Source organism: Pseudoalteromonas sp. MSK9-3 (assembly GCF_003590335.1).
In the GTDB taxonomy this organism is placed as follows: domain Bacteria; phylum Pseudomonadota; class Gammaproteobacteria; order Enterobacterales; family Alteromonadaceae; genus Pseudoalteromonas.
Genome location: NZ_MIET01000023.1, coordinates 1 through 168,263, shown reverse-complemented (window position 1 = coordinate 168,263; position 168,263 = coordinate 1). Strand labels below are relative to the sequence as shown.

The window sequence follows — 168,263 nt, the reverse complement described above, 5'->3', positions numbered from 1 at the left end:
TTTCGGTATTCTGCCACTTTGAGATGGCACTATCACTTAGCCAAATATTGATGTTACCGCGTTGAACCAAAGCACGGTTGTACTGTGACCAATTCCTAATTTTCTTCTTCATTTCGCATCATGGGTTAAGGCATTTAATGATCTGATCGCACCAAACCAAAGAAGTTCAACTATTTAGGAAACAACGCCTTTCAGGAATAGGAGTAGTATTGAATTTGGGGTAATGCCTGAAATGATAGTTAAAAACCTAAGCCAGTGAGTCGCATGATCAAAGGTAAGGTATTTCACCTGAATAAATGCAAGGCATGAGCCTGAAGACATACGAGGCGTAAAGCCTTAGATATGCGAGGCATGAACCTTAAAACATGCGTGGCATAAAGCCTCGCCTACGGCGATAGCATCCTTTTTAAGCCTTGTATGATGGTTGAAAGCAGGTCTTGTGCTCGTTGTTTTGAGCTGGCTTCAACATAGCAGCGTAACTCAGGGGCATTGCCAGACGGCCGAATATGTGCATATTCTTCGTCGTTGAAATGAATTCTGAGGCCATCAAGAGTATTTAGTTTTATGTTATTGAGTTCTGCGCTATTTAACTCCTCTCTCATTGGAGTGTTCGTAAGCTTCGGTATACTAATGCCAAGCTTTTTTAAAAATGCCTGTGGGTTTTGTTTTGCATCTTCTAACAACTGCTCACTCAGTAAAGCAGGTATATTTTGCAGTCGGTCACTGCTGGCGTAACGTTTGGGTAATGCTGCGACGAGTGCCGATAACGGCAAATGTTTAAAAGTTGCATCAGCTAAAACTATCAAAGCAGGCAGCAAAGCATCGCGTGTTGGTAAAGCCTCCAATAGTTTTCCGTTGTAATGTAAAGTCGAGCCTAATAAAAAGCCACCATTTGCTTCAAAACCAGCAACATGGGCTTGAGAGGCTCCCTTTTTTTTGCAAACTGCAGGCTCAAGCATATCTTGGCTACAATGTAAGTCTGAACTTGCTGAATGAGCTTCGCTTAAGTTACGAACATTCAAACCTTTACTAACTTCTTCATTCTCTATGCCATTGAGTGCCTCTATTACATAGGGCGAGCCAATTTTAGTTCGAACCACTCGTTTAAACACATCACTGAGTTCAATAGCAGTGTTACAGTTGATGGGCACAGCTAACACATCAATGTTCAACGCATTAGCACACAACAAGCCTAATATATCACCTCTTAACCATTCGCCTTGCTCATCTGCAAGTAATGGCCTGTCTCCGTCACCATCTGTAGAGAATAGCGCATCAAGCTGATATTGCTTAGCCCACTCAATAGCGCGGCGTGTATCACCGATTGATACCGCCTCGGTATCAATCGGTACAAACGCATTGCTTCTACCTAGTGATATGACCGTAGCACCTAGTTGCTTAAATAGTTGTCGGTAAATATCTCGCCCTGCACTTGAATGCTCATAAATACCAATGCGCTTACCCGCTAAAATTAGGGAGTCAGGCTTTACTGAGTTATTTTCTTCAAATAAACTCGTATAACGTAAAATGTATCGCTCAATTGCAGTTTCGCTGATTTTAAGATCAGATAAACACGTAACAGGCTCAAATAGGGTATTGAGTGTGACTATACTCAGCTCGTCTTGCTTAGTTATTTCACCGTCAGGCCGATAAAACTTTAACCCATTTCTATCAAATGGAATATGGCTGCCCGTTACCATAATTGCAGGGGTTTTGTCTTGCATCGCACTATAGGCTAATGCCGGAGTGGGCATTACACCGTAGTAAATGACCCTAATGTTCAACTTCGCGCATATTTGTGCACAAGCTTGCGCCATTGCGTAACTACTGGGCCTATTATCAATCGCGATTGCGAGTTGATCAAATTGAAACGACTTACGCATTACAGTAATAAAATTAGCTGTAAAAGCGCCACATACATTAGCCGTTAACTTGCTCACTAGACCTCGGGCACCACTGGTACCAAATACAACAGTACTCTTTTTTATTACCTCAGCACTTGCAAGCATACGCTTTATGACCTGTTATATTTATCTTCAAAACGTATTATGTCATCTTCCCCTAAATAGCCCCCAGACTGGACCTCTATAAGCTCTAGTGCCACTTTGCCTGGGTTCTCAAGAGAATGAACAGCTGTAATAGGAATATAGACAGACTCATTTTCGGTTAAATACTGCGTAACATCATCAATTATCACTTTTGCAGTACCCGATACCACCACCCAATGCTCAGCTCGATGATGATGCATCTGCTTACTCAATTTGGCACCGGGTGTAACTGTGATGCGTTTTACTTGAAAACGTTCGCCAACATCAATTAAATCGTACTTACCCCATGGACGATACACTTCTCGGTGTTCAGTGACTTCTTTGCGCCCCTGTTGTTTTAAACGCCCAACTATATCTTTTACATTACTTGCGTACTGTTTACCTGCCACCAATACCGCGTCTTTCGTTGCAACCACTACCAAATCTTTAATGCCAATGGTTGTTACCAATGCACCTTCTGAGCGTATTAAAGAGCCTGAGGTATTATTGGCGATTACATCACCCAATAATGCGTTGTTACTACAATCTTTATCAGCTTCTTGCCAAAGGGCTTCAAAACTCCCTAAATCACTCCAACCGGCATCCATGGGGATCACCACCGCATTGTCAGCCTTTTCCATAACAGCGTAATCAATAGACTCAGACGGGCATGCCAAAAACGCGGATTGGTCAACGCGAATAAAGTCTAAATCATGGTTGTGAATGCGTGTTGCTTTTTCACATGCGTGGTAAATATCGGGCCGGTGAACCTGTAACGCATTTAAATAACAGCTTGCTCTGAATAAAAACATGCCGCTATTCCAACAATATTCACCTGATGATATGAACTGTTCAGCCAGTGGTTTATTTGGCTTTTCAATAAATTGGTCAATAACAAAGCCACCATCCACCGCCTTACCTTGCTTTATATAGCCAAAACCGGTTTCGGGCTTATCAGCGACAATGCCAAAGGTAACTAATTTATCATGTGCAGCATGCTTTAAAGCACTTTGCACGGCGGTTTGAAATGCACAAACATCTTTAATCGCATGATCTGCAGCAAGTACTAACAATAAAGGATCGCTCCCTTTTTGCATTGCTGTAAACGCCGCTAAAGCAATGGCCGGCGCGGTATTCTTACCTTCGGGTTCGAGTAAAATACCACTATGGGGAATATTTAATTGCCGCACTTGCTCTGCTGCAATAAAGCGGTGTGCTTCATTGCAGATGATAAGCGGGGGCTGATGTTCAATACCTTGCAAACGTAATAGAGTCTGCTGGAGCATGGTATGTTCATTGCCCGTCAGTGATAAAAACTGTTTGGGGTAATGCGCCCTAGAAAGCGGCTATAGTCGCTCGCCTGAACCGCCCGCCATAATAATAGGAAGAACTTTTTCGTGTGTTATCGCCAATATCTGACTTTATATAAGTTAGTTGGCACTCAACTAACCTATCAATCAATCGCTGCCAAATATATCGCGAGTATAGACCTTTTCTTTTACATCAAGTAGCTCATCGACCATTCTGTTTGACACAATAATATCGCTGCTGCGTTTAAGCTCAGCTAAATCATGCACCACTTTAGAATTAAAAAAGTGCGGTTCACTATAGCTAGGTTCATACACAATTACCGTCACCCCTTTAGCTTTCAAGCGCTTCATGATCCCTTGAATAGCCGAGGCTCTAAAGTTATCAGAGCCGGTTTTCATCACAAGTCGGTAAATACCGACAGTGTTAGGCTTTTTCACCAAAATTGCATTCGCAATAAAGTCTTTGCGCGTTGAATTGGCATCAACAATAGCTCCAATTAGATTATTTGGTACATCTTCATAATTTGCTAAAAGCTGCTTAGTATCTTTTGGTAAACAATACCCACCATAACCGAATGACGGGTTGTTGTAATGGTCACCAATGCGCGGGTCAAGCCCTACTCCTTCGATGATCTGCCGGCTATCAAGGTTATGAGCTTCTGCATAGCTGTCAAGCTCGTTAAAATAAGCTACACGCATCGCCAAATAGGTATTAGAGAATAACTTAATCGCTTCAGCTTCAGTTGAGTCGGTGAGGAGAGTGGCGACATCTGGCGTTTTAGCACCTTTTTTTAATAGCTGGGCAAATTGCTCAGCCTGTGCTGATTTACCACCAACCACAATACGTGAAGGGTGCAAGTTATCATATAACGCACGCCCCTCACGTAAAAACTCAGGTGAAAAATATATCGTTAATTCAGGATATTGTTGTTGTATATCTGCCGTAAAACCAACTGGCACCGTTGACTTTATGATCACCACACTACTGGGTGATATTGCTTTAATATCACTAAGTACAGATTCTACCGATGAAGTGTCAAAGTAGTTCGTTTCAGGGTCATAGTCTGTTGGTGTTGATATAATAATAAAATCACTGTCTGTGTATGCAGCTGCTTTATCCGTGGTAGCCTCAAACTGTATGTCATCTTTGGCTAAAAACGCACTGATTTCACTATCCACAATAGGAGATTGCTTATCATTTAATAGCTGTACTTTTTTATCATCAATATCACATGCTACAACCCGATTGTGCTGCGCGAGCAAAAGTGCATTTGAGAGCCCTACATACCCAGTTCCTGCGACCGAGATTTTAATCATTTTCTATTCCTTTTCCTTGCTCTAGCAATGCATTAATAATGCGATCACACGCTAAACCATCCCCATACGGGTTATGTGCAACACTCATCAATTGGTAAGCATCACTATCATCAATTAATTCAGAAACTGATGAAACTATTTTATCTATGTCAGTCCCTACTAACTTTACAGTACCCGCTTCAACAGCTTCGGGGCGTTCCGTTGTATCCCGCATAACCAATACAGGCTTACCAAGCGATGGGGCTTCTTCTTGGACCCCCCCTGAATCAGTTAGGATCAGCTCAGATTTATCCATCAAATACACAAATGGTAAGTAGTCTTGAGGGGTTACTAATATCACATTATCCAACCCTGACAGCAATCTATTTACAGGCTCCTTCACATTTGGATTTAGGTGCACCGGATATACAAAGTTGTAATTTGAATATTTTAACGCCAAATCATGTATTGCTGTACAGATCCGTTCAAAGCCGCTACCAAAACTCTCACGCCTATGCCCTGTGATCAAAACAAAAGGGTCATTAATAAAGCTTTCAAACTGACTATTTAGCTGTTGTTGCTTTACATTATTAGCCAAAACACCACCTTTTACATCAAGTAACGCATCTATCACGGTATTTCCAGTGATAACAACGTTACTCTCTGTAACACCTTCTGCTAGTAAATTGCTTTTTGATGCTTTAGTCGGTGCAAAGTGTAAATTAGCAAGCTTACCCGTCAACGTACGATTAGCCTCTTCAGGCCAAGGGCTTTGTAAATCCCCGGTTCGAAGCCCAGCTTCAACGTGGCCAATTTTTACTTTTCCATAAAAAGCGGCCATTGATGCAGCGATTGTCGTTGTTGTATCACCATGCACTAATATCCAATCAGGCTTAAAGTCTTCTATAACCTCCCTTAACCCCAAAAGAATTTTCGCGGTGATATCATAAAGGTCCTGCCCTGCTTTCATGATATTGAGATCGTAGTCTGGTTTAATCTCAAACAACTCTAACACTTGGTCTAACATTTCTCTGTGCTGAGCCGTAACACAGACTCTATCTTCAATCTCACTATTAGCACGTAGTTTTTTCACTAACGGTGCCATTTTAATCGCTTCAGGGCGAGTGCCAAATACAGTTAATACTTTCAAAAAACACCTTTACTACTAAAAAATACCGCGACTATCGATAATCACTTTTTTCGCAATCAAATCAGCTGGAATATCTTTAAACTCAGCATGATCAACCAAGACAGCCAGTGTGTTTGCCTCTTCTAAAGCAACTTCAATGCTACAAAGCTCAACATTGTCTTTGCGCAAAGAGTCTGGCAACTGTTCAATATTCGGTTCAACAACTAAAATCCGATAATCTGGATAGGCGCAAAGTAGCTGCGTAATATCAAGCGCGGGGCTTTCTCTCAAATCATCTATATCCGCCTTAAAAGCAATGCCTAAACATGCAATTACTGGCTTCTTAAATTGATCAGCCGCTTCAACAATTTGCTCTAATACATAGCGAGGCTTACTGTCATTGACTTCTCTAGCTTGTCGAATTAACTTTGCTTTTTCAGGTGAACTACTCACAATAAACCATGGGTCAACTGCAATACAGTGCCCACCAACACCTGGTCCAGGGTTCAATATATTGACCCTAGGATGACGATTTGCAAGCTTTATAAGCTCCCAAACATCAATATTTAATTCATCACAAATCATAGACAGTTCATTGGCAAAAGCGATATTTACATCTCTAAATGAGTTTTCTGTGAGCTTAGCCATTTCTGCAGTTCTTGCATTGGTAATGAGACAATCACCCACAACAAACTTTTTATATAACTCTTTAGCTTTAAGAGAGCAAGCTGGTGACATTCCACCAATTACTCGGTCATTTTCAACCAATTCCCTTAATACGTGGCCAGGCAAAACTCTTTCTGGACAATGGGCTATTTTTATATCCGCGTCATCACCAACATCTTGCGGAAAAGTTAAATCAGGACGCAGCTCTGCAAGCCATTTTGCCATTTGTTCAGTAGCACCAACTGGAGATGTTGATTCCAATATCACTAAATTACCACGTACAAGCACCGCTGCTATTGATTCCGATGCCTGCTTGATGTAGCTTAAATCTGCTTGATAGTCGTCTTGAAAAGGAGTTGGGACAGCAACCATAAATGCATCTGCAGCCTGAGTTTTAGTTGTTGCTTGTAACTTCCTAGCTTGAACAGTACTACGTACAACAATATCAAGATCCGGCTCGACAATATGTACATCACCATTATTAATTGTATTAACTGTCTTCTGGTTAACATCAACTCCGGTCACATTGATCCCTCTTGATGCGATAACCGCAGCCGTTGGTAAACCTATGTAGCCTAAACCAATAACTGAAACCGTCTCTATTGACATTACCGTACTCTTATATAAATTATTAAAAATAAAAATCTTGAATATTACTTACGTCTAGATATTCGAAATCACTGTGTAAAACAAATTATTTAAGGTTAAAGCTTACCTACCAAATAATAGTAGATAAACCTAATCAATTTACCCTGCCTAAAAAGTCTACTAGGCTGACTGAGTAGCCGATAGAGCCACTCTAAATTAAGCTTTATCCACATATTGGGGGCACGATTAACATTGCCTATAAATACATCGTATGTCCCACCGACTCCCATAAAGAAAGCTGTTGGAAGTACCTCTCTGCATTTAAAAATAAACTTTTCTTGTTTTGGTGAGCCCAAAGCAACTGTAACTATTTTTGCACCAGATTTAGCGATCTCATTAATTACAGTGCCCTCACCTTTAAAGTAACCATCTTGAGCCCCGACCACATTGACCCCAAGCTCCTCAAGTGCAAGTCTGGTTTTGGTAACAACTTCAGGAGAGGCACCTAAAAGATATACAGGTATGCAGTGTTCAACTGACGCCTTCATTAACTTTAACCACAATTCACACCCTGGAATACGAGCAACATCTTCACCTAACTTTTTAGACATAGCGTAACTTATACCAATACCATCGGCATAACGTAACGTAGATTTAAGTAATACTTCTTTAGTTTCCGAGTCACTTTCTGCTATCATTAATTTTTCAGGGTTAATCGCAACAGCAACACCTGGAACAATCTCTCCGTCTTCGATAATAGCATTTTCTATTAACTCTTCGATTGAAGCAAAGGCCGATACCGGGATTTCACGAATAGTTGCTTGTTTATGAATTAACAATTAAAGTACCTTTCAAGTATGTAGTTTGTAAATTTTTTCGACTTCACAGGCTATGCTGTCTAGTTTATATTTTTGTGCTGATTCTATCGCTGAAAAGCTTAATCTTCTATAATCTGAATCAGACAATAGCAGGCACTCTTGTAGTTTCTGAGCCCCGTGTGTATCAAGCCAATTATCATCATTACACAACAAAAAGCCATTATAATCATGTTTAACTTGCTCTCTTGCACCATCGGTATCTGTAGCAATAACAGGTAAGCCACAACTCATTGCCTCAGCAATAACAAGACCAAACGACTCATTACGCGATAAGTTAATAAAGAATTTGGATTGGTTATAAACTTCAGTTAATGCTGATGGTTCTAATACGCCTAAAAAATCGAACGCTATATTACCATCCCGTAGTATCAGCTGTGAAGTATCCAGCTCTCCGACAATCGCTATTTTCAGCTGTTTATTTGTTATTTTTTGTAATCTATCTATGCCTTTGTTAAAGTTCATATGACCGACAAATACAAAGTCATACTTTTTAACTGCTTTTCTGTTCATAATGAAAATAGGCAAAATTCCAGCACTCAATATAGACGTAGAACCCGTAAACTCTATATTTTCCATAAACCTATTCTTCAAACTTTTACTGACGAATATCGCGTGATTAACAAAACGACAAGCGAAACGGTAACTCCAGCTTGGAGGGCTATAGTGATAAACATCACTGCCATGGAATGTTGAAATAATCGTTACTCGTGGGTTTCTAAATAGCTTATAAGCAATCGCTAAGAACACCGTGGGGAAGAAAAAGTGCACATGTATGATGTCAATTTTTTCCCCAAATACATATTTTAATAAAAATTTAATTGCAAAAAGAGGGTACCTTAATAATTTAAGTAAGCCTCGTTTTACATCTTGAGACAAATAAAAGTACTCAATCTCATAATTACCTTTTTCCTGTAAAAAATCATATTGATTTTTTACAAACCGCCCTGAGTTAGGTTTTTCTTTTGATGGGCCCATATTAGATAAAAACAAGACCCGCTTCATAATTTCCCTTTTTTCCGATTTGCTCGTGATACTTTAACGCCATAATTAGCTCGCGATGGGATCAAATGGAATAATACCCGATAAATAAGCTGCATAGGCGGTATTAATACGGGATTACACATTGGTGAATAACCAGATTCCACTTTTGTATTTTTAAACAACTCGTCCGCTCGCTGCCAAACATTTTTCAACAATTTGTACTTAACGGCGTCTGCATAGTCTTGCTTTATATAACTCGCAAACACCCTTCGACTTGCGAAAGGAGAAACAACCGAAAATACTTGCGCTGCTAAAATATTACTGCCGAATATGGCATAACGACCGCCACGCCCATATAAAAACTCATAATAGGTTACTTTCTGGTAATCATCTAAGTTTAGTCCTTCGGTTTTCTCATTATAATCAGCGATTAATCGTTGTAATGCTTCATTGTTGATACCATTATAGCGAGCCTTTAGCAAAGTCTCAGATGAAAACGAAGTTATCGAGTACATCATTGGGAATAACTTCAGTAATTCACCTTTAAGTCCTTTAAATGTCAAAAAGGTGGCTCTTTGAAAAACGTCTCCCAAATACCCATCAAAAAACGCTGTCGCGCAGGTAAACTTATTCGCAACATAGACGTAATTATTGAGTAAATTAGGAATTGGGACAAGTGTGCCAAATGCCATTTCGTCTATAATGGTTTGCTCATTCTCTAGCGTTGGAATTTGATCGAATTCGTAAGACTCATAGTGTTTAAAACAACGTTTAAATTTATCCGTAATCAAAATTTCAGGACTTGATTCAGGCCCATACGTAAAGCCATTACTATAGTCACCAAATGCCAGTATTAATCTAGAGTCTAAACCACTACTGATAGGTAGTAGTTTTTCTTCTGGGTGCCAGCGACTAGATAGTCTTTCGATACAACTTCCAACTTCCCCTAAATCATTTTCGCTATAGTGTTCTAGCAGGTTTGCATATTGATACTTATCCTTTCCCTTCAAAACGGATGCAGGAGGTACACGTTCAATACCTTTAAACAGTGTGAAGTTGCCGAATAAATGCTGCTTAGCTTTTAAAACATCAGCCATTACTTCATCCCTTTCATGCAACTTTGTAACTAGGGTTGCCACTGAAGGCGATATACGAAGTTTTGACGCTTTCAAATCAACAAAGTGAGTAGATAAGCCAAATGGGTCATTAATAACAGTGAGAGTTTGACTATCATCCCATAATAATACAAAAGAACCGGCTTCAATTTCTTTTAAAACGTCGGTGCCGTTACTTATCAATGCAAGTAACAAAGATGATAAATTGTTTTTTTCGCCTCTAAATATAAACCAACCAGCAACTAACAAACTATGTTGCTCCAATTGACAGGCAGGACCATTTGGCCAAGTTTTAGGACAGTACACAATCTCAACATTATGATGCTTGCACATATATCGTTCACTGTGTATTTCACTAAACTTAGCACTTTCCGGAATAGCTGATAAATCCGTGTTTAAATAAAGCCCTCGCACGATATTACTCCATTGTGTTGTTAAGTGACGACGAGGTTTTTCTCTGCCTCGCTTGCAAAAATGTTTCTAAAGGCCATTTACCTAATAAAAGCCCAAGAAAACATTTTACATACACTCTCACGTTAAATTTCTTATACTGAAGCGCTTTTGTATAAATTCGCATGCTAATTAAGCGATTCCCTCTTCTCAACTCAAAATCAGCCAAACTTTCATACTGACGAGATAATCCATCAAAAAGCTTCAAAGATAAAAACGCCGATTTATGTTTTTCAATAATGCCCCTATGACCCAATGCTTTCGATTTGGGGTTACAAGAGATCCCATCATCTGCGAGTTGATATGTCAGTAACGGCTCTTCGAGAAGAATCCCTGCATGGCACTTCGCTACACGCAGTAGAAGGTCATAATCTTGCATACTAGGTAAAGAATCATCAAACCCATTTACTTTTGCAATCGCTTCTCTCGTAAACAATAAGGCGGACGTACACACTCCAAACCCTTGTTGTAGCAAACCTTTATATATCTCTTTATCACTCAGGCATTTGAATTCTTTTATACGACCTTGGTAGCTTAAATACATATTTGTGTAACAAAAAGCTGCATTATGGAGCTCTAATGCCTGCACTTGCTTTTCTAGCTTAGTTTCATCCCACACATCATCATCATCTAAAAATGCGATATATTGGCCTTGAGCGTATTGCCACCCTGTATTTCTTGCTTTACAAGCACCTTGATTCGTAATATGTTGAATATAATCGATTTGTGAATCTGACTCATACTGTGCCATGATCTGAGCAGTACTTGCTCTGAACTCATCATCATGATTATCGTCCACGACAATTATTTTCCAGTTTTTGAACGTTTGCTTTCTCACACTATCAATCGCTGAAAGCAATTGTTCAGCTCGGCGATATGTAGGAATAATAATACTGATAGCTTCGCTCAAAATCGCACCTTATTTATTTCTATAACCATTATAATATTCAATATCTTCACTAAAATACTTTTTAAATGAGCTTAAGTAATCAATTCCCTTTAGCTCTATAGGGTGCCTTTTACTATCTAATTTGTAAAAAAAATCACTCTCATTAATATAAATAACGTAAGAAAATGATAGCAAGACAAAAGACTTTATTGTTAACAAAAGCATAAATGGTACTGACGAGGGAGAAAAAACACCTAAAGACATTATTAACAATGGAGCATAGACAATATACATAGGCAAAATTATTCTATGCAGCTCCTCTCCAATAAAGAATATCGCCAAACACCCTATTACGTTAAAATAGAGGCCTATGTTAAATAGCATTCTCTGACTCTCATTGCCATCTCTAATATAAGCACCTATGGAAACAATCGAAACAAAAACAAAGAAAATTAAAGATGGTAGCTTAGAAAAGTTAGGCTCAATAACTAAACGAGTCAACACTTTATTTATCATGTAATTATCAACAAACCCACTCAGTAGAAAAATAAATAATACAAATAAAAAAAGCCCAGCTATAAAAGCAATTAAAGACTGAGCGAACTGAATAAAGCTAAACCTATTTGATAATTTTTTATTGAAAAGAAATAATGGTAATAACAAAATAAAGGTCGAAAAATGAAACAACGCACCAATAATAAAAACAACCAAACCAATTTTAAAGTTTTCTTTCGCTTTCCAAATACCACAGAGTAATATTGGTATTGCTATTGCAGCTCGAATTAGATGCCATTGCGCTTGAAATAATTTGTAAAATAAGACAATTAGTAAAAAGCATAATAATGGATATGGGGTACCAACAACTTTGCAAAACTTCCAAATAAACATATAGGATAAAAATATACATAAAAAGTAGTATATAAATAAATGCTGCTCAGAAAGCGTCGCGATTACCCAGCTTAAAAAAGAGAACAAAACATCAGCGTGCTTGCCATACAGCAATGATGTAACCATCATCGATGAAAAGCTATTATATCTCTCATACGCCATAAAATACGTTGGCATATCATCTGCGCCCCCCCATAAAAAGCCAACATATCGAGAAGCGACGAGCATAGACAAAGAGAACATAACCAACAGGCCAAGAACTCCATTGCCGTTGTCTTCTTTGCTCGTATTTGCATAAATTACGACTAGAGAAAACCAAAGCAATACAGGAAGAAAAAGCCAGCTAAATAACAATAATATGAAAACCAAACGCATACTAAAGAGTAATTTATGTGAACACTTAAACTCTGAAATTTGTTCGGCGATGGACATAGTTAATCTTTTTCAACTTTTGATAACTGGACAAAAAAATACCGGAACATAACTAAACCACATGCGAGCAACAATGAAAAAATGGCAGCTAGAATACAAATAACAGCTCGACTCGGGGACACTTTTCTTTCTGCAACTACAGGGCTTTCGATAACTTTAAATGCAAAGTCATTTCTAACTTCAGCTAATAGCATTTGTTTAGTTTGCTCTTCAATAATGCCATAAAAAACAGTTTTCATTTGTGCTACGTTGGTTTTTTCTAATTGAGTGTTTAAATAATTAATGCTTTTTGACCGTTCGGATAGTTCTCGTAATCTTAATAAGTCATTAATTTCATCGACCATACCACTGACCCAAACTTTAGCTTGCATAGGGTCTATACTATCAATACTCACAAGTACAAGGTCAGAGGTACGATTATGTTTAATATTAAATATTTTTATGAACCTTTCATAAACATCAAAATTAGTTGGCTTAAATGATTTACCTGTTTCTGGATTTTTTAACCATTTACCTTCATCGTATCTCAAAGAATCAACAACTTGCTTTTCCGTATTTTTATCATACTCGCTTACAGCAAATAACACTTTAGCGACATCATATTTTTCGAAAAATGGATATAGAAAATCTTTCGACTTTAATACTTCAATATGAAGTGCAACATTGCTTCCAGAGCTGCCTAGATTTACCCCAGCAAGACTCGCTATCCCTCCTAAGTTGCTTCCTAATGCTCCTAATGCACTTGTGCTCTGACTATCTTGAGGTGCCAATAAAGCGGATGAAGAATAAATATTTGGCAAGCTCAAAGAGTACCCCAAGCCAAGTCCTGAACCCACCACTGAAAAAATAATAATGAACCATTTCTTTGCCCATAAAAGTAACCATAGGCCAACCAAGTCTATCGTTGTGGAGCTTTTATCTGATTCAAAATCATGTGAATTTTTAATGAGCTCTGCCATTAATTATGCCCTTCTGCAACTTTTTTCAAATATTGTCCGTACTCTGTTTTATGTAAAGTGTTTGCTTGCTCTAGTAATAATGACTTATCGATCCAGCCATTTATAAATGCAATTTCTTGTAAACACGCAATTTTAAAACCTTGACGTTTTTCAACTGTATGCACAAATTGTGATGCTTCCATCAAGCTGTCATGAGTTCCCGTATCTAACCAAGCAAAACCACGACCAAGCACTTCTACAGATAGTTGTTTTCTAGAAAGGTATACTTCATTAATGGACGTAATCTCGAGCTCACCTCTAGACGAAGGTTTGATATTTTTAGCGATATCTAAAACAGAGTTGTCGTAAAAATACAACCCTGTGACCGCATAGTTTGATTTTGGGTCGACAGGCTTTTCTTCGATAGATAAGGCATTAAAGTTATCATCAACTTCTACGACACCAAAACGTTCTGGATCATTGACCTGATAGGCAAAAACCTTAGCACCAGTCTCTAACTTAGACGCATTCAACAATTTAGGTGAAAAGTTTGAACCATAAAATACGTTATCACCCAAAATTAGACAGACATTATCTTTACCAACAAAATCAGCGCCAATTGTAAACGCCTGTGCTAACCCTTCAGGTTTCGCTTGCACCTCGTACGAAAGCGATATACCAAAGTTGCAGCCATCCCCTAATAGTTTTTTATACTGAGATTGGTCTTCTGGTGTTGTAATAATTAAAATATCTTTAATACCAGCCAACATCAACACTGAAATCGGGTAATAGATCATAGGTTTGTCGTATACTGGTAAAAGCTGTTTAGATACTCCTTGGGTAATCGGGTGTAAGCGAGTCCCACTACCACCGGCTAAAATAATTCCCTTCATTTTATGCTCCTAATCGCTCTCTTTGGTAAACTCCAGACTGTACACGTGAACACCAATCTAGGTTGTCAAGGTACCATTGAATGGTTTTCTCGATACCTGTCTCAAAGGTTTCTTGGGGTACCCAACCTAAATCAGTTTCAATTTTTGTCGCGTCAATTGCATAGCGAACATCGTGCCCGGGTCGGTCTGCTACAAACTTTATTAGGTCTGAAAATTGAGATACACCTGATGGCTTGGTAGATATTTTTCGGTCTAAAGTATCACAGATAAGTTTAACAACATCGAGATTAGTCATTTCGTTATGGCCACCAATATTGTAAGTTGCGCCGGTCAGCCCCTTCATTGCAACTTCGACTAACGCTCTTGCGTGATCTTCAACATATAACCAATCTCTAATTTGAGAACCATCTCCATAAACGGGCAAATCCTTACCTTCTAATGCATTTAATATCACTAACGGAATTAGTTTTTCCGGAAAATGATAAGGCCCATAGTTATTTGAACAATTTGTAATTACAATCGGTAAATTATAAGTGCGGCCCCATGCGCGTACTAAATGGTCAGAGCTTGCTTTACTGGCTGAATAAGGTGAACTAGGGTCATAACTTGAACTTTCAGTAAACATTGCACCAGAATCCCCCAGATCACCATAAACCTCATCTGTTGAGATGTGATGAAACTTGAAAGATGCTCCCTCAGGAAGCGAATTGTAATAAGCCCTAGCACACTGCAGTAAATTGTAAGTCCCAATAATGTTAGTCTGAATAAAGTCTTCAGGACCATCTATAGAACGGTCAACATGTGATTCAGCGGCCAAGTGCATAATAATATCAGGCTGATATTGTGAAAAAACTTTTGAAACTTTCTCTTGATCACAGATGTCACCATGTTCAAAAATATAGTTTTCATGCTGCTCTACTGATACTAATGAGTCTAAGTTCCCAGCGTAGGTTAATTTATCTAAGTTAATTACTCTAAGGTTTTTTTCATTAATTAGGTAGCGTACAACCGCACTCCCTATAAAACCCGCCCCGCCAGTTACTACAACCGTTTTCATACCTTTAGATCCACACTATTTGACAACGTAATAAGTTATTATCTCAAACTTTACCCTCTCAACCAAGCGACGAATGCTCTAACTGCCGTAAAAATAGCTCGATGGTAATTAATGACCCTAACGTTTCTGGTTTTATTGAAGAACTGGAATTGTAATATTTGTCTACTAACTTGCTACAGTTCCCTTTTGGTAATGCCTTTGCCACGTGGCTATCTTCATTAAGTAATTGCTGTACATATAATTTGAATTTAGGTTCTTTCAGCCATGTATCATATGCAACATAGTGATGCTTTTTTGCGAGCTTCCGATAGACCTTTCGCGCTAAGCGCTCTATCGGTGAACCAACAAGTAGGTCCTTAATACGTGATTTCATATTTGAATGCTGAGCAGCGGATGCCACTTCTTTCGTTATTGGCTTGCCTGTTTGCTGCCATGGGATTGATTCAAAGTACTCAGGGTAATATTTCAATAACATATGGTGATACAATTTACCATTTTCACGAAACGTATCAGGCAAGCTATATAACAATTCAACTAAATCATTATCCATAAAAGGCTTAAATTGATGTAATTCATGGCTTAACAAGTCACTACCAGCTGCAATAAAACGCGTACCTCTATTGTAAATATTCACTTGTTCTTGATCACCTTCAGTGAAGTAATCAGAATCGGCTCCAGCTTGCAGCCAATATTGGCCAAAACGCCTCTCTAACTTTTTCTCAGTTGACTCATTATCTTTACTTTTGGGGAAAAGGTAAGTACCACCAAAAGTAACATCACCTAAAAAGCCGTTAAGTAGATAGTTAGAATAACCACTTATCACATTCACCGAACTCAATGCATGCATATGTAATACATTCTTCATTCCATCTGTTAGCCAAACCCCTTGCTCTCGACCATCAAACCAACTTTGTTCATCTATCTCAACAATATGATGTGTTACGCCAACCGCTTCTGAAACCTGTTTCGCCAACTTGACATCGCTACACCCAGGCTCACCAAAAGTAAAAGTATGAATTTCTCCGCTATAATGCACTTTCGCTGCGGCAAGTAATACCCTCGAATCCAAACCACCACTAAGCGTAATGGCTAACTTATCTTGTGTGATTGTTTTAACTGCGCGCTCAACGGCCTTATCAAATTTAACGGCAACTAGGTCAATGGCATCATTAAAACTAACCTTGTCTGTCTTTTTAATATTATTCCAAGACCAGAATTGCGCATTGTTTAATATTGCGCCACTCTTATCCAATTGTATTATTGTGGCTGGTGCCAGTCTTTTAATACTAGAGAATAACGTCTTTTGGCCTAAGAAGTGGCCCACGTCAACAAAACAATTCAATGCATCATTATCTAAAGCACGATCATGCTGGGAGTGTAAAAGAAGCTCTTTTTGTTCTGATGCTACACCTTTAACACACTCATCTTGATACCAGAGATACAATGGTTTCATGCCATATCTATCAGAGATATAACTGACGTGTTCTTGCTGCGTATCCACAATACAAATTACAAAGTAACCGTTCACCAAGCTCATAAAGTTAGCTACTGTATTTTGTCGATACGCCTGTGCTAAAAAGACTAAAAAGGCATTACGGTCAGTATCTGAGTTAGCTATTGAAAATACATCCCCCCATATTGTAATATTTAGGTTTAAATCTATGAGCTGCCCACAAGCAACGCTGCCTGATTGTGTTTTTAATAATTGGCTATAAAACCCAAACTCATTAGTAAATACAGTTTCACCTACTGAGTGACTACATGATATTTTTTCTTCAAAAAAACCAACGACGCCTGGCATTCGCTACTTCCTTAAACTTTTGATATTACTTAATATTGATGGTGACATTAGCAGCAAGCACATGATTAAAGTACTTATTAGTAAGAAAATGCTTTTTTCTAAAGGACCATAATTAACCATGAAAAGTGCAGTACTCACAACCAAAGTAACCACGATTAATGGTAACCGAAGTGCAAAGTAAACGTCACGAAAACCAACATGTGCGCAAGGTTTTAATAAAAACTGAACGTGTGCAATAAAAAACAAAACCTGTAAACAAAACAAGGTAAATGCAAGCCCTATGACGCCTGTTGATACGGTTGTAAATAAAACAGCAGGCCTGATAAACGCAACGACTATATTCCACCAAAATGCCCGCTTCACTCGACCTACAGCCCGCAATAAAACACCCACCGGATTGACCAATGCAATTGCCAGCATATATAAGGCCAGCCATTGCAATACGGCACTGTGCTCGACCCACTTCTCACCAAAGGTCACTTCTAAAATAACTTCTGGAAAAGCGGCCATCAAACCATAGAGTGGGATATTAATTAATGACAGCACCTTCAACATTGAAAGGTACATACCGTGTATTGCATTGCCCTCTTTAAAATTAACCATCACAGGAAAAGCGACTTTATTAACAATGGGGTTTATTAATTGTAGGGCTGGTTTAAAAACTAAGTCTTTGATGTAGGCATAGACACCTAACTTTTCTGGACCAAGTAATTTTCCAACCAACACCTGGTCAACTTGGGCACTCGAAAAGTTAATCAGCGCTTCGCCACATTGGTATAAGCCGTATTTAACCGGTTCTTTAATTTGAGGCCAAACAATGCACTTCGGACGAGTTATATATTGCGCCCCTACAATAAAAAGCAGCATGCTCGAGCATATCACCAACACAAATTGCCCAATAACAAGTGACCATATACCAGCTTCATAATACACCGCTAGTATTACGGCTAAAAACCCTAATAACTGCGCCGAAATATCAACTTTTGCAATCATATCAAAATGCATTTTCTGCTGTAATCGCGCGAGTATTTGCTGTGATAAACTACGAATAAAAAACACAGACGCTAAAACACACAATAGTTCACTCAGCAAAGGCATAGAGAAAAATACCGCGATTAGATCACTTAAGAGCACTAACGAAATTGTTAATATAACTCCTAGCGTAACGTTAATTACGTAGAGTTGACCTAATTGATTATCGGTCAATTTAGTGTGGTAAATAACCGCATTAGAAAGCCCAGCATCACCAAAGACTTGTGTAAACCCAATAACCAAATTAAGTATCGCAGCCACACCGAGCTCAAGTGGGGTCAAGTAACGCGCGAGGATAATTAGCTGAGCTAACTGGAGTCCTCCTTTACTAAATGTTGATAGAGCCACCCAGGAAATGCCCCTAAGAGCAGAATGAAGCGCAGTCATAGACTAGTTGCACTCTAAAGATTCAAATAGCGCTGCCCATTTAGGAGCTAGTGCATCCTCTGTAAAGTGTGACTGCATCAATTGTTGGTTTGCCTTAGAGCGAGAAAACGCTTTTTCAAAGAATGACTCAATACTTAATTGCGATAAAAATTCTGTTTTATCAATCTCAAAACCCAATTCGGTTAAGTTCGTAAAACTCGTTGTCGTACTCAACATAAACATAGGCTTACCCGTTAGAAACATGGTATAGGCCACATATAACCCCTGTTGTCGATGCTGAGAAAATACCGTCATATGCACGCTATTTAACAATGCGTCATACTCTTCTTTATTAAGCATATGCTTAATAGGTTTGAATTTTTCTCCAAATAGCGCCTCACCATATGCAGTAACCTCATTCACATATGATGCCTCTCCAGCATAATTAAGCGGTACAACAATTTCGATATCCAGTGCTTTAAACGGCAATAAAGACTCTAACGCTTCTTTATGTCTATTACTTGACGCTGCCGAATTACCCACCAAAACTCGAATGGTGTTAGACGTTCGTTGCTCAGGGGCTGGATTTGCAACACCAATAAGTGGGTAAGGCAATACAGATACATCCTTACGCTTTAGCGCCTTTGATACGAGTTTTGCATCTCCCATATTCAAGGTTTGAACATGCTTAAATTTACGTAACATCAACGCATGCAAAGCTTGTGCTATATACTCTTTGAACGACCTATTCTTTTTAAAATGACGATAAAGCTCTCCGCCCCAAATAACACAACTACAACGCCGAGATATTGGATGAAAAAGCAGTTTTTTCCAAATATGCACATCAAATAAACCATGGAAAATAAAACTAGTGTCTGAGTCTGCCTGACCGATCAACGCAAATAACGCATCCACACTCTGATATGTTATTAAGTCTGGGTCTAATAACGCTTGCTCTGCTGATTTGACCCAAAAGGCTTGCTTATGGGTATAGGGAACACTAAGCAAAAAACGTTTCATTGGCTCATAGTGATGTGGCGTATCCGCAAAAACATGGACTATCATTGAGTACTCCAAGACTGTTCAAACAGCTCAGCACACACTAATAAGTCTCGCTTTCGCGCTTTAATTTCTTTAACTGGTTGCCCTGCGTAAATCATAAACTCAGACAGGCTTTTATTTACCAAGCTTAACGCACCTACAGCAGCTCCTTGGTTTAAAACCGCCCCTGGCAGCACCACACTTCCAGAACCGATGATCACATGCTCACAGACTTTTACAGGCGCATGAAAAACATTTGTGTACTCGCCATCTACCATCGGGTTAGTCATATAACTGCCGCTATAGTCATCACTGCTACTATAAATTGAAACTCTAGAGGAGATATTTGCATAATCAGAAATCATGATCTTTTCACTACCAATCAAAGAAGAAAAAACAGCGATGTGAATAAAATTACCAAGCCATATCCCTGCAGGGCCAGCAGATAACACACAAAAATCATCAATTCGGACATTATTACCTAGGGAAATATATCGACAGCCATAAAACGATGCTTTTTTTGAAATCATGCAGTGATCACCAACATGCATAAAGCCCATTTCAAGCAACTCTTGTTTTGAATAATGCGCCATGGCTATTTCGCTCTATATTGACGAAGATGCTCAAGTAATATTTGGCTTATCTCACCAACCCCCTCTACCGATAGTTCCGTATACATGGGTAGACACAGCACTCTTTGCGAAACACTATTTGCAATTGGTGTATCGCCTGACATGCCATACGCAGGCACGGTACTCAAGCTTGGATAAAAATAACGACGTGTTTGTATGCCGTGTACAGCTAATTGGCTAATTAAAAATAGCACCTCAGCTTCGTCATTCAGTAACACCGGAAAGTAGCAACCATTGGGCTTACTATTGTCAGACCACTTAATAGTCGTTAAATCATTCCCCAGCGCATTTTGATAGGCGGCCCACAACGACTGGCGCTTGGTAAGAATATCAGGAAATAGGGGCAATAAAGACAACCCCATCGCCGCATGCACTTCGCTCATTTTTGCATTTATGCCGACAACACCAGGGTATTGCTGACTATCAAACCCAAAGTTAATTATTTGTTTAGCACGCAGATAGTCTTCTTTGTGCTTAAAAATAATAGCTCCACCCTCAAGAGTGTGGAATATCTTAGTAGCATGTAAACTGATCGTCGCCGCATCCCCATAAGATAGCAACGCCTTACCGTTATACGTTACACCAAATGTATGCGCCGCATCATAGATCACTTTTAAATTATACTGAGCCGCTTGCTCTTTTATTTGCTCGTCATTACACGGGTTACCGTAAACATGAACTGCCACCACAGCGCTCGCTTCCTCAAGCAGGGCTTTCGATGCACTATTTATATCAAGGTTTAATGTCTGTGGGTCAATATCAATAAATTCTGGCTCTAGATCACCAGCCAACAAAGAGCTGGCCGTTGCGGCAAATGAATACGGCGTTGTGAGTACTTTACCGGATACTTCTAATGCCATATAAGCAACTGATAAAGCCAGTGTGCCATTTGCAACCAATAATATATGCTCAACACCTAAATATTCTGCTAGTTTTTTTTCTAATTCTTGTACACATGGGCCGTTATTCGTTAACCATCCACTATCAAATATGTTTTCTATTTTATTTTGGTAATTTTCAAGAGGGGGGAGATATGGCTTCACTATTGGGTATTTCACATGCGGCTCTTAGAACAAAATTTTTCGCATAGTAACAAAAGTAAGCTGAGGGGTCTAGAACTCTAGAGTGAAAGAAATGTAGTGAATTGTTAATATAAAAAAAGCGAGCCTAAGCTCGCTTTTTTAAAAAACAGTAAATTACTTAGTAGGAACTAAGATACGGTCACCGTCTTTAATGTGGTAGTAAACACCAGTTACTGATACTGAAGTATCAGGTGCGTTTACAACTACTTTAACAGATGCATTACCTGTGATGCCACTTTCAGCAGCAAAAGCATTGATATCTGCGCTGATGTTAGTTACAGATTGAGCAGCAGCTTTAGTTGCAATTGTTTTAGTATAAGTTTTGTTACCAGCGATTAGATCAATTGTAACCTCACCTTCAAGTGTACTTGTATTAGATACAGTTACAGAACGTGCGTACTCAGAGCCAAACGGTAAAAATGCGATTGAACCAGATGCACCGTTCAATTTCCACTCACCTGCGTCAAGACCTGAAACTTTTTCAGTGCTATCTGTTCCGCCAGTGTTCTCAGTTTCTGGATCATATGATACTGTAGCATCAACAGTGAACGTTTGTACTGGGATCAATGTCGGTGTTGCAGTAGCTGTAGCTGTTACAGATACGTCATGACTTGCACCAGCTGTGTGGCTAAACGTAATTGACTGGAAGTCTTTAGCAAATGCTTCATCAGTTGCATTCGTTACAGTCATTGCATAATCAGCGGTACCATCGTTATTTGTGTCAACAAAGCTGAAGTCACCGTATACAGTGTAAGATACTTTATTTACATCTGCACCAAGAGTAACAGCAGCATCGTCTGTTGTTTCAACAGTTAAAATATCTAGTACTTTTGTAGAGTTAGCTTCAACAAAAAGTTTACGCTCAGCATTCACGTCAACAACAGCATCGAATTTAGTTGTAACTTTAGATTCAATCTGATTTGCTACTTCAACAATAGTTGCAGACTTAGCTTCATAATCAGAGTTATTTACACTTGAAATAACTTTAAAATCTACGTTAACTTTACCACCAGCGAGTAAGTTAGCTTTTTCTAACTTAATACCGCCAAGTGTTAACTTGTCGCCTACAGCCATAGCTACAGTTTGTGCGGTAACAGTGAATGTTACAGTATTGCCATCCGAATATGCAGGGCCGCTAAAAGTAAGGTCAGGTGTAGAATCGCCTGCTACTGCTCCGTCCTTTTGTGCTTCTACTAAAGTTGCAGCTGTAGAAATATCAAACTTATCGTTAGTGAAAGTGAAAACAAGCTTGTCACCAACTGAGTATCCATTTGCAATACCAGCGCGAACTACAACGGGCGCCAATGTGAACATAGCTTCATTAACGCTACCTTCTTGTGAGATCTTGACAGAAGCGCCACCATCGTTAATTGTTGCCGCAGATGCTACACCAGCAAAACCAGTTATAGCTAGAGCAAGTAATGTTTTTTTGAACATGTTTTCCATTCTCCAAAGTTTCATGAAACAGGAACGCAAAAATTTAGGTTCCAATTTTTATAATATGACTTTCACCTAGGCCGTCACCTAAAGTGACATCTAGTCAAATCAATGCCTAGTCTAATCTATGAATTTTAGTTGTCAACTATTTATATTTACTAAGATTGTTCAGTTTTAATACAAAACAAAACAGTTACCATCGACAACTGCTTAAAAACAGCCAGAAACAGTATAGCTATCTTAACTTAGTTACCAAGATTTAATTCCGTTAACCGAGATTTAAAGCCTTGATATAAAGGCTGCCATTCTACAGTAGACTCTATAATTCTAGGTGTAACTAATACGACTAACTCAGTTTTTGACGTTGAATCGTCAACGCCTTTAAATAAGTTTCCCAATATAGGAATGCTTGAGAAAAAAGGCACATTATTATCATTATCAGTGTTGTTCTCACTAATCATACCTCCTAACAAAATAGTTTGTCCGTTTCCAGCAATGACTTCTGTTGCAATATTCCTTTCAAGAATTGTTGGATTACCTGCAGTAGTACTGTCCCCGGGGATTTGATTACTAAATTTTTGCACTATATTCATTATAATTACCCCTTGAGCATTTACCGTTGGGGTCACTTCTAAATCAAGGCCTGTTCGTCTATATTCTGTAGAAGTACGAGAACCATTCACAGGATCCGTTACAATCTCTCCAACTATGGGAATAGAGTCACCAATATTTATTTTCGCCGTTACGCCATCTCGAACAGCTAACGTTGGCCTTGAAACAATATTAGACTTCTTATTCGTCTCCAATAAAGAGACAGCGTATTTACCATCTAATCCAGACAACGTATAGGTTAACCCATTTTTAAATGCTAAATTGTAAAAACCTGTAGAGGTTGCGCTATCCTTATTTGACAGTGCAAATTCAACTCCTTGTTTAAATTCATCTGTCAAAGTTACTTCCGCAATAAGCACTTCTAATACGACTTGCTTTGGCGAAACATCTAAACGCTTGATTAAAGGCAGTAGCTTTTTGTACGCCTGCCCTGTTGAGTGAAAAATAATTGAATTTGCTCGCTCATCCACCACCATTTTCAATTCTTTATTACTCGCTGAAACGCCTTGTGAAGATCTACTCCCATCCGAAGAACTATTAACCTCTTCAGTTCTTGCCGATGATGTATTCGATAGCCCACTGCTACTACCTATCAATGAACTTAAACTATGACCTAAATCTGTAGCTCGTGAAAATTCAGGCTGATACACATAATACTGTTTTTCATCACCGCTTACAGGCTGATCAATAGTCTTCACCCAGAGCATAATGCGTTCTAAAATCACTTCATTAGGAGCAAAAATAACCACACTTCCTGTTCTATTAAGTGAAATTAATGACACCGCTTTATCTTTTGCATTACCATTAGCAACAGTGATACCTTCTTGTTCCAAAATTTTTGGAAGCTTATCCGTAACTTCATCCACAGAAACGAAAACAGCTTTATAAATTCCTATAGTTCTACTACTCAAGCTGGGCCTATCAACTAATTTTACAAATTGTAGCGCCTTGATGATCTCATTTCTTTTCCCTCTCAATAGAAATGCATTTTGTTGGATCATTGGGATAACTTGAATTTGAGCTACACTTTGTAAAACCATACTTATCTGACTTTGCATGCCAAATTTGAATGGCACCATTTGCATGATATCTGCCGTGGTATCTGGTACATCCTCTATGCGACTACCAAAACCATACGCTATATTCCCTTGCGACCCGCTTTTATCTGAATAAATATAATAAACATCGTTATTATAGCGGATCTTTATGCCCTTACTTTCTAAAACACTTTCGCTTAATGTAAATAAGCGACGTTTTGAAATTAGCTCTTGTAGACTTAAGGTGATAGTATCTTCCGCAACCGCTAGCTCATCGCCTAAAACATAACTCACACCCAACAAGTCGCCAAAAACATAATGCAAATAATCATTTACGTGCAAAGCATTTACTGTAACCTTAAGTAATTCCTTGCTACTAAATTTCAAGGCTAAATTTTGCTCTTGAACGCTCGTATCACCTTTCGTTTCAAACCCTTTTACCCTTTGCAGTTCTGCTTTAATTGTTGGGCTTAACGGACCTGAGTCTGGCAGGACTTCAGCAGAAGAAGGGGTATTGCTTGTATTAAGGTAAGAGGATTCATTGACATTACTCACCTTCACTGAATTACACGCCGTTAATAACAGTAGCACTACATAAGGGATCAACTGTTTACAGTTCATTATTTTCCTCATAATTGACGACTTTCTTGGGTATGAAACATATTTAAAATCACTTTTCTATTACCATTAGTAAAAACAACCAACCTAGTATCAATATTAACTTCAAATTCAGATACAGTTTGCCCGTGAAACAATTTAATCATATTGACACTATTATCTTTATCATGGCGCTCGACCAATGCATACTTACTGGAATTACCAACAATAATAGCTTTTAAGATAAGTTTCGTGTCGTTAATAAAAAACTCATATAATTCGCCAGATTGCTGCTCTTGCTCCTTTCCTGTAGGCCAGTTAGAACTAGAATCATCTTCATTACGTTCATCGGACATCAAAGTTTGGAAATTAGCTTCAATTTTTTTTCGTAATTTATCAGACAAAACTGGCACAATATATTCAGAATTGACAACAAAGTCTTTAGGGGACTGTAAATTCGCTTTATCAATAGTTAGCCGGGTTACAGCATCTGAAAACAAAAAAAACATCCAGCCTATAATTATAAGTAGAACATATCGATTCATTTGTCTTCCTTCATAAAATATGAAATATGTACAACACCTCTAACTCTTATTGTGCCATCGCTGTCTGGCCGAGTTAAATCAACACTTAAATTATGTATCCCTCCCTTCGGTAAAGATGACTCTAAATAAGTGATAATATGCACAAAACCCACTAACGTTCCCGAAAAGCCCACAATAATTTGATGCTCGGTATACCCTGAGTCTCCGATAGGGAGGCTGGGTTGCCAACCAATGTTGCTAATATCAAGGCTGTGCTTTGAAAATTCAGATTCTAGCTTTTTTTGTTTTTCAACTCTGAATGTACTCTCGTCATTGTAATTAACAATCAAAGCTGAGTGCTCTTCAAATAATCGCTTATATTCTTTCAAGTTTTCTTTATATATTTCTTCTGCATCAACCACAGCCATGGTTTTTGCAAATTTCTCACCTAGCTGCTCAATGCTCTGTATTGTTGAAGCCTGCCAGGTCACTATGGGTATAATGATAAACCTTATAGCCCCCAAAATTAACACAACAGAAAGTAGTAAGGTGTGTTTCTGTAAAATTTTTTTCATTTTATACTCGTGTTCAATTGCTGTTTTGAACTTTCCAATACTAACAGTTTAAAACTGATCACAAATTCCTCTTTACTCTTATAGCGCCTTGACGGTAAATCAAACTTTGGGCCTTCAATATATGGGCTCGCAATTAAGAGTTCAAATACATTAAGCGCGCTCGCTGCTGTACCTTTTAGTACAAAGCGCCCATCAACTTGCTTAATAGAAGAAATTTCAGCAACATTAAACAGAGGCTTAACCACTAAAAACAATGGGGATATCAACGATAAACCACTAGTAACCTGTTCAATCTTGCTAACCTGAGCCTTTAAGTCATTGACGGACTGAAACAGCGTGAGTGAAGATTCAACATCAGCCTCCATTGTCTCTATTTTTGCTTCAACATTTGACCGTTCTACAATTAGAAACAGCGAAGAAATCAGAATGTAAAGTCCGGTAGTAGCTGATACGCCTAACAACAGCAACTTTAGCGAAGGTATAAATGTATTAATATAAGAAGAATTAAAAAAAGAAAATAACAATGGTTTTTTAATATTTAAGCTCGATGTGAACAGTTTTAAAGGCAGCTGCGCTTCATCGATAGTCTTTTCTTGGCTAAAACTTAGACCAATTGAAGCCCCGAAACGTTCAGGTTCGGTAATCAGCTCACTAAAAAATGTAGAGTAAGTAGTACCATTATGCTTAGCCAAGAAATAAGGGCGATTCGATTTAACCTCTAAGACTGTATGCTCAAATAAACCCGATGAAAGTACCTGTGTTTCAGGTATCAAAAAACAGGCATGGGGAACATCTGAATCCATAGAAAAAAAGTTTACTACTGTACTATCGGAGAGGTAACTAGCTTGATAGAAAGAAAGAGTACTCAGCTCAAACTTTTTTCTAAGCTTAATTATTTTATTTACCTCACTGCCAGAAGAGAGTGGAAACACCTCCTTTTTTTCTACTGTGTTTGCCCTTGCAATAATTTGAAATAAACTACCTACAGCTGATGACTTAAAAAGTACCTCTTCGTCTTTAAATACAAAACGATAATGGCGCGAGCAACTATAATAAGACACAAATCGGCTAAAAAACCATTTATAAAACTTAATTCGCAAATTATTAATCATATTTATAGACCACTTTCTCAACTACGTTTACGGGAGAATTTTTTGTTGGTTTTAGTTTGAATACTTCCTTTTTAGCAATAACAGCAGTGCCAACTTTAGCTTCAATATTGACCTGAAAGTTATTAGATGTGTATAAAACAACCCTATCGCTTTCAACTATACCAGTTATAATCGAAAACCTTCTCGTTGAGAAGTCACTAGTAGTACGTTCTGCAATCACCTGTTCGGCAACGTTACTTGGTAATATCCCCCTTAAAAGAGAATCGGGGGAATTCATTGGATTAAACCGCCCCCCTTTATGAACAGTACTATTACTCTTCATCATATTTACTAAATCCTCCCTTAAGTTAAGCCTGTAAAGCTCAGAGGTATCATGGATGGCACCATTTTTGTAATCTGGTTCAGGATGAAAATACAAAGATATGCGGTTTTCATCTTGCCAATCTTTAATTTTATTCAACGCCTCGAAGGCTTCATCTTCATTATACCCCAGTGACTCTAATAACTTCATAAACTTAGACTGATTAATGTAATGTATATCTAGCATACCGCTTAAATCTTGAACCCACACAGACGCATTTTTGGTCACAGAAAACGGTCGCCCATATACATTCCAATCGGGTATTTCCGTAGGCGCCGACGTTTCAGTCAATAATTTATATAAAACTTTTGACCTTGTATCACGATATAAAACTAATGCAGCGGTCTTATCATTGAATAAAGATGCATACGCAATCTGTTGCTTCGCCGTTTTAGTAATGAACAACGCAACAGTAGATAGTATCATTGTAATAATCAGTACTTGTAATAATGCTATGCCAAACTGTTGTTTCATATTTCTGACTGTATATAATAACGGAACCATTCATTCGAGTGCTTATCTAACACTGATGTAATCTGATATTCACCCAGCGATTTGTGCCTATTAAATAAAGTAGTAATTTTAAGGGGTATCATATCACTATTACTGCCAAAGTATTGCTCATGCCAATTCGGTTGAAAACTATTACTTCTAGCAACCTTATGGCTAACTTTATCCCATCCAAAGTAGAGAAAATTAATTCCTTCATACCCTTTTGCTAAAATTAATTTATTAGTGAAGTCAATTTCTTGATCTATCCTACTAAGCGTAATTTCCTTAAGGGGGATTGATTGGTAGATAAGTTCAAATGAACCATTATCAAGCTTAGAAACTGTAAGCCTAAACACTTCTGTATGACCTGTGGCTAATCCATTAGTTGAAACTGCTAATAGATTATACTTACCTCCGACAAAAAACATGCTAGGTTTGAGTTCTTCGTCTCTTACAATATATGGAATAACTCCGTCGATTAAGCTATCTACTTGAAAAATCAGTCGAGCATTTGCAGCTTCGAGCTCAAAATTATCTATTTGTCGATCCCAACGATTAGTCAACTGTAAGTAAGTAAAGCTTCCAGTAGCGAGAACTAAACTTAACAGCGATATTGTGATTAGCATTTCAATTAAGGTAAACCCCAGAAGCCTATTCATTTTCCCAAGTCACCTCGTGATATTGATAATTAGAACTTCTGTCGCTAATTGACACCTTTAAATCAATTAACCAAAGTTTATATGAGTTACTAGACGTTACGTGACCTGTGAATTCGGTAGATAAATCATTACTTACACGAGTCTCATCCACAACGCTCCCCTCCCAGCTAAATTCAACACTTCCGTTGCTTCCACTTCCAGATGCATTCATACTTTGAAAGTCTTGAAGCCTTAGCTGTTCAGTTACTAAGGGGAAAATCCCCACCATAGCAGCTGACATAACAACATAATTTGTTGCTTTCTCACTACTAATATAAGCACCTCGAAATACTTGAGAAACCATTAGTATAGAAGTAAATAAAATCACTACAGATATTAGTAACTCTATGAGCGTAAAACCTTTTCCATTACTCATAGGACTGTAATAGACTCAACTTTAATACCTTGCTACCATTTTGAACAGAAACGGTATTTAAGGAAGGAATTCCAAAATGATTAACTGTCAACCCTTGTTTTGGGAAAGTTAGGTAGCTGAATTTTTTTTCTTTTATCACATTTTCTTTATGAAAAACAAAAGCGGAGCGCCCTTCAAACATAATATTATAATTTTCACCCTTTAAAAAAGCTTCATTAGCGATGCCAACAAGCCAATTTTCAGTCTGTTGGAACTCTACTTTGGCCTCAGCTTTTTTAACTCCATGTATAGAAAGCGGCGCTACAATACCCATTAGTAAGCCTACGATCGTCAATACAACAAGAAGCTCAATCAAGGTGTAGCCTCTTTGTTCGCTTATATCGTAAATATCAAAAACCAACATCATTAATCGAAATCATACTTAGCATCATAACGACAACGACCCCTCCGACAAAAACACCCATGAAAAGAATCATCAAAGGTTCAAGTAATGAAGTTAATCTGGTTGTCCACGTGTCAAAATCATCCTTTGAACGGCTTGCTATTTCATCGAATACTCTTTCCAAATTGCCAGACTCTTCACCGACCTCAAGTAATGATACGTAGAAAGGTGGATAAATCGATGTCTGTTTAAGTGAGGATGTCAACTGCTCCCCTCTTTTTATCTTTTTCCTTGCTATATCCATCTCATTATTTAAAAAATGGTTTACTATACTACCGGTGGCGAGTTCAAGAGCCCTATCAATAGGTAGACCTGACTTTAGCATTAACGATAGCCCTGTATTAAACCTAATCCTTTCCGTTGTCTCAATTGCGACACTTAATAATGGCAATTTTAAGGATACCTGGTGCCACCATTTGACAAACTTGTCATTTTTCATACCCACCATTATAGCGCTGATGAATACACTCAATAACAATAATAAAAATAGTTGATTCGAAACCATCCACTCACTTGTACGCAACATGGCTTCTGTATACCAAGGTAAGCTTTTAGCTTGAGTAAACATCTCTGCCATTTTTGGAATAATGACATTAAAAATAAAAAATACACAAGAAAAACAGACAATTAAAATGACAAGAGGATAGGTTAACGCGCTAATTATTTTTTTCTTTAAGTCTCTTCTAAATTTTAAGTTATCTGCTAGTCGAGAAAAAACACCAGCTAAATCACCGGATGCTTCGCCTAACGCAACTAAATTACAATATAAACTATCAAATACCTGAGGGTGCTTTTTACATGCACTTGATAAGGTATTTCCTTGCTTTAGACTATTACTCAAGTCAGCTAAAAGCTTGGCTAACACAGGCTTCGCTTTTGTTTTCCGTATTATGTCTAACCCTCTGTCAATGCGCACACCTGTAGACAATAATAAACTTAACTCAGATGTCACAAATTCAAGATCAGCCAAAGTAACTTTTTCAGGGATAAGGTTGAATGGTTTATCTACACTAATATCTTTAATTTCATATGGAAAAAGCCCATCAGATACCAGTGCATTTTGAACATCAGATATAGAGTTTGCGTCAATTTCTCCACTGCATTTACCCCCTGATGCATCATAAGCCTTATAACTATATGTAGCCATTAACCAGCAACCCTTATGACTTCCTCTATAGTCGTTTCTCCAACAATAGCTTTGAAAAATCCGTCTTCCATTAATGTTCTTCTCTTCAGCGCTTTGTTGTGTTTTTGAGCGTTTAATATAAAGTCTGCATCTTTTCTAAATGCTTTAATATGGTCATCACACGCTAAGTATTCTGTGATAGCTAATCGCCCTTTATATCCCGTATTGTCGCAAATCGCACAACCGGCTCCTTTTTTCAGTTTTATAGTATCTACATTAAACTCTCTCGCAATTGAGCGTAAATTATACTTTTCGATTAAAGCGGCTTCCTCAGGATCAGGCCCTGAGCAATTGCTACACACCTTTCTAGCCAAACGTTGTGCAACAACTGATATTAAGGCGGCGTTGAGTAAAAACTCATCAACACCTAAATCTAGTAGTCTAGTGTAGGCACTTGCGGCATTGTTTGTATGTACCGTAGAGAATACTAAATGCCCAGTAAGCGCCGACTGGAGAGCAATTTGAGCTGTTTCTTTGTCGCGAATTTCACCTAACATAATAATATCAGGATCTTGACGAACCACAGATCTTAAACCAGCAGAGAAATCAAACCCAATATCACTATTCACCTGAACTTGATTGACACCATCTAGCTGATATTCCACAGGATCTTCAAGTGTTATAATTTTAACATCTTCATTATTTAATGAATTTAAGAATGTATATAGCGTGGTTGTTTTCCCTGAGCCTGTAGGGCCAGTCAATAAAACAACCCCTGCTGTTTTCTTTATATCCAATTGCAAGCATTGGTAGACGTCCTCTGATAGACCTAATATGGACATATCATATTGCACACTTTCCTTTTTCAAGAATCGCATTACAATCGATTCGCCCTCATTCACAGGTAAAGCTGAAACTCGAATATCAATTTCTTGATTTGCTATTCTCATCTCGATCTTACCATCTTGGGGACGCCTTTTTTCAGCGATGTCCATCCCAGCCAATATTTTCAACCTTGTAACGATTGGCAACTGCATTGATGCAGCAAGCACTTCAGACTCGTGTAATACACCATCCACACGAAACCTAGCTCGGTACTTTCCTTTAAATGGTTCTAAATGCATATCAGAGGCCCCTGCTCGTAAAGAGCGACTAATCAATGAGTTTAATAAATTTACTACAGGAGCTTCGGAGGCTAGCTCCCGTAGTTTATTTTCTTCATCGGTCACTAAAGATGAGTTGTCTGAAGCCTCTTGCCTAATCAACTTATGATTTAACTCTTGGATCTCACTTTCTGTAGCTATTAGCAGTTCAACATCAACAGAACACTTACCAATCCAGTCTAACATCACACTATTTAATGGATCCTTCGTAGCAATCAGCCACCTATCACTATTAACTTCCAGAGGCACCCATTTATGTTCGGCAAAAAGTTTTAAGCTTTCACACTCTATGTTTTCATGAGGTGATAAGTTTGTATAGTCATCCATATTTAGTAGCGGTATATTGAGGTATCTAGATAATAAAGTGGGAATTTGTTCTTCAGGTAAGCTTCCCATATTTACCAATATATCTTCTAATCTGCCACTATATTTCTGCTGATAAGAGAGTGCTTTTTCTATATCGGTGCTCGATATATCAAACTGTTCCGTTAAAAGTTTTATTAAAGTCATTTTATTGATGCACTATATCTGCGCCGGCCTCTTCACCGCCTTTTTTTCCATCACTGCCAAAAGAAATTAAAGTATAATTTGCGCCATTCTCTCCTGGGGTTTTATAATAGTACGGATTATTCCAGGGATCGAGAGGTACAGCTTTCGGTAGGTATGGACCGTCCCAACGTGGTGATTCACTACTTCTTAGTTCTTCTAAAGACTTAGGGAAAGCACCTACGTCAAGTCTGAATGTGTCAATTGCCGTTTCTAAAGATGCCATTTGAGCTGCTGCAATTTTCCGCTCTGAAGAACTCAGCCTTTTAAAGAAATCGGGAGCCACAAGCGACATCAATAGTCCTAAAATAACGATAACAATCAATAGCTCCATCATCGTAAAGCCTGAATTCATACGACTATTTATTTTCATTTAGATCTACCTTACGTTTATTTTTTATAGATAAGTATTTACGAATAAACCTAGCGACTTTCCATGCATGTTGAATACACATAGAGTAACTAACAAAAAAAGCGATGAATAAAGCAAACATTATCCACTGTGGTACAAACAATAGCTCTCCGAGAACACCTATAGAAGCAAGCATTAACCCAAAAATGCAAATACTAATTAGCGCTTTGTGAGAGCTAAAGCCTATCCTCATGAATACATGATGTAAATGATCTCTATCTGCCTTAAAAGGTGATTGTCCTTTTTTCAGGCGACGAATAATAATTGCTAGCATATCCATTAATGGAACTGCAATTATCCATAATGCGGTAACTGGCCGGAAGGCACTGTTGCTCTCAGGCTGGGTCGATATCATGAGTAACCAGATGACACTCAAGCCAATAAACATTGAGCCTGCATCCCCCATAAATATCTTCTTTCCTCTATGCCCAGAAACACCCAAATTAAATGCTAAATAAGGCACAATTGTTGCTATGATGATTAGAGGTAAAACACTAAGTTCACCTCCATTGACGGCAATTAATAGTAAGATAGCGGAGAATGTAATGATGCTCATTGCTCCCGCCAACCCATCTATACCGTCAATCATATTAAATGCATTAATTGCAGCAATAACGGTAATCACGGTGAATGGGATGCCAAACCAACCTAACTCAATACTGCCAAGACCAAATATATTACCCAAATTATGGATATATAATTCAGACCCCCACATCATAATTAACGCTACAATACTCTGCACACATAACCTAATTTTCACACCTAATTGACGATAATCATCAACAACGCCTAATACAACAATGGCAGTCGCACACCCTAAATATATAAGTAACTTTTTTTCAAGTGGCACAAAAAACATTATTGAAATTAAAACAGCGCTAAAAATCGAAACCCCTCCAATCAATGGGATCGCGCCTACGTGCTTTTTTCGACTGTCAGGCAAATCGACTAAACCAATCTTTAATGCTAGCGGTTTAATCATAAAAATAGAACAATAAGATGCTAACAATGCAAAAACTATAACCATGTATCTAAACTCTACCCATCGGCTTTAAGTGTGAAACTTGAAATTATATCTGATCTCAAGCTAGGTTTATATAACACTACTGTAAACTATTACTTATTAAGCGTAGCAATTGACGCAGCAGCTAAACCTAATTGGTAAATAATCTGTGTCGCAGTGCTCCAAAGTGTTAAACTATCTAAGTGTTGTGAATCAAGAGGTACTACTATTGTATCCCCCGGCGACAATATATTTTTACCTTCATTAACAGCAAACCACGAACCGCGATTGTTCGGCAACTCAACGGAACCATTGGCTTTAATGATATAAATACGGTCTTCATCTGCTTTTTGCTTAAATCCACCGCTGGCTTTGATATACCCACTCACATCTTTATTCGCATCATAAATATGGGTTGATGCGAGGTTAACTTCACCAATCACACTGACCGAATCTTGAATAGCTGGAATATAGAGTGCATCTTGACCTTCCAGTTGCAGGCTTTGTGACGAAGGATTGTCTAAATCAATCACCAGTCGCCCCACAGCTACTACTTTTGATAAGTCTTTTAAAATTTGATCTAAATCGTCGTAAGGTAATTCAGCGCTAGAAGTCTTGCTTTGACGTTGAAAGCTATTGGTGACAATATCTCGTCTTAGCTCTTGAGTTAATCTCTGGATTTGTGACTTCTCTTTACGCTTGATTGATTCACGCGTAAAAATTGCGGCTTCTTTATGGGCAAATTCACTGAAACCGCCAGCACGCTTGACTAAGCTCTCTAGCGTCTCGCCTCTTTGAATTGTGTAAGTACCAGGGAACATCACTTCACCAACTACTTCTACTTCTAATCGCTCATGCCAATTTGGCTTAGGGAATATATTAACAGTATCTTTGCTTTGTAATGTGTGATTGGCAGCGCTAAGCTCAGCACGTGCATTAAATTGGATATGCTCAACTTGCTTCAGACCATTCGCGTGAACCCGCGTAAGCTCTACCTTTTCTAAATAGGCTGATTCTAAAAAGCCACCACCGGCTGCAACAGCCATGGTAAAGTTGGCATTATTTGGTAAAGGATACACACCAGGAAATTTAACCCTACCATTTACTGCAAACAATTTTGCTGGGTCTGAAGCAGTAGCTTGCTTTTGCAACTTCGCAATAATAGGCTTTAAAAGGTTATGACGACTAAAAACGGCATACTCTTCTTCTTTGACTTCGTCATCTTCTTCAAACAACGCATTTATACTGCTAATGACTTCTTCTTCCTCTTCGGAAAAGTCAAATTCATCATCTTCTTTTACGCCAATGAACTTAAGGAACTCGTCACGTTCGTATTGCTCCCATAACTCTATATTTTCTTTTAGCTTTAGCTGTTCTTGACTATAAGCCAAACTTTTCAACGTGGCTTCTTCATCGGCTTTTAGATCATATCGGCTAAATACAATGATCGTATCGTTACTTTTCAGTTCTAGATTAGATTCATTATCCACTAAGATGTTTTCTGGAGAAAACTGTAAAACCTCAACATCTCCTTCCAAGTTAACTTCACGAATAACCAGCGCATACGAGAAGTCAGCTATCGGTAAAATGTCATCTCTTGGACTGGTAAATACGTCACGTACTGTTTTACCTTTATGCCACTCATAATTACCAGGGCTTGTTACTGCGCCAATTAACGTGATGGTATTTTTCATCCGTTGAGAAGCTGGATTAACAACAATCTCATCACCATTCATTGGCTTATACTGTGTTGCATTATTAAAGTTCACATTCAATGTAACTCGAGAACCAAACCCATTAAAACGCGATACAACCACTTTATTCTTGTTTGCACTCGCTTTAAAGCCGCCCGACATCGCAATGACACTTTGTGCGTCATCCGTCTCAACAAGCTCGAAAATAGCTTTACGCGTTACCTCGCCCTTAATTTTAATCTTTTTCGCAGCAGGTGGGATAAATACCACATCCCCTGGTTTTAAGCTTACGTCTTTTGAGCTATCCCCAAACAACAATAAGTCATATAAATCAAATGTCGTGATCTCTTTACCTGCGCGCTTCACCTTAATCTTTCGCAAAGAACCCAATTCATTAACGCCTCCGGCGACAAACAACGCATGAGTTACCGTTGCCAAAGGAGATACTGTATAACTGCCTGGCTTATATGCTTCACCCACAACCATTATGCGCATGGCGTTAAGCTGCCCCATACTAACAAAGGCTCTAACACCTATCATTTCTTCAGATATTTTGCTCTTCACCAGTTCTTTTAACTCACGAAATGATAAACCAATTACATGTACCGGCGATAAATTAGGGATCGCTAAACGCCCTTCGCGATCAACTTGAACTTCATGCTCTTCACTGGTTTTACCATACAAATTAATTTTAACTTCATCACCAACACCAATTAAATAAGTATCAGGGATTGCGGCAAGCTCAGTCGGAATAAACGTGGTAGGTTCACCTTCAAAAAGCTCATAACCAAATGGTTTTAACTCATCTTCTTTTGGCTTAAACTTGTCTTCTAATTCATCCGCTTCAATTTCTTCTTTACTTCGCGGTTCAATCGTGGACTCAGGAAGCTCAGTATTTTTATCATCGCTTTGTTTTCCTTTCAAATCCTTTAGATTAAAGCCATATTTTTTTGCAAGTGCCTCTTGCTGGGCTTTTGGTAGCTTTTTGAATTGCTCCATTTGCTGGGCGCTCGGAGTCGCAGCCACAGCTTCTTCCATGTTTATATAAATTAATGAAAATAACAGCGTCGCAATAACGACTAATTTACTGAACTTCACAAATATACCCTTATAAATTAAGTGCGTGAGTTAACCGACGCATCATACCGTATTTTCACTATAAAAAAAATGGGGCCAATGGCCCCATTTATGTGTGAAATTGTAATAATTAAAAGCTATAAACTAAGGTCAATGACGTTTCTGTATCGGTATTCTCTTTACTATCATCAACGTCTGAATTGTGGATGATGTTATAGGCAACCTTCATCTGTAAAGAACCATTGATCTTAGTTAGCAACGCAGATTCCGAGATACTCTTCGTATTGGTGCTACCCGTTTCTACCGCAAATAATTGAGTAAACTTTGCATTCTCTGAAATTTGCCAATCGTAATTTGCTTTAGCTACGCCTACAAATTCACTTTCAGACTGGCCTTCGATCAAATTGCCTTCATCATCTGTAGTGTCTCTGCCGTACTCAAACCACTTCATACCCGGACCAATTTCAAAGCTCAAATTCATGTCATCACTATTAAGTAATGTAAGACCGTAACCGACCGATGCCAGTGCTTCGTTACGATATGCGCCAAAATAGTCTGACACATAAGAGCCTAGAACAAATAAATGACTGCCTTCAGTGCCTAACTTGTAGTTACCTTGTAACGACAATCCATACTTTTCATTTGTTCGTTTGTCTATTTTACGGCCGTCACTTTCAATTTCATCTTCTTTATAGATGCCATTAACTTTGTATTCGTTATGCCAATTCTCTAAGTGGTGCTTCGCCTTCAATCCACCTTTTAGTGTCGTAGTCTCTGTGTTACCGCTGGTAATAATCGCACCAACTTCACTGGTCACATCCCATGTTTTTTGCTCTTTTGTATCCGCAGCTTGTGCCGATGTCACAATGGCCGTACAAACACACATAGATAACAATTTAACTTTCATTACTAAATAACCTTACTGTTGAGAATCTTTATGAAGATGAACATCCATTTGCGGAAATGGAATGGCAATACCCGCATCATCAAGGGCGAGTTTAATATTTTCTACCAAACTAAAATACGTTGGCCAATAATCTGATGTATTAACCCAAGGGCGTACTACAAAATTAACACTTGAATCGGCAAGTTCTGATACGGCTACGGTATATGCGGGGGTTTTCAATAGTCTAGACTCTGCATCTAATACATTTTGTAGAACCTGCTTCGCTTGTTTTAAATCAGCCTCATAACTCACACCAATGACTAAATCGATACGACGTGTTTTCTCTCTCGAATAATTAACAATGGCACCAGACATAATCGCTGAATTAGGCATGATGATCACTTTGTTATCTGGTGTACGTAATTCAGTTGAGAATATCTCTATCTTTTCAACACTGCCAGATTTACCGCCGGCCTCAATAAAATCCCCTGATTTAAACGGTCGCAGCATAATGATTAATACACCTGAAGCAAAGTTCGATAGTGAGCCTTGTAATGCTAGGCCGACAGCTAAGCCCGCAGCACCTAAAATAGCAACAAATGAAGTCGTTTGTATTCCTACCTGAGAAAGCGCCATCAATATGGTTGCAGCGAATACCAAAGCATAAATAATATTGGCTACAAAGCCACCAACGGCTTTGTCGATATTACGTTTTGAGAAGGCCTTTTCAGTGAGGCCCGCACAGAACTTGGCAACTTTTACACCGATTAATAGAATGATAACTGCGAGAATAATTTGAATCCCGTAGTGTAACAACACATCAGAGTTTTCATTTATCCAGTTGACGATGGTTTCCATAGAGCCTCCTTGAGAGCGCTTATAATAGTTTTGTTGGATCATACATAGCCTATATGAATATTTGCTGTATGGGATGACTTTTTTGGTTTTTTCCTTTTTTGGAAAAAATTGCATTTTTCTCTTTGCAAGACTCAAAATATTATGTATTATGCGCGCCACACCAAACGAGGTGTGTTGTGGCGGCTGTAGCTCAGTTGGTAGAGCCCTGGATTGTGATTCCGGTTGTCGTGGGTTCGAGCCCCATCAGTCGCCCCATCTTCTCCTTTTATTAGAGTTCACTCTAATAAAAATTAAATACTGTTCTTAATCTTCATGATATCCCTTTTAATTACTACGAATTAAACATCACAAAATATTGATGTAATTAGTTTTATTTTCTCATACCTTTATTTTTTACAACTTACCCTATAATGAATGCCTTGGGCAGGTATAAATATGCTTCATGAAAAGCTACACAACGGTTCAAACAAGCTATGTAACAAAAACTCTATTAGTTTTGTGTTCTAGTTAACTCCCTTGCTTCTTTTTATAAAAAGCGTGTAACTCCCCCTAAAAATACAAAAGCTCAGAAACGTTGGTTTGAGATCTCAGATCGATGAAGGACACATACTTCAATACACTTAAGCTTAACAGCATTAAAACAGGTTAAGAAAAGAGCAAACAAAATACAGTCGTTCACTATTTTTATCCGATTCGTCATATGGTTACATCAATAAGCATAACAAATAGTGTAGTACGATTGCTCTGGATCCTGACCTTCGTCAGGAAGACAAAAGTAAAAAGGATGGAGGGCGCAGCTACGCAAGTTCCTGACCTACATCACGAAGATAAGAATGACGAACCTAAAAATATAAAGATGAAAAGTGGTGAGCATAGTTACTCTTGTTCCTAACCTGCATCAGGAAGACAAAGTGATGGTACTGAAAATATAAAGATGGAAAGTGGTGAATATAGTTGCTCTTGTTCCTACCTAGATCAGAAAGACAAAAATGAAAACAGTGAAGAATGTAAGGATTAAAAAACGGTGAGCGCAGCTGCACTAGCTCTGGACCTACATCAGAAGCTTAATGCCTCATTTAAGTCGTTTCGGGTAAAAATAGCTCCCTCTGATAGATCCGTCTGATAGCGGTATCTGAGCCTTTAACAAAGGCTGGGCAGTAACAGTTCCTGTGTGACTGCCATTTAACTAAATCTCATGCCTAAATAAGTCTCATGCCTAAATAACCACACAGTCTCCCTGAACTGGTTTCAGGGTCCATAGCTTTCACACCAATTCCATACATCTAAACTCACTGTCATTTGAACAGTAAGCGTCAGACACTTGCCAATAGCGACCTTAAAGCCTTTAACCCTGTTGTTGAGAGCGGCGGTCTAACTTAGAACACATTGATTGAAAGTATTAATAGCATTAGAAGTCTACACACGCAAAGCTTACCCCAAAGGCTAGTTTCAACTAATGTAATTGGTATAAAGCAAGGATGTAAAAAAATACACTTTCTAGAAATTTAATCAATTGTCTTAATTAAAAAGAAAGACCATCATTGCCTCAGCAAAACCGACTTGAATAGTTACTTTATATTTGTCAAAAAAAATGCCACCTAAAAGGTGGCATTACACACGGGATTATTTCTATTTACAGATAGAAATTCAGTTATTTCCAGCTCGTCATTTTATGACCTTTAAGAGCATAGAATAAAATAAATAGGTAACTAGGTATCATTAAGCTATAAGCACCTTGTGCGCCTAAGCCTGCGACATTACCTAGACCAATCAATAATGGACCTAGCGCACCACCGGCAATACCCATGATAAGTAAACCAGATGCAGTGCCAGTTAAGCGACCTAACCCATTTAGCGCCAGTGGCCAAATTGCAGGCCAAACCATTGCATTAGCAAAACCAAGTAATGCTATACACAATAACGGATCTGGTAATTGAGGTCCACCAAATGGAACAAGTAATATGTTCGAAATTGCAAACGACTCGTTACTGCCCATCACAACCGCTAATACAGTAACGATGCCTGCAATACCCGACATAACCAATGCGTTTTGTTGCGACATAAAGCGTGGAATAAGTGCAATACCAATGGCATAACCAATTAACATACATGCCATAGTATAAGAGGTCATTACAGAATAATCAGCAATACCAAGCTGCAATGCATAAGAACCAATGGTATCTGCAGCAATAACTTCAACCGCAACATACAATGCAATACCAATAACACCCAGTACTAAATGAGGGTGGCTCAATGCTTCTTTTAATTCGCCTTTACCATTACTGCCTGATTCTTCAAAAACCAAGTCAGGAAGAGGGGCTATTTTAGCAAAAACAGCAAATAAGAAAATAAGACCAGCAACGCCGATGTAAGGCATAATCAAACTATTTGCCATCGCATCTTTTTGTTCTTGAGATAATTGTGCACCAGGCTCTACTACACCACTTACCACAACCGCCGCAAAGATAATTGGCACTATTACACCCGCAGACTTATTCAGCAGCCCCATAATACATACACGCACTGCAGCTGACTTTTCTGAGCCCATTTTAACAACATATGGGTTAACTGCCGTTTGCAAAATAGTTTGTCCAACGCCAATCATCAGCTGCGCGAACAAAAAGATTTCTATCATTTGCAATTTTGCAGCAGGAATATACATAAGCGCTGATGCAGCCATTACAATACAGCCAAGCGCCATACCATTTTTATAACCTACACGCTTAATTAGCATAGCCGAAGGAATACCTGCGACAGTCACAGCAATATAAAAAGAGGAAATGATGAAAGAAGCCTGTAACGGCGTTAATTCAAGCATTTGCTGTAAAAATGGGGTAATCGCACCGTTAAGCCAGGTTATACACCCTAGAATAAAAAACATTGACCCAGCGAGCACCATAGGGAGCCAGATACTCTGCTTCACTTTATCTTCAATTTCCACTGTCGCTTCCATAAGTTTCTTCTTGTTGCTAATTAATATACTACAGATCTACCTTGTGGCAGATCTAGGAATAAGTTCAGAATATTTTCTGTATAGTTATTAGGCACCCATATTTCAGTCAACCAAAATTGATGCATTTTAAGGCTGCCACGAAAAATGACAGCGCTGACATTTAACTTTACGTTAAAATTTAACTTTTGACTAGCTAGAATTTAACCACTCAGTTCACTAAAAAAGGACCAAGCGGTCCTTTTTTAGTGAAAACCAGCTTGGATTTAATTTAACTCTGTGATTCTACTTGCATTTTTATCATCTAATCGGGTTCTTAATAACACCGCAGCGTTATTGCTTACACTGATCGGATCTGCATAATTTGCCCAAGTAGTCCCGTTATCTAGGCTATATTCGATGCTTAAGTAAGGAAATGCACTATTTGCATAGACTGTATTACCTTTTCGAATCGCACCTGGGACAGGTAAATTCACATCAACCCCAGCTGAAACTAACTTCGGGACTTCTTTCACAGCTAACGCCGCAGAAAAACTCTGCCAATCCTTCGCAAAAGGCTTTGCAGCGATCTTATCACCTTCCCAACTCGCTTTATGCCAAGCACGCTCCGCCACTGAAAGAATGCGTGGGAAGATCATCGCTAACACCTGCTCTTCAGTACGAATGGTTTCACTCCATAATTGACCTTGCATACCCAAGATATTTTCTGGTTTTTCAAGCTTTGGCATAGCTCTGCCAACCAAGGCTTCAAGGTTCACAATCGGCTCTCGTGTGCGAGTAAAGTCTGCATTGGCGTATACGTCATCTGGCATATAGCTAAATGCTTTTTTGGTGTCGATAAAACGCGTTGCCCAGTAATAACCGCGTTCTTCAGGGTGAGCTTCATAAGGGTGATCAAAATAAAGGTGTGTACCGTGTGACAAAATAACCTGATAGCCATCATTAGCTAAACGGTAAGCGCGATCAGCAACACCCCATTCCCAAATGTTATCCCATACGTTTGCTGTAAAAGTTTGATTTGGAAACTCATCTCGTTTGAATGGATTAACTCGGTCGTACATTAACCCATCTTCCCAAGCCCCAGGAGAGATCCCGCGCTTGGCTAAGATATGCGCCACTTTTTGCGTAAAGTAAGGTTTTAAGTCTGCCGCTCCTGCAATGCCGTTATTTGCATCGCTAAACAATGCATCACACGCAGGAGATTTTGTCCACGACCCACTGCCGACTTCATCACCACCAAAGTGTAAATTAGTCAGGCGAGTGCCTGCATCTCGATACATAGCTTGCAGCTCGTAAGTTACTTTTTCAATAAAGGCATACGTTGAGTCTAAACAGACATTAAATGAATTATCGGTGTAATTTTGCACCGTGATGTATTTTGATTCATCTTTTGGATCTGTCAGTAAATATGCTTTAGCTTCATCAAGTTTACCCTGTGCTTTTAATTTATTATAACGAGCTTCCATCGATTTAATTGCAGCACGCGCGTGACCAGGGCCTTCAATTTCAGGAATGATCTGAATATGACGGGCATTGGCAAACTTAAGTAACTCAACAAAATCTTCTCTTGATAAATAACCATTACCTGAACCAGATTTGAACGGACCAGTGCCGAGTTGAGTGAGTAAGCATCGCTGCTCCTCTAAGTCAAAACAACGATGAGCGCCAATTTCAGTTAACTCTGGTAAGCCTGGGATCTCAACACGCCAACCTTCATCATCTGAAAAATGCCAATGAAACTTGTTCAGCTTATAACGTGCCATTTGCTCTACTAATTTAAACAGTGCATCTTTGCCATGATAATTACGTGCGTTGTCATAGTGCATGCCACGCCATACAAACCTTGGCGTATCTTCAATCTCAACATTAGGCACAGTGATGGTATTTTTGCTGCCTGCAGGGAAGAGCGCTAATAAGCTTTGAATACCGTAAAATACGCCAGCGTTATCGCTACCAACGATCTCGATTTTATCATCATCTATTTCTAGCTGATAACTTTCAGCTGCACCGTCAGCTAAGCTTTCATCTACTTTTAAGTAAATGGTAGGCGCTTTAGAGGCTTTAATATGGTCTGCTTTACTCTCTAGCTCTAACCCATAATCGGCTAAATCATCCTTGAAAACAGCTACCTCAGACGTTAAGCGACCTGCAAAACGCAACTCCCACGTTGAATCTAGCACCGCACTGCCACGATTAAAGTCTACTTTTTGCGGTTGAGGAATAATACGTTTTAACGCATCTTCTTTTGTTATCGACACTGATGAAAGGTTTCTTTCGTAGCGTAATTCAGCAGACGCTAACTGAGTTTTATCAACAGGATCATTATATCGTCTGAGCTGGTTTTCTCGCTCAAATGGCGCAATATATTGCTTAAAATCTTCTGTGTCTGTATTTGCAAAAATAGCTGGGGTATTTTGCTGTGACACCATAAATGCGCGAGGCATAAAGTCACTATATGCTGCAACCCACACAGCAGCTTCAAATTCTATTTTGATGCTCTCGCCAACCGCTAAACCCGCAAAATTATCATTGGGAACAAATCGATGTAAATCACCATTAATGTGCTCAATGTCAAACCCTGCTGCAGACTTACTGTGTATTTTACGCACAGAGTGTATATAGATTTGCCAGTCAGACTTGCCTTTACCAAGCGCAATATCCGATTCATTGGTCAAAGTCATTGATGCAATAAGACTCGAGGCACCATTATGAAAATTATCTTCTGCGGCAAATACAAGTTTTGTGCCTTGTGTAAAAGAGTCTAATTGAGATTGTGATAAGTTAGCGTTGGCGAACAACGGCGTCGTTATCAATAGACTCGCTAGCATGTGTTGCTTAAAGGTCATTGGTTTGCTCCTTGGTAAACACCTTTACACTCAATTATTCGATATTAAAATATGAGCGTAAAGTGTTCAGTCACTATTAACATTAGCTTCATCATATAAAAACAAAAATGACAGCGCTATCAATATTTACTGAACAAAGCTGTAACTACAAAATAATTAAAAAAAAGCCCACTAAACAGTGGGCTATGGCAATTAAATTTTATTAAAGTATGGAAGCTACCAAATTTTAACGCGCTCTTCTGGCGTGATATACATTTGGTCGCCCGCTTTTACATCAAACGCTTTATAAAACTCAGGCATATTAGGTAACACTCCGATGACACGATAATGGCTCGGAGAATGAGAGTCCGTCATCAGCCTAGAGCGAAGCTCTTCCTCTCTATATTGACGACGCCATATTTGTGCCCAGCCCATAAAGAAGCGCTGCTCCCCCGTGTAACCATCAATCACAGGTGAAGCTTTACCAGCTAAAGCTAACTGATACGCTTTGTACGATACAGTCAAACCGCCCAAATCACCTATATTCTCACCTAATGTCAACTCGCCATTGACATGGGCATCTTCGAATGGTTTGAACTGTGCATATTGTGCAACCAGTTTATTGCCACGCTTTTCAAACTGACTTAAATCAGACTCACTCCACCAATTACGAAGATTTCCTTCACCGTCATATTTTGCACCTTGGTCATCAAACCCATGCCCTAGTTCATGACCTATTACAGCGCCAATAGCACCATAGTTAACGGCATCATCGGCTTCAAGATTGAAAAAAGGAGGTTGCAAAATAGCAGCAGGAAAAACAATTTCGTTATTTACAGGGTTGTAGTAAGCATTCACTGTTTGCGGTGTCATAAACCACTCAGAGCGGTCTACTGGTTTGCCAATTTTAGCGGCCATATCAGCATAAGCCCACTGTGTATAACGAACATAATTCCCCAGTAAATCATCAGCATCAATATGCAATTGAGAATAATCTCGCCACTTATCTGGATAGCCAATCTTAGGGGTAAATTTACTTAACTTCTCTTTGGCCGCAACTTTTGTTTCTGCGCTCATCCACTCAAGGTCATCAATCGCATAGTCGAACCCCTTAATGACATTATCGACTAACTCAGTCATACGCGCTTTTGCTTCAGGGGGAAAGTAAGTTTCTACATATATTTTCCCCAGTAGCTCACCCAACACTTCATTACTGGCGTCTACGGCTTTTTTCCATGTAGGCGCTTGTGCCTGCACACCGCGTAATGTTTTACCAAAAAAGTCAAACTTCAGGTCCACCATCTCCTTATTTAATAACTCGGCATGGTTGTTTACAAAGTGGAAAGTCAGGTACTGCTGCCATGTAGTCAGAGAATACTCACCCACAACTTGCGATAACTGCTCAATATACGACGGTTGGTTTACGACCAACTCATTCACCTTTAAACCTGCAGCTGAGAAATAGGCTTGTAAATCAAATGCGGGGATCAATGCATTGGCGTCATTTAACGACAGCTTATTATAGCTTTTTGTGGCATCACGACTTGCTACTCTCGACCACTGTGCAGTCGCTATTGCCGTTTCCAGCTTTAGGATGCGCGCAGCAGCGGCTTTGGGCTTTTGTTCACCGGTGCGAAGTAATACTTGTTCTATATATTGCGCGTACTGCGCTCTAATATTGGTAAACTTGTCACTGTCTTTTAAATAATAATCACGGTCAGGTAACCCTAAACCGCTTTGATATAAATAGAGCGCATTCTCACTAGAATTCTTTGCGTCATTATTTACATACCAAGCAAATGGGTTGGTTCCACCTTGAAGTAGCAACTTGGCCATAACATTAGGCAATTGGGCTTTATCTTTCAGCGTTTTTACCGGCTCTAAGTAAGGCTTTAAGGGCGCTAATGCCAACTCTTCTCTGGCCGTTTCATCAAGATAACTACTATAAAAACCTGCAAGCTTACGCTCATCATCACTTTGTTCCATAGAAGCATTCTGAACGGCGCTCTCTAAAACAGTACGTAACGCTTTTTGCGAGTCATCATACAACGCAGTAAATGACCCATAGTTTGATTTATCAGCCGGTATTTCTGTCGTTTTAAGCCAATTGCCATTTACATGGTAATAAAAGTCATCTTGTGCGCGTACCGACTTGTCCATATTGGCTAATTCAATGCCAGAAATGAGCGTAGGTTGTGGCTGTTCAGCCACAGCTTTTGATGCATTATTTTCAACAGGGGGCTCACTACAGCCGCTCAAACCTAATGCGAGTGCAACACCCAGCGCCGCTAACGAGGCATTTTTCATAAAATCATTCCATTTAACATTTTTATTAATAATAAACCCCGACACTCATAATAAACAACCTTCTCATTGTAAAACCGACTATCAGTGGCAAAAAATATATGTTCATTAGCATTTATTTTAAATAGTAGTGTGGAGGCGGCTGATAATCTCCTGATTTGCTTCTGGAAAGTCATAATTAGTCAATTCGTTAATATCTACCCATTGGCAAACTTGTGACTCTAACCCTTTCGCTTCGCCAGTGAAATCTTCGACTATATGCACCATCAATCGCACTGACTTATCAGTATAATCATGCTCTATTACTTGTAGCTCAATAGAGCTTACGACATTAATATTAACTTCTTCTTTTAACTCTCTCTTTAGCGCATCAAATACCGTTTCGCCCGCTTCGATTTTACCACCAGGGAATTCCCATAAACCACCTTGGTGCTGCCCGTCATGACGTTTACTAATAAAGATTTTATTGTTTGCCTTTATAACCCCAACAGCAACTTCAACAACTTTTTTCATGCTAATAATTCTCCGATAAAAAAAGCGACTCGAGAGTCGCTTTTTCCTAAAACAATAATGTATATGGCTACTTTAATTTACCACAACATTGTTTAAATTTTTTGCCTGATTTACAAGGACACGCTTCGTTTCTGCCCACCTTAACATCCGTTCTTGCAGCAACAGCCACACCTTCAGGTACTTCGCCACCAACATGTTCCGCTTCAGCATGTTGATACTCTTTAGGTGCTTGCTCACTGCGACGATGTTGCTGTTCAACTTTCTCAACATCTTCTTCAGCACGCACCTGTACTTTACTAAGGATCCCGACAACATCTACTTTCAAGTTTTCAAGCATTTCAGAAAATAGCTCAAAAGACTCACGCTTATATTCTTGTTTAGGGTTTTTCTGTGCATAGCCGCGTAAATGAATACCTTGACGCAGATGATCCATCGCCGCTAAGTGATCTTTCCAGTGTTGATCAAGGCTTTGTAGCATGATTGCCTTTTCAAACTGACGTAACACATCAGGGCCAACCATTTGCTCTTTATCTTTGTATGATTGCTCGACTTCTTCATTTATGCGGTCACGCAGCTTCTCTTCATACAGTTTCTCATCATCAGCCAACCACTTTTCAATTGGCAGCTCGATAAGAAAATCACCTTTAATACGCTCTTCCAGCCCTTTAATATCCCACATCTCCGCAAGACTCTGCGGTGGAATAAACTGATCGATGGTGCCATTGAGCACATCGCTGCGAATAGCATTAATGGTTTCTGAAATGTCGCCTTCTTCAAGCAATTCATTTCGCTGCTCGTACACTACACGACGCTGATCATTCGCAACATCATCGTATTCAAGTAATTGCTTACGAATATCAAAGTTACGCGCTTCCACTTTGCGTTGTGCGTTTTCAATTGCACGATTCACCCAAGGGTGTTCAATGGCTTCACCACGCTGCATCCCTAGCTTACGCATCATGTTTGTCATGCGCTCACCAGCGAAAATACGCATCAGCGCATCATCCATTGATAAATAGAAACGGCTTGAACCCGCATCACCTTGACGACCCGAACGGCCTCGAAGCTGATTATCTATACGGCGTGATTCATGACGCTCAGTACCTATAATGTGTAAACCGCCAGCGGCTAATACAGCATCGTGCGTTTCTTGCCACTTGCTTTTCACTTGCGCAATTTTGTCTTCTGATGGATTGTCTAATTTAGCAAGATCACTCTGCCAATTACCACCGAGTACAATATCGGTACCACGACCGGCCATGTTAGTTGCAATAGTCACTTTACCCGGTAAACCCGCATCTGCAACAATATCGGCTTCTTGTTCATGGAACTTAGCATTTAGAACATTATGCTCAATTTTCTCTTTACGTAAGAAATGCGATAAGTACTCAGAGCTTTCAATCGAAACGGTACCAACAAGAACAGGTTGACCACGCTCCTGACATCCTTTGATATCCTCAAGAATGGCTTCAAATTTCTCTTCTTGTGTCAGATAAACTAAATCAGCTCTATCATCACGAACCATCGGTTTGTTTGTAGGAATAACAACCGTGTCTAAGCCATAAATTGATTGAAATTCGAATGCTTCAGTATCCGCGGTACCTGTCATACCCGCTAACTTGTCATAAATTCTGAAGTAGTTCTGGAAAGTAATAGAGGCCAGCGTTTGGTTTTCGTTTTGAATACGAACACCTTCTTTCGCTTCTACCGCCTGATGTAGGCCTTCAGACCAGCGACGCCCTTCCATTGTACGACCGGTATGTTCATCAACAATAATGACTTCATTGTCTTTGACTACATAATCAACGTCTTTTTGATACAACTTGTGCGCGCGAAGTGCGGCGTAGACATGGCTTAATAACGTGATGCTTGCTGCTGAATAAAGTGAATCACCTTCTTCAATAAGCTTATGTTCAAGCAATAATTCTTCGACATTGACTTGACCACGTTCCGTTAAATGAACTTGCTTTGATTTTTCATCAATTGTGAAATCGCCATCGCCTTCAATGCCTTCTTCATCTTCTTTATCTTGTAAAATAAGAGAAGGGACAATTTTATTTATTTGCGTATAGAGCGCTGAGCTGTCTTCAGCTGGGCCTGAAATAATGAGCGGTGTACGCGCTTCATCAATCAAAATTGAATCCACTTCATCCACGACCGCATAATAAAGAGGACGTTGAACTCGCTCTTCTATACTGAATGCCATGTTGTCACGTAAGTAATCAAAACCAAATTCATTGTTGGTTCCGTACGTGATATCCGCTGAGTAAGCTTGCTTTTTTTGCTCCGGCATCATGCCAGGTACATTACAGCCAACACTCAACCCTAAAAATTCAAATAATGAACGGTTTGTTTCTGCATCACGCTTAGCTAAGTAGTCGTTTACAGTGATGACGTGAACGCCCTTCCCCGTTAAACCATTTAGATAAGCGGGTAACGTCGCGGTTAGCGTTTTACCTTCACCGGTACGCATTTCAGAGATTCGGCCTTGGTGAAGCACAATACCACCAATCATTTGCACATCGAAATGACGCATTTTATAAACACGCTTTGATGCTTCACGCACTGTTGCAAATGCTTCAGGTAGAATATCATCTAAACTAGTGCCTTGCTCGAAACGCGTTCTGAACTCCGCTGTTTTAGCTTTTAGTTGTTCGTCGGTCAGAGCTGCATATTGCTCTTCCAAGGCATTAATTAAAGCAACTGTCTTTCTTAAGTTTTTAATAGTGCGGTCATTGCGACTACCAAAAATCTTGGTAAAAATATTAGCTATCATGTTAAAACCGTTTTCACTCTATTGATGGCAGACCTTACCTATGCGTATACGTCATTGGGTACTGAGGCCGCACTGCTTCCTGTCGGCGACAAATGCTTAATTGCGTTTGCTGTATGCCAAATTCAATTTATTACCCCTATCATACCAGACTCTACGTAGCTGCAAACCATTGAAGTCAAAACAGCGAGGTTTTCCTGATAAAAAGCGGCTTTACGTAAACCAATGCTGCTATTTCTATTAGCAACAAATACCCAATGTAGCAACAAATTGAAACATAATCGAGATTAACCTTAGATATGGTGATATTTAGCGATAAATCAAGCTTCCTGCTTTTATTTAACTGTTGTTCATTTTCCGGCACCGCTATACTAGGAGATGTGTTTCGTAGACTTTGAAAAATAACAATGGCAAAGAATCGGTATGCTCCTAAGCAACTCAATGAGTTAATGGGAAAGTGGTCTAACAAAATGGTCAGTTATACAGAAAAGTCGCAAGCGATGGCGCAGTGGCAAAGCTGTTTAGAGAGTGCCGTAGGCCCAGTTTTAATTAAGAAGTGCCGTGTTGGTAACTATCGAGAAGGAACATTGGTCATTGAAGCCGCATCAGCCACCCTTGCTACTCGTTTAAACTTCTTAAAAATGGAGATTTTATCTCAATTCAGAGCTGCTGGAATGATAGAGTGCGCACAAGTAAAAGTCGTCACAAACCCCGAAGCACAGCAACGATTAACGCCTAAACGAGATGACCAAATTCGCCCTGAAAAACAGAGCGAGGGTCGAGTTATGAGCGCACAAACAGCACAGCAGCTAACTGAAATCGCAGGGAATGCCCCACCCAGCCTACAAGCTAAATTATTAAAACTCGCTCAACACGCGCAGAAAAATAAGCAAAAAAAATGACGCTATCGCGTCATTTTTTAGAATTTTTTTCCGTTCATGCAGTGGTCACTTCCATACCAGGTGCTGGCATGCTAATAGGCTCTTCAAAGGTAGCCCATTCCCACGCGGTTTCTGATGCCATAATCTCACGTAACAGCTTATTATTAAGGCCATGACCTGACTTGTAGCAAGTGATTTTACCTAAAATGTTATGGCCAGCCATAAACATATCACCAACACAATCGAGTATTTTATGCTTCACAAATTCATCTGAATAGCGCAGCCCGTTTGGATTTAATACTTTATATTCATCCAATACAACCGCGTTATCCATACTACCGCCCAGCGCTAGATTATTGGCATGCATGTATTCGATGTCTTTCATAAACCCAAAGGTGCGTGCTCTACTAATTTCTTCAGTAAAACTTTGCGCTGTAATATCAAGGCCTATACGCTGACGACTGTCATTAATTGCTGGGTGGTCAAACGCAATTTCAAAGTCAATATGGAAACCATCATAAGGGGTGATCTCAGCCCACTTATCACCGTCTTCCACACGGACCTTTTCTTTGATACGAATAAAACGCTTCGCGACGTTTTGCTCTTTAATGCCGCCTTTTTGCAATAAATAAATAAACGGTAATGCACTCCCGTCCATTATCGGCACTTCAGCACTGTCTAACTCTACCACTAGGTTATCAATACCCAGTGCAGCAACAGCCGCGATCAAATGCTCAGTAGTCGAAAGACGAATTCCGTCTTTGTTTGTTAAACACGTACATAATTGCGTATCACCAACAGCATCAGGTGTGGTTTCAAAATCCACCACAGGGTCAAGATCAACGCGGCGAAATACCACTCCGGTATTTTCGCTCGCGGGTCGGAGAGTGATCGTAACTTTTTCACCCTTGTGAAGCCCGACACCTGTTGCTTTAACAACTTCAGCAATTGTACGTTGTTTAATCATAGCTTCGCCTACTTCAAATTACACTTAGACGGAGGATTGTATCACAGATACGACCACCTGCCAATTGTTTAATTAACAGCCAGTTTAGTCTGACTGTTTGCGTAAAAATGCAGGGATGTCAAAGTAATCCCCTTTCTCTTTGTCCTGCTCAGCAGGTTTCGCTGTAGCTTGACTTTCTGGCGCAGGCACATTGCTCGTTTGTGCTGTACTTACAGTACTCGGTGCCGTTTCTTGTGCCGCGTCTGACTGTGTAAAGCTCGGTACAAACATCCCTGCAGATTGACTGGTTGCAGTACTTGCTGTGTCGCCACCCGCAGCTTTTTTAAAGCCATTATCTACAATACCAAACTGAGGTCTGCGCTCACCACCCAGACCTGTCGCAACCACAGTCACTCGTAGTTCGTCGCTCATTTCAGGATCAATGACAGCACCCACAACAACCGTTGCGTTTTCTGATGCCAAAGCCTTTACATGATTACCGACAATCTCAAATTCTTCTATAGTGATATCCATACCCGCTGTGATATTAACCAAGATACCTTTTGCACCTGTTAAATCAACATCTTCTAATAATGGGCTTGAAATAGCTGCTTCAGCGGCTTCTTGAGCACGATCTGGACCAGACGCAGAAGCTGTTCCCATCATTGCGGTACCCATTGCTGACATAACTGTTCTTACGTCGGCGAAATCCACATTGATCAATCCTGAACGCGTTATTAATTCAGCAATACCTTGCACCGCACCGTAAAGTACGTCATTTGCCTTTGCAAAGGCATCTAGTAATGTAGTGCCTTTACCTAATACTTTCAGTAATTTATTGTTTGGAATTGTAATGAGTGAATCTACAATTTCTGACAATTCACCAATACCTTGATCCGCAGCAGCCATACGCTTTTTGCCTTCAAGATCAAAAGGTCGAGTCACTACCGCAACCGTTAAAATACCAAGCTCTTTGGCTACGCGAGCAACAACAGGTGCTGCACCTGTACCTGTACCACCGCCCATACCAGCAGCAATAAAGATCATATCAGCACCTTCTAATGCTGTTTTAATCGTTTCGATGTCTTCTTCAGCAGATTTACGACCCACTTCAGGGTTCGCACCTGCACCTAAACCAGAAGTGATCTGTGTACCAAGCTGCACTGTAATATCTGCAGATGATTTACGTAATGCTTGTGCATCCGTATTCGCAGCAACAAATCGCACACCTTCGATCTCTTGTTTAACCATGTGCTCAACGGCATTACCACCACCGCCACCTACACCAATAACTTTAATAACAGCTTCTTCGCTGTGTTGTTCCATTATATCAAACATCTTTCACTCTCCGACTTGAGCTTAAAACTCGCCTTGGAACCATTTTGTAACGCGGTTCCACCAATTTCCTTCCGACTCTGATTTCGACTTCTGTGCATTCATCGACTGCAGAGTACGGCCATATTGTAACAAACCTACTGCGGTTGCGTATGCAGGATCGTTCACATAATCTGTTAATCCAGTAATTCCGATGGGTTTTCCCACTCTCACTGGCATTTGGCAAATATCTTCGGCCACTTCTAATGCGCCGGCCATTTTACCACTCCCTCCGGTTATAACCAGTCCAGCGGCGATTTGATCTTCAAACCCTGAGCGACGTATTTCTTCCAACGTCAATTCAAGTAATTCTCTATACCGTGGTTCAACAACCTCAGAGAGAGTATGGCGTGACATTAGCCTCGCCGGTCGACCACCCACACTTGGCACTTCAATGGTTTCTTCACTACTGGCCATTTGGCTACTTGCGCAGGCATATTGCACTTTTAATGACTCAGCGTGAGATATCGGCGTACGGAATATTTTTGCAATATCACCTGTCACTTGGTTGCCTGCAACGGGGATCACTGCAGAATGGCGCAAAGCACCATTTAAATAAATGGCGATATCCATGGTGCCGCCGCCAATATCAACAACGGCAACCCCTAATTCTTTTTCATCTTCTGTCAACACTGAATAGCAAGATGCCAAGGCACTGAACGTCAACTGATCTACATTAAGACCACATCGCTCAACGCATTTTTCGATATTTTTTGCCATATCATTTGAGCACGTGATGATATGTGCTTTTGCTTCCATTCGCACACCGCTCATACCCAACGGGTTTTTTATTCCTTCTTGCATATCAATGCTATATTCTTGTGGCAATGAATGCAGCATTTTACGCTCAGCAGAAATCGGCACAGAGCGTGCAATATGGATCACATTGGCTATGTCGTCATCTGTGACTTCTGAGTTATTAATAGCAACTACGCCACTTTCGTTTTGGCATTGAATGTGTTTACCCGAGATACCAAGATAAACTGAACTAATACGGCAATCTGCCATCAATTCAGCTTCATCAATTGCACGACGAATTGACTCAGAAACCAAGTTCAAATCATTCACGCCACCTTTGTCCATACCGTGAGAGACTTGGTTACCGACACCCACAATACTAAGCTGATTATCTGCGGTGATCTCACCCACAGTTGCTACCACTTTAGAGGTACCAACATCGAGCCCTATCACTAAGTTTCTTTCTGCTGACTTCGTCATGCTTTACTCTTATTTTGTTGTGCTTCAACTTGCGGATACTTCCAGCTCACCGCAAGCCCTGTGTCGTAGCGTAAATCTATCGCGTCAATTAACGCACCTTCCGGCCTTTGCATTTGCGGATATACATCAATAAAACGCTGTACTCGCTTTGCTTTTTCTTCGCGCCCTAAATTTAAGCGCATGCCATTGTCTAACCACAACTGCCATGCAAATCGCTCTGATAAAGCCAAGCTGACTAAATGAAATTGATTAACTTCCAGCATGGCCTTCAACTGCAAAAAAGTTTGCCATGCCTCTGTTTCACTGCCTTCAGGGCCATATAATTGCGGCAATTTATTGGTTAAACTTTCATTTGGCGCTTGAAAAACCTCACCTTCTTCATTCAATAATAAGTCGCTATTCCATATTGCCACGGGTTGGTGTTCAACCACATATACATGCAGTTGATCTGGCCACTGCTTACGCACCGATACACTCGCAACCCAAGGCAGTGACATAACCGACTGCTGAACCGCTTTTACATCCAGTTCAAAATAACTACTTAAATCAACTCGTTTAATGGCAGATATAATTTCTTGCTCACTACTGTAATAAGGTTGACCTAATACGGTTAACTTTTTTAACTGAGCATCTTGGTGCTCTACTAGCCAATCACTGACCCAAAATGTGCTCTTTGTCAGTGATATAATGACAGCAATGAAAAAACCAACACCAAATATAAAAGACCAATTGCATCTTTTATTTAGTATTTGGACTTTTTCAAAAAGCGCACGCATCTTAAAGCGTTTGCTCCAAAATGCGAACAACTAATTGCTCAAAACTCACACCTTGTGCCTTGGCTGCCATTGGCACCAAAGACTTTTCGGTCATGCCCGGAACCGTATTCACTTCAAGTAAATAAAATTGGCCATGCTCATCTTGCATCGCATCAACTCGACCCCAGCCTGTAGCACCAACCAGTTCAAACGCATGTTTCGCCATGATCTGTAGCTGTGCTGTATGTGCTTCACTTATCTCTGCCGGGCAATAATATTCTGTGCTATTAACCTGATATTTCGCTTCATAATCATAAAAACCACGCGGCGTTTTCATCTCTATCACAGGTAAAGCCTTGTCTGCGAGCATAGCCACAGTAAATTCCCGACCAGTGACCCATTGCTCAATGAGTACTTCATCATCAAATGCAAATGCTGCGGTAAGTGCATCAGTTAACTCTTGTGCCGTACTGGCTTGCGCCATACCAATACTTGAGCCTTCATGGCTTGGTTTAACCATGACTTTACCAAAATCGGCAATGATTGCTGCGGCATCAAAGCCCTCTTTTGCATTCGCAACCGTATACGCTGCGGTACTCAGCTGCGCTGCGCGAAATAAGTGCTTACTGCGAATTTTATCCATAGCCAGCGCACTGCCCAAAACCTGACTGCCAGTATAAGGTAATGACATAAACTCAAGTGCCCCTTGAATCGTACCATCTTCACCACCTCGGCCGTGTAGCGCAATAAACACCCGGTCGACATTAAGCGTATTAAGCTCAAGGATATTGCGCTGCGCAGGGTCAAAAGCAAAAGCATCTATGCCGGCCTTGATCAATCCATTAAGCACTGCTGCACCAGATTTTAATGACACTTCACGCTCTGCAGAGTTTCCGCCTAACAAAACGGCGACTTTACCAAACTGCTTCATGCATCACCTTGCTTTAACGTATTAATCGACATATTTGTCGCCGCTATTTTTTTCACTATTTGACCTATATTTCCCGCACCCTGGGTGATCACTAAATCATTATCTGCCAGCGTATCGGCCAAAATACCAAATAACTCATCTTGGTTTGCAACATGAATGGGCTCTATCCCTCTTTGGCGCAAGCTGCGGCACAAGCTTTTACTATCCGCGCCAACAATGGGACTTTCACCCGCACTATATACATCTAATAAGATTAACTGATCAACTTCAGCTAACACTTTCACAAAGTCTTCATATAAGTCTCGGGTACGAGTGAATCTATGCGGCTGATAAATCATCACTAAGCGCTTATCTTGCCAACCAGCTCTCGCAGCTTCAATGGTCACTTGAACCTCTGATGGATGATGCCCGTAATCATCGACTAACATCACCGCACCACATTCATTTTCAAATTCGCCATAGTGTTGAAAACGACGTCCAATTCCTTCAAATTCAGCCAAAGCCTTTAAAATAAAGTGGTTTTCAATATCATGATCTTTGGCAACCGCAATCGCAGCGGTAGCATTGAGTGCGTTATGCCTACCAGGCATGTTTAACTCCACGTCAATACATTCACCTTGTTTGGTGGTCACAGAGAACTTGCTGCTATTCACTGACTGAGTAAAATTCACCATTTTATAATCAGCCGCAGCGGCCTCTCCATAGGTGATCGTAGGACGAGCAAAGCGCGGAATTAACTCAAGTGCGACAGGTGAGTCTATACACACAACAGCTAAACCATGAAAAGGCAGATTATGAACAAACTCAACATACGTGTCTTTTAACTTTTCAAAATCACCACCGTAAGTATCCATATGATCCGCTTCAACATTCGTAATTACTGACACCATGGGCTGTAAATGTAAGAATGATGCATCACTTTCATCTGCCTCAGCGATCAGTACATCACTTTTCCCCAACTTAGCGTTGGTACCGGCACTATTTAATAAGCCACCAATCACAAAAGTCGGATCTAATTGAGCTTGTGCAAAAATACTGGCAATTAAGCTCGTGGTCGTGGTTTTACCATGTGTACCTGCCACAGCAATACCATGGCGAAAACGCATTAGCTCAGCAAGCATTTCAGCACGCCTAACAACTGGAGTTCTTGCCGCCTTAGCAGCAATGATCTCTGGATTAGTTTCATCAATTGCCGTTGATACAACTACCACATCAGCATCTTTTACATTACTTTCATGATGTCCAATAAATACTTCGGCACCCGCCTTTATGAGTCGCTCTGTCATCGCATTATTGGCAATGTCTGAACCGGTAATTCGATAGCCTTCAAACGCAAGTACTTCAGCAATTCCACCCATACCAGCACCACCAATACCAATAAAGTGAATGGTGTTAATTCTTCTCATCGCTCGGCGTTTACTTGATTCTTTCACTACACACTCTTTAATCATTTATTTATTCAATACACTATCGGCTTATCTGTGCACATACTTGGGCAACTGAACGTGTTGCATCTAATCTGGCTAAACTTTTGGCTTTCACTGCTATCTCAGTGATAAGCTCCGGCTGCAACATAAATGGCCGTAATAAGTCGACAATGGCGTCTAATTCAAATTGGGATTGCGGCATGATCAATGCTGCTTTATCTTTTACTAAATAATCAGCATTCGCAGTTTGATGATCATCAACAGCATGCGGATAAGGCACAAACAAGGCCATTTTCCCCGCAGCAGCAATTTCACTCACCGTAAGTGCACCAGAACGGCAAATCACGATATCAGCCCACGCATATGCTTTATCCATGTCATTAATAAAGTCGCTAACAGAGGCCTGTACACCCAAATCGAGATAACGCTTATCCAAGTGTTCACTTTGACCTTTTCCGCTTTGATGCCTCACAGCCAAGGGCACTTCAACGTCGCTTTGCAACTTCGCGAATACCTCTGGTAGTGTGTCGTTCAACACTTTTGCACCTAACGAGCCACCAACAATTAAGCAGTTGATCGTTTGCTTTGTCTGCTTAGGCTGTAAGAGGGCAACCGATTCACGTACCGGATTACCAACAACCTGGAAACGTTTATCAGAAAAAGCGCTTGGAAAAGCGCCCAATACCGCATTGGCTACTTTCGCCAATAAACGATTACTCATACCTGCCACTGCATTTTGTTCGTGGATCACCAAAGGAACAGACGACAACTTAGCTGCAATACCTACCGGCCCTGTAACATAGCCGCCCATCGCCAAAATTACATTGGGCTTGCGGCGTTTTATAATTTTTCTTGCTGCAAGTATGGCCTTTAACACCGTCACTGGGGCTGTAATTAACCTTTTTATGCCATTACCACGCACACCTTGAACATGAATAAAGTCAATATCGATATTGTGCTTTGGTACGACCTCAGACTCCATACGATCGGGCGTTCCTATCCATGATACATCCCAACCTTGTGATTTAAGATCATTTGCAACGGCGATCCCGGGAAATATATGCCCCCCAGTTCCCCCTGCAACGACTAATAAACGTTTGTTCATCGCTTCCCACCTCGCGACGTTGCTTGTTTAGTCGACATCTTTGTTTCAAAGTCAACTCGCTGCAACACACCAGCAGCAACAATCATCACTAACAAACTGGAACCCCCATAAGATACAAATGGCAATGTTAACCCTTTCGTCGGCAGTATTCCGGCACTCGCACCAATATTTACCATGGTTTGAAAAGCAAACCATATCCCTATCGCAAGGGCAAAGTAACCTTCGTATTCTTTACCGTGCTTCAGCGCTTTTTGACCAATAAGAAGCGCTCTAAACACTAGGCACCCTAATAGCAGAATAATACTGACCACTCCGATAAAGCCGAGTTCTTCAGCTATTACCGCAAAAATAAAATCATTATGGGCTTCTGGCAGATACTGTAATTTCTGTACGCTGTTGCCTAGACCTTGTCCAAACCAACCACCTTGCCCATAAGCCATAAGTGACTGAACTAATTGGTAGCCCTTGCCAAAAGGGTCATCCCATGGTTCTAAAAACCCCACAACGCGCGCCATACGATATGGCTCAAAAATAATAAGTAACACCACTAAAAAAATACCCGTTAGGATCAAGGCAAAAAACTGCCATAATTTAGCGCCCGCCAGAAAAAGTAAACCCACAGTGGTCACAAACATCACCACCACAGTGCCTAAATCGGGCTGCATTAAGATAAGGAAAGCATAAACAGCAAACACCGCAATCGGTTTTGCAAACCCCTTTAGGTTCTCTTGTACTTCTTCTTTTTTACGCACCAAATAACCAGCGATATAACTGAAAAAGAATAACTTCGCTAGCTCAGCCGCTTGCACGCCAACTGGACCAACAGGGATCCAACGTTTTGAGCCATTAACTTCACGACCAACCAGTAGCACTAAAATGAGTAGCCCAAAGCCAAGTAACAGTAAATAAGGGTTACATCGTTTCCACCATGCCATAGGCGCACTTGTGCTGGCCCAAAACAAAAAGAGCCCCATCCCTAAGAACATGCCATGGCGGATACTAATATGGTAAGGGTTGTTAAATAACCGCTCAGCAACTGGCATAGACGCACTCGTTACCATAACAAAGCCGACGCCAATCAAACACAGCATACAGTAGAATAAAGGCACATCGAATAACGCATCAGATTGACGAGGCGTTAAAGTCAGCTTGAGCTGAGCGAAGCTGGTCACCCTTCTAGCTCCGCAACCAATTTACAAAAAGCTTCACCACGCACCATATAATTGGCATACATATCAATACTTGCACACGCAGGGGCAAGTAAGACACTATCGCCATTACATGATAATGCCGCCGCCTGTTGCACTGCTGCATCTAAATTGTCTACTAAAAAAGCCTGTTCATGCAGAGCTACAAACTGCTCTCCATCTTGACCAAAACAAAAAATTGCTTTGCAATAGCGTTGGAGTGGTGCAATTAAAGGCTGTAAATCAGCGCCTTTTGCATCACCACCAAGAATGAGTAAAATTTTGCCTTGCTCACGCGCTAGGCTTTCTAATGCGGCAACCGTTGCACCGACATTGGTTGCTTTAGAATCGTTGAAATACCTAACGCCTTGAAATTCAGCGACCAACTGACAGCGATGTTCAAGCCCTTTAAATGACTTAAATGCGTGTTTAAAACTCTCTAGTGGTAGATTAAAAGGCGCTAGTAATGCCATCACTGCTAAGGCATTAAACTGATTATGTCGGCCAACAACACGCAACGAGTCCACAGGCAGCAAGACCTCATCATGAGCAGCAAAATACGCGGTATCATTGTCAGTCAACACCCGATAATCCCCCGAATCAACTGACACGCTTATTCCTTGTTTACTATCAGAAAAAGTATGTTCATCATCCGCATTAAACACTAACTGCTCTACATGTTTATAAATCCGTTGTTTGGCCGCGCAGTACCCTGCAAAATCAGGGTACCTATCCATATGATCTTCGGTAACATTCAAGATCATCGCCGAGCGACACACTAAACTTTCTGTGGTCTCTAATTGAAAGCTTGATAACTCTAAGACATAAACATCATAGGGCTCATCAAGTAATGCCAAAACGGATGTGCCAATATTGCCACCTAGCCCAACTTTTAATCCAGCGGCTTTACACACCTCAGTAGCAAGGCTCACCACTGTTGATTTACCATTTGACCCTGTTACTGCAACAACCGGCGTGGTATTTAAGCGTGCAAATACCTCAATGTCCCCAATGACTTCGACCCCTTTAGCAATTGCGTGCGCAACACTGCTTTCATACAGGGCGATACCTGGGCTAATGATCACCATCTCGGCATAAGATAAGCCAGCTTCCGCTAATGGACCAAACACAGCCTCACATTCTGGGGCATTATCTGCTAACCAGTCGGCGCCAGGTGGAACTGCACGACTATCAACCACTTTAGGCACAATCTGATGCGACAATAAAAAACGCACAATGCCCAGACCGGTTACACCGAGTCCGAGCACTGTTATCTTTTTATTTTTAAGCGCTTCTAAATATTGCATTTATCTGATCTTTAACGTCGCTAATCCAGCTAAAACTAAAATAATAGAAATGATCCAAAACCTGACTATCACTCTAGGCTCTGGCCAACCCTTTAGTTCATAGTGATGATGAATCGGTGCCATTCTAAAAATGCGCTGCCCTCGTAATTTATAAGAACCAACTTGTAAAATAACCGAAAGAGCTTCCATCACAAAAACACCGCCCATGATAAGTAACACCAGCTCTTGGCGTACTAAAATAGCAATGATCCCTAAAGCCCCCCCTAAAGCTAACGAGCCGACATCGCCCATAAAAACTTGTGCAGGATACGTGTTAAACCATAAAAAGCCTAAGCCAGCTCCAACAATGGCTGTACACACAACCACTAATTCAGATGCCAAGGGTATATGAGGAATATGGAGGTAATTTGAAAAGTTCACGTTGCCAGTAACATACGCAATAATTGCCAGTGCCGCCGCAACTAAAATGGTTGGCACAATAGCTAAACCATCCAAACCATCCGTTAGATTCACCGCATTTGACGTACCAACAATGACAAAGTAGCTCATCACCAAATAGAACAAACCTAACTGAGGCATCACATCTTTTAAAAATGGTACGACTAAGACAGTTTCTGATGCAGAATGAGAAGTAAAATACATCAAACTGGCAACACTGATTGCAATAACAGACTGCCAAAAGTACTTCCAACGTGCGATCAGGCCCTTACTGTCTTTTCGGATCACCTTACGGTAATCATCTACAAAGCCAACAATGCCTAAACTACCAATCACAAATAGGGTGACCCACACATATTTATTATCCAAATCCCCCCACATCAACGTACTCACAAAGATGGCTGCTAAAATGAGTAACCCACCCATGGTGGGTGTGCCTGACTTAGATAAGTGAGATTCAGGACCATCATCTCGTATTGTTTGTCCTATTTGCATACGTTGCAATGCACGTATTAACTTGGGTCCAAAATATAATGATATAAATAATGCCGTTAAAATACCTAAAATAGCGCGCAAGGTTAAATATGAAAAAACATTAAAACCACTATAATATTGGGTTAAATACTCAGCTAACCAAACTAACATACTGATGCTCCATCAGTGCCTGTTTCACGGCCACTGTCGACTAAATCTGCTACTAATAATTCCATACGAGAACTGCGCGATCCTTTTACTACCACAGTACAATGCCCTAACTGCTTAGAAAGGCTTAACTTTACAGCTTCTAATAAATGCTCTCTTGTTGAAAAGTGTTGCCCTGACTGCTCAAATACATCACTGGCATAACGGCTTAATACCCCTAAGGTAAATAGCTCGTCAATGCCTTTCTCACGCGCATACTCTCCAACTTCTTCATGATATTCTCGTGCTTGCTCACCAAGCTCCCCCATATCGCCTAACGCAAAGATATGGTGTCCCGGCATCTTAGTTAAAAGATCAATTGCAGCCTTTACTGATCTAACGTTCGCGTTGTACGTATCATCAACCACCGTCAATGATTCATGTACCTTAATTAAATTTACTCGGCCTTTTGGAGCGTTCATTTGTGACACTCCCTCGGCTACATCCTGTAAGCTTGCACCTAATTGCGTGGTTAATGCAGCGCAAATAAGCGTATTCATCACATTGTGCTCACCGGGTAATGGCAATGATACCGAAACTCGCTCATTCTCAGTGCATAATTCGAAACTGGCGTACGCCATGTGATCGAGTACAACGTTTTCAACCCAAATGTCTAACTTTTCTGTTAGAGAAAAGCGCACTTGCGATTTATCGCCCAACCCACTTTGCCACATACCAGCAAATTCACTATCGCTGTTAATAACCGCTACACCGCTGGCTTTTAATCCAGAAAAGATCTCGCCTTTCGCTTGGCCAACTCCCTCAATTGAGCCAAACCCTTCAATATGCGCTGGCGCAACATTGCATACCACTGCAACATCAGGTTGTGTTAATGCGGCTGTATACGCAATCTCACCGATATGATTAGCCCCTAATTCAATCACCGCATACTCATGATGCTCTTCTAATCTCATTAAGGTTAAAGGGACACCAATATCATTGTTAAAATTGCCGTTAGTTGCGAGTACATGACCTCTGCGAGCAAGCACTGCTGCGCACATTTCCTTTACCGTCGTTTTGCCAACACTGCCTGTTATCGCGATAGTTTTTGGCGCAACTTGGGCCATGATCGCTTTACCGATTTCGCCCAATGCTAAACGAGTGTCTCCTACGACAAATTGCGGAATATCACAATCAACTTTGCTCTCAACAATTGCTGCAATGGCCCCTCTTTCTTGTGCCTGTTGGACGAACTTGTGACCATCAAAATTAGGGCCCTTGAGTGCAAGAAACACCTCATTTGTTGTTATTGTTCTTGTATCGGTATTAATATTACCGACCAGTCTACTTTCCCCATTAAAAGAGGTATTTAGTACATCAGCAAGCCAAGTGAAATCCACTTTGATCATGCTCCTTTCCCCTCTAAAATTGTTTTAACCCATTGTCTATCGCAAAATGCGATACGCTGCTGACCGATGATCTGGTAATCTTCATGACCTTTACCGGCGATGAGAATAACGCTGTTATTCGGTGACTGCTCAATCGCATATTTAATTGCTAATGCACGATCTGATTGGCAGTAAGCATACTGAGGTTGACTGAGCCCAGCCTTAACATCTGCAATGATTTTGTCTGGATCTTCGCTACGCGGGTTATCACTGGTGATAATCACTTTATTGGCATATTTTTCTGCCGCTTGTGCCATTAATGCCCGTTTGCCAACATCCCGATCACCACCACATCCAAAAACACAAACCACATTACCGGGAACATGCTGTTGCAATGCTTTTAACGCTAATTCCAGCGCATCTGGTGTATGGGCATAATCTACAACGCAGGTCGGTTTGTTTACGGTAAACGTCGCCTCCATTCGCCCTGCAACGGGCTTTAGCTTACTAGCCGCTCGTAGCAGTGCTTTCAGGTCATAACCTAACATCAATAAGGTCGCTAATGACGCCGCTAAATTGTATAAATTAAATAAGCCAAATAGTGGCAATTCAACGTCTTTATCGCCCCAACTGGTATGAATTTTTGCACGAATGCCATATTGAGAGCAGTGCACGTCATCAAACCAAACATACTGACTAAAATTGTGCTGTGCTGGCTTCAAACCATACACAACTAAATGATCGAAGGTGTGTTCATCCAACCACTGCAGTGCATATTCATCATCAATATTCAGTACACTGACTCTTGGATGGCACGTCTTAAAAAGCTTAAGTTTCGCATTTGCATACGCTTGCATGGAACCATGATAATCTAGATGGTCACGCGAAAGGTTTGTAAAAACGGCAGCTTCAAATCGACTCTGGCCTACTCTATCTTGCTCTAAACCGTGAGACGATACTTCCATTGCAACGAGTTGCGCCGTTTCTCTTAACGTTGCCAAAATACGCTGTAAGTCAATCGAGGATGGCGTGGTATTCGCTAAAGGCGTTAATTGCTCAACAGGCCCATAACCCAAGGTACCAATCACCGCGGATGGGGTATCACATAGTTGCGCTAAATTAGCAATCATCGCTGTGGTGGTTGACTTGCCGTTAGTCCCTGTTACCCCCACCAATTTCATTTGTTCACTGGGCCGCCCATAAAAATCAGCCGCAATGTGCGCTATGCGCTTTTTAAGATCCGTGACTTTAATAACACGGCTATCTTCTGGCAACACATCACTTTCTCTGTCAACCAAAACACATTTTGCACCTTGTTCAAATGCTGCATGCACATATTTCTCACCATTTTGAATATGGCCTCGCAGCGCAATAAAAGCATCTCCAGGCTGAATTTCTCGACTGTCTATGCGTAAGTGCTCAACGAACAGAGTCGAACATGTAACGCCTAACGGGGTGAGTATATTTGCGAGATCACGCATCGTTCTTACCCTCCGATACGCGTGCTACACGGCCTTTATCTGGTGCAACATTGAGAATACGTAATGAGTTTGACATGATCTCTGCAAAAGCGGGGCCTGATGTTTGACCCCCATAATAAATATCATCACCAGGCTCATTCACCATAACAACAACGGCAAGCCTAGGATCACTTGCTGGTGCAACACCCGCAAAGTAGCCAACATATTCATCCCCATAGCCACCAGCAACCGCTTTTTTTGATGTACCTGTTTTTCCAGCAGCACGGTAGCCATCCACTTTTACATTGGCCGCAGTGCCCTCTTTTTCAAACACAGATTCCATCATAGCAACGACCGCTTTTACATGTGCCTCTTCAAACACACGTTGACCGTCTTGGGGTTTTTTTTGTTTTAATATCGTTAGCGGGCGTGAAATACCGCCGGCACCAAATGTAGCGTACAAACGCGCAATTTGCGCAGTACTTGCTGACACTGCGTAGCCGTATGCTAATGTGGCAATCTCAAAATCTGACCAACGGCGATTAGGATAAAATAGTCCACTACTTTCCCCGACCATCAATGTGCCCGTGTCCTGTCCAAAACCAACTTTTTGATACAACCCAACTAAGTACTCTTTAGGTAACATCTGACTAATTTTGGCAACCCCCATGTTAGATGATACTTTCAGGATTTCTCTTAAAGACATTTCACCGTGATTACGCGTATCCTTGACCAAGCTGCCACCTAACCGCATCCAGCCAGGAAAAGTATTAATTGTATCATCCACTTCAATTGCACCGTAATTCAGCCCTGCCAATATCGCTAACGGCTTGAGTGTTGAACCAGGTTCAAATAAATCTGTGATCGCGCGGTTTCTGCGTTTATAGGGCGCCGCATCTCGCATATCATTGGGATTAAAGCTCGGACTATTTACCATTGCCAAGACTTCACCTGTCGTCACGTCCACAACCATCGCAGAACCCGATGTTGCTTTATAACTGAGCACCGCACTTTTTAATGCTTTATACGCGATGGCCTGAATTCTTAAATCAATACTGAGCTCAATATTTTCTGGCTCTACTCGCTGCTCTTCAGATAAAACTTGTACTTCTCGCCCTTGCGCATCTTTACGAATAGTGCGGCGACCTTCTGCGCCTGTTAAAGCATTTTCAAATAGTTTTTCAATGCCTTCAATGCCCACACCATCAATATTGGTGAAACCTAAAACATGCGCAGTGACTTCACCGCTAGGGTAAAATCTTTTTGATTCATCAAGTAAGTGAATACCAGGCAGCTTAAGTTGGCGAATGTAATTTGCAACTGCTGGGGTCACTTGACGCTTTAAATAAACAAAACGACGACTGGTATTCCCCCGTAGACGCGAATCTACTTTGTCATTGTCGATTTGTAATACATCAGCAAGCTCTCGCCAACGTAAATCTTGCGCGTACCATTGTATCTTCCTCTCATTCAAAGTGGCTTCGTCTAGCGCAAGTGCTTTATGGTCTTCACCATTTTTACGTGCAGCTCGAAGTACTTTTTTAGCAATCGACTTGTCTAATGCCAGAGGATCGGCATACACACTTACAACCGGAACACTTACCGCTAACTCCTTACCATTTCGGTCAAAAATCATACCACGCTGAACTGTTAACGTTTCCACGCGAACAGTCCGTTTGGCGTTTTCAGCACGGGCTTTATCTGGCTCGATGACTTGTAAATAAGCCGCTCTGGCCATTAAGGTAACAAAGACTAATACTAGCACCACACACACAAGCGCAAATCGCCAAGTGATCAGATTTACGGGAGCGTTTTTAGGTTTCATCATGGTAATACCACCACTTGCTCATCTTTGCTGGTTGGGCGTTTCATTTTAAGCTGGGTTTTGGCAACTTCTTCGATGCGGGCATGTTGCGAGTAAAACTCTTCCTCAACTAATAAGTATCGCCACTGGAGGTCAAGTTCGTCGCGCTGTTGTAGTAAGACATCCTGATCAATTAATTGTTGTCGAGCAAAATGCGTGACTTGTACCACGACCAACGCGGAGACAAAAATCAACAGCAATAGCAGAAGCGTTAGCTTATTGGCGAACAAGCCAGCTAACATTTCTGAAAACAATTTAGGTTGTCTATCTACAACTTTGTTCATTACAGCTTTTGCGCCACCCTGAGTACTGAACTTCGAGATCTCGGATTTTCGTTAATCTCTTCAATGCTTGGCTTAATCGCTTTACCTACCGCTTTTAATGTTAAATTCTGTTTAAGCTGCGCGTCGGTTAAAGGTAACCCACGAGGAAGTGCCTCTCCCTTACTTTGCTTTTTAATAAACTGCTTAACAATGCGATCTTCCAACGAATGAAAAGAAATAACAACCAGTCGTCCACCAGGCTTTAAAACATCCAAAGATGCTTGTAGAGCCGTTTGAATTTCTTCTAGTTCACTATTTATGTAAATTCGAATAGCTTGAAATGTGCGGGTTGCAGGGTGCTTATGCTTGTCTTTAACTGGAACCGCTTCATCAACTAAATCAGCAAGTTGCTTTGTAGTTAAAATAGGTGTTTCGTCACGCGTTTCTAAAATCTTATGTGCGATTCTACGACCAAACTTCTCTTCACCATACTTTTTGATAACAAACGTAATATCTTCAAGTTCAGCTTCGGCTAACCACTGCGCCGCACTGCGCCCAGATGTCGGGTCCATTCTCATATCTAATGGGCCATCTTTCATAAAACTAAAGCCACGGTCAGCATCGTCAAGTTGAGGAGACGACACGCCTATATCGAGTAGAATACCATCGACTTTACCCAACAAATCGGCATCTTGCGCCACTGTATGAATATTTGAAAATCGGGTATGTGCTATCGCAAAGCGTTTATCATCAGCAAACTTTTCTGCCGCAGCAATGGCTTGGGGATCTTGATCTATCGCTTGCAAGCGGCCTTGCTCACTTAATCGTGCAAGTATTTGGCCTGAGTGACCACCCCGTCCAAACGTCCCATCAATATAGGTGCCATTTGGATCGATATCTAATGCATCAAGTGTTTCTTGCATCAACACTGATACATGTTGAAATTGTGCAGTCATGCTCACATTTTGCCTTTCAGTTTTTACAGCGAAAAATTATCAAGTTCAGGACCAGACTCAAACTCTCCACTGCGCTCTAATTCAGTATCAAGCTGCATCTGTTGATGCCATCGTTGTTCATCCCAAATCTCAAACTTATTTAGTAGACCTACCAGCATTATTTTTTTACTCAACCCTGCGTGAGTACGCAGTGCCGGCGCCAGTAAGATACGACCATTTTTGTCTAATTGATATTCAGTAGCGTGGCCCAATAACATACGCTGTAAGCGCCTTGCTCTTGGGTTCATATTGGAGAGTTTTTGTAAACGGGCTTCAATTTCATACCATTCACTCATTGGATAAAGCCACAAGCAAGGCTCATTAATGGCAATAGTGCAAATAAGTGAACCTTGTTCTTCAGACAGGAGTGGCTGACGGTATTTAGTTGGTACCGCAAAACGCCCCTTTTCATCCAGACTCAGTGAACTCGCACCTTTAAACATTTTCGCCTCTATCCACGAACCTCTATTGTGCTCTAAGATCCAATATGATCCACTAAAAACCACTTTTTACCACGATAGTACAGTTTAGGGCTTGACAGCTGTTTTTGTCAAGTGAAAGGCACCCTGATAAGCCCCTAAAAACCCAGAAAAAATGCGGCTTTGATGAAAGCCTATGAATTCGGTGGGGAAAAGTGGAATTGCTGTATATTTATTAAGAGATCACAGAAAAATTACAAATTAACACGAGACAACAAATAATAAATTATGCGTTTGTGGAGATAGGAATAAGCCATAACTCCGCACTGAATTAACATATTTAGTGATTATTTAGCAGTATTTGTTTGCTCACCTGCCGTAGGTTTTTGTATTATGTTGCACCATAGTCAAGACACGCGCAGGTGTGATTATTACTAATTTATCAATACCGTACCGGTTTTACCGATTATTAATCATAATATGTGTGCCCGGGCTATTAGTAATTTTGGCGCAATTGCTGGATGAACACTCAGAAATATTGCAACAAAGTGAATTTAAAGCACTACTGCTCGCTGAACAAATCGCAACGGTACAACAAAGTGATATTAATGAGACTAAAGAGCTTCTGACTCTTTTAGCACATCACCCTGAGCTTAAAACAATCAGCCTAGGTGAATGCCCTGCTATTCTAATCTACGCACAAGCCCTTGCACCAAGAATTGCGAATATTGGTATAGCTTCCCCAAATGGTCATGTTCTGTGCACTGTTTTAAATTCAGCTAAACCCATTGATATAAGCGACCGACTTTACTTCCAAGACGCGAATCGCACTAAAAAATTCAGCGTTGGTCAATTTCAACATGATCGCTCAATTAATAAAGCAACCGTTAACTTTGCTATTCCTGTATTAAACGATGATAAACAAGTACTGCATACCCTTGTTGTCGCTCAGTCTCTTACTAAATGGAGCTATGCACTTGCGAAACTCCCTTTGCCCGCAGGGAGCAAAGTCATGATCAGTGATAAACAGCACAATATTATCGCGCAATACCCCTTTAAACCTGAGCAACTCGGCCAACCTCTTAACCTCTCATGGCCAAGTTCATCACACAAAGCAGAAGTTGCCGAAGATCGATTTGGTCAGAATAGGATATATCTGCAGCTTCCCCTTGAGCCAAATAAACCACGTACCAGCTTACAGATTCATTTTTCATTGCCATTTGAACAGGCCATTAACGCGGCAAATCAAAAAGTGGCAACCACCCTTTCTTTATTTATTTTGGCGATTGTGATCATAATCTGGCAAGCAAGATGGCAACTTAATCGCGTTTTACTCAAGCCGCTTAAGTCGTTGCAAAATGCTATGTCACAATTTACCAATTCAGAGCCAGTAAATTGGGGAAAGGAGCAATCAAGTCCTGAATTTTTAGCTATCACGCAACAATTTGAATTTATGGCGAATACGCGGCTGAATGCTGAGCAAGCACTCACACATAAACATGCTGAACTCATCGCACTCCTTACAGCTTTACCCGACAGTTATTTGCGCATCAATCAATCAGGCGAGATATTAATGAGTCATGGCCCTTATTTTCAGGGGGCCAAAGCCATTCAAGATATTTTCCCAACCCATGTTTTTAAGCGTGTTCTCGCACAACTAGCGCTCTTAGAAGAGCAACCATACAGCCAGCTCGAATTCTCTCAGCTTGCTGATGACAACACCCAACATGTGTATGAATGTCGGATAAACCATATATCAGAGCATCAACAAGCCATCTTAATCATTCGAGATATTAGCCAACGTAAACAACATGAAGAAGCCATTAGCCTCGCTGCCCTCGTATACAAAAATAGCAGTGAAGGCATGGTTATTACCGACTCCAATGGCTTTATTCTTGATACTAACCCAGCATTTAGTGAGGTAACGGGGTTTAAACGCGAAGAAGTCATTGGTAAAACAACCAGTATATTAAGTTCAGGAAAGCACAATAAGCAGTTTTACTCGCAAATGTGGCAGCAACTTTCTGAACAAGGCAGATGGCAAGGCGAGATCATAAACCGCCGTAAAAATGGCGAGCTATATACCGAGTGGCTGACCATTAATAGTGTTTACAATGCACATAATGAAGCCTATCGTCGTGTCGCTATATTTACAGACATTACCGATCGTAAACGTAAAGACGAATTGATTTGGCATCAAGCACATTTTGACCAGCTTACAGAGCTTGCTAATCGCATTGAGTTAAAGCGACACTTAAAATGCCAATTAGAAGATGATCAAGCTAACGTCGGGATCTTATTGCTAGATCTTGATCACTTCAAAGATATCAACGATACACTCGGTCATTATTACGGAGATCAACTACTAACAGAGGTCGCAAGCCGCTTAATATCACTGCAATCTGAGTGTAGTTTGATATCCCGAATTGGTGGCGATGAGTTTGTGTTAGTCACCACGTACAATGACTGCGAGCAGCTCAGTAAGACCGCGGAAAAAGTCCTACAGTTACTGAAACCCAGCATTTCACTAGGGCAAGAACAGTGTCATATAAGTGCCAGTATTGGTATTGCACATGCGCCGCGTGATGGGGATACCAGTGAACTTTTACTAAAAGCCGCTGACCAAGCGATGTATCAAGCTAAACAGCATGGTCGAAATGGCTTTGCATTTTTTAGTGCTCATATGCGTGAACAAGCAGAACATCGTATGGCATTACTTAAAGACTTACGCGTCGCTTTAACTCAGCAGCAGTTTATTTTGTATTATCAACCAATCGTTGCCATGAAAGATCAGTCAATTGTTAAAGCTGAGGCCCTGATCCGGTGGCGTCACCCAGAAAAGGGGATTGTCAGTCCCGCTCTATTTATTCCTTTGGCAGAAGAAACCCAGCTCATACATGGGATCGGTGAATTTATATTTTCAACTGCCTGCGATACCCTATGCGCACTCAATCAATTGGGTCATCACTTGCAATTGAGTATTAATGTATCGCCCGTGCAATTTACAGCGAAACACAGTGCACTCAACGACTGGCATCAACAGCTAACAAATAAAGGTTTAACAACAGAACAATTTGTCATTGAAATAACCGAAGGTTTAATGATGAATGCGCTTCCACGCACTCAACAGCGTTTAACCACACTCACCAAACAAGGTTTTGCGCTTGCGCTCGATGATTTTGGGACTGGGTACTCTTCCCTCGCCTATCTAAAACAAATGGATACAGATTTCATTAAAATAGATAAACGCTTTGTGGATGGTATTGCTCATACCGCTGATGATTTAGCTTTATGCGAAGCCATGATAATGATGGCACATCAACTGGGTTTGAAAGTAATTGCTGAAGGAATAGAAACAGCCACGCAGCATCAATTGTTGCTGCAAGCTGGCTGTGATTTTGGACAAGGATTTTATTACGCAAAACCCATGCCCAAAGATGAACTAGTAAATTTGCTTAATACTGCCTAAGTAAGTATAGCCTCTATTACTCACTCAATAGTAAGCCTATTCGGCAAACCCGAATGCAGTCATCATTTTCTGAGAAATCTCAACATGATGCTGCATAGTAGAAAACTGTTTAGTGACACCTTCAGGCCCAACAGCATAGACTGGAACTGGCGCAGCCGTATGCGTGCCTGTACCCCATACTACATTTTGATCTGCCGCTAAAGCTCGTCCTACCTTTGCCGCATGATCTTCATCCGCATAGACATAAAACTCTTTAAAATCAGCAAACCTAGGTACTATATCCGCACTTTGGTATTTATGGTCAGCAACAAAGTAATCATTCACTTCCCGCTCACCAATCTCAGCAGCTTGATCGATGTTAATTTTGTACTGGCTATATTGGTTTACAGCATTCATCCAATCTTCAGGTGTCGTTGCCGCAAAATCCCAATCTGCATTTGCAGCATTCATCATGTCAAAAAATGTACCGGTCTGGTTATAAAGCTTGTCTAAATGAGATAATGCCCCGAAATTGAAATTTGGTTTATAATCTGCCCCCTGCATACCATCTCCTGACAAAGTTTGTGCTTCTGGAAGGTTTTTACGAGAATAACTAAACCCGAAGCTACCCGTTTCATGATCAGCAGTTACCACTACGAGCGTATCATTACGGTCTTTAACCCAATCATGTACTGCAGCCACCGCTTCATCAAACTTTAATAGCTCATTCAACATCCAGCCAGCATCATTAGCATGACCAGCCCAATCAATTTGGCCACCTTCGATCATCAAGAAAAAGCCATCTTCATCTTTTGATAAAATATCGAGTGCTTTAACCGTCATTTCTTTTAAAGAAGGCTGAGTACAGCTATTGCTTGCCTGACATGCTTTGTACGCGATGCCATCATCCATACCTGAATTAGCAAATAACCCAAGTAACTTGTCAGTGTCGCTTGCTAATAACTGTTCCTTATCAAAAGCCAGTGCATAACCGTATTGCTCTTTTGCCTCTAAAACGATATTTCTATCGTCACTTCGTTTTGACTTTTTATATACACTAGCAGGCATACCTAGATCAGTCAGTACCTTTTGATCGGCTTCATCTGTTTTTATATCTGATGGAATAAATACCCGTGCTCCACCCGATAATAAAACATCTACCATACCAGTATTCACTAACTGCTCTGCAATCTCAGGTTCCATAGAACGGTGTGGTTGGTGAGCAGCAAATGCAGCCGGTGTTGCATGTGTGATACGCGTATCAGAAACAAGCCCTGTGGCTTTTCCTGCTTTTTTTGCTTTTTCTAAAATGGTTTCTACAATATTACCTTGCTCATCAAGACCAATCATTTCAGAGCCTGCAGCCAGACCTGTTGCTAACTGGGTTGCTGAACACGCAGAATCTGTTACCAACATGCCATTTGCCCCATGTGGCGCGTTAAGCGAAAGGCCCATATGTCCAGCATCAGCAAGTTTTGACAAAGCGGTTTTATTGCCTCGTGTATTATATGTCGAGTTTGGTGCTCTTCGCGCATACTCTTCTAATAAGCCAACTTGCTGGGCACCCATGCCGTCACCAATCATTAAAATAACATTTTTTACCGAAGTCACTGGTGTTGGTGCAACTTCCTTAATGACCTCCTTTTCCACTTCTTTGATCACTTCGACCGTTTGTGTGTCGTCGTTGCAAGCACTCAACAAGACTGCTGATACTGCTAATGTTATTAATTTCTTTTTCATGGGATTCCCGTAACGTATGAGCTAATTAACTGTGTAATTAAAAATTAGAGGCTCATTTTAGGGACGAATAATGTCTTTTTTATTTCAATAAAATGACGTTTTGAGTACTCACTCTAATCACTTAAAGCTCAAAGAAATCGGGCGAGTCGACACGCCATGCATAAATATACTCAGCAACACAGTGTAAACCGCGGCCTCAATAATGAGGCTAACGTCACTGTCCATAGTTGGCATTAACATCAATATAAACACCACAGATGCAAGCCCCTTTGGCCCAAACCATGCTAAAGTCATACGCTCGTGTAATCGTGTGTCACTGCGCATCAAGCACAGTATAATCGGTAAAGTTCTAATCACAATAATGGCAAAGACAGCAAATATAAGTGCATCAATATTCATCCCTTGTGATAATAAGTTTAACGACATCATCCCAAATAATGTCCAAATAAGTAAGGTTGCAAAGTCAGCGATATGCTCACTATCTTTAAGTAAAGTATCTTTAATTGGGTCATCATAGAATCTATCAAACAACAAACCACACACAAATGCAGCGATAAAACCGCTTCCATGCAGAGCTTGTGTGAGTGAAAAAACCAAGGTAGCCACACTAATAAATAGAAAGGGACTCGTTGTTGTCGCAAATAAATGGTGCGTTTTAGCTTTTCTCATTAGCATAATGCTTATCCAAGTCACCACAATAGCAATAACGCACGCAATGCTTAATTCTCGAAAGAACAACCACGATAACGTCGACAGCGTCGCATTCTCACCATGAACTACAACAGGTAATAAAAACAAAAAAATTGGCACGCATAAGCCATCGTTCAAACCACTTTCAACATTAATGGCTTCTCGTAATCGAACAGGGACCCGCGGTTCGCTTAAAAAGCCTTTGCACAATGCCGCATCTGTGGGAGAAATGATCACCGCTAATAAGGTTGCACCTATCCAACTTAATGGTAATAGCCAATATGCAAATATGGCCCCGAATAAAATGGTTAATGGTAACCCAACTAGGAGAAGCCTTAAGGATAATTGATAAGAGTCATACAATACGCGAAGCCGTGTTCTGGCCGCATCGCTAAATAGCACCACAGCCAAAATGACTTCAACTACAGGTAACATGATATCGCTATCTAGTTCCATCACCACACCTTCTTTGCCTGCAAAGAAGCTAATGACAGCCCCTAACGTAACAAACAAAATAGGCGCCGTAATTTCAGCTTTTACAAGCTGGCGGACACTAATAGAGTATATAAACAGAACGAGGCCTGCACTGGCCAAGATGTAATAAATCATCATAATCCTTATCAAGCAGTCTGTTACTACTATTAATGAATTATGATGATAATCAAGTTAAATCACATATCTTTACTAGGATGTGATTTAAGACTGAAGGTTTACCTTTGAATACTACTGTGCTTTTGGCTTAGGCGCTGAAAAGCGACGGCGCTTAGGCTTGGCATTGGTCGGATTATCAATGGCAGCTTTAACCTGAGATTTCCCCTGATTGCCACCATTTCCTCGAGGTTTATGTTTCCCTTGACCTGGCTTCGCTTTTTTAGGCCCATTTGAGCCTTGATTTTGTTCACCTTGCGGCTTTGCACTTTTTGGTTTTTTCGCTTTCTTTGGCTTTACCGGTCGAGTATCTAATGCCACTTCAGGCACTGGATGTTGAGGTACAAATCCTTCTTCGTGTGCTCGTGGGATCAAAGCACCAATAAAACGCTCAATGCCATATAAATCTGCGGCATCATCCACGGTCACGAATGACACGGCTTGACCATCACTTCCAGCACGCCCAGTACGGCCAATGCGGTGTACATAATCTTCATAAATATTAGGCAAATCGTAGTTAACAACATACGGTAACTCAGCGATATCTAGTCCTCGCGCTACGATATCGGTGGCCACCAATACGTTTACGTCGCCGGTTTTAAAGCCATTCAAAGCTTTTACTCGCGCTGATTGTGACTTATTACCATGAATTGCTGCACCAGTAATTTTATCTCTTTCTAACTGTGTCACTAAACGGTTTGCACCATGTTTAGTGCGACAAAACACCAATACTTGCTGCCATTTTTTAGTGCGAATTAGATGACTCAACAACTTGGTTTTTTGTGGTTTATCGACAGCATAAGCAAACTGAGTAACGGTTTTTGATGCTGCATTTTTAGGCGTAACCGAAATCTCTATTGGAGACACAATAAGCCCTTTCGCTAAATCTCGAATTGGGTCTGAAAATGTGGCTGAAAACAGCAAGTTTTGACGTTCTTTTGGCAACACTTTAATAATGCGCTTAATGTCATGAATGAACCCCATATCCAACATACGATCGGCTTCATCAAGCACTAAGGTACGAAGTTGATTAAACTTCACGGCGTTTTGGCTATATAAATCAAGCAAGCGACCCGGTGTCGCAATCAAAATATCCACACCTTTGCGTAGCTGGATCATTTGAGGATTAATTTTTACGCCACCATACACCACCGCAGAACGTAGCCGAGTTCCTTGACTGTAGGCCTCAACATTTTCTGCTATTTGTAATGCAAGCTCACGTGTTGGTGCTAAAACGAGGGCCAACGCTTGGTTTGAACGGGGACGATCTTCTTTTAATAATTGCTCAATAAGCGGCAGAGTAAACGCCGCGGTTTTACCGGTACCTGTTTGTGCTGCAGCCATTACATCTTGGCCAGACAACACCGCAGGGATCCCTTTTTCTTGAATAGCCGTCGGTGTGGTGTAACCTTTATCTGTAATACTTTGCACGATTGATGGAGACAAACCCAAATCTGAAAACGTCATTTAAACTCTCATGTGTTGGGGCTTATCTTCAACAAATAGATAGGAAAACCACAGCGGCATAAGCCCTAGCAAATGACATTATGTTAACGACACTTGCTAAGCCGACTGCACTTACACAGGCTGCTAGGTGACACAATGCGCTGGTAAGACAATCAAGTATAACAGATCACCACCTGATCCCCTATTTTATAACCTTCTCGGTAATAAAAGCGCAACATGTACATAAAAATGTTACAAGAATACAATTGATCAACATTTACCTTACATATATGCTGGACTTTGCTTTTGAGCAAAAACAACACAACAGTAAAGGAAAATGACATGACATTAAAATTCACTAAGGGGCTGCATAGTGCAGTACTCGGGCTATGTGCCCTCCCCTTTTATGCACAGGCTTATGATTGCCAAGGCATTGACGCATGGTCAAGTGCTAATACCTATGTAACTGGCAACCTTGTTACACAAAATAATACCGCCTACCAAGCAAAGTGGTGGACGCAAGCACAATCTCCAGCAGATAACTCCACACCATATGCTGTATGGGATGATTTGGGCACCTGTGGTGGCAATCTGGCCCCTACAATTAACCTTATTACACCCGCTGATGGCTCTACTTTACCGACAAATGACAGCGCTGTTTTTAGTGCCCAAGCTAATGATGCAGACGGTAGTATCACTCAGGTCGAGTTTTTTTTAAGTGGTCAATCTGTGGGTATCGATACACAAGCTCCCTATGAAGTAACATGGCAAACCATTTCAGGGCAGTATCAAGTTAATGCAATTGCCACAGATAATAATGGTGCAAACACCACCAGCAATACCGCACAACTAACAGTTACTGATGGCATGCCGAATGTCAACCCAACCATAGAACTCACAGCACCGCTTAATAACAGTCAATATCAAGTGGGCGACCAAGTCAGCATTAGCGCAACCGCCGCCGACGCTGATGGCCAAGTCACCGAGGTCTCATTTTGGCTCAATGATACTTTACTCAGTACTGATACCAGCACACCGTATCAAACACTATGGAGTGCCACCGCTGGTAACCAGCAGATAAAAGCGATTGTTAAAGATGATAAAAATGCCACAGCGAGCGCAATTGCGAATATTGTCGTCTCAGAGCCTAACTCGGGCGGTTGTAAAAACGTTCCAAACTATCAAGCCGGTGGAAACTATAAAACGGGTGATGTTGTTGCTCATAACAATCATAAATATCGTTGTGATATAGGACCTTGGTGTAGCTCTGATGCATTATGGGCTTACGAACCTGGCGTGGGTCAATCATGGACTGATGCGTGGACAGATCAAGGTGTATGTGCCATTAAACCCATCGTGAACTTTACCGCGCCAGCGGCTAATAGCACCTTATTACAAGGCAATAGTTACGATATTGCACTCAATGCCACAGACGCTGACGGACAAATTAGTCAAGTGGACATTTATGCGGGTAACACGTTATTAAGCAGCTTAAACCAAGCGCCTTATCAAGTAAATTGGCTCGCTCAACAGTTAGGACCCATCGAGCTCAGCGCGATTGCCACTGATAACGAAGGAAACCAAAGCAGCAGCACCCAAGTCGTTACTGTTACAGATAAAGCAATTGTGAGCTCCGTAACATCACCAAGCGCAGGTAGCCAAATAACGTTAGGCAGTGCAACACAGCTGACGGCAGACGCATCAGCATTGCTTGGACAAATCACCGAGGTTAGCTTTACTGTTGATGGTGTCTTAGTCGCCACAGATACCAGCGCCCCTTACTCCACACTGTATACACCTGCAAGCTTAGGCACTAAAACCATCTCTGCGATTGCAAAAGACAACTTAGGCAATCAAGCAACCAGTGAAGGCGTTAGCATCAAAGTGATCGATGCCCCCATAGGGAAAACCCATAAACTAATTGGGTATTGGCACAACTTTGTTAATCCAGCCGGTTGCCCATTGCCATTGAATCAAATTTCGCCAGCATGGGATATTATCGATATCGCATTTGCCGATAACGACCGTAATTCAAACGGAACTGTACACTTTAATTTATTCGAAAAAGACATTCGTTCTACTTGTCCAGCAATTGACCCAGTTCAATTCAAACAAGATATGCAAGCCCTTCAAGCGCAAGGAAAGGTTTTTGTTTTAAGTCTTGGCGGTGCTGAGGGAACTATCACACTCAATACCGACTCAGATGAAGCTAATTTTGTCGCAAGCTTAACGGCTATTATTAATGAGTGGGGCTTCGATGGCTTAGACATTGATTTAGAAAGTGGCTCAAACCTTATGCATGGTACGCAAATTCAAGCGCGCTTGCCGCGTGCGATAAAACAAATAGAGCAAAATATCGGAGGCAATATGGTGTTGACGATGGCTCCTGAACACCCTTATGTGCATGGTGGTATGATAGCTTATACCGGTATTTGGGGTGCCTATATCCCGGTTATCGATCAACTGCGTGACACATTAGATCTGCTACATGTTCAGCTATATAATAATGGTGGATTACCCAATCCTTATGAGCCTGGCAGCGCACCAGAAGGATCTGTCAATATGATGGTCGCCCACGCTAAAATGTTGTTAGAAGGCTTTGATTTAGCGAACGGCACACGTTTTGCTCCGTTAAGAGACGACCAAGTCGCGATTGGCTTGCCATCGGGTCCTAAATCTGCGAACTCTGGACAAGCGCCCATCGCTAATATTACAGCGGCATTAGATTGCTTAATTAAAGGCACAAGCTGCTCAACCATTGCGCCAATTAAGACAGCCCCGAATTTCGGTGGGGTGATGACATGGTCAATAAACTGGGATAAATTTGATGGTTACAATTTCTCTAAACCAATTGGTGATAAACTGAATAGCTTAAACCAAGGTAAGTAGAATTCTCCCTCTATATGTATGAAAAAGGCTCCTTCAGTTCTTTGCGGAGCCTTTGCCACATAATACTGACAAGCCTAATATGCTTAGTAAGCAGGCTCACAGATACGAACACGACGAGTTTCAGTCGTCACGGTATGTCTATCAACTGAACCGACAACATTTTTCCCTTCACGCCACCAGTAATTGCACTGCTCGCCATTTACAGGGTAATAGCTTTCCCAAGTGTGTGACATCCAGCGCGTCCCACAGCTTGGCATGCTCCCTTCCTGCGTAAACGTTTTTGTTTTTGTTAAATCTTTTTCTAAAGACACTTTACGCCAGTACTTAGTCGGGCAATTTCTGCTTGGGTTATCATTAAAATGGAAATACGGTAAACCATAGTGCTCAAAAGCCACTTCGTATTCACATTCCACAGTATGTACGTCAACTTGTTGATTTTCATACCAGCAATACTCAGGTACACGCTCTTCAGTAACAGCCAAAGCTGTCGTTGACAATAATGCTGTAGCCAGCCCCATTAGCAATGTATTTTTTAACATGATCATTCCTTTTCTTATTTAAGTTAATTGAACAAAAATAATACTATCGGAACTTTATGTTATTAATATATTATAAATAATACACCAGTATGACTACCTCAAAATACGGTACAGGCACCTTACTTTTACTGACATATCAATCGCACTTTTTATAAGTGGTGCTCAGCTTATCGTGTATTACAAACCTGATGATATTGCAGAACCTTCACTGACAAAATAGAAGGTGGCAATCTCTTCATTAAAAAAATCACAATGTTCAGCATAAATGATCAAAAGACACGTTAATAACACTGGGAAAGGTAGGTGAAAGTCAGCCTGCCACATTCAACACACAGAATGCCCTCTGCGTCTTACTCGTTACACACCCTAGATAAAGGTGATGAAGTACACGATGAAATAGCAAACAACAGATTTAAAGAGGTATTAAATAATGCTCATGGCTCTAGTTTAGCTAAAAAACGGTTCTATTTAACGCAGGAATAGTTAAGGGGTAACACAGATATAATCTTGAGGGGTCAAGCGTAAGCACCTAAATAAAGTAGATGCTTACGCTTGAGTTTGAGTCAGCCTATAAGCCGGGTTCTGTAATAGATAATCATTCGTCTAGGCCTAGGATCGCTCCTAGGCTCAAGCAACCTACCCGGTTCCCACGTGGGCCACGCGTTCTTAGTTAAAAGATGGAACCCTATTTGGTCTTGCTCCGGGTGGAGTTTACCTTGCAACCAACTGTTACCAGTGGCCCGGTGCGCTCTTACCGCACCCTTTCACCCTTACCAACTCGAAAGCTGGCGGTCTTCTCTCTGCTGCACTTGTCGTAGGCTTTCGCCTCCCAGCCGTTAACTGGCACCCTGCCCTATGGAGCCCGGACTTTCCTCCCCCTGATCATTTTCGTCACAGGCAGCGATTATCCGGCTGACTCGCGGCGGATTATACGGTATATCTAGACAAAGCTCACGCTTTTTACTGCTCTTTTTCTGCGATTGCTGCTTTATACAGCGCATTTTTCTTTAAGCCAAAATAGTCAGCAACCACACCACATGCTTTTTTTAATGGCATCTCAGGTTCGAGTAATGACAACATACGTTTTGCATCGGCTGGGATCTCTTCTTGCTGCTTAGGCTTACCAGGTAACATCAATACTAACTCGCCCCGTTGTTTTTCAGGTTCTTCCGTTAAAAATTCAATGAGTGCCGTTACCGTGCCACTGAAAAATGTTTCGTATGTTTTTGTTAACTCTTTCGCAAAAACCACTTGCTGCTCTGCCCCTAACGCCACTTTCAAATCGTCTAGGCTGGCCATAATACGGTGCGTACTTTCATACATAATACTGGTGATATTGCTTTCATATGCGTCAATAAAAAACTGCTGCCTCGCTTGACTTTTTGCGGGTGTAAAGCCCACAAACTGAAAGCGATCAGTAGGCAAACCTGAACAGCTGACAGCCGTGATCGCGGCACACGCACCAGGTACCGGGGTAACATTCGCACCTTGCGCTCGACACAAGTTGACGACTGAGTAACCAGGATCACTGATCAGCGGAGTACCGGCATCAGACACTAGCGCAATATCAAGCCCTTCATTTAACCAATCAACCACTTGCTGTGCCTTTTGCTTTTCATTGTGGTCATGCAGCGCAAATGTTTTCGCTTTAATATTAAAATGACTCAACAATTTACCAGTGTGGCGCGTATCTTCAGCTGCGATTAAGTCCACTTCAGATAATGTTGTGAGCGCGCGTTCGCTAATATCACCGAGGTTACCTATTGGCGTCGCAACCACATATAGGGTGCCTATTTTATCTGTGTTGTGTGCTTTAATCATTGAGCTCTCCAGTTTCAGTCAGTAAGATAACCCTTCAACAACAAAATTAACCAAGGGTCCATAGTGCGACTGAAAGTAATTAGTCTTGTAATTGGTATATTGTCAGGTTTATCAGCCTGTAGCACAACCGAAAAAACGTCAAACACGTCGGTTAGAGAAAATAATAGCCAACAGCAGCCTACCGTTGATGTATTAAACGCGGCAGGGTTGTATAACAAAGCAATGTCAAAACAGAGCATCACTAAGATCCAGTTGTTGTATAGCGCGCGCGAAACCGCCATTGAAGAACAAGATTGGCGTACATTAGAGCTAGCATGTTTAGCTTTAGAGAGTAAAAGCAGCGTTGACCACGTCCAAAATAAGCTCTATATCGCACTCGCACGTAAAGAAATGGCGAACTACACAGCAGCATTAGCTATTCTTCATACCTTATCTGAGCAACTCAAACTCCCTGAACACCAAGCATGGCACCAATATTTAATGGGGAGTATCTATGCATCACAGCAATTGCCAAAAAAAGCCCTTGTGCATTATTTTAAGTCGGCCAACATTGCTTCGCAGCACACTCTCTCATTAGCAGGATTAAACGATGAAATCTGGCTCGCATTGCAACAGTTGTCTTCGTATGCATTAGAGCGCTTTGATACCGGTTCAGTTATTCAGCAAGGCTGGGTTAAACTCGCAAAATATCAGCAAATTTATTTAGGCGCAGGTGTTGAGCTCCATCAAGCGATGAACAATTGGCAACGCCGTTTTGTTAATCACCCTGCGAGCTATATTTTGCCACGAGAAGTCACTGAATCCGTATTACTTGCTCCCTATAAAACCAGCAAGCTCGCCATATTACTCCCCCAATCTGGCACAAGCGAGCGACTTGGCGTTGCATTAAAAAATGGCTTTTTAGCAGCCACCGACAGCATACCGCATACTGAAGTGTTTTTTATTGATGAAACGCTTACACAAGCAGACATTGAACAACAGTTACAAACTCATGAAGTCGACTTTGTAATTGGTCCGCTACTACGGTCTAACATAGAAAAGCTGCAAAGTAGCGATATCATTGCAGCGCTCCCGACTATTTATTTAAATACGCAAAATCATTCAACAAACTCAGTCCCACACCACTATTACTTCTCGCTTAACCCAGAGCATGAAGTTGAACAAGCAATGGTGCACTTTTTAGCTAAAAAATATCAAAAACCCATGTTGCTCGCGCCAGACAGTAACTCTGGTAACCGCCTTGTTGAACACTTTACTTCTCAATGGCACCGATATAGCAGCGCAGAGCCAGAAGTTGGGTTTTATACCGACAGCAAAAATATGGCAAAAATCATAGCGGAATTGTTAGAAGTCGAAGATTCAAAGCAACGTATTAAAACCATTGAAAGCTTATATAGAAAAACCGACATTGAGAGTGAAACACGTTCAAGACAAGATATCGATGTAATCTATATATTAGGTAATTCAGCTGAAACGCGCTTGTTAAAACCTTACCTTGATGTGAATGTGAGTACGTTTGCCCCTAAGATCCCTCTTTATGCCAGCTCTCGAAGTTATAGCAGGCGTATCGATATCACAGATAAAAACGATTTAGATGGGCTGTTCTTTACTGAGCAACCTTGGATGCTACCAAATGCAGTGGATAACAAAAATTTACGAGAAAAATATCAGCAGATGTTTCCAGAACAAGCAGATATTGAACAACGCTTATTTGCCATGGCATTTGATGCCGTTACGCTTATCAGCGAAATAAAACAGCTAGCAAAAATCCCCGGAAAAGAACTGGTTGGTTTAACAGGTAACCTTAGTATAAAAGGGAAGAATGTCATCCACCGAAGGCTGAAATGGGCACAATACAGTAAACAACAGATCCGCCTTGTGCAACTTAATGAACAAGCACCATTACCACTGTTTATGCAAAACTCGATGGAACTGGGGGAAGTACACAGTAATAGAAGCAACTAAAAAGGAACATTGCATGCTAAAAGGACTGTTTAGCAACACAAGAGAAAAAGGATCTTTCTATGAACAGCTTGCGCTTTCTTACTTAAAACGCCAAGGGCTAGTATTTGAGGCACAAAATTACTATTGCCGTTATGGTGAAATAGATCTTATCATGCGCGATGGTAATAAAATGGTATTTATTGAAGTAAAATACCGAAAATATAAAGGGTTTGGTGGAGCAGTCGCTGCTTTATCACACACAAAACAACAAAGACTCAAGCGAAGTATTTATCAGTATTTGACAGAGCATCAGTTGCATAATGCTGAAGTACGAGTAGACTTTGTAGCAATCGAGGGCCAAAATCCTCCAAATATACAATGGATTAAGAGCGTTTTTTAATATGCAAGAATCTATTAAGACGATTTTTACAGAAAGTATTCAAGCACAAATAGCTGCTGGAGAAGTATTACCTAGCTCATTAGAAGCAGCAGCATTTACAATTGTACAAAGCTTAATAAATGGCAATAAAGTAGTATGCTGCGGTGTACCAAGCTGTCATATGTTAGCAACACATATGGCCGGTCTCTTAGTGAACTTTTACGAAACCGAGCGACCTTGCCTACCAGCTGTAGCACTGACGCAAAATAGCATCAATTTGGGCACAGTCAGTGCAGAAGATGATACTGAACACTATGCTCGGCAAGTCAGGGCATTTGCTCAGCAAGGTGACTTATTATTGGTTATTGGTGTTAATGGCAATGAGAAAAGTATTGTCAGTGCCGCTGAGGCCGCACTTACCAAAGACATGAAGGTCATAGCGTTAATGGGTGATGATGGGGGAGAATTAACCGGACTACTTGGACCTAATGATGTCGAGATCAGAGTGCCGAGTAAGCGGCCTAGTCGCATTATAGAATCTCATCTATTTTCACTTCATTGTTTGAGTCAGCTCATCGATGACACATTATTCCCACAGGAAGAACAATAAATGCATGTTAAACCTATCGCCTTACTATTAAGCCTGACTCTGCTTCAAGGGTGCGCGGCTGCAGTTGTAGCAGGGACAGCGGGAGCCATGTCTGCAGCCAATGATCGCCGAACAATTGGAGTCCAAATCGATGACAATAATATCGAGATCAAAGGGACTCTGGCATTAAAAAGCATTGACCGTTTAGCCAATCATGCCAATATTAGCGTTGTCAGCGTCAATGGCGTGGTGTTATTAGTCGGTCAAGTCAGTAATGTTGAAATGCGCACCGAAGCTGAAGCCGCACTCAAAACGGTGCCTGCAATCCGTCGGGTTCACAATCAATTGCGAATTGGCAGTAATATTGGGATCACAACACAAACCCACGATACTTGGCTCACGTCAAAAGTAAAAACCAAGCTCCTCGCCGATGAAAATGTCAGTGGTAACAACATAAAGGTCGTGACTGAAAACGCAGAAGTCTTCCTGATGGGCCTCGTAGCTCCTATAGAGGCAGAGCAAGCAGTTGAGATCGCAAGAAACATAAGTGGTGTAGAGCGAGTCATTAAGGCATTTGAATACCTTTAATAACCTTCTCAAATAGATAATTTAAAACTGGTATAAAAAAACCCGCTTATTGCGGGTTTTTTCTATATTGAATGAGTCGTTATTTGACCACGCGTAAATGTGAACCTTTCTTTTTCTCAGGCTTTTCAACAGGCTCAGTTGATACTGTTTCTTCACTTTCTACAGGCTCAAAAGTCTCTTCTAGCTCAGCATCATCAAATGCTTCTTGCGTAAAGACGGTACCCTCACCATTTTCACGAGCATATATCGCAAGCACGGCACCAAGCGGCACGTAAACCTGCATAGGCTGGCCACCAAACCGGGCATTAAAGCTCAGTTGCTCGTTATCTAATGAAAAGGCAGTCACTGCCGAAGGACTAATATTCAATACAATTTGCCCATCCTGAACAAATTGCGTCGGTACTTGTACCGCAGGATAATCAGCATTAACCACCAAATGCGGCGTGCATTCATTATCAACAATCCAATCGAAAAAAGCTCTTAAGAGGTATGGGCGATTTGGCGTCATTATGATCTGATCTCACGCTCAGCTTCAGTCAATGATGCTTGGAACGAATCACGCTCAAACAAACGAAGCATATAATCTTTCATTTCTTTTGCACCCGCGCCATTAAGCTCAATACCAAGCTCTGGCAAACGCCATAATAATGGTGCTAGGTAACAATCAACTAAACTAAACTCTTCACTCATAAAGTAAGGCGCTTCAGTAAAGATTGCTGCAACCGCTAATAGTGCTTCAGTTAAATCTCTACGAGCAATAGCTGCATCAGAGCCGCCTTCTGAGATTTTTGCTGCAAGGCTATACCAGTCATTTTCGATGCGGTGCATCATTAAGCGACTGCGGCCACGCATAACTGGATATACAGGCATTAGTGGAGGGTGTGGAAAACGCTCATCAAGGTATTCCATGATGATGTCTGCACGGTAAAGACCAAGCTCACGATCAATTAAAGTTGGTACAGTGCCATAAGGGTTTATCTCATGAAGAGCTTCTGGCAGATTGTCCTTTTCTGCTAGGTGGATATCAACACTTACGCCTTTCTCTGCAAGTACAATACGTACTTGGTGACTGTACATACAGTTCGCACCAGAGAAAAGAGTCATTACAGGGCGCTTATTGGCAGCAACGGCCATGCCTACCTCCATTAATAATTACAAAAGTAATAAATCACTTTAAACAGCAATAGGGGCAACAGCCCCTATTACATAATTACCTTAGATTTGCTCACTTTAGTGAACATCTCTCCAGTATTCTTTCTTCAAGAAGAATGCAAGGATAAATAGAATTAATAAAAATCCTAATACCTTAATACCTAACGACTCAGACTCAAGGCGAGAAGGCTCACCCACATAAGCTAAGAAGTTGGTAATGTCACGTGCAGCATGATCATATTCATCTGTGCTCATTTCACCTGAGCCATCAGTTTCTAGACCTACTACTTTAGTAACCATCTTACCATGCTCTTCAACTTCTTCAGTGATCGGCAATGGTAAACCTTGCAACTCTTGTAGTACGTGTGGCATACCCACTAAAGGGAATACCATATTATTTACACCAAATGGACGTGACTCATCTTTATAAAACGACTTTAAGTACGTATAGATGTAGTCAGGAGATTTAACACGAGAGATCAAGGTTAAATCTGGCGGCGCTGCGCCAAACCATTTAGCGGCATCATCTTGCTCCATTGCATTCAAAATGTGGCCACCCACTTTTGAACCATCAAAAATTAGCTGTTCTTGGCCAATATCTGTTGGAATACCAATGTCACGGAACGTACGTTCATAACGTTGGTACTGCATTTGGTGACAACCTAAGCAGTAATTCATGAATAACTGAGCACCGCGTTGAAGTGACGCTTTGTCAGTTAGATCATTATTAGCATCCATCAACGGTACTGATGGACCTGCTGCCATAACAAACGTTGGCAACAATGCGAATAAACCGATAATTAGTTTTTTCATCATTTGGTTACCCTCGTCGGCAATGGCTTAGTCGTCTCATTCTTTGAGTATACAAATAGTAATACAAAGAACATGAAGTAAGTCACAGTGGTAATTTGCGATAAGATTGTTTTGAAGTCTGTTTGTGGTGTAGCACCAACCCAGCCTAAAATAACAAATGTCACAACAAATTGCGCAATGTTCCATTTATGTAATGTACAACGGTAACGAATTGAGCGAACCGAACCACGGTCAAGCCACGGTAGTAACGCTAGCACAACAATCGATGCACCCATTGCCGCTACACCCATTAACTTATCAGGAATAGCACGTAATATCGCATAGAAAGGTGTGAAATACCAAACAGGGAAAATATGCTCTGGTGTTTTCAGTGGGTTAGCGGCTTCAAAGTTTGGCGCTTCTAAAAAGAAACCACCCATTTCTGGAGAGAAAAATACAACCCAACAGAATAGAATCAAGAAACCTGCAACGCCTAAAATATCTTTTACCGTGTAGTAAGGGTGGAAAGGGATCGCATCAACGATATCTTTCTTGTCAGTGTAGTATTCATGGAACTTAAACTTAGGCTTTTCATCTTCTGAAATAGTGCCTTTTTTATGTTTAATTTCAATGCCGTCTGGGTTGTTAGACCCGACTTCATGTAACGCTACAATGTGTAGGAATACTAAAATAACTAATACTAATGGTAATGCAATAACATGTAATGCAAAGAAACGGTTTAGCGTTGCTCCTGAGATAACATAGTCACCACGGATCCACTGCGTTAGGTCTTCACCTATCACCGGAATTGCACCAAATAGTGAGATAATTACCTGTGCGCCCCAGAAAGACATCTGTCCCCAAGGCAGTAAGTAACCCATGAATGCTTCTGCCATAAGGGCTAGGAAGATAAACATACCAAACAACCACAGTAATTCACGTGGTTTTTGATAAGAACCGTAAATCATGCCACGGAACATATGTAAGTACACGACAACAAAAAACGCAGATGCGCCTGTTGAGTGCAGATATCGGAGTAACCAACCATATTCTACATCACGCATGATGTACTCTACTGACGCAAATGCACCTTCAGCAGATGGTACATAGTTCATGGTTAACCAGATACCCGTAAGAATTTGGTTTACTAACACAAGGATTGCTAGTGATCCGAATAAATACCAAAAGTTAAAGTTTTTTGGCGCAGGATATTGAGCAATGTGCATATTCCAAACACGTGTCATTGGAATACGGTCATCGATCCAGTTTATGACGTTACCTACAACGCCAGAAGCTGCTTTAGAGTTTTCAGCCATTACGCTACCCCTTCTTCTTCACCAACGATAATCGTGGTGTCATCAATAAAGGTGTATGGAGGGATCTCAAGGTTTAACGGTGCAGGAACCGCTTGGAATACTCGACCAGCCATATCAAATTTAGAACCATGACATGGACAGAAGAAACCGTCCTCAGTACCTTCAACTTTTTCACCAAAGCCACCTTGAAGGAAGCTAGGAGAACAGCCTAGGTGCGTACAAATACCGACCGCAACAAAAATCTCAGGACGCTTAGAGCGGTATGGATTTTTAGCTGAATCGAGTTGTTGAGGTTCTTCAGAAGCAGGATCACGAAGTTGCCCTTCATGAGCTTTCATCTCTTCCAACATTTTTGGGGTACGAGAAATAACCCAAACAGGCTTACCTCGCCACTCAACACGAATTAATTGTCCGGGTTCAAGTTTGCTGATATCCACTTCTACAGGCGCACCTGCAGATTTAGCTCGCTCACTTGGATTCCAAGACGCAATAAAAGGAACAGCAGCCCCAGCCGCACCAACACCACCTACAACAGAGGTAGCTATGGTTAAAAAGCGACGTCGGCCATTGTCTACAGGCGCATTGCTCATCCACTTATCTCCACTATGAATCTCAACACTTGCTATATTGAGAACATCAGTTACAGCAGGTTAAATTTAAGAAACTACAAAATAGACGCGATCATAAATAAATCCCTTGATTAAAACAAGGTTATTCAAGCCCTCATACCCAATAAACCTAACACCCTCGCTGGATTTACTTTGTACAAAAAGCTAATTATTTATGATATCGCTTCAATAACAACAATTTACTGACCAAGATCAACCTCTGTATGAAAAATTGCCCTCTACAGAATACGGGTTGAAACTCGCTCACTTTACTTGCCCTGCAATTGTAGCAAAAAAAAGCGCTAAGTTATCGACAGATTTGCACTAAATGTAATAAATATTGCACTTTTTTTGTCAGTAAAAACGGGATATTACTAGATTGAGGATAATTTAAACGACAGATAGTGACGTAAAAAGAGGAGGTTAACTTTTTCAGCGAAAAATAAAGTAGCTAAAAACAAAAAACCCAGCATAAGCTGGGTTTTTGAATTCTTGAAACGTAAAAAATTAACGCTTTGAGAACTGTGGACGCTTACGCGCTTTGTGTAGACCCACTTTCTTACGCTCAACTTTACGAGCGTCGCGAGTAACAAAGCCAGCTTTACGAAGTGTAGGACGTAATGACTCGTCAAACTCCATAAGTGCACGTGTAATACCGTGACGGATTGCGCCTGCTTGACCAGTAGTACCACCACCTTCAACAGTGATGTATAGGTCAAACTTTTCAGTCATATCTACAAGCTCAAGAGCTTGACGAACAACCATGCGAGCCGTTTCACGACCAAAGTACTCATCTAAAGAGCGCTTATTGATTACGATGTTGCCAGTGCCTGGGCGTAAGAATACGCGAGCACTTGAACTTTTACGACGACCTGTACCGTAGTATTGATTTGCCATGATGTGCTCCTTAAATGTCTAAAACCTGCGGCTGTTGTGCCGCGTGGTTGTGCTCATTACCAACGTAAACTTTAAGCTTACGGTACATTTCACGACCTAGAGGACCGCGAGGTAACATGCCTTTAACCGCTTTCTCGATAATCATTTCAGGCTTAGCAGCTTGAAGCTTATCGAAAGTTACAGACTTAAGTCCACCTGGGAAACCAGAGTGTGCGTAGTACACTTTGTTTTTGAATTTGTTACCAGTTACAGTAACTTTTTCAGCGTTGATAACGATGATATAATCACCAGTATCTACGTGAGGAGTGTATTCAGCTTTATGCTTTCCGCGCAGGCGACTAGCGATTTCAGTAGCGATACGACCTAAAGTTTTACCTTCAGCGTCAACTACGTACCAGTCACGTTTTACTGTATCTGGTTTAGCAACAAACGTTTTCATCTAAAAAATCCAATGTTTTCAATTAAAACCACAGATAACCAAAATGGTTACCGCTTTACTATATCGTGCTTTAACCCCTTCGAGTTTAAGACTTTTTGCCGCTCAAGTCAGTGGCTAAGCCGACGAGGGCAATAGAACGCAACGTGGCAGGCCGCGGATTATAGCAACTCATAAAGAGATTGACTAGCGCACGGCTGTTTTTTCTACAAAATAATTGCATTTCTTTGGCTTTGCACGTTACGGGTGCTTGATTGAGTATTAAGCTAGGTGTTCCCTTGCTAAATAATCAAGCGATTGCATTTCTTGTAAACGACTAACACATCGTTTGAATTCAAATTCTAACGTCCCCGTAGAATATAATTCGGTGATAGGTGCTTCCGCAGAAATAATAAGGGTAACATTACGTTCATAAAACTCATCGACTAACGCGATGAAACGACGAGCTGCATCATCATTTTGCTGACTTAAGCGTTTTACGTTGGATAAAATAACCGTGTTGTAGAGGCGACTTATTTCCATATAATCCACTTGTGAGCGCGCTGTTTCACACAACTGTGTAAAATCGAACATCACAATACAGTCCGACACTTTACGTGTCTTAATTAAGCGCCCTTCTATTTCAATAGCTTCATCAACCCGCCCAGGCTCCGGCGACAACTTATCAAAATAAGCGAATAAATTCTTATCTGCTTGCTCATCTAATGGGCTATGAAAGATTTCAGCTTGCTCTAAGGTACGCAAACGGTAGTCAATACCAGAGTCAACATTCACAACTTCCGTGTTGGCATTAACCAAATCTATCGCAGGTACAAATCGCGCACGCTGCAAGCCGTTACGATACAAATCATCCGGTACAATATTAGAAGTCGCAACCAGCACGATGTCACGTGCAAACAGAGCCTGCATTAATCCACCTAACAACATCGCGTCGGTAATGTCTTGAACGAAGAATTCATCAAAACAAATAATATCGGTTTCTTTTTTAAATATATCAGCCACAACCTCAAGCGGATCTTTCACATCTTGGAGCTTTTTTAATTCGTCGTGAACACGATGCATAAATCGATGAAAGTGCACGCGCATTTTGCGTTCAGTTGGTAATGCATCAAAAAAAGTATCAACTAAATAGGTTTTGCCACGACCAACCCCACCCCAAAAGTACAACCCTTTAATTTTCTTTGGTTCGACCTTTTTGCTAAATAAACGCGACAGGAAACTACTTGGTTGCTCAACAGGCTTTGCACACAGATCATCATACAAGCGCTGTAAATGCTTAACCGCATTTTCTTGTGCGCTGTCGTATTGAAAGTCATCCGTTTGAAGATCTTGCTGATATTTTTGCCAAGGAGTCATCATTTTTTACACTGTTACCCATATTTATTGATTTTCTATATTAACACGCAACCATTCTCCGCGTATATTGACTGTAAGTTACATTTTATTCTTATCGCCATATTTTTACTGGCAACCCGATACCCACAGGAGAAATATATGACAACTATCGTTTGGTTGGGGCTTTTGATCATTACTGGTGTAATTGGTTTTTTTATCGGTGCGCAAGTCACCCGAAAGCAACTTAAACAAACTGAGTTAGAGCAGCAAGCCATACAAGCACAAAGTGAACTTGAGCAATATCGTCAAGATGTGTCAGATCACTTAGCAAGTACTAAAAAGCTGATGAGCAAAATGCAAGAAAGCTATACTCAACTCTTTAGCCATGTTGAGCGCACCGATCAAGTGCTTTTAACTGAAAAGCCAACACACCCCAGTGAACCGTTTTTCTCTAAAGAAACCACTGAGCAGCTGCATGCCTCTTTAAAAAGCCGCCCTGAACGCAGAAGAGATAACCAACGTTCTGACGATTCAGCACAACCTGTGGACTATGTTGAAGGTGAATCAGGTATTTTTACCGGGGAACGCTCAGAAAATAAGCAAGCAAACATATCTTGATGAACTTTTTTTTGACCCCATAGTCAGTAAATACAGATAAACAAATAGCGAATTGGCGTCTAGAACACATTTAGCAATAGATGCCTTTTCAATGACTAATTGCTTTTTTCGGAGTATTTACTACCTATGAAATTGAAATTCTCGTTATTATCAGCAGCACTTTTTTCTTCAACATTATTATTAAACCCTAGTGTTTCTGTCGCTAAATTACCCGTGGCCATTGATGGTCAAACTTTACCCACCCTAGCTCCCATGTTAGAGCGAGTCACTCCGGGGGTTGTAAGCATACAAGTATCTGGCGCTAAAGAAGTACGCCGTCGTGTTGATCCATTTGATTATTTCTTTGGTCAACCCAAACCTCGTAGTCAAAAGCGCCAGTTTAGTGGCTTGGGTTCAGGCGTTATTATCGACGCCTCAGAGGGCTACGTGGTAACAAATAACCACGTTATTGCCGACGCAGAAAAAATTATTGTGACCTTAGAAGATGGCAGAGAGTTCGATGCCAAACTAGTAGGTACTGACAAAGAGTCAGACATTGCACTACTCGAAATCGAATCAGATGATTTAACTGAAGTAAAACTCGCAAATTCTGATGCCCTGCGAGTAGGCGATTTTGCGGTTGCCATTGGTAATCCATTTGGACTAAGCCATACGGTGACTTCGGGTATTGTCAGCGCACTCGGTCGCAGCGGCCTTAATATTGAAGGCTATGAAGACTTTATTCAAACAGATGCCGCCATTAACCAAGGTAACTCTGGCGGAGCATTGGTTAACCTTCGCGGCGAACTCATTGGGATCAATACTGCAATTTTAGGTGCCTCGGGTGGTAACGTCGGTATCGGTTTTGCTATCCCATCAAATATGATGAAAAGCCTTGTCGATCAAATTGTCGAATTTGGTCAAGTTAGACGCGGCTCTTTAGGTATTCAAGGGCGTACTCTAGACGCTGGTATTGCTAAAGCACAAGGTTTTGATGTCAAACAAGGTGCCTATGTAGCACAAGTCGTTAAAGACTCAGCCGCCAGTGAAGCAGGTATTCAGGCCAATGATGTCATTGTCTCTGTTAATGGTGACGATATTCAAAGTTTTGCCGAACTCGCAAGCAAAATAGCCACCATTGGTGAAGGTCGCACAGTAAAGGTCGGCGTGTACCGAGAAGGAAAAGTTCGCACTATAAAAGTAACGCTCAAAGGCCAAGCTGAACTGCAAGCGCAAGCAGATAAAGTGCACCCTATGCTACGCGGTGCAGTACTCGAAAGTGGCGAACGCAACGGTAACAAAGGCGTTGTAGTTTCATCGGTAGAAGCGCGCTCTCCAGCGGCACGGGTTGGGCTAGAAGAAGGTGATGTTATCATGCAGGTGAATCGCCAGCGAATTGATAGCATTAGAGAAATGAGTAGCTTAATCGAAGATATTCAAGGCAATATCGTTTTGGGCGTAAAACGTGGTAGAGATTCTGTCTTCTTATTAATTCAGTAATAAATTAATTTGGATAAAAAAACACAGTGGTCCTTGCCGCTGTGTTTTTATTTGTGCCATCATAAACAATAAATAAATAATAATAGATCATCGTGTGATAAAACTTTTCCGCTTTTTAATTCCGCCATTATTCATTGGCCTAGGTATCGCATTTGTTGTGATTTGGTTTTCACCCAATCTACGTAGTGCCGTTCTACCAAATATTAAGGTGCCTAACCCGTATAGTACCAAACATATGAGCTTTGCTGACGCTGTTGAGAAAGCAGCGCCCGCGGTTGTTACTATCTTCTCCGAAGGGATCAGCTCTGTTCCTAGGTTTAAGCGCGCAAATACAACTCAGGAGTTAGGTTCAGGCGTAATAATGTCTAGTGATGGCTATATCCTAACCAATTATCATGTCGTCAATAATGCAGATCAAATCATGATCATATTGACCGATGGCCGCACCTTTAATGAAGTGCAGATCATTGGTTTTGACACCGTCACTGATTTAGCATTATTAAAAATTGATGCACAGCACCTCCCTGTTATTCCGGTAGATGATAGTTTTTCACCTAGGGTTGGTGATGTGGTATTAGCGATTGGAAACCCTTTAAATTTAGGGCAAACCATTACACAGGGTGTGATCAGCGCAACAGGCAAAAAACTCACCCCAGACAATTCATATAGTAGCTTGTTACAAATGGATGCTGCCGTAAACGTAGGCAATTCAGGAGGCGCGTTAATTAACTCTAACGGGACGCTTGTCGGACTCACATCAGCACAATTTAGAACCCGTTATAACATCGACATTCAAGGGATTTCATTTGCTATTCCTTACTCACTTGCCAACGAAGTGATGGAAAAGCTCAAACGCGACGGACGAGTAATTAGAGGCTATTTAGGCTTTACAGGAAGCCCTGTAGACAGCACAGGTAAAGTCATCACCGACTTGTATACTAAAATTGTGGGACTAAAGGTAAATAATATCGATCCGCTAGGCCCTGCATGGCAAGCGGGTATGCAAAACGACGATATAATCGTGCGGGTTGCCGGCAATGCGGTCAACAACCCGGAAACAACGCTTAAATTTATTGCCAATACCCAACCTGGTACGGTGGTTGAATTTGAGGCATACCGCAATACCAAGTTATTAACCTTTAAAGTTACTGTGGCCAAACTTGAAAGTCGCATGCAATAAAAAAGCGAGCAATGACATGCTGGTTTATTCCAGTATCCACATCACTCGCTTTTAAGACATTGCTGAGTTAGTTATGTTTACGCTTAATATTTGCGCCTAATTGACTTAGCTTGTCTTCAATACGTTGATAACCACGATCTACGTGATAGATCCGATCCACCACCGTTTCACCTGTTGCAACAATCCCGGTTAAAATAAGGCTTGCTGAGGCTCGCAGATCTGTTGCCATAACTTGGGCACCACTGAGCTTTTCTGTTTCACCACAAATCGCAGTGTTGCCTTCTAATCGAATATTGGCACCCATTCTCTGTAGTTCAGGAACATGCATAAAACGATTTTCAAAAATAGTTTCGGTGATGGTAGCACTGCCCTGAGCGACTACATTCAATGCAGTAAATTGCGCTTGCATATCTGTTGGAAAACCAGGATGCGGCATCGTTTTAATATTCACCGCTTGTAATGTTCGATTGCGCATATCAACATAAATCGTATCTGTATGCACTTCAACCAATGCATTAGCCGCACGCAACTTTTCAAGCACCGGCTCTAAGCTTGTATGGTCGGTGTTTTTACACAACACCTCACCATTAGCCATCGCAGCAGCCACCAAAAATGTACCTGTTTCAATTCTATCAGGCAAGATCCGGTGCTCACAGCCAGCCAGCTGTTCAACGCCTTGAATTTCAATACGACTTGTACCTGCACCTTTTATATTCGCCCCCATCGCAGTCAAACACTCTGCTAGGTTTACGATTTCAGGTTCTTGTGCTGCATTGTCCAGCACGGTGGTACCATCAGCTAAGGTTGCCGCCATTAATAAGTTTTCTGTCGCACCAACACTCACCATCTCCATATAAATCTCGGCACCTTTAAGTCGCCCAGAAGATGTGGCATTAATATAGCCATTTTCAACGTTGATTTCAGCACCCATTCGCTCAAGGCCTTTGATGTGAATATCAACGGGTCTTGCACCAATAGCACAGCCGCCGGGTAACGATACCTGAGCTTCACCAAAACGCGCAAGCAGTGGCCCTAATGCTAATACCGACGCACGCATTTGTTTTACTAACTCATAAGGCGCTAAAACCTTATCAACACAGCTTCCGTCTATTTCTAAAACATCACCCTGCCACGCAACCCCGGCGCCCAATGTTTTTAATAAAGCTTCGGTAGTGCCTATATCTCGTAACTGAGGGACATTAGAAAAGCGACTCTTGCCGTTGGGTAATAGTGCAGCAAATAATATCGGTAATGCGGCGTTCTTAGCACCTGAGATGGTCACTTCACCGGCAAGGGTCGTACCACCTTGAATAACAAACTGATCCATATCAGCCCCCTATTGCGGAAGCATAAATTTGCGTTCTCTTTGCCACTCTGTTGGCGTAAAAGCTTTAATACTGACAGCATGAATGGTGCCATCGGAAATAGTTTCCATTAATGGCCCATAAACCAATTGCTGCTTTTTGACTCGGCTTAATCCATCAAAACAGTCTCCAACGGCAATCACTTCATAATGACTGCCATTTGCTTTTACTATCACTTCATCTAAAGCCAGTGACTCTTTTAATAATGTTTCGACTTGGTTTATTTCCATTATATTCACTCAAATAAGGTTGAAACCTGACCCAATGCCATCAAATTGCGCAATTGTTCAGGTATATTCTTAAGCTCAAGACGTTTATCTTGCTGCTGCAATTTACCTAAAGAGTGAATTAACCAAGCTAAGCCCGCTGTGTCAACCCTTGATACGCTAGAAAGGTCAAAATAGGTGACTGATTGCGTACTTTCTAGCTGTTGATTAAGAAGTCGTTCATTTGTGAGGCTATTTCGTGTTAGTTCCCCGCTGATAAAAACAACGCCCTCTTCGTTGCGTTTAAAGTGAACTTTAGCTGTTGCCATCATCCCCCCTAAATTGCACTGGTAATCGGCTTTTCTTATCAAGTAACTTGATCACATGCTCAATTCCTTGCTGGCGTAAAATACCGTGTAATTCGGTTTGCTTTGCATCCAACAAACTGATCCCTTCCGCCATCATATCGTAAGCACGCCATTCATTATTCTTGCCTTTACGCACTTTAAAGTCGATGCGAATATCCGGCTTACCCGCTTCAACAATTTTAGTATTCACGATGGCCACGTCATCAGCAGCAAAACTCTTAGCGGCACCAAACTCAACTTTTTGGTTTGTATATTGTGTAAATACCCCCGCATACGTCGCCACTAAGTAACGTTGGAATACATCAATAAAAGTACGTACATGCGCAATTGCTTGTGCTTTTTCTTGCTTATCTTCCATCGTGCGAATTTTTTGTATATAGCTTCCGAGTACTCGATACGCTGCATATTTATAATCAATATATGGCATCAACTCTTCTTCTACGATAACTCTTAGGTGCTCTCTACTTTTTTGAACCTTGTCTTGGTCTCTAGCAACGCGTTGAAAGGTATTATCTGCCACTTGCTGTACCATTTTATACGGGTCTTTCAAATCAACTTCAGCGGCGACTTGTACACTAAAAATTGATAATGCCAATACAAGCATATTCAGTAAATTACGATAAACCATCATGATTATTCACCGCCTTGATTAAATAAGAACTGACCAATAAGCTCTTCTAGTACAAGTGCAGACTTCGTATCAGCAATCATGTCACCATTTTTCAGCGCTTTACTTTCAACCCCAAAGAGATCATCAAGTTCATCTGCTTCACTATTACCCACGGTATCATTGCCCAAACAAGACTGACGCGCCGACTCTGAAGCAATAACAGGAGAGATCCCTAAATATTGCTCCCCTAAAATACCCGAGGTTAAAATAGACACTGATGTTGTGTCTGAAAACTGACATTCATAGTTTGCATCTATTTTCATATTCACCACAGGCACAAATTCTTGTGGGTGAATACTGATCCCCTCAACGCGACCAATCACCACCCCACCGACTTTAATGGGCGCTCTGGCTTTTAACGATCCAATATTTTCAAATTTCGCGTTTAATAAATAAGACTCACCACTACCGCTAATGCCTGAATTCGCTACTTTTAGCGCGAGTACAGCAAATGCGATAACGCCTAACGCAACAAACAAACCTACTAAAATCTCTATTTTCCGTGTATTCATGACTTTAAAACCTTTTAACCTGAAAACATCACAGCAGTTAGTAAGAAATCAAATCCTAACACTGCCAATGAAGAATGTACTACTGTCTCTGTTGTTGCCTTACTTATACCTTCCGAGGTCGGAATACAATCATACCCTTTGTAAAGCGCAATCCACGTCACGACCAAAGCAAACACAAAGCTTTTGATAATGCCGTTAAGAATATCTTTTTCGAATGACACTTGCGCTTGCATAATTGACCAAAAACTTCCTGAATCAACACCCAGCCAATCAACACCCACTAAATGAGCACCTAAAATAGCCACCGCTGAAAAAATAAGTGCCAAAATCGGCATACTGATAAAGCCAGCCCAAAAACGCGGCGCAATCACTCGCTTTAAAGGGTCAATCGCCATCATCTCCAAACTTGAAAGCTGTTCCGTTGCTTTCATGAGGCCAATTTCCGCCGTGAGTGCGCTGCCAGCTCGACCAGCGAAGAGCAACGCTGTTACAACAGGGCCTAATTCACGTAATAAACTTAATGCAACCAAGGGTCCCAAACTGTCTTCTGCGCCATACCCGACGAGTACTGTATACCCTTGTAACGCCAGCACCATACCTATAAACAACCCAGACACCATAATAATAAGCAATGACTGATGACCTATCATGTACAACTGGCGGATCAGTAAAGGTGTGCCCTTTCTTGGGTTAGGAATGTTTACTAGCGCACCAATTAACATGCGGGTCGAACGTCCTAATGCCGCAAATCGACTGAGTGTTTTGTGGCCCAACTTTTGTAAAAAATCCATCACCTAGCTCCTTGAGTTAATAACGCATCTTCATAAGGGCTCGCGGGTTGGTGAAATGGAACAGGTCCGTCAGATAGACCTTGTAGAAATTGCTGCACTAGTGGGGAGCTATGCGCCAACATTTCTTCAGCTGTGCCACTGCCAATCACACCTTGCTCTGCAATAATGACAACATGCTCCGCAATACTAAGGACCTCTGTCACATCGTGAGTAACAATCAAGGATGACAAACCTAACACTTCATTCAATGATTTTATCAATTTAACCAAAACCCCCATAGAAATTGGGTCTTGGCCAGCAAATGGTTCATCATACATAATAAGTTCAGGGTCCAGTGCAATGGCTCTGGCTAACGCGGCACGACGTGCCATACCACCAGACAGCTCCGACGGCATTAACTCACTAGCCCCTCGTAATCCTACGGCTTGCAACTTCATTAGCACCACTAAGCGAATTAACTCCTCACTTAGTTTTGTATGTTCTCTCAGTGGGAACGCAACATTATCGAACACCGACATATCAGTAAAAAGTGCACCACTTTGGAACAGCATACTCATATTTTTTCGTGCATCATATAACGCACTACGCGTCATACTTGGAATACTGGCGCCTTCGAATAATATATCACCGCTATCGGGTTTAAGTTGGCCCCCGATAAGGCGTAGCATCGTTGTTTTACCTATACCACTGGGGCCCATAATAGCGGTGATTTTTCCCTTCGGAACAGAAAAGCTCATGTTTTTATAGATGGTCTTTTCACCGCGTGAAAATGTCACATCCTTGATTTCAACTATTGCTTGCGACAAGTCGCTCTCCACATCTAGTTCGGCTAATATTGTCATAATACGATTTTTTATCTCTTGAGGGAAAATACATTTCGTAAAATTTTGTAATATTAACGCCTTAATTTAATCCGTAGTATCAACAAACTTACCCGAACCTTCCAATCAACCAGCCCCTTTTATTTATACTTTTTTTCTGGGTTTTGGTACTATTTACGCCAATGACGTTTTATTACTTGGCATAACTTTTAATGGTTTTATCTTTCATCGTTCTAATATTAGGTTTTGCAGCGCTTGTTTGGAGCGCAGATCGTTTTGTTTTTGGCGCAGCTGCATTGGCTCGAAATTTTGGTGTTCCCACACTCATCGTTGGTTTAACAATTGTCGCAATGGGATCATCAGCTCCTGAAATGATGGTTGCAGCTCAAGCTGCCTTAGCGGACAAAACAGATACCGCAGTTGGTAATGCTGTAGGTTCAAATATTGCCAACATATTGCTCGTTTTAGGTATTACCGCTTTATTACGCCCATTATCTGTGAGCTCAGGAATTTTAAAGCGAGAAATGCCTTTATTGGTCATTGTGTCTCTTGGCGCTTGGCTAATTATTAGTGATAACTACTTCAGTGCTACGGAAGGTACGCTATTACTTGTCGGCTTTGTATTATTTTTATTGGCGCTTATCGTTATCACCAAACAAACCGGCAATCAGGACGATCCTCTTGTTAGCGAAGCTTGTGATGAGGTGCCAAACAATGTTCCGACCAAAAAAGCCGTATTATGGCTCGTTGTAGGTATGGTGCTACTCCCTATAAGCTCTCATTACCTGATAGGTTCTGCAGTTGATATTGCCAAGTTCTTTGGCATGAGTGATTTGCTTATTGGCTTAACCATCATCGCCATTGGTACCAGCCTGCCTGAGCTTGCAGCCTGTATTGCTGGTGTACTCAAAAAAGAAGATGATTTAGCCTTGGGTAATATTATCGGTTCAAACATTTTCAACATTTTAGCTGTACTCTCTATCGCTGGTATTTTAAACCCTGCCACATTAGATGCAAATATCGCTCAACGAGATATTTTTGTTATGCTTGCTGCAACACTTGCGTTAATCATCATGAGCTTGAGTCTCACAGGTACACGCAGAATTAATCGTCTTGAAGGTGGGCTATTATTAGCAGCATTCATCGGCTACATGTATTACATTATTTAAACAATGGACTGCCTATATGACCCAAATTAACTTTTCAAAAACGGCTAGAGCTGTTATCGATATCGAGCGCCAAGCCATTGATGAAATAACGCAATATATAGACGAGCACTTTGAAAAAAGTTGCCAAACAATATTTGACTGTATTGGTAGAACCATCGTTATTGGCATGGGTAAATCTGGACATATCGGTAATAAAATCGCCGCAACTTTGGCAAGTACAGGTACGCCCGCATTTTTTGTTCACCCAGGTGAGGCCAGCCATGGTGATTTAGGCATGATCACCAAGCATGATGTTGTGCTGCTTATTTCTAACTCTGGTGAAACAGTAGAAATAATGAGCATTATTCCAGTCATAAAGCGAATTGGCGCTAAAACCATCGCCATGACAGGAAACCCACAATCAAGTATTGCACAATTAGCCGATATTCATTTGTGTATTACAGTTTCTAAAGAAGCATGCCCGCTTGGCTTAGCACCCACAGCGAGTACAACAGCAACCCTAGTAATGGGTGATGCACTCGCAGTTGCTTTACTCGAAGCACGAGGCTTTACTGCTGATGATTTTGCATTATCACATCCTGGAGGCGCATTAGGTAAACGTTTATTGCTAACCATTGCAGATATCATGCATAAAGGCGAGCAAGTGCCTATAGTCACTAATGATGATACGGTAAAAACGGCACTCTTTGAAATGTCAGCAAAAGGGTTAGGTATGACTGCTGTTGTTGATGCAGACTCACGATTATGTGGTATTTTTACTGATGGTGACTTGCGACGTATTATAGAACAGCGAGTAGATTTACATAACGCCGTTATTAATGATGTTATGACCAAAGGCTGTGCCACCATTCACCCGAATATACTTGCAGCTGAAGCATTAAATATTATGGAAACGAAACGAATCAATGGCTTAATTGTCATAGACGATGAACAACGCCCGATTGGTGCACTTAATACGCAAGATTTATTAAAAGCGGGAGTACTGTAAATGCAGTTTGCTGATTTATACCAACCAATTTCCCCCCTCGTAGAAAGCAAAGCCGCTGCTGTGAAATTACTTATTTGTGATATCGATGGCGTCTTCTCGGATGGCCGTATTTATTTAGGTAACAATGGAGAAGAGTTAAAAGCATTCAATACAAAGGATGGGTTTGGCATAAAAGCCCTCATAAATAGCGGCGTACAAGTTGCGGTGATCACGGGCCGACATTCACAGATTGTTCAGCAAAGAATGACTAGTTTAACGGTACCGTATATCTATCAAGGACAAGAAAATAAGCTAATAGCCTATGATGAATTAAAACACGAGTTAAATTTATCTGATGATGAAATTGCTTATATTGGTGATGATGGTCCAGACCTGCCAGTCATGGAGAAAGTGGGTTTCGCAGTCGCCGTAAACGATGCACACCCCCTTATTAAACGCCTATCACACTATACAACGCAATTACCAGGTGGCTTTGGCGCGGTCCGCGAGTTAACCGATTTACTCATGCTGGCACAAGGACATAGTCTTGGTAGCGAAGGAACAAGCGCATGACCACAAATCGCATTGCAGTATTGGGATTATTTTTACTAACTATGGGCTGGCTGTGGTACCCCTATTTATCTCAGCCATCTACCTCTCAAAACAATACCCAAGATGTAATAGCGAAACCAGATTATATTGCCACTGAGTTACAGCAAACAATTTATAATGAAACCGGTGTACGCAGCCATACTGTTACAGCAAAAAAAATGGAGCTATACCAAGAGCTTGGATTTAGTCATTTCGAAGCGCCCATTTTCACCTTATATAATGGCACTATGAATTGGAAAATCACGGCAAAAGAAGCCACTTTATATGAAAACAACACACTGATTTTAGAAGGTGATGTAGTGGCAAAAAATTTAACCGACAAAGCCATGATCACGCACATAAATGCCGATCATATTCGTGTCGAAATTACCAAACGATTAATGCAGTCAGAACAGCCCGTAAAAATCTCTGGGCCTGACTTAATGATAACAGGGAAAGGCTTGCTCGCCGACTTAAACACCGAGGTGATTGAGCTCATTAACCATACAAGAACCGTTTACTATGATCAATAAATTGAAAGTTACTGTCGCCTTTATAGGATTAACACTGAGTCAAATAGCCCTAGCTCAAAGCGACTCCTTTGCATCCGAAGTATCGATAAAAGCAGGTAAACAACAAGCACAATTAAAAACCAACATCGGTATTTTTGAACAGAACGTCGAAATTATTCATGGCAATAGACAAATAAACGCAGACCGCTTGGAAGTTCACCGCAGAGCAGAGCTCGGTGAAAACAAACAACTGCTTGTTGCGACCGGCAGCCCCGCACTTTTCAGTGAAAAACAAGCTGACGGCACTTTATTAAGTGCCAGTGCACAAGAAGTACGCTATGACGTTGCAAATAAAATGCTCATTATAAAAGGCGATGCTGAAATTAATCAGGCGGGGCAAATTATCAAAGCACAATCCATAACCTATGATATGGAAAAGCAACTAATTAATGCCGACAGAGGCAATCAAAATACCGGCCGTGTTCATACCATCTTAGTGCCAGAAAAAAAATCAGATAAAGATCAAGGCAAATAACTATGAGCACACTCACTGCACAAGCTTTGGCTAAAAGCTATAAAGGCCGTCAGGTCGTCAAAAATGTCAGTCTCAGTGTTGAAGCGGGCAGTATCGTTGGCCTATTAGGCCCCAATGGCGCAGGTAAAACCACCAGCTTTTACATGATTGTGGGGCTCGTACCAAGCGACAATGGTACCGTTACCATCGATGATCAAGACATTACTTTATTACCCATGCATAGCCGAGCACGGCTTGGCATTGGCTATTTACCACAAGAGTCATCTATCTTTCGTAAACTCACTGTTTATCAAAATTTAATGGCAATCTTGGAAACACGTAAAGATCTCAGCAAGGCAGATCGAGAACAGCTGCTTAACGAACTCTTAGACGAGTTTAATATTCAACACATACGTGCCAGTCAGGGCATGGCATTATCTGGTGGCGAACGCCGCAGGGTAGAAATTGCTCGCGCTTTAGCCGCAAATCCAAAATTTATCCTATTAGATGAGCCTTTTGCTGGTGTTGATCCTATTTCAGTGTTAGATATAAAGAAAATTATCGAACATTTAAAAAAACGCGGTATAGGTGTTCTTATCACAGACCATAATGTACGTGAAACACTCGATGTGTGTGAAAAGGCGTACATTGTTTCACATGGTGAATTAATTGCATCTGGCACACCTGAACATGTGCTCGCCGATCAAACTGTTCGAGATGTCTACCTTGGTGAGCAATTCAGGCTATAGTTAATACACCTAGGTAATTTTAATAATTGAACAATGAAAAGGATTGTTAGAGATACATGAGGCAATCGCTACAGCTGCGCATGGGCCAGCAATTAACCATGACACCACAGTTACAGCAGGCTATTCGCTTGCTGCAACTGAGCACGCTCGATCTTCAGCAAGAAATTCAAGAAGCACTAGACAGTAATCCCTTGCTAGAAGTTGAAGAATCAGAGCATGACAACGACAGTGATAATAGAGAAAAAGAACACAAAGAACTAAGTAAAGATGAGACAGGTTCAGATACCACTGACGAGGCGCCGGTTAGCGATTACGAACTAGATTCTGACGCTGCTATGAGTAAAGACACTGTCAGCGAAGAACTTGCCATGGACGTTACTTGGGACGAGTACATGAGTGCAGCCCCGGCGGCCAGCAGTGGCCCTATGCCTGAAGATGAGAACATGTACCAAGGGGAAACCAGTGAAACCCTACATGAATATCTCATGTGGCAGCTAGAGCTTACCCCTTTTAGCGATACCGATAGAGGCATCGCAGTCGCAATTGTCGAAGCGGTTGATGATGGCGGCTTGTTAACCTTATCTACAGAAGAAATTTTAGATAGCTTAAACGACGGCAGTTCCGAAGAAGGCATTGAGCTCGATGAAATAGAAGCCGTACTCAAACGCATTCAGCTATTTGATCCTGTCGGTATTGCAGCTAGAAGTTTACAAGAGTGTTTATGTATTCAGTTGAACCAGTTTGATAAAGCGACACCTTGGTTAGAGCAAACAAAACAAATATTAACAGATCATATCGATTTACTTGCTAGTCGTGACTACCGAACTTTGATGAAGAAGACTAAACTCAAAGAATCGGATTTAAAAGATGTCATGACCCTGATCCACAGCTTAAATCCAAAACCAGCTGCCAGTATTATTCGTGAAGAGTCAGAATATGTGATCCCTGATGTGTCGGTTAAAAAAGTAAAAGGTCGTTGGTTGGTAGAGCTAAATCCTGATTCAATGCCTAAAATCAGGGTTAATGATCATTATGCTGCGATGTCGCGATCAGTAAAATCGAGTACGGATAGCCAATTTATCCGCTCACATTTACAAGAAGCGAAATGGTTTATTAAAAGTTTAGAGAGCCGCAATGACACTTTAATGAAAGTTACTAATTGCATTGTGCAGCAACAACAGGCATTCTTTGAACATGGCCCTGAAGCAATGAAACCCATGGTGCTTAATGATGTGGCTGAAATGGTAGAGATGCATGAGTCGACCATTTCTCGAGTCACTACACAAAAATATATGCACACACCTAGGGGTATTTTTGAGTTGAAGTATTTCTTCTCAAGCCATGTTAGTACTGAAAACGGAGGTGAATGCTCTTCCACTGCGATTAGAGCATTGATCAAAAAGCTCATTGCCGCCGAAAATACAGCTAAGCCGTTAAGTGATAGCAAAATTGCGGATATATTGGCAGAGCAAGGAATCAAAGTGGCCCGACGTACCATAGCAAAATATCGGGAGTCGTTAGCCATTCCACCGTCAAATCAGCGTAAAAGCTTGATATAAGACGTATTACCAAAGAAGGAAAATGCTTATGCAACTAAATTTAACTGGTCGTCACGTAGAAGTTACAGAATCACTAAGAGACTATGTCAACACCAAGTTTGCGAAGCTAGAAAGGCACTTTGATCATATTAATAACGTTCATGTGATCTTAGATGTTGAAAAGCTGGTACAGAAAGCCGAAGCTACCTTACATCTCAGTGGCGCTGAAGTCTTTGCCTCTACTGAGCATCAAGATATGTATGCCGCTATCGATGGTTTGGTTGATAAGCTAGACAGACAAGTAATTAAACATAAAGAGAAGCTTACTCGACACTAATCATGAAATTAAGCTCAATAATCAACAAGGACTGCAGTAAAGCTGCGGTCCTTTTTAATAGTAAAAAACGGATTTTAGAATACGTTAGCGAGCTAGCGCATGAGCAATTACCACAATTAGAGCAGCATCATATTCTGTCGGCCTTAATGAATCGTGAAAAACTAGGCAGTACCGGAATAGGGAAAGGAATTGCACTCCCTCATGGTCGTATGGAGGGTATAGAACAGGTTTTTGCTATACTCTTAGTCAGCGAGCAAACCATTCCATTTGATGCAATAGACAATCGCCCTGTTGATATTTTTGTTGCGCTAATTGTACCTGAAGGAGATAATCAGCAACACTTAAAGACACTATCTGCAATTGCAGATAAGTTGAAAAATAAAGAGTTTTGCAAACAATTAAGACATGCAAGTAGTGATTCCGAGCTTTATAATATTATTGCTGCACAGGATTAATAAATAGGGGAAAGTCGTGGAATTAATCATCATCAGTGGTCGGTCAGGATCAGGAAAGTCGGTAGCGCTAAGGGTATTAGAAGACCTTGGCTACTATTGTGTTGATAATATCCCCGTGAACTTACTGCCATCATTAGTAAGAAGTGTTTCCGAAAACTACGACAAAATAGCCGTCAGTATTGATGTTAGAAACTTGCCTAAACAGCAAGAAGAGTTTAACGATATTCTTGAGTACTTACCCGGTTTCGCGAATCCAACCCTATTTTATTTAGACAGTGATGACCAAACGCTAATCAAGCGCTTTTCTGAAACCCGCCGCTTACACCCATTATCTATCAATAACTTGCCTTTAGATTTAGCGATTAAAGAAGAAAAGCAACTGCTTGATGTACTCAATACCAGCGCAGATATGGTCATTGACACCACGGATCTAAGCGTACATCAATTAGCTGAGGCTATCCGTGAACGTATATTAGGTAAAAAAGACAAACAGCTGATCATCACCTTTTTATCTTTTGGATTTAAACACGGCATGCCCAAAGATGCTGATTATGTATTTGATGCTCGATTCCTACCCAACCCTCATTGGGAGCCTGATTTAAAACCACTCACAGGTTTAGATAAACCTGTACAAGAATATTTAGCTGGACATAGCATAGTACAAAAATTTACTTGGCAAATTCAGACGTTCGTGCAAACTTGGTTACCTCACCTTGAACGCAATAACCGCAGCTATCTTACTATTGCTATCGGCTGTACTGGTGGACAGCATCGTTCTGTTTATCTGGCGCAAACCATTGGAGAAAGCTTTCAACGTTCTCACCCTAATGTACAGATCCGACATCGTGAACAAAATAGCTAATACCATGCGTTGTGAGGGGACTTTTTTAATTCAAAACAAATGTGGCTTACATGCAAGAGCTGCTACTGTACTGGCGCAACTAGCGGTGAAGTTCGATGCAGATATTACCTTATACCAAGATGAAAAAGAGGCAGCAGGCGACAGCGTATTAGCACTGCTTTTACTAGAAAGTAGTCAAGGAAAGTACGTAAAAATCCGCTGTGAAGGGCCAGATGCAAAATCAGCCTTATCTGCTATTGGCGATTTAATAGAACAAAAATTTCACGAACAAGAGTAACTTGCCGACAACAAGTTACGATAAATACGCCTATCCTACGTGGCAACACGCTCTAAAGTACGTTAAACTCTCAAGCCAAGGCCCGCGCACCTCAGCATCATTCGCTGCATATTATCCAACATATATTCACTAGGTACGCGTAAAAAGACTAACAATACGACATTAATTAGGAAGCCTATGCCTGAAGCGCTTGAACAAGATTATACTTTACAACAACTCCAGCAAGTTACCCTTGCGCTTAATAGTGGGCAGTTTGTTCAAGTCAGGCGAATTTTAGCAGAAACAGCACCATGTGATACCGCACTCTTACTCGAATCTTCACCTCATAAAGTCAGAACGCAACTTTGGAAACTCGTAGACCCTGATATTCAAGGCGATGTACTTGAAGAGTTATCAGAAGATGTTCGTCTTGGCATTATCGCTAAAATGAAGCCTGAACTCATTGCAGCTGCAACAGAGGATATGGACGATGATGATTTAGGTGAAGTATTACGAAGCTTGCCTGATACGGTATATCACGATGTTGTTAGCAGCATGGACACACAAGACCGTGAACGTGCGACCCAAGCCCTGTCTTATCAAGAGCGTTCGGCTGGCGCATTGATGAACAGTGACACCGTCACTATTCGTGCTGATGTATCATTAGATGTTGTACTACGCTACTTACGTTTGCGTGGCAACCTACCTGATGGCACAGATGACTTATATGTTGTTGATAAAGATAACTGCTTTATTGGCGCGCTCCCTTTGAGTACCTTATTGACGAATCCACCAGATCATTTAGTTCAAGCGTTGATGGATGAAGACAAAGAGTCAATTCCCATTTCAATGGATGAAACTGAAGTCGCCCAACTTTTTGAGCGTCATAATTGGATTTCCGCCGCGGTTGTCGATGATAATAACCACTTACTAGGCAGGATCACCATTGACGATATTGTTGATGTTATTCGAGAAGATGCTGAGCATAGCTTACTCAGCATGGCGGGTCTTGATGATGAAGAAGACACCTTTGCACCCGTTCTAAAAAGTAGCCGCCGTCGTTCAATTTGGCTAGGGATCAACTTATTGACTGCGCTACTCGCAGCATTTGTCGCGAGCTTTTTTGAAAATACCCTCGATATTCTCCCCGTGCTTGCCGTACTCAACGGCATAGTACCCAGCATGGGTGGGGTGGCTGGTAGCCAAACACTGACCTTGGTGATCCGAGGTATTGCACTTGGCCATATAAATCAAACTAACCAGCGATTTATACTCGGTAAAGAGTTAGCTATTGGGGCGCTAAATGGTTTGCTGTGGTCTTTACTCATCGCTGGCGTTGTAGCGCTTTGGAAATGGGACTTTACTTTAGGAGCAGTGATTGCCTTTGCGATGTTTATGAATTTACTCGCGGCAGGTATTGCGGGGGCTAGTATTCCTATTATTCTCAAAAGAATGAAAATTGACCCTGCGCTTGCGGGTAGCGTGGTTTTGACAACCGTTACTGATATTGTTGGCATATTTGCCTTTTTAGGCACCGCAACATGGTTTTTAACTTAGCGCTGTCAAAGTAATAGCCTGAAGTAAAGGCATAGCACCCCGTTTACTTCAGGCAGAGAGTATTACTCGCCGGCAACTTGCATTGAGTCAATCAATACAGAGCCTGTCTGTACACTTCCACGCGGCTCGACATCGCCTCCAATGGCTTGAATACCTTTAAACATGTCCTGTAAATTACCCGCTATGGTTATCTCACTTACCGGATATTGAATTTCACCATTTTCTACCCAAAAGCCAGCAGCACCACGTGAGTAATCACCGGTGACAGTGTTAACACCTTGGCCCATTAATTCGGTTACTAACAAGCCAGTTCCCATCGTCTGTAGTACTGCATGTAGATCATCATGCGTTTGTTGTACCAACCAGTTATGAATGCCCCCAGCATGACCTGTCGCTGTCATCCCCAATTTACGGGCTGCGTAGCTCGCAAGTAAATATGTTTGTAGTTCTCCACCACTGATAATATCTCGGTCACGGGTTTTTACGCCTTCGCTATCAAATGGGCTAGATGCTAACCCTTTTAATAAATGTGGCCTCTCTATAATAGAGACGCATGGGTTAAAAACTTGTGTATGAAGGCTATCAAGCAAAAATGTCGATTTACGGTATAGGGCCCCACCGCCAATCGCCGATACCAAATGTCCAAACAAGCTATTTGCAATATCAGCTCTAAAAACAACCGGGGTTTTCATGGTTTTTATTTTTTGACTATTTAATTTCGCAAGCGTTGATTCTGCGGCTTCAACACCCACTAAGCTAGCCCCTTTTAGCCCACCTTGTTCACGAGAAATTGTGTAGGCAGAGTCGCGTTGCATATGCTCGCCATCTTGACCAATTACCATGGTACTTAACGTATGTCGTGTGCGAGGAAAACCAGCAACTAAGCCATGACTGTTACCATACACTCGCAAACCTTGATGACTTGCAAAACTGGCCCCATCAGAATTGACGATACGTGGGTCAAATTCTAATGCCGCTTTTTCCGCTTCAAGACAAAACTCAATGCCTTGTTCAGGAGAAACGTCCCACGGATGATAAAGATCTAAATCAGGAGGTGACATCTCTAAAAGCTGCTCATCAGCTACCCCATTACATGGGTCATCAGATGTAAACTTGGCAATATCAATGGCTTTCTCTACCACCGAGCGCAAAGCCTTCGGGCTCAAATCTGCAGTAGATGCACTCCCTTTATGATTACCAACATACACACTGATCCCCAAACCACCATCTTGGTTAAACTCAATGGTATCAACCTCGCCCATTCGTGTACTCACAGAAAGGCCCGAAGTGCTAGACATAGCAGCTTCTGAGGCTGTGGCGCCCAACTTCTTCGCATGGGCCAGTACATCAGAAACGGCTTTCTTCACGTCATCAATTTGTTGATAAATAGGGTCTTGTTGGGCTCTGCTCATGGGCATCTTCTCTAATAATTTATGTCTTCATATTAATGCTAACACACATCACGATTATCGCCCTATTCAAGCAAAGCTTTTCCTACGTATAATTGGTATACTTAGCACAAATAGATTACTACTAGTTTGAATCATGGCTAAGAAAAAGAAACCCGTAATTGAAGAAGACATCATTTATGTCTCTAAAAGTGAACTGAAACGTGATGCGCAACAGTATCAGCAACTTGCGCTCGACTTAGCCAGTATGGCAAAAAAGCAACGTGATAAATTGCCGCTTACTGATGATTTATTACAAGCAATGATCGTCGCAGATAAAATACGTGCCAAAAGTGAAGCTTATCGTAGGCATATGAACTACATCACAAAAACACTTCGCACTACAGAGAATATTGCCGAAATAGAAGCGGCTATCGACTTGATGTTAAATAAAAATAATCAAGCTGACGTGCTCCTAAATAAAATTGAAATAATCAGAGATGAATTAATTCAACAAGGTGATGACAAAGTAAATGAGTTGCTTGCTGAGTACCCAGAGTTAGAACGTCAAAAAATGCGACAACTCGTCCGCCAAGCCAAAAAAGAAGCCTCTGTAGAAAAGCCAGCAAAGGGCTATAAAGAGCTTTTTCAGTATTTAAAAGAAGCGATGATGCCATAATTACCAGGTTGAAGAGCTAAAGACATAAAAAAACCAGCTAATGCTGGTTTTTTTATGAATACGAACTTAAGCCGTACCACCCACGGTGATTTCATCAATTTTTAAACTCGGTTGCCCGACTCCAACAGGGACACTTTGGCCGTCTTTGCCACATACACCCACCCCTCTATCGAGCTTAAGATCATTACCCACCATCGAGATTTTATGCATAACATCAGGTCCATTCCCGATAAGTGTAGCCCCTTTAATAGGCTGAGTGATTTTTCCATCTTCAATAAGGTATGCCTCTGACGCAGAAAATACAAACTTACCTGAAGTAATATCTACCTGACCGCCGCCAAAGTTTGATGCAAAAATACCCTTTTTAACACTACTGATAATATCCGCTTGAGTATCTTGCCCTGGCAACATGTACGTATTTGTCATTCTTGGCATAGGTAAGTGTGCGTATGACTCACGACGCCCGTTACCGGTAGGCGTAACCCCCATTAAACGGGCATTTAACTTATCTTGCATATAACCTTGCAAAATACCCTTTTCAATCAGTATATTATATGCTGCAGGCGTCCCCTCATCATCTACGTTTAGAGACCCTCTTCGGTCAACCAAAGTGCCATCGTCAACGACAGTACAAAGTTCTGATGCAACCTGTTGCCCTACTTTTCCACTAAATGCAGAAGCTTCTTTTCGGTTAAAGTCACCTTCTAAACCATGTCCTACCGCTTCGTGTAATAGCACACCAGGCCACCCAGCGCCCAACACTACAGGCATTGCTCCAGCTGGGGCATCTACTGCTTCTAAATTAACTTTAGCTAAGCGTACCGCTTCTTCTGCATACTCTACCCAACGCGGTTTGCCCGCAACCAATTCTTTAAAGTATCCATAATCTAAACGCGCACCACCACCAGCACCGCCTCGTTCGCGTCGACCATTTTTTTCAAGTAATACAGAGCAATTTAGGCGAATTAAAGGGCGAATATCCGTGGCAAAAGTCCCATCACTGGCTGCAATCAGTACTTCTTCATACACAGCTGAAATTGAGCTTACAACCTGTTGAGCATCAGGTGCTATGTCTCGAATATGTGCTTCAATTTCTCGTAATAACGCAACTTTGTCAGCATCCGCCATTTTAGTAATTGGTTGCACTGGCGCAAATTGCTGTTTTGCTGTCACATCACTGAATACTTGCACTTTTTGCGCTTGACCTGACTGAGCAATACTGCGTGCAGCCATCGCAGCTTTGTTTAACGCATCAAAATTGATAGCATCTGAATATGAGAAGCCCGTTTTCTCACCTGATAAGGCTCTAACACCAACGCCTCTCTCAATGTTATAGCTGCCATCTTTAACAATACCGTCTTCAAGCACCCACGTTTCGTTGTAGCATGACTGGAAATAGAGATCTGCATAATCCACTTGATGTTGGTGAATATAACTTAGCGTTTGCTCTAGCTGCTCTCGAGTCAATTGACTATCAGCTAATAAATGTTGTTCAACATTATTCATAAAATTCACTCTTAAAACGATTGTGTGCCTGTACTGGCATTTTAGTTCTGATCTGCATAAGTTCTGCCAAATCAATGTCACCTTGGACCGCACCACATGTGTCTTTGGCATCCGCAATTACAGTGCCCCATGGTGATAATATTAGGCTATGTCCGAAGGTTTTGCGGCCATTTTCATGTGTACCGACTTGAGCTGCGGCGATCACATAACACTGCGTCTCTATGGCACGCGCCTGTAATAATGGCCGCCAGTGTGCTGCACCTGTTACCGTAGTAAACGCACTCGGGATCAATAGTAGCTGGGCCCCTTGGTCAACCATTGCCTGATAAAGGCCAGGAAAACGTATATCATAACATACGCTTAATCCTATTTTCCCAAACGGGCTATCAACCACTTCTATAGCCGTTCCTGCCGCACAGTGCGTTGACTCTCGATAACCTTGTGTATTGTCATCCACTTCGACGTCGAACAAATGCATTTTATTATATTGTGCGACAATATCACCCACGTCATTAAACAATAAACTGGCGGCAACATAACGATCATTATCATAAGGTAACGCAATCGTGCCGGCAGCAAGCCAAATACCGTACTCACGACACAATAATTTAAGCTTTTCTATCCAATACGTATTTGTCGCACTTAATGTAACTGAGTCTTGGCTTGTATGACAAAATGCTAACCAAGTTTCTGGCAAACAGACCAACGCCGGTTGCTGTAAATTAAGTTGTTGCAACTGCTCAACCAAATATTGGAAGTTAACGCTTGGCTCTACGCCAGAGCACATTTGTATAGCAATAACCTTGGACGCTTGACGCATACTTAAACACCCGCCTCATTCAATGGGCTAGACTCTTTGTTTATTGATCGGCTCTGTGCGCCTTTAATCAACTCACTCGAAGGTAAAGTGTCTTGTGCCTTAGGTGGCGTGTTTTGTGCTGCTTGTGGTATTTCAACTTCGCGACTTTTTCTATTAATTTCAGTAACAATAGGCTGTTCCATAGTACCTGTTACTTTAAATTTAATTTCAGAAATCACTCTGGCCGAATGGATCACTTTATCTAACGCTAACGCAGCAAGCCCTGTCACAGGGTTAACCATCCATGCCACAATGACAGGTAAACTCGATGTCACTTGCGGTGCAACCGCTAAATCATAATTAATATCGTAGGTATTTAAATTCGCGTAGCCTTGAATGGTTAAATCCGCTGGAACTCCATCCATTTTAGTGTCTTTCGTGTAAGCAATGCCCTCTTCAAGCTGCACTGACCCTTGCATTTTGTTGTAAAAGAACCCTTTAGAGAATACGTCTCTAAAATCTAGTTTCAGTTTTCTTACCAATGAATCTAAGCTCAACAGTGAAAATACGCGCGCTCCTTGGTCGCTTATTTCAGCTAAATGCCCTTCACCAAGCTCCCAAGTAACTTCCCCAGCCAGACTCTGCATATTTATATCATACGGTGCACCATTCCATTGTAATTGGTATCCAATACTCGCTTTAGAATCTTTGATGGTAGATGTTAAGTCAAACTCATCAAACAACTCACCAATATCTTTGCTGTTCATGATCCCTTCTACACGTGTCACGCCTGCTTGCCACTGACCCTGTCCGCGTAACACATGCTCTTGTTTATCAACAACGAGTTCAGGGATCACTAACTTTTCCCCATCACCAAACAATGACATAGATACTCTGTCTAATTGATAATTATCAACTTTACAATCTGAGCAATTAAAGGCTATCGCTGGCATTCGCGCCAACCAACTTAAATCTTCTCCAGATAAGTTAACTTGAGAATCAACTTTTGCACTCGCACTCTCTTCAAGTTTAGGTAGATTAAGTCGTAAGTAATCTGCTTCGATTGCAATCGGACGACTCGACCCACTAGGCGGTAATACGACTTGCGCGCGTAGCTCTTTTGCATTCAACCGCATCGTCATGCCATCACTACTCGGCCGTAAGCGCATCTCAAGATCATTAAAGTGGATGCCCGACAGGTCAAGGTTACCAATTTGAGCATTAAGCGCTCTTAACTCGGGAAACAAAGAGACTTGTTCTTTTGCTGTTTTACTTGAATCAATAATTCGCTCAATAAAAGGGATCCAAGATTTCAAATCTAAGTCAGTATGATCAATTGAGACAACAAAGCGATCCTGTGCAAGCCCTTTATCTCGGTTGCCGGAAATCAAATGCGCATTACTTAATTGCACGCTGTCATTATCTAAGATGCCATTAAAAAATAATTTCTTATCAATATTAACCATGATTAAATTTGAAATATCATCACCTTGCACCACCCCTTGCAACGGCCAAGTGCTTGAAGCAATTTTCTTATAAGGGGCAGAAAAATCGCTTGATAGACCGACTAGATCAGATGAAAACTCAGCCGTATAATTAAATGCTTCATCGCTAAACACCAAACTCAATGCCGTATTCAATGCTGTTTGCCCCGCTAAATAATCATCAAGCAAACCATCGGTATAGGGCAGTAACTTATCGCTTTTTGCCATTAATTCGGCATTAATATCAACTTGATAGCTGTGATTGTCTCCGTCTCCTTTGACATCAAACCACATAGGCATACCTAACCAGGTCGCCGTTGCATTAGGTATAGTAATAGCGTCATCTTTAAAATGTAGAAGTGCATCGACTTGAGTCAGCTGCATACCCGGTTTCGATAAATAAACCGGTAAATTACGTAAATGTATATCCCCTTCAGCCAATACATCTAAGTCTCGTAAATCTATCTTAAGTGTAATATTCCCTTCAACTTCCCCTTGTCCCTGAACAATTTGTAATATATTGGAGAGTGGGTCATTAAGGGGCGTTGCCGCGAAAAAAGGCGCAAGGGAAGGCGCTTGTGTAATGTGGTTGATTCTTACCAGAAGATCATCAGCAGCATCTAAATTATCAATACTGACGACCACACTGTCTTCTATTTTTTGGTTAATTAAAGTACCCGAATGGGCATAAATATCCATGCGTTCATTTGAGAAATGTAACGTCGTTTCGGCGTTTTTTATCGCAGGCCAACCCGGTGCAAAAGCAAATTCCGCCTCTTCAATTTTTGACAATACATCAAACTGCCCTGCACCATTACTAAATGGAAAATCCGTTAACCGTCCAGAAAATAAAACTTGCGACTCACGATGTATACCGTCGAGGATCCCTTCATTTAAATATTTTATGAGGCTCGCTTTCATCAACGTCTGAGGAAAGTAATGACCTGCCACTTTTGCATCGCCGCCAAGTACCTCAACATATAAATCTAACTCGGGTTCATCTGCTAAATTTAAGTGCATCTCCCCAGCAACCGTTAAATCTTCATTGTCAAACCACAACGAATCACTTACCACTTGCCAATCATTACCCCGCTTAAAAAACTGAAGTTCTAAATTCAGTTGATTGTAAGCAAGCGGTCGGTCAAACAACCCCGCGGTGTGAAACTGTGCATTTTCAGAAAAAAGAGACACAGCCCCCATATTATTTTGCAGTGTTGCTTCAAGTCTTACATTGTCAGCGCCCGGTATCCCCCCGACCTGACGCCATGACAAATCACGTCCTCCTAACCACGCAGACACCGCTTTCTCTGGTCCAATACTCACTCGGCCTCGCAGAGCACCTTGTAAGTCATGCGCAGCTACTTGTTTTGCGAATTCCATATTGCTTAAAGTACTGAGGTCTGACAATAGGCTTACACTCAGTTCATCGAACCAAACTTGTTGTTGCGCTGCAGAGAATTCACCGCGTAATTGCGTCTGTGAATACGGTATATCATTGTGAGATAGGTGTAATGGAGTCGTCGATAACTCCCAAAACTGCCCCTGCTTCGAAGGCGTGAATAATACCTGCCCAGAAGTCAGTGATATACGCTCACTTTGGCCATTTTCCAACCATTTAATATAACTAGGTAACCAATTTAGGTGAACATTTTCCAGTTTACCATTTTGCATTGAAACCCACGCTTCACCATTGAGTTCAGTGTGGATCCCCAGTTTATCTTCATTTAGATCTTGAGTGAGCCAATCGGATACATCCACTTTTGATGCATGTAGGTAAATTTGCCCATTTAAATCACGCAAACGCTCACCAGTGAAAGACAATCGAGCTGAGTAATGACCCTGAGAAAAACCTGGAATGCTTATTTCACCAACACCTTGGTGAATTTGCTCGCTATTTTGCCAAGTAATGTCATCTAACAGTAGAGAGTGTCGTCTTCCCAAGTGAGTGATTAAATTTAATTGGCTTTTTTGAATAGAAAAGTGGCCTGTTGCACCTAAAAACAGGCTTTCAATCAAAGACTGTTGCTCAAAGTTACTGTCACTGTCTGTTTGCAGGTTGCTAAGCTCTTCAAGATTAACATCAGCCACAAAACCTTGTAGTACAAAATAATCTGAACGCAGCTGCCAATTTTTTAGTGATTCAACCACATTTAATTGCAAACTTGTATTGGCAATACTCAACGCAATAGGCGCATTTTTGTTATCTGCAAACGTCAGGTTTTCTAACACCAGAGAGGGTCCGGAGCCTTGCCAACTAGCGCTAATGGCACCAATAGTTAAATCAACGCCAAACTGCTTATTGATCAGTGTTTCAATATCGTACTTATAGTCATTGGCATACGGTAAAGCATATTTCAGCACCGACACAAAAACCGCCAAAACGACCAGCGCTACAGCAAAAGTTTGCCAGACTTTTCTAAAACAAAAAAAGCAGATTTTTTTAGCTTGCATTAACCCTGTAACGCCTTACATCATGACAACATCAAATTGTTCTTGACTGTATAAACTCTCTGTTTGAATATTGACTTGCTTTCCAATGAATAGTTCCAATTCAGCTAAGTTATGATATTCATCGTTAGTGAGTGCTTCACTCACTGCAGCAGACGCATACACCATAAACTTATCCGCATCATAGGCACGATTCACTCTGACAATCTCACGCAGTATTTCATAGCAGACAGTTTCAACCGTTTTTAGCGATCCTCGCCCAGAACACGATGGACAAACACCACATAAAATATGCTCTAAGCTTTCACGAGTACGCTTTCGCGTCATTTCAACTAAGCCCAATGCTGACAAACCATTGATGTTGGCTTTTGCACGGTCTTTTGACAATGCCGTTTCTAGAGAGTGAAGCACTCTGCGTTTGTGATCATCAGATATCATATCGATGAAATCAATAATAATGATCCCACCCAAATTTCTCAGTCTTAATTGACGAGCAATAGCGGATGTAGCTTCAACATTGGTATTAAAAATGGTTTCCTCTAAATTCCTATGCCCAACAAAAGCCCCTGTATTTACATCAACGGTTGTCATTGCTTCTGTCTGATCAATGATCAAATACCCACCCGACTTCAATTCAACTTTACGGTGCAGTGCTTTTTGGATCTCACTCTCAACATCGAATAAATCAAAAATCGGTCGCTCACCAGGGTAATACTCCAGCACCTGAGCAAGTAAAGGGACAAATTCTTCCGTAAACTCTTTTAACTCTTGATGAGTTAGCTTTGAGTCAACCCGGATCCGCTCCATGTCTTCACCAACGTAATCACGAAGCGTTCTAAAAGCGAGTGTTAAATCTTCATGCAAAATGCTGGCTTTACTGGCTTTTTTTCGACGGCTGACGATTTTTTGCCACAATTTTTTCAAAAACTCTGCGTCATGCTGTAACTCGGCTTCGGACGCACCTTCTGCAGCGGTTCTAACAATAAAGCCACCATTTTCATCATTATACTGCGACACTATCTTTTTAAGTCTGGCTCGTTCTTCTTCTGTTTCTATTCGTTGACTGACCCCCACATGCGTAGCATCAGGCATGAACACGAGGTAACGAGAGGGAATAGTAATATCGGTGGTGAGCCTCGCGCCTTTAGTACCTAGCGGGTCTTTGACAACTTGTACCATAATAAATTGGCCTTGCTTGACCAACTCTCTAATATCTTGTACTTTTTTTACAGGCTGATCATCAACACCTTCTTCAAACGAAGCGCTATTAACAATATCTGATGCGTGCAAAAATGCGGCTTTATCCAAGCCAATATCAACAAAAGCAGCCTGCATACCAGGTAATACTCGACTTACCTTGCCGAAGTAAATATTACCCACAATGCCTAAATTGCCAATACGCTCTACTTGCACTTCTTGGAGTACACCATTTTCGATTAATGCGACACGACTCTCACTGGGTGTCACATTAATGAGTAGTTCACTGCTCATGCTGTCTCCGCTACAAATTGTTGAATTAATCTATCAGTCTCATATAAAGGTAAGCCGACAACGGCAAAATAGCTACCTGATATATGCGTTACAAATCGGCCACCAAGCCCTTGAATACCATAGCCACCAGCCTTATCTAGCGGCTCATCGGTATGCCAATAACTCGTTATTTCTTTATCCGACAATGTTTTGAAAGTCACCTCAGTGCACACAACCGTGCTAAGTACATGCTTCTCGGTTGCCAAAGCGACCGATGTTAAGACCTGGTGAGTGCGCCCTGATAAGCGCTTCATTGTCGCCGTAAAGTCATCTATATCTTTCGGTTTGCCTAACGCCTGCTCATCGATAACAACCACTGTATCGCTACCAAGGACAGGCCTATCTATATAGCCCATAGCAACACCCGATTGGGCTTTTAACCTAGCGAGCCGCTCAACATAGGCGTATACAGGCTCATTGAGCAACTGGCTTTCATCTGCATCTACACTAAACTGTTCAAACTCATAACCGAGCTGTGCCAGTAATTGTTTGCGACGAGCGGACGCTGACGCTAAATAAAGAGGGATCATTAACGTATCCTAAATTGACGTCGATACTTACGCAGTAATAAGAAGATCCATGGCCAACATAACATGCCAGTCACTGCCGGCCACAAATAATGCGGGCTAAAGTAAATATCGAGTAAAAAGTGGTTTAACCAAAATTGCAGCAAATGATAGAGCGTCAAAAATAAACCGATCATGACTGCCTGCTGCCAAATTGAAAAATTTCGTATTTTCTGAAAGTTGCTCACAGTAATGTAAATACACACAGAGTAAGTCAATGAATTTACACCTAAAGGTGACCCCATGGCTAAATCAATAATTAAACCTGTGATCCAAGCCCAGCCAATGTTAACTCGGTGGGGTACTGCCAGTGACCAATACATCAAGACCAATAATACCCAATCAGGTCTGAATGGTTCGGCAGAAATAGGTAACGGCATCAATGCCATTACTAACGCAAAGAAAATACTTAGCGCCACAAAAAAATAACTGCGCCTAATCATGGCTGAGTGTCTCTTGAGCTGACTTACCTAATATTACTAATAAGCGAATTCTGTCTAATTGTGCAATCGGCTCGGCATAAACCTTAGCAAAAGGCAGGCCTTCATCTCGGTTAATGTTTGTCACAACCGCCACAGGATAACCTTCTGGAAAAATACCGCCTAAACCCGATGTCACTAAAACATCTCCAATGCGAACATCTAAGCTATGTGGCACATGAGAAAGCTTTAAACGGTTTATCTTACCAATACCTTCAATAACTGTGCGAACGTCATTACGTAAAATGCGGACTGGAGTGGCATGTGTAATATCTGTCATCAATAAAACGCGTGATGTGGTTGTACCCACTTGAGTTAATTGGCCAACAACCCCCATTTCATCGATCACCGCCTGACTTTCTGTCACTCCGTCTATAGTACCGCGGTTGATCACTACTTGGTGGCTATAGGGATTCGAGTGAACAGACAAAACCTGAGCAATCAATCGGGTATTATTCTGCCTTGCTGACGCCCCGAGTAACGCTCTGAGCTCCTGATTCTCTTTTTTAAGAAACGCTAATTGTTGCAACTGCTCGCTTTGTAATAGCTGCTTTTCTTTGAGAGTATAATTTTCTTGCCTAAGTTGATCGCGCGTATGTAGGCTTTTCGCTCCGATATCAAACATTTCATAGGGCACATTGGCAAAATATAACAGCGGGCTGACTAACGTATGTAAGCTAGTTCTAACGAGTGTACCGCCTTGGGTATAACGATCGCCAAAAATTAAGAGCACACTCAACACAACTGCGACAGTAAGTCGCAGTTGTAATGAAATGGTACGGCCAAACAGTAAATTCATTAGTCGTAACTAAATACATCGCCACCATGCATATCTATCATCTCTAATGCTTTACCGCCGCCCCTTGCAACACATGTCAATGGATCATCCGCAACCACCACAGGGATCCCTGTTTCTTCCATTAATAGGCGGTCTAAATCTTTAAGTAATGCACCACCACCAGTCAACACCATACCATGAGCCGAAATATCCGACGCAAGTTCAGGGGGTGACTGCTCTAACGCCACCATCACCGCGCTGACGATACCCATCAAAGGTTCTTGTAATGCTTCTAAGATTTCATGTGAGTTCAAAGTGAAAGAGCGAGGTACACCTTCGGCTAAGTTTCGACCACGCACTTCTAACTCAATCGGTTCATCACTTTTAAAAGCAGATCCAATTTCATGTTTGATATGCTCAGCGGTTGCTTCACCAATCAAGCTACCAAAATTACGGCGTACATAATTGATAATACCTTCATCAAACTTATCTCCGCCAATACGTACTGAAGAGGAATATACAACACCGTTTAAAGAAATGATGGCAACTTCAGTGGTTCCTCCACCAATGTCGACTACCATAGAGCCTGTTGCTTCAGAGACTGGTAAGCCAGCACCAATTGCCGCAGCCATTGGTTCTTCAATTAAATACACTTCTCGAGCACCCGCCCCCATCGCTGACTCACGAATGGCACGCTTTTCTACCTGAGTTGCTCCACACGGAACACAGATTAAAACACGAGGACTTGGGCGCATAAAATTATTATTGTGCACCTGCTTTATAAAGTGCTGTAACATTTTTTCCGTAACATAAAAGTCTGCTATCACACCATCTTTCATCGGTCTGATCGCTTTAATGTTACCAGGAGTTCGGCCTAGCATTTGTTTGGCCGCGGTCCCTACAGAAGCAACGCTCTTCGGGCCTCCTGCACGTTCTTGGCGTATTGCGACCACTGACGGCTCATTCAACACAATACCTTCTTCTTTTACATATATAAGTGTATTGGCCGTACCAAGATCAATTGATAAGTCGTTAGAAAATAATCCACGTAATTTTTTAAACATGAGGCAGGGTAACCTTACAGAAATACTTTAAGTCAAGTGACGAGCAATGCCGCCACCCATCGTAATTGTTTTATTAACGCTCTCGAACTAAGCGAAAGCCAATATAATTTGCTCTAAAATCTGCTGCGAGTGCTAAACGCGTTGACACGCGTGCCAAACTCGGCGCAAAGTTCCATGCACCCCCTCTGACTGTCACATCATCTTGTGACGCTCGCTTTTGAGTCCATTCCCATACATTACCAACCGTGTCGTATAAACCATAGTTGTTAGGTGCAAATTCACCTACTGGCGCAGCACTTTTATTTGAGTATTCGCTACCACACCATCCACAGTTAGCGAGGTTCTTGCCAATTTCGTTACCCCATGGATACTCTGAAGTGGTACTTGCGCGTGCTGCATATTCCCATTCTACTTCATTTGGTAGACGAAACTGCTGACCCTTTTCACCTGATAACCAATTGGCATAAGCTTTGGCATCTTCATACGACACACACACAACTGGGAAGTTATCTGCTTGATTAAAGCCTGGGTTACTCCATTTATAGTCAAGTTCCCAAACTGGCTCGCCATTTTTATAATAGGCGCAGCCTTTGCCTTTTTCAGCTTCGGTTTGATATCCGGTGCTATTAATAAATTGTCTGTATTCTCCAACAGTCACTTCTTTGGACTGCATTGCGTAAGAATTACTCAGTACTTTTTCAACCACCGGACGTTCATTTGCCAAGCCATTACCAGTCAAATCGCCCATCTTAAAGCTGCCCGCTGGAATAATAACAATGGCATTATTATGTCTAGAGGGGGCTACAACTGTCGTACTTTTCTTCGCTATGACTTGTTTTTGCTCACTATTCGGTGTCGGTGCAGCAATCGACTCAGGCTTTTTTAATAGCCGAGCATTTATCGTTCGTGCTTTTCGAATATCAATTTGTGCTTTGTAAGGCTGATATCCTAACTTACGCACTTCAATATCATGAATACCTTTCGGTACAGTCACTGTCAGTTTTGTTGAGCCGTAGCTCACACCATTTATAAAGACTTCATCATCATATACATTCGAGCGTAAAGTCACGGCAACAGAGTTCACCTTCTGAATCTGTACTGGTGCAGCTTTCGTCACTCGTGGTGTGTCAATTTCAATAACCGGCTGCTGTTCTACCTTGGCAACTTCAACTTGACCCATGTTCTCAGAAACATCTTTAAAAGTTAGCTGCGTATCACTGAAGGTAGTTGGGTAACTTGCCTGGTACCCCATAGATAATGGGGTGCCGTATTCTGAGCAAAAGCGGTTATCTAAATTAAGCAAACTACATAAACGGCTGTTGTTCATATCACCGCGCATAGTAACACTTAAATTAACGCTGTAATTACCTTGCCCACTAAACGCACTGCCTACCACATGGCTATTCACAACTTGGACTTGGGCACCGGCTATATTTCGTTTTGGTTCAACAATACGCTGTTCTGTTAGATTTGCAAAAACTTGATCAATAAAACGTTTAGTGGCTTTTTGTAATCCTAACTGCTGACCACGTTGTTCGCACGCAGCAAGCGTTTCAGTGCGCTTACAATTTATCGTGTGCTCGACTTCTAACGTGCCCTCACGCGTAAATTCATTACGTAGCCGCTCCACACGTGCGGTACTGAGTTGATCTTTTAAACTCTCAAGCGTGTTCACTAAGGTATGCTTCGTAATGCGTATTTGTTCGATGTCTTTTCTATGTGATGCAATCGCCGCCAATTGCATAGAAATATCATCTTTATTTTGTTTATGCGTTGATACCGCCTGTTGGTAACGCGTTTGTGCTGCACTAATATCTATAGAAGGGTCGTCAATTAAGCGTCGATACAATTCATTCATTGCATCAAGCGCTTGATTCTTTTCCTTATCTAATTCCGAGGAGCGCGTTCGAAGTAGAGTCAATTGTGATTGTAGTCGAGCTTCTTCACTAATGTGCTTATCTAATATTTGCGTATAGTTATCTAACTCAGTTTGCTTTACAGCTAACTCAGATTCAACGGCATTAACCGTGGCTGTATCTTGGGCCAAAACACTGGCAGCCATCAAAGTGGCGGTAACAAAAAAAGACAAAGGAGCAATTCGCATATATTCCATTCCCAAAAGCGGCAATTATTTGGTCGTTGTTATTTTTTATAATTAAGGCTTTATGCTATGTACTTACAAGGTAAAACACAAGCTTTGAGCAATTAATATCTCAGTTTACCCCTATTGACTAGTGAGTTGCCAGTATTCAATTAAGATTTTCAATCTATTCGTCGTATTTGATACACTGATCTCATGCAATGTAAAAGGTACATTTATGCGTTCACTGCAATTTGATTGGCCAGAATCGCCAATGCAACGGATCGACTCACCCTCGATTAACAAACAAAAACTGACGGTATGCGTTAAACGAGATGATCTTTTGCATCCAACCATCAGCGGTAATAAATGGAGAAAGCTAAAATATAACCTTAAAGATATGCACGACAATAATAAAAACGCATTCGTTACTTTTTCAGGCGCCTTTTCAAACCACCTTTACGCATCAAGCATGGCCGCAAAACTGCATAATATTGAGGGCCATGTTATTTTGCGTGGTCCATATATTGATGAGCAAAACCCCACCATAAAAATGGCTCGAGCCTGTAAAATGAACTTGCATGTGGTCAATCGTATTACCTATCGCCAGCGCAATAACACAGATTATCAAGATGAAATACGCGAGCAATTGCCAAACTGTTATTTAATACCAGAAGGGGGAAGTAACCAAGCAGCTCTAAAAGGTGTTCAAGAACTCGCCCAAAGCTTACCTGACAGTGATTATATACTATGCCCAACAGGCAGCGGAGGGACACTTGCTGGGCTCATTGACGGAAGTGCTGAAACAAGTCAAATTTTGGGGATCGCAGTTTTAAAAAACGCAGAATATTTAAACCAAGATATTCTGGGGCTTAGCGCCAAAGCGACGACCCAAAAAAACTGGCAACTACTAGCACAATACCATGATGGGGGATATGGTAAATTTACTCCTGCACTGTGGCTGTTTTGTCAAAAAATGCGAAGTACCTATAATTTACCCTTAGAACCCATTTACAGTGGCAAAGCATTCTATGCGCTTTGGCAGCTCATAGATCAAGGTTACTTCCCTGCTCATAGTAAAATTACATTTGTACATACTGGCGGTTTACAAGGCCTTGATGGCTTAAGATATCGTAAGTTAATTTAATGCCTTTACCTTAGTTTAACCACTTAACCTCAAACTAAGCGCACTGCCTAGCCAATGAATTAATAGCCAACTAACTCTATCTGTTGCAGTAATTCAGCAAAGTAATACCCCTGAGCGCCCTGCACGCCAAGCTGCTGTAAACAATTTAACTCTGCCTGCGTTTCAACTCCCACTGCATAAACAGGGATCCCAATCCGCTCGGCCTGACGCACTATTTGCCTAACACTGCGTTGCTGAGACTGATTTGAATCAATATGATGCACTAACTCAAACGCTAACTTAATCGCCTCCATAGCTGGAATTGCCCTCAAAGTTTTGCCGGGCAAAACATCAGTGACTTGGTCGAGCAACACGCCCGCGCCTAATTTAGCCAATGCGCTAAATGCGCGTAACAAGGCTCTATGATGGTGATAATAATCATAAGCCGATACCTCAAACTGCACTCTACTAGCCACACCACAGTCTTTAATCTCGTTTACTAACCAACAAACAAACGTATCATCGCACCAATTAACATGATGTAAGTTAATGCTCACCTTCGCGTGATCAGCCTCTTTTTTAAGTACCTTAAGTGTATGTGCCACAACTGTTTTATCTAACGTATTAAGATGATTTTTGCTGTGAATTTGTGGAATAAATTGCTTAGCTGAAATAAGCCCAAGTTGACTATGCCGCACCCGTAATAATGCCTCACTTTGCTTAATATCTTGTTGTTTAAAGCAAAATAAAGGTTGAAAAAACAGCACAAACTGGCCTTTATTAATGTAAGCAATAAAATCATCTTCACTACTTTGCATCGTTGTGGCGTGAGTTTTATTAAGCGGTACCATATGAACATGTTGCCAAACGTTATTTACAGCCACTGCAAGTGCTGAACGCGCTAATTGATACACTTGAGTCTGGTCGGCTCTGGCTTGATAATAACAAGCGCCAATCTTAACCGTCTTACGAGATAGGTCAGGTCGCATAATTATCAGCGCCTGAAAGACGACCTCATGTAACTTTTTCTCTATTCGGCTCACATCACCCCAAGGGACTTGTTCAAAAGTGACCGCAAGTGCTCCCGAGCTTAAATACTTTACCGAACATTTTGCATAATCTGAAAAGTGCTTCGCTAATATAATCGAAAAATGTTGCTGGGGGTCTACTTTAGAATCAATTACATATCGCCATTTCACCAATGCAAATACATTAAAGAGTGACTCATCAGGCTTGCGAGGTTCAATCGACGTTGGCAAAGCCACATTATTCTCGACACAAATTTGGGTACTTCTAGAATACGGTGTTTTAGGCCTCACTCGGTAAATCAGCAACCACCGATAGCAAAACATTAAAAATCCTATAAACAACACGTTAAAAAAAACAAAAATTGCAAAGTACTGTTTCACAACTGTTGGGTGAGATAATGTTAAGCTCAAACCCTCATAAGAGAAAACGTCTTGTTCAACCCTACCACCAGCATTAGTATCACTCGCCGTACTAAATCCATGTATTCGTGCGATTTGGGTGATCTTCTCAGGCGTTCTAGCAGGTCCATCAAGCAGCTGTACCTGCTTTACTATTTCAACGCCTTGCTGATGAGTTTTTAAGTGCAATAAATGAACTAATAATGTGTTCAGTATCAGAACGGTTGCCACAGCAAAGCCAACAACATACAGCCGCACAATACGTGAGTTTAACTGCTCTAAAAACTGCTTCATCACACCACTTAATGCCGCTTTTTAATAGCCTAAGTGTTGTCTAGAAGTATATAAAACTCAAGGTTCAGTATGACAAAAAATAGTACCTAAAGTATCCTGTTGCTAATCGCTATTAAGTCGCTCCGCACAATAACCTTCGCTCTACCATATATCGCCTTGTAGCATTACGTGTATTCCCCTATAGCTCAAACTACTAGGCGTATCGTACTTTTCCATTGCTCCTCTCGCCAATTCTAGATCTTTATATAAGTTCATCTAAAGTGCTTTTTAGCTCTTTAATTTTATCTTCATATACTTTTTTGGTCTTACAAGCCAACTGTGCAGATCCCCCATAAAAGTATGTCCAGGTCTTTCCTACGGTTTCATTTTATTTACTACATTTTAGGCACAAGAAATAAGTATTCTTTTAGTCTTTTTTGTAATGTTACAGCAATCATCAGATGAATAAATAATCCACATTTATGATATCAATCAAACCACTTTTCATTCGCAGCTTTCACTACAGTAACTCAGCTAAACTTTCGACAAAGATGGCCTTGAGCTTATCAAACATCAATATAAGATTTTGATCGTTAGCTATCCACCTCCAACTCCTGAAACCAAATAAATAAAAAGAAACCCTTAATCACATACGTACGATTAGCAAGAAGTGATGTCAACTCAAAAAATTAAACCTTCATACTACCATGAGAAATCTTCTTTATACCTTGAAGCCGTTAGAACAACTTACCGTATGTAGTGGTACATTGAATTTGGCCACCTGATTAGAGGTGATAGAATCACCATAACTTAATTAGGTGTAATAATGGCAAATCAAACACGACCAAAATACTCTCCCGAGTTCCGCTTAGAAGTAGCGCGGCAAGTAGTGGATGAACATCGCTCCGTTAAAGGTGCCGCTGAAGCCATGGGCCTTGGAAAATCTACCGTTGATAAATGGGCTCGGCAGATTCGTCAAGAGCGTCAAGGTAACTTATCTAGCGCAACACCATTGACGCCTGACCAACTGAAGGTTCGTGAGTTAGAACGAAAGCTAAAACGACTTGAAGAGGATAATGAAATATTAAAAAAAGGCTTCAGCTCTCTTGATGCAGGACTCCATAAAAGGTTTGCGCTAATACGGTCACTTCAAGAGAGTTGGCCGGTGAAACGCCTCTGCCATCTATTTCACGTTCAGCGTAGTCGCTTTCGTTATTGGCGTAAAAGACCGATGCATATAGAGCCAGAACGTCTGCGTTTGATTGCGCAACTTAAGCGTTGGTTTGGGATAAGTCATGGCTCGGCAGGCCAACGCACGTTAGTTCAGTTGCTAAAGGACTCTGGATTTAAAGTTAGTCGTTGGCTCGTGCGTAAGTTAATGAAACAGAATGGCTTAGTGAGTCGCCAGCTGCCTTCGCACAAGTATGCAAAAGCTGAAAAGCTTCATTTAAGCATTCCTAACTTGCTTGAGCGTGAGTTTAACGTATCGACGCCAAATCAAGTCTGGTGTGGCGACGTGACCTATGTTTGGTGCGGTTCTCGCTGGGTTTACCTAGCTGTCGTTATTGACCTTTATGCCCGTAGAGTTGTAGGTTGGGCAACACCAATAAGGCCTGATAGTGAGCTGACGAAAAAGGCATTAAGAATGGCTTATGAAAGCCGCGGAAACCCAAAAAGAATTATGTTTCATAGTGACCAAGGCTGTCATTACACGAGTAAAGCGTTTAGGCAATTAATCTGGCTCTATGGTATGAAACAAAGTTTATCTCGTCGTGGAAATTGCTGGGATAATGCGCCAATGGAACGCTTTTTTAGAAGCTTTAAAACAGAGTGGATGCCAAGAGCAGGCTATAAAATATAACAGAAGCAACAGGCGAAATATCACAATATATTGTGGGCTACTACAACCGTTACCGACCTCATCGTCATAATCAAGGAAGCTCGCCTATAGCAAAAGAAAAACAGTATTGGAAAACTTAAAACGAGGTGGCCAAAAACGGTTGACCACTACAGACAGTGCTGAATTAATTAGAATAAGATGTTAGACTATTTTTAAATTAGCATATTAATAGTTAATAAACACTGATTAAAATTGATACGCTTGGAAAAGTGTTTTACGGCTGTAAGCCTATAACTGATGACGTTATTTAAATCCTGGTAGTAAATATAGCCCTTAATTAACTACTACTGACTGGTAGCTCAGAGCAAGTATCCGTTGTCTGTAACTATGGCAATACATGTTTATTTATCCTAATAACGGAGCTACTATTTGCTGTATTTATAAAGGTAGGAAATTAGCTGTCGGTAATATGGACTAAGGATCTGTAACTGAGGTTTGGTAACACGAAACTTAGAATAAAGTAAGGAAGTTACATAAACCGACTGTTCTAATGAAACAGCCAGTTACGTAGAGAGACCCCCTACTCGTATAACTATTAACTCAAATAGCAAATATTAGATGAAAGCTTCGGAGTAAGAATTGGAAAAAATTATACTTTATGGTCTTGGCTCGGGAGGAAGGTGTGCTTTTGATATGCTTTCTACAGATAAGAATATCGATATCGTGGCGATTTGTGATTCATTCAGTGACGAGAAGCGCGAATATATGGGGGTGCCGATTATCCCCCCACATGAACTATCTAGCTATATATTTAATCGTATTCTTATTACCAGTATCTATGTTACCGAAATAGTGGATGTTCTGAGAAATGAAGGTATCAATGAAGACGTAATTACTGTATATCAGGCACCTAAGATATTAGCTGATTACTTTATTTTTCAAGTAGAAAAATGGCTATCCGATCATGGAGAACACACTGATCTGGTTAAACAATCTGTTTATTTGGCTCAAAAACCTCCAGAGTTATTTTCATATGAGCGATGGAAGAACATTTATTCATATTTAGTGGCTAAGGGAATGTTTCGAGATTGTTCAAATAGCCGGGTCAAATTACAAAAAAGTCTTTTGGCCTCACCAACAAACGATAGAGATACTTACATGCAACAGTTTCTTTGTCTATTAGATAAAGGTGATTGTGCGGCTGCCCAAAGAAAGTTAGATTCCATACATCACCACTTTCCTGATAAAGATATTGATTCTATTTATATGAAAAGCCTTTTACAGCTATACATTGGAGGCACTTATAACAGGCAATATGTTTCTGAGCTTTTAAACAAAAAAGACGAACAGTTTTTTGAGCTAGTCAAAGGTAAAAGTATCGCGATTGTTGGCCCCTGCGTTTCCAAGGAGAAGCTTGGCGAAGAGATTGATAGTCATGATTTAGTTATTCGTATGCTTCCCTCGCTTAAGGATAACTCTGATAGTCAAGAAATAGGTTCAAAGACTAATATTGTCTACCTTTCTGCATATCGATTAGAAATGATGAAGGCAGAGGACAAAGAGTTGCTTAGACTTAAAGATATTTTCTATGTATTTGAACTACAAAAAGAAGAGTCTGAATTTGAGTCAATTACTAACGGAAAATCTCGCACAATGTTGTTTGAAGCAAAAATGAAGTTATTTAATGGTTTTCCGACATTTTTACAAAGAATCCTGATTGACTTACTTACTATGCAGGCTAAAAGTGTGAAAATTTTCAATTTTGATTTTTATACAACTAAAGCTGCTTATAAAAGTAGTTACTCGAACTTTTCAGACTCTGAAAAATTAGCTGGAGTTGGGGATAACCTTTTACTTAACCATGCTGTATTCCATGATATAGCCTCTCAACAGGTTTTTTGTAAAAGGCTACTGGAAAATGGCTTGATAGAAGCAGATACAAAAACTCGGGAAGTATTAAAACTTGGTGTTGACGAGTATTTTGATAAATTACATTTAGCTTTTAACTAGGCTCTGTTGAATTTTAAAGATCAACTGACTCAAGCTAAATACTTGGATCGCAGTGTGTTTAATCTATTTGGATAAATGATGCATGGGAAAAATTAATTATTTAGACATCCACCCTAGCAAGTATAAATTATTATTAAAAAGAATGCTGCTGACTTCTTTAGCAGACGTGCACAGTAAGAGTAGTGCTCAGGAAAAATCGAGTTATTGCCCTGTTTGCCATGACAAAGAGATTTCTCATTATGAGATTAAAAATGGTTTTGAGTTAGATAAGTGTAAGCATTGTGGGCATGTATTTTGTAATCCTATGCCTACTATTGAGCAATTAGAAGCTTATTATAATGGAGAGATGAAGCTTTTAGAGAATCAAATATTTACGGATACTTTTGAAAAGCGAATTCCTATTTTCGATGCCAGAGTTGAAAAAATAAAGCAATACATGGAAAAGGGTAAGCTGCTTGATGTTGGTAGCGCTGTAGGGATCTTTGTTGAGTCTCTTGTTCGCAACCAGAATAGCTTGTCTATCAGTTGTTGTGACCCTAGTACAGATGCTTGCTCTAGCTTAAATAAACGTTTTGGTGATAACCCATCAATCAATATTTATAACTGCTGGTTACATGAAATGCCTGCAGAAAATAAGTTTGATGGAATATCATTATGGGATACATTGGAACACATTACTGATTTATCTCCTTTTTGTGAAAAGATATTCGAACTTCTTAAACCAGGAGGGTATTGGTTCTTCTCAACACCAAATTTGAATAGCCTCGAGTGGTCTATTGCAGGGCGTGACCATGAACAATTAGTTCCACCAGGCCACGTCAATCTATTTAATAAAAATAACATACTGATTTTACTAAAAACGTTTGGTTTTGAACTGATTGAGATAACTACTCCTAATGGCTCGATGGATGTTGGTTACATTGAAAAGTTGGCACATGGTTCTTCCGATTACGACTTAAAGTTAGGTACTTTCATAAAAGAAAATTTGTCAGATCCTAATTTTAAGAGTGCATTATCTGATGCAATAACTCACGCTAACCTCGGCGGAAATATGTTTGTAATCGCCAGAAAGCCAACTTAATTGATAGATTTATGTACCTGAATTCTAGGAAGTTCAAAGTTATATCACTCGATTTCTCAAGTTGGTTAATACTCTAACGACTTTCTTAGTTTAGTTAATGAAAAACTCTACTTTTGAACTTTTCATTTTGAGGAAGGCTAGAAAGTCCATAGTTCCTTATTTCATTACTTAAAAAGGTAAAAATAAAAAACCCACTAATAGCAGTGGGTTTAAGTAATTTTTGATACCTAACTTTACAACTATTAATTACCTATGTGCTAGAACGGAATATCATCATCAAAATCGATAGGCGGTTCCATTGGGTTTGATGCGCCACCAGTAGGTGCTGGCTTCGGTGCAAAACCACCTTGTTGCTGCGGAGCACTTTGCTGAGGCTGCGCTGGGGCAGCTTGCTGAGGTGCAAACCCACCTTGTTGAGGACTTGCAGGCTGTGGGGCATTTTGGTTTTGAGGCGCAAACCCACCTTGCTGCTGTCCACCTTGATATTGACCGCCACCTTGCTGAGGCGCTTGGTTATATTGCGCTTGTGGTTGTGAATAACCACCTTGCTGCTGTCCACCTTGATATTGACCGCCGCCTTGCTGATCGCCACGACCACCTAACATCTGCATTTGACCAGTAAAACCATCCACAACGATTTCTGTTGTATATTTGTCTTGGCCACTTTGATCGGTCCACTTACGTGTTTGCAATTTACCTTCTACGTAAATTTGCGAACCTTTACGACAGTATTCACCGACTATTTCAGCTAACTTGCCAAAAAATACCACACGATGCCATTCTGTCTTATCGATCATTTGGCCCGTGTTTTTGTCTTTATAACTATCAGAAGTTGCTAAAGTAATATTTGCGACGCCATTGCCGTTCGGCATATAACGTACTTCAGGATCTTGGCCTAAATTACCAACCAAAATAACTTTATTTACACCACGTGCCATGGCACCTTCTCCTCACTCTATTGCAAGCCAAGCACTTGCTTAGCCTGATTTAAATCAAAAATTTTGTCATCAATTTTAAGGTAACTGCGACTTTCTTCTCGCACCACTGTTGCCTCAATCACACCCGGTAACATCACTAACTTATCCGCTATGTCAGCCGCTTTTTCAACGTCAGATAAAGGCACTGATAAACTAATTATTTTACTCTTTGGCGGGATCTGCATGTTCCATGCTATTACCAACCATATTACCCCAATACAGGCTACCGCAGCAAATACTCCCTGCGGTTCTCCAAACTCAGCAATATAACCGCCTAACAAACCGCCAAGGAATGCCCCAAAAAACTGGCCAGATGAGAATACCCCCATTGCTGACCCTTTTTGGTTTGCCGGCGCAAGCCTTGCAACCAACGCAGGCATCGTCGCTTCTAGAAAATTAAACGCAACAAAATAAAGTAACATACACAGCGCGATAGCCATAATAGAATCAACGGCAATTACTAAGCTGATAGAACTGACTATTAATAATACAATGCTGGCTAAAAAGGCGGCTTTTTCTTTGCCTTTTTTAATCGCTACCATCATCAGCGGTGCCATAAAAACAAATGCCAGTAATAGCACTGGAATATATAACTGCCAGTGTTCAGCAGCAATAAGTCCACCGGTAATAAGCTGACCCGGTAGCACCACAAACAATGTCGTTAGTGTCAGGTGCAAGAACATCACGCCAATATCTAGTCGTACTAATTGTGGATCTTTTACCAAGCGTCGAATATCACTAAATGTGGCCATTGTGTCGCCTTTTGGTGCACGTTGTATGGCGCTGGGTACCACAAAAACAATAATCAATATGCCTAATAACGCCAGCATGGCTGTTAACCAAAATACACCCGCAATGCCAAATGATGCCGCAACCATAGGGCCCAATAACATGGCGATCGCGAAGCTGAGCCCAATACACATACCAATAACGGCCATGACTTTAGGCCGTTGCTCATCACGACTCAAATCCGATGCTAATGCAAGCAAAGCACTGGCTATTGCCCCCATACCTTGTAATGCGCGACCTACCGTTACCCAATAAATTGATTCAGCGGTCGCCGCAACAACCGACCCTAAAGCAAATACAATCAAACCTGCAATAATAATAGGCTTTCTGCCAAACTTATCTGATAGCCAGCCCATTGGGATTTGCAATAACGCTTGTGTGAGCCCGTATGCACCAATTGCCAAGCCTATCCACATAGGAGACACGTCCGCGAGTGACTGCCCATAAATAGCCAAAACAGGCATCAGCATGAACAAGCCAAGCATACGAAATGCAAAGACACTTGCCAGCGACACTGCGGCACGTTTTTCTAAAGGATTTAAAGAGTGATTGGACATATTTCTCGTTTTTGTCAGCCAGCTTTAACGCGCGACAGTCTAACAAAAAAACTCAGTCTAACTTATACTTTTTTAAGATTTGGGTTAATTTTCCGGAGTTTTTAATCGCAGCAAAGGCTTCTTTTAATTTATGGTACTGCGCTTTACTAATAGTTCGCTTACTAAACGCATAATATACGGGCTCTTCATTGACTACTAAAGGACTAAGTGTGATCGACATAAAGTCAGGATTATTTTGAGTCTGATATAAAATATTGTACTTTTCTTCTAAAAACCCTGAGATCCGGCCATGCCGTAATAGATTCAACTTAAGCTGATTATCTGGCACGTAAATAAAATGACTATCTACGTCTTGCTCTTGAACCATACGCTTTTCAAACGCTTCACCATAATAGGCATCTCGCTGAATCGCGACAGGTGATGATAACGTAAACAAAGCTTCAATATTGGGTACCTCAAAGATTCTGGCTGTATTCATTGCAAATACAATGGTCTCCATACGCTGAGGACCAATAAAATACGCATAATGCATCCGCTGTGCTGTTTTTGAAACACTCAACATCATGTCAATTTCGCCGATTTCTAGCATTTTAAGTGCACGCCCCCAAGGCACACTGACAAAGCGATAATTACATTGAACTTCATCCAACAAAGCTTTTGCAAAATCTACATCTAGCCCATGCCAATTAAGCGCTTTATCTAATTTAGATTGTGCACCATAATCTTCAAAACGTACGACATATTCACAATTAGAGTCAGCGGCCACAACGTAACCAGAAGCGAACGCTAACACGCTGATACAACACCACTGAGCAATATTCAAAACAACGACTCGAAAATTGATCCTATTGAATAGTTTAGTTCGTTTAGCAAAGATACGTTAATATTACGCAAATTATGCGATACTGTTTCGCTATCATCATCGCCATTAAACTTTGTAGTTAGGTCAGCATGGATAAAATAGAAGTCAGAGGCGCTCGCACGCACAATTTAAAAGATATATCGCTTACCATACCGCGCGATAAACTTATCGTGATCACTGGCCTTTCAGGCTCTGGAAAATCATCTTTAGCATTCGACACTTTATATGCTGAAGGTCAACGTCGTTATGTTGAATCACTCTCAGCCTATGCCAGACAGTTTTTGTCACTCATGGAAAAGCCCGATGTTGATCATATCGAGGGCTTGTCTCCTGCAATTTCTATCGAGCAAAAATCAACATCGCACAATCCGCGTTCTACCGTAGGTACCATTACTGAGATTTATGATTATCTTAGGCTATTATTTGCCCGAGTAGGTGAACCTCGATGCCCAACACATGACTTACCTTTGGCCGCTCAAACTGTCAGTCAAATGGTTGATACAGCGCTTGAATATCCTGAAGGCAGTAAAATGATGTTACTTGCTCCGGTCGTTAAAGACAGAAAAGGCGAGCATGTTAAACTTTTAGAACAATTAGCAAGTCAAGGGTACATTCGAGCGAGAATTGATGGTGAAGTATGCGATTTATCTGATCCTCCCACACTAGAACTACAGAAAAAACACACCATAGAAGTCGTTGTTGATCGTTTTAAAATTAAAGATGGTTTACAACAACGTTTAGCTGAATCATTTGAAACAGCACTTGAACTATCTGGTGGCATTGCTGTGGTCGCCAGTATGGATGATGCAGACTTCCAAGAGGTTATTTTCTCAGCTAACTTCGCTTGTCCCACGTGCGGCTACGCGATGATGGAGCTAGAGCCACGCTTATTCTCATTCAATAATCCAGCAGGCGCTTGTCAAAGCTGTGATGGGTTAGGTGTTCGTCAGTATTTTGACCCACAGCGAGTAGTACAAAATAAAGAACTAAGCCTCAGCGGCGGCGCAATCAAAGGGTGGGATAAACGCAGCTTTTACTATTTTCAAATGCTGCAATCTGTTGCAGAGCATTATAACTTTGACTTAGATGTCCCGTTTGGTGAACTTAGCCAAGAAGCGCAAACCATTGTGCTTGAAGGGTCAGGGCAAACCAAGATATCCTTCAATTATAGAAATGATCGTGGCGATCTCATAACCAGAAATCATGAATTTGAGGGCGTGTTAAACAACATGAACCGCCGCTATCGTGAAACTGAGTCAAGTTCAGTAAGAGAAGAGTTGGCAAAGTACCAAACTAATCAAGCTTGTCCGAGTTGTAATGGTTCTCGTCTTCGCGAAGAAGCTCGCAATGTATTTATTGGTCAAACAACGCTACCGATGATCACCAATATGAGTATTGGCGAATCTATGAACTTTTTTCAATCGGTAGAGCTCACAGGTCAACGCGCTAAAATTGCTGAAAAGATCTTAAAAGAGATCCGCGATCGTCTTTCTTTCTTAATAAATGTTGGTCTAAATTACCTATCACTTGATCGCAGCGCTGATACGCTATCTGGCGGTGAAGCACAACGCATACGCCTTGCAAGCCAAATCGGTGCAGGCTTAGTGGGCGTTATGTATGTACTAGATGAACCATCTATTGGACTGCACCAACGAGATAACGATCGTTTACTGAGTACACTCACGCATTTACGCGATTTAGGTAACACCGTGATTGTAGTAGAGCACGATGAAGATGCGATCAGAGCCGCAGATCATATTATTGATATCGGGCCAGGTGCCGGCGTGCATGGCGGTTATGTCATTGCACAAGGTAATCGCGATGATATTCTCAAGAACCCTGACTCAATCACAGGTCAATATTTGAGTGGCGCAAAGTGTATCGCAGTGCCAGAGAATCGACACCCAACCAATGAGAAGTGGCTGGAGTTATTCGGCGCATCAGGAAACAACCTTAAAGACGTAGATCTACAGATCCCATTTGGACTAATGACGTGTATTACTGGAGTATCTGGGTCGGGTAAATCTACTTTAATCAACGATACCTTGTTTAAGCTTGCACATACTGAGCTCAATGGTGCAACAACCGCAGAGCCTGCCGCACACAAAGCAATCAAAGGCCTTGACCATTTCGATAAAGTTATCGACATAGATCAAAGCCCTATTGGCCGTACCCCACGCTCTAACCCTGCGACCTATACCGGGATCTTTACCGCTATTCGAGAACTTTTTGCAGGCACGCAAGAAGCGCGTGCTCGCGGCTATAAAGTGGGCCGCTTCAGTTTTAACGTGAAGGGCGGACGCTGTGAAGCATGCCAAGGCGACGGAGTTATTAAAGTAGAAATGCACTTTTTACCTGATGTATACGTTCCGTGTGATGTGTGTACAGGCAAACGCTATAACCGTGAAACGCTCGAAGTGCTCTATAAAGACAAAAATATTCATGAAGTGCTAGAAATGACTGTTGAAGATGCGCATAGCTTCTTCGAAAAAATTCCAGCGATTAACCGCAAGCTACAAACATTAATGGATGTTGGTCTGTCTTACATTCGATTAGGGCAAGCTGCAACCACACTTTCAGGTGGTGAAGCGCAACGGGTAAAATTGGCGCGTGAATTATCAAAACGGGATACAGGTAAAACACTTTATATCTTAGATGAGCCAACTACAGGCTTACACTTCCATGATATTCAGCAGCTCTTGGTTGTTTTACATAGATTGCGTGACCACGGTAACACCGTAGTGGTCATTGAGCACAACCTAGATGTGATTAAAACGGCAGATTGGATTGTTGACCTTGGCCCTGAGGGCGGCGCTGGAGGCGGTCAAATATTGATTGCAGGTACTCCTGAGGAAGTCGCACAATGTGAAGCGTCTCATACAGGTAAATACTTGAAGCCTTTACTATAAGCACCTATCATTGGCGCATAATAACAATAACAAGGTCGTTATGCGCCAAATACCTCTCGTCAATACCTTCTCAATATCGTCTTTTATACGAGCTCATACTGAGCGTTTTCAAGCGTTTTGGCACAGTCTCACATTTGCACAACGTAGCTACTTTTTAGCCTGTACAACTTATATCACCTTAGCCATATCAGAGATTGACTCCACGAATGGATTTGCGTTATTCATCGTGTCTACTTTGGTGTTAGCCGGGTTAATCCATGAATTCTGGCCTAAATTCTTATACTTTTGGGACAGCTTACCAGGCAAGTCTCTGATATTTTTATTTTATGCGTTTATAGCCAACTTTGCGCTTGTGCAAGCCGCTGGCCACGTCAATGACATAACAGGAGTAAGTTCTGACCATTTTCCGTATACACATAATTTAAGTGTACTGCTTTCATTACCCACTTGGTTTATCACCACCAGCGTGGGTGCCTTGTTGTTACTGCAATTACTCATGCCACTGTATATTCTATTTTTGCTGTTAATTAAGCCATTTGGATTGGCTAAATTATGGCAATCGCCATGCTACAGGTTTCCTATTACAACAGGGATTGCTCGCTTCGCCTTAAGCTTTATGTTAACACTGAATATGGCATTATTTTTAAGTAGTTCTGGGTTAGCTCACGGCGTAAATCTCATCGTAAGTGACCTAGTCAATACGGTATCAAACAAACACATCGCAATTAATATAGATGAACCCTCAGATTCAACGCTCGTTACAATTACAGAAGAACAAGAAGCCCCCAAAATCAACACTTCCTCAATCGAAATAGATGATATAAATTCGCAAGAGACCGTAGACGACGTCCTTTCTACCATTAAAGACAATACAGCACGCTCAGAGCGCTTTTTCCAGTGGCGGCAGCAAGTGCTTGCTAACTTTATTTATGATCAAGAAGCCGACAGCAAATCTCGATGTCAGCTCACACCTGACAGTCGAGTTGTTGAGCTTAATGATTATGAAATACTGGAAATTATGAAACACACTAATACCCAAGGTTCAATCAGTTATACCTTCACGGTAAAACCGTGTATATCTCCGGCAATTGGCCATCAGTTTAAGGTGACATCAACTAAATGATGGCACCTCTATCGTATGGCTGAAAATTTATAACAGTGCGGATAAAGCGTCGCGCTCATCTGTACTTAGGGCCTGCGCTGACTTACGTGCAAAATCGTAACGCACCATAACCGTTTTACCTTGCGCACAGCATTCGTCATGTTGCCAAGCTTGCTGTAAAATGACAAAAGAGCTAGTCCCAATCTTCTCAATATGCGTTTTAATCTCCACTGGTTGGCCGTAAAATAACTCACCTTTGAACGTGACTTCAATTTTGGCAACAATCAGCTTCCATGCATGTGGGTTTAAGTCTGGGGTAAATATTTTAAAAATTGGCACTCGTGCGGCTTCAAACCAAACGGGGAGTACGGTATTGTTGATATGTCCTAAAACGTCGGTTTCACTAAACCGAGGCATTAATACTTCTGACAGCATAATAATTCCAATAACATGTAGGTACAGTCATGACTGATTTTATTCGCGTTTATGAAAACGCGCTAAGTACTGAGTTTTGTGATCAATTTATCACTACATTTGAGCAGAGCCCACACTTACAACAAGGGACCACATCAGGTGGTGTCGACCTTAGCAAAAAAGTAAGCCAAGATCTGTACTTAAATTCACACCCTGAATATGCCGAACATTTACAACATATTCAACAAGTCACAGCACAACACGTATTCCAATACATTGAAGAGCATTTTTTTATGTTGATTGGTGCATTTGGTTTAAAGGTATATCATCCAAATACAGGCCAACCCGTTGATTTAACCGTTGATAACTTTGATGAAGTTGGCAAACCGCAAATACACCTGCTTACCCAACAGCTATTCCGCTTAGGTTCCATTCAGGCACAAAAATATGAGGTTAATAAAGGAGGTTATCCGTACTGGCATAGTGAAGTTTACCCCCAGCTTGGGCATAACGAAGCATTACATCGTGTTCTGTTGTTTATGTTTTACTTGAATGATGTGCAAGACGGTGGCGAAACTGAGTTTGTATATCAAAACAAAAAAATCGCGCCTAAAAAAGGCACAATGGTGATAGCACCAGGTTACTTCACGCATACACACCGTGGCAACAAACCCGTTTCTAACGATAAGTATATTTTAACTTCTTGGGTGCTATTTAATCGAGCGGAACAAATTTATGGACAACCCACATCGTAATATGTGGGTTATGACTTTTAGGCTAACGACCAGTAATAAATTGCTGCCATGCGGTCAATAGATCAACAAAATCTTCAAAGCCACATCCCGCAACTAGACCATGATCATCCAGCGCTAGCGCATCATCTGCGTACTGGCTAATATCATCACCCTCTTGAAATAACGCATGCGCTTCAAATAACGCTTCCTCTGTATTTAACGTAAAGCGTATTTCACTGCCTAATCGAACCCAAGCAGCTTGGCCTTTTGTCATTGCTGCACATCGCGCCAATAAATCAGCTACTTCACTGTTATCAAGCTCTTCATTTAACCAACGCGCAATAAGTGCTTGCTCATCGCTAATCTTGACTTTAAACCCCGTAATGGGGTCGCGGATAAATTGATACTCCAAAATTCAACCTTATTTACCTATTAACCCTGTTATTATACTGTGCAAGTGCTTGTTCTGTACAACTAGAGCGCGGATAATAGTGTTTTCATTTTCACCTAGATTGTTTATGCAACCGTTAAGTATTTTGTTTCCATTGGTCTTTGTTGCCCTTATCGGGTTTATATGTGCAAAGTTAAAACTGCTATCAACTGAACATTTTAACGGGCTTCGTCACTTTTTTTTCAACATCGCTATTCCAACTTATTTATTTATCAGTATGTATCAAGCTGATTTAAGCCAAGTGCTTTCTGCTAACGTCATGCTCAGTTTTTATGGTCCTGTATTTCTCATTTATGTTCTATGTGTTGTGTTATTTAAAATACTAAAAAATATGACACTCTCAGACTCGGCTGTATTGGCACTCGGTTGCACGTACTCCAATACTGTTCTCGTTGGTTTGCCTATTATTATCACAAGTTTAGGGGCCCAATATGGTGCGCTAGTATTTATTATTATCACATTCCATAGCGCCTTGTTATTCGCACTCACCTTTGCCTGCTCCACTAAACAAGAGCGTCGCTTTATTGATTTAATTAAGCCGTTATTTGTTAATCCTATTGTACTTAGTATCAGTGCCGGTTTATTGGCTAATTCGCTCAGTATCCCAATGCCAGACCCACTACAGTCCGCACTGTCATTACTTGCCCAACCCGCTATAGCTGGCGCATTATTTGTACTAGGTGGCAGCCTTGTTAACTACGCCATAAAACAAGCTTGGCAACAAGCTCTCGTGCTGAGCATGACTAAGCTCGTCGTTTTACCTTGTGGTGTATATGCATTAGCAAGATGGGGATTTGAATTAGATATAAAAATAGTCGCAGTTGTCACGCTTATGAGTGCGTCACCTTTGGGGGTTAATGCTTATTTAGTTGCTCGCCAACTAGGCACACAGCAAGCAGTGATGGCAAGCAGTGTTGCGCTTTCAACACTGCTTAGTGTTTTTACACTCAGTGTATGGCTAACGGCGCTCATACCCTGAATAATCTCTATATTTAGCCGCATCAATAATTGCCCAAATATAAACAATTGGTAACATTACCCAACCGATAAGGATCCACGTTAACGCACCCGAAATAACCCAAAAAACAAAAAATAGAATAGCCGAAAAAATACGCCCTTGTACTAATTGTCCTAAACCTGGGAAGAAAATATTACATATTGCGGCGATCACATTGCCGCCTGAACCTTGTCCTGCCATGGCAACCTCTTATAAATAAAAATAATAACCTATCTCTGATAATACAGCTTTCGTGCCAATATAATTTTATATAATAATCAGAAACTTAGAAAGTAAAAAACTTAACTCAATCTTATGAATTAGTGTATTACACTAACTTTTGGTTAAAAAGTTAGTTAAGATAAAACAAAAAACTAGGATGTTCTGCCATGTTTTACCGACTCACTCGTCCCTTGACCAATTTGGTTGAGCGCTACTTACCCGATCCATATGTGTTTGTATTACTCCTCACGCTTATCGTACTCATTTTAGCCAGTACCGTCACGCCTTTTACACCGATAGATGCCATCAATGCCTGGGGTAAAGGACTGTGGACATTGCTCACATTCGCCATGCAAATGCTGCTGGTGCTACTTTCAGGATATATGTTAGCAAGCACTCCAGTATGTATTCGTGCCCTTGATAAACTGGCTCAAAAAGCTAAAACCCCCACGGTTGCAATCATTCTCATCACCGTAATATATATGTTAGCAAGCTGGATAAACTGGGGGTTTGGGCTGGTAGTTGGTGCACTGTTTGCCAAGGCTCTTGCAAAACACATTAATGTAGATTATCGGGTGTTAGTTGCTAGCGCATACTCTGGATTCATCGTATGGCATGGCGGGTTATCTGGCTCAGTACCTTTAACAATCGCTACAGCTGGGCACTTCTCTGTGGCGGATATTGGCGTGGTTGAAACAGCGCATACACTATTTGCACCGTTTAATATCATATTGTTGATCGCTATGCTGATCATCATGCCCATTTTAAATGCTTGCTTACTGCCACCGTCAGAGAAGCAAGTCATTATAGATAAACATAAATTAGCAGATACAAACCCCGATACCACCTCACCAACAACACACATGACACCTGCACAAAAGCTTGAACATAACCCTTGGCTTGGCAGCACAGTTGGTCTGCTCGGCTGCACGTATTTAGCGTACTACTTCTTTATTGAAAATAATGACCTTAATTTAAATAGCGTCATTGGCATATTTTTATTCTTAGCGATTCTATTGCATAAAACTCCCGCAAACTTATTAAACAGTTTACAAAACGCGATGCCCGGCGGTGCAGGGATCGTTATTCAATTTCCATTTTACGCTGGTATCATGGCGGTCATGGTCGACTCAGGCTTAGCACAACAAATTTCACGTGCCTTTGTCGCGATCAGCACCGCTGATACATTGCCCTTTTGGAGCTTTATGAGTGCGGGGCTAGTCAATATTTTCATTCCCTCCGGCGGCGGACAATGGGCAATTCAAGCCCCGATCGTATTACCTGCAGCAGAAATGTTGGGCGCTGAGATCCCGCGTGTTGCCATGGCAGTTGCTTGGGGTGATGCATGGACTAATTTGATTCAACCATTTTGGGCATTGCCAGTGTTGGCAATCGCCGGGTTGAAGGCGAGAGATATTATGGGTTTTTGCTTGTTACAACTGCTTGTTTCTGGTGTGGTCATTGCCGCCATACTGACATGGGTATGACGGCTACATATTTGTATGCTAAAGAAGCTTAATTAGCTTGATAGAATCTTCATTGGCAGACTCAGAATGGCACTTTCTGAGTCTGCAAAATGCATCATAACGGCAACGTGCCCAGCCACCACAACCACATACATAACCGCCGAAAATACCTGCCCATAGCGATCTAGCGGCACTAAATGAGATTGATGACGACCACGCCATTCAAACATAATTTCAAGTGTGCCTATGAATAAGAAAAAGACCAGTAACATTAATCCAAAGGTATAGCTGACCCATAAACCAAATAATACGCCACCTAAACAAACCAATAACCCAACCCAAGAACGCATTGAAAAGCTGATACTTTTTAGAACATGTCCACCATCTAATGGTAACATTGGCAATAAATTAAACAAATTCAGTAAAGCGCTGAGTACTGCTACGCCAGCAAAAATCTCCATTTCAGTGGCGTAATACAACACCACCCCGAGTACCGAAGTGATAAGGCCAAATGCGGGGCCCATTAACGAAATCACCACATCTTGCCAACGAGTCGTGATTTTGTCGTCACTGACCGCCAAGCCACCTACAAATGGGATCAAATAAATGCCTTTGGTTTTTATTTTAAAGTATTGCATAGCACGAACATGACCATATTCATGGATCACCAAGCACACGATCAACATAATGGCGAACTGCCATGAAAATAACCATGCGTAACCTGCTACTGATGCACCCGCCAATGCAGCTTTAACCACCTTTGCACTTTTAAATAATTTAAACCCTAACGCAGCTAACCCCATAAAGCTAAAGCCGCTCTTTTTTTCAGGAGCCGGCAGTTCAATCCACTGCCATGCTTGGCCATTAATCGCAATGGCAATTTGGCCTTCAAATAACTTCTCTGTATTAAACTGAAACTGGTGCCCATGTGCGTCGGCATGGTAAATATTGTTACCACCGTCTTCCAGCGCAAGTGCTTGCTTATCACAAAATACTTGTACTATTTGTTCTGCTGACGCATGAACCACAAATTGGAGATCAGCAAGGGTAAATTCAACTTTTGTCATATCAATATTACACTGATTTTTTCTTTATTATCCCAACAAATCCAGATGCATACAAACCTACTTTTCACCTAAATTAATTTTAATTTCCTAAGGCTGTACTAAACTCATAGCAGCAATGTTTTCAAAGGAAATGCTATGACGGTCAAAGTAAATAAAATAATGGTTGTCGATGATTCTCAGGCGATTTTGATGGTAATGAAAGCCATTTTGACTGAATTGGGAGTGACGCATATTAGCTGCTGTAGCGATGCTACCCAAGCGCTGCAAAAAATACGACAAGCCCCCCATCAGTATGATGCCGTATTTACCGATTTAAACATGCCAGAGATGGATGGTATGGAGTTGATCCGGCAACTCGGCGAATTAAAGTATGCTGGAGGCGTTGCGATTATTTCTGAAATGGATAATAAAGTCATTGATCTAGCAGCTAATTTAGCAAGGCAATGTAATGCACATTTGATTGGCAATATAACCAAACCCGTACAATTATCAGAGGTGGATAGATTACTTCACAAGTTAGAGTCATTTATTTCCCCTCTAAATCATACAGAAGTTCCTTTAAATGAAAGTGAGTTATTACATGCAATTAGCCATAATCAAGTCACGCCTTTTTATCAACCAAAGGTAAATCGAGCGACAAAACAAGTCACCAGCATAGAAGTACTAGCGCGCATTGTTTCTGAAGATGAAGGAACAACGCTTTTACCCCATCGTTTTATTGGCCCTGCTGAAGATCTTGATTTGATCAACCTGATAACTTTTCAGTTATTTGAAAAAGCCACCGAAGAATTTAAAAGTATTCGCTCAGAACTATGCCACCCTGCAAGATTGGCTTTTAATTTATCGCCCAGCCAATTAAATGACCCGAGTTGCCCTGATAAGCTGGCACTTATTTTGGAGCTTAATCGTTTAACACCGCAGGATATTATTCTAGAGATCACCGAGCACTTGCCATTAGAAAGTAACACACAATTAGAAACGATGAACCGCCTAAGGATCCGCGGATTTGAGATTTCATTAGATGACTTTGGTACTGGCTTTACTAATTTGCATCAGCTTAAATCTTTGCCATTCACCGAGATAAAAATAGACCGTTCGTTGATCACTCATGTCGAATCTGACCGATTTTCACAAGTGATCATTGATAGCTTAGTTGATATCGCGCAAAACGAACGCCTGAGCATTGTAGCTGAAGGCGTTGAACGTATCGAGGAGTTACAATACCTAGATAGATACAAACATAACCTACTTATGCAAGGCTTCTTAATTTGTCGACCAAAACCAAAACAAGAGTTTATCCGTTGGATCCACTCTTGGCTCAGAATGACAAACTCTAACTCTTAGGTTTACTTTCTAACTGCTCTTCATCAGCTTCAATCAGGTGCGAGTGATTATCAACCCTATCGCGCCACTTTTGTTTTGCCGCAAGTTGCATGTTTGAAGACTGATCTCGCTCATCGACAATATCCATGCCCATTAAAGACTCCAACATATCTTCAAGGGTAACTATACCTTGAATATCACCGTATTCATCTATTACTAAAGCAATATGAATTCGCTTTTCCAGTAGTGTTTGGAACAATTCAGGAGCTGCCAACGTTTCTGGAACGGTATACAGATCAATCGCCAATTTACCAATTTTATAATTCTCACCCAAACGATGGTACGCCAGCATAATATCGTTTTTATGCACAAAGCCAATAATGTCATCGGTATTTTTGTCGTAAATTAATACACGAGAAAATGAAATAGCGCCGTGTTCAGATAAATACTCATGCACCGTCATGTCTTTATGAACTTTAAACAACACCGTTCGAGGTGTCATAACCTTCTCTAACTTCGCGTGCTTAAACCGTAACAAACTGCGGATCGTTTGGGTTTCATCTTCATCTAATGCCCCCGCCTCAGATCCCATTTCAGCCATTGCTTCAATTTCTTGTCGAATATACTGTGCTTCGTTTTCTTTGCTGCCCATCAATTTTGTTAACTGATCAGATAACCAAACAAACGGTTTTAGAATTCTGATCAACCATACCAAACATAAAGAGACGACAGGTGTTAATGTACGCCAATAGGTTGCACCGAGTGTCTTTGGAATGATTTCAGATAGCACCAACACCAACAATGTCATTACCGCAGAGGCAATCCCCACCGCCGCATCAGAAAATACCACAGCAGCTTGAGCCCCCACGCCAGCCGCACCAGCGGTATGGGCCACAGTGTTCAAGGTTAAAATAGCCGCCAATGGCTTATCTATATTGTTCTTTAAAGCTTGCACCCGCAGTGCTAACGTCAAACGCGTTTTTTTCAAAATAGCAATATGGCTTGGCGTAATACTTAATAGCACCGCCTCCATCACAGAGCATAAAAATGAAATAGTGATGGCAATTAGCATATAACTAACTAATAGAAACAACGGGTAACTCCTTACAATTGGGCTGGCGACAGTTAGTCGCATGACCGCTTATTAATAGTGATATATATGGTATATTGGGCCAATATTATTACCTACAATAGGCTCAACTATGATTTTCCGTACTGCGGTTACATTATTGCTCTCAGCTGTAGCAACACAGCTGGTCGCTGCACCTCTCGATGAGAGTAAAATACAGTTTATCGGTCCATTAGGTACACAAAGTACCATAAAACCTCATAATACACCGCATCAAAAAAGCATAATTAATAATTTGCTACCTCAGCTACAAAAGCCTAACCAAAAGCCTAACCAAAAGCTGGAAGTATTTGGTAATACCCGCTCATGGCAAAGCCTTGAGCAAGTGAATGCACTCACCGTTAATGGTATGCAAGCACTGCGTTTCAATTTTAGCACGACACGTTTTGTTGAAGGCACCCTTGCCCTATCGGGGATCGAAAAAGCCCATGTATTTCTCAATGGCGAGCCATTAACAGGGAAAAGTGAATTCTCCATTCATGCGGTCACAGGCGACCATCAAGTGATTATTATCACTGAACAAGTAGATGACTGGAAAAAGGTGGTAATTGATTACACACCAAAAGCTGAGCATGATGAGATTGTTTTGACACAAAAAACGACGACTGCACTATCGGCAAAACAACTTTATGATGCGCCAACAATCAGTGCAATCTCACTTTCACCAAACGGAAAATTTTACGCAGCGACAGAACGCCACTATCAAGCAAACCGTAAAAATACCGCAATTAGCAATACCAGTCTGAGAAACATCGAGGGGGATGTATTATATCGCCTTTCAGGCGTATCAGCGTCACAAGTATCATGGTCACCAGACTCAAATGCCATTGTGTTTACGCAAGATAAGCGTGTCTCTATACTCAATATTAAAGATTTCAGTATAAAAACCGTTGCAGAACATTTTACAGGCGCATCAGGTTATCAATTTTTCGACGAAGATACGCTTATTTTCTCGTGGTCAAATACACCTGATGACAAACATACGCTCGTAAAACATTACTCAGGCCTTGAAGATCGTTGGTCATATGCACGCTCAATAAGCCAACCTTTTTTACTCGATGTAAAGTCTGGACTAGTCAGTACCATTTCTGAAAGTAAGCTTAGTACTCGCATAGCTGATTTTGATAATGAACGTAATACCGTACTAGTCACTCGCAACCCAGTTGATTACGCAGCGCCTCCACATATGCTCACCCAGTTAGTGGAAATAGACTTATCGAACCACACAGAAAAAGTGCTTGGTGAATATAGAACATTTAACCGAGCTAAATACACAGACAAAGGCATTTACGTTATAGCGGGCCCCGACTTTAGCCAAGGCCTTGGTAGAAACCTGCCAAAAGACATGCTAGCCAACAATTACGATGGTCAGCTCTACCTATTGAATAATGATGGCGAAAAACCGCAAGCTCTCAGTAAAAAATTCGACCCTGCAATTGGAGGCCTACAGGTACTCAGCAATGGCGATGCAGTGCTGAATGTTACGGACAAAGATACAAAACAGCTTTATTTATATGACGAAAGTAAGCGTCGCTTCAAAAAGCTCAACACAGGCTTTGATGTTGTAGAGCGGTATAGCGTATCGGATAGTAAGAAAGGGCAAGTTCTTGTCACAGGCAGTCAAGCTTCATCACCACAAGCACTGAGCTTAGTTACCGTAAAACGTAACAAAACGAAAGTGCTATGGGATTCGAAACCTGTTGCTTATGATAATAGCGAAATCGCCGCCTTGGAGGAGTTTAACTTTACCAATGAGTCTGGCACGCAGATCAGTGGCCGCGTTTACTTACCACATAACCTAGATACTTCGAAAAAGCACCCGGCATTAATTTACTATTATGGCGGTACATCACCTGTATCAAGAGGCTTTACGGGTCGCTATCCATTTAATCTATGGGCAGCACAAGGCTATGTGGTTTATGTAGTGCAGCCAACAGGCGCGACAGGGTTTGGACAAGAATTTTCAGCCAAACATGTTAATGCGTGGGGCGAACATACTGCAGATGATATTATTCAAGGTACTAATGAGTTTTTAAAAGCCTACCCATTTGTCGATAAGAACCGTTTAGGTAACTTAGGTGCATCTTATGGTGGTTTTATGACGATGCTACTGGCGACCAAAACCGACTTATTTAGTGCATCTATTGCTCATGCCGGTATTTCTAATATTACCTCATACTGGGGCCAAGGTTGGTGGGGCTACTTATACTCAGGCGAAGCGTCTAAAAACAGCTTCCCATGGAATAACCCATCTCTTTACTCGCAACATAGTCCAGTATTTCATGCCGATAAAGTAACAACGCCTTTATTGCTAGTTCATGGTGATGCGGATACTAACGTGCCCCCTGGTGAGAGCCATAATATGTACACAGCACTCAAGCTACTTGGTCAAGATGTTGAACTGATCGAGTACAAAGGAGCAGATCATCAAATTATTGTACGCGACCGTCGCTTCCATTGGTGGGACACAATGCTTGCCTATTTTGATATGCACCTAAAAGATCAACCTCAGTGGTGGGATCACATTTATAGCAAATAACTTTATTGGGTGAGAGGGCTACGCTCTTTCACCCTACTTTTAATATGGGCAATACCTCCATTACCTTTAAGCATATGACCCTCCTACTTTTTCTATTCAAGGCACTAATTAACAATAAAAACGTGTTGTTCTGAAAGTATTATCGCTATTCAGCACTTTTTATCACAAAATAGTCGTGTTCGACTTCTCAGCTGACTTTTCTCAATGCTAATATAGGGGTAATTATTGATTAGATAGCGATACTATGAGCATCCACGTATTATTAGTAGAAGATGATGAACTGTTGGCTAAGCGTATTTTAAATCACTTTGCCAATACAGAGTTTTCGATCGACGTCGATAATACCGGCGCAAGTGCGTTAGAAAAGGTACAAAGTAGCCAGCAAGAACCGAATAAAATTACCCTCGCTATTGTCGATATTGTATTACCTGCAACTGATGGGCTAGAGCTTGCCAAAGAGCTTAATACATTGACAGATATTGGGGTGATCATGCTCTCAAGCAGAGACTCTCAAGCTGACCGTATAGCAGGGTTAGCACAGGGCGCTGATGACTACATCTGTAAACCCGTTGATCTATTAGAACTTGAGCTAAGAATGCGAGCGTTATGTAAACGCCTAACCATAGCCGATGATCAAGATGAGTCTGAAGAGTTTATCGAATACGCAGACTTTAAGCTTCATCCAGATAATCGAACATTGATCAACGGCCAAGCTGAAGAATCTCGACTCACAGAAGCTGAGCATAAGGTACTCATTTGCTTAATCGCCAACGCAGGCAAAGCCACTTCAAGAGAGAAAATATCAGAAGATATCGGCCAACCTGATTGGAGCCCTAGCGATAGAACCGTTGATGTGTTGATTGGTCGGTTAAGAAAAAAGCTTGGTGACGAAAAAGAACAAAAAAGAATTGTCACAGTGCGTGGTAAAGGCTACATGCTTTCTGCTTAACACTATAGCCTTCAATACCGAGTGAGTTGAGACAATAGCCGCTCAAACGCTCGGTAACTTAACGCTTCTTTGATATCTACTAAGTCTATTTGCGCTCTTCCGGCCATGTCTGCAATGGTACGTGCCACCTTTAATATACGATGATATGAACGCGGTGATAAGTTAAGCTTCTCGGTCGCAGCACCTAAAAACTGTGATTCTGCATGACCTAATTTGCAAAACTGACTAAGCGCTTTGTTACCTAACAATGCATTACACATACCTTGACGCTCAATGGCAATACGGTGCGCAGTGTTCACCCTATCTCTTATGGTTTCACTTGATTCTGCACAAGTTTCAGTTTGTAGCTCTTGTGTGGTTAACCTTGGTAGTTCAATTTGCAAATCAATTCGGTCTAAAAATGGGCCTGATATTTTTGATAAATATCGAAGCACTTGATCTGGTGTGGCCCGCTTATCTGAAATAGACCCGGTCGGACTAGGGTTTAATGCTGCGATCAGCTGAAACCGAGCAGGAAAATCCACTTGGCGAGCGGCTCTAGATATTGTCACCAAACCGGTTTCCATCGGTTCACGTAGCGAGTCGAGCACCTTACGCTCAAACTGACACTTATCATTCTATTTGATAATCTAACAATAGATTATCACCATTTTTGAATGGGGAGAGTCACTTTACGTGATAACATGATTCACATTTAATGATAGTAGACTTTAATTTTCTAATTAGCATGAGAGGGAGTTATGCCAGTAAGAAAAATACAGGCTGGATATTGTAATCTAACCGCTAGAGTTCCAAGTAAAAAGCTCGATAGAATGGCTGATGCTGAATCATCGCTTGAGCGAGACTTTCTATTCTTGTTGGAGCACAATGATAAAGTTTTGCATTTTGAAGAACAGCCATTAACTATACACTTTGGCAATCAGTATTATACGCCTGATGTGTTAGTTGAATTTACTGATAGCACCAAGACTCTTTACGAAGTTAAATACCGAGATGAACTTAGGAAAAACTGGACAAAGCTTAAACCTAAGTATAAGGCGGCCATCAATTATTGTCATAATAACAACTTTAGATTTAAGCTTATCACTGATAAAGAGATCAGAACGCCTTTGCTTAAAAATATCGAATTCCTCTCTCATTTTTCTCGAACAGTATCTCCCGTTGAAAGTGCTATTGGCAAAGCCTTACTTGATACACTTATTGACCTAGGCTCTTCATCACCAAGGGAGCTACTTGCCGCATGCTTTTGTTGTCGCATGAAACGTGCTGAAGCGGCACCAATTCTATGGCGGTTAATATCCAATGGTTCTGTTCACACAAATCTAGAACACCCACTTTCAATGCACTCATCACTTACAATATCAAATGATATTTGGGAGACTATATGACTACTATTCCCTTGAGAGTCGGCTCATTAGTTCTATGGCGTGGTGAAAAGCACAAAATAACTAGGATACTTAACCTACAGTACGTGCTTTGTATCAACCAAACGTCTAGGGAACTAGATAAAATCCCTGTTAGCGAGATAAAGCCATTCGTCGCCAAACAACTAGATACGACTCCTAAAATTGATCTATCAGATTTAACAGAAAAAGAATGGGAAACGGCTAACAATCGACTACGTATCATCCAGTCTCTATTAGATCTTGGCCCAAATTGCACTGAGCAAAATGTCGCTAACACAGCTCAAAAGCATAATACTTCACAGGCAACCCTTTATCGTTGGCTTAAAAGATATCGGGACTCAGGCAAACTTTCATCTCTAATAAATAGAAGAAGAGCAGATAAAGGTGAATCAAGGCTATCAAAGGAACAAGATAAGCTGCTAGACCTATGTATTCAGAGAGACTTCCTAAAACTTGAAAGACCCAATGTTAGACAAGCTTATGATGACTATCTATTCAATTGTAAAAAAGCAGATCTTCAACCTTGTTCTCTTGCCTCATTTACAAGAAGGGTTAATAAAATCGCCCCACAAGCAATAGCTTTACATCGCTATGGAAATAAACAGCTTATCGGCAAACATAGCCCAGCAACAGGCAGGTTTCCTGGTGGTACATTCCCGTTAGACTGTATTCAAATTGACCACACTAAACCTAATGTGATCCTTGTAGATGATAGAGATAGACAGCCTATTGGCAGGCCATGGGTGACATTTGCTATTGATATATACAGCCGGATTATTACGGGATTTTATCTATCTCTAGAAGCACCTAGCGCAACTTCTGTCGCTCTATGTTTAACACAGAGCATTTGTAGAAAAGAAAAGTTTTTATTCAATATTGGCGTTGATGCATCATGGCCATGTTGGGGGTTAATGAGAACAGTGCACGCAGACAACGGGCCTGATTTTAGGAGCAAATCAGTTGACCGAGCATGTCATGAGTATTCTATCGCATTGAATTGGAGACCTCTTGGCCGTCCTGACTACGGTGGGCATGTTGAACGATTGATGAGAACGGTCAAAACCGACATATCTAACCTTAAAGGAAGCACGTTCCGAAACCCTGAAGATCGGGGGGAGTATGATTCGGAAGGAAGAGCTGTGTTTACTTTCGATGAGTTTCATAAATGGTTAACGGTCTACATAACAAAGTACTATCACATGCGTACACACTCAGATTTAAATATGTCGCCACTTGCAAAGTGGGAAGAAGGTCTATTTTTTGGTGATGAAATGCCCATGCATGGGTTGCCAGATATAATTGAAGATGAGCGCAGACTGTATCTTGATTTCTTACCTTTTAAAAAACGAACTGTGCAACGATATGGCATTACGATTGACAACGTTACTTATTTCCACCCCTCTATTGCTCGCTGGATTGGGGTAAATGCGCCTACCGATGACAATAAGTTTATTGTTAAATATGAATTACATCAAATTCAATACATATACTTTTTAGATCCCGATACTCAAGAATATTTAGAAATACCGAGGGTTTATCGTGATGCTCCCAACATGACTCGATTTGAGCTATCAAAAATTCAAAAACATCTCAAAAGAAAAGGGGTTCAATCTATTGATGAACAGGCAATTATTCTTGCTCAGCGGGAACTAAAAGAATTAGAAGAGTCTGCAAACAAAGAAACCACTGCAACCCGTCGAATGCGTCAGAGAAAGGCACAAGCTCCAAAAGCAGTTGCACATGTTTCACCAACCAACAACACAGATACCTCTCCTGAGAGTACAGAGCCTGACGACTGGGAGACGGTGAATGCCTACGATGATATTGAATTGGATATGTGAAGATGAACCATTTAGAACCTAAAGTCGCACAAATGCTTAGTTTACCAAAAGAAGCGCGTATCGCTGAGCTGAAGAAAAAAAAATGGATAGGTTACAATGCTGCAAATAAAGTTCTCGCAAAAATGGAAGATTTACTAAACCACCCAAAAACGCATAGAATGCCAAACCTCTTAATTAAGTCTGACACAAACAATGGTAAATCATTCTTGTTAAAAAGGTTTATCAAGTCTCACCCATCCTATGAAAACCATGATTCTGAAAGTTTGGTTATCCCTGTAGTCAGTATAGAAATCCCTTCGGAGCCAACTCCCGATGTGATTTACTCTTTAATACTTCAGGCCATGCACATCCCTTACCGAGATAGCTATAAGAAAGAAGTTAAATCTCGTAAAGTATTTGATGCTTTTGAGAGGTTTGGGGTTAAGATGCTGATTATTGATGAACTTCATGTGCTAATGAACACAACCAAGCTAAAGAAAGCACAGCTTTTAGATACACTAAAGTACATTGGTAATACGACACAAGTTGTTATTGTCGGTGCTGGTACGATGGAAGCGCACACAGCAATTGTCTCTGATGGACAACTAGCAAACCGTTTCGAGCCTGTTGTTTTACCTCAATGGAAACTAAACACTGACTATAGAAAGCTGCTAGCGACTTTTGAATTAATTATACCTCTAGAGCAACCTTCGGATTTGCAGTCACAACTTATTGCAACCGAAATATTTTCAATGAGCTCTGGTTGGATTGGTGAGATAAATGAAATCCTCACCCGCTCCGCGATTAAAGCCATTAGTTCTGGAGAGGAGCGGATCACTCTAGATGTATTGAGAAGTATTGATTGGCTAACGCCTGAGCGTAGGCGTTATACTGGTATTTCTAGTTAGCCAAGTGTCTTTTCATGGATTGTTACCAGCGCGACCAAAACCTTGTGAGAACGAGCATTTTTTATCTTGGCTAACAAGAGTTGCACGTGCCAATCAATGCGATCCAACTCAATTTACACAGGTAGTTTTATCAGGGCTTGATGTTTGGGGTGGTTGTGTCAATGGTAGTTCATCTCTCCACCCTGAAACAATTCTCAGTCAACTAACAAATATAGATGCAGAGTTAATATCAAACCTATATACAGCAAACTACGCTCGTCGCCATTTTATCGAATTAAATCAATTATTCGCATCTCATTATTTACTACCAGCCAATTGTGCTGGCCGATTATTTACATGCAATTGGATACAGTTTTGTCCGTCTTGTCTACGTGAGCAAAAAATTGCACACTTTAAAAACCTTTGGCGTATTAGTTTCATGCCTGTGTGCTTGATCCATAAGTGCACACTTCATGCTTGCTGTCCAAAATGCTATAAACCTGTAAATTTCCATCGAGTATCTTACAGTACTGAAGATTGTGCTGAATGCTATAACTGTCGATTTCCACTTTCATCTGCTGAGAACCACACTGTAACAGATGATAAACACCTACTTTATGTATGTAATCTCATAAGTGCGGGTATAGAATCGCGCTGGGTCCGCTTATCACAAAACAGCTCAGTCCTGATGCCTCTTTTCATAGCAGGAATCTGGACTCTACTAAAACCATTTTTTCGCCACAAAACAGCGCCAAGAGTAAGAGAGTACTTTGGGCTACAACTTTCACATCAAGGGAACAACATAAAGAACTTTTGTCACTTCACGCCAACAGAAAGGTGCCAGCTTTTATCTTCCATCGGAATACTTCTCAGGCATTGGCCTGAAACCTTCTTATCCACTTGCTCAGCTCTAGAGCTAAATAAAATAGCGTTCAACATTAACGAGAAAGATGTGCCTTTTTGGGTTGATAAAATTCTTCGTTATAAGGTGAAGAGACAACCTTATTGGACTAGTGACGCAGAATTTAAGTCTGCTGCGATGTTTTTGAAACGCAGAGGCTATAAAGTAAGTTACCCCAATATTGCTGAAACGCTTGGTTTAGCGCGTTCATGCCAACATAACAAATGTAGAACCAAAATCATCAAATCCATTAATGAAAATTATCATTCAACCAAAAAATTTCATTGGAAATGATCTGTTTGGAATTAGGGTATAGCTCTGAAAGTTCAAAGCTGCATAATGATTTGATCAAACTAGAAAAGGATTTTCCAGAATATAGTGGGTATTTTAGTGCGGTAAAGTTTCTAGGCAATGAAGCGGTTCATGGCTCTAATATAGGAAAAAGTGACTTATTAGATTCAATGGAAGTTTTGTTACATACGCTTGAACTCTTCGATAAGAAAGTTGTGAAGCAAAGACTATCGGAACTTGCTCGCAATTTAGAAAAAAAATACGATCGAAAGCGTAAATCTATCAGCTGAACAGAATAACTTTATTAAGAGTTTGGTTGTATTTCTTTGGTGACTTTTTTGATTGTTTTGTGTTAATTTTATGTGTTCTCTAAAGCTAATAAATGGGTGACTAATGCCAAGTATAAAATGTAAATGTTGTGGGTATAAAGAAGAAGCTAATAAAGAGTTTTTTTTTAAAGTACTCGGTAGCGGTATGGTTGGATTTGGAGGGGATGCTTGGGTTACGTATTTGTTTGCAGGTACTGAGTTTGCATTTGCACTATGTGTCGCGATAGTAAGTGGAGGGGTGATTGTCTTAGCATTTTCAGATCAGATTACTAAATGGGTGTCAGAGAATTTAGACCGCCGAAAGTGTATTAAAAAATCAATGGGTTCCGATCAAATGGGGAATTAAACCATTGGTTTGTTATATTAGTGCGTTTTTTATCAGAACAAACCTGTTCACTCCTCCATTTCAAGGTTCATATATCATCAATATCCAAAGCTTTAGATATTGAGTTAAAAGTAAGTAAATAGTCTTTAACTATTACTCATCAGGAATATGAATTTATTAATTTTTAGAGACAGAATAGCATTTCAATTCGTGATTTAAAGGGGTAAGAAGTATGTCCGAACAGTATAACGAAGAAAACTCAGTAGCTGCAGGGCCAGTCAAATTAACAGGCAAATGGACTATAGGGCTCGCGTGTGTTGTCATTATTCCAAGTTTAATGATATACGCTTTGGCTGGGGAAAAGGTTGGGAAAGAAGTCGCGCGCTGGAAAAACCCAGAGATCTACGAGCAGCTTGATACCTACATGATTCAATATACGTCGGTTATAGAAATTATTGAAGCTTGGAATAATGTTGAGTCGTTGGAAAACTTTAAAGACAATCGAGTGATGCTAATTCGGAGTGGTATAGATGACGCTATAGCTAGATATTCAACTCTACCAATAGACAAACTAGGCAAAGGCAACGAAGCAGTAAGAGATTTGAACTTAGCCAAGCTGCATATGATTAGGTATGATTTTACGCCTAATAAAGAGGATTTTTATGAATCAAGAAAGCGAGTAGGATCTGCTTTGGCCATCGTTTCCGATAGCTCTTTGTTGAACGATAAGGAAATTGAGCAATTTAAAAAGCGTCCAATTATTGATGAGCTAGAGTGGGTGAAATTGGCACTATATAGCTTACATGTGTTTAATGGGCATGGTACCTATAAAGATGATTTAATGAAGATAAAAAATAAAATGGGTGGGTGTGAATATTTTCGACATACGATGTTGAGGCATATAAAAATGAATAAAGCTCTTGGGTGCTCTGAGTAAGCTTTGTATTGGCCGCGTTGTTCAATACATCTAAGAACGCGGCCAATCCAACTTCTAAGCCGTGATTTTACCCCAGATAATATCTATAAGAGGTTTAGTTTCTTTAGGCTCGATAGGTGGGTAAGCTGGCTTACCGTTGCTGACATGGCCATTATTTAAGCTGGTAGCTTTTACTTCGCTTTTTGCAACAGCTAGACCTGCGACCAGCGCAAGTGAGATAACTAGCGCAGACGTTTTTGTCTTCGAGACTAGTTTATCACGCTTGTTTAGTCTTGTGTCCATAGGGATATCCTTAATCTATGTTTAAAGTCAAACTTGAACTGTTGATTAATTTTAAGTACCACAAATCTAACAGCTATGTAACTTTACAAAGATATAACATTTTTGTCAAGTTTTCGACGCTTTTGAAGCGAGCTGTAGAGTGGGTGGGATTGCAAATTAATACACCACCATAGTAAGCGTAGACCAATTTCACGCATGTAGCCTTAAGTAAAATACATTACTCTGCTCCCTATAGTTCAACGTAGGAGAATGAATTTTGTGAATTCTCGCCTTTACTTTGTTTACTTTTTCCTTTCTTTTTGTTTTCGTTTACATTTACGTTGGTCGCGTTTGTGTATAAGTATGATTGATACGTATTAAGTCTATGCGTGGATTAGAGTACATGTAATTTATTAGGTTAAGCTCAATGGACTTCCCTACCTTCAGATAGTTAAGTCATTTGGAAAGTATATAACTTGATTTTGACGTGCTTGCATATTTAGCCGATAAGGAGGTTTAAATTAAATAATTGAAACCTGACTGCCACATGAATCTGTAAAGTTTGGTTAAGGTTAAAAGCCAGCAGTAATAGCCAATACTGGCACTGGGTTGGGTGTCTTACCTCAGATAGTAATTAACCTCCTATGGCTTAAGCTTGTAAGGAACCCCCTCTTTATGGGATGTTCTTTGCCCCTCAAAAATAGCATAAGTTCGCATTAACCACCTGCTATCACCAGCTGAATCAGGACCCGGAGTTTTTCGTCCGTGAATAGCAGTACGGTTGTTCACAAGAATTATATCTCCAGGGTTACCGAACACCTCGGAAGAAGAGGTAATAATTGCCTCGTTTAATTCTGATATAGCTCTTTTCACTTTATCGATATTCGCTCCCTCTAGGTCATAGCTGACCTTGCCATGACTATATCTGATTGAGAGTGGCTGCAGAAATAAAATTGGAACGTTATGTAGAATTCGATCTATATTAAAAGTGGCTTGTGGGTGAATAATAAATTGAGGTAAGGCTAACTGATCCATCGCAGAAATGCTGATGTTCTCTAATATATCGCTAAGTGAGGCTACGACAGTGGGAACCTTGTTAGGGTTTCTTAGAACAATAAGCATTACATAGTCTGGACTAGGGCTCTCATTTAAAAACTTGATTTCTTGAGGCATATGGTGAGCAACTGCGTCAGTATGTCCACGCATAGAGCTTTGTGATTTTTTATTGCTTGGATTTGTGACTAAATTAACAAACAATTCACCATCATTCTCACTATAATAACTACAAAGCTTTAGTCCAAATTTACTAGCTAAACCATTAGCAGTATTGGCGGCTGACCACCAATATTTTTCATCTGAAGTTTGGAACTCTGTTGGAGTTAAAGGGTATTTTTTAGTTTCAAATGCCTCCTTTAATACAATAACAGGTTCTCGTGATTGGATTGCTGATTCAATACCTAATGTTAACTCCTCTGAAAGAAAATGACTATCAGCGAACAATGGCCCATTGATATGTGGATCTTCCCTTGGGTCAATTTCATTTTGTTTATCTCCATCTAAACGAAAGTTACTTAAATCAAATTCGATCACTGTCTACTCCTTATCCAAGTAATTTTTCATTTCTCTTTGCTTTCTATCATTTATAGGCTAATCTGTGATAGAAAACAAGGCAAAAGTATTATAATCTTGACGATAAAGTATATATGCATGAAAAGAATAGTGATTTTAAAAGTTAACGGTGAAAGGGTCTTCTTTTCGCCGTTTTCTCGTTTGTCTGATATCTCTATTTTGAGGAATCAAAAGTGAAAACTATGCATAGTTAACCACCAATAGCAGTTTTCAGAGAGAGATTGTGAAGAGGAGTTTATTATGAATCAACCAATGGAAGTAGATAAATCAATTACAGCAAGGAATGCTAAAGCGCCTAAAGGGAATCGTCATAAGTTTCCAATAGGCGCTAAAAGCATTTTACCGGGTAGAGAACAAGCCATGCTTTTTTCTAGCGTTACACCTGCTGAACTGAAAGAACAAAGGAAAACAACGGTAAATAAGCGAGTATCTGCAAAACTAGAAGCTCAGACCAGTGGAAACTTCGTAAGAAAGGCTTTCCATCAGAACTTTAAGCTTTATTATCCTAAGCACCAATTACAACAAAGCGTAAGTACTGTTGAAAAGCTAGAGAAGTATCATAGGTTCATTCTTAACGCTAGGAAGTGCATAAAGCGGGATTATCATGCAGACAGCAATAGCTATATTGTTTGGGTGTCGGAAGTAGGAAAGTTTGGTTTAGTTTGCACAAGCCCTTTCAGTCATCAGGCTGAAGAGTATTTGCTAAAAAAAATTGAAGCCCTAGTTGTGGAATCATCAGAAGAAGATTTGGTTATTTGGGGTAATAGACTCCATAAGAAAGAATATGAGAAAGAAGTTGAACAAAAAGTTGAAGAAATCAGGGCTACGTCTTGCTCTGGCAATATAGGTATGTATACGGATAAGGTATTTAAAGATTTGTTACAACAAAAAGCAGATTCGGCTGATGTTTCATTTAATGAGTACTGTAGCGATAGAGTAAGAGGTTATATATTGGGATATTCTGGATTTTTTGATGTAAATTTGGATGAAGTCAAAGAAGAAATTTTGAACGTTAATCGTAAAAATAATACAGGTGATAAATGCAAGTGGGTGCTCAGGCTTCCTAAAAAGATACATGCACACCTTATTTATATGTCAAACGAAGTTGGTTTGACAGTTCAAAATCTTATATATGCAGCACTCAAAAAATAATGATAGCCAAAACGTGTATTGACTAAGAGCCTTAGGCAATACACGCTGTCCAGAAAGTATTTTAAACTTTATCCTTTAAATCTATGTGGACTTCCCAAGCTTTGCTAGAGACTAAATTAGTTACTGTAGTCGTACATTGTAACTTCCACTAGAGAGGTGTTTATTGAAGTAAGGATACTTGTGCCAGCTTTAGTGTATTTCGGTAGGATTTTTGTATTTGTAAAACACTATATCGATGTGGTTTTATTTTATCGGTGTACATTTTGATTGTTCGATGTAATTGTCAAAAATGCCTCCATTAACCTGCTCTAATTGAGGCACAAAAACAATTACCTCACTTTGATTTTTACGACTTTTCCTCGCTGCTAACTTCATCCCCATAAGAATTGCCTGGGGGCTTTGTTTGTCGCAATCAAAGTAATAAATTGATTTCATACATTTCCTATTTGTTTTTAATCTAATTCGATAATTCAGACTCAAACTTATTTTCTAAGCTTTCCAAAGTACCCCAAACATTAAAAGCCTTATTAGCTTTTCGGTGAAGTTTATCCGCAAACTTCTCAACATCGTCGTTATGCTGTAAGCGAAAGCGTGTCTTACTATCTGGCCACCCAGAACGATCTCCAGCAAAACCCAAAATTACTTTCTTAAGTTGCTGATTGCTAAGATAATCACCATCGGTATCGTAGAAGAATAAAACCGAAGTGCTATCTCGTTTGCTACCAGTCCCATCACGGGCATTCATCTTCTTCTTTTCAAAATCAACAAAGTAGACATGTTTATCATCGAATGACAATTCCGCGATAACAAACTTGCGAGACAATTCAAACTTTCGCTCTGGTCCGCTTTGCTCAAAGTCTCTTTTCCCTAACATCAGAAAATCATTATCCCCAATCTCTTTCGGTAAAAACGCATTCAAATAAAAGCTACTTTTTGTTGGTATGCGCCATACAGAAGCTTTTCGCCAAGAGATATGATATTCATCTTTCAGTGAGTGAATTGCGTTTTGAAAAACGTCAAATGCATCGAAAAAACTTGCGCTTCGCTTTTCTAAATCGACTGAGCTTTTTTTGACAGTGCCCATCGATATTTCTGCTTTTGCAAATTTATCTTGGTTATCATTTCTTAAATACCCCGAAGCTACTACACCGGCAACCGCTTTTTCCCCCACATATACTTGGATATTCATTACTTCAGGGTCTTTAACTGCCATTTTTTCTATCTTCTTAACCGATAAGCCTAATAGCCCTTCAAAATTAGGGGTATCTTGCTCAAAGTCAAACTCTATATCTAGTGTTTCAATTTGAACATCAGCCATACCTCCAAGTGAAAGTGGCAACGGGGAATTTGGGTTACCTAAGTCTGTATCTGAGGGAAATGTTGGTTTGTGAACAGGAAAAGGGGTCAAGTAGTCAGGCTGTTTTCGCCCCTCAGGTGTACGACCGTCATTGTCCCGTCCAAACATAAGTTCGTTGAACGGAAATGCACCATTACATTGGTATATTCCGCTAATCAAGAGAGACCCACATTCAAGCTCATTGGCTTCAACAAGCCAGTCCACCTCACCTTGTAGTGGAGGGTAAACCTTCAATAATCTGTGTGCGTTATCAGTTAGGGGAACACTATGGATTGAGTCCGTATAAATTCTTTCAAATACTTTTTCAGCAAAGTCAGAATGTCTTATTCTGGCAACATGAGGAGCACATACGTCTGGGATTTTTTTGCGCAGTTGGACGAAAGGCCTATCATCTTTATTTAACTCTATATCAGGATTATAAAGCGCCTGTCTTGCTTGCCTTCCTGTAAATGCTGCTTCAACAAGAGAAGTATGTGGATAATAAAACCTCAATATCTCTGAGCAAGGTATAAATACCTTAATGTTCTGTTTTGTATCAAGCCTTATCGCTTCGGCTGTTAAATAAAATGCCCCAAAAATATCGCTAAACTTATCTCTAAATGAACAGGAATACCATTTATCATCTATTGGTAACTCTGCAAAAGAGCAAAGTTGAGGTTTATAGTTACGCAATAAATCCACTCTTATGGAAAATTGATTCTTAACCTCACGCCCTCTCAGCTTTCCGTTAATAATGGGCATTCTTGATGCTAAAAAGCCAAGATTAGAAATATTCACTGGTAAACGATAAGCATGCTCTAAACTTCTTTTACCTTCAATAATCGGCGCTATGATGGTGTCAATTGAAAACTTTTCGTCAGACACATTATCAATGCCTATCTTACCAAAACCTAAAATTGTTGACTGTTCAAACAGGTGCTGAGGCAAATGACTAAATGCAAATTCGTATAAAGCCGCAACTTTTTTCCTATACATCATTCTCAGCACTTCCTTTTAATGACTTTTCTAACCGCGCAATCTGCGAAAGTTAAGTGCGACTCTGGGCTGGAGAGCTTTTGGCCAGTGAGCCTTAAGTAGCTTTTCATTAACTAAAGCGTTTCCTCGCCAGCAATATCTCCATTTGAATAATTGTGAAAAGCTATCGATTAGATAGATTTTTTGGTTAAAATTTTCTCGAACCAAATCCAAAACGAGTTCGCCCTTGACAGCATCAGTACTACGGAGCTCATAACCATCTTTGCTCCACCCTTCCCATTTGGAAAAAAAGTACAAATGCTCTTTCTGGTTGATACTTAAAAAGTAGTAATCTTCATCCCCAAAATCGGAGTTCAATGAGCAATATAATTGCTCAATACAAGCGCCATGTTGTTTCTTATTAGAGACAATATTGTCTACTTCGCGCCAATTTTGCAGGTCAAAATCTTCCGCTGCTTTATGCAAATAGTAGCGCCAACCTTTAGTCCCTCTATCCTTTTCACGTAAAGCTTTTGCATACTCTTTCAGTATGGTTTTTAACAGGCCTTCTTCAGATAAGTTACCGTGAGCAATATTTAATGTGAAACTCTGTGCTGCATGTTTCATATGATTATCCTTCTTTTTGTTGGCACCCACCGCCAGAACAAAACTCATAATGAAAATTAGCATTTGATAATAATTGGGCAAATTTTATTGTGGGTCTCAAGGAATTGCCTTACCTACAGTTCTTATACAATGAAATTGCACACAATTTCAATACATAAATCTAATTATTTGATAACAAATAACGCTATTATCACTTTAAAGGTTGGTTGGACCCGTGTTTCCATAAAGGAAAAAAACTTGCACTTGACTTGGATAACTTTTAGCCTGCTAATATAAACATATGAATGGAAGGACCTCTCATGTTTAAAATCATACCAATGACCGCACTGTTACTGTTGCTACAAAGTTATAGCTCTACTGCCCACATTCCTTTCAATTATTACGCTCAAGCACAGGGTTTAACTGGTGAATCATTAAAAGGTGCATTGCACAAAATCATAGATAATCACAAAGTACTGCCATATACGGACTCAAATAATCAAGACTGGTTTGATGGCAAAAATCTAGATGTGTGGGAGGCGCTACTCATTACAGATTCATCTTGCGCTCCGATAAACCCGAAGTGTGGAGAGGTGCATATGCTTTATCTTGATGAAACTCGCCACTTCACAAAAGCGAATAGAGGCTCAGGGAAAAATGATTCATGGGATCGTGAGCATGTCTGGCCAAAATCTAGAGGGTTTTCGAAAAAGTCCCAAGCTGGTTATACAGATTTACATCATCTCAGACCTGCGGACCGAAACATAAATGGGCGACATAGCAACTATGGGTACGATATCGGCGGAGAAATAATAAATGATAAATTAGCTGATGGATCGGAAGCGCCTACAACTATGAGACTAGATAAAGCTAACGATTCATTTGAACCCTCCGATAGAGCTAAAGGCCAAACAGCACGCATGCTGTTTTATATGGCTGTCAGATATGAAGTTAATGAGCTGAACGGATATGAAAAAATGCCGGACCTTGTATTAGAAGATAAGAATGAAAAAGCTTCAGAGCCTTGGATTGGCGACCTTTGCACCCTTCTTAAATGGCACACAGAATTTCCAGTTTCAAACTTTGAAATTGAAAGAAATAATAAGGTGATGGCTATACAAGGAAACAGAAATCCATTTATCGACAACCCTTCATGGGCACAAAGTATTTGGGGGCCTGAATGCGCACCAGATTAACTCCTTTCCTTGGATAAAAGATATGGGGAGCAAAGAGCTCAGCAATTTAGAAGTTAATGAAAGCGCCCAGATGAGCGCTTTTATAGCACACCACTATCAACGAGGATCGTTACTAGCGTGATGTACCCCTACTTTAACTACAGGCGCATGAATTAGATACCACTGATGCACGTCCTGAGTTTTGCCTTTTCCTTTCTGAGGTTGACATACAATCAAAAGCCCTACATTAAGCAAACGTTTATTTGCGTTACGAAAGGCCTCGGAAATATTACTACATTCAGATTGACTACGAACGGTATGTGTAAGCTCCCCAGGATGATGGGCCACATACTCAATAGCGCGTCTCATCTTAGTTTTTCCAAAACCACTAAGAACTTTTTTAAGCTCAAGCTTTGACAATCGTGCAATATCAGAAAGTTTAACATTTGGGGTTTGATTGGCGGTTTTTTTTAAAAAAATTTCTTTTATCAATATGATGGCTCCTTTGAATATATTTGTAAATTTTGTTTTGGGCTTATACAGCCCAAAAGCTTTATCTAACCCGATATATCAGGAAGATAAATTAATAGTAAAAAATAAATTTATTTATGTCAACAGAAAAACCCCACCAAACAAATGTAAGGCAGGCTGTATAGGTAACTGATTCTGTTTTACAAACGCGGAGGATAAGTACCCCCCGCGCTGAGTGTTGTCATATTAACAACGAAATTTTTTTAGAATCAAACCGCCAAGTAAGATTCAAACGAATAATATGTAAATTTGAATTATGCGTCAAGTAGAGGGAGAACTGAACCTGAGTTAAAAGCTATTATGTACTATAAATCACTATAAGACCTCCAAAACACTATTATAATACCATCATATATGACTTATATGGACTCATATGGACTTATTACGACCTATTGAAGGGTAAACGCTGGGTTTTTTTAGTTATCACATTTTGTGATGTTTTGTGGTGTTTTGTGATGTTTTCAAATTTTTTCAAATTTTTTCAAATTTTTAAAGTGAATTTATAGACAAACTTAAAAATTAACAATTTCGTTCGAATGTAAAGGTAAGCTCACCAAAAAACTCAAGGCGTTACTAGGTGCGCTGAAAAATCAACTTTTAAAGCGCACCTTTCTATAGTTTTATTAAAGCAAAGTTGGTCCCTCTCACGATAAGTGAAAATAACACAATTAAAACAGCAAAATGACAATGAAATATAAACACCTATAACTACTTGGATTAATGCTAGCGCTTGAAAATGGCTATCACTTTATTTGATTCATTATCAAATAAAGTGATTTCTTACACAAACTCAGGCAACTCATCAAGAAATAACACACCATTATGCGCCAGAGAAATCTCTCCCGGCTTAGGATTAGACGACCCCCCCACTAAAGCAACAGCCGAACAAGTATGGTGAGGGCTTCTAAATGGCCGGTTTCGCCAATTCTCTATATCAATAGCTTTTCCAATTAATGAATATATTGCGGCGGTCTCAAGTGCTTCATTGTTTAGTAGTGTGGGCATAATCGACGGCATACGCTGTGCAAGCATCGACTTACCAGTACCTGGCGGCCCTAAAAATAGCGTATTGTGGCCCCCTGCCGCAGCAATTTCTAATACACGCTTTGCTGCACTTTGACCTTTGACTTCACTCATATCTAAATGTGAGCTAATTGAATGTGTTTTTACCGCAGGGTACTGCATGTTTAATGGCAGAGCGTCTTGACCTTGTAAATCTAACCATAGTGACTGTAGAGAGCTTACCGCCTTTCTATTACAGTGTTGCGCTAAACTGGCAACCTGATCGTTGCCTTGTGGGATATAACAACACCTTTGCGCTTTTTCTGCCGCAAGTACTGCTGGCAAAATAGCATGGACCGAATGCACCTCACCACTTAAAGTCAGCTCGCCATAAAATTCGTAGTCGTGTGACTGAAATGCCTGTAACTGGTTGGAAGCCACTAAAATACCCACTGCAATCGCCAGATCATAGCGTCCGCCCTCTTTCGGTAAATCAGCGGGGGCCAAGTTAACGGTGATCCGTTGCTCAGGAAACAAAAACTTTGAATTGGTTAACGCAGAGCGTACCCGCTCTCGTGCTTCTTTTACCGAGGTCTCAGGTAACCCGACAATATGAAACGCTGGTAGTCCATTGCTTAAATGTACTTCAACGGTGACTTCCGGTGCCGAGATCCCAACTTGGGCACGTGTATAAACTTTAGCAAGTGACATATCCTTGTCCCTTTGATTACTGAACTATTCTGGGTATTTAAATATATGGATCACCCATCTATGATGCATTGCCAACAAGCGCAGCCCAAGAGTTGCAGACATAGCACACACCATAATGACTTCAACAGGTAACGCCCAGTGTGATAATTGAGTATATACTATCCCACCGAATATACACGTGATGGCATACAGCTCACCCTTTAATAAAAGGGGCATATCCCCCGCTAGCACATCTCGAATAACCCCACCAAAGCACCCGGTCATAACCCCCATTATGATAGCAGTTGTATCCGGCATCCCAATAGAGAGCGCTTTTTGCACCCCCATTACGGCAAAAAATGCCAGTCCAAACGCATCTGCTATTTGTAACATCTGCTGTGGAATTTGCTTATGCCGATTTAAAAAATAAACGCTGATCATGATGGCGACACCAATCGCAATAAAATAACTTGCATCATGTAACCAAAATACCGGCACATCTAAAATAATATCCCGAAGGGTTCCGCCCCCGATTGCTGTAACAGTAGCCAGCACCACCACCCCAAATCCATCCATGTGTTTACTGTGCGCAATCAAAGTACCTGAAATAGCAAATACCATTACACCAAGCAAATCAAACCAATGAAATAACTCAGTCATATAAAATTTCTTCCTAAAAATAGCTTATCAAAGAGCAACTCTCTCTAACACTGGCAGCTCGTTATTATAAAAACAACATATCAAAAATAAAAAACCTTCATTACCTACACTACATTACTAAAAACCAAAATCATTCTTATAAACTAAATTAAAGTCGCTCAAACAACGGCCATTCCATGACTTTGCTTTAATAGCTATAACGGAATTATTGAAAGTTGTAGTAAAGCTTGGAACACATTAATCAAAGATATTGATAGAACCAAAAGCCTAAGTGCTAGAAACTGAACAATAGTGTAGTTTTTAATTAATGTAATTGGTATAAGACAGATTGGCACGGTTATTCAAGGTTGTTCTGGATCCTGACCTTCGTCAGGAAGACAAAGAAGTGAGGTGAGTTCGCTTCTCTGGATCCTGACCTACGTCAGGAGGACAAAGAAGTGAGGTGAATTCGCTTCTCTGGATCCTGACCTGCGTCAGGAAGACAACTAGGTGAGTGTAATAAAAACCCCATCTCTAAATAAATATCTCCGTCTCCCTGAATTCATTTCAGGGTCCATTGTCTTTAACTATCCTTCATGCATCGCGACCTGAAATCCCTTCCTAGTCCCATTTTCTCAAGTCCCTTTCCTAAACCCCAAAAAGCAAAAAACCCGTCGCATCTCTGCAACGGGTTTCTCTAATTTAATGCCTGGCAATGTTCTACTTTCACATGGCAACTGCCACACTATCATCGACGCTGTTTCGTTTCACTTCTGAGTTCGGCATGGGGTCAGGTGGGTCCAAAACGCTATTGTCACCAAGCAAATCTGGTGTGTTAACTCGCTGTCGCAAGCCAACTAAATCTGGAATTCTGATAAATATTAGTCAATCTATGACCAATTCTGTAAAACGCTACTTTAGTAACACTAACTTCTGTCGCTTAAACCACTTTGGCGTTGTATGGTTAAGCCTCACGGGTAATTAGTACTGGTTAGCTTAACATGTCACCATGCTTCCACACCCAGCCTATCAACGTTGTAGTCTCCAACGGCCCTTCAGAGAGCTTATAGCTCTAGTGAGAACTCATCTC

Annotated in this window: 145 protein-coding genes, 1 tRNA gene, 2 rRNA genes, 1 other RNA gene and 3 pseudogenes; 46 read left to right on the top strand and 106 right to left on the bottom strand. The window is 40.9% G+C overall.

Annotated elements, in window-relative coordinates; genetic code table 11:
* Positions 1 to 386: 386 nt before the first annotated feature.
* The 34 genes and pseudogenes from BGP78_RS23025 to BGP78_RS08470 all read right to left on the bottom strand — a co-directional run bounded on the left by BGP78_RS23025 (position 387) and on the right by BGP78_RS08470 (position 38,519).
* Positions 387 to 2,009 carry a phosphomannomutase gene (locus BGP78_RS23025; protein ID WP_119861020.1) on the bottom strand — a complete coding sequence of 541 codons (1,623 nt, stop codon included), beginning with the start codon at positions 2,007 to 2,009 and terminating at the stop codon, positions 387 to 389.
* 5 nt (positions 2,010 to 2,014) lie between these two features.
* Positions 2,015 to 3,403, bottom strand: a pseudogene (locus BGP78_RS08630) (mannose-1-phosphate guanylyltransferase/mannose-6-phosphate isomerase).
* Positions 3,404 to 3,484: 81 nt separating this feature from the next.
* Positions 3,485 to 4,651 (bottom strand): nucleotide sugar dehydrogenase, encoded by a 1,167-nt coding sequence (locus BGP78_RS08625; RefSeq protein ID WP_119861026.1) that lies wholly within the window; start codon positions 4,649 to 4,651, stop codon positions 3,485 to 3,487.
* Entirely contained in the window at positions 4,647 to 5,783 is a 1,137-nt protein-coding gene (gene wecB, locus BGP78_RS08620) for a non-hydrolyzing UDP-N-acetylglucosamine 2-epimerase (protein WP_119861019.1), read from the bottom strand. The genes BGP78_RS08625 and wecB overlap by 5 nt, the downstream gene beginning before the upstream one ends.
* A 15-nt stretch (positions 5,784 to 5,798) precedes the next feature.
* Complete coding sequence (wecC, locus tag BGP78_RS08615) at positions 5,799 to 7,037, bottom strand: UDP-N-acetyl-D-mannosamine dehydrogenase (RefSeq protein WP_119861018.1); 1,239 nt, start codon at positions 7,035 to 7,037, stop codon at positions 5,799 to 5,801.
* A 95-nt stretch (positions 7,038 to 7,132) separates the two neighbouring features.
* Positions 7,133 to 7,855: a WecB/TagA/CpsF family glycosyltransferase gene (locus BGP78_RS08610; protein ID WP_220475517.1), complete on the bottom strand. Its 723-nt coding sequence runs from the start codon at positions 7,853 to 7,855 to the stop codon at positions 7,133 to 7,135.
* A 12-nt stretch (positions 7,856 to 7,867) separates the two neighbouring features.
* Positions 7,868 to 8,896 (bottom strand): glycosyltransferase family 4 protein, encoded by a 1,029-nt coding sequence (locus tag BGP78_RS08605; protein ID WP_119861017.1) that lies wholly within the window; start codon positions 8,894 to 8,896, stop codon positions 7,868 to 7,870.
* Entirely contained in the window at positions 8,893 to 10,404 is a 1,512-nt protein-coding gene (locus tag BGP78_RS08600) for a hypothetical protein (RefSeq protein WP_119861016.1), read from the bottom strand. The genes BGP78_RS08605 and BGP78_RS08600 overlap by 4 nt, the downstream gene beginning before the upstream one ends.
* A 4-nt stretch (positions 10,405 to 10,408) precedes the next feature.
* The gene (locus BGP78_RS08595) at positions 10,409 to 11,350 is read right to left on the bottom strand and encodes a glycosyltransferase family 2 protein (protein WP_119861015.1); all 942 of its coding nucleotides are present in this window, start codon (positions 11,348 to 11,350) and stop codon (positions 10,409 to 10,411) included.
* Positions 11,351 to 11,359: 9 nt separating this feature from the next.
* Entirely contained in the window at positions 11,360 to 12,649 is a 1,290-nt protein-coding gene (locus tag BGP78_RS08590; RefSeq protein ID WP_119861014.1) for an EpsG family protein, read from the bottom strand.
* 2 nt (positions 12,650 to 12,651) lie between these two features.
* Entirely contained in the window at positions 12,652 to 13,608 is a 957-nt protein-coding gene (locus BGP78_RS08585; protein ID WP_119861013.1) for a Wzz/FepE/Etk N-terminal domain-containing protein, read from the bottom strand.
* The gene (rfbA, locus tag BGP78_RS08580) at positions 13,608 to 14,480 is read right to left on the bottom strand and encodes a glucose-1-phosphate thymidylyltransferase RfbA (protein ID WP_119861012.1); all 873 of its coding nucleotides are present in this window, start codon (positions 14,478 to 14,480) and stop codon (positions 13,608 to 13,610) included. The genes BGP78_RS08585 and rfbA overlap by 1 nt, the downstream gene beginning before the upstream one ends.
* Before the next feature lies 1 nt (position 14,481).
* Entirely contained in the window at positions 14,482 to 15,537 is a 1,056-nt protein-coding gene (gene rfbB, locus BGP78_RS08575; protein ID WP_119861011.1) for a dTDP-glucose 4,6-dehydratase, read from the bottom strand.
* 58 nt (positions 15,538 to 15,595) lie between these two features.
* A complete protein-coding gene (locus BGP78_RS08570; protein WP_119861010.1) occupies positions 15,596 to 17,338 on the bottom strand; it encodes an asparagine synthase-related protein in 1,743 nt (580 codons plus the stop codon).
* 3 nt (positions 17,339 to 17,341) lie between these two features.
* Complete coding sequence (locus BGP78_RS08565) at positions 17,342 to 18,757, bottom strand: MOP flippase family protein (RefSeq protein ID WP_119861009.1); 1,416 nt, start codon at positions 18,755 to 18,757, stop codon at positions 17,342 to 17,344.
* A 3-nt stretch (positions 18,758 to 18,760) separates the two neighbouring features.
* Positions 18,761 to 19,801, bottom strand: a complete 1,041-nt coding sequence (locus tag BGP78_RS08560; RefSeq protein ID WP_119861008.1) for a TDP-N-acetylfucosamine:lipid II N-acetylfucosaminyltransferase — start codon at positions 19,799 to 19,801, stop codon at positions 18,761 to 18,763.
* A complete protein-coding gene (locus tag BGP78_RS08555; RefSeq protein WP_119861007.1) occupies positions 19,798 to 20,370 on the bottom strand; it encodes an acyltransferase in 573 nt (190 codons plus the stop codon). The genes BGP78_RS08560 and BGP78_RS08555 overlap by 4 nt, the downstream gene beginning before the upstream one ends.
* Before the next feature lie 2 nt (positions 20,371 to 20,372).
* A complete protein-coding gene (locus BGP78_RS08550) occupies positions 20,373 to 21,467 on the bottom strand; it encodes a DegT/DnrJ/EryC1/StrS aminotransferase family protein (RefSeq protein ID WP_119861006.1) in 1,095 nt (364 codons plus the stop codon).
* 138 nt (positions 21,468 to 21,605) lie between these two features.
* Entirely contained in the window at positions 21,606 to 22,928 is a 1,323-nt protein-coding gene (locus BGP78_RS08545; protein ID WP_119861005.1) for a hypothetical protein, read from the bottom strand.
* A gap of 245 nt (positions 22,929 to 23,173) precedes the next feature.
* Entirely contained in the window at positions 23,174 to 25,198 is a 2,025-nt protein-coding gene (locus BGP78_RS08540; protein WP_182912253.1) for a secretin N-terminal domain-containing protein, read from the bottom strand.
* An 8-nt stretch (positions 25,199 to 25,206) separates the two neighbouring features.
* Complete coding sequence (locus BGP78_RS08535; protein ID WP_119861003.1) at positions 25,207 to 25,719, bottom strand: hypothetical protein; 513 nt, start codon at positions 25,717 to 25,719, stop codon at positions 25,207 to 25,209.
* Positions 25,716 to 26,273 carry a hypothetical protein gene (locus BGP78_RS08530; protein WP_119861002.1) on the bottom strand — a complete coding sequence of 186 codons (558 nt, stop codon included), beginning with the start codon at positions 26,271 to 26,273 and terminating at the stop codon, positions 25,716 to 25,718. Before BGP78_RS08530 ends, BGP78_RS08535 begins: the two co-directional genes overlap by 4 nt.
* The gene (locus BGP78_RS08525; RefSeq protein WP_119861001.1) at positions 26,270 to 27,385 is read right to left on the bottom strand and encodes a hypothetical protein; all 1,116 of its coding nucleotides are present in this window, start codon (positions 27,383 to 27,385) and stop codon (positions 26,270 to 26,272) included. Before BGP78_RS08525 ends, BGP78_RS08530 begins: the two co-directional genes overlap by 4 nt.
* Positions 27,378 to 28,220 (bottom strand): type II secretion system protein GspK, encoded by an 843-nt coding sequence (locus BGP78_RS08520; RefSeq protein ID WP_182912252.1) that lies wholly within the window; start codon positions 28,218 to 28,220, stop codon positions 27,378 to 27,380. The genes BGP78_RS08525 and BGP78_RS08520 overlap by 8 nt, the downstream gene beginning before the upstream one ends.
* Entirely contained in the window at positions 28,217 to 28,897 is a 681-nt protein-coding gene (locus BGP78_RS08515) for a type II secretion system protein J (protein ID WP_119860999.1), read from the bottom strand. The genes BGP78_RS08520 and BGP78_RS08515 overlap by 4 nt, the downstream gene beginning before the upstream one ends.
* Positions 28,890 to 29,312: a prepilin-type N-terminal cleavage/methylation domain-containing protein gene (locus BGP78_RS08510; protein ID WP_119860998.1), complete on the bottom strand. Its 423-nt coding sequence runs from the start codon at positions 29,310 to 29,312 to the stop codon at positions 28,890 to 28,892. Before BGP78_RS08510 ends, BGP78_RS08515 begins: the two co-directional genes overlap by 8 nt.
* A complete protein-coding gene (locus tag BGP78_RS08505) occupies positions 29,305 to 29,718 on the bottom strand; it encodes a type II secretion system protein (RefSeq protein ID WP_119860997.1) in 414 nt (137 codons plus the stop codon). The genes BGP78_RS08510 and BGP78_RS08505 overlap by 8 nt, the downstream gene beginning before the upstream one ends.
* Entirely contained in the window at positions 29,702 to 30,901 is a 1,200-nt protein-coding gene (locus BGP78_RS08500) for a type II secretion system F family protein (protein WP_119860996.1), read from the bottom strand. Before BGP78_RS08500 ends, BGP78_RS08505 begins: the two co-directional genes overlap by 17 nt.
* Positions 30,901 to 32,553 carry a GspE/PulE family protein gene (locus BGP78_RS08495; RefSeq protein WP_119860995.1) on the bottom strand — a complete coding sequence of 551 codons (1,653 nt, stop codon included), beginning with the start codon at positions 32,551 to 32,553 and terminating at the stop codon, positions 30,901 to 30,903. The genes BGP78_RS08500 and BGP78_RS08495 overlap by 1 nt, the downstream gene beginning before the upstream one ends.
* Position 32,554: 1 nt before the next feature.
* Positions 32,555 to 32,962: a type II secretion system major pseudopilin GspG gene (gspG, locus tag BGP78_RS08490; protein ID WP_182912251.1), complete on the bottom strand. Its 408-nt coding sequence runs from the start codon at positions 32,960 to 32,962 to the stop codon at positions 32,555 to 32,557.
* Positions 32,949 to 34,028, bottom strand: coding sequence for a UDP-N-acetylglucosamine--undecaprenyl-phosphate N-acetylglucosaminephosphotransferase (gene wecA, locus BGP78_RS08485; RefSeq protein ID WP_119860994.1), 1,080 nt, complete (start codon positions 34,026 to 34,028; stop codon positions 32,949 to 32,951). The genes gspG and wecA overlap by 14 nt, the downstream gene beginning before the upstream one ends.
* Positions 34,029 to 34,117: 89 nt before the next feature.
* Positions 34,118 to 36,736 (bottom strand): SLBB domain-containing protein, encoded by a 2,619-nt coding sequence (locus BGP78_RS08480; RefSeq protein ID WP_182912255.1) that lies wholly within the window; start codon positions 36,734 to 36,736, stop codon positions 34,118 to 34,120.
* Between the two features lie 169 nt (positions 36,737 to 36,905).
* Positions 36,906 to 37,682, bottom strand: a complete 777-nt coding sequence (locus tag BGP78_RS08475; protein ID WP_119860992.1) for a YdiY family protein — start codon at positions 37,680 to 37,682, stop codon at positions 36,906 to 36,908.
* 12 nt (positions 37,683 to 37,694) lie between these two features.
* Positions 37,695 to 38,519, bottom strand: coding sequence for a mechanosensitive ion channel family protein (locus BGP78_RS08470; protein ID WP_119860991.1), 825 nt, complete (start codon positions 38,517 to 38,519; stop codon positions 37,695 to 37,697).
* Positions 38,520 to 38,698: 179 nt separating this feature from the next.
* Between BGP78_RS08470 and BGP78_RS08465 the strand changes: the two genes are divergently transcribed.
* A tRNA-His gene (locus tag BGP78_RS08465) sits at positions 38,699 to 38,774 on the top strand.
* A gap of 1,396 nt (positions 38,775 to 40,170) precedes the next feature.
* On the opposite strand, the gene nagP is transcribed toward BGP78_RS08465, so the two are convergent.
* The 5 genes from nagP to secA all read right to left on the bottom strand — a co-directional run bounded on the left by nagP (position 40,171) and on the right by secA (position 49,887).
* Positions 40,171 to 41,472, bottom strand: a complete 1,302-nt coding sequence (gene nagP, locus BGP78_RS08460; RefSeq protein WP_119860990.1) for an N-acetylglucosamine MFS transporter NagP — start codon at positions 41,470 to 41,472, stop codon at positions 40,171 to 40,173.
* A gap of 263 nt (positions 41,473 to 41,735) precedes the next feature.
* Complete coding sequence (locus tag BGP78_RS08455; protein ID WP_119860989.1) at positions 41,736 to 44,315, bottom strand: family 20 glycosylhydrolase; 2,580 nt, start codon at positions 44,313 to 44,315, stop codon at positions 41,736 to 41,738.
* 216 nt (positions 44,316 to 44,531) lie between these two features.
* Positions 44,532 to 46,601, bottom strand: coding sequence for a M13 family metallopeptidase (locus BGP78_RS08450; protein ID WP_119860988.1), 2,070 nt, complete (start codon positions 46,599 to 46,601; stop codon positions 44,532 to 44,534).
* 117 nt (positions 46,602 to 46,718) lie between these two features.
* Entirely contained in the window at positions 46,719 to 47,111 is a 393-nt protein-coding gene (gene mutT, locus BGP78_RS08445) for an 8-oxo-dGTP diphosphatase MutT (RefSeq protein ID WP_119860987.1), read from the bottom strand.
* Between the two features lie 67 nt (positions 47,112 to 47,178).
* The gene (secA, locus tag BGP78_RS08440) at positions 47,179 to 49,887 is read right to left on the bottom strand and encodes a preprotein translocase subunit SecA (protein ID WP_119860986.1); all 2,709 of its coding nucleotides are present in this window, start codon (positions 49,885 to 49,887) and stop codon (positions 47,179 to 47,181) included.
* Between the two features lie 404 nt (positions 49,888 to 50,291).
* Here secA and BGP78_RS08435 point away from each other — a divergent pair, with 404 nt between their 5' ends.
* Positions 50,292 to 50,786 carry a DUF721 domain-containing protein gene (locus tag BGP78_RS08435; protein WP_119860985.1) on the top strand — a complete coding sequence of 165 codons (495 nt, stop codon included), beginning with the start codon at positions 50,292 to 50,294 and terminating at the stop codon, positions 50,784 to 50,786.
* A 34-nt stretch (positions 50,787 to 50,820) separates the two neighbouring features.
* Here the strand turns inward: BGP78_RS08435 and lpxC are convergent, their stop codons facing one another.
* From lpxC to mraZ, 16 genes are all read right to left on the bottom strand, one after another.
* Positions 50,821 to 51,732 (bottom strand): UDP-3-O-acyl-N-acetylglucosamine deacetylase, encoded by a 912-nt coding sequence (gene lpxC, locus BGP78_RS08430; protein WP_119860984.1) that lies wholly within the window; start codon positions 51,730 to 51,732, stop codon positions 50,821 to 50,823.
* Positions 51,733 to 51,816: 84 nt separating this feature from the next.
* Positions 51,817 to 53,049: a cell division protein FtsZ gene (gene ftsZ / locus BGP78_RS08425; RefSeq protein WP_119860983.1), complete on the bottom strand. Its 1,233-nt coding sequence runs from the start codon at positions 53,047 to 53,049 to the stop codon at positions 51,817 to 51,819.
* 21 nt (positions 53,050 to 53,070) lie between these two features.
* On the bottom strand, positions 53,071 to 54,303 hold the full coding sequence (ftsA, locus tag BGP78_RS08420) for a cell division protein FtsA (RefSeq protein ID WP_010361411.1): 1,233 nt from the start codon (positions 54,301 to 54,303) through the stop codon (positions 53,071 to 53,073).
* A complete protein-coding gene (locus BGP78_RS08415; RefSeq protein WP_119860982.1) occupies positions 54,300 to 55,079 on the bottom strand; it encodes a cell division protein FtsQ/DivIB in 780 nt (259 codons plus the stop codon). The genes ftsA and BGP78_RS08415 overlap by 4 nt, the downstream gene beginning before the upstream one ends.
* 1 nt (position 55,080) lies before the next feature.
* The gene (locus BGP78_RS08410) at positions 55,081 to 55,989 is read right to left on the bottom strand and encodes a D-alanine--D-alanine ligase (protein WP_119860981.1); all 909 of its coding nucleotides are present in this window, start codon (positions 55,987 to 55,989) and stop codon (positions 55,081 to 55,083) included.
* Positions 55,986 to 57,440, bottom strand: coding sequence for a UDP-N-acetylmuramate--L-alanine ligase (murC, locus tag BGP78_RS08405; RefSeq protein ID WP_119860980.1), 1,455 nt, complete (start codon positions 57,438 to 57,440; stop codon positions 55,986 to 55,988). The genes BGP78_RS08410 and murC overlap by 4 nt, the downstream gene beginning before the upstream one ends.
* A gap of 16 nt (positions 57,441 to 57,456) precedes the next feature.
* Complete coding sequence (gene murG, locus BGP78_RS08400) at positions 57,457 to 58,521, bottom strand: undecaprenyldiphospho-muramoylpentapeptide beta-N-acetylglucosaminyltransferase (protein WP_119860979.1); 1,065 nt, start codon at positions 58,519 to 58,521, stop codon at positions 57,457 to 57,459.
* Positions 58,518 to 59,693, bottom strand: coding sequence for a cell division protein FtsW (gene ftsW, locus BGP78_RS08395; RefSeq protein WP_119860978.1), 1,176 nt, complete (start codon positions 59,691 to 59,693; stop codon positions 58,518 to 58,520). The genes murG and ftsW overlap by 4 nt, the downstream gene beginning before the upstream one ends.
* Complete coding sequence (murD, locus tag BGP78_RS08390) at positions 59,690 to 61,015, bottom strand: UDP-N-acetylmuramoyl-L-alanine--D-glutamate ligase (protein ID WP_119860977.1); 1,326 nt, start codon at positions 61,013 to 61,015, stop codon at positions 59,690 to 59,692. Before murD ends, ftsW begins: the two co-directional genes overlap by 4 nt.
* Positions 61,016 to 62,098, bottom strand: coding sequence for a phospho-N-acetylmuramoyl-pentapeptide-transferase (gene mraY, locus BGP78_RS08385; protein WP_119860976.1), 1,083 nt, complete (start codon positions 62,096 to 62,098; stop codon positions 61,016 to 61,018). It abuts the gene before it with no gap.
* On the bottom strand, positions 62,092 to 63,483 hold the full coding sequence (gene murF, locus BGP78_RS08380; protein ID WP_119860975.1) for a UDP-N-acetylmuramoyl-tripeptide--D-alanyl-D-alanine ligase: 1,392 nt from the start codon (positions 63,481 to 63,483) through the stop codon (positions 62,092 to 62,094). The genes mraY and murF overlap by 7 nt, the downstream gene beginning before the upstream one ends.
* The gene (locus tag BGP78_RS08375; RefSeq protein WP_119860974.1) at positions 63,480 to 64,943 is read right to left on the bottom strand and encodes a UDP-N-acetylmuramoyl-L-alanyl-D-glutamate--2,6-diaminopimelate ligase; all 1,464 of its coding nucleotides are present in this window, start codon (positions 64,941 to 64,943) and stop codon (positions 63,480 to 63,482) included. Before BGP78_RS08375 ends, murF begins: the two co-directional genes overlap by 4 nt.
* Positions 64,936 to 66,750 carry a penicillin-binding transpeptidase domain-containing protein gene (locus tag BGP78_RS08370; protein WP_119860973.1) on the bottom strand — a complete coding sequence of 605 codons (1,815 nt, stop codon included), beginning with the start codon at positions 66,748 to 66,750 and terminating at the stop codon, positions 64,936 to 64,938. Before BGP78_RS08370 ends, BGP78_RS08375 begins: the two co-directional genes overlap by 8 nt.
* Entirely contained in the window at positions 66,747 to 67,070 is a 324-nt protein-coding gene (gene ftsL / locus BGP78_RS08365; protein WP_010361400.1) for a cell division protein FtsL, read from the bottom strand. The genes BGP78_RS08370 and ftsL overlap by 4 nt, the downstream gene beginning before the upstream one ends.
* Positions 67,070 to 68,005 carry a 16S rRNA (cytosine(1402)-N(4))-methyltransferase RsmH gene (gene rsmH, locus BGP78_RS08360; protein WP_119860972.1) on the bottom strand — a complete coding sequence of 312 codons (936 nt, stop codon included), beginning with the start codon at positions 68,003 to 68,005 and terminating at the stop codon, positions 67,070 to 67,072. The genes ftsL and rsmH overlap by 1 nt, the downstream gene beginning before the upstream one ends.
* A gap of 23 nt (positions 68,006 to 68,028) precedes the next feature.
* Positions 68,029 to 68,487: a division/cell wall cluster transcriptional repressor MraZ gene (gene mraZ, locus BGP78_RS08355; protein WP_119860971.1), complete on the bottom strand. Its 459-nt coding sequence runs from the start codon at positions 68,485 to 68,487 to the stop codon at positions 68,029 to 68,031.
* Positions 68,488 to 68,968: 481 nt separating this feature from the next.
* On the opposite strand from mraZ, the gene BGP78_RS08350 reads away from it, so the two are divergent.
* Positions 68,969 to 71,932 carry an EAL domain-containing protein gene (locus BGP78_RS08350; protein ID WP_259386241.1) on the top strand — a complete coding sequence of 988 codons (2,964 nt, stop codon included), beginning with the start codon at positions 68,969 to 68,971 and terminating at the stop codon, positions 71,930 to 71,932.
* A gap of 36 nt (positions 71,933 to 71,968) precedes the next feature.
* Here the strand turns inward: BGP78_RS08350 and BGP78_RS08345 are convergent, their stop codons facing one another.
* The 3 genes from BGP78_RS08345 to BGP78_RS08335 all read right to left on the bottom strand — a co-directional run bounded on the left by BGP78_RS08345 (position 71,969) and on the right by BGP78_RS08335 (position 76,456).
* The gene (locus BGP78_RS08345) at positions 71,969 to 73,651 is read right to left on the bottom strand and encodes an alkaline phosphatase (protein ID WP_119860969.1); all 1,683 of its coding nucleotides are present in this window, start codon (positions 73,649 to 73,651) and stop codon (positions 71,969 to 71,971) included.
* 117 nt (positions 73,652 to 73,768) lie between these two features.
* Entirely contained in the window at positions 73,769 to 74,950 is a 1,182-nt protein-coding gene (locus BGP78_RS08340) for a sodium:proton antiporter (protein WP_119860968.1), read from the bottom strand.
* 114 nt (positions 74,951 to 75,064) lie between these two features.
* Positions 75,065 to 76,456 carry a DEAD/DEAH box helicase gene (locus tag BGP78_RS08335; RefSeq protein WP_119860967.1) on the bottom strand — a complete coding sequence of 464 codons (1,392 nt, stop codon included), beginning with the start codon at positions 76,454 to 76,456 and terminating at the stop codon, positions 75,065 to 75,067.
* 321 nt (positions 76,457 to 76,777) lie between these two features.
* Here BGP78_RS08335 and BGP78_RS08330 point away from each other — a divergent pair, with 321 nt between their 5' ends.
* Complete coding sequence (locus BGP78_RS08330) at positions 76,778 to 79,324, top strand: Ig-like domain-containing protein (RefSeq protein WP_119860966.1); 2,547 nt, start codon at positions 76,778 to 76,780, stop codon at positions 79,322 to 79,324.
* Between the two features lie 83 nt (positions 79,325 to 79,407).
* On the opposite strand, the gene BGP78_RS08325 is transcribed toward BGP78_RS08330, so the two are convergent.
* A complete protein-coding gene (locus tag BGP78_RS08325; RefSeq protein WP_119860965.1) occupies positions 79,408 to 79,863 on the bottom strand; it encodes a hypothetical protein in 456 nt (151 codons plus the stop codon).
* A gap of 303 nt (positions 79,864 to 80,166) precedes the next feature.
* On the opposite strand from BGP78_RS08325, the gene BGP78_RS22545 reads away from it, so the two are divergent.
* Positions 80,167 to 80,346 carry a hypothetical protein gene (locus BGP78_RS22545; protein ID WP_147386071.1) on the top strand — a complete coding sequence of 60 codons (180 nt, stop codon included), beginning with the start codon at positions 80,167 to 80,169 and terminating at the stop codon, positions 80,344 to 80,346.
* 72 nt (positions 80,347 to 80,418) lie between these two features.
* Here the strand turns inward: BGP78_RS22545 and rnpB are convergent.
* Together rnpB and rsmI are read right to left on the bottom strand one after the other, a co-directional pair.
* Positions 80,419 to 80,783: RNase P RNA component class A (gene rnpB, locus BGP78_RS08320), an RNA gene on the bottom strand.
* Positions 80,784 to 80,823: 40 nt separating this feature from the next.
* A complete protein-coding gene (rsmI, locus tag BGP78_RS08315) occupies positions 80,824 to 81,684 on the bottom strand; it encodes a 16S rRNA (cytidine(1402)-2'-O)-methyltransferase (RefSeq protein WP_119860964.1) in 861 nt (286 codons plus the stop codon).
* A 63-nt stretch (positions 81,685 to 81,747) separates the two neighbouring features.
* On the opposite strand from rsmI, the gene BGP78_RS08310 reads away from it, so the two are divergent.
* Genes BGP78_RS08310 through dolP form a run of 4 tightly spaced genes read left to right on the top strand, consistent with a single transcriptional unit; the run spans position 81,748 to position 85,184 of the window.
* Entirely contained in the window at positions 81,748 to 83,649 is a 1,902-nt protein-coding gene (locus BGP78_RS08310; RefSeq protein ID WP_119860963.1) for a penicillin-binding protein activator, read from the top strand.
* A gap of 13 nt (positions 83,650 to 83,662) precedes the next feature.
* Positions 83,663 to 84,028 carry a YraN family protein gene (locus BGP78_RS08305; RefSeq protein WP_119860962.1) on the top strand — a complete coding sequence of 122 codons (366 nt, stop codon included), beginning with the start codon at positions 83,663 to 83,665 and terminating at the stop codon, positions 84,026 to 84,028.
* A 1-nt stretch (position 84,029) separates the two neighbouring features.
* Positions 84,030 to 84,617, top strand: coding sequence for an SIS domain-containing protein (locus BGP78_RS08300; RefSeq protein WP_119860961.1), 588 nt, complete (start codon positions 84,030 to 84,032; stop codon positions 84,615 to 84,617).
* A complete protein-coding gene (gene dolP, locus BGP78_RS08295) occupies positions 84,618 to 85,184 on the top strand; it encodes a division/outer membrane stress-associated lipid-binding lipoprotein (RefSeq protein ID WP_119860960.1) in 567 nt (188 codons plus the stop codon). It abuts the gene before it with no gap.
* Between the two features lie 79 nt (positions 85,185 to 85,263).
* Here dolP and BGP78_RS08290 read toward each other — a convergent pair whose 3' ends face one another.
* From BGP78_RS08290 to zapE, 8 genes are all read right to left on the bottom strand, one after another.
* Positions 85,264 to 85,692 carry a ClpXP protease specificity-enhancing factor gene (locus BGP78_RS08290; protein ID WP_119860959.1) on the bottom strand — a complete coding sequence of 143 codons (429 nt, stop codon included), beginning with the start codon at positions 85,690 to 85,692 and terminating at the stop codon, positions 85,264 to 85,266.
* On the bottom strand, positions 85,692 to 86,318 hold the full coding sequence (gene sspA / locus BGP78_RS08285; RefSeq protein WP_119860958.1) for a stringent starvation protein SspA: 627 nt from the start codon (positions 86,316 to 86,318) through the stop codon (positions 85,692 to 85,694). Before sspA ends, BGP78_RS08290 begins: the two co-directional genes overlap by 1 nt.
* A 96-nt stretch (positions 86,319 to 86,414) precedes the next feature.
* Entirely contained in the window at positions 86,415 to 87,152 is a 738-nt protein-coding gene (locus BGP78_RS08280; protein ID WP_119860957.1) for a cytochrome c1, read from the bottom strand.
* Positions 87,149 to 88,444 (bottom strand): cytochrome b N-terminal domain-containing protein, encoded by a 1,296-nt coding sequence (locus BGP78_RS08275; protein WP_010361383.1) that lies wholly within the window; start codon positions 88,442 to 88,444, stop codon positions 87,149 to 87,151. Before BGP78_RS08275 ends, BGP78_RS08280 begins: the two co-directional genes overlap by 4 nt.
* A complete protein-coding gene (petA, locus tag BGP78_RS08270) occupies positions 88,444 to 89,034 on the bottom strand; it encodes a ubiquinol-cytochrome c reductase iron-sulfur subunit (protein WP_119860956.1) in 591 nt (196 codons plus the stop codon). The genes BGP78_RS08275 and petA overlap by 1 nt, the downstream gene beginning before the upstream one ends.
* Before the next feature lie 525 nt (positions 89,035 to 89,559).
* Positions 89,560 to 89,952 carry a 30S ribosomal protein S9 gene (gene rpsI / locus BGP78_RS08265; RefSeq protein ID WP_171041054.1) on the bottom strand — a complete coding sequence of 131 codons (393 nt, stop codon included), beginning with the start codon at positions 89,950 to 89,952 and terminating at the stop codon, positions 89,560 to 89,562.
* Positions 89,953 to 89,959: 7 nt separating this feature from the next.
* On the bottom strand, positions 89,960 to 90,388 hold the full coding sequence (gene rplM, locus BGP78_RS08260) for a 50S ribosomal protein L13 (RefSeq protein ID WP_010361380.1): 429 nt from the start codon (positions 90,386 to 90,388) through the stop codon (positions 89,960 to 89,962).
* Positions 90,389 to 90,646: 258 nt separating this feature from the next.
* The gene (zapE, locus tag BGP78_RS08255) at positions 90,647 to 91,741 is read right to left on the bottom strand and encodes a cell division protein ZapE (RefSeq protein WP_119861023.1); all 1,095 of its coding nucleotides are present in this window, start codon (positions 91,739 to 91,741) and stop codon (positions 90,647 to 90,649) included.
* A 138-nt stretch (positions 91,742 to 91,879) separates the two neighbouring features.
* Between zapE and BGP78_RS08250 the strand changes: the two genes are divergently transcribed.
* The 3 genes from BGP78_RS08250 (at position 91,880) to BGP78_RS08240 (ending at position 94,997) form a co-directional block, all read left to right on the top strand.
* Positions 91,880 to 92,338, top strand: coding sequence for a YhcB family protein (locus BGP78_RS08250; protein WP_010361378.1), 459 nt, complete (start codon positions 91,880 to 91,882; stop codon positions 92,336 to 92,338).
* 126 nt (positions 92,339 to 92,464) lie between these two features.
* The gene (locus BGP78_RS08245; RefSeq protein ID WP_119860955.1) at positions 92,465 to 93,817 is read left to right on the top strand and encodes a DegQ family serine endoprotease; all 1,353 of its coding nucleotides are present in this window, start codon (positions 92,465 to 92,467) and stop codon (positions 93,815 to 93,817) included.
* A gap of 94 nt (positions 93,818 to 93,911) precedes the next feature.
* A complete protein-coding gene (locus tag BGP78_RS08240; protein WP_119860954.1) occupies positions 93,912 to 94,997 on the top strand; it encodes a trypsin-like peptidase domain-containing protein in 1,086 nt (361 codons plus the stop codon).
* A 67-nt stretch (positions 94,998 to 95,064) separates the two neighbouring features.
* On the opposite strand, the gene murA is transcribed toward BGP78_RS08240, so the two are convergent.
* The 7 genes from murA to BGP78_RS08205 are packed head-to-tail and all read right to left on the bottom strand — an operon-like array spanning position 95,065 to position 99,750.
* A complete protein-coding gene (murA, locus tag BGP78_RS08235) occupies positions 95,065 to 96,324 on the bottom strand; it encodes a UDP-N-acetylglucosamine 1-carboxyvinyltransferase (protein WP_119860953.1) in 1,260 nt (419 codons plus the stop codon).
* A 9-nt stretch (positions 96,325 to 96,333) separates the two neighbouring features.
* Positions 96,334 to 96,591, bottom strand: a complete 258-nt coding sequence (locus BGP78_RS08230) for a BolA family protein (RefSeq protein WP_010361373.1) — start codon at positions 96,589 to 96,591, stop codon at positions 96,334 to 96,336.
* Between the two features lie 5 nt (positions 96,592 to 96,596).
* Positions 96,597 to 96,896 carry a lipid asymmetry maintenance protein MlaB gene (locus BGP78_RS08225; RefSeq protein ID WP_119860952.1) on the bottom strand — a complete coding sequence of 100 codons (300 nt, stop codon included), beginning with the start codon at positions 96,894 to 96,896 and terminating at the stop codon, positions 96,597 to 96,599.
* A complete protein-coding gene (locus BGP78_RS08220) occupies positions 96,883 to 97,563 on the bottom strand; it encodes a phospholipid-binding protein MlaC (protein WP_119861022.1) in 681 nt (226 codons plus the stop codon). The genes BGP78_RS08225 and BGP78_RS08220 overlap by 14 nt, the downstream gene beginning before the upstream one ends.
* Positions 97,564 to 97,568: 5 nt before the next feature.
* Complete coding sequence (gene mlaD / locus BGP78_RS08215; protein WP_119860951.1) at positions 97,569 to 98,117, bottom strand: outer membrane lipid asymmetry maintenance protein MlaD; 549 nt, start codon at positions 98,115 to 98,117, stop codon at positions 97,569 to 97,571.
* A gap of 14 nt (positions 98,118 to 98,131) precedes the next feature.
* Positions 98,132 to 98,911 carry a lipid asymmetry maintenance ABC transporter permease subunit MlaE gene (gene mlaE, locus BGP78_RS08210; RefSeq protein WP_119860950.1) on the bottom strand — a complete coding sequence of 260 codons (780 nt, stop codon included), beginning with the start codon at positions 98,909 to 98,911 and terminating at the stop codon, positions 98,132 to 98,134.
* Complete coding sequence (locus BGP78_RS08205) at positions 98,908 to 99,750, bottom strand: ATP-binding cassette domain-containing protein (protein WP_119860949.1); 843 nt, start codon at positions 99,748 to 99,750, stop codon at positions 98,908 to 98,910. Before BGP78_RS08205 ends, mlaE begins: the two co-directional genes overlap by 4 nt.
* Before the next feature lie 191 nt (positions 99,751 to 99,941).
* On the opposite strand from BGP78_RS08205, the gene BGP78_RS08200 reads away from it, so the two are divergent.
* From BGP78_RS08200 to mgtE, 12 genes are all read left to right on the top strand, one after another.
* Positions 99,942 to 100,898 carry a calcium/sodium antiporter gene (locus tag BGP78_RS08200; protein ID WP_119860948.1) on the top strand — a complete coding sequence of 319 codons (957 nt, stop codon included), beginning with the start codon at positions 99,942 to 99,944 and terminating at the stop codon, positions 100,896 to 100,898.
* Positions 100,899 to 100,914: 16 nt separating this feature from the next.
* Positions 100,915 to 101,886: a KpsF/GutQ family sugar-phosphate isomerase gene (locus tag BGP78_RS08195; protein WP_119860947.1), complete on the top strand. Its 972-nt coding sequence runs from the start codon at positions 100,915 to 100,917 to the stop codon at positions 101,884 to 101,886.
* Complete coding sequence (kdsC, locus tag BGP78_RS08190; RefSeq protein WP_119860946.1) at positions 101,887 to 102,438, top strand: 3-deoxy-manno-octulosonate-8-phosphatase KdsC; 552 nt, start codon at positions 101,887 to 101,889, stop codon at positions 102,436 to 102,438.
* Positions 102,435 to 102,989 (top strand): LPS export ABC transporter periplasmic protein LptC, encoded by a 555-nt coding sequence (gene lptC, locus BGP78_RS08185; protein ID WP_119860945.1) that lies wholly within the window; start codon positions 102,435 to 102,437, stop codon positions 102,987 to 102,989. Before kdsC ends, lptC begins: the two co-directional genes overlap by 4 nt.
* Complete coding sequence (gene lptA, locus BGP78_RS08180) at positions 102,979 to 103,503, top strand: lipopolysaccharide transport periplasmic protein LptA (protein ID WP_119860944.1); 525 nt, start codon at positions 102,979 to 102,981, stop codon at positions 103,501 to 103,503. Before lptC ends, lptA begins: the two co-directional genes overlap by 11 nt.
* A 2-nt stretch (positions 103,504 to 103,505) precedes the next feature.
* Positions 103,506 to 104,231 (top strand): LPS export ABC transporter ATP-binding protein, encoded by a 726-nt coding sequence (lptB, locus tag BGP78_RS08175; protein ID WP_119860943.1) that lies wholly within the window; start codon positions 103,506 to 103,508, stop codon positions 104,229 to 104,231.
* 56 nt (positions 104,232 to 104,287) lie between these two features.
* On the top strand, positions 104,288 to 105,790 hold the full coding sequence (locus BGP78_RS08170) for an RNA polymerase factor sigma-54 (RefSeq protein ID WP_119860942.1): 1,503 nt from the start codon (positions 104,288 to 104,290) through the stop codon (positions 105,788 to 105,790).
* 28 nt (positions 105,791 to 105,818) lie between these two features.
* On the top strand, positions 105,819 to 106,106 hold the full coding sequence (gene hpf / locus BGP78_RS08165) for a ribosome hibernation promoting factor (RefSeq protein ID WP_010361359.1): 288 nt from the start codon (positions 105,819 to 105,821) through the stop codon (positions 106,104 to 106,106).
* A 2-nt stretch (positions 106,107 to 106,108) separates the two neighbouring features.
* Positions 106,109 to 106,561, top strand: coding sequence for a PTS IIA-like nitrogen regulatory protein PtsN (ptsN, locus tag BGP78_RS08160; protein ID WP_119860941.1), 453 nt, complete (start codon positions 106,109 to 106,111; stop codon positions 106,559 to 106,561).
* 16 nt (positions 106,562 to 106,577) lie between these two features.
* Positions 106,578 to 107,423 (top strand): RNase adapter RapZ, encoded by an 846-nt coding sequence (gene rapZ / locus BGP78_RS08155; protein WP_119860940.1) that lies wholly within the window; start codon positions 106,578 to 106,580, stop codon positions 107,421 to 107,423.
* A gap of 4 nt (positions 107,424 to 107,427) precedes the next feature.
* Positions 107,428 to 107,700, top strand: coding sequence for an HPr family phosphocarrier protein (locus BGP78_RS08150; protein ID WP_119860939.1), 273 nt, complete (start codon positions 107,428 to 107,430; stop codon positions 107,698 to 107,700).
* 177 nt (positions 107,701 to 107,877) lie between these two features.
* Positions 107,878 to 109,236 carry a magnesium transporter gene (gene mgtE, locus BGP78_RS08145; RefSeq protein ID WP_119860938.1) on the top strand — a complete coding sequence of 453 codons (1,359 nt, stop codon included), beginning with the start codon at positions 107,878 to 107,880 and terminating at the stop codon, positions 109,234 to 109,236.
* Positions 109,237 to 109,298: 62 nt separating this feature from the next.
* Here mgtE and pmbA read toward each other — a convergent pair whose 3' ends face one another.
* Positions 109,299 to 110,648, bottom strand: coding sequence for a metalloprotease PmbA (gene pmbA, locus BGP78_RS08140; RefSeq protein ID WP_119860937.1), 1,350 nt, complete (start codon positions 110,646 to 110,648; stop codon positions 109,299 to 109,301).
* Positions 110,649 to 110,781: 133 nt separating this feature from the next.
* Between pmbA and yjgA the strand changes: the two genes are divergently transcribed.
* Entirely contained in the window at positions 110,782 to 111,303 is a 522-nt protein-coding gene (gene yjgA, locus BGP78_RS08135) for a ribosome biogenesis factor YjgA (protein WP_119860936.1), read from the top strand.
* Between the two features lie 66 nt (positions 111,304 to 111,369).
* Here yjgA and tldD read toward each other — a convergent pair whose 3' ends face one another.
* From tldD to BGP78_RS08090, 9 genes are all read right to left on the bottom strand, one after another.
* Positions 111,370 to 112,809, bottom strand: coding sequence for a metalloprotease TldD (tldD, locus tag BGP78_RS08130; protein ID WP_119860935.1), 1,440 nt, complete (start codon positions 112,807 to 112,809; stop codon positions 111,370 to 111,372).
* On the bottom strand, positions 112,802 to 113,629 hold the full coding sequence (locus BGP78_RS08125; RefSeq protein WP_119860934.1) for a carbon-nitrogen hydrolase family protein: 828 nt from the start codon (positions 113,627 to 113,629) through the stop codon (positions 112,802 to 112,804). Before BGP78_RS08125 ends, tldD begins: the two co-directional genes overlap by 8 nt.
* 2 nt (positions 113,630 to 113,631) lie before the next feature.
* A complete protein-coding gene (locus BGP78_RS08120; RefSeq protein ID WP_119860933.1) occupies positions 113,632 to 117,543 on the bottom strand; it encodes a YhdP family protein in 3,912 nt (1,303 codons plus the stop codon).
* Between the two features lie 15 nt (positions 117,544 to 117,558).
* A complete protein-coding gene (rng, locus tag BGP78_RS08115) occupies positions 117,559 to 119,031 on the bottom strand; it encodes a ribonuclease G (protein ID WP_119860932.1) in 1,473 nt (490 codons plus the stop codon).
* A complete protein-coding gene (locus tag BGP78_RS08110; protein ID WP_119860931.1) occupies positions 119,028 to 119,600 on the bottom strand; it encodes a nucleoside triphosphate pyrophosphatase in 573 nt (190 codons plus the stop codon). Before BGP78_RS08110 ends, rng begins: the two co-directional genes overlap by 4 nt.
* Entirely contained in the window at positions 119,600 to 120,079 is a 480-nt protein-coding gene (gene mreD / locus BGP78_RS08105; RefSeq protein WP_010361347.1) for a rod shape-determining protein MreD, read from the bottom strand. Before mreD ends, BGP78_RS08110 begins: the two co-directional genes overlap by 1 nt.
* Entirely contained in the window at positions 120,072 to 120,914 is an 843-nt protein-coding gene (gene mreC, locus BGP78_RS08100) for a rod shape-determining protein MreC (RefSeq protein ID WP_119860930.1), read from the bottom strand. The genes mreD and mreC overlap by 8 nt, the downstream gene beginning before the upstream one ends.
* Positions 120,914 to 121,957: a rod shape-determining protein gene (locus BGP78_RS08095; RefSeq protein ID WP_010361344.1), complete on the bottom strand. Its 1,044-nt coding sequence runs from the start codon at positions 121,955 to 121,957 to the stop codon at positions 120,914 to 120,916. The genes mreC and BGP78_RS08095 overlap by 1 nt, the downstream gene beginning before the upstream one ends.
* Positions 121,958 to 122,030: 73 nt before the next feature.
* Positions 122,031 to 124,061 carry a formylglycine-generating enzyme family protein gene (locus BGP78_RS08090; RefSeq protein WP_119860929.1) on the bottom strand — a complete coding sequence of 677 codons (2,031 nt, stop codon included), beginning with the start codon at positions 124,059 to 124,061 and terminating at the stop codon, positions 122,031 to 122,033.
* 214 nt (positions 124,062 to 124,275) lie between these two features.
* Here BGP78_RS08090 and BGP78_RS08085 point away from each other — a divergent pair, with 214 nt between their 5' ends.
* Positions 124,276 to 125,184, top strand: a complete 909-nt coding sequence (locus BGP78_RS08085; protein WP_119860928.1) for a 1-aminocyclopropane-1-carboxylate deaminase/D-cysteine desulfhydrase — start codon at positions 124,276 to 124,278, stop codon at positions 125,182 to 125,184.
* Between the two features lie 59 nt (positions 125,185 to 125,243).
* On the opposite strand, the gene BGP78_RS08080 is transcribed toward BGP78_RS08085, so the two are convergent.
* Positions 125,244 to 126,884, bottom strand: a complete 1,641-nt coding sequence (locus BGP78_RS08080) for an EAL domain-containing protein (RefSeq protein WP_119860927.1) — start codon at positions 126,882 to 126,884, stop codon at positions 125,244 to 125,246.
* An 805-nt stretch (positions 126,885 to 127,689) separates the two neighbouring features.
* Between BGP78_RS08080 and BGP78_RS08075 the strand changes: the two genes are divergently transcribed.
* The 3 genes from BGP78_RS08075 (at position 127,690) to BGP78_RS08065 (ending at position 131,794) form a co-directional block, all read left to right on the top strand.
* A protein-coding gene (locus BGP78_RS08075) for an IS3 family transposase (protein ID WP_119860926.1) occupies positions 127,690 to 128,843 on the top strand; the annotation gives its coding sequence in 2 pieces (ribosomal slippage) (positions 127,690 to 128,719 and positions 128,719 to 128,843; 1,155 coding nt in all).
* Between the two features lie 499 nt (positions 128,844 to 129,342).
* Positions 129,343 to 130,713, top strand: coding sequence for a glycosyltransferase family 29 protein (locus BGP78_RS08070; RefSeq protein WP_119860925.1), 1,371 nt, complete (start codon positions 129,343 to 129,345; stop codon positions 130,711 to 130,713).
* Positions 130,714 to 130,795: 82 nt separating this feature from the next.
* The gene (locus tag BGP78_RS08065) at positions 130,796 to 131,794 is read left to right on the top strand and encodes a bifunctional 2-polyprenyl-6-hydroxyphenol methylase/3-demethylubiquinol 3-O-methyltransferase UbiG (protein ID WP_119860924.1); all 999 of its coding nucleotides are present in this window, start codon (positions 130,796 to 130,798) and stop codon (positions 131,792 to 131,794) included.
* Between the two features lie 257 nt (positions 131,795 to 132,051).
* Here BGP78_RS08065 and ssb read toward each other — a convergent pair whose 3' ends face one another.
* Genes ssb through BGP78_RS08050 form a run of 3 tightly spaced genes read right to left on the bottom strand, consistent with a single transcriptional unit; the run spans position 132,052 to position 134,910 of the window.
* On the bottom strand, positions 132,052 to 132,732 hold the full coding sequence (ssb, locus tag BGP78_RS08060) for a single-stranded DNA-binding protein (RefSeq protein WP_119860923.1): 681 nt from the start codon (positions 132,730 to 132,732) through the stop codon (positions 132,052 to 132,054).
* A 17-nt stretch (positions 132,733 to 132,749) separates the two neighbouring features.
* Positions 132,750 to 134,117 (bottom strand): MFS transporter, encoded by a 1,368-nt coding sequence (locus BGP78_RS08055; protein ID WP_119860922.1) that lies wholly within the window; start codon positions 134,115 to 134,117, stop codon positions 132,750 to 132,752.
* 52 nt (positions 134,118 to 134,169) lie between these two features.
* Positions 134,170 to 134,910 carry an ABC transporter substrate-binding protein gene (locus BGP78_RS08050; protein ID WP_259386236.1) on the bottom strand — a complete coding sequence of 247 codons (741 nt, stop codon included), beginning with the start codon at positions 134,908 to 134,910 and terminating at the stop codon, positions 134,170 to 134,172.
* Positions 134,911 to 135,068: 158 nt separating this feature from the next.
* On the opposite strand from BGP78_RS08050, the gene uvrA reads away from it, so the two are divergent.
* Complete coding sequence (gene uvrA, locus BGP78_RS08045) at positions 135,069 to 137,888, top strand: excinuclease ABC subunit UvrA (RefSeq protein WP_119860920.1); 2,820 nt, start codon at positions 135,069 to 135,071, stop codon at positions 137,886 to 137,888.
* A gap of 40 nt (positions 137,889 to 137,928) precedes the next feature.
* Positions 137,929 to 139,011: a hypothetical protein gene (locus BGP78_RS08040; RefSeq protein WP_119860919.1), complete on the top strand. Its 1,083-nt coding sequence runs from the start codon at positions 137,929 to 137,931 to the stop codon at positions 139,009 to 139,011.
* Positions 139,012 to 139,038: 27 nt separating this feature from the next.
* On the opposite strand, the gene BGP78_RS08035 is transcribed toward BGP78_RS08040, so the two are convergent.
* Positions 139,039 to 139,425, bottom strand: a complete 387-nt coding sequence (locus BGP78_RS08035) for a thioesterase family protein (RefSeq protein WP_119860918.1) — start codon at positions 139,423 to 139,425, stop codon at positions 139,039 to 139,041.
* Between the two features lie 29 nt (positions 139,426 to 139,454).
* Between BGP78_RS08035 and BGP78_RS08030 the strand changes: the two genes are divergently transcribed.
* Positions 139,455 to 140,159, top strand: coding sequence for a 2OG-Fe(II) oxygenase (locus tag BGP78_RS08030; protein WP_119860917.1), 705 nt, complete (start codon positions 139,455 to 139,457; stop codon positions 140,157 to 140,159).
* 22 nt (positions 140,160 to 140,181) lie between these two features.
* On the opposite strand, the gene BGP78_RS08025 is transcribed toward BGP78_RS08030, so the two are convergent.
* The gene (locus tag BGP78_RS08025; RefSeq protein WP_119860916.1) at positions 140,182 to 140,550 is read right to left on the bottom strand and encodes a YacL family protein; all 369 of its coding nucleotides are present in this window, start codon (positions 140,548 to 140,550) and stop codon (positions 140,182 to 140,184) included.
* A gap of 106 nt (positions 140,551 to 140,656) precedes the next feature.
* On the opposite strand from BGP78_RS08025, the gene BGP78_RS08020 reads away from it, so the two are divergent.
* Entirely contained in the window at positions 140,657 to 141,568 is a 912-nt protein-coding gene (locus tag BGP78_RS08020; protein WP_119860915.1) for an AEC family transporter, read from the top strand.
* Here BGP78_RS08020 and BGP78_RS08015 read toward each other — a convergent pair.
* The gene (locus BGP78_RS08015; RefSeq protein ID WP_119860914.1) at positions 141,548 to 141,787 is read right to left on the bottom strand and encodes a hypothetical protein; all 240 of its coding nucleotides are present in this window, start codon (positions 141,785 to 141,787) and stop codon (positions 141,548 to 141,550) included. The two genes, BGP78_RS08020 and BGP78_RS08015, sit on opposite strands and share 21 nt — an antisense overlap.
* Positions 141,788 to 141,975: 188 nt before the next feature.
* On the opposite strand from BGP78_RS08015, the gene BGP78_RS08010 reads away from it, so the two are divergent.
* On the top strand, positions 141,976 to 143,295 hold the full coding sequence (locus BGP78_RS08010) for a short-chain fatty acid transporter (protein ID WP_119860913.1): 1,320 nt from the start codon (positions 141,976 to 141,978) through the stop codon (positions 143,293 to 143,295).
* A gap of 32 nt (positions 143,296 to 143,327) precedes the next feature.
* On the opposite strand, the gene BGP78_RS08005 is transcribed toward BGP78_RS08010, so the two are convergent.
* Complete coding sequence (locus tag BGP78_RS08005) at positions 143,328 to 144,341, bottom strand: site-2 protease family protein (protein WP_119860912.1); 1,014 nt, start codon at positions 144,339 to 144,341, stop codon at positions 143,328 to 143,330.
* 135 nt (positions 144,342 to 144,476) lie between these two features.
* On the opposite strand from BGP78_RS08005, the gene BGP78_RS08000 reads away from it, so the two are divergent.
* Positions 144,477 to 145,685, top strand: coding sequence for an EAL domain-containing protein (locus BGP78_RS08000; protein WP_119860911.1), 1,209 nt, complete (start codon positions 144,477 to 144,479; stop codon positions 145,683 to 145,685).
* Here BGP78_RS08000 and BGP78_RS07995 read toward each other — a convergent pair.
* Positions 145,675 to 146,736: a CNNM domain-containing protein gene (locus BGP78_RS07995; RefSeq protein ID WP_119860910.1), complete on the bottom strand. Its 1,062-nt coding sequence runs from the start codon at positions 146,734 to 146,736 to the stop codon at positions 145,675 to 145,677. The two genes, BGP78_RS08000 and BGP78_RS07995, sit on opposite strands and share 11 nt — an antisense overlap.
* A gap of 130 nt (positions 146,737 to 146,866) precedes the next feature.
* Here BGP78_RS07995 and BGP78_RS07990 point away from each other — a divergent pair, with 130 nt between their 5' ends.
* Both BGP78_RS07990 and BGP78_RS07985 read left to right on the top strand, forming a co-directional pair.
* Positions 146,867 to 149,332, top strand: a complete 2,466-nt coding sequence (locus BGP78_RS07990) for a prolyl oligopeptidase family serine peptidase (RefSeq protein ID WP_119860909.1) — start codon at positions 146,867 to 146,869, stop codon at positions 149,330 to 149,332.
* A 244-nt stretch (positions 149,333 to 149,576) separates the two neighbouring features.
* A complete protein-coding gene (locus BGP78_RS07985) occupies positions 149,577 to 150,281 on the top strand; it encodes a response regulator transcription factor (protein ID WP_010361309.1) in 705 nt (234 codons plus the stop codon).
* 11 nt (positions 150,282 to 150,292) lie between these two features.
* Here the strand turns inward: BGP78_RS07985 and BGP78_RS07980 are convergent.
* A pseudogene (locus BGP78_RS07980) lies at positions 150,293 to 150,886 on the bottom strand (ATP-binding protein); the annotation flags it as partial.
* Positions 150,887 to 151,021: 135 nt separating this feature from the next.
* Between BGP78_RS07980 and BGP78_RS07975 the strand changes: the two are divergent.
* The 7 genes from BGP78_RS07975 to BGP78_RS07945 all read left to right on the top strand — a co-directional run bounded on the left by BGP78_RS07975 (position 151,022) and on the right by BGP78_RS07945 (position 157,177).
* The gene (locus BGP78_RS07975; protein ID WP_119860908.1) at positions 151,022 to 151,669 is read left to right on the top strand and encodes a TnsA endonuclease N-terminal domain-containing protein; all 648 of its coding nucleotides are present in this window, start codon (positions 151,022 to 151,024) and stop codon (positions 151,667 to 151,669) included.
* Positions 151,666 to 153,528: a Mu transposase C-terminal domain-containing protein gene (locus BGP78_RS07970; RefSeq protein ID WP_119860907.1), complete on the top strand. Its 1,863-nt coding sequence runs from the start codon at positions 151,666 to 151,668 to the stop codon at positions 153,526 to 153,528. Before BGP78_RS07975 ends, BGP78_RS07970 begins: the two co-directional genes overlap by 4 nt.
* Positions 153,529 to 153,530: 2 nt before the next feature.
* Positions 153,531 to 154,415 carry a TniB family NTP-binding protein gene (locus BGP78_RS07965; protein ID WP_119860906.1) on the top strand — a complete coding sequence of 295 codons (885 nt, stop codon included), beginning with the start codon at positions 153,531 to 153,533 and terminating at the stop codon, positions 154,413 to 154,415.
* A 4-nt stretch (positions 154,416 to 154,419) separates the two neighbouring features.
* Positions 154,420 to 155,589 (top strand): TniQ family protein, encoded by a 1,170-nt coding sequence (locus tag BGP78_RS07960; RefSeq protein ID WP_182912250.1) that lies wholly within the window; start codon positions 154,420 to 154,422, stop codon positions 155,587 to 155,589.
* Positions 155,590 to 155,594: 5 nt separating this feature from the next.
* Complete coding sequence (locus BGP78_RS07955; protein ID WP_182912249.1) at positions 155,595 to 155,876, top strand: hypothetical protein; 282 nt, start codon at positions 155,595 to 155,597, stop codon at positions 155,874 to 155,876.
* Positions 155,877 to 155,979: 103 nt separating this feature from the next.
* Positions 155,980 to 156,261, top strand: coding sequence for a hypothetical protein (locus BGP78_RS07950; protein ID WP_119860903.1), 282 nt, complete (start codon positions 155,980 to 155,982; stop codon positions 156,259 to 156,261).
* A gap of 211 nt (positions 156,262 to 156,472) precedes the next feature.
* Complete coding sequence (locus BGP78_RS07945; RefSeq protein ID WP_119860902.1) at positions 156,473 to 157,177, top strand: hypothetical protein; 705 nt, start codon at positions 156,473 to 156,475, stop codon at positions 157,175 to 157,177.
* Between the two features lie 54 nt (positions 157,178 to 157,231).
* Here the strand turns inward: BGP78_RS07945 and BGP78_RS07940 are convergent, their stop codons facing one another.
* Both BGP78_RS07940 and BGP78_RS07935 read right to left on the bottom strand, forming a co-directional pair.
* On the bottom strand, positions 157,232 to 157,459 hold the full coding sequence (locus BGP78_RS07940; protein WP_119860901.1) for a hypothetical protein: 228 nt from the start codon (positions 157,457 to 157,459) through the stop codon (positions 157,232 to 157,234).
* Between the two features lie 621 nt (positions 157,460 to 158,080).
* Entirely contained in the window at positions 158,081 to 159,028 is a 948-nt protein-coding gene (locus tag BGP78_RS07935) for a TauD/TfdA family dioxygenase (protein ID WP_119860900.1), read from the bottom strand.
* Positions 159,029 to 159,307: 279 nt separating this feature from the next.
* Between BGP78_RS07935 and BGP78_RS07930 the strand changes: the two genes are divergently transcribed.
* Positions 159,308 to 160,219, top strand: coding sequence for a hypothetical protein (locus tag BGP78_RS07930; protein ID WP_119860899.1), 912 nt, complete (start codon positions 159,308 to 159,310; stop codon positions 160,217 to 160,219).
* Between the two features lie 243 nt (positions 160,220 to 160,462).
* Here BGP78_RS07930 and BGP78_RS07925 read toward each other — a convergent pair whose 3' ends face one another.
* The 3 genes from BGP78_RS07925 to BGP78_RS07915 all read right to left on the bottom strand — a co-directional run bounded on the left by BGP78_RS07925 (position 160,463) and on the right by BGP78_RS07915 (position 163,157).
* The gene (locus tag BGP78_RS07925; RefSeq protein WP_119860898.1) at positions 160,463 to 160,654 is read right to left on the bottom strand and encodes a hypothetical protein; all 192 of its coding nucleotides are present in this window, start codon (positions 160,652 to 160,654) and stop codon (positions 160,463 to 160,465) included.
* Between the two features lie 22 nt (positions 160,655 to 160,676).
* Entirely contained in the window at positions 160,677 to 162,440 is a 1,764-nt protein-coding gene (locus BGP78_RS07920) for a hypothetical protein (RefSeq protein ID WP_147386070.1), read from the bottom strand.
* 141 nt (positions 162,441 to 162,581) lie between these two features.
* Entirely contained in the window at positions 162,582 to 163,157 is a 576-nt protein-coding gene (locus tag BGP78_RS07915) for a hypothetical protein (protein WP_119860896.1), read from the bottom strand.
* Positions 163,158 to 163,456: 299 nt separating this feature from the next.
* Between BGP78_RS07915 and BGP78_RS07910 the strand changes: the two genes are divergently transcribed.
* Positions 163,457 to 164,332 carry an endonuclease I family protein gene (locus BGP78_RS07910; RefSeq protein ID WP_220475516.1) on the top strand — a complete coding sequence of 292 codons (876 nt, stop codon included), beginning with the start codon at positions 163,457 to 163,459 and terminating at the stop codon, positions 164,330 to 164,332.
* 96 nt (positions 164,333 to 164,428) lie between these two features.
* Here BGP78_RS07910 and BGP78_RS07905 read toward each other — a convergent pair whose 3' ends face one another.
* The 5 genes and pseudogenes from BGP78_RS07905 to BGP78_RS07885 all read right to left on the bottom strand — a co-directional run.
* Positions 164,429 to 164,803, bottom strand: a complete 375-nt coding sequence (locus BGP78_RS07905; RefSeq protein ID WP_119860895.1) for a hypothetical protein — start codon at positions 164,801 to 164,803, stop codon at positions 164,429 to 164,431.
* Between the two features lie 825 nt (positions 164,804 to 165,628).
* Positions 165,629 to 166,555: pseudogene (locus BGP78_RS07900) on the bottom strand (YifB family Mg chelatase-like AAA ATPase); the annotation flags it as partial.
* A gap of 24 nt (positions 166,556 to 166,579) precedes the next feature.
* A complete protein-coding gene (locus tag BGP78_RS07895) occupies positions 166,580 to 167,194 on the bottom strand; it encodes a trimeric intracellular cation channel family protein (RefSeq protein WP_119860894.1) in 615 nt (204 codons plus the stop codon).
* A 686-nt stretch (positions 167,195 to 167,880) separates the two neighbouring features.
* Positions 167,881 to 167,995 (bottom strand): 5S ribosomal RNA (rrf, locus tag BGP78_RS07890).
* A gap of 138 nt (positions 167,996 to 168,133) precedes the next feature.
* Positions 168,134 to 168,263, bottom strand: a 23S ribosomal RNA gene (locus BGP78_RS07885); the annotation flags it as partial.

Bases quoted from the DNA above. Each gene is read 5' to 3' on its own strand.
- BGP78_RS23025 (WP_119861020.1), bottom strand. From the start codon at position 2,009: ATGCTTGCAAGTGCTGAGGTAATAAAAAAGAGTACTGTTGTATTTGGT.
- wecC (WP_119861018.1), bottom strand. From the start codon at position 7,037: ATGTCAATAGAGACGGTTTCAGTTATTGGTTTAGGCTACATAGGTTTA.
- BGP78_RS08605 (WP_119861017.1), bottom strand. From the start codon at position 8,896: ATGAAGCGGGTCTTGTTTTTATCTAATATGGGCCCATCAAAAGAAAAA.
- BGP78_RS08590 (WP_119861014.1), bottom strand. From the start codon at position 12,649: ATGTCCATCGCCGAACAAATTTCAGAGTTTAAGTGTTCACATAAATTA.
- BGP78_RS08585 (WP_119861013.1), bottom strand. From the start codon at position 13,608: ATGGCAGAGCTCATTAAAAATTCACATGATTTTGAATCAGATAAAAGC.
- rfbA (WP_119861012.1), bottom strand. From the start codon at position 14,480: ATGAAGGGAATTATTTTAGCCGGTGGTAGTGGGACTCGCTTACACCCG.
- rfbB (WP_119861011.1), bottom strand. From the start codon at position 15,537: ATGAAAACGGTTGTAGTAACTGGCGGGGCGGGTTTTATAGGGAGTGCG.
- BGP78_RS08570 (WP_119861010.1), bottom strand. From the start codon at position 17,338: ATGCCAGGCGTCGTTGGTTTTTTTGAAGAAAAAATATCATGTAGTCAC.
- BGP78_RS08565 (WP_119861009.1), bottom strand. From the start codon at position 18,757: ATGACTGCGCTTCATTCTGCTCTTAGGGGCATTTCCTGGGTGGCTCTA.
- BGP78_RS08560 (WP_119861008.1), bottom strand. From the start codon at position 19,801: ATGATAGTCCATGTTTTTGCGGATACGCCACATCACTATGAGCCAATG.
- BGP78_RS08555 (WP_119861007.1), bottom strand. From the start codon at position 20,370: ATGGCGCATTATTCAAAACAAGAGTTGCTTGAAATGGGCTTTATGCAT.
- BGP78_RS08545 (WP_119861005.1), bottom strand. From the start codon at position 22,928: ATGTTCAAAAAAACATTACTTGCTCTAGCTATAACTGGTTTTGCTGGT.
- BGP78_RS08540 (WP_182912253.1), bottom strand. From the start codon at position 25,198: ATGAACTGTAAACAGTTGATCCCTTATGTAGTGCTACTGTTATTAACG.
- BGP78_RS08535 (WP_119861003.1), bottom strand. From the start codon at position 25,719: ATGAATCGATATGTTCTACTTATAATTATAGGCTGGATGTTTTTTTTG.
- BGP78_RS08530 (WP_119861002.1), bottom strand. From the start codon at position 26,273: ATGAAAAAAATTTTACAGAAACACACCTTACTACTTTCTGTTGTGTTA.
- BGP78_RS08525 (WP_119861001.1), bottom strand. From the start codon at position 27,385: ATGATTAATAATTTGCGAATTAAGTTTTATAAATGGTTTTTTAGCCGA.
- BGP78_RS08520 (WP_182912252.1), bottom strand. From the start codon at position 28,220: ATGAAACAACAGTTTGGCATAGCATTATTACAAGTACTGATTATTACA.
- BGP78_RS08515 (WP_119860999.1), bottom strand. From the start codon at position 28,897: ATGAATAGGCTTCTGGGGTTTACCTTAATTGAAATGCTAATCACAATA.
- BGP78_RS08510 (WP_119860998.1), bottom strand. From the start codon at position 29,312: ATGAGTAATGGAAAAGGTTTTACGCTCATAGAGTTACTAATATCTGTA.
- BGP78_RS08505 (WP_119860997.1), bottom strand. From the start codon at position 29,718: ATGATGTTGGTTTTTGATATTTACGATATAAGCGAACAAAGAGGCTAC.
- BGP78_RS08500 (WP_119860996.1), bottom strand. From the start codon at position 30,901: ATGGCTACATATAGTTATAAGGCTTATGATGCATCAGGGGGTAAATGC.
- BGP78_RS08495 (WP_119860995.1), bottom strand. From the start codon at position 32,553: ATGACTTTAATAAAACTTTTAACGGAACAGTTTGATATATCGAGCACC.
- gspG (WP_182912251.1), bottom strand. From the start codon at position 32,962: ATGAAAATAAATAGTCGTATGAATTCAGGCTTTACGATGATGGAGCTA.
- wecA (WP_119860994.1), bottom strand. From the start codon at position 34,028: ATGGTTATAGTTTTTGCATTGTTAGCATCTTATTGTTCTATTTTTATG.
- BGP78_RS08480 (WP_182912255.1), bottom strand. From the start codon at position 36,736: ATGGAAGAAGCTGTGGCTGCGACTCCGAGCGCCCAGCAAATGGAGCAA.
- BGP78_RS08475 (WP_119860992.1), bottom strand. From the start codon at position 37,682: ATGAAAGTTAAATTGTTATCTATGTGTGTTTGTACGGCCATTGTGACA.
- BGP78_RS08470 (WP_119860991.1), bottom strand. From the start codon at position 38,519: ATGGAAACCATCGTCAACTGGATAAATGAAAACTCTGATGTGTTGTTA.
- nagP (WP_119860990.1), bottom strand. From the start codon at position 41,472: ATGGAAGCGACAGTGGAAATTGAAGATAAAGTGAAGCAGAGTATCTGG.
- BGP78_RS08455 (WP_119860989.1), bottom strand. From the start codon at position 44,315: ATGACCTTTAAGCAACACATGCTAGCGAGTCTATTGATAACGACGCCG.
- BGP78_RS08450 (WP_119860988.1), bottom strand. From the start codon at position 46,601: ATGAAAAATGCCTCGTTAGCGGCGCTGGGTGTTGCACTCGCATTAGGT.
- mutT (WP_119860987.1), bottom strand. From the start codon at position 47,111: ATGAAAAAAGTTGTTGAAGTTGCTGTTGGGGTTATAAAGGCAAACAAT.
- secA (WP_119860986.1), bottom strand. From the start codon at position 49,887: ATGATAGCTAATATTTTTACCAAGATTTTTGGTAGTCGCAATGACCGC.
- BGP78_RS08435 (WP_119860985.1), top strand. From the start codon at position 50,292: ATGGCAAAGAATCGGTATGCTCCTAAGCAACTCAATGAGTTAATGGGA.
- lpxC (WP_119860984.1), bottom strand. From the start codon at position 51,732: ATGATTAAACAACGTACAATTGCTGAAGTTGTTAAAGCAACAGGTGTC.
- ftsZ (WP_119860983.1), bottom strand. From the start codon at position 53,049: ATGTTTGATATAATGGAACAACACAGCGAAGAAGCTGTTATTAAAGTT.
- ftsA (WP_010361411.1), bottom strand. From the start codon at position 54,303: ATGACGAAGTCAGCAGAAAGAAACTTAGTGATAGGGCTCGATGTTGGT.
- BGP78_RS08415 (WP_119860982.1), bottom strand. From the start codon at position 55,079: ATGCGTGCGCTTTTTGAAAAAGTCCAAATACTAAATAAAAGATGCAAT.
- BGP78_RS08410 (WP_119860981.1), bottom strand. From the start codon at position 55,989: ATGAAGCAGTTTGGTAAAGTCGCCGTTTTGTTAGGCGGAAACTCTGCA.
- murC (WP_119860980.1), bottom strand. From the start codon at position 57,440: ATGATTAAAGAGTGTGTAGTGAAAGAATCAAGTAAACGCCGAGCGATG.
- murG (WP_119860979.1), bottom strand. From the start codon at position 58,521: ATGAACAAACGTTTATTAGTCGTTGCAGGGGGAACTGGGGGGCATATA.
- murD (WP_119860977.1), bottom strand. From the start codon at position 61,015: ATGCAATATTTAGAAGCGCTTAAAAATAAAAAGATAACAGTGCTCGGA.
- mraY (WP_119860976.1), bottom strand. From the start codon at position 62,098: ATGTTAGTTTGGTTAGCTGAGTATTTAACCCAATATTATAGTGGTTTT.
- murF (WP_119860975.1), bottom strand. From the start codon at position 63,483: ATGATCAAAGTGGATTTCACTTGGCTTGCTGATGTACTAAATACCTCT.
- BGP78_RS08375 (WP_119860974.1), bottom strand. From the start codon at position 64,943: ATGCGTGATCTCGCAAATATACTCACCCCGTTAGGCGTTACATGTTCG.
- BGP78_RS08370 (WP_119860973.1), bottom strand. From the start codon at position 66,750: ATGATGAAACCTAAAAACGCTCCCGTAAATCTGATCACTTGGCGATTT.
- ftsL (WP_010361400.1), bottom strand. From the start codon at position 67,070: ATGAACAAAGTTGTAGATAGACAACCTAAATTGTTTTCAGAAATGTTA.
- rsmH (WP_119860972.1), bottom strand. From the start codon at position 68,005: ATGACTGCACAATTTCAACATGTATCAGTGTTGATGCAAGAAACACTT.
- mraZ (WP_119860971.1), bottom strand. From the start codon at position 68,487: ATGTTTAAAGGTGCGAGTTCACTGAGTCTGGATGAAAAGGGGCGTTTT.
- BGP78_RS08345 (WP_119860969.1), bottom strand. From the start codon at position 73,651: ATGAAAAAGAAATTAATAACATTAGCAGTATCAGCAGTCTTGTTGAGT.
- BGP78_RS08340 (WP_119860968.1), bottom strand. From the start codon at position 74,950: ATGATTTATTACATCTTGGCCAGTGCAGGCCTCGTTCTGTTTATATAC.
- BGP78_RS08335 (WP_119860967.1), bottom strand. From the start codon at position 76,456: ATGACGTTTTCAGATTTGGGTTTGTCTCCATCAATCGTGCAAAGTATT.
- BGP78_RS08330 (WP_119860966.1), top strand. From the start codon at position 76,778: ATGACATTAAAATTCACTAAGGGGCTGCATAGTGCAGTACTCGGGCTA.
- BGP78_RS08325 (WP_119860965.1), bottom strand. From the start codon at position 79,863: ATGTTAAAAAATACATTGCTAATGGGGCTGGCTACAGCATTATTGTCA.
- rsmI (WP_119860964.1), bottom strand. From the start codon at position 81,684: ATGATTAAAGCACACAACACAGATAAAATAGGCACCCTATATGTGGTT.
- BGP78_RS08305 (WP_119860962.1), top strand. From the start codon at position 83,663: ATGCTAAAAGGACTGTTTAGCAACACAAGAGAAAAAGGATCTTTCTAT.
- BGP78_RS08300 (WP_119860961.1), top strand. From the start codon at position 84,030: ATGCAAGAATCTATTAAGACGATTTTTACAGAAAGTATTCAAGCACAA.
- dolP (WP_119860960.1), top strand. From the start codon at position 84,618: ATGCATGTTAAACCTATCGCCTTACTATTAAGCCTGACTCTGCTTCAA.
- BGP78_RS08290 (WP_119860959.1), bottom strand. From the start codon at position 85,692: ATGACGCCAAATCGCCCATACCTCTTAAGAGCTTTTTTCGATTGGATT.
- sspA (WP_119860958.1), bottom strand. From the start codon at position 86,318: ATGGCCGTTGCTGCCAATAAGCGCCCTGTAATGACTCTTTTCTCTGGT.
- BGP78_RS08280 (WP_119860957.1), bottom strand. From the start codon at position 87,152: ATGATGAAAAAACTAATTATCGGTTTATTCGCATTGTTGCCAACGTTT.
- BGP78_RS08275 (WP_010361383.1), bottom strand. From the start codon at position 88,444: ATGGCTGAAAACTCTAAAGCAGCTTCTGGCGTTGTAGGTAACGTCATA.
- petA (WP_119860956.1), bottom strand. From the start codon at position 89,034: ATGAGCAATGCGCCTGTAGACAATGGCCGACGTCGCTTTTTAACCATA.
- rplM (WP_010361380.1), bottom strand. From the start codon at position 90,388: ATGAAAACGTTTGTTGCTAAACCAGATACAGTAAAACGTGACTGGTAC.
- zapE (WP_119861023.1), bottom strand. From the start codon at position 91,741: ATGACTCCTTGGCAAAAATATCAGCAAGATCTTCAAACGGATGACTTT.
- BGP78_RS08250 (WP_010361378.1), top strand. From the start codon at position 91,880: ATGACAACTATCGTTTGGTTGGGGCTTTTGATCATTACTGGTGTAATT.
- BGP78_RS08245 (WP_119860955.1), top strand. From the start codon at position 92,465: ATGAAATTGAAATTCTCGTTATTATCAGCAGCACTTTTTTCTTCAACA.
- murA (WP_119860953.1), bottom strand. From the start codon at position 96,324: ATGGATCAGTTTGTTATTCAAGGTGGTACGACCCTTGCCGGTGAAGTG.
- BGP78_RS08230 (WP_010361373.1), bottom strand. From the start codon at position 96,591: ATGGAAATAAACCAAGTCGAAACATTATTAAAAGAGTCACTGGCTTTA.
- BGP78_RS08225 (WP_119860952.1), bottom strand. From the start codon at position 96,896: ATGGCAACAGCTAAAGTTCACTTTAAACGCAACGAAGAGGGCGTTGTT.
- BGP78_RS08220 (WP_119861022.1), bottom strand. From the start codon at position 97,563: ATGGTTTATCGTAATTTACTGAATATGCTTGTATTGGCATTATCAATT.
- mlaD (WP_119860951.1), bottom strand. From the start codon at position 98,117: ATGAATACACGGAAAATAGAGATTTTAGTAGGTTTGTTTGTTGCGTTA.
- BGP78_RS08205 (WP_119860949.1), bottom strand. From the start codon at position 99,750: ATGACAATATTAGCCGAACTAGATGTGGAGAGCGACTTGTCGCAAGCA.
- BGP78_RS08200 (WP_119860948.1), top strand. From the start codon at position 99,942: ATGGTTTTATCTTTCATCGTTCTAATATTAGGTTTTGCAGCGCTTGTT.
- BGP78_RS08195 (WP_119860947.1), top strand. From the start codon at position 100,915: ATGACCCAAATTAACTTTTCAAAAACGGCTAGAGCTGTTATCGATATC.
- kdsC (WP_119860946.1), top strand. From the start codon at position 101,887: ATGCAGTTTGCTGATTTATACCAACCAATTTCCCCCCTCGTAGAAAGC.
- lptC (WP_119860945.1), top strand. From the start codon at position 102,435: ATGACCACAAATCGCATTGCAGTATTGGGATTATTTTTACTAACTATG.
- lptA (WP_119860944.1), top strand. From the start codon at position 102,979: ATGATCAATAAATTGAAAGTTACTGTCGCCTTTATAGGATTAACACTG.
- lptB (WP_119860943.1), top strand. From the start codon at position 103,506: ATGAGCACACTCACTGCACAAGCTTTGGCTAAAAGCTATAAAGGCCGT.
- BGP78_RS08170 (WP_119860942.1), top strand. From the start codon at position 104,288: ATGAGGCAATCGCTACAGCTGCGCATGGGCCAGCAATTAACCATGACA.
- hpf (WP_010361359.1), top strand. From the start codon at position 105,819: ATGCAACTAAATTTAACTGGTCGTCACGTAGAAGTTACAGAATCACTA.
- ptsN (WP_119860941.1), top strand. From the start codon at position 106,109: ATGAAATTAAGCTCAATAATCAACAAGGACTGCAGTAAAGCTGCGGTC.
- BGP78_RS08150 (WP_119860939.1), top strand. From the start codon at position 107,428: ATGCGTTGTGAGGGGACTTTTTTAATTCAAAACAAATGTGGCTTACAT.
- mgtE (WP_119860938.1), top strand. From the start codon at position 107,878: ATGCCTGAAGCGCTTGAACAAGATTATACTTTACAACAACTCCAGCAA.
- pmbA (WP_119860937.1), bottom strand. From the start codon at position 110,648: ATGAGCAGAGCCCAACAAGACCCTATTTATCAACAAATTGATGACGTG.
- yjgA (WP_119860936.1), top strand. From the start codon at position 110,782: ATGGCTAAGAAAAAGAAACCCGTAATTGAAGAAGACATCATTTATGTC.
- tldD (WP_119860935.1), bottom strand. From the start codon at position 112,809: ATGAATAATGTTGAACAACATTTATTAGCTGATAGTCAATTGACTCGA.
- BGP78_RS08125 (WP_119860934.1), bottom strand. From the start codon at position 113,629: ATGCGTCAAGCGTCCAAGGTTATTGCTATACAAATGTGCTCTGGCGTA.
- BGP78_RS08120 (WP_119860933.1), bottom strand. From the start codon at position 117,543: ATGCAAGCTAAAAAAATCTGCTTTTTTTGTTTTAGAAAAGTCTGGCAA.
- rng (WP_119860932.1), bottom strand. From the start codon at position 119,031: ATGAGCAGTGAACTACTCATTAATGTGACACCCAGTGAGAGTCGTGTC.
- BGP78_RS08110 (WP_119860931.1), bottom strand. From the start codon at position 119,600: ATGATCCCTCTTTATTTAGCGTCAGCGTCCGCTCGTCGCAAACAATTA.
- mreD (WP_010361347.1), bottom strand. From the start codon at position 120,079: ATGATTAGGCGCAGTTATTTTTTTGTGGCGCTAAGTATTTTCTTTGCG.
- mreC (WP_119860930.1), bottom strand. From the start codon at position 120,914: ATGAATTTACTGTTTGGCCGTACCATTTCATTACAACTGCGACTTACT.
- BGP78_RS08095 (WP_010361344.1), bottom strand. From the start codon at position 121,957: ATGTTTAAAAAATTACGTGGATTATTTTCTAACGACTTATCAATTGAT.
- BGP78_RS08090 (WP_119860929.1), bottom strand. From the start codon at position 124,061: ATGCGAATTGCTCCTTTGTCTTTTTTTGTTACCGCCACTTTGATGGCT.
- BGP78_RS08085 (WP_119860928.1), top strand. From the start codon at position 124,276: ATGCGTTCACTGCAATTTGATTGGCCAGAATCGCCAATGCAACGGATC.
- BGP78_RS08080 (WP_119860927.1), bottom strand. From the start codon at position 126,884: ATGAAGCAGTTTTTAGAGCAGTTAAACTCACGTATTGTGCGGCTGTAT.
- BGP78_RS08065 (WP_119860924.1), top strand. From the start codon at position 130,796: ATGGGAAAAATTAATTATTTAGACATCCACCCTAGCAAGTATAAATTA.
- ssb (WP_119860923.1), bottom strand. From the start codon at position 132,732: ATGGCACGTGGTGTAAATAAAGTTATTTTGGTTGGTAATTTAGGCCAA.
- BGP78_RS08055 (WP_119860922.1), bottom strand. From the start codon at position 134,117: ATGTCCAATCACTCTTTAAATCCTTTAGAAAAACGTGCCGCAGTGTCG.
- uvrA (WP_119860920.1), top strand. From the start codon at position 135,069: ATGGATAAAATAGAAGTCAGAGGCGCTCGCACGCACAATTTAAAAGAT.
- BGP78_RS08040 (WP_119860919.1), top strand. From the start codon at position 137,929: ATGCGCCAAATACCTCTCGTCAATACCTTCTCAATATCGTCTTTTATA.
- BGP78_RS08035 (WP_119860918.1), bottom strand. From the start codon at position 139,425: ATGCTGTCAGAAGTATTAATGCCTCGGTTTAGTGAAACCGACGTTTTA.
- BGP78_RS08030 (WP_119860917.1), top strand. From the start codon at position 139,455: ATGACTGATTTTATTCGCGTTTATGAAAACGCGCTAAGTACTGAGTTT.
- BGP78_RS08020 (WP_119860915.1), top strand. From the start codon at position 140,657: ATGCAACCGTTAAGTATTTTGTTTCCATTGGTCTTTGTTGCCCTTATC.
- BGP78_RS08015 (WP_119860914.1), bottom strand. From the start codon at position 141,787: ATGGCAGGACAAGGTTCAGGCGGCAATGTGATCGCCGCAATATGTAAT.
- BGP78_RS08010 (WP_119860913.1), top strand. From the start codon at position 141,976: ATGTTTTACCGACTCACTCGTCCCTTGACCAATTTGGTTGAGCGCTAC.
- BGP78_RS08005 (WP_119860912.1), bottom strand. From the start codon at position 144,341: ATGACAAAAGTTGAATTTACCCTTGCTGATCTCCAATTTGTGGTTCAT.
- BGP78_RS08000 (WP_119860911.1), top strand. From the start codon at position 144,477: ATGACGGTCAAAGTAAATAAAATAATGGTTGTCGATGATTCTCAGGCG.
- BGP78_RS07995 (WP_119860910.1), bottom strand. From the start codon at position 146,736: ATGCTAATTGCCATCACTATTTCATTTTTATGCTCTGTGATGGAGGCG.
- BGP78_RS07990 (WP_119860909.1), top strand. From the start codon at position 146,867: ATGATTTTCCGTACTGCGGTTACATTATTGCTCTCAGCTGTAGCAACA.
- BGP78_RS07985 (WP_010361309.1), top strand. From the start codon at position 149,577: ATGAGCATCCACGTATTATTAGTAGAAGATGATGAACTGTTGGCTAAG.
- BGP78_RS07975 (WP_119860908.1), top strand. From the start codon at position 151,022: ATGCCAGTAAGAAAAATACAGGCTGGATATTGTAATCTAACCGCTAGA.
- BGP78_RS07970 (WP_119860907.1), top strand. From the start codon at position 151,666: ATGACTACTATTCCCTTGAGAGTCGGCTCATTAGTTCTATGGCGTGGT.
- BGP78_RS07965 (WP_119860906.1), top strand. From the start codon at position 153,531: ATGAACCATTTAGAACCTAAAGTCGCACAAATGCTTAGTTTACCAAAA.
- BGP78_RS07950 (WP_119860903.1), top strand. From the start codon at position 155,980: ATGCCAAGTATAAAATGTAAATGTTGTGGGTATAAAGAAGAAGCTAAT.
- BGP78_RS07945 (WP_119860902.1), top strand. From the start codon at position 156,473: ATGTCCGAACAGTATAACGAAGAAAACTCAGTAGCTGCAGGGCCAGTC.
- BGP78_RS07940 (WP_119860901.1), bottom strand. From the start codon at position 157,459: ATGGACACAAGACTAAACAAGCGTGATAAACTAGTCTCGAAGACAAAA.
- BGP78_RS07930 (WP_119860899.1), top strand. From the start codon at position 159,308: ATGAATCAACCAATGGAAGTAGATAAATCAATTACAGCAAGGAATGCT.
- BGP78_RS07925 (WP_119860898.1), bottom strand. From the start codon at position 160,654: ATGAAATCAATTTATTACTTTGATTGCGACAAACAAAGCCCCCAGGCA.
- BGP78_RS07915 (WP_119860896.1), bottom strand. From the start codon at position 163,157: ATGAAACATGCAGCACAGAGTTTCACATTAAATATTGCTCACGGTAAC.
- BGP78_RS07910 (WP_220475516.1), top strand. From the start codon at position 163,457: ATGTTTAAAATCATACCAATGACCGCACTGTTACTGTTGCTACAAAGT.
- BGP78_RS07895 (WP_119860894.1), bottom strand. From the start codon at position 167,194: ATGACTGAGTTATTTCATTGGTTTGATTTGCTTGGTGTAATGGTATTT.